This is a genomic window from Pseudomonas sp. NFACC10-1, assembly GCF_900119195.1.
Lineage (GTDB): Bacteria > Pseudomonadota > Gammaproteobacteria > Pseudomonadales > Pseudomonadaceae > Aquipseudomonas > Aquipseudomonas cerasi.
On record NZ_FPJB01000001.1, the window covers coordinates 115,344 to 346,029 of the forward strand.

Here is a 230,686-nt window from a genome sequence, read left to right on the forward strand (position 1 = left end):
CTGCCCGGGTTGTCGGCGCTGGATGAGTCGAAGTACACGCGCTGCTCGTTACCGGGCGAGCTGGACTGCGGATAGCCAGTGACAATCATGTCGTAGTCCCGCGAGCGCAGGCGGTTGATGTATTGCGACACGTCGGCCCGACGAATCACCAGTTCGATACCCAGGTCGCTCAGGTTGCGCTTGTAAGGCAGCAGAATGCGCTCGAACTCGGTCTGGGCCATCAGAAACTCGATTTTTACCGGGTTGCCCTGCGCGTCGACCATCTTGTCGTCGACGATCTTCCAGCCCGCCTCCTGCAACAGCTGGAAGGCCCGGCGCTGCTGCGGACGGATCATACCGCTGCCATCGGTGACCGGCAGGGTGAAGGGTTCGCTGAACACGCGATCCGGAATCTTGCCGCGCAACGGTTCCAGAAGCTTGAGTTCTTCGGCAGACGGCAGGCCGCTGGCGGCCATTTCCGAGTTGTCGAAATAACTTTTGGTGCGGCTGTACGAGCCGTTGAACAGCTGTTTGTTGGTCCACTCGAAGTCCAGCAGCAGAGTCAGCGCCTCACGGACCCTGACGTCCTGAAACACCGGCTTGCGAAGGTTAAAGACAAAGCCCTGCATGCCCGTCGGGTTGCCATTGGGAAGCTCTTCCTTGATCAGCCTGCCGTCGCGCACTGCGGGCGTGTCGTAAGCGGTTGCCCAGTTCTTGGCACTGGTTTCCAGCCAATAGTCGAATTGCCCGGCCTTGCCGGCCTCCAGCGCTACCGTATTGTCGCGGTAGTAGTCGGTGGTCAGCACGTCAAAGTTGTAGAAACCCTTGTTGATTGGCAGGTCCTTTGCCCAGTAATCCTTGACCCGCTCATAACTCACCGAACGACCGGCCTTCACGTCGGCGACCTTGTAAGGTCCGCTGCCCAGCGGGAAGTCCAGGTTGCCCTTGCTGAAGTCGCGATCGGCCCAGAAATGCTTGGGCAGCACCGGCAACTGGCCAAGGATCAGCGGCAACTCGCGGCTGCCCTTGTGCTTGAACTTGAACAGCACGCGCAACGGATCTTCGACGATGACCTGATCGACGTCGGCGTAGTAGCCCTTGTACATGGGCGAACCGTGCTCCATCAGGGTCTTGAAGCTGAATTCGACGTCGTCGGCGCGGATCGGGTGGCCGTCATGAAAGCGCGCCTCGGGGCGCAGATAGAAACGCACCCAGCTGTTGTCCGGGGACTTCTCGATCTTGCCCGCGATCAGTCCGTATTCAGTGAATGGCTCATCCAGGCTCGAGCGGGCAAGGGTGTCGTAGATCAGACCGATATCGTCTGCCGGTACGCCTTTGTTGATGAACGGGTTGAAGCTGTCAAAGCCGCCGAAGCCTGCCTGACGCAGCGTGCCGCCCTTGGGGGCATCCGGATTCACGTAGTCGAAGTGCTTGAAATCAGCCGGGTACTTCGGCGCTTCGTCATACAGCGTCACGCCATGCTGAGGCGCAGCCTGTACTGTGCAGGCGAGGCTGGCCAGCAGCAGGCCGGCTGCCTGCGAGCGCAGGGAGTGCAGAGGGTTCATCGGGGCTTCTCCAGAGTCTTGAGCCACCACGCACGCAGCCCCAGGGTGTAGGGCGGGGTAGTGACCATGGCGAATCGGTTGCGATAGGCAAGCCGATGATTATTCAGATACCAGTTGGGGATGCTGTAGTGCTGAGACAGCAATACGCGGTCCAGCGCCCGCGCCGCGGCGACCTGTTCGTCCCGGGTTTGCGCGGCCAGCAGTTTGTTCAGCAGGGCATCGACCACGGGGTTGGCGATACCCGCGTAGTTCTTGCTGCCGTTGATCGCAGCCTGACTGGAATGGAAATACTGCCACTGCTCCAGACCGGGGCTCAGGGTCTGTTGCAGGGTCATCAGAATCATGTCGAAATCGAAACGGTCCAGACGTTGCTTGTACTGGGCGCGGTCGACGGTGCGCAGCCCTGCATTGATCCCCAGGCGGCGCAGGTCTTCGATGTAGGGTTGCAGAATGCGTTCGAGGTTGGGGTTGACCAGCAGGATCTCGAAGCGCAACGGTTGCTTGTCGGCATTGAGCAAACCCTTGTCCGACAGCGTCCAGCCAGCCTCGGCAAGCAGCTTCAGGGCCTTGCGCAAGGTCTCGCGCGGGATTCCGCCACCATCGGTTTTCGACGGGGCGAACGGCTGGGTGAACAGGCTGGCGGGCAACTGATCGCGGTAGGGCGCCAGGAGCAGCCATTCGGCCCCGGTCGGCAGGCCCGTCGCGGAAAATTCGCTATTGGGGTAGTAGCTGATCGAGCGGTCATAGGCGTCGCTGAACAGCGTGCGGTTGGTCCATTCGAAATTGAACAGCAGACCCAGGGCTTCGCGCACGCGGATGTCGGCGAAGGCGGCGCGCCGGGTGTTCATGAACAGTCCCTGGGTCTGTGTCGGTATGCGGTGGGGGATCTGCGCCTTGATCACCTGACCATTGGCCACCGCGGGGAAGTCGTAGCCACTGGCCCAGTTCTTGGCCTGATGCTCGATGTAGATGTCGAATTCACCCGCTTTGAACGCTTCGAACGCCACGTCGCTGTCGCGGTAGAACTCGACCTCGACCCGGTCGAAATTGTATTTGCCGCGGTTGACCGGCAAGTCCTTGCCCCAGTAATCCTTGACCCGCTCGAACACCAGTTGCCGACCCGGCTGCACGCGGGTGATGCGGTAAGGGCCACTGCCCAGCGGCGGCTCGAAGGTGGTCGCCTTGAAATCCCTGTCCTTCCAGTAATGTTGCGGCAACACCGGCAGTTCGCCCAGGCGCAGGATCAGCAGCGGGTTGCCCGAGCGCTTGAAGACAAACCGGATGCGATGACGATTGAGGATGTCGACGCGCTGCACTTCCTGCAAGGCGGTGCGGTATTGGGGGTGACCGTCCTTGAGCAGTGTCCGGTAGGAAAACGCCACGTCGTAGGCGGTAATGGGCTTGCCGTCATGGAAGCGCGCCTGCGGGCGCAGGTTGAACACCACCCAGCTGCGGTCCTCGCTGTATTCCACCGACTGGGCGATCAGCCCGTAACTGGAGGTCGGTTCATCGCCAGATGGGTCATATTGGCCTGTGCCGACCATCAGCGGTTCATTCAGCTCGTTGACACCATACTGCAGGAAGTTGCCAGTCGAGACCGGGCTGCTGCCCTTGAATGTGTAGGGGTTTAACGTGTCGAACGTGCCGAAGGCCATCATTCTCAGGGTGCCACCTTTCGGCGCCTCGGGATTGACCCAGTCGAAATGAGTGAAGCTGGCCGGGTACTTGAGAACACCAAACTGCGCGTAACCATGACTTTCGGTGATGGCTGCGTTGGCGCAGAAGCTCAAGGCCAGGCTGAGGGTCAGCAGGAAGGGACGTATCACGATCCAGACGGCCTGGGCTTTCGGGTCGCTAACAGTAACAGCTTGTTCCAGCTGGAAAAAGACTGCAGGTGATGGCGCTGCCGGGCTGCATCGGACACCCGCCCCAAGGTTATCGAAGGGCAAGTGGCCGTGCGCATCAGTGTGGCAGGTAAACGGTCAGGGTCTGGCCGGGTTTGAGAGCCTGCCCGCTACGTGGATTCCAGCGCTTGAGATGTTGCATCTCGACGTTGAAGCGCTTGGCGACCAGATACATCGAGTCGCCTTTCTGGATCTTGTACTGCATGGATTTCTTTTCGCTGTCCTTGCCACCGGTGCTGGCGACCGACTTGCTGGCGGCTTTGCCGGCAGGTTTGCTGGTGTCCTGCATGACCAGCGTCTGGCCGACCTTGAGCTTCTTGCCGGTCAGCTTGTTCCAGCGTTGCAGGTCTTCGACATCCACCTTGTTGGCTTGCGCGATGGTGGTCAGGTTGTCACCGCTGCGCACCTTGTAACTTCGGGTACGTGACGGCTTGTCGTTGCTGGCCAGCGCTTCGAACACGGGTTGTGAATTCTGCATGCCCGGCTTGACCGGTATGCTCAGTGATTGACCGACCTTCAGGCGGTTGCCGGACAGCTTGTTATTGCCCTTGAGCGAGCTGACCGTGACCTGATAACGACTGGCCAGGCTTTCCAGGGTATCGCCCTTGCGCACCCGGTAAGGCTGCCAGGCGACCAGTTCTTCCTGTTTCATGGTCAGCAGGCTGGCCGTCAGCAGTTGCGCCTTGGAAGTGGGCACCAGCAGGTGCTGGGGGCCATCGACGGTCAGGCGCTTCTTGTAGGCGGGGTTGAGCTGGATAAGCTCGTCTTCGTCGATATCGGCGGCGCTGGCCACTTTGGACAGGTCGACACGCTTGTTGAGCTCGACGACTTCGAAGTAGGGCTGGTTGGCGATCGGGTTCAGATTGACGCCGTAAGCTTCCGGCGACAACACCACCTGGGACAGGGCCAGCAGCTTGGGCACGTAATCGCGGGTTTCCTGCGGCAGCGGCAGGTTCCAGTAATCGGTCGGCAGGTTGAGTTTGTCATTGCGCTCGATGGCGCGGCTCACCGTGCCTTCGCCGGCGTTGTAGGCTGCCAGGGCCAGCAGCCAGTCGCCGTTGAACATGTCATGCAGGCGGGTCAGGTAATCCAGTGCCGCAACGGTCGAGGCCTGGATGTCGCGACGTCCGTCATAAAAGCTGGTCTGGCGCAGGTTGAAGTAACGCCCGGTCGACGGGATGAACTGCCAGAGGCCGACCGCCTGGCTGCGCGAAACGGCCATCGGGTTGTAGGCGCTTTCGATGACCGGAAGCAGCGCCAGTTCCAGCGGCATGTTGCGTTCTTCAAGGCGCTCGACGATGTAGTGCATGTACAGGCTGCCGCGCTCGCCAGCGTTTTCCAGAAAGGAAGGGTTGTTGGCGAACCACAGGCGCTGTTGATCGATGCGGGGGTTCTGATCATTGCCTTGTTGCAGCTGAAAGCCCTGACGCATGCGCTCCCAGACATCCTGTGGAGGTGCGAGAGGGGTGGCAGGCTTGTGCGACAGGAAAATCGGTTTTTGCTTGATGCCGGCGGCCAGGTTAGACGCGCGATGGCTATTGACCGGGTCGACGCTGGCGGTGCTCTGGCAACCGGCCAGAAGGGCACTCGCGGTGACGGCCATGGCCTGAGCCAACCGAGTCAATGCGTCCGAATGTGAAGGCTTGCTGGTAGATGACGACATTGTTCGGGGGGTACATCCAGACGAAAATGTCGGGCGATTCTAGGAAGCAGCCTGCCGTCGGTCAACCTTTCAGAATTTTATTGCGGTTTTAAGGTCGGGTCAGAACTTATCTTTCCAGGCCCTCAAGCTGGCAAAGACCGCACTCTGCGAGGTGTTTTGCCCGCCGCTCCGTTCGTCCGCTTTTTCTTTAACGGATGTTTCCCCGGTACGCAGGAACGGATTGGTACGTTTTTCCAGGGCCAGATTCGACGGAAGACTGATGCGATTTTCGCTGCGCCAGCGCGTCACTTCGGCCAGGCGTTCGGCGATATCGACATTGTCGGGCTCGACGGCCTGCGCAAAGCGCAGATTGCTCAGCGTGTATTCGTGAGCGCAGTAGATCAGTGTGCTGTCCGGCAGATCGGCCAGGCGGCTGAGAGAATCGTGCATCTGTTGCGGCGTGCCCTCGAACAACCGTCCGCAGCCAGCAGCAAACAGCGTGTCGCCGCTGAACAGCAGGGGGGTCGTGGCGTCCTCGTGATAGAACGCGATATGCCCCAGCGTATGACCAGGGACCGCATGCACTACAAATTCAAGGCCCAGCACGGTCAGTCGGTCATTGTCGACCAGCGCGACATCGCGTGCCGGTATGGTTTCGGCTGCAGGGCCCAGCACGCGCGCCGCGGTCGACTGCTTGAGTTCCGCAACGCCGCCCACATGATCATTGTGGTGGTGGGTGATCAGGATATCGGTCAGCCGGTAGTCGGGATTCTGCGCCAGCCAGCCCAGCACTGGCTTCGCGTCGCCCGGATCGACGACAGCGCACTGCTGGCTCGAAAGGTCTTGTAACAACCAGATGTAATTGTCATTGAAAGCAGGAAGGGCGTGGATCTGTATCATGGCGCAGTTCGCATAGCGGCAGACAATGGTGCATCTTAGAGTCTGTTGCCGCTGTATGCGAGCACCTCTGGAGGAGAACTCATGACCGATGAAGCGTTCGCTCAGGCTGATCCTGAGTGGCTTGCATTGATCCGCGCTGCCCGTGAATGGCTTTCCGGGCCGCTCGGGCAGCTTCTGCTCGAAGAGGAACGGCGCATTCTCGACGAAGAGCTGGGGCGGTACTTCGGCGGCTATCTGGTGCATTACGGCCCGTCGGCGGAAAGCCCGCCAGTGGCTCCCCAGGTGCAGCGCAATGTACGCCTTGGTGCGCCGTTGCCGGGTGTCGAGATTGTCTGTGAGGAACAGGCGTGGCCATTGAGTGAGCACGCGGCCGATGTCGTGGTGTTGCAGCACGGCCTGGATTTCTGCCTGTCGCCCCACGGCCTGCTGCGCGAAGCGGCCAGCAGCGTGCGGCCGGGCGGGCACTTGCTGATTATCGGCATCAATCCCTGGAGCACCTGGGGCATACGTCACGTATTCGCGCGGGATGCGTTGCGCAAGGCGCGCTGCATTTCATCCTCGCGGGTCGCTGACTGGCTGAATCTGCTGGGCTTCGCGCTGGAGAAACGGCGCTTCGGATGCTATCGTCCGCCTCTTGCTTCAGCAGCATGGCAGTCGCGTCTTGCAGGGCTCGAACGCCTTGGCGAGGGGCGTCAGAGCCCCGGTGGCGGCTTCTATGTACTGGTGGCGCGCAAACTGGTGGTCGGCCTCAGGCCCTTGCGTCAGGTGCGCCGCGACCCCATTGGCAAACTGATCCCCATGCCGATGGCCAAGGTCAGCCGCAACACTCAGGACCAGGCTTGAATAACGCCTTGCTGCACATGAAGCCCATCATTCTGGAAAGGTCGTAATGAGCGATAGCGTTGAACTCTTCACCGACGGTGCCTGCAAGGGTAATCCTGGCCCGGGCGGTTGGGGGGCCCTGCTGGTGTGCAAGGGCGTCGAAAAAGAGTTGTGGGGTGGCGAAGCCAATACCACCAACAACCGGATGGAACTGACCGGTGCGATTCGCGGGCTTGAAGAACTCAAGCGCCCTTGCGAAGTGACGCTGGTGACCGACTCTCAGTACGTGATGAAAGGCATTACCGAGTGGATGGTCAACTGGAAGAAGCGCGGCTGGAAAACCGCTGCCAAGGAGCCGGTCAAAAACGCCGATCTGTGGCAGCTTCTGGATGAACAGGTCAGTCGCCACACGGTGAAATGGCAGTGGGTGCGCGGGCACATCGGCCACCCTGGCAACGAGCGTGCCGACCAGCTCGCCAACCGTGGCGTCGACGAAGTGCGCGGCATCCGGCACGGCTAGACGCGCACGGGCTTGCAACGGCCGCTGCGTGCTAGAATCGCGGCCTGTACATGAGGCAACAGTCAATGGCATTGCAAAACCTGGATAACAGATCCATCGTCCTCGATACCGAAACCACCGGTATGCCGGTGACGGATGGTCACCGCATCATCGAGATCGGTTGTGTCGAGTTGATCGGTCGCCGCCTGACCGGTCGGCATTTTCACGTTTACCTGCAACCTGATCGCGAAAGTGACGAAGGCGCGATCGGTGTTCACGGTATCACCAATGAATTTCTGGTCGGCAAGCCGCGGTTTGCCGAAGTCGCCGATGAATTCTTCGAGTTCATCAAAGGCGCGCAGCTGATCATTCACAACGCAGCGTTCGACGTTGGCTTCATCAACAACGAATTTGCCTTGATGGGTTCGCAGGACAGGGCTGATATCACCCAGCACTGTTCGATTCTCGACACCCTGATGATGGCGCGAGAGCGTCACCCGGGTCAGCGCAACAGTCTGGATGCACTCTGCAAGCGCTACGGCGTCGATAACTCGGGCCGTGAGCTGCACGGCGCATTGCTCGACTCCGAGATTCTGGCCGACGTCTATCTGGCGATGACCGGCGGTCAGACCAGCCTGTCGCTGGCTGGCAATGCCTCCGATGGCAACGGTTCGGGCGAAGGCTCTGGCAATCGTGGCAGCGAAATTCGCCGCCTGCCTGCCGATCGCAAGCCATGCCGCATCATTCGCGCCTCTGAAAGTGAGCTGGCCGAGCACGAAGTGCGTATGAGCACCATCGCCAAGGCTTGCGGTGCTCCTCCGCTCTGGGTACAGATGCTGGAAGCCGGAGCGCAGGCATCTTCCTGACAGCAAGCGGCAAAGGTGAAATGAGCGTGGCACATCCTGCTTTGAGCATTCGGGTTGCAGACGAATGCTTCGAGGACTACATCCTCAACAGCGAATTCACGTTTACAGTGCTTGGCTATGCGCAGCCGCGTATCGGCGAGCCCGTGGATTCATGGCCGGTCGAGCTGGTCGAGCCGTACAGCAAGAATTATGGCATCGACTCTCAGGAATTTGCCGATCATCGTGAAGCCGCCACCAGTTCGGTGATGGTTGCGTGGCTGGATGACCACGCCGTCGGCCATATCGTGATGAGCACTCACTGGAGTGGATTCGCGTATATCGATGAGCTGGCAGTGGACGAGTCGGCGCGCCGTCATGGCGTCGCACGCTCGTTGCTCGACGCGGCGCAATTCTGGACTCGTAAGCGCAATCTGCCTGGCATCGTTCTGGAAACGCAGAACAATAACCTGGGGGCCTGCAGGCTGTACGAGAGTTGCGGGTACGTGGTAGGCGGGGTGGATCACATGCGCTATCGGGGCATTGATCCGAACACTCGTGAAACGGCGATTTTCTGGTATCTGATCTTTTCGGATTAACAGCTTCCCGCTGGCCATGCAGCCAAGGCGGGAATGCTGCCGTTATTACGTGGGTGTACGGGTAATTTTTATGCCCGATTGCACCAGCTCGAAGTCCTCACCACCCAAATGCTTGACCCGGTCGCCGATTGCCAGCCTGTAGGTGATCACCGGCTGACCGCCCTGCGCCTCATCCGGCTGCGATTCCTGGAACTCATGAACCGGATAAACGCGACCTTCGGCGTCCCTGGCATGAAATTGTCCGACGAGAACTGAAGCCATTTGCTCTGTAACCTCTGAAACTGAATATAACTGCTGGTTTACGAATCCATCGAGGCTAGTAGACCACTGATCTATAGGTGAGTTTGCCTTTGAGGGAAAAAATAATCCCTGCCGTTCAAGCGCGTAGGGAATTGACTGGCGCAAAGGTCGTCTAAACCCGGCTTCTGTTCTATACCTAACCTTCCCTTGAATCAGATGACGGATATTTTCATGAGCCAGGTTCATACCATTGCCGTATTGGTCGGCAGTCTGCGAAAAGAGTCCATCAACCGCAAGATCGCTCTTGCTCTGGCAGAACTGGCACCTGCCAGCCTGAAACTGAATATTGTCGAGATCGGTGATCTGCCGTTGTACAACGAAGACATCGATGGCGACTCACCGCCGCCTGCATACACCACCTTTCGCGAGCAACTGGGCGCTGCCGACGGCGTGCTGTTTGTTACCCCGGAATACAACCGCTCGGTGCCCGGTGCCCTGAAAAACGCCATCGACGTGGGCTCGCGTCCTTACGGCAAAAGTGCCTTCAGCGGCAAGCCGGGCGCCGTGATCAGTGCCTCGCCGGGTGCTGTCGGTGGCTTTGGTGCCAACCATCACCTGCGTCAGTCGCTGGTGTTTCTGGACGTGCTGTGCCTTCAGCAGCCCGAAGCCTACTTGGGCGGCGCCGGGAGCTTTTTCGACGAGTCCGGCGCGTTGTCCGATAAAACCAGGCCCTTCCTGCAGAAGTTCATCGATGCCTTCGCCGCCTGGGTCGAGAAGAACGGCAGGGCTGCTGCCCACTGATTTTTTGACGAAGCGCGTCTGCCGATCGATTGCTTTATGTAACGCAGGCGCGTCGGTCCATCCCCATAAGCTGTTTCCTTTTTCTCTGCCACGCGCCTGGGCGCTTTGCGCAGAGGCGCCCTCCAAAGGAAACAGTACATGTCAGCAGCTCCCTATTTTTTCAGCGACTCTCTGCGCGCGCGCTTCACACAAGACATTCGGGACGCTATCGAACAGTCTCGAATCAGCCATGACGACGGCGCGTGGTTGCAGCTATTGGCTGCCGAAAGTAACGAGCCCACCAGCGATGCGGCTCCCCGAGTCGACCGGCTGCTGATAAGCGACGCGCAGCCCGTTAATGCGGAATTGGCCGCAGCCCTGTTCATCAGTGATGCCGCCAATCCCTCGGCGCGGGTCTTTCTCAGTACCCTGGCCTTCGGCATCGAGCAATTCGAGAGTCGCAGCGCGCTGTTCAACGCCTTGCAGCAGCGATTCGACGATATCACTGCCTTGTCGATCGTCGAGCGCGAACGCATCGAAGGCTCGCTGTTTGACGCCCGCACGCAGGCCGTGCTGCGCCAGCAGGCCGGGCATCTGCAGCGCCTGGCGGCAAGGTTGGAGGCGCTGCCTGATTTTCGACAGGCGACAGGCAAGGCCTTTCAGGATGTGCTGGTAGAAAGGGGCATCGACGTCGTTGCCCAGACCGTCCAGCTTGTGCACACGGCGCCCGGTGCTGCTCCGGCAGCGTCAACAGTCGTCGGAACTCAATACCTTGCCGATGCCGCCATGCAGGCGTTTTCCTACGAATCCCTGCCGCAAGGCCAGACACGTCGCTATCTGGATACCAAGGGGGCGGCGTTACCCGAGGCACAGGCGATCGTTTTCGATCAGGCGCTGGCAGACTCGGCTGCTTCAGTCGGCACCGCGTATGAGCAGTTGCTGTCTGACTACTGGACGTCTCAGGGGCAGGATGGGCGCACGCGTCGCGACCTCACCGCTGATGCGCTTGCAGAGTGTTTTCGCCAGCATCTGTTATCGGGCAGGGCGCACCGCAACATGACGGAGGCTGAATATCGCTGGCTGCTGACCCTGCTGCCTTCGCAGCCTGGCGGGCCCGCTGCGCCGGTGCCAAGGGTACGCAGGTTATCAGTTGTCGTGGCCGGCCAGGACCCCGTCAAGCTGGTCGGCGTATTCCTCATCGATTTCCCCGGAGAGGCGTCACCGGCGGTATTTCTCTATTCGTCATTGCCGGGCTTCCTGCGCTTCGGCGATCAGGCTCAGGCCACCGAGCATGTGCTGAGGGGGCCTTCACGCGCCGGATTGTTGTTTTACTCATCGTTGAATGATCATTCCGTCATCAGCCTGGAAGGTCAGCTTGAGCTGCGTCACGACACGCTTACCGAGGACTTTTTCAGCGAATTCATTGATGCCCTGATCGCCTTGCAAGAGCGCGACCTGCGCTACGTACTTGACCTGCCGGCCCTTCATTCCGAAAAAAATCCGGCTCGGATTGACGATGCTCTGGACATCCGCAAGCTGCTCGATGGTCGGCTCTTGAACATGCACGATGCAGGGCGCTGGCGTCAGGACCGGCTGAGCTTTGACAGCGTCTGGGGGGCGGCTGCCCAGAGCAGTGTCAGTGAACGGCCGAACTTGATTTCAGACCCGTCCTACAACTGGATGGGCAAGTTGAAAAAGCTCGACGCCTTGCTCGGCAGCGTCGATGCCATGCATCCCGGTGCAGATGGCTGCATGCATCGCGCGCTCAACCTCTATCTGGCTTTGATCGGCGGTCCGCCCCTTGATGCCCGCAAGCTTTGGGTGCAGGCGGATGTCGCTGAGGCGACGCCGGTGCCAGTGTTGACGCTGGCGCTTGAACGGGTGTGCGGTTACGCAAGCATCCCCCTGGCTGACAGCATCGTTCTCGCCGGGCAGATCACTCCGGTGGCGGATCAACCGGTGCAGCGTCTGTCGCTGGCATTGCTTGAGCAGATATTGATCTGCGTGCAGGCAGATTTTGCCCATCGCTTCGAGGGTCAGATCAGCGAGTTCTACTCACGTACGATTCGCCAACGCGATACCAGCATGCATCCCGACGTGATATCCGCCCTGGTCCGGGAGTACTCGCTGCGTCTTGAGTTGCTGGTCGAACGGCGCACGGCCACGCTGCCTGTCGCTTTCCTCGACAACGTACAGCAGGTCCTCGACAGGCCGTTGCCGGCACTTCGGGAGACGTTGGGCGAGGCGCGCGTCGATGTTTTTAGGGTGACGGTTCAGTACGACCCGCAGGTGCCCGTGGTCAAGGTAACCAATGCGTTTGTGGTCACTGGCAGGCTTCCCGACAGTAAGCCCGTCCTGTGGATCCTGGATCAGGGACTCGTCGGTTTTGAAACCCAGCAGTCGCTGGAAGAGTATGTCGCCGGGCGACTGACAAGTATGGAGCTGAGCTCGCAGGTGTCAGGCGTTATCGCTGAACCTGACCGACGCATGTTGCTCGGCCAGCGTGCCCGTCGAGGGACGCTTGAACTCAAGGTCGTCCTGCAACCCATTGAAGGGCATTTCATCGAGGTATTGCAGCGCGACGAGGTCGAGCGCCAGCAGCGTACGGTGGCCGATCTTTATCGGCAGTCCATAGCCTGGCAGGTGCCGTCGGAACTGTTCGCCAACCTGCTGAGTGCCGCAGAGCGGGATGACCGAAATCGCCAGGCCCTCAATTCTCTGGGGGTTGCCATTCAGCTCATCATTTACAAAGCGCTCGTACCTTCATGGGTCAGCGAGGCGTCGAAGCGTGATCAGGTCATTCTGGTCGAGACCCTGCGACGGTTTTATGTGACCTGTGTCGGCGAGAAGGACTTTCTGTTCGATATTCCAAGCTTCTACGATTACTCCCTCAAGCAACTCAAGCGCAGGTTCGACAAGGACTTCGCAAAGCCTCGGCCTGATCCTGAAAACGTGCGTGTTTCGCTGACGCACTACGTCCCCGCCCCGGTGGCGCCGGGCGAGTTGCCCCAGTCGATACCTGCGGCTACCCAGGTCGTCAGCGAAAACCTGGTGGAGTTTGCAATCAACCGCTTTCTGTCCAGGCAGGACGGGGTCATTCTGCTCTCCTCAAAGGATGGCACGCCGCTGGACGTGGCCCTGACACCTGTGTATCTGCGTGAGCTGGTGAGGTCGCTGGACATCGCCTCGGGCTACCGCACGATGCTGAACTCAGTGCTGGCCGAGACGAGGCCGGATTATCTCGAGCGCCGCAAACTGTTCGTCGAGCAGGTTCCTTCGCTGGATATTTTGCGAGCCTTTGCTTCCAAGCTGAAAAACGAGCTGTCCGAGCAGGCGTATCGGATTATCGAAAACGTACTGAGCATGCCTGATGCGGTCGCGCGCCTGCCGGTCAACGGCTGCCAGATGATCCTCAGTCCCTTGAAACTGCTGCCGGCCAAGGAGGGCTGGGAGCCGACCGTCGTGCTCAATACGTACCTGATGGGGCCAAGGGAAAATCAGCCGGGACCGTGGGTGCTTTACGCGCCCCTGCACGACGAGTTCGTATTCAAGGAGTATCCCGACCAGGCTGCGCTGGTGCTTGATATTCACACTTCCGCCTATTTCCAAGCGTACATTCTGGACCGGATCGACCCCGATTTGCGCAAGATTTACGACAAGGGTGGCTTTGTGGAGCCGCACCTGCCTTTCAGCACCGAGTCCTCTTTCGATCTGCCGTTCGAGCGTGCTGCCCCTGTCACCGTGCAAATCGATCCCTATGAGGGCAATTGCCTGTTGCTGATGTTCAAGGGCGCTGTGGATATTCTGAAGTTGCAGGTCAAGCAGTACAGCGTCACCAATGCCGAACACCGCCGCGCGGCGACGCAGTATCTGTTCACGCTGGGCGCAGAGCAATTCATGGCGCTCATGCCTGGACGCCTGGGGGCACTGATCGGCATCATTCAGGGGGAGACATTGTTGAACCTGTCGCTCATCTCGGCAACGGATCAGCAATGGGGTCAGGCGATCTCGGAGTTCATGACGGCTCTGAGCGTGATGATTTCTTCCGGGCAGAACCCTGCGGAAGCCGCATCACTGACGTCTCATGAGACCAGCGCCTTGCTGGATGACCCAACGTCGCCCGACCCGCTTGTGCAATTGATCGATGCCGCTGATACGTTCGAGTTCTCTTGGGGCAACAGCTCTCTGACGCAACAGATACGGGAGCGTTTGCGCGAGTTCGAAGTTCACGACATAGCCTTGTACACGCTGCAACGCGATGAACTGTTAAGCGTCTACCGCGATCCTGTTACCGGCAGAGCGTATGCAGCCATAGGTGGGAAAACCTATGAGGTGCAGTCAGATGAGGACGGTTGGTTCATTGTGTCGGGCGACAGGATCGGTCCCTCGGTGAGTCTGGATGCGGATCAGCAATGGAAGCTGGACATCCAGGGCGGACTGCGCGGTGGAGGAGGGGCGCTTACCCGTATGGAGGGCAGTCTTGTCGACGATCTGGTTGATGAAATCATGGTTGTCAGCGCTCGAGGCATGCCCGAAATTCGTCATCGCCACCGGGATATGGCTTTGACCATCGAAGATGCCTGCCTGCAGGCGCAGCGCTATCTGGAAAACGCTCTGGACAACCTGACCAGACGCTTGCCGGACAACAAGCTGGATCCGCGTGCGGCGAAAATACTGAGCGATTTTTTTGCGCAGAAAGTGCCTGACGATCGACTCTACGAAGTGACTAAAAAAGCTGTCACCGGTCTGTATCAGGAGTTGATAGATCCTTCGCTGTCGCCCATCGACTCGCCGCGTTATGTGGTCGGAGTCAATCGAATGGGCAACGAATCGGCCAGCGCATTCATCTTCGAAGCAGACCCGGCGCGGAGGATTTTTCTGACGGAGCAGTTTTTTCGACTGCCGACCTATCGATTGAAGCTCAGCGCGCAACGTGCCGGGGAGTTCAAGTTTCCTCAGCATTACCGGGCCGCGATCCTGATTCATGAGTTATCACATATGGTGCTGAAAACGGATGACATTGCTTACGTGGACTCACAGGCCCCATTCATCGATTTGCTTGAAGATGCACCGACCTATCGACTGCGGATCAGAAACGAACTGATTTATCAGCAGCAAAAGACGCTGTCCTTTCATACAGACCGCGACAAGTTGTTCAAGCAGCTGGACGAAGATTCGTGGCGCGACCTGAGGCGAATGGATGGTAATGGAAAACAGACGATTCTGCGCATCGCTGGCAAGAGCACGCTCGAAGAGGCGCGTGATGTGTTTTATGAAGACGTCCACAAGCGGGTCGACATCATGCTCAAAAATGCCGACTCGGTAGCCTTGCTGGTGACGTTGCTGGGGCGAGAGCGATTTGTGAAGCCCTGATGCTCTGCCCCGGCGTACCGCATTGGGCGGCCACTGCGCCTGAATCAGACCAGATAATGACGCAGTTCCCGGGCGATCAGCAGGCGCTGGATCTCACTGGAGCCTTCGTAAATCTGGGTGATGCGCGCGTCCCGGTAGAAACGCTCGACAGGGTAGTCCTCCAGGTAGCCATAGCCACCATGAATCTGGATTGCCTTGGAGCACACCCATTCGGCCATTTCAGAAGCGAACAGCTTGGCCTGAGAGGCTTCCGACAGACACGCTTGCCCGGCGCTGCGCAGCCGCGCAGCGTGCAGGGTCAGCAGGCGGGCGGCGTTGATTCGGGTGTGCATATCGGCCAGCAGATTGGCAATACTTTGATGTTCGATGATCGGTTTGTCGAACTGCACCCGTTCACGCGCATACGCCAGCGCTGCTTCGAAGGCGGCGCGGGCGATTCCCAGTGCCTGCGCGGCGATGCCGATGCGGCCGCCTTCCAGGTTGGAGAGGGCGATAGACAGCCCCTTGCCACGCTCACCCAGCAGGTTGGCGGACGGGATTCGGCAGTTGTTCAAGGTGACCGCGCAGGTGTCCGATGCCCGGATGCCCATCTTGTGCTCGCTGCGATCCACCACGAAACCAGGGTTCTCGGTCGGCACCAGAAAGGCTGACAGGCCCTTTTTGCCGAGCGCCGGGTCGGTCACTGCAAACACGATAGCCAGTTGTGCCCGTTTGCCATTGCTGACGAACTGCTTGGCGCCGTTGATCACCCACTGATCACCCTGCAACTCGGCACGAGTGCGCAGGTTGTGGGCTTCAGAGCCTGCATGCGGTTCGGTAAGGCAGAAACAGCCGATGGCCCGGCCTGTGGCCAGTTTTTCCAGCCAGGCATGTTTCTGCTCATCGGTCCCGTAGTTGAGGACCGGCCCGCAGCCCACGGAGCTGTGAACACTCATCAGCGTGCCGGTGGCGGCGTCGGCGGCAGAAATTTCCTCAACCGCCAGTGCATACGCAACGTAGTCAATGTAAGTGCCACCCCATTGCTCTGGCACCACCATGCCCAGCAGGCCCAGCTCACCGAGCTTGGCCACCAGCGCGTCATCGATCCAGCCGGCCTTTTCCCAGGCTTGGGCATGTGGGGCAATTTCGTTGCGGGCAAAGTCGCGCGCCATGTCGCGAATCATTACCTGTTCTTCGGTCAATTCAAGATCGTGCACGGCTCAATTCTCCAGACCGCTGAAGAAACTCTGCACCTGCGCGGCACTGACGTCCTGCGCGCTGGCGTGTTTCCATTGCGGCTTCTTGTCTTTATCGATGATCAGCGCGCGTATGCCTTCAATCAGGTCACCGCGTTCGAACCATTGGCGGTCCAGATGCAACTCCATGGCGAAGCAGGCCTGCAGCGGCAGATGACGACCACGGCGCAGCATTTCCAGAGTCACGGTCATGCCCAGCGGCGAATGAGCGTTCATTCGGCTGACGGTATCCAGCGCCCACTCTCTGGTATCGCCGATGACCACTTGCTGAAGCTGTTCGAGCATGCTGGGGACATCCGGCAATCCGAAAAAGTGGTCGATGGCGTGGCGCAGGGCTTCCAGCGGCGGAGAGGGCAGGCGCTGGGTGGCCAGCTTGGCCAGCGCACCCTGCAGGTCCTTGAGTGGGGTCGACTTCCATTTCAGATGGTCGAGCATATGGTCGAGGCGCGGCAGGAGTTCGCTGTTCATCGACCAGTTGGCAAGGCCGCAGTACAGCGCATCGGCGGCACCGATCTGCGACCCGGTCACGCCCAGCCAGGTCCCCACTTCGCCGGGCAGCCGCGACAGAAAATAACTGCCGCCGACGTCAGGGAAATAACCAATGGCGACTTCGGGCATGCCGAGGCGGCTGCGTTCGGTGACCACGCGCAGGTCGGCTCCCTGAACCAGACCCATGCCGCCGCCCAGCACCAGACCGTCCATCAGGGCCAGTACCGGCTTGCGGTAACGGTGAATGGCCAGGTCCAGCTCGTACTCTTCGGCAAAAAATGTGTGATGCAGATCCTGGCCGTTCTGGTGGCTCTCATACAGTGAACGGATGTCGCCACCGGCGCAGAATGCCTTGCCGCCCGCACCACGCAGGACCACGGCATGAACCGAGGGGTCGTCGGCCCAGCGGTCAAGTTGCTGGCGAAGTGTGCGGACCATGTCCAGATCGATTGCGTTCAGGCCTTCCGGGCGATTGAGGGTCAAGTGACCAATGTGGTTACGCACGTCGACAACGATCGAATCCCTGCTGGCGGATGGTCGAACCGAGCGGGCCGATGAAACCTGTGAACTCATTCTGAACTCCTTGTTCGGTTGCGCTTTTTTCTTATTCGAGCGTTCGAGCGTCGCAGAAGATCCTAGCAGCGCAAATGTGCAAAGCAAAACTGCGTTTAAGCATAGTCTGAAGTTTCAGATATCCACTGTCTGGCGCATTCGCAACTGCTGGAGCGATGCTGTATTGCACTGACCAACGCGAATCATTGCCTGGCGGATGAGTATTATGACTGTCATTAATGTCACAAAAGGGAATTCCTCAGGTGTACCCCATGAAAGTCCCCGTTTCTGTCGTTTATGAGCGATAAGTATGCCCCACGCGAGTGGGCCGCCCACGAGCGTCCGACCATGCCTGGCTCGCCGTCGACGCCGCTGCATTCGACTGCGCGGCGTTGGGCGTTTGCTGTCGTAGGGGTGATCGTCGCGCTGACCGGTGGGCTCGGCAACGCACTGGTGGTCGCCAACCTGCCGTATCTGCAGGGCGCGCTGGGGGCGACGTCGCAGGACATCGCCTGGCTGCCGGCGGCCTACATCATGACGAACGTATCGATGAATCTGCTGCTGGTGAAGTTTCGTCAGCAATTCGGTCTGCGTGCGTTCACCGAGCTGTTTCTGGTGCTGTACGCGCTGGTGACGCTGGCGCATCTGTTCGTCAACGACATCGATTCGGCCATCGCTGTACGTGCGGCACACGGCATGGTTGGCGCTGCACTCAGCACCCTGGGGCTGTATTACATGATCCAGGCTTTCCCGCAGAAGTGGCGGCTCAAGGCGCTGGTACTCGGGCTTGGCACCGCCCAGCTGGCAACGCCGCTGGCGCGGCTGGTGTCGGAAGACTTGCTGCAAATTGCCCAGTGGCGTGGCCTTTATCTGTTCGAGCTGGGCATGGCGCTGCTCTCGCTGGGCTGCGTGCTGATGCTCAAACTGCCGCCTGGCGATCGCTTCAAGGCGTTCGAGAAGCTCGATTTCCTCACCTTCGGCCTGCTGGCCACCGGTTTTGCGCTGCTCTGTGCGGTGCTGTCGCTGGGGCGTATCGAATGGTGGCTGGAAGCGCAGTGGATTGGTATTGCCTCAGCGGCATCGATTGCGCTGATCTGCGCCGGACTGGCCATCGAGCATAACCGCAGCAATCCGTTGCTGATCACTCGCTGGCTGGGCAGTGGAGCGATCCTGCGCCTGGGCTTGGCCGTCATCCTGTTTCGCGTGGTGCTGTCCGAACAGTCGGTCGGCGCTGTCGGGTTTCTTCAGGCGCTGAACATGGGCAGTCAGCAGTTACACACGCTGTACCTGGTGATGCTGCTCGGCAGCGTTTCGGGGCTGGCGGTCAGTGCGCTGACCATCAATCCGGCACATCTGATCAAACCCTTGCTGATCTCCCTGGCGATGATGGCAATCGGTGCCTGGATGGACAGTCACTCCACCAACCTGACCCGCCAATCGAACATGTACCTCAGCCAGTTTCTGCTGGCCTTTGGCGGCACATTTTTTCTTGGGCCTACCCTGGTGCTGGGGATCAGCGGCGTGTTGGCGAACCCGCGTAACATGGTCAGTTTTTCAGTGTTGTTCGGGATCACTCAGAACATCGGCGGGCTGATCGGGTCTGCTGCATTGGGCACCTTTCAAGTGGTGCGCGAGAAGTTTCATTCCAGCCACATCGTTGAACACCTGACCCTCATCGATCCGCTGGTACAGGCGCGACTGCAGAGTTACAGCGCCAGCTACAGCTCGGTGATCGCCGACCCGTCGTTGCGCAACAGTCAGGGCATCCGCACGATGGCCACGGCAGCGACCCGGGAAGCCAATGTGCTGGCTTACAATGATGTGTTCATGCTGATCGCGCTGATTGCCGTGCTGACCATGATCTGGATTTCAGCCCGGGTCCTGTGGCTGAAAATGACCACTCAACCTCTGCCGCTGGCACCCATTGCACCTGCTGCTCCGCCCACCGTATCCAATTCCGGCGTTAAATCTTCATGACCGAATCCAAAACCCCAGATACCGAAGCCCCGCGCAACTCGCCGCCACCGGCTCCGTTGACGTCCCCGGTGACCAGCAAGCCGCGCTCGACCCGCAAGCGTGTCGTGTCTTCGGTGATTTTCGGCGCCGTTGCCCTGGCCGGGGTGCTGGTGGTGCTGTACGCCTGGCAACTTCCGCCGTTTGCCAGCCCGATCGAGAGCACCGAGAATGCGCAGGTCAAGGGCCAGACCACGCTGATCGGGCCGCAGCTGAGCGGGTATGTCTACGAAGTACCGGTGCAGGACTTCCAGTTCGTCAAGGCCGGTGATCTGTTGGTGCGTCTGGATGACCGTATCTATCGTCAGCGCCTGGATCAGGCCATTGCACAACTGGCTGTGCAGAAGGCCTCGCTGGCCAACAATCTGCAACAGCGGCGTAGTGCCGAAGCCACCATCGGCCAGCGCCAGGCCGAACTGCAGAACAGCATCGCCCAGAGCCGCAAGAGCGCTGCCGATCTGCGGCGCAATCAGGCGCTGGTGACCGACGGTTCGGTTTCGAAAAGCGAGCTGGATGTCACGCGTGCTGCCGACGCGCAGGCGAACGCCGCCGTTGCCGAAGCCAAGGCAGTCTTGCAGATCGCCCGTGAGGACCTGCAAACAGTCATCGTCAACCGTGGCTCACTGGAAGCCTCGGTCGCCAATGCGCAAGCGGCTATCGAGCTGGCGCGCATCGACCTGGACAACACGCGTATCGTTGCCCCGCGTGACGGGCAGTTGGGGCAGATCGGCGTGCGTCTTGGTGCCTATGTCAATTCGGGTGCGCAGTTGATGGCACTGGTGCCCGAGCAGCGTTGGATCGTGGCGAACATGAAAGAAACCCAAATGGCCAATGTGCGCCTGGGGCAGCCGGTGAGCTTTACCGTCGATGCGCTCGACGGCCACCAGATGCACGGCCACGTACAACGAATTTCGCCCGCTGCGGGTTCGGAATTCAGCCTGCTGCCTGCCGACAACGCCACCGGCAACTTCGTGAAGATTTCCCAGCGTATCCCGGTACGCATCGTGGTCGATGCCGATCAGCCCATGCTTGAGCACCTGCGGCCTGGGATGTCGGTGGTCGTGAGCATCGACACCAGCGCGGACGGCGATGTGCCGCCTGATCCGGCGGTGCGCTGAACCTTTGGATGATCGCTGATGCTGGACGCGGGCAGGATTCGATCCGATGCAAGTTGACTATCGTGCCGACGCTCCGCGTCGGCACGATAGTCAAAGGGGAGGGGCAAACGCGACAGGCATCAGAACAGCTTGCTGAACACCCAATACAAAGAACCTGACAAGAGGATTGCCGCCGGCAGGGTCAGAACCCAGGCCGTGGCCAGATTGCGCAGGGTACGCATTTGCAGCCCCGAGCCATTGGCGACCATCGAACCGGCCACGCCGGACGACAGCACATGGGTCGTCGACACCGGCAGCCCGTACATGTCCGCCGCCCCGATCGTGAACATCGCCACAACCTCTGCCGACGCGCCCTGAGCGTAAGTCATATGCGTCTTGCCGATGCGCTCGCCCACAGTCACCACAATACGCTTCCAGCCAACCATCGTGCCCAGCCCCAGGGCGATGGCCACGACAATCTTGACCCAGGTCGGAATGAACCGCGTGGCACTGTCGATCTGACCCTTGAACGCTTCAAGCTTGGTCCTGGTATCCGCGTCGAAATCGCCGACCTTGTTTTTCTCCATCAGGCGGATGGTTTCCGAGGTCAGGTACATGTCGTTACGCACGTTGGTCACCGCTTCGGCAGGCACCTTCGAGAGCGAGCCGTAGCTGGCGACCTGATTGCCGATCTTGCCGGTCATGACCGCCAGCGCAGGGATCAGGTCGGGGCCGGCCTGTTTGCTGACCAGATAATCGGACAGGGTCTTGCGCGAATCGGTCGGGGCGGGCAGGGGAACGCTGCGCATCAATGCCTGCTGGGTGACCTCTGCAATCGCACCGAACTGAGTGGCCTGATCGGCGGGCATGGTGCGGTTCAGCGCATAAGCCATCGGCAGGGTGCCAACCAGAATCAACATGATCAGGCCCATGCCTTTCTGCCCGTCGTTGGAGCCATGCGCGAACGAAACGCCCGTGCAGGTCACAATCAGCATGGCGCGAATCCACAACGGTGGCGGCGCATTGCCTTCCGGAGCCTTGTACAGCGCGCGGTTCTTGATGAACATGCGCATGGCCAGCAACAGCAACGCGGCACAGCCGAAACCCACCAGTGGCGAGAGCAGCAGTGAGTAACCGATCTTGGTGGCCTGCGACCAGTCCACACCGCTGGTGCCGTCGCGGCCGTGCATCAGGGCGTTGGCGATGCCGACCCCGATGATCGAACCGATCAGCGTGTGTGACGAGGACGCCGGCAGACCCAGCCACCAGGTGCCGAGGTTCCAGATGATCGCCGCGATCAACAGCGCGAAGATCATCGCGAAGCCTGCTGATGAGCCGGTCTGCAGAATCAGTTCCACCGGCAGCAGGGCAATGATGCCGAATGCCACCGCGCCGCTGGAAAGCATCACGCCGAGAAAATTGAAAAAGCCCGACCAGACCACGGCAAAGCCCGGCGGGAGGGAGTGGGTGTAGATCACGGTGGCGACGGCGTTGGCCGTGTCATGAAAGCCGTTGACGAATTCGAATCCCAGCGCGATCAACAACGCTACACCCAACAGCACGAACGGGGTCCAGGTGGTGACCACCGTGCCCATGTCGTCAACGTCCTGTTTGAGGCTGTAGCCGGTGAACATCAAGCCTGCGATAAGTATCGTGAAGAAAAGTATCATGGTCATTCGGCTGGGCTTGCGACCGAATTGACTCGCTGACAGGCTCGCCTTGCCGAGAGCGTCTGGAGACAGTGCGTTTGTAGCCATGTTCGCAATCCTGGATTGAAAGAATATTGACATGGTCATTGCAAAATGTGACAGAGATGCGACATGCCACCAATCAGTGCGCTTTTGCGCCAGATTTCTGACAACCGGCAGGCCGCTCAGTAGTCTCCGCGTTTGCGGAACGCCCAGCGCCCGGCAATCAGCGTGAAGGTCGCCACCAGCGCCACCAGAATCCAGAAGCCCTCAGGGTCGGACGCCAGCGGTACGCCCCCCACGTTCATGCCGAAAAAGCCGGCGACAATGTTGATCGGCAAGGCCAGAACAGTCACCACGGTCAGGGTAAACAGGGTTCTGCTGCTTTGTTCGTTGAGGTTGGCGGCAATTTCTTCCTGCAACAGTTTGATGCGCTCGCCCAGCGCCGTGAGGTCGTTGATCACCAGCGAGGACTCTTCGATGGACTGACGCAATGCCTGGACATCCTGTTCGCGCAACCATTGCGGAGGTTTGTGCAACAGGCGCATCAACGAACCGGGCTCCAGCGCCAGCAGGCGTTGCAGACGTACCAGCACCCGGCGCATGGCGCCGAGTTCGGAGCGATTGTTGCTCAGTCGCTGCGAAAGCAACTGGTCTTCGATGCGGTCGACGTTGACGCTGGTCTTGCGCAGAAACTGCGTCAGCACTTCGCCCTGATCGCTCAGCAAATGGGCGAGGAGTTCCAGCGGTGAGTCGAATTGCTCGCCGCGTTTGACTGCCGAGCGCAGCTTGTCCACCGAACGCAGCGGCTGCAGCCGGGCGGTGATCAGCAGACGCTGGCGGGCACATACCCACAAGGTGGAAATATCCGTTGAGAGTCTGTTGAAGTCGAACACCACGTCGTTGACGACCGCCAGCAACGTGGTATCCACGTGCTCGATCCGGGTCGAGCGCGAGCCCTCGTGCAATGCCTCGAAAAACTCTTCCGGAAGATCCAGCTGGGTTTTCATCCAGCGCTCGCAGGCCGCATGCGAGAGGTTCAGGTGCAGCCAGATGAAGTCGTTCTCTTCGGGAGGGTTTTGCAGGTAATCCAGCGCGGCAGCCGAACCGATTTCCTGGCCACTTTCACCGTGGCGAAACCGGAAGCCGTAGAGCAGACCGAAAAGGTCGGAGTCCTGATGATGGTGCGCGATACTGTGGTTCATGGCTGTCCACGTGCGGCCTGGCCCGGGCAGGGAGGCGAAGGCCGCATGATGACAAGGCGTTATTTCATATTTGTGACAGCTTGTTGCCGGGTGTGTCATCTGTCATACCGGCAAGCGGCTGGGTGGGCAGCCGTTCAGTCAATCGACAGCTCGCTGTCGCATTGACAGCGGTCAGACCATCGCCAGCGGCACCTTGCGAGTGGGCGCAGGCCATGCCAGATCGATATCGGCCAGATCACGCTCGGTCAGACGAATCTGCTCGGCCGCGATGTTCAGACGAATGTGTTCCGGGTTGGTCGCCTTGGGAATGGCGATCATGTTGTCCTGACGCAGCACCCAGGCCAAGGAAATCTGTGCCGGTGTTGCATCGTGGCGTTTGGCGATTTCGTGCAGGGCAGGGTGGTAGAGCAGATCGCCAGCCTGACCGATCGGGCAGTACGCCATCAACGGCAGATGACGGTCCGCGCTCCACAGCATCAGGTCGAACTCGATGCCGCGTTGCTCCGGGTTGTAGAGCACCTGATTGGTGGCACAACGCGGGTTGTTGAGCTCGATCATGTCCGGCACATCAAAGTTGGAAACACCCCAGGCACCGATTTTGCCCGCTTCACGCAGACGCTCGAATGCCTCGACCGTCTCGGTCAGCGGGTACTGGCCAGGCCAGTGCAGCAAGTACAGGTCGATGTAGTCGGTGTTCATTCGTCGCAGGCTGGCCTCGCACGCGGTCGGGATACCGGCGCGGCTGGCGTTGTGCGGGTAGACCTTGCTGACCACGAATACCTTGTCCCGCTGTCCGGCAATGGCTTGACCGACGATTTCCTCGGCTGCGCCATCGGCGTACATCTCGGCGGTGTCGATCAGGGTCAGGCCCTGTTCGATACCGAGGCACAGGCCCGCGATCTCTGCCGAGCGCTGATGCCCTTTTTCACCCATGTGCCAGGTGCCCTGACCCAGCACTGGTACGGTTCTGCCTGCCAGCTCCAGTGTGCGCATGTGACCCCCTGCAATTAAATAAGCAGCTAATGAGCGGTTGAATAAGCAGGTCTCAGGCAACAAGAGGCGCACGAGGTTCCGTACGCCCGCCAATCACCATGCAGATTTAAACCCGGAACTGCTTCAGCAAGGTGTTCAATTCTTCGCTCAACCCGCGCAGGTGCAGACTGGCCGAAGTCGACTGTTCGGCGGCCAGTGCCGTGCTCTGGGACAATTGTGCGGCCTGGGTAACGTTCTGGTTGATGTCATCCACCACGTGCGTCTGCTGCAGGGTGGCACTGGCGATGGAGGCGTTCAGGCTGTTGAGGTTGCGCAGCGCCTGACTGATTGAGGTCAGGCTCTGACCGGCCTGATTGGCCTGCTCGATGGTCAATTGCGAGGAACGGCTGCTGTCGCCGATCACCTTGACCGCTGCATCGGAATGCTTTTGCAGGCGTTCGATCATTGACTGGATTTCTGCGGTCGACTTCTGCGTGCGCTGGGCCAGCAGGCGCACTTCATCGGCCACCACGGCAAAGCCGCGGCCCTGCTCGCCGGCGCGCGCCGCTTCGATGGCTGCGTTCAGCGCCAGCAGGTTGGTCTGCTCGGCAATCGAACTGATCACTTCCAGCACGCTGCCGATCTGTGTGCTCTCGCTGGCCAGACTCTGCATCACTTGCACGGCCTGACCAATGGTGCTGGAGAGGTGTTCGATCTGGCGCAGGCTGTTATCGATATTGATTTGGCCCTGCTGTGCCTGCGACTCGGCATCGCGCATTTCGCTGGCGGCATGTTCAGCGTTCTTGGCCACGTCCTGCACGCCGTAGGTCACCTCGTTGACCGCCGTGGCAACCAGATCCATTTGCTGCGATTGTTTTTCGCTGCGGCCTTGCGCCTGTTCGGCGTCGCTGCCCAGATCGGTCGAGGCCTGGCCCAGCGCCACGGCAGAGTGCTGCAACTGACCGACGACATTGCGCAGCTTGGCGACAAAGGCATTGAAGTGCGTACCCAGTTCAGTGATTTCATCCTTGCCGTGGGTTTCCAGCGTGCGGGTCAGATCGCTTTCGCCACTGGCAATATCGGCCATCGCATCAACCGCCGCTCTGAGAGGGCGCACGATGCTGCGTACGATCATCACCAGCAGCAAGACCATGATCAGCACGATGCCGGCGATGAACATCCCGGCGTTCCACAGCTGTGTCTTGAACTCTGCCGCCACGTCGTCGACGTACACGCCGGAACCCAGAATCCAGCCCCATGGCTGAAACAGCTGCACGTAGGAGGTCTTTTTCACCGGCTCGCTGGCGCCGGGCTTGGGCCAACGGTAATTCACCATCCCGGCACCCTGGGCTTTGACCAGCGTGACCATTTCGTTGAACACCGCAAAGCCGTCCGGGTCCTTGATGGTCGACAGATCCTGGCCTTCAAGTTTGGGGTTGGTGGGGTGCATGATCATCACCGGGCGCAGGTCGTTGATCCAGAAGTAGTCGCTCTGGCTGTAACGCAGGCTCTTTATCTCTTTCAAGGCCTGCTGTTGCGCAGCCTCGCGTGTCATGCCGCCTGCAGCTTCAAGCCCCTGATAAAACGAGAGGATGCCGCTGGCAGTCTGCACCACATGCATGGTTTTCTCGGCCTTGGCCTGATACAGGTCGTTATGCAGCTGCCTGAGCAGCGTCGCCGACAGGACGAAGAGCATCAGCACTGAAACGACAAGAATCAGCCACAGACGGCGACTGATGGACAAACTGCGCATACTCATGATTGGCATCCCATGCATTATTTTTTTTCTTCTGATGACTCCGATCCGCGCAACGCGCGATTCAGAGCCTTTCAAGCATCTCGGCGCATCCTGACCAAACATGAGCGGCCGGTCACACTTTTTAACGGCGTACACCGCTATGGCGAAAGGCTTACAGCAACAGACGCGATTGGCTCTATCGACGGACCCTCAATGAATGTAGGATCCAATTCAACAGCTGCAGCGAAGGAACGCCGCAGTGATCAGGGAGGATCGACCATTGCCAGGAGGCTACTGACAGGATGTCGGAATGGTCATGTTGCAAAACCACCCGCTTCGGCGGGTTTTTTGCGTCTGCAGGAAAGCAGGGCGGGTTCAGCGGTCCGGCTCGCACCCCTTGAGCACCAGCCTGAGGATGGTCCGGGTTGCCGCCTCGTAATCGGCGTCCTGCAGTTTTGCCTTGCCGGTGACCGTTGCGATCTGCCAGTCGAAATCGGCATAGGTCTGGGTCGCGGCCCAGATGGTGAACATCAGGTGATGAGGATCGAGCGGGGCGATCTGTCCGCTGTCGATCCAGGCCTGGATGCATTCGATGTTGTGCCGTGCCTGGCCATTGAGCTGTTCAATCTGCTGCGCTGTCAGATGCGGGGCGCCATGCATGATCTCGCTGGCGAACACTTTCGAGGCGAAGGGCAGGTCGCGGGAAATCTGGATTTTCGAACGGATATAGCGGCTGAGGACTTCGGCAGGTATGCCTTCGGGATTGAAGGGTGTCGAGGCACGCAGAATGGGCTCGATGATGCTTTCCAGCACCTCGCGATAGAGGTTTTCCTTGGATTTGAAGTAGTAGTAGACGTTGGGCTTGGGGACACCGGCCTTGGCTGCGATGTCGCTGGTCTTGCTGGCGGCGAAGCCCTTGTCGGCAAATTCCTCGCTGGCAGCGCGCAGGATGAGTTCTTTGTTGCGCTCGCGGATACTGCTCATGACCCGGTTATTCCCTTGCCTGCGTGGCGGTCGCGCATGTTAGCACCGGGTTTGCGCAGCGCTCAATGTTGACGGCCCGGGGCAGGGTTGCACCGGGCCGTCTACTCAGGCGCTCATCAGTTCCTGGACTCTGGCGGCCAACGCGTCAATCGCAAATGGCTTGGTCAGTACGCGCATTCCTGGCCCGAGCTGTTCGTCACCGATGGCGGCGTTTTCCGCGTAGCCGGTGATGAACAGTGTCTTCAGATGCGGGCGGACCTCGCGTCCGGCATCGGCCATTTGTCGTCCGTTCATGCCGCCCGGCAAGCCCACGTCAGTGATAAGCAGGTCGATATGCACATCCGAGCGAAGCAGCTTGAGGCCGGCCAGGCTGTCGGCGGCTTCGATCAGCGTATAGCCCAAGTCACCGAGGGCATCGGTGAGCAGCATGCGCACCGTGGGTTCGTCGTCCACGATCAGGATGGTTTCCCCGGACTGGGTAAACTCGAATGGCGCCTTGTGCACATCGCCTTCGTCCCTGGCCGCAGTACCTTCGTAGCGGGGCAGGTACAGGGATATCGCGGTTCCCTTGCCAACCTCAGACTGAATGCGCACGCGTCCGCCGGACTGATTGGCAAACCCGTAAATCATCGACAGGCCCAGCCCGGTGCCCTGACCAATGGGCTTGGTGGTGAAGAAGGGATCGAATGCCTTGGCGATGACATCAGGCGTCATGCCGGTGCCGGTATCGGTCACGCACAGCGAAAGATAGTGGCCCTCAGGCATATCGTGTGCGCGTGCCACATCGCCGTCTATCCAGCGGTTGCTCGCCTCGATGGAGATGCGTCCGCCGTCGGGCATCGCATCGCGGGCGTTGATGCACAGATTCAACAGCGCGTTTTCCAGCTGGCTGGCATCGACCAGTGTCGGCCATAAACCCATGGCACCTATGGTCTCGACCACGATGCTGGGGCCGACCGTGCGCTGGATCAGGTCGGTCATGCCTTTCATCAGCCTGTTCACGTCGGTCGGCTGCGGGTCCAGGGTCTGGCGTCGAGAGAAGGCCAGCAGCCGGTGCGTCAGGGCCGCTGCACGTTTGGCCGCGCCCTGGGCCGTCACGATGTACTTGTCAACCTCGCCCCAACGGCCTTGCTCGATCCGCGAGCCCATCAGTTCCAGGGCGCCGGAAATGCCTGCCAGCAGGTTGTTGAAGTCGTGGGCGAGGCCACCGGTCAGTTGCCCGACCGCTTCCATTTTCTGTGACTGGCGCAGCTTCTCTTCGGCCTGCATGAGCTCGGTGGTGCGCGCTGCCACGCGTTGCTCAAGCGTGTCGTTGAGTGCCCGCAGCGCGGCAGTGGCACGGTCGCGTTCGGCTGCCACGGCGCGTCGTTCGTCAACGTTGATGAGCACACCGGGGAAGCTCAGTGGCGTGCCATCCTCCGCTCGGTCGACCCGGCCGTTGGCTTCGATCCAGTAGTAGACCCCGTCAGTACGACGAACGCGGTACTGGTGGGCGTAAACACGTCCGTTGGTGATGACCGCATTGATCGCATGGATCAGGCATTGCTTGTCTTCCGGGTGAACAGTGGCAATGACTTGCTCCAGACTCAGGCCTTCACGGCCCAGCCCGGGGTCCAGACCGAAGGCCTTGGCGAAGGCTTCGTCGACGGTAAAGCGATCGGTCGGCAAGTCCCAGTGCCAGGTGCCGATGATTGCACCGGCGGCCAGGGCGAGCTGAACACGGTCGATGTTTTCGCGTGCGACGGCCTCACTGGTGCGCAAGCGCTCCTCGGCATCGCGTCGCGCCGTCACATCGCTGAAGATCACCGCAATCTGCCGGTCAGCCGGCTCACCGACACGCACCGCCTTGACTTCGAACCAGCGCTCGAAAGCCTTGGCATAGTTCTCGAAACTGGCAGGCTCGCCGGTTTTTGCGACGTGCCCATAGGCTTCGAACCAGAACCGCTCCAGGTCCGGCGCGAACTCGGTCACCCACTTGCCGCGCAGATCGACGCCGGCCTGACGTTCAAAAGCGGGGTTGGCTTCGATGAAGCGGTAGTCCACGGGGCTGTCATCGGCATCGAACTTGACCTGAATGATGGCGAATGCAGCTTCGATGGTCTCCAGCATGGCCCTGGAGCGCTCTTCGCTCTGGCGCAGCGCCGTCTCGGCCTTGCGCATCTGTGACATGTCGAGCATTGCACCGATCATGCGCACCGCCTGGCCGTCGGTATTGCGTATTACATGGCCGCGGTCCAGTACGTCGGCATAGGACCCGTCCAGCCGACGAAAGCGGTATTCATCCGTCCAGGCAGTGCCATTGCCGTCGATCACGGCGTGAATGGAGTTGTACACGCGGCTACGGTCGTCGGGATGGATCTGGCTGATCCACCAGTCACCAGAGTTGTCCAGGGTTGCCAGCGGGTGGCCGTAAGCCTCCTCAAGCGCGTCGTTCCAGAGCACCAGATTGGCTGCAAAGTCCCAGTCCCAGATCGCGTCGTTGGTCGCCTTGGCGGCCAGCCGATAACGTTCCTGGGCTTCCTCGGTCGCGCGGCCCGCCAAGTACTCGCGGGTGCGATCGCGCAGGATCTTCACGAAACCGAGGTGCGTATTCCTTTCGTCGTAGAGCGGCATCATCTCGCCCGATGCCCAGAACAGCTCACCGTCCTTGCGCAGGTGCCAGCGCTCGTCCGACGCCCGGCCTACGCTCAGCGCCAGCTGCATTTCATGCTCTATCCGGTCGTTGGCCAGGTCTTCGGGCGTAAAGAAACGCTCGGCGCTCTGACCGACCATCTCATCCTGGGTCCAGCCCAGAACCTGTTCTGCGCCCGGGTTCCAGTCGGTAATGATGCCGTTGCCATCGGTCAGGATCATGGCGAAATCCATCGCGCTTTCAAAGACTGCGCGCTGGCGTGCCTCCTGGCCAACGGCTACGTGTCGAGGGGTATTCGTTGCGGCGTCGATGCCGGCTTCTTCAAGCATTCTGCGCAGGTCCACGATCTGCGCTTCAAGCTCTTCTCTTGTCAGGTCTTTCAGAGCGCCTCCCGCTCACACGTTATGTTCGGCATGGGCGGGCACTTGCCGGTGGCCTGCTTTGCACGTTGAATCCGGTCGTTATTGATATCTGCATTTGCCTGTGTGCGTCCCGGGCGCGAGTATCAGCGAATAGACCACTTTCTCTCGGCAGGCTGCACCTGATGTGCCTCTTTCTATGGCGACCGCCATACAGTCATTGTCGCGCTTGAATTCACGTCCTGTCGTGACCGCAGCGCAGTGGCCGTGTCAGTGGACATCTGCCGACGAATCGGGTTTCGACGGATCAGGAATTTAAAGCAGCCATCGTGTCCTGAGCCGACTCAGGCGAGATGGTCAAGGCGCGGCGATTTGTCCGGGTATTCATCGGCCTGTGGAGGGCTTTCTTTATAGGGCGTCAGGTCAGGGGAACAACTTTGTTTGCAGGCTGCGCACATTGCTCATGACCTGATGCGAATTGTGCTTGCGGGTCAGCCTTTTTTCAGGGGTTCTGCGGAGCGCATGCTAGGATTTACCCTTTCGTTATGCGAAACGTGCCCTTCGTATGTCCATCGATGCAAACAGTTCCGGTACACCCTCTGCAGCCAAGCAGCCCGCAGCCAAGCGTCGCCTGCCCAAGGGCGAGGTCCGCAAGGCCGAAATCATCAAGGCGGCCATGACCCTCTTCGCTCGGGATGGGTATGCCGGCGCCTCGTTGACCAACATTGCCAAGGTGGCAGGTCTCTCTCAGGTCGGCCTGCTGCACCACTTCCCGACCAAACTGGTGCTGCTGCAAGCCGTTCTTGAACATCGCGACCAGTACATTGCCGCGAGGCTGCAGGATGCCGATCAGGTCGCTTCTCTGGATGGGTTCCTGTCGTTTCTGAAGCAGGTCCTGAGTTTCAGTATCGAAGACGCCGCGGTCAGCCAGGCGCTGATGATCATCAACACTGAAAGTCTCTCGGTGACGCATCCTGCACACCGCTGGTTCAGCGAGCGTTTCGCGATCGTGCACGGCCATCTTCAGGCGCACCTGAAGTTGCTGGTCGAGGCAGGCGAAATTCGAGCGGATGTTGACGCAAGGCAGATCAGCCTGGAGATAGCCGCCATGATGGATGGCATGCAGATTCAATGGCTTCGATCGCCAGGGGATGTGCAGATAGAGGCGGGGTTTGCCAGGTTTCTCGAACGACTGGCGCGGGATCTGGCTGCACGCTGAGCTGCGAGCATTTGCCAGGCAGGCATCGGTGGTCCTGTCGACCACCGATGCCTTTGGCATGTGAATGTTGCCTGGGATGAATGTGGCTTAGTAAGCCTGTTCTGCCTTGACCTGTACGGCCTTGCGCAGGGGGATCGGCAGCGGGTTGGAGTCGCGAGTGGTCAATTGCTCCGGGTACAGCGCTACAACCGTGCGGTCGAGCGTCAGGTTTTCCGAGTCCTTGCCCACCAGCACCTTGAACTTGCCAGGGTCAACGTTCCAGCTCACCGAGTTGGCTGAGTAGTAAGCGAACGAGCGCGAGTCCAGGGCAATGGTCACGGTCTTGCTTTCGCCAGGCTTCAGGTAAACCTTGGAAAAGCCCTTCAGCTCTTTTTCTGGACGATCAACCAACGGCTTGGAAGGCTGCACGTACAGCTGAGCCACTTCAAAACCAGCCTTGTCACCCGTGTTGGTAACCTTGAACGACGCTTGAATGGTCGCGCCCGGTGCCAGCACGTTGCTCGACAGCTTCAGATCGCTGTACGCGTAAGTGGTATACGAAAGCCCGAAGCCGAATGGGTAGAGCGGTTTGGTGTGCTTCTTGTCGTAACCGCGATAGCCCAGGTACAGGCCTTCGCTGTAGCTCATCTCGACAGGCGGGTTAGGGCTGCTGAAATAGTACGGCACCGGGTTCGAGTACGACGCATAGCTCGGATTGTCCTGCGCCTTCTTGTCCAGCGTGATCGGCAGCTTGCCTGATGGATTGACCTTGCCGAACAGGATTTCAGCCAGTGCCTGGCCGCCCTGTTGCCCTGGATACCAGGCATGCAGAGACGCCGCTACCTTGTCAGCCCACGGTTGCATGTCCATGCCACCGCCACCGTGCAGCACCACGATGGTTTTCGGGTTGGCTTTCTGAATGAAACCGATCAGCTCGGACTGAAATTGCGGCAGTTCGAACGGACGATCAAGCGACTCACCCTCGTATTCGAAGTTATTGCCGGCGGCTACCACGACAGCGTCGTAATCCCCCAGGTTCTTCGGTGGACGCAACGCTGCCCAGCTCATCTGCACGCCGTTCATGCCGCCCAGTACCGGGGTGAAGTTGCCCTTGAGCCGGCGGTATTCGAGGCGCACGTTGTATTCGCTGCCAGCCTTGAGGTTCACGGTTTTAACCGTCCGCGGAACCACTGGAATCAGGTCGAACGAGACTTGAGAGCCCTCGTCCTCGAGCACCAGTTCATCATTGATCCAGAGTTTATAGGCACCGTCCGCGCGGACCTTGAACACCTGGGGACCGGTGATCGTCGGTTTGATCTTGCCAGTGAAACGGGCCGAGAACGAGCCGGCTGAAGGGCTGTAGCCATTGACCGCGCTGCTGCCGTAATCAGTGACGTTGGTATTGGTAATCCAGTCCAGGTTGACGCCCGGTTCGATGCGGGTTGCCACCGGGTCGCCGGACAGCGAGGTGTTGGCGTAATACTCGGCTTTTACGCCGGTATTGCTGATCGCCTGTTGGTCACTGCCTGGCTGATACCAGACCGACGATTTGGGGTTGAGGCTCATCTGTGGCAGGTAGTCCACATTGGACGGGTCAGACGCCAGTTGCTTGAGTCCGCTCACTTCGGTGACATAGCTGGCCGGCGCCGAATAGGCAGTACCGAACGGCGCGGTCGGCGGCTGCATGGCCATGTCGCCAATCACGGCAATCCTTGCGTTTCTCGGCAATGGCAGGAGAGGTTTCTGACCGTCCACGGGCTCGTTGCGCAGCAGGACGATCGATTCTCGGGCCACGTTCAAGGCCGCCAGTTGCCCGTATTCACGATGCTCCAGTGGCTGCGCCTTGTTGATCCCCTTGTCAAAGCCGTAGCTGACCAGCGCTCTCAGGTTCCTGCGCACCTTGTCGTCGATCACGCTCTGGTGCAACTGACCATTCCAGACATAAGGCAGCAGTTTGGCTTCAGTAAACTGAAGGCCGCTGGGCATGTCGATATCGGTACCTGCCCAGGCACCCTTGAAGGCGTCCTGAACCGAGTTGAAATCGCTCATGACGTTACCTTGAAAGCCCCACTGGCCTTTCAGGATATCGGTGATGAGGTGATGGTTTTCACACGCGTATTCGCCGTTGATCTTGTTGTAGCCACACATGACCGAGGCAATATTGGCGTTCTTGACCAGCGACTCGAAGCCCGGCAGGTACAGCTCCTGCATCGCTCGTTCGTCAATCTTCACATCCAGATAATGACGGTTCGCTTCCTGCTCGTTCATCAGGTAATGCTTGGCGGCCGCCTGGATGCCTTGAACCTGGATACCGTTGGTGACTGCCGGTGCCAGTACTGCGCCGAGAAACGGATCTTCCCCGCTCATGTACTCAGCCGCCCGGCCGTTGAACGGCGTGCGGTACAGGTTGATGGCTGGTGACAGCATCTGCTGCCCACCCGCGATGCGGGTTTCGTAGCCGATGGCCAGACCGAATTCCTTGGCGCGATTGATGCTCCAGGTGGCCGCAAGTGCTGACGGGGAAGGGTACTGCGCGCCGAACGTCTTGCCGCCGACCAGTACACCCATGGCCGAGTCATAGGCGACCGTGCCCTGCAGGTTGAACTTGTCCAGCTTGGGAATCATGCGGCCGTCGTCAACGCGCGAAAAATTGATTTTTTCCGATTGCGTCATGTTGTCCAGCATCGCGCCTACGCGCGCTTCCACTTCATTGCCGGTCATCGGCGTGACAGCGAATACGCTGCCTGCCTGGGCGATACCGAGCGCCAACAGGCTCAGGCCCAGGCCTTGTTTGATCATGGACACGGAGTTATTCCTTACGTCATTCATAGGTTGATCGGTTGCAGTCAGTGGGTCACTCAGTGGTCTTCATTGCCGGCAGGGGCGTCAGCAGTGTCGATCGGCGCATCCACCACCGTTTGCGCGCCATTGGGCGTTTTCTGTACGGCAGCGTCGGCACCGGTGATCTGCTCACGCTGAGCATCGACTTCTGCGCGGCGCTCGCTCGACGTGGATGGCAGCGGGTTCTGCCTGTCAGCGGCAGACACCGGCAGGGCGGCAAGGGACATCAGTAAAGTGGCAACAACAGGCAGCAGGGGGCTGGCCATCGGGAGAATCTCCAAACAGAAATATGAAACAGGCAGACAGGCAAGTCGGCAGCTCAGGGCCGCTGACAGTTCATTCAAGGCGTGCGTGACAAACAGAAAATTGCTGAAAGGTAAAATACACGAATTAAATTTTATATAGTCGATAAGTGCTAAATTCTAGTAACGTATATTTGGTATTTGCTTTATTTTAATTTCAGATTAATAGATTTTAAGACAATATAATCTGGTATTTTTTGATTTTTTAGGGATTAATCATCTTTTTAAAAAGCAGAGTGATCGCTCTGTTTTTTGATTTTCTCTGGCTTTTAATGCGGTGGCGTGCTGATAAGTGCAAGTAGTGCTGACGCCTGAATATTGGCAGTGAGTGCCAGTATCATCACGTCGCTGTCAGGTCCGTTGAATAAAGTCCGAACGCTGTCGAAGAGTGTCTATATCTGCCTGGACTGGAGTGAACGCACCCCGCACATTGGTGGCGCTCTGGGGGCGGCGCTGCTGGAACTGATGCTCAAGCGTGGCTGGGTAAGCCGCCATCTGGATTCCAGAGCGTTGAAGCTGACGCCCAAAGGGGCGGGCGGGATGGCGAAGGCGTTTGGGGTGTAAGGCGTAACCACGCCGCTACCGAGCATGCCCGGTAGCAGCGTGGCTCAGGTTCAGAAGCTGTACTTGGCCGTCAACGCATAGCTGCGCGGGTTGCCGTACACGTCGGTGGAGCCCCATACCGAGCTTGCGCCAATTGCCGTGTAGTAGGTGCGGTCGAAGATGTTGTTGGCGTTCAGTTGCAGGTCGAGGTTCTTGCTCACCTGATACCCCGCCATCAGGTCGGCGACGGCGTAGCTGCCCTGTTCCAGGCGATAGCTGCCATCAGTGAGTGCGATGTCGTTATACATGCGGCTCTGCCAGTAGACGTTGCCGCCGACACGCATTTTCTCCAGTGCGCCCTGCAGGCGATACACCGTCGACACCTTGAACAGATGCTCGGGCGTGTCGGTGTCGAAACGCTGGTTCTTTTTCGTCGGATCGGCGTCCTTGAGGTAGTGGGTGCGGGCGTAGGTGTAGCCTGCGCCGACTTGCCAGTTCTCGGTCAGCGCGCCTTGCACTTCCATCTCGACGCCCTGACTGCGTACCAGACCGGCAGCGTCGTAACAGGTCAGGACCGCGCAGCCCGCCTGGGTCGGTGACTGGGTCTTGAGGTTTTTCTGGTCGATCTGGAACACCGCCAGGGAGGTATTGAGGGCGCCGTTGAAGTATTCACCCTTGATACCGACTTCATAGTTTTCGCCGACCACCGGCTTGAGCACCTTGCCGGACAGGTCCTGTGCGCTCTGCGGCTGAAAGACATCGGTGTAGCTGGTGTACAGCGAGTGGTGTTCATCCAGCTTATAGATCAGCCCTGCGTAGCGCGTCAGATTACGGGTGACTTTGTAGTCTTCATCGCCGGCGCGGTCATCGTAGTCGTACCAGTCCAGACGGCCGCCGAGGATCAGGGTCAGCGGATCGGCCAGGCTCAGGCGTGTGGTGAGATAGACTGCGTCCTGAGTGGCGATGCTGTGCGTCTTGCCATCGCGGACGAAGTCCGGCTTTGGCGCGCCGATGGGCAGACCGGTGTCGTAAGGGCTGTACTCCTTGCTGGTCTGGTCGTATACGCGCCGGCTGGTGCCGACCACCACTTCATGAGTGCGGCCGAAGGCTTCGACCGGTCCACTGGCGTAGACATCGAAGGCGGTCTGCTTCTCTTCCGGCCTCGACTGGTAGGCCGTGGTTTCCAGCGGGCCGTTGTAGCGAGACAGATAGGTGCCCGAAAACAGGCCCTCCAGCGACGAGCTCGAGCCTGCTACGCGCAGTTTCCAGTCATTGTCGAAACGGTGCTCCAGCTCACCGAACACGGTGTCTATCTGGATTTTCTTGTTTTCCCAATCCGAGCCGGAATAGGTGGAGCGCGGCAGGTTCAGGTGGTGACCATCGACGCCGAGGGGCAGGCCGCCCCAGAAGTAGTTGGTCTGATCTTCCTGACGAGACAGGCCCAGGGTGGCGGTCGTCGCGTCGCTCAGATCGGCTTCGACCACCCCGTAGAACACGCCGTGATCGCTCTTTTCCTTGTCGCGGAAGCTATTGGCATCCTGGTAGGAACCGACTATCCGGCCGCGAACCGTGCGGCTGTCGTTCAGTGGGCCGGACGCGTCAAACACGCCACGGTAATCGTCCCAGCTCCCGACCGTGCCGGTGAGGGTGACCTGTGGCACGGCGGTAGGGCGCTTGCGCACCATATTGATCGCTGCCGAAGGATTGCCAGACCCTGTCGCTAGGCCAGTCGCACCCCTGATCACCTCGACATGATCGAACATGGCCAGATTGGGTTGAACGCCTGCCGTGTAGCCCGAGTACGAGGCGGGCAGGCCGTCGTACATGATGTTGTCGATGTCGAAGCCGCGCGACGTGTAGGTTTGCCGACCGGGGCCGCTGGACTGATCAAGGAACAGACCGGGCGTGTACCTGACCACATCATTGATGCTGGTCATGGCCTGATCGTCCATGCGCTGACGGGTGACGACCGTCACGGCCTGCGGCGTTTCACGAATGGTCAGCGGCAACTTGGTCGCGGTCTGCATCGGGCCGGTGGTGTAGGACTGACTGCCTTCGGTGGTGGAGCCAAGTTGATCACTGCTGATCTGCGTGGCGCCCAGTTCCATAGTCGTGGCGGGCTGTTCCTCAGCGGCAAAGGCTGCCTGCGTGGTGGCAGCCCAGATGCCCATGGCCAGCAGACCCGGTGTGAAACGATTACTGCGTTGTGATTGTTGCCCCGACATGAACCCGACACTCCCTCGATGCCCTCCATGGCAGGATGATAATAGTGTTGATAATGGTTCGCATTAGTGTGACAGGTTGTTTCCCACAGAAAAAGACACTGCGAACAAATAGTTAACAAAATTTTCACATTCCACATTGAGGTCGGGCGTGTGTCGTCTTAAGGGGCTGATGGGTATTCCATCGAGAAGCGCTATGAAAATCTTGTACATGAAATTACATTGGTACAAGTTTTTATGACTGCGGAGCCTCTTCCATTGACCCAAGCCCCTCGTCTCCACCTGATCCTCGGCGATCAGCTTTCCTTCGATCTCGCATCCTTGGCGGGGCTGATCCCCGAGCGCGACACGGTCCTGATGGTCGAGGTCATGGAAGAGGCGAGTCATGTGCCGCATCATCCGCAGAAGATTGTGCTGATCTTCAGCGCCATGCGTCATTTTGCCGAGGCGCTGCGTGAGCGTGGTGTTCGGGTGCAGTACGTCATGCTCGATGATCCGCAGAACACAGGCTCGGTGCCGGGGGAGTTACAGCGCTGGCAGGCCCTGTTGCGAGCAGAAGAGCTGCACATCACCGAGTGCGGCGACTGGCGTCTGGAGCAGTCGATCAAGGACTGCGGGTTGCCCATCCAGTGGCACGCCGATACGCGCTTTCTCTGTTCCCGTGACGAGTTCTCGTCGTGGGCGCACGGCAAGAAGCAGTTGCGCATGGAGTTCTTCTATAGGGAGATGCGCCGCAAAAGCAGGCTGCTGTTGAACGGCGACGGTACGCCGGTCGGTGGTGCCTGGAACTTTGATGCCGAGAACCGCAAGGCGCTGCCCAAGGGCGTGGCAGCGCCATATCCGCTGCGCTTTTCCGCCGACACCATCACCTGCCAGGTACTGGAGCTGGTAGGTGAGCGCTTTGCCAGCCATTACGGCTCGCTGGATGATTTCGACTATCCGGTTACGCACGTCGATGCTCAAGCGCTATGGGAGTACTTTCTGGATTACGGCCTGGCCGGTTTCGGCGATTATCAGGACGCCATGGCCACTGGTGAGCCTTTTCTGTTTCATGCCCGGATCAGCGCGGCGCTGAACATCGGGCTGCTGGATTTACGCCAGGTGTGCAGTGACGTTGAATCCGCGTACTGGTCGGGCAGGGTGGGGCTGAATGCCGCCGAAGGTTTCATTCGCCAACTGATCGGCTGGCGTGAGTATGTGCGTGGCGTCTATTGGTTGAAAATGCCCGATTACGCGGGCGGTAATCTGTTCGGTAACAGCCGGCCGCTGCCCGAGTTTTACTGGACCGGCGAAACGAAGATGAACTGCATGAGTCAGGCCATTGGCCAGAGCCTGAAGCATGCCTACGCCCACCATATTCAGCGTCTGATGGTGACCGGCAACTTTGCCCTGCTTGCCGGCATCGTGCCGGAGCAGATCTGCGAGTGGTACCTGGCGATCTACATGGACGCCTTCGACTGGGTCGAGCTGCCCAATACGCTGGGCATGGTCATGCATGCGGATGGCGGCTATCTGGGCTCCAAACCTTATTGCGCCAGCGGTCAGTACATAAAACGCATGTCTGACTATTGCCGCGGCTGTGCGTACAAGGTCACTGAAAGCACCACTGAGGATGCCTGCCCGTTCAATGCGCTTTACTGGCATTTTCTGATGCGTCATGGCGACCTGTTACGTCGCAATCAGCGCATGGCGATTATCTATAAAAACCTTGATCGCATGGCTGAGCCCAAGCAACAGGCGCTCTGGGAGCGCGGCGAGCACTTGCTGGCCAGACTGGATGCCGGAGAGGCGCTTTGAAAAAGAGTGAGTTGCCGGTCAAAACCTGTGCGGTCTGCGGGCTGCCGTTTACCTGGCGCAAGAAGTGGGCGCGTTGCTGGGATGAGGTGCTTTATTGCTCTGAGCGCTGCCGGCGAAACAAGCGCACTGCAAGCCAATAGCGTTTTCAAAATATTTCGAAATGAAAAGCGCTGAACTATCGCTTGGTCAGCACGATCATTCCTTATGCGCATTCAGCGCGACCCCGACCTGCCAGCGCATCCGCGCTGAGTTTTGATCCAGGGTCGCCGAACGAAAAGGAGCCGTCATGACCGTAACCACCCATCCCGTCTACCGCTACACGCCAGGCCCGCTACATGCGACCTTGCTTGCCGGAACCGTGCCTTTGTTTCTCGGCGGCTTGCTGAGTGATATTGCCTATTACCAGACCTTTCAGGTTCAGTGGAGCAACTTTGCCGCCTGGCTGATCGCCGGAGGCCTATTGTTCTGCGGGCTGGCGTTGCTGTTTGCGCTGGTCAATCTGGTTCGCGCCGATCACAAGGCCGGTCGTCCCGTGGTGTACTTCCTGTTGTTGCTGGTTACTTGGGTGCTGGGTCTGGTCAATGCCTTCGAGCATGCGAAAGACGCCTGGGCGGTTATGCCTTCTGGCTTGATCCTGTCGGTCATTGTTACTGTTCTGGCCTGCGTTGCGACGTGGACCGGGCTCACCAGCCTGCGTTCCGGAGGTGCAGAATGAGAAATATCCACGCATTGACTGCATTGAGCATGGCGCTGCTGCTGAGCGCCTGCGGTGGTGAAGCCGACAGCACTCAGGCGCGCGGACCGGACCCGAAGTTGCCGGACCCGCAACGTGGCCTGTTGCCGAGCATGAAGATTGCCGAGCCGACGGCTTGGGGCGATCAGAAGCCTGCCGTGCCTGAGGGTTTCAGTATCACGGCGATTGCCAGTGATCTGAATATTCCACGTCAGTCCATCGTTTTGCCCAATGGCGACATTATCGTTGCCGAAGGGCGCGGCGGCAGCGCCGCCAAGCTCAAACCCAAAGACGTGATTGCCAGCGTCATCAAGGCCCAGGGCAACACCAAGGTCAAGAGCGGTAATCGTCTGACACTGTTGCGGGACGCGGACGGCGACGGCAAGTATGAGCTGAAAACGGTCTTTGCCGAGAACCTGAATGCGCCCTATGGCCTGGCCTTCGCGAACGGCAAGTTGTACGTGGCCAACCAGGATGCGCTGGTCAGCTTCGATTATCAGGAAGGTCAGACCAAGGCCAGCGGTGAGCCGACCAAGGTCACCGATTTGCCTGCGGCGATCAACCACCACTGGACCAAGTCGCTGACGGCAAGCGCTGATGGCCGCTACCTGTATGTCGGTATCGGCTCGAACAGCAACGTGACCGAGCGCGGCATGGAGGTCGAGATCGATCGGGCGATGGTCTGGCAGATCGACGCCGCCACTGGTGCGCACAAGCCTTATGCGACCGGTCTGCGCAACCCGACGGCACTGGCGATTCAACCGGGCACCGGGCAGCTGTGGACGGTGGTCAACGAGCGTGACGAGCTGGGGCCTGATCTGGTTCCGGATTACCTGACCTCGGTGAAGGAGGGCGCGTTCTACGGCTGGCCTTACAGCTATTGGGGCCAGAATGTCGACACGCGTGCCCAGCCGCAGAATCCGGCCAAAGTCGCTGCGGCGATCAAGCCTGATTACAGCCTTGGTTCGCACGTCGCCGCACTGGGCGTGTCGTTCTCGATCCCGGCCATGGGCGACAAGTTTGCCGACGGCGTGTTCGTTGGCGAGCACGGCAGCTGGAACCGTGATAACCCGGTGGGTTACAAGGTGATCTTTGTGCCGTTCAGCAATGGACGTCCTGCCGGCGAGCCTGTGGATTTCGCAACCGGTTTCCGCGGAGCTGACGGCAAGACTCGTGGCCGGCCAGTGGGCGTGACAGTTGATCCGAAAGGCGCACTCATCATCGCCGACGACCTGGCAAACACTGTCTGGAGAGTGACCCGCAACAAGTAGGTCACATGGCCTGGGGTCGTTGTTGAGTGATCGTTCCCAAGCTTTGCTTGGGAACGCCGTTCGTGAAGCTCTGCGTCAACCATGCAACCTCGACGCAGAGCATCGGCCTGATGGCCAGTCCTGGCTGGGCTTACCTCGCGTCATCCACACAAAATTCTTTCGCAAGGTGGCTTCGATACGGGCTTACACGTTAGGGTTGGCCGCATCCACGCGCTGGCCTGAGTGGCTGGTCGCTGACATTCCCGAATTCTGGAACCGCTGTGAGTCGCTTTGAAACCGCTGGAAATGTAGATACAAAACCCGCTTCATGGTGGGCCGTTGGTAGCGTATCGCTTGGGTCGTTCGCCACCGTCACCACTGAATTTCTGCCGGTCGGGCTGCTGCCCGATATCGCTCACGACCTGGGAACCAGCATCAGCCAGACAGGCTTGATGATGGCCGTTCCCGGCGTCCTCGCGGCCATTTCGGCACCGTCCTGTATTGCCCTGTTCAGTCATGTCGACCGCAAGCGCCTGTTGCTCGGACTGTTGTCGATATTGCTGGCATCCAACCTGATCGTCGCGCTGTCCACGCACTTCTGGCTGACCCTTGCGGGCAGGGTCCTGCTCGGCTTCGCGCTGGGCGGATTCTGGACGATTGCCGGTTCGCTCGGGCCTCGTTTGAGGCCCGGCAAGGAGGGCGTCAAGGCTACCGCCTATGTGCTGGCCGGCGTCTCGATCGGCACCGTCGCCGGGATTCCGGCCGGTACGTTGATCGGTGAAGCCTTCGGCTGGCGGGCGGCATTTGAAGCAGCGGCAGTGGTCACGGTGGCAGTGGGGTTGTTGATCGCATTCTTCCTGCCTGCGTTGCCGGGCGAGCGTTCTGCCGGCATCAGCCAGATGCTGTCATTGGCTGGCGAGCAGCGCATTCGTCGAATGTTCGCTGCCGCACTGTTGATCTATGTGGGGCACTTCGCGGCGTACACTTACCTCGCGCCCTTCGTGCAGGAATTCGCGCATATTCAGGGCCAGGCCCTGGGGGCATTGCTTTTCGCGTTCGGCCTGGCGGCGGTTGCAGGCAATCTGGCCGGTGGAGCCCTGGCGGCCAGAAGTGCGCCGTCCTCGGTGCTGATCATGACTCTGCTGATGCTGGGTTCGCTGACTGCGCTGCTGATGTTCGTCGGCAACCCGTGGCTGCTCTGGCCGGTGATTCTGGTCTGGGGGTTCGCTTTCGGGATGATCCCCATCACCACGCAGATCTGGTGTTTCGAAGCCTCCAATGATCGCGTGGAAGGTGTTCAGGCGCTGCTGGTCTGTGTGGTGAATCTGTCGATTGGCGGCGGGGCGTTCATTGGCGGCGTGGTGTCCGGTCGGGCCGGCTTCACCGCTGCCATCGTGATCGGCGCGGTGTGTGCCGCGCTGTCCATGCTCACCGTGATGCTGGCGATGCGCAGCTCAAGACCGGTCAGTTGCACAGACTGATCTGCCGATAGCGGAATACCGCGGCGATGCCGAAAGCATCGTCGCGATACCTCATTGCACCCTCAGCCTGCCTTGAAAAACGCGACCTTGCGGGTCAGGCGATCCGCAAGCTGTGCCAGCTCCTCGCTGGCGGTAGCCACCTGCTGCGATCCATTGGCGGATTTGAGTGTCGAGTCGTGGATGCTGGTGATGTTCATCGCAACGTCTTCTGCCACTGAACTCTGTTGAACCGAAGCGCTGGCGATCTGCGCGTTCATGTGATTGATCGCACTCACTTCCTGATTGATTCTCGACAGGGCGCTTTGGGCATTGCGTGTCTGCTCCACGGCGCGATTGACCAGTTCACAGCTGTCGCGCATGTTTTGTGCCGCGGTTTCAGTACCACCCTGCAGCGTGCTGATCATGTTTTGAATCTCCTGGGTCGACAGCTGGGTGCGATTGGCCAGCGAACGAACCTCATCGGCCACGACTGCAAAACCTCTGCCATGCTCGCCCGCGCGGGCGGCCTCAATGGCTGCGTTGAGCGCCAGCAGGTTGGTTTGCGAGGCAATCGAGTTGATCACCTCGATCACCGTTTCGATCTGCTCGCCGTGCCGTGACACCTGCTCCACGGTGCTGGTGGTTTCAGTCAGCGTGGCCGCCAGTTGTTCGATGGCGGCGGTCGTACCTTCGACGAGGCTGTTGCCGTTCGCCACCTCACTGTCAGCCAGGCGCGCAGCATCTGCGGCCTGTGCTGCGTAGCCCGAGACTTCACTGACCGTCGCGGCCATTTCACTGATCGCAGTGGCCACCTGTTCGGCTTCACGGGTCTGCACCATGATCTGGGTGTTGTTGGCGGAGGAGGCTGCCGACAGCACGGTAGAGGACTGGCTGACCTCCTGAGCGGCCATTCGCACTTCGGTAATGGTTTCCGAAAGACGGCTCAGCGCCGTTTTCAGCACACCCATGACGCTGTCGGGATACGCTGTGGTGATGGTTTGCTGCAGATCGCCCGCAGCCAGTCGGCGAATGGCCTCGGCAACGTCGACAGGCTCCGCGCCCAGCGTCTTTTTCACGAAGCGAATGATGAACGCCGACAGCGCAATGCTCAGCAGTACAGCGAACGCAGTGGCCAGCAGCATCAGGCCACGGAACTGGCTGGCGGTCGCCTGCACATTATCCAGCTGAACCCTGATCGAGGCTTCCTCATGGTCGATGAGCGCATTGATACGCTTCAGCCATTCGCTGTAGTCGCCGGAGGTCTGGCTCAGCAAAAGGGCCTGGGCACCGGCGATGTCTCCGGCACGGCGCAAGGCAATCACGCTCTTGGTAGAGCCGAGCGTTTGCTGTTCGATTTCCTTGATGCCACGCAGCAATTGGCGTTCCTCGGCACTTATATTCTGCTTGGCGAACAACTGCTCCATCGGTACAGCCGAGTCGACATAGTCCTTTTCAAGACGGGTCATCTCTGCCAGATGCAGCGCCAGGTCCTGATCGTTGTTGACCAGCACGGCATCGCGCAAAGCGATTGCACGATTGTGCACGCTGCCCCGGAAGTTGATCGCATAGCGCTGTACCTTGGCGGCATTTTCGCCTACGTCTTCCAGGGTGCTGTCGATGAACCCGACCCGCTGAATGCCAACGGCTGTGATCAAGATGAGCAGCGAGACGACAGCGGCAAATCCCAAGCCGATGCGCGTAGCCAGAGAAACCTGATTTTTCATGAAATGAACCCGAAAGAGGCAAGAGAAAAAGTCGAATTAAATAATGGCAAAGAGCCTTTATTCAGAATGTCCTGACGATACCGCCCAGTCGACTGACTGACTAATAGATATTTGCGTACAGTGACATAGACAGGTGTTATTTCAGAACGGTGTGACAGTTAAGAAAGCTGCGGTGCGTTCTTTACGGGTATTCGTGGTCGCAGTCTCCAACAGGTAACCGGCGAGGCTCACGCCATTCGCCGGTCCCGGGGGGCTGCAGCGCCGGTCAGACGAAACCGGTGACTGCATGGGGCACGTACGGTGCCTCAAGGCGTTTGATGTCCTCATCACTGAGCACCAGTTGCAGTGCTGCGATGGCATCGTCCAGCTGCGTCGCCTTGGAAGCACCGACGATGGGCGCTGATACACCGCGTTTGGCCAACACCCAAGCCAGTGCGATTTGCGCCATCGGTACCCCGCGCTCTGCGGCAAGCTCTTCCACTGCATCGATCACTCGACCGTCTTCCTTTTCCGTCGCCTCGTAAAACGACTGGCCGGAAACGTCGGTTCTGGTCCGCTCGGTCTGCTGACCATGGGGCCTGGTCAGCCTGCCGCGTGCCATCGGGCTCCACGGCATCAGGCCGACACCCTGATCGATACACAGCGGGATCATCTCGCGCTCTTCTTCGCGATACACCAGGTTCAGGTAGTTCTGCATCGAGACGAACCTGCTCCAGCCATGCGCGGTTGCGACCTGCTGGGCTTTTGCGAACTGCCATGCGTACATGGAGGACGCGCCGATGTACCTGGCCTTGCCGGCCTTGACCACATCGTGCAGGGCTTCCATGGTTTCTTCGATGGGCGTGTCATAGTCCCAGCGATGGATCTGGTACAGGTCAACGTAGTCAGTGCCGAGTCGCGTCAGGCTCGCGTCGATACTGGACATGATGGCCTTGCGCGAGAGGCCCTTTTCGTTAGGGCGGGTCGAGCCTTCCCACATGTTCGCCGGAAAGAACACCTTCGTTGCGATCACGGTCTCGTCGCGACGCGTGAACTCTTTGAGCAATTTACCAACGATGGTTTCCGAGGTGCCTGCCGAGTAGCTGTTGGCCGTGTCAAAAAAATTGATGCCTTGCTCGACGGCGTGTTTGATGATCGGTCTGCTTGCTTCTTCGCCCAGTGTCCAAGGGTGCGTTCCGGCATCGGGCTCGCCGAATGTCATGCATCCAAGGCACAGTCTGGAAATATCCAGTCCTGTGTTGCCAAGCTTTACGTAGTCCATGAATCCTCCATCTACCGTTGATTGATCAGTCGCCGAGCAGTTTTGCGTTTACAGATGGGGCAATGCCTGCCCGAAACAACGCTCTTTGGCGCGATTGGTTCTATAGTTCTAATTCTGTAGAACTATAAGCGACTGTGCACGATTCGGGAGAGCAATATGGCCAGGCTGGAACAGATAGGGTTTCTCGGTTTCGATGTATTCGGCACCGTTGTCGACTGGCGAAACGGCGTAGCGCGGGCCGCGGCGCCCTTTATGCAGCGGCATGGCGTGGACATCGATCCCCTTGATTTTGCCGATCAGTGGCGGAGCCTGTATCAACCTTCCATGCAGCGCGTGCGTGCGGGTGAGCGCCCCTACGTGACACTCGATGTGCTCAACCGTGAGAGTCTCGAAACCGTGCTGGCGCGCCACGAGGTGGATTTCGGCAGCATCCCCGGGGCCGAGCTCGCCGAACTGAACAAGGCCTGGGAGCGGCTCGATCCATGGCCTGACTCGGTCGCAGGCCTGACCCGATTAAAGCGCAGATTCTCGATCGGTACGCTATCGAACGGACACATCGCCGGAATGCTCAACCTGGCTAAATTCGGCGGACTGCCCTGGGACGTCATCGTCGGCGCGGAGATCGCCGGCACCTACAAACCGATGCCCCAGACCTACCTGAAGTCTGCAAAAGCAGTGGGCCTGGCGCCGCATTGCGTCGCCATGGTGGCTGCGCATAACGCCGACCTGACTGCCGCACGTGCGAATGGCTTCAAGACCGTTTTCGTCCGACGCCCCGCCGAGCACGGGCCAGGCCAGACATCTGACCTGACCGCCGAACAGGACTGGGACGTGATCGTCGATTCCCTGACCGAAGCGGCTGACGCGCTCGATTGCTGAAGCGCCTGTTACCTGGGTGGACCGGTTACCCGCGCAAGTCTTTCCACATATGCACCTTGGCGACGAATCCGGTGCCTACAGCGACTGCAAGGGGTTCGATGCCAAAGGTCACGAAGCCCATGCGCTCGTACAGCCCGACTGCTTCGGCGTTGCCCTGCGTGACAGTGAGCTGGACGACCAGAAGCTTGGGCCGGGTTCGGGCATGGTCGAGCACGCTGCGTACCAATCGAGAGCCGATGCCTCTGTTCCTGTGCGCCAGTGGCACATACATGCCGAACAGGGTCGATTTGTGTCGGGCCTTCTTTCGGGTTTCGACGCAAAGGCCGGCTACACCCAGCAAGAGACCGTCTTCAACGGCGGCAAACACTACTTCGGTTGCGTCAGCGCTGTCATCGAGCCTCTTCTCCCACCACTGGGCAGGCAGCACTTCGCGCTCCTTCACGTCGGAGGTAAAGGCGTCTGGATGACGTTCATAGGCCTCGAGCATCAAGGCGCGATAGGCAGGTGCATCGGCCGGAGTCAGTCGTCGGTAGGTGAGGGTCATGGAGGCCGGGCTCGTGTGAGTCAGTTTTCGAGTATTGCATTGCGCGCCGGGAAAAGTCGCCGCCGGACGCTGAAATTTCAAACCGCTCTCCCGCCTGGACAGCAGTGCCGTTTGACGGACACTTTCGCGGTTTGTAACTTTTTGTTTGCCTCATCGCCGAAAATCGTGGTTATTATCCCCGGCGCCCAGGGCCAAAAACCCAGCGCCAATGACTGTCACGGGTTCACAGACTCCGCAGTCACAGCCGATCGGGTCCACCCTGGCGCTGACACCCCGGCGCAGGCCGTTCCCCGTCGTTGACCCTCAAACGGAAGATGAGGTTTCAATTGGTCACGCGGTATGCAAACGTCAGTTCCAAGGGCAGAGCGATCAGTCTCGTCAACGAGCCAGCCACCCCCCTTTCTGTAGGCGAGTCGCGCCGTGCCGCGTTCGTCTGTCATCCCTCTGCGATCCCCCCGAGCGCTTGCATGTCAGGTCATGACATGAGCCCGAGAGCCCGCGCCGCACCTTCTCCCTGAGTCTCGATGTTCATCCGGCATTTCTCATGCCGTGCCTGACGGGCTTGCTGCTCTGCGCTCCCGTCTGCTCATAAAAAAATAATCTGCTCACGGACGGTGATTTCTGATGGTCGACCAATCTTCCTCGCGCGGGACGCGCTTCGCTCATCCTGATACAGAGCAACCATTTGACCAAAACCAGTGTGTGCACGGCCTTTTCGAGGCACAGGTGCAACGCAATCCTGACGCCATCGCGGCACGCTTCGAGCTGGACACGCTTGACTATGCGACGCTCAATACCCGTGCCAACCGTTTGGCCCACTACCTGCGCAGCCTCGGTGTCGGGCCGGATGTGCGTGTCGGGATTTGCCTGGAGCGCTCGCTGGACATGCTGGTCGGCGTGCTCGCGGTACTCAAGGCGGGCGGTGCCTACGTGCCGCTGGACCCCGCGTACCCGAAAGCCCGTCTGGCACACATGCTGGCAGACAGCGCGCCACGCGTACTGCTGAGCCATGCTCCGGCGCGCGCGGCGTTGTTGGCGGCGCTGGAGAAGGTTGGAGTCGCAACGCAGGTGCTCGATCTGGCCGATAGCCGGCTGTGGGCAGCGCAGCCGACGCACAACCCAGACCCGCACGCGGTTGGTCTGACGCCCCGCCATCTGGCGTACGTGATCTACACCTCGGGCTCCACCGGGACGCCCAAGGGGGTCATGGTCGAGCACCGTGGGCTGATCGCGGTCAGCGCCGCCTGGGAGCCGTTGTACGCGCTGCACAAGCCCCTCAATCACCTGCAAATGGCCGGGTTTTCCTTCGATGTGTTCAGCGCCGACCTGATCCGCGCACTGGGTTTTGGCGGCACGCTCGTGCTCTGTCCGCGAGACACGTTGATGGACCCACCTGCGCTGTATCGCCTGTTGAGCGAGGCGCGTATCGATTTCGCGGACTTCGTGCCTGCGGTGCTCAACCCGTTGCTGACCTGGACGCAGGAGGCAGGGCGCGACCTGTCGTTCATGAACACGGTGGTTTGCGGCTCGGACATCTGGACAGCGCACAGCGCGCGCCAACTGCGTAGGTTGTGTGGCGAGCATGTACAAATCGTCCAGGCCTACGGTGTTACCGAAGCGAGCATCGACAGCACCTGTTTCGAGTTCGAACCCGACAGCCACGTCGATGCGGTGCTGCCCATCGGACGGGCGTTGGCCAACACGCGGATTTACCTGCTCGATACCGCTGGCGAGCGTGTTCCCCAGGGCGTGACCGGCGAACTGTACATCGGCGGCGCGGGGGTAGCGCGCGGCTACCTGAATTTGCCGGAACTGACCCGCGAGCGCTTCATCGACAGCCCGTTCGTGGCCGGTGAGCGGTTGTACCGTACTGGCGACCTGGCCCGCTATCGGGCTGACGGCCATCTGGAGTTTCTCGGGCGCAACGACTCGCAGGCCAAGCTGCGCGGTCTGCGCCTGGAACTGGGTGAAATCGAGGCGCGTCTGGCCGAGGTTGCCGGTGTGCGTGACAACGTGGTTGTGCTGCGCGAGGACAACGCGGGCGTGCCCAGGCTGATTGCCTACTTTCGCGAACAGACCGGCGCAGCGCTGACGCCCAAAAGCCTCCGCCAGCATCTGCAGCTCAGCCTGCCGGACTACATGATTCCTGCCGCGTTCGTGCGTATGGACGCGCTACCGCTGACCGCCAATGGCAAGCTGGACCGCATCGCACTGCCCGAGCCGGGGGATGACGCGTTCGATCGGCATGTTTTCGAAGCCGCGCAAGGCGCGCTGGAAATGGATATTGCGGCCATCTGGGCCGAGGTGCTGGGCGTCGAGCGAGTCGGTCGCCAGGATCACTTTTTTGCACTCGGCGGCCACTCGCTGCTGGTGATGCGCGTATTGGCCAAGGTTCGGCAGACGCTGCATCTTGAGGTGTCACCCTCAGCCCTGTTTACCGCCCCCGTGCTGCAGCAGTTCGCCGAACGACTGAGCACCGCTCAGCAGGGCGACGCTCGTCCACCGATCATGGCTGTAGAACGTAGCGGGGCACACATGTTGTCGTCTGCTCAGCAGCGTCTGTGGTTTCTGGCGCAGATGGAAGGCGGCAACGCGGCCTACCACATGCCCTTGAACCTGCGCCTGCGCGGGCCGTTGCAAGTGGCCGCGCTGGAGCGCAGTTTCAATCATCTGGTGGCCCGCCACGAGGCGCTACGCACCACGTTTTTCGCGGTCGAGGGCGAGGGGCGGCAGCGCGTTGCGGCGGCGGGAGCGATCATTCCGTTGCCAGTCATCAATCTGCGCGGCGAGCACGATGCCCAGGCGCGTCTGCTGGCGTTGATCGACGCAGAGGGCAGCAAGCCGTTCGACCTGGCGGTGGGGCCGTTGATGCGCGTCCGCCTGGTCAAACTGGCCGATGATGATCATGTGTTGTTACTGACCCAGCACCACATTGTTTCGGATGGCTGGTCGATGGGCGTGCTGACCCGCGAGTTGGGGCTGCTCTACGCAGCGGCTATTCAGCAACCGGCCGCGCTCGGGCAGTCCCTGGCACTGCCGCCGTTGCCTGTCCAGTATGTGGATTACGCGGCCTGGCAACGCCAGTGGCTGTCCGGTGAGGTGCTGGACGCGCAGCGGCGCTACTGGCATGAAACCCTGAGCGGTGCACCGCTATTGCTGGAGTTGCCCACCGATCATAAACGTCCGGCGGCCCAGGATTACCGCGGCGGCTTCGTGCCGCTGGTCTTTGACCGCGCGCTGACAGCACGGCTCCGAGTGTTGGCTACGCAGCAGGGCACCACGTTGTTCATGAACCTGCTGGCGGCCTGGTCGCTGCTGCTGATGCGCCTGTCGGGGCAGGATGACGTGGTCATCGGTGTGCCCTCGGCGAACCGCAACCAGCAGGAGCTGGAAGGGTTGATCGGGTTCTTCGTCAATACCCTGGCCCTGCGCATGACCCGCTCCGGCAGCCCGACGGTGGCCAACTGGCTGCAACAGGCGCGCAACGTAGCGCTTGCCGCTCAGGAACATCAGGACTTGCCGTTCGATCAAGTGGTGGAGTTGCTCAACCCGCCGCGCAGTCTGGCTTACAGCCCGGTGTTTCAGGTGCTGTTCGCCTGGGAGCAGCATCAGGATTCGGATCTGGAGTTGTCCGGGCTCGACGTCAGCGTGCTGCAAAGCGTCCAGCCAGTGGCCAAATTCGACCTGCAACTGGCACTCAGCGAACGTGACGGACAAATCGTCGGTGGCCTGGAATACGCGTCGGGGCTGTTCGAGCCGGAGACCGTGGTGCAGATGGGCGACTACCTGCGCCGCCTCCTCATGCAGATGGTCGAGGACAGCGAACAGCCGCTGGCGACGCTCGACCTGCTCAACGCCGAGCAGCACCGACGGATCGTCCACGACTGGAACCGCACCGAGCGCGATACCTCGGCACAGCCCGATTGCGTCAAGCGCTTCGAAGCCGTTGCGCAGCACACACCCGACGCCGTGGCGTTGCTGGCCGATGAGCGAGCGCTGACTTACGCTGCGCTCAATCTGTCTGCCAACCGCCTGGCGAATTACCTGATCGAGCAGGGCGTGGGTCCCGAGCAGCGCGTGGGGCTGTGTCTGGAGCGCTCGCCGCAGATGATCATCGGCCTGCTGGCCATTCTCAAGACCGGCGCCGCTTACGTGCCGTTCGATCCGGCATATCCGGCCGAGCGGCTGGCGTTCATGTTCGCGGATGCCGCTCCAAGCCTGCTGCTGACCCAGACTGCACTGCGTGCCGGTCTGCCGCCATTGCCCGACACGCTGCCGATCTGCTGCCTCGACGTGGAGGCGCAGCGCTGGTCTGGGTATTCCGAGGCCAACCCGCAAGTCCCCGTCAGCCCCGGCAACCTGGCTTACGTGCTCTACACTTCCGGCTCGACCGGGCGGCCCAAGGGCGTGGCGCACAGTCGTGCCGCCTTGGATAACCTGATCGCCTGGCAACTGGAACAGACGCCTGTTTCACAACGCGTGCTGCAATTCGCATCGTTGAATTTCGACGTGTCGTTTCAGGAAATCTGCAGCACGTTGTGCCAGGGTGGCAGCCTGGTGCTGATGAGCGAAGCCGGCCGCAAGGACCTCGCCGCGCTGCGTCCGACGCTGGTGGCCGAGGACGTACAACGGGCGTTTCTGCCGTTCGCCGTGCTTCAGCAACTGGCCAGTTTCACTGAAACCGGCGCGTCGGTGCCGATGCCCTTGCCAAAGGGCGGCTGCGAAGTCATCACCGCTGGCGAGGCGTTGCTCGTCAACGACGAACTGCGTACCTTTGTCTGCGGCCTTGGCGGTGCACAACTGCACAACCAGTACGGCCCGACCGAAACCCACGTGGTCAGCCAGTTCAGCCTGAACTGTGACGACGCCACGCAGTGGCCGGACGCACCGCCGATTGGCCGGCCCATCGCCAATGCGCGTTTGTATGTGCTGGACGGCGACCTGAACCCGGTGCCGGTCGGTGTGGCAGGCGAGCTGTATATCGCCGGTGCGTGCCTGGCCCGGGGTTATCTGAATCGTCCGGACCTGAGCGCTGAACGCTTCCTGCCTGACCTGTTCAACCCACTGCCTGGTGCGCGCATGTACCGAAGCGGGGATCTGGCGCGGTTCCAGGCCGACGGCAATGTGCAGTACCTGGGGCGCATCGACCAGCAGGTCAAGTTGCGCGGTTTTCGCGTCGAGTTGGGCGAGATCGACAGCCTTCTGCACCAGCAACCCGGTGTGCAGGAAGCGGTGGTGCTGCTGCGCGAAGACGTGCCGGGCGACAAGCGTCTGGTGGCCTACGTGGTGGGGCCTGCAACCGCCGAAACGCTGCGTGCCGAGCTGCACCGCCACCTGCCGGAACACATGGTGCCGACGGCCTGGGTGGCGCTGGCGCAATTGCCGTTGACCCGCAACGGCAAGCTCGACCGTCAGGCGCTGCCGGCGCCAGAGCGCCAGGCCGCCAGTGCCTATGTGGCACCGCGCGACGAGACCGAGCGGCAGATGGTGTGCATCTGGGCCGAGGTGCTCAAGTGCCAGCAGGTTGGTATTCACGACAACTTTTTCGAGCTGGGCGGGCATTCGCTGCTGGCCACACGGATGATCTACATGATCAACCAGCGCATGGGCGCGCAACTGTCCCTGAGCAGCCTGTTCAAGACGCCGGTGCTGATGGACCTGGCCGAGCAGGTGCGGCTCGGGCGGGGTGACGGGCCTTCGCTCGACACACCCTTTGCCCCGATTGAAGCTGATCGCAGCGCACGTTTCGCGCCGTTTCCGTTGACCGACATCCAGCAGGCGTACTGGTTTGGCCGCGAAGCGTCGGTCAGCCTCGGCGGGGTCAGTGCCCACGGTTATGAAGAGCTGCGCATCCCCGGCCTTGATGTGCCACGTTTCGAGCAGGCGCTGAACCGCATGATCCAGCGGCATGACATGCTGCGCGTGGTGTTCCTCGGCGACGGCACGCAGCAGGTTCTCGACAGCGTGCCGACCTACCACATGCCACGCAACGATCTGCGCGGCCTGTCCGCCGACGCCGCGCAGCAGGCCCTGCACGACACCCGCGAACGTCAGTCCCATCAGGTCCTGGACGCCGGTCGCTGGCCGTTGTTCGAGTTCAGTCTGTCGTTGCTCGATGAGGGCATCAGCCATCTGCACATCAGCCTTGATGCCCTGATCGTCGACGCCGCGAGTACGCAGATTCTGGCGCGCGAACTGATGGCATTTTATGCCGACCCGCAGTTGCAATTGCCCGAACCGGGTCTGACCTTTCGCGATTACGTGCTGGCCGAGCAGCGCTTGCGCAATGACAGCCGCTACGCACAGGCGCTGGACTACTGGCGCGAGAAGGTTGCCACGCTGGCACCTGCGCCGGACCTGCCGCTGGTGTGCCAGCCGGAAAGTATCAGCCAGCCGCACTTTACCCGCCGCGACCGCGAGCTTTCAGCGCTGCAGTGGTCACGGCTCAAGGAACTCGCCAGGCGATTTGCGGTGACGCCGTCGGTGATGCTGCTGACCGCGTTCAGCGAAGTGCTGGCGCTGTGGAGTCGGCAGCCGCGCTTCACGTTGAGCCTGCCGCTGTTCAACCGCATGCCGCTGCACCCGGATGTTGATGAAATCATCGGTGACTTCACCTCGCTGGTCTTGCTTGAGGTCAATCTCGACGGGGCCGCGAGCTTCATCGACAAGGCGCGTGCCGTGCAGGCACGGCTGTGGCAAGACATCGACCATTCGGTGGTCAGCGGGGTGCGCGTGCTGCGTGAATTGTCCCAGGCCCGTGGCGTGCAGCAGACCGCCATGCCGATCGTGTTCAACAGCACCCTGTCGGAAGCCGCGCCTGAGCTGGCCGAATTCAATCTTGCCGACGCCCTGAATGCCGAGCACATACACAGCATCACCCAGACCCCGCAGGTCTGGCTTGACCACACGTTGCTGGAGCTGGAAGGGCGCCTGCTGTTCAACTGGGACAGCATCGACGAGTTGTTTCCGCAAGGCCTGATCGAACAGATGTTTGTCGCCTACAACGCGCTGCTGGATCGCCTGCTGCAGGCCGATGCCTGGAGCGCCGGCACGGTGGACCTGATACCGCTGGCACGCTTGCCGGTGCCCGAGGCCGGGCCCGTTGACTCGGCGCTGATGCACGAACTGTTCGATCGCCAGGCACTCGTTGCGCCGGATGCGCTGGCGGTCATCGGCACCCAGCGGCAGTTGAGTTATCGCCAGCTGCGAGCCGAAGCGCGGCAACTGGCGGCGCTGCTTCAGCGTCGCGGCGTGGTGCCCAATCAACTGGTCGCGGTGATCATGGAACGTGGCTGGGAACAGGTCGTCGCGACGCTGGCGATCCAGTACGCTGGCGGGGCCTACCTGCCGCTCGACCCGGCACTGCCGACCGAGCGTCTGGAGCACATCCTGCAACGCGCCGAAGCCAGCCTGGCGCTGACTCAGCCGGCACTGCTGCAACGTGTCGAGTGGCCGGCGCAGGTCCAGGTGATCAGCGTGAGCGACCCGATCATTGCCGACGCTGGCCTTTGCGATCAGTCCGAATTACACGCCGTGCGTCTCACCCCGGACGATCTGGCCTATGTGATCTACACCTCGGGTTCGACCGGCCTGCCCAAGGGCGTGGTCATCGATCATCGCGGTGCGGTGAATACGCTGCTCGACATCAACCGGCGCTTTGCCGTCGGCGCTGCGGACCGGGTGCTGGCGGTTTCGTCGCTGAGTTTCGACCTGTCGGTCTATGACTTCTTCGGCACGCTGGCCGCTGGCGCGGCGGTGGTGCTGCTCGAACCGCAGCAGGCCCTCGACCCGGCGCACTGGCTGAAGCTGATCGAGCGGCATCAGGTCAGCCTGTGGAATTCGGTGCCAGCCTTGTTCGGCATGTTGCTGGAGTATGTGCAAGGCGAGCGCAGCGCGTTGCCGTCGTGCCTGCGCGTGGCGATGCTGTCAGGCGACTGGATTCCTCTGACGCTGCCCGAGCGTGCCTGGGCGCTGCAGCCGGCGTTGCAACTGATCAGCCTTGGCGGGGCGACCGAAGCGTCCATCTGGTCGATCCAGTATCCGCTGCAGCAGGTCGACCCCGCGTGGCGCAGTATTCCCTATGGCAAGGCGCTGGATCACCAGCGCTTCTATGTGCTGGATGACGCCTTGCAGGTTCGCCCCACCTGGGTGGCGGGGCAGTTGTATATCGGCGGTATTGGTCTGGCCAAGGGCTATTGGCGTGATGAAGCCCTGAGCGCCGGCAGTTTCTTCGCCCACCCGCTGACCGGCGAACGTCTATATCGGACCGGCGATCTGGGGCGCTGGCTGCCCGACGGCAATATCGAGTTTCTCGGGCGGGAAGACACCCAGGTCAAGGTCCAGGGGCACCGCATCGAGCTGGGCGAGATCGAAGCGGCGCTCAATCGCCATCCCGGCGTGCAGAGCGCCGTGGTGCGGGTGCTCGGCGAAGCGCTGGGCGAGAAGCGGCTTGCGGGTTATGTACTCAAGGCCGATCCCTCGTTGCAGGCCAGTGATTTTGCCCAGTACCTGGCAGACAAACTGCCGGCCTACATGGTGCCGACTTCGTTTACCTTCGTGCAGGAGTGGCCGCTGTCGGCCAATGGCAAGGTCGACAAGAAGCGCCTGCCGCAGCCAGCACAGATTCAGGATGCCGGCCCCGCGCTGGAAGTGGAGGGGCCACAGGAGCAACAACTGGTGATGATCGTGCAGGGCGTGCTCAAGCGTGCTTCGATCGCTGCCGACGCCAATTTGCTCAACCTGGGCGCCACCTCGATCGACATTGTCAGGATCAGCAATGCGCTGTCCGGCGAACTGCAGTTCCGTCCCAACGTTGCGCAATTGCTGGCACAGCCGACCTTGCTCAACCTGCTCGGCATGTATCGCCGGAATCTGGCCAACGGCAGTGTGGTCGACAGCGTTCGGCAGCGCGCGGGTTCGTCCGAGCAGGTGATCGAGGATCCGCAGCAGCGGGCGCGCTTCAAGGCTGACCAGCGCGGTCGGCGGACGTTCACCCCAGAGGTTGCGGCGCTGAATCTTGCGCGTCCGGATGATCCGGCGTTCGCGCGGCGCTTCAGCGATTACCGCTCGGTACGCCAATTCGCTGACCGACCCATTCCGACCGAGGCGTTTGCCGGGTTACTGGCCAGCCTGGCGCAGGGGCAATTGCACGGCGAGGTCAAATACCAGTTCCCGTCCGCAGGCGGCCTGTACCCGATCCAGTGCTACCTGTACGTCAAACCGCAGCGGGTAAACGGCGTCGCTGCCGGCGCCTATTACTACGACCCGGTTCAACACCGCCTGCTGATGCTCGACAGCGAGCCGCTCGACCCTGACACCTACGATTATTTCGTCAACCGCCCGGTGTATGAAAACGCCGCGTTCTCGCTGTTCTTCATCGCCGACATGGCCGCGATCCGGCCGCTGTATGGCGAGCGCAGTCGCGACTTCTGTCATATCGAAGCCGGGGGCATGGCGCAATTGTTGACCATGACGGCGGTGGAGCAGGGCCTTGGCCTGTGTGGCATGGGCTCGCTCGAAGAGCAGCAATTGTCGGCCCTGTTCGACCTGGGACCGAATCATCAGTTGATCTACTCGATGGTGGGCGGCCTGCGCACTGCCGACGAACAACGCCGCGCACAGGTCGAGGCGTTCGCCTCTTCCGCGGATCAAACGGACGACGCCAGCGACATGGAGGAGATAGAGATATGAATGCCTATCAATTGCTGGAGTTGTTCGGTCGCCACGCCGTGGTGCTTGAAGTGGACGGCGAGAAACTGCGTTGCAAGGCGCCGCGCGGCTTTCTGAATGACGAGATGTTGCAGGCGCTCAAGCAGCACAAGGCAGAGCTGATTGCCTTGCTGAGCGGCACCGACCCGGCCGCGATTCCTCGGCGTGCCGCCGGGCAAACGGCTGTTCCGCTGTCGTTTTCACAACGCCAGCTGTGGTTTCTCGATCAGATGGAACCGGGCAATGCGTTCTATAACGTGCCCACTGCGGTGCGGCTGAAAGGCGTGCTGGATGTATCGGCGCTGGAGCGGGCGCTGAACGAATTGATCACGCGCCATGAAATATTGCGCACCACGTTTGCCAGCGTGGACGGCGAGCCACGGCAGATCGTGCACCCGGCGATGCCGCTGGTGATGCCACGTGTCGACCTGCGTAACCTGTCGCCGACGGCGCGCCAAGCGCAGGTCAGCATGGCGGTGGAGCAGGAGGCCAAAGCGCCGTTTGACCTGGCCAGCGGCCCGTTGCTGCGGGCCTCGCTGCTGCGCCTGGCCGATGAGGAATACCTCTGGCTGTACAGCGTGCACCACATCATCGCCGATGGCTGGTCGATGGGCGTGATCCTTCAGGAAGTGACTACCGTGTATGGCGATTTTCTGCGCGGTCAGGCGTCCAGTCTGGCGCCGCTGGCGGTGCAGTACGCCGATTACGCCTGCTGGCAGCAACAGCGGCTGAGCGACGAGGCGCTGGCCGGGCAACTGGACTTCTGGCAGCGCACGCTGGCCGACGCGCCACCGCTGCTCGACATGCCCGCCGACCGGCCGCGTCCGACCGTGCAGCGCTACGTTGGGGCGACCTTCAGCTCGACGGTCGACGGCACCACCCTGCGTGCGCTCAACGCACTGGCCAGACAGACCCAAGGCACGCTGTTCAACGTGCTGATCGGCGCGCTGTCGGTCCTGCTCTGGCGCCACAGCGGTCAGCGGGACCTGTGCATCGGTACGCCATTCGCCAACCGCAGCCGTCCCGAAATCGAGCCGCTGATCGGCCATTTCGTCAACACTCAGGTGATTCGCCAGCGTCTCGATCCGCAGCAGACCTTTGCCGAACTGTTGCGCGAAGTACGCGCCACGCTGCTGGATATCCACGCGCATCAGGATGTGCCTTTCGACCGCGTGGTGGAAGCCGTCAACCCGCAACGCGATACCGCGTATTCGCCTCTGTTTCAGGTCATGATGGTGTTGCAGAACACCCCGGGCAACGCCGCACAGATGCCGGGCTTGAGCATGACGCCATACGGCACCGGGAGCGCCACGGCCAAGTTCGACCTGGCGTTCGAATGGGTCGAGCGCGACGGTGTGCTGAGCCTGCTGGTGGAATACAACACCGACCTGTTCGACCAGACCAGCATTGAGCGCCTGAGCGGGCATTATCGTCAGCTGCTGGAACAGGTGGCGCTGAACCCCAAGCAGCCTGTCGGCGCACTGACGCTGGTCAGCGCTGCCGAACGCGAACAGATTCTGAATGAGTGGAACAGCCCGGCACCGCTGGCCCAGCCCGTCGACTGCGTGCATCGCCTGATCGAGGCTCAGGTCACGCGTCGGCAGGCCGAGTGTGCGGTCATCTTCGAAGGTCGATCGCTGAGCTACAGCCAGCTCAACAGTCAGGCCAACCGCCTGGCGCATCACTTGCTCACCCTCGGCGTCGGCCCGGACGTGCGCGTGGCGGTGTGTATCGAACGTTCGCTGGAACTGCCGGTGGCCTTGCTGGCGGTGCTCAAGGCCGGGGGCGCCTATGTGCCGCTGGACCCGGATTATCCGTCAGGGCGCCTGCGGCATATTCTCGATGACACGTCCCCGGTAGTACTGCTTGCCCAAGGGCCGACGCGCAAGATCCTGCGCGAGGCCCTGCAAGGTGCGGATTTCGAGGTGCCGATCCTCGACGTGCAGGCCGATGCCGTGCTCTGGGCCGAGTGCCCGTCGGACAATCCGCAGCCGCAGCGTGTTGCGGTGAGCGCCGACCATCTGGCGTATGTGCTGTACACCTCCGGCACCACGGGGCTGCCCAAGGGGGCGATGGTCACGCATCGCGGGCTGAGCAACCTGCTGCTCTGGTGTCAGCAGTTCTGCGGCGAACGCGGGAGCATGCTGCACAAGATTCCATTCGGTTTCGACGCTTCGGCCTGGGAGATCTTCTGGCCGTTGCTCACCGGGGGCAGGCTGGTCATCGCCCGTCCCGGCGGGCATTTCGAGCCCGGTTACCTGGCGCAGGTGGTACGCGAACAAAGCGTCACCGCAATGGTGTTCGTGCCGGCCATGTTGCAACTGTTTCTGGAGGTCGAAGAGGTCAGCGCCTGTCACACCCTGAAGGATGTGTTCAGTGGCGGCGGGGAGCTGTCGCCCGCAGTGGCCAGGCTGTTTCAGGCGCGTCTGCCACATGCCCGCCTGCATAACGTCTATGGTCCGACCGAAACCACAGTGATCAGCAGTGTCTGGACGCTGGAGCCCGGTGCCGACGTTCCGCCGCGCCAATTGCCCATTGGCCGGCCCATCGCAAACACCCGTTTTTACGTACTCGACGAGCGTGATGCGCCGGTGCCGGCCGGGGTCACCGGTCAGTTGCACATTGGTGGTGTCGGCGTTGCACGGGGTTATCTGGGGCTGGACGAGCTCACTGCCGAACGGTTTATCGATAACCCGTTCGTTGCCGGTGACCGGTTGTACCGCAGCGGCGATCTGGCGCGTTATCGTCCGGACGGTCAGTTGGAGTTTATCGGTCGCAACGACTTTCAGGTCAAGTTGCGCGGCATTCGCCTGGAACTGAGTGAAATCGAAGCGCGGCTCGACCTGTTCCCCGGTATTCGCACCAGTGTGGCGTTGATCGTCGGTGACAGCGCGCAGAACCAGCGCCTGGTGGCGTGCTGCTTCACCGACAGCGCAGTGGACGAATCCGCACTGCGTGCGCACCTGGCAACGACCCTGTCCAGCGCCGTCATGCCCAGCGCTTATCTGTGGCTGGACGCCTTGCCGCTGACGGTCAACGGCAAGATCGACCGTGCCGCCCTGGCGGCACTGGCCGATCAGGATCTGGCCGACCGGCAGGTCAACCTCGGCAGCCCCAGAGACCATATCGAGCTGACCCTGTATCAGATCTGGAAAGACCTGCTGCTGGTGCCGCAGATCGGCATTCGCGACAACTTCTTCAACGTCGGCGGGACATCGATTGCGGCGATCAAGATGGCCTACGAAATTGGCCGGGCGTTCAGCGTCGAGGTGCCTGTGCGTGTGATCCTCGGCCACCCGACCATCGAGGCGCTGGGCGGCTGGCTGCGTACCGGCGCCAGCCTGGCCGCGGCGCAGGACAACCTGATCGAATTCCGGCGCGGTGCCGGGCAACGCAACGTGGTGTGCATTCACCCGGCGGGCGGCACGGCGTTCTGCTACCTGTCGCTGGCCAAGGAGCTGCCGGAAAGCATCGGTGTATACGGTGTGCAATCGCCGGGGTTGAACCCTGGAGAAAGCACCGAGCCGAGCGTTGAAGCAATGGCCGACGCCTATCTGCGGCGGATCGCAGCGTTGACCTCACAACCGCTGGTGCTCACCGGGCTGTCGTTCGGTGGTCTGGTGGCGTACGAAATGGCCCGGCGTCTGACGGCTGCCGGCCATCGTCAGGTGACGGTGGTGCTGCTTGATACCCAGGGCTCGGATGACCCGGGGTTCCGGCAACAGATCGGGACGGTGGACATGGCTGAGTTCCGCGACAAGCTGGTGCGCTTCAACGGCATGTACCCCGGCATCGAAGACGCGCAGGTCGAGCGGTATTTCCATCTTTACAACCACAACCGTCTGGCTATGGCCGCTTACGAGTGTGCGCCACACGCCGGACGCATTGTGTTGATTCAGGCCCGTGAAGGCTTCAGCCGCACCCAGTTGCATGAGCTGCGCAGCTTCTGGCGTCGCCGCGCGGGCAACGGTTACAGAGCCCGGCTGGTGCACGGCGGGCACTGGGACATGCTGGAAAGTGCCGAGGTGCATCGGGTCTCGCAGACGCTCAGGCAAGAGCTGCAACGTTTCGACACGCAGGAGGCGCAATGATGAGTCGGTACGAGGAGAATATCGCCCGCAACTCCATGACCCTGCTGTCGCGTTTTGCCGAGCAGGTACGCCGTAATCCTCAGGGGCTCGCCGTGATCGACCGGCAGGTACGGCTGACCTACGTGCAACTGGCCAGCGCCAGCGAACGCATCGCCAAAGGGCTGCTGGCACAAGGCGCAGGCCCTGCGAAGCCGATTGCCCTGTGCATGCCGCGCGGCTGGCAATGGGTCGCCACGATAATCGCCGTGCTGAAAGTAGGGGCTGTGGTGGTGCCGCTGGATCGGGCCAGCCCGGCCCGGCGTCGACAGCTGATGCTCGACGACGGGGGTTGCGTCGGGCTGGTGACCCTCGGCGAAGACGCGGACACCCTGGCAGCGCCACAACGTGGCTGGTACGTCAGCGTCGAAACCCTGCTGGAATTCCCCGATCAACCGGCACTGCCGCTGCCCGAGGATTTCGCTGCGTCGAGTTTCCTATTCTACACCTCAGGCACCACCGGCACCCCGAAGGCTGTGGAGGTGGGCGAGCGCGGCCTGTTGCGTCTGGCCCGGACCGACGGCTGCCTCGACATTCGCGCAGGCGAGCGCGTGGCCTGCCTGTCCAACCCGGCGTTCGATGCCTGTAATTTCGAACTGTGGGCACCGCTGCTCAACGGCGGTTGCTGCGTCATCATTGCCGACGCAGACCTGCAGGACGCGCAACAGCTGGCCAGCGTGCTGGAAACGCAGCAGGTCGACAGCCTGTTCATGACCGTTTCGCTGTTCAACACCTTGAGCGCAGATAACCCCACCTGTTTCGCCAGCCTGCGCCAGGTGCTGATCGGCGGTGAGCAGGTCAGCGCCGCGGCGGTGCGTGCCTGGTATCAGGCCAATCCCGACAGCCGCTGCCGGATTTTCAACGCCTACGGACCCACTGAATGCACCACCTTCGCCGTGTGCTATCCGATCCCCCGCGACTTTTCCGGTGATGCGGTGCCGATCGGTCGGCCATTGCCCGACACCAGCGTGCAAGTGCTCGACCCGCAACAGCGCCCGGTTGCTCAAGGCGAGGCGGGTGAGCTTTACCTGAGCGGCAGCGGGGTCGCACGCGGTTATCGCAACCGTCCCGCAGAGACCGCGCAGCATTTCCTGCGCCTGCCGACAATCGAGGCCGGTGACGTGCTGCATTACCGAACCGGCGATCAGGTGCGGGTCAATGCCGACGGGCTGATCGAGTACCTGGGGCGGATTGACCGTCAGGTGAAGGTCCGTGGTTTTCGCATCGAGCCGGGCGAGGTCGAGCAGCGTATTCTGGAGCACCCGAAGGTGGCGCAGGTGCATGTCTGTACGCGCAGGCAGGCAGCTGAAGACCACCAGTTGCTGGCCTTCATCGTGCCGCGCGAAGCGCTGGACTATCGCGATTTCGATCAGCACCTGCGCGAAAACCTGGCGGTATGGATGCGCCCGCATCAACTGTTTGTGCTGCAGCGCCTGCCGTTGACCCGCAATGGCAAGATCGATCAGCGTGCGCTGCTGGAACAGCCCTTGAAGCCGTGGCGACCACAGGCCGGTTCACGTCCTGACGAGCAACACTCGCCCACGCTGGACTGGCTGCTGACACAGGCCCGCAGGTTGCTGGCGCAACCTGAGCTGAACGGCGAGGATGACTGGCTGGGCAGCGGCGGCGACTCGCTCAAGGTCATGCGTTTGCGCTCTGCAATCCGCACACACTGGCGCCGGGAAATCACCCTGGGTGCGCTGCTGAGCGAATCGTTTTCGGCACTGGCCGAGCGCCTTGGCGATGATCAGGGTGCGGAATCTGCCTATCCGCCCGCGCCGCCCGTCAACCGTTCAGGGCGTGCGCCGGCCACTGCCGAGCAAAGTCGCCTGTGGTTGATGCAGCAGCGCGCGCCGCAGGCGACGGCCTACAACGTGCCAATCATCCTGCACCTGGCGGCAGGCGTGGAGCTGAACGCATTGGCCGACGCCGTGCAGCGCCTGCTGACTCGGCACAGCGGGCTGCGCACGGCGTTCGTGTCCGCTGCCGACGGTCTGCATCAGCAGGTTCACCAACGGGACGCGGTGTGCCAGACCTTTGCCACAGGAGCGTTCAGTGAACAGACCTGGCGCAGCTTTGCAGCCCTGGTCTTCGGCACACCTTTCGATCTGGCAACATCGGCGCTGTGTAAGGCCTGGCTGCTGCCGTTTGCCGATGGCAGCTGTCGCTTGCTGCTGAACCTGCACCACGTGGCCATCGACGGCTGGTCGATGAACCTGTTGTTCGATGATCTGGTGCAACTGTACGACGATGCGCTGCAGGGGCGGCCGAGTGCCGAAACCTCGCCCGGTCTGGGCACGCTGGAGTTCGCACTCTGGCAACGGCAATGGCGTGTCGACCCGCGTTACCGCGATCAGCGCCGCGCCCTGGCCGGGTTGCACCGTCAGCACCCGGCGCCTTCGCCCGCGCTGCTACCGGTTCGTGAGCCAGACCCGCAGGCACGGCTCTATCGTCAGCCGCTGGGAGCCACGCGCAGTGCTGCACTGGATCGGTTTTGCAGCCGCCAGCGCGTCACTCGTTATGAGGTGCTGTTCAGCGTTTATGCCTGGAGCATTTACGCCCTGACCGGTTGTGAACGGCCACGCATCGCCAGCCCGGTATCCAACCGTCCGCTGAGCGAATTCGAAGACGCAATCGGGATGTTCGCCAACACCGTGCTGATCCCCACGGCGTTCGACGGCGACAAGGCGCTCGACCAGCAGCTGCATCAGCAGACCGCCACGGTGCGTGAGGTGCTGGCCTTGCAGGACGTCGCTCTGGCGGACCTGGTGGAAGACCTGCGGCTGTCGTCGAGCAGTGCGCTGTTCGATTTCATGTTCGTACTGGAAAACACCGACTACGCCAGGCTGGCCCATACCGGCCTACGGGCCACGCTGGAATTCAACGAGACGGTGCAGGCCAAGTGCCCGCTGACCTTGCTGGTGGTCGATGCCGGGTCCCAACTGGAATGCTGGTGGGAGTACCAGTGCAGTTATTTCGATGCGGCACAAATGATCGCCGTCAATCGGCTGTTGCAACAGGGGCTTGATCTGCTGCTGGAGAAGCCGTCGGCCACCCTTGATGCGCTGCTCACGCCTTACCGCTTCAGCCTGCCGCCCGCCAGTCAGGGCGACAGCGCTGAGCCGCCGTTCAACACCGTGGCCGACTGGTTCGCCTATCAGGTGAGTTGCACGCCGGATGCTCCGGCGCTGGTCGCCGATCAGCAGTGCATCAGCTACGCCGAACTGGATGCACTCGCCGACACGCTGGCGGCCACCCTGATCGAGCAGTGTCCGTTGCCGGAGGAAAATGGTGCGCCGCTGCAAGTGGTCCTGTACCTCGAGGCGTCGGTCGAGCACATCGTGGCCTTGCTGGCGCTGGCCAGGCTCAACCTGACGGCTGTGCCCCTCGATCCTGGCTATCCGCTGGCGGTGCAGCGTCAGGTCATGCAGCAGGCACAACCCGGCTGTGTGCTGTACAGCGCGGCCACCGAGGCGGCACTGGAGCAATTGAACGCAGACCGGCAGATCTGTCATCGGGTCGACCTGAGCGCTGCGGCACGACCGTTCGAGCGTCGCCGTCACGCGGGGCAACGACCGTTGTACACGCTGTTCACGTCCGGTTCGACGGGGACCCCGAAAGGGGTTCAGGTGCCGGACCGGACCCTTTGCAATCTGTTGCACTGGCAGCGCAATGAGGGGCAGTTGCCAGCGAAGTCCGTGACCCTGCAATTCTCCATGCTGTCGTTCGATGTGTCGTTTCAGGAGATTTTCAGCACCCTCTGCGGCGGAGGCTGTTACCACCTGATCAACCCGCGCTGGCGGCAGGATGCCCAGGCATTGCTGAGCTATCTGGTGCAGACGCGCATCGAGCGGTTGTTCCTGCCATGCGTGGCCTTGCAGCATCTGGCGCAGACCGCTGTCAGCCAGGGCGTGTATCCGCAGGCGTTGCGCGAAGTGATCACGGCGGGCGAGCAACTGCTGTGCACCGAGGCATTGCGCAACTGGTTCGGCGGCATACCCCAGGCACGGCTGTTCAATCATTACGGCCCGACCGAAACCCACGTGGTCAGCGCCTGGCGCTTGCCTGCGGCGGTTCAGGACTGGCCGCTGCGCGCGCCGATCGGGCGTGCAGTGAGCAATGCACGTCTGCTGCTGGTGGATGAACACGACCGGCCGGTGCCGCGTGGCAGTCAGGGCTATCTGCTGGTGGCAGGGCCGATGATTTCGCGCTGCTACCTCGCTGACCCGGTGCTGAATGCCGCGCGCTTTGTCGAGTTGCCGCAAGCTGAGGGCATGACCCTGTTCTATCGCACCGGGGATCTTGCGCGGGCTGATGAAAACGCCTGCCTGCACTACCTGGGTCGGGACGATCAGCAGATCAAGATCAGTGGCCAGCGTCTTGAACTGGGGCAGATCGAGGCCGCGCTGATGCAGGTCGCTCAGGTGAGCAACGCGGTGGTGGCCACGCAGGGTGAGCCGCCCCGGCTGGTGGCCTGGTTGCACAGCGAGGGTACGCTGCCCGATGCACAGCAGTTTGACCGACAGATCAGCCTGCACCTGCCAGCGCATGTGCGTATTGACGAGTACCGGCGGGTTGTCACCTGGCCGCGCACGCCGAGCGGCAAGGTTGATCGCAGGGCGCTGGGAGATCTGGGCGAGGTGTTGCAACGGCAGCGCACCGGGCTGCCTGCGGCGCCGTTGAGCGCACTTGAACAGCAATTGAGCGAGTTGTTCGTGGCGGTCATCGGTCGCGACATCGAGCCTGATCAGACCTTCTTCGAAGCCGGCGCCACCAGCCTTGGCCTGATGCGCCTGCACGCCCGTTACAACGAAGCACTGCCGCAGCCGGTGGCAATGGCAGCGTTGTTCGAGCATGTCAGCGTGCGTCGCCTGGCGCAGCATTTGTCCTTACCAGCAGGGCAAATGCCCGCGGCTGCTGAGGGCAATGAGCGAGGTGCCAAGGCTGGCGAACAACCCATGGCGATCATCGGCATGTCGGTGAATGTGGCCGGGGCGAGCAACCTCGCCGAGTTCTGGGCGATGGTCCAAGGAAACCGGTTGGGCATCGAGCAGTTCGACGCCGCCGAAGGGCTGGTCGGAGCGCGCAGTCAACTGACCGGCCTGCTGGATTTCGATCCCGAGTATTTCGGCATCAGCCTGCAGGAAGCACGGTTGATGGACCCGCAACAGCGGCACCTGCTGATGGGCTGTGTGCAGGCATTGCAACATGCCGGGCTCACGCCCAAAGCCGACGGTCCGCGCATCGGCCTGATCGCCAGTTGCGGCGAAACCACGTATTTCCAGCAAATGCTGCGAGAAACCGCTGAGGGTGATCTGCCGGACGGCTTTCAGATGGCGCTGCACCACGACAAGGACTTTCTGGCCACCAAGGCGGCTTACCACCTCGACCTCGGCGGCCCGGCACTCAGCGTCCAGGCGGCATGCGGCAGCTCGCTGATTGCCGTGCACCTGGCGGCGGCGATGCTGCGTCAGGGCGACAGTGACGTGATGCTGGCCGCCGGGGTGTTGATCGACCCGACTCTGACCGATGGCTACCGCTATCGTCCACAGCACATTTTTTCCCGCGACGGGCTGTGTCGCCCGTTCAGTGACGACGCCAGCGGCACCATTGGTGCCAGCGGTTATGGTGTGGTAGTACTCAAACCGCTGGACCGTGCCCAGGCCGACGGCGACCGGATCTACGCACTGGTCGAAGCCTCTGCGCTGAACAACGATGGTCGCGCCAAGATGAGTTACACCGCGCCGTCGGTGGCGGGGCAGAGTGCTGTGATCAGCGAGGCGTTGCGCAAGGCCGGGGTCAGTGGCGCCGACATGGGCTACATCGAGGCCCACGGTACCGGCACACTGTTGGGCGACCCGATTGAAGTGGCTGCCTTGACCAAGGCGTTCGGCGCGGCGCCGCCCGCCAGTTGCGCACTGGCTTCAGTGAAAAGCCAGGTGGGTCATCTGGGCGCGGCTGCCGGCGTGGTCGGGTTGATTCGCGCGACGCTTGCCGTGTTCCACGGAGTGATCCCGCCCAACCTCGGCTTTGCCCGGATCAATCCGCAAATCGATCTGCAGCGCTCGCCGTTCTACATACCCAGCACCTCACGGCCCTGGCCCGAGGGGCGTCGGCGTCTGGCCGGGGTCAGCAGTTTCGGCATCGGTGGCACCAACGCGCATGTGATTGTCGGCGCCGCGCCGCAGCAGACAGACCGCGTCGAGGATTGCCCGGCGTGCCTGCTGCTGTCAGCGCACAGCCGTACTGCCCTGGAGCGGGACATGCTGGCGATTGAAGCCTGGCTCAACGCCTTTCCCGAGCAGCAGGCCGCGTTGCTGCGTTACCTGCAAAACGGTCGACGCGCGTTGCCCTGGCGCTTCGCGATGATCTGCCCGCCCGGTCAGACGCCGCGCCTGCAAGCCTCGTCGATCCAGGAGGTGAAGCTTTCTGACGTGCGAGTAAACGCCAGCGAGCATTCGCCGCAGGCCCTGCTGGACGCCTGGTATGCGGGGGCCAGTATCGAAGGGTCGACCGGTTCGGCGCCGCCACCCTGGGACTTGCCACCGTCGGCATTCGATCTGCAGACCTTTCGCTTCAAAGCGGCCGCTCGCACCGAACTGCAGAAATCGTCAGTCGTCGAGCGCCAGCCGCTGGCGGACTGGTTTTATCAGCGTCAGTGGCAGCGGGTAAACCGTCTGCGTATAAACCCGACTGGCGAGGGTCGTGAAGTGCTGGTGGTGTGCAGCCATGAGCGTCTGGATGCCACCACGCTTGGCAGCCTGCAGAGCGTCTATCGGCACGTCATTGAGGTGCAGGCCGGCAATGGCTACCAGCAGCTTGGCCCGAATCGTTATGAGCTCGACCCGCTGGACCCTGTGGCGTTGGGTCGATTGATCAGTGCGCTCGATCAGAGTGGGCAGACGGCGAGCGAACTGGACTGGCTGCATGCCTTGCCGCTGTCGGTGGGCGGGGCGGTTGACGAGCAAAGCCTGGCGGCCGCGCAATGGGCCTGTCTGGATACGCTCAGCGCGTTGTTGCAGGCCTGGGGGCAGAACGCACAGAAGACCGCCCTGCGGCTCTGGCTGCTGTCCTGGCAAGCGTGCCCGGTGAACGGCCAGGTCATGCGTCCGGAACTGGCGGCGCTGGCCGGTATCACCGAAGTGGCGCCGCAGGAATACCCGATACGCTGTCACTGGCTGGACCTGCCCACGGCGCAGTTGAGCACCCAGGCTCCGCACCTCGCGGCGCTGCTTGCCGAACCGGCGTCGCTGCCGCGACGCATGGCCATTCGTGATGGTTATCTGTGGCAGCCACAGCTGCTGGCCAGTCCGCTGGCGGCTCCGACGGCGGCTTCGAATCTGCTGCCGGCGAACGGCACGTTCCTGGTGCTGGGCGGCACAGGCGGCATCGGTCGTACCTTGTGTGAACACCTGCTGCGATCCGGCCAGCGCCGGGTAGTGCTGCTGTCGCGAGGTGGCGGGTGCCCGAAAGAACTGGACGCCTATGCTTCGCGCATCGACAGCATCGCTGCGGATATCGCCGACCTGGCGCGCTGGCCCACGGTGCTGGAACACTTGCGTGAGCGTTATGGGCACTTTGACGGCGTGATTCACGCGGCTGGCACCGGAGCAGGCAGTCTGATCCGTCAGCGCGATGCTCAGGTGCTGTCTGAGGCGATGGCCAGCAAGACCCGCGGCATGCTGGCGGTTGAAGCATTGATCGAGCAGATGACGCCGGGGTTCGTGCTGTACTGCTCTTCGATGTCGGCACTGTTCGGCGGCGCCGGGCACCTGGACTACGCCGCCGCGAGTGCCGTGCTTGACGGTTTTACCCACTACCGTGCGCATGCCGAAAATGGCTGTGTGCGTCTGGGCATCAACTGGGACATCTGGCGCGATGTCGGCATGGCCGCTGCCAGTGGCGTCGGGGATGACGCGCATCAGCGACACCTGGCGGTCGGCATGTCGGCACAGGAGGGTTGCCGGGTATTCGATGCAGCCATGACGGCTCAACTGCCCCAGTTGCTGATCTCGACCACCGATCCAGCGACGGCGCGACAGTTTTACCCGGTTCGCCACAGCGCAGGTTCGACGCTGGCCGATACTGCGCCAGTGCTGACAGCAGACACTGCAGCGCCGGACTGTCTGCCCGAGCATCTGCATGACTGCCTGTGCAAATGGCTCGGCGTGAGTGCGCTGCAGCCGGACGCCTCGCTCTATGAATGGGGTGCCGATTCTCTGACTCTGCTGGACCTGATCGACGAACTGCAGGCCGCGACTGGCGTGGTCTTCCAGTTGTCGCAGTTCAGCCACAAGGTCAGCCTGGCTGAGGTGCTGGCGCTGGTGCGGGCGTCAGTGCCCGAAGCGGCTGCGGACGAAAACCAGTGGGCTGATGCAGTGAGGATCGATCAGTGGCATGCGGGCGCGGGCCGCGAGCGCCTGTATCTGATTCACCCGGTGGGTGGCGACGTGCAGGCGTACCGCGAGCTGGCCTCGGCGCTGCACCCTGATCTGGGCGTGTGGGTGATCGCCGATCCGGCCTTGCGCCTGCCCGAACTGCCGAACATCAGCGTGGATGAGCGCGCGCAGCTGTATCTCAAGGCGTTGCAGGCCCATCACCCCGACGGCACGGCATGGCGTCTGGCTGGCTGGTCGTTCGGCGCATGGGTGACGCAGGCGATGTGCAGCCTGCTGACGGAGGATTGCGAGCAGCCATTGTTGTACCTGATCGATCCCCCCGCGCCGGATGCGGGTGACGAGCTGGCGCAGATCGGTGAAGCGCAGATTCAGCAGGTCTTCCAGCGCGAGTTTTCTGCACGGCGCGGCCTCAACACAGCCACCGGCGCGGCCAGTGAAGACCCATCGCGTTACCTGCAAAGCCTGATTGTCTGCTGCCAGAACAACATGGCGAGCATGGCGGGCCACCGGCCCGTGGCGTTGTCGCGCACTCCCGTGCGGCTATTCATTGCCACGCAGCCCAATCCTTATGGCATGGGCAGCGCCTGGCGGATGGCCGATCTGCAGCGGGCCTGGCAAGGGCTGTTGCCGCACCTGCTGAGCTGGCAAGCACTGGACACCGATCACTACGGCATTGTCGCAGCGCCCTGGGCGCAGGTGATGGCCGAGATGATCAATGCCGATCTGTCGGCGGAGCAGGGCTGAACGTCAGCGGCAGGCTTTTCAGGCGGGGCTTATGTCCCCGCAAACGAACCACGGGCATGGTGATCGGCCATGCCAACAACCTGAAGGTGAGGGATCATGGATCAAATGGCACTCAAGGCCATAGAAGGCATCGCAGGCGCCGTGCGTGCGCCGTATCAGAGCATCACGGTCGACCGCCTGACACCGATCATCGGTGCCGAGGTCAGCGGTGTCGATCTGTCGCAGCCACCCAGTGCGGAGCAGTTGACGGAAATCCGCCGGGCCTTTCTGGAAAATCATGTGCTGGTGTTTCGCGATCAGCACCTGACGGTCGAACAGCACAAGGCGTTCGGCCGACTGTTTGGTCCGTTGCGCGCCTTGCCGGTGGACAGCATCGATGGCGATGACCCGGAACTGGTCGTGGTGCGCGCCAATGCGCAATCGCGTTTCGCTGCGGGCGAGCTATGGCACACCGACGGCACCGCTGATCTAGAGCCTTCAATGGGCTCGATGCTGTACGTCAAGGAAACCCCCGCCATCGGCACCGGCGGCGACACACTGTTTGCCAATATGCACCTGGCCATTGAAATGCTCTCGCCGGCGATGCAGCAGTTTCTCGGCGGGCTGACAGCCATTCACGATGGCGAGATTCCGTGGAAAGGCTATCAGCCGCCCGCCAACCTTCCGAAAAGCGAACACCCGGTGGTGGTTCGCCACCCTGAAACTGGGCGCCGCAGCCTATTCGTGAATTCCGGGTTCACCTCGCATATCGTGCAACTCTCGCCCGGCGAGAGCCGCACCGTACTGAATATGCTGTTCGATCTGATCGCCCGCGAACCCTGCCTCAGTTGCCGCGTGCGCTGGGAACCGAACACGCTGGTGTTCTGGGATAACCGCTGCACCCAGCATCACGCGGTGTGGGATTACTTCCCGCACTCGCGCTATGGCGAGCGAGTGACGATTCTCGGAGGGCGGCCCCAAGCCTGAAGGTGTTTGCGACTGACCGGCGAACGCCGGTCAGTTGCTTCATCAGCGCAGTGGCAGGTGGTATATCAGGTCGTCGAACCACTGATCGCCGATTTGATAGGCCTGCGGGACACGGCGCTCGAAGGTAAAGCCGCATTTCTCCAGAACCTTGCAGGAAGCGATGTTGCCGTCGGTCACGGTCGATTCCAGTGAATCCAGGCCGATGGCAGTTGCGTAGTCGATGATTGCGCGGCGTGACTCGGTGCCGAAGCCCTTGCCTTGATGTTCCGGCAGTAACAGACAGCCCACTTCGGCATGACCCGGCGACAGGATGCGAAAGCCGCTGACCCCCAGCTCTGCATCGTTTTGTGTGTCGGTGACCACCAGGCACAGCCAGTGATCTGACTCCGGCGTCCAGTCGGGGAGGCGATGATCGAAGCCTTTGCGGATCTGCGCTTCTTCGATTTCTCCGAATACGTAGCGCATGGTCTCGGGTTCGGAGTGCAGCCTGAAAAACAGCGGCCAGTCGCTGGCGAGCAGGGTCCGCAGATAAAGTCGTTCGGTGTGTAGTTCCAGCATCCGTTGCTCCCGGGACAATCAAAAAAGGCACAGGGTTTTGTACCCGGCCTGCGGCCAATGATCAATAATGCACGCGCATTTCATTGCCATTGCTCACGGCAATCGTGGCGCAACGAGGCAGGGTCACATCCTTCTGCAGGTCAGGGACGAGTCAATGGCATTTCGCGTATTGGTCATCGGCGGCTACGGCAACTTCGGCAGCCTTATCTGCAATCATCTGGCGATGATGCCGGACATCGAACTGGTCATTTCCGGTCGCGACCCGCGCAAGCTGGCGGAAAAGGTTGCCGCACTGCAAACGCTGGCTGGCAGATTCTGCGAGAGCTGGTGCGTGGACATCATGCAGGACGGCGCGGGCAGTGAGCTGGGTGAATTGGGCATTGATCTGCTTATCCACACGGCGGGGCCTTTTCAGGGGCAGTCGTATGCCGTGGCCCGGCATTGCATCGAGGCGGGTGTGAATTATTGCGACCTGGCGGATTGCCGGGCATTTGTCGCCGGTATCGCCAGCCTCGATGCCCAGGCGCGTGAGGCAGGTGTCAGCGTGCTGAGCGGTTGCAGCTCGGTGCCGACGCTTTCGGCGGCCATCATCGATCAGCATCGCCAGCGTTTTCTGCGCATCGATTCGATAGAGCATGGCATCTCCTCGGCAGCGAAAATGCCCGGTCTGTCGACCGTGCGTGGCGTACTGGCCAATGCCGGGCGGCCGATCAGGCAACTGCGCAACGGCAAGGTTCACGAAGTCCATGGCTGGATGGACCTGACCCTGCGCCGGATGCCCGGCATGGGCACACGGCTGGTGGCCAATGTCGACGTCCCGGACCTGGATGTATTCGCGACACGTTATGCCGCGCAGCATCTGAGCTTCAAGGCCGGCTCCGCGCTCAAGGCCGGCGGCATCGCGACCTGGCTGCTGGCGCTGGCGATTCGCTGTGGGCTGCTGCGCGATCCTGCGTCGTGGGCCGAGCGCCTGTACCGTTGGGGCGCGCGCTTTGAACAGTGGGGTGATCGAAAGAGCGCGATGTACATCGATGTCGATGGCGTCGACCTCACCGGCCAGCCGTTGCACATGCGTGCGCAATTGACTGCACTGAACGACAAGGGCCCGGAGATCCCCGGCAGTGCTGCCGTCGCGCTGAGCAGCAAAATGGCCGGTGGCTATCGCCCACAACCGGGCGCACGGGCCTGCGTCGGAGAAATCACCGTAGACGAGTACCTGGCAGCGATCAACGAGCCGGAAAACATCCGGCTGGATGTTCATTTCACCGACCGCAACGTCTGACGCTGTTGCCAATCTCCGATGGCTCCGTACAGGCGAAGATCAAGGCAGTTTCATTGCGTGATCTTCCGGTTTCGCGCGGTGCCAATCATCGGAAAAATTCTGCTCAGGCGATTTAAATAAATATTCATCATCGCGCGCCGGCCCCGTAATTCATGGGCTTCAGGGTGCCTTCGATTGGCGCGTGCGTGATTCCGATAACGTTAACTATCAAGTTAAATCTTTCAGCGCCGACTCACGGGTATTCCGAAAAATCAAAGGCACACATGCAATGAGCGCAAAATGGTTGGACAATCTGAAAGTCAGCAAGAAGCTCGGGCTGGGCTTTGCCGCTATTTTGCTCGGAGTACTGACCGTCACCGTCATTGGCTACTCCAGCACCAACCTGCTGATCGAGCGCATGGGCAAAAGCAGCAAGGTCGCCGAGATCAAGGCTGACGTCCTGAATGCCCGGATTGCTGCGCAAGCCTATGCGACCGGCCCTACCGCCGCAGGTGTGCAGAATTACGCCAGCGCGCTGGATACCTTGAGCCGCAGTGTCGATCAGGGCCTGCAGGTGTTCGTGATCTCGAGCAACCTCGCCAAGCTGCGCGAGATCAAGGAGCAGGTGGGCGGTCTGAAGCAGACCTTCGACCAATTGGTCGGCATCAATCAGAAAGTCGACGAGGCGTTGAAACCGATTATCAAGGTGTCCGATGACGTCAGCGCGACCTTCGAGAATCTGCTGAACAAGACCATTGACGACACCTTGCGCTCGCCAAATGAAACCGGCATCAGGCAGGTCAAGATCGCTGGCGACCTGCGTAACGGCATGACCAATTTCCGTCTGGTGTTTCGCCGCTATCTGAGCGTTCCGAATGCCGACAACCGTCAGGCCACCTATAAGGCCGCCGACGCCCTGATCGCACAAGTGGACGCCGCTCGCAGCCAGTTGCCTGTCGAGGCAAATGCTGCAGTGGATGCCGCGCTGGTGGCGTTGAAACAATACAAGGTCCTGATGTCGTCGATTTCGGACATGCTTCAGCAGACCGAGCAGATCCGCAACGATCTGCAACAGCAATCCGTAGCGACCGCAGCCCGTGCCGATGATCTGGCAGCGCTGCAGGTCATCAGTGCCAAGAAGGAACAACAAACCGCTGTGGTGCAATTGCTCAGCGTAGCGCTGGTCGTGCTGCTGGTCGGCATCTTTGCTGCGTTCCTGATCACGCGTCAGATTACCGTGCCTTTGAACAGCACCGTGATTGCGGCGCGCCGGATTGCCGACGGTGATCTGACCCATGACAGCAGCACCACCCGCCAGGACGAACTGGGCCTGCTGCAGAACACCATGCAGCACATGACTGTTTCGCTGCGCGGCCTGATCGGTGGCATCGGCAACGGTGTTACGCAGATCGCCACGGCGGCCGAACAATTGTCTGCCGTCAGCGAGCAGACCAGCGCGGGTGTCACCCTGCAGAAAAACGAAGTCGATCAGGTCGCCACTGCCATGAACGAAATGGCCTCTACCGTACAGGAAGTGGCGCGCAACACCGAAGACGCTTCGCAAGCCGCCAAACAGGCCAGCGAGCGCGCTGCTCACGGTAGCAGTGTGGTGCAGCATGCTACGCGCGAAATCGGGCAATTGGCCGGTGAAGTGCAGCAATTGGGTGAAGCCATGCAGCGTCTGACCGAAGACAGCGGCAAGATCGGCAGCGTGATTGACGTGATCAAGGCGGTCGCCGAGCAAACCAACCTGCTGGCGCTCAACGCAGCCATCGAGGCCGCAAGGGCAGGCGAGCAGGGTCGCGGTTTTGCCGTGGTGGCTGACGAAGTTCGCTCGCTGGCTCAGCGTACGCAGAACTCCACAACCGAAATCGAAGCGCTGATCCAGGCGTTGCAAAAAGGTACAGGCGCCGCCTCGGGCCTGATGGACGCCAGCCTGCAGCGCACTGAAGGCACCGTGGTGCTGGCTCGTCAGGCCGAACAGGCGCTGGTGGAAATCAACCAGTCCATCGGCACCATCGAACAGATGAGTCAGCAGATTTCCGCCGCGGCCGAGCAACAGAGCGCCGTGACCGAAGAAATCAACCGCAGCGTACTCAGCGTTCGCGACATTGCCGATCAGTCCGCTTCTGCCACTGAGCAAAGCGCTGCGTCGACTGTCGAGCTGGCCCGTCTGGGCAGCGATTTGCAGAGCATGGTCGCGCGTTTCAAGATTTAACCTGCGCCAGGCTCTGTACGAAAAGTCGGCGAGCGAAGGTCAGGCGAGGCAAAAACAGGCGAGGAACGGCCGGGGTCGCGTTCGACTCTACGTGTTGTAAATGAGCATTCCGATTGGACTCGCCTCCGAGCCTGTTTTTAACGAAGCATCACCGAGCGCAGCCACTTTTCGTACAGAGCCTAAGCAAAGTCGGCCTCCTGACCCCATCAGGAGGCCGACTGCCGTTGTTCCGCCCGCACCACCATCCACACGCCGATACCTGACACCGCCATGCCTGACGCCATCTGCCAGGACAGCGGTTCGTCGAACATTGCCCAGGCCCAGAGCATCGTCACCGGTGGGCTGAGGTACAGCACGCTGGCGACGCGGGTCGCCGTCGCGCGGCGCAGACACACCCAATACAGTCCGTACCCGCCCAGGGTTGCCAGCCCCACCGTCCATAGCACGCTCAGCGCAAAGCCGGTACTGGCTACAGGCGCCAGGCTGCCCTGTGTGCCCTGAATAATCGCGAAGGCCATGCTGGAAACAGCGCATTGCAGCCACAGGTTGGGCAGCAGTGCCATAGGCTGTGCGGTGCTGGACTGTTTCTGCCACAGCGTCGCGATGGCCAGTGACAACATGCCCAGCAGCGGCAGGCCGTAGGCCCACAACGGTGCGTCACCTACCGCCAGCGCGCTGTAGGTCACCAGCACTACACCGATCAGCCCGACCAACAGTCCCGCCCAGATTTGCCAGGCCAGCCGTTGTCCGAGCACCACTGCCGCCAGGAGCGCCATGCCCATGGGCAACAAATCGGCAAACAGTGCGGCGAGTCCGGCGGGCACGCCCAGCGCAATGCCCTGCGTGACACCGGCGACGTAGCCGGCCATGGCCAGCAGGCCGATACCTGCGTTTTTCAGCAGCGTGGCCGGCGCGATCGATCTCAGTTGCCTGGCGACAAAAGGCAGCAGGATCAGGGTGACCACCACACAGCGCCAGAACACCACCAGCAGCGGCGGCGCATGTTCCAGCGAAAAGCGTGCGCCGACGAAGCCCGAACTCCAGGTCAGAACCAGCGCAGCTTCAAGCAGGGGCAAGGGAATGGCCTGGTGCCAGGCAGGCCGCGAGACGCTCGGAGCAATCGACAGGTATGGGTTCATGGACGCAGGTTACGAAAACGGCGTAGTCTAATAAATCAAAATTAAATGCATGACTTATTCAGGAAATCTGAATCATGACGGCCATTCTCGACATCGAACTGGTGCGCACCTTCCATGCGGTGGCGCGGATAGGAAAGTTTTCGGCGGCTGCCGAACAACTTCATAAAAGCCCGGCAGCAGTAAGTGTGCATATCCAGCGCCTCGAGGCCGTAGCGGGCGGGCGCTTGCTCAACCGTGACAACCAGGCGGTGTCGCTGACGGCACTGGGCAAGCGCCTGCTGTTGTCGACGACAGAGTTGCTGTCCACGCATGACCGGGTGCTGGCGGATCTGCAAGGTACTCATCTGGCCGGACGCATCACGCTGGGGGTTCCGGATGAGTACGCCGTGCATGTCATTCGCGACATCCTGCCAGTGTTCGCGGCCGCGTGGCCCAATGTCGTGCTGGAGTTGAAATCCGCACCCAGCTACGCCCTGCGCGAGCAGGTTGCGCGCGGCAAGTTGCAGACAGCAGTGATCGCGCAACCCAAAGGGCAGCTGAGTGCTGATACGCAGTTTCTGGTATCGACCAAGCCGGTCTGGGTCGGGCCGGCCAGTGCCGCACTGGGATCTGCGGACCCGTTGCCGCTGGCGATTCACGCAGCGCAATGTCCTTATCGTGAAGCCATGCTGGCGTCACTCAAAGACAACGGCCGCAAAACCCGTGTAGTTCTCGAAAGCCCGTCCAACCAGGCGATCAAAGCCTGTGTGGAAGCGGGGCTGGCGATCAGCCTCATCGATAGGAGCGGGGTCACGGAAGCCATGCAGATTCTTGATGACCTGCCAGAAATACCCGAGCACGAAATCGTCTTCCTGCGCTCGCTGTCGTCGCAGAACGACGAGGCGGTGAGCCTGCTGGCGCAGGCGCTGCAGAAGTATTTTCGGGTTTAGCCGGGAACACTGCAGCCGAAGTGTGTTATCGACTGCAGGAACGCTTTCGGCTCAACCGTCCTTGAACAGAAAGCTGTAGGCATTCAACGCCGGCACGCCGCCCAGGTGGGCGTAGAGCACTTTCGAGCCTTCGGGGAATTCGCCGTTGCGCACCATGTCGATCATGCCGTGCATGGATTTGCCTTCGTAGACCGGGTCGGTCAATACGCCCTCCAGGCGGGCGCAGAGGCGGATGGCTTCGAGGGTGCCATCGTTCGGCAGGCCGTATTCCGGGTAGGCATAGCGGGTGTCGAGCACCACATCTTCGGCGGTGATTTCGCGGCCCAGCTCCACCAGTTTTGCGGTGTTCTGAGCGATACGCAGAACCTGCGCGCGGGTCTTTTCCGGTTTGGCCGACGCGTCGATACCGATCACACGCTGTGCCCGGCCATCGGCAGCGAATCCCACCAGCATGCCTGCGTGAGTACTGCCGGTTACCGAGCAGACCACGATGTAGTCGAACTTGAAGCCCAGTTCTTCTTCCTGCTGGCGCACTTCATCGGCAAAACGCACGAACCCCAGGCCGCCATAAGGGTGCTCCGAGCAGCCCGCTGGAATCGGAAACGGTTTGCCGCCGCTTTCCTCGACGTCGGCCATGGCCTTTTCCCAGCTCGGGCGAATGCCAATATCGAAGCCTGCCGAATCCAGGCGCACATCGGCGCCCATGATGCGCGACATCTCGATATTGCCGACCCGGTCGTACAACGCGTCGGAATAGTTGACCCAATTCTCCTGAACCAGCACGCACTTCATGCCCAGATGCGCCGCGACGGCTGCCACCTGACGGGTCTGGTTGGACTGGATGCCACCGATCGACACCAATGTGTCGTAGCCGCCGTCGATGGCTTCCGGCACCAGGTATTCCAGTTTGCGGGTCTTGTTGCCGCCGAAGGCCAGACCGCTGTTGCAATCCTCGCGCTTGGCATACAGCTCGACCTTGCCGCCCAGATGCTCACTCAAGCGTTTCAGTGGGGTAATAGGCGAGGGGCCGAAGGTCAGAGGGTAGCGCTTGAACTTGCTCAGGTTCATATCGGGTCTCCGTTGATAAGTTGATCCGGGCATTGAAGGTGGAACTCGATGTGTTTATCGAGCGGCCCGGCATGGCTCCCATCATAGGAAAACTGCGAATAATCGTGGTTGCAAAGAATTGTCTATCTACAAAATAAGCGTTAGCCTGAACACATCTAAACAGACTTTTATTGTGTGAATTTCATTATGAAAGCAATAAATGAACGAACTAAAAAGTCCGGTTCTGACATGACGCCGCTGCTGGACAGGATTGACCGCGCCATCCTCAAGACCCTGCAACGTGACGCGTCCATTTCCAATGTGGCACTTGCCGAGAAGGTCAAACTGAGTCCGCCTGCGTGCCTGCGGCGCGTCGAGCGGCTGAAAGAGGCGGGCGTGATCAAGGGCGTGGTGGCGTTGCTCAATGGCGATGTTCTGGACGCAGGCATGGTGGTGCTGATCGGTGTCGTACTGGACCGCTCGACACCGGATTCATTTGCTCAATTCGAAGCCGCCGCGCAGAAGGTTTCCGGCTGTATGGAGTTTCATGTCGTCACCGGCGAGTTCGACTACTTCATGTTGCTGCGCACCAAGGACAGTCAGAGCTTCAACCGCCTGCACGCCGAACAGTTACTGTACTTGCCCGGTGTCAGACAGATCCGTTCGTTCATGGGGCTGCGTCAGGTCGTTTCCACGACACAGTTGCCCATTTGACGGGTTTCGGCGTGGCCTGTTTGCTGCATGCAGCGTCAAACGTTCACGTCTGACCAAGGTCAGAGTTGCTGACTGCCACACGATTGACTCTGGCGCATGCTTCAATCAGCGCCGTTTCCTTTTTTTACTTGCTCAAGGATTTTCATTTTGGCTGCTGGAAGCTTGCTTACCCTGCTCGACGATATTGCGACGTTGCTCGATGATGTGGCGCTGGCCACGAAGAAGACGGCGGGTGTGCTGGGTGATGATCTGGCGCTCAATGCCCAGCAGGTCACCGGTGTTTCAGCGGATCGCGAATTGCCGGTTGTCTGGGCCGTGGCCAAGGGGTCGCTGCTCAACAAGGCCATTCTGGTTCCGGCAGCGCTGTTGATCAGCGCCTTCGCACCCTGGGCGATTCTGCCGTTGCTGATGATCGGCGGTGCGTTTCTGTGCTTCGAGGGGTTCGAGAAAATCGCCCATAAATGGCTGCATCCCGAAACCGGTGAAGAGCATGAGCAGCGCAAGCAGGCGTCGACGGATGCGTCCGTGGACATGGTGGCGTTCGAAAAGGAGCGCGTAAAAGGCGCGATTCGCACGGACTTCATTCTTTCCGCGGAAATCATCGTGCTCGCGCTGGGCGTGGTCTCGGCCAGACCCTTCATGGATCAGGTCGGTGTGCTGGTCATCGTCGCAGTGCTGATTACCGTGGGGGTCTACGGGCTGGTGGCCGGTATCGTCAAACTCGACGACCTGGGCCTGTACCTGAAGAAAAGCGCAGCTTCGGTGTCACAAAAGATCGGTGCCGGCCTGCTGTGGCTGGCACCGGTGTTGATGAAAGTGCTGTCGATCGTCGGTACTGCCGCCATGTTCATGGTCGGCGGCGGGATCCTGGTCCACGGTCTGCCGTTCGCTCATCATTGGGTCGAAGGCGTGACTGAAGCGGCAGCCGGTACGGTTGGCGGTCTGTCGATGATCGTTCCGACGCTGATCGATGCTGTTGCCGGGATCATTGCCGGTGCCGTGCTGGTGCTGGTCGTGACGCTGGTTGGCAAGGTCTGGAAAGCTACGAAGGAGTGAGTGGAGCCGGTCATCCACACTTCTGATCCAGGGCCGTGGGCGCGAGCCGGGCGACGCTTAGCTTGCTCGCGAAGGGGCTGGTACAGCCAACCGAAGGGTGTCTGAAACACCGCCTTCGCGAGCAAGCTCGCTCCCACAGAGACCTATGTAACGTAGAGCTTGGGAGTGAGCGTCATCACCGTCAAACAACGTGCTTAGAAGAACACCTTCACCAGCAAACTCGCGGTGTTCTGATCGGTGTCGAAGGAGCTGGTGTCCTTGATGCCGTATTTGTTGGTCCAGTAGTCGTACTCAATACCCACGTAGAGCTGCCGCTCCGGGTAATTCAGTGCCTTGCCCAGGTCATACTTGATCTGCGGGTTGAAGTGCAGGTTGGAGTGGTAAGTGCCACGCGAGGTCTTGTCGTTGTCGACCACCCAGTCCATGAAGCCGTCGATCAGCACATCCGATTTGCCCAACGGGATGGTGTAGGACCACACCGGAGTGATCTGCCACACGCCGTCGCCCGGGCGATTGCCTTCGGTCTGGCGCTGGTAGAAGTTAAGCTGGAAGTAGTCGAAACCCGGTATCTTCAGGTCGAACGCCGGACCGATCAGGTACGACTCGTTATCGCCTTCACCGAACTCGTAAGTTGCGGCAATCAGCACATCGCTGATCGGCCCGAACTCGAACTTCTGGCCGAAGATCTTGCCCAGCGACAGGCGTGGCGAGAACTCGCCGTAATAGGTGTTATCGCCAGCGGTTGCGTCTTTCTTGCCGTTGTAGAAGATCTTGTCGACGAAGAAGAAGTTGTCGCCGTACTTCCAGCTGTCCGCGTGCTCAAAGGTAAAGGTCTGCTGATTTTCCGGGTTGACAGCAAAGTCTCGTCCATTGAGATAGGTCAGGCTATTACTCTGCCACTGGAAGATATCCCCTGCCATGGCGGGTGCGGCAGCCAGCAGACTGCTGGCCAGTAATGCACTGGAAATCGTACGGTTCATGCGGTGAGCCCCTTGATGTAGATCGTGATTTTTTCGGACTGGCGCTCTATGCGTGACGCCTTGTCGGTGGTTGCAATAATTTGTCTGTCTGGTCAGCTTTGTGTTGTTAGCAAGAGCTGCGCCAATCAGTGAAAAAAAGTTTAAGTAACCCTTCAAACCGATATCGAAGTGTCGATTTCAGGTCTTTTTTTCCAATGCACAGCGTTCTGCGTGCCGTTCAGCCAGTGGGCCGCCCGGTCGGGTTCAGTTAGCGGGAAAGTGGTGGGCGGGTTGGCAGCGGCGGCGGAGGATACTGACTCGCGTCGCCGTGCTCAAGTGCTCCAGAGCAGGGCGTCTGGAGCGAAAACAGGGCAATGCCCGTTGCTTCAGTTGATGTGCGCGCCCTGATCGATCCAGGCGCCTACCAGATCACGTTCCTGCTGGGTCATCTGGGTAATATTGCCCAGCGGCATGATCGGCGCGGTGATCGCCTGCGCCTTGATACGCGGTGCCTGTTGCTGAATCTGCTCAGGCGTATCGAACATCACGCCGGCCGGAGCGACGCTGAACAACTGACTGGTAGGCGTGGCCGAGTGACAGACCGAGCAACGTTGCCGAATGACGTCGTGCACCGTGTTGAAGTCTGCACCTGCCACCTTGGCAGGTTCGGGCTGGGCAGACGCTGCCTGGGCAGGCGCAGCGGCGGGTTGCGCAGGTTGCTCATCAGCCCGATGACCGCCGACCGCTGTACCGGGCAGTGGCTGATAGACGATCCTGGCCGGTGGTTGCGCAGGGCCGGTGACATACGCCAGGCACAGCATGCCCAGCGCCGCGACCGGCAGGGTCCAGGCGAAGCGGTGGCTGTTGTGCCGCGTATTGAAGTAATGGCGGACCAGCACGGCCAGCAGCGCGATGCCTGCGAGAATCAGCCAGTTGTACTCACTGCCGTAAGTGCTTGGAAAGTGATTGCTGATCATGATGAACAGCACAGGCAGAGTGAAGTAGTTGTTGTGCCGTGAACGTAACAGGCCCTTTGCCGGCAGGCTTGGGTCCGGCGTACGGTTCTCGGCAATGGCGGCTACCAGCGCGCGCTGGGCCGGCATGATGATGCGGAACACGTTGCCGACCATGATGGTGCCCATGATCGCGCCCACATGCAGATAGGCACCGCGACCGCTGAACACTTTGCTGAACCCGTATGCCGCCGCGACCAGCAGCACGAACAGGACCACGCCCAGCAGGGCAGGGCGCTTGCCCAGTGGCGAGTCACACAGAAAGCTGTAGATGAACCAGCCGACGAACAACGAACCCAGGCCGATGTGCACGCCCTCGGCACCACTCAGGCTGCTGCCCGGTGCCAGCAGGTACAGCGTCGGGTTGGCGTAGAACACCACGCACAACAGCGCGACCCCTGACAGCCAGGTCGAATAGGCTTCCCATTTGAACCAGTGCAGATTCTCCGGCATGGTCGGCGGTGCGAGCTTGTACTTCTCCAAGTGGTAGATGCCGCCGCCGTGGATCGCCCACAGATCACCCGACAGGCCTTCACGCGGGTTACTGCGGTTGAGGTTGTTCTCCAGCCAGACGAAGTAGAACGATGCGCCGATCCAGGCGACGCCGACAATCATGTGAATCCAGCGCACGCCCAGATTCAGCCATTCCATCATATGTGCCAGCACGGTGTTTACCCTTCCAGTGGGTGGGGATCGAGAACCAGCAACTGGCTCTCGGCAAAGTAATGCTCGTCGCAGTTGTTGCCTTCGCCACTGCGATCAACCACCAGGAAGTCATCCCGCTTTTCGATCGTCAGCACCGGATGGTGCCAGACGCCGCGATGGTAATTGACACCCTGCCTGCCGTTCGACACGAAGGCGCGGGTCAGCTCTGATTCAGGCACATCGCCAACCGGCGCGACCACGATCAGAAAGGGGTTGCCGAGCAACGGCACGAACGCCTGACTGCCCAGCGGATGACGCTCCAGCATGCCGATGGTCAACGGCATCGGCAGCGCTTCGGCGCGGAAGATGCTGATGATCGCCTTGTCTTCCGGCTGCGCGGTCTGCACATCAGCCAGACGATGAAAGCGCATGGTCGAGCCGTTATTGATCATGAAGTGATCGCTGCCGTCGGTTTCAATCACATCACCGAATGGCGCAAAGGCTTCCTTGGTCAGTGGCTCGATTATCAGTTTGCGCATGCGGGTTCTTCTTCAATGGTTTTGAGGGTGGGTCGTTTGCACATTCGTATTGATGACTATCGTGCCAATGCTCTGCGTTGGCATGCATTTCGTGACGCTCTGCGTCACAACTCTACGCCGCGCCACACATACTCAAGACTGGACGCAGAGCGTCCGGAACTGCATTCCCACGCAGAGCGTGGGAACGATAGCCTGTTGCCTTCTGCTGACTTCCGACGCGTTGTTACCTGGCCACCTTGCCCAGTACTCGCAGGCGGCTCACGCCCCCGTCCGGGAATACGTTCAGGCGGATGTGGGTGATCGGGCCGATCGCCTTGATCTGCTCGGCGAACTCGTGTTCTGCGTGCATGGTCAGCTTCTGGCTGGGCAGCAACTCGCGCCAGAACAGGCTCTGGGTTTCGATCTGGCTGTCGGTGCCACCCTTGACCAGAGCGCCCTGAATCGAGCAGCTGTCCGGGTAGTTACCTTTGAAGTGCAGGGTATCGACGATGACTTTCTCGACTTCGCCCTTATGCCCGAGTGCCACAATCACCCAATCGTTGCCGGGTGTGCGGCGGCGCGCGGTTTCCCAGCCGTCGCCCATGTTCACACCGCGCCCAGGGTTGAGGATATTGCTCATGCTGCCGTAATGCTCATCGGAGCAGGCAATCGATCGGCCGCCATTGAGCGCTGCAACCAGATCGATCTGCTCGTCCTCGCTGACTTTCGACCAGTCGCGATGCGGTACACCGTACACGCGCAGACGCGCGACGCCGCCATCCGGGTAGATGTTGAAGCGCAGGTGGCTGAACGCCTGATCGTTGCTGATCTCGTGGTAATGATGGCTGTTGCCTTGCAGCTCCACAGACGGCAGCACTTCGGTCCAGGCAGTGTTTTCATCGGGCTCGCCCGACGCCAGGAAGCACGCCTCCAGCGACGCGGAAGGCGGGAAGTTGCCGGTGAAAAACGAGGTGTCGATGTCCACACCCTTGATGGTTCCTGCCACACCGAGGCGAATCACTGCGCTGTCGTACCCTTCGAAACGCTTGCGGCGCGACTCCCAGCCGTCCATCCACTTGCCGTTGTCGTCGAACACGCCTTCTTTCCAGACGGCCGGGGTCGGCTGGAACAGCCGGTTGGCGTCGGCGAACCAGTCATCGGTGACCGAAAGGATTTTGGTGCCCAGACGTGCGTCGGCCAGGTTCACGAACTTCTCGAACGGTGCGGCGTAAACTTTCATGCTCTTTGTCTGCCTTCTGAATACGGTTATGACTGCGACGCTCAAAGCGCCTGTAGACGAAACAGTGCGATCTTGTTGATCTCGGCCAGGGCGCAAGCAAACTCGGCCTCGGGCGAGTGGTGGATGCGTTGTTCGAACGCTGCCAGAATTTTGTGCCTGTCGCTGCCCTTGACCGCCATGATGAACGGAAAGCCGAAGCGGGCCTTGTAAGCCTCGTTCAGCTCGGTAAAGCGCTGGAACTCCTCAGGCGTGCAGTGGTGGATACCGGCGCCGGCCTGTTCATCGGTACTGGCCTGAGTCAGCTCGCCCTGGACGGCAGCCTTGCCTGCCAGGTCCGGGTGGGCATTGATCAGTGCCAGTTGTTGCTCGTGTGTGGCACCCAGCAGGATCTCGCTCATGCGTGCGTGAAGGGTCTCGACCTGATCGAGATGCGCGCCTGTGCTTTGGTCGAACGCTTGCTGCGCGACCCACGGTGAGTGTTCGTAGATATCGGCAAAGGCCGCGATGAACGCCTCCCGGCCCAGGCTTGAAGGTGTCAGTGTCTTGAACGTGCTCATTGCTCGGCCTTGCCGGTAAACGGATGTTCAGTGTGCCAGTGCCGGGCGATATCGACACGACGGGTAAACCACACCTGCTCATGGCCTTTGGCGTACTCGATGAAACGCTTGAGTGCGGCGAGGCGGGCGGGGCGGCCGATCAGGCGGCAATGCAGGCCGATGGAAAGCATCTTCGGTGCGTCTTCGCCTTCGGCATACAGCACGTCGAACGCATCCTTGAGGTACTGAAAGAACTGCTCGCCATTGTTGAAGCCCTGCACCTGGGTGAAACGCATGTCGTTGGTGTCCAGGGTGTACGGAATCACCAGATGAGGCTTACCGGTCGGGTTGTTCGGCTCCCAGTACGGCAGGTCGTCGTCGTAGGTGTCGCAATCATAGAGAAACCCGCCTTCCTCCATGACCAGGCGCCGGGTGTTGGGGCCGGTGCGCCCGGTGTACCAGCCCAACGGCCGTTCGCCGCTGATGTCGGTGAGGATCTGGATCGCCTGGCGCATGTGCTCACGCTCCTGGGCTTCGTCCATGTTCTGGTAGTCGATCCAGCGATAGCCGTGGCTGCAGATCTCATGACCTTCGGCGACCATGGCGCGGATTACATCCGGATGACGTTGCGCAGCCATGGCCACGGCAAAAATGGTCAGGGGGATATCGAACTGCCTGAACAGCTTGAGAATGCGCCACACACCGGCGCGGCTGCCGTACTCGTACAGCGACTCCATGCTCATGTTGCGCTGGCCCTGGAGTGGCTGCGCGGCAACCATCTCGGACAGAAAGGCTTCTGATTCCTTGTCGCCATGCAGAATATTGCGCTCGCCACCTTCCTCGTAATTCAGCACGAAAGACAAGGCAATGCGCGCATTACCCGGCCAACGTGGGTGAGGCGGGTTGTTGCCGTAACCGATCAGGTCGCGTGGGTAGTCAGCGCTCACTGCAAGCTTCCTTTTTCTACATGGGGTGCGTTGGATGCGTTAAGTCAGGTGCAATGCCAAGAGCGGTCAAGGCACTGTTGGGTCAAGATTGTATACAATTTTGTTTTCAGCTTGTAACCCTGTACGTTTCTGCACCGAAGCGTCTCGATAAGCGTAAAACAAGCAAGAAACCTGCCTGACTGGTCAGCTAATCGTAAAAAACCTGATATTTTTCCTCTGCTTCCTATATCTCTGGCCAATCCTGCGCCCAGCCGGCGTCCTGGCCACGGGCTGTTGAACGATCAGGAATTTATTGTGTACAGCTTTTCCCGAAAGTGTCTTAATCGGTCGCAATCGCACGATGTAGAGCACCTCATTGGTGCGCTGCTTGACCATGGCCGGATGTGAGGAGTGAAGTTTTGGGAAAATTGACCACACATGTACTGGATGCCGCCCACGGCTGCCCAGGCAGCGCCATCCGCATCGAGCTGTACCGGGTCGAAGGCCAGCAACTGCTGCACGTTGTCAGTGCGCTCACCAATAGCGACGGGCGTTGCGATGCGCCGCTGCTGCAGGGTGAGGCCTATCAATCCGGCGTCTATCAGTTGCACTTCAAGGCTGGCGATTATTACCGCGCGCGGGGCGTGGCCCTGAATGAGCCTGCCTTTCTCGATGAGGTGGTGCTGCGCTTCGGCATTGATGCAGGTCAGGAACACTTTCATGTGCCGCTGTTAATCTCGCCATACAGCTACTCGACGTACAGGGGCAGCTGAATACCTCTTGCCCGCCCACACTGCGGGCTTTTTTTTGCGCGTGTCTGCGCTTTTGCCCTGTGTACAATGCGCCAGTCCCGATGCCGTCATCCACCTGCGCACGAGTGCCCATGAACGACCAGTCCCTGCCCCTCAAGAAACAGCCGCGCAGCCTTGGCTCAAGCCGTAACGTCACGCAGGACGATGTCGTTTACGAACATGTCTTCGATGCCATTCTGGAACAGCGGCTGGCGCCGGGTACCAAATTGAGTGAAGAGGCGCTGGGCGAGATTTTCGGTGTGAGCCGTACCATCATTCGTCGCGCCCTGTCGCGGTTGGGCCATGAGGGCGTCGTGTTGCTGCGCCCCAACCGTGGCGCGGTGGTCGCCAGCCCCAGCGTTGAAGAGGCGCGGCAGGTGTTTTTCGCCCGGCGTATGGTCGAGAAGGCAATCACTGAACTGGCGGTCGAGCACGCTACTGCCGAGCAACTGGCCGAGCTGCGCCAGATGGTCAGCGACGAGCGCGACAGCTTCGCCCGCGGTGATCGGGGTGCCGGTATTCGTTTGTCCGGCGAATTCCATCTTCAGTTGGCCGTGGCCGCTAGAAACGCGCCGCTGATCAGCTTCCAGCGCAGCCTGGTGTCGCAGACCTCGCTGATCATTGCCCAGTACGAAACCGGCAATCGCACGCACTGTTCCTACGATGAGCACAACCAGTTGATCGACGCCATCGAAGCCCGCAATGCGGCACTGGCCGTCGAATTGATGATGCATCACATGGACCACATCGACAGCAAACTCAACCTTGACGAAGACAGCGCCACGGATGATTTGCATGCGGTGTTCTCGCACGTCATGGGCCGGAAAAAACCGGGGCGTTGAGGCTGTGTGGATGAACAATTATCGTACGACGCAGAGCGTCGCGACCTGCATTCCCACGCGGAGCGTGAGGAACGATCATCTCAACTATCGTGCTGATGTTCTGCGTCGGTCTGAACAGACAATCCGATTATCGTGCGACGCTCCGCGTCGTCATGCCGTTCCGGACGCTCTGCGTCCTCTTGGCGACGCAGAGCGTCGCGACCTGCATTCCCACGCGGAGCGTGAGGAACGATCATCTCAACTATCGTGCTGATGTCCTGCGTCGGTCTGAACAGACAATCCGATTATCGTGCGACGCTCCGCGTCGTCATGCCGTTCCGGACGCTCTGCGTCCTCTTGGCGACGCAGAGCGTCGAGACCTGCATTCCCACGCGGAGCGTGAGGAACGATCGTCTCAACTATCGTGCTGATGTTCTGCGTCGGTCTGAACAGACAATCCGATTATCGTGCGACGCTCCGCGTCGTCATGCCGTTCCGGACGCTCTGCGTCCTCTTGGCGACGCAGAGCGTCGAGACCTGCATTCCCACGCTGGAGCGTGAGTGGCGAGAGTTGTCCTGAGAGCAGGTTCAACTCCGCTCATGCACCAATCGCCCACCTGACCAGGTCTGCTTTACAGTCCGGTCATCACCAATCGTCATCAGCACGAACAGAATCTCTTCGATGCCTTTGGCTTGCTTCAAACGATACGACAGCAGCGGGGTGGCGTTGTAGTCGAGCACCAGGAAGTCAGCCTCGTTGCCCGGCTTCAGGTTGCCGACCTTGTCTTCCAGGCGCAGTGCCCGCGCGCCGCCCAGCGTCGCCAGGTACAGCGACTTGAACGGATTGAGCCGCGCGCCCTGCATCTGCATGACCTTGTAGGCCTCGTTTAGGGTCTGCAGAATCGAAAAACTGGTGCCGCCGCCCACGTCGGTGCCCAGACCGACATTCACCTTGTGCTTCTCGGCCATCGGCAAGTTGAACAGGCCGCTGCCCAGAAACAGGTTGGAGGTCGGGCAGAAAGCAATCGCCGAACCGGTCTGCGCCAGTCGGGCGCATTGTTCGTCGCACAGGTGCACGCCATGGGCGAACACCGAGCGCTCGCCGAGCAGGTTGAAGTGATCGTAGACGTCCAGGTAATGCTTGCGCTCCGGGAACAGCGCCTTGACCCACTCGATCTCCTGAAGGTTCTCGCTGATGTGGGTCTGCAGGTACAGGCCGGGGTATTCGGTCAGCAACTGGCCGGCCAGACTCAACTGCTCCGGGCTACTGGTTGGCGCGAATCGTGGGGTCACTGCGTAGCTCAAACGCCCTTTGCCATGCCAGCGCTCGATCAACGCCTTGCTGTCGGCATACCCGGATTCTGGCGTATCGACCAGGTAGTCCGGCGCATTGCGGTCCATCATCACCTTGCCGGCGATCATGCGCAGATCAAGTGCCTGCGCCGCGCTGAAAAACGCCTCGACCGATTCCTTGTGCACGCTGCCGAACACCAGTGCCGTGGTTGTACCATTGCGCAGCAGTTCCTTGATGAAGATGTCGGCCACCTGTGCTGAATGCGCGGGGTCGGCGAACTGGCTTTCGCAGGGGAAGGTGTAGGTGTTGAGCCAGTCCAGCAACTGCTCGCCGTAGGAGCCGATCATGCCGGTTTGCGGCAAGTGAATATGGGTGTCGATGAACCCCGGTGTGATCAGTGCGTCCGGGTACTCGATCAGCTCGACATCGTCGTCGAGGCGCTCCAGCAGATCGGCAGCGTGACCCACCGAAACGATCTTGCCGTGCTCGACCAGCAGCAAGCCGTCGGCAAAGTATTCACAGGATGCCTCCAGCGCCACTTCGGCCGGGTCGGCGAGGCTGTGAACGATGGCGGCGCGGTAGGCTTTACGGCGGGAAACTGAACTCATGGCACTCTCGTTGTGACTCATTGCGACTGACTGCGGCGCGATGCAGGCAGCAGTCTGGCGATAGGTTCGGCGTTGGCGGTGTGTTGGCCAAAGCTGACATTGTAAGTGGCGATTATTTCCGCGGCGATCGACACCGCGATCTCGATGGGCAGCTTGCCTTTGACCTCGGCCAGGCCCATCGGGCAACGCATGCGTTGCAGCAGACTGGCGTCGAAACCGCGTTCCCGCAAGCGATGTTCGAACTTGACCCGTTTGGTTTTCGAGCCGATCAGTCCGAAGTAACCGAAGTCACCACGCCCGAGGATGGCGGCCGTCAGTTCCAGATCCAGTTGATGGTTGTGGGTCATCACGACGCAATAGGTGCCCACAGGCAGTTGCGCGACCTCGTCGACCGGCTCGTCATTGACGATCTTGATCACGCCATCGGGCATCGACTCGGGGAATTCATGCTCGCGGCTGTCGATCCAGCGCACCCGGCAGGGCAGGCTGGCCAGCAGCGGCACCAGCGCGCGGCCGACATGACCGGCACCGAACACGGCGATCTGCGCGACGGGCTCGCCCATCGGTTCGAACAACAGCACGTTCACGCCGCCGCAGCACTGGCCCAGGCTTGCACCCAGGTTGAAACGTTCCAGGCGCGTCTGCCGTGTGCCGCTGGCAAGCATCTCGCGGGCGATCTCCATGGCCTTGTATTCCAGGTGGCCGCCACCGATGGTGTCGTGGATGCGCTCGGCGCAGACCACCATTTTCGATCCGGCATTGCGCGGCGTGGAGCCCAGCTCCTCGATGATCGTCACCAGAATGCCGGGTTCACCACGGGCCTGCAGCTCGGCCAGGGCGCTGATCCAGTTGTTCATTTCTGCTCCAGGACAGAGTGATCCAGGCCAGGCGCCTTCGCGAGCAAGCTGGCTCCCACGGGGGCATCCTGAATAGGTAAGGGCGAGCCTGGCGAAGCTTCACTTGCCCGCGAAGAGGCGGAAACAATCGGCTCGGCGCCTTCGCTGGATGCGCGACGCGCGGCGCTGTTCTGGCGCATCTGTTCACAGCCCCACAGCACTTTTTCCGGCGTCGCCGGGGCGTCGATGTTTGGTTGATGACGGTAGTCACCCAGGCTCGCCACGGCGTCCTTGATCGCGCACCAGGCGGCGATGCCGAGCATGAACGGCGGCTCGCCGACGGCCTTGGAATGAAACACCGTGTCTTCCGGGTTCTTGCGGTTCTCTACCAGCTTGATGCGCAGATCGAGCGGCATGTCCGCCACTGCCGGGATCTTGTAGGACGCCGGGCCGCTGGTCATCAGCTTGCCCTTGTCATTCCACACCAGTTCCTCGGTGGTCAGCCAGCCGGCGCCTTGAATGTAGCCGCCTTCGACCTGACCGATATCGATGGCCGGGTTAAGCGACGCGCCGACGTCGTGCAGGATGTCGGTGCGCAACATCTTGTATTCGCCGGTCAGCGTATCGACGATGACTTCCACGCAGGCTGCGCCAAAGGCGTAGTAATAGAACGGCCGGCCACGCGCCTGGCTGCGGTCGTAAAAAATCTTCGGCGTCTTGTAATAGCCGGTGCTGGACAGCGACACCTGGCCCATCCATGCCAATTGCGCCAGTTCGGCGAACGGCAGGAACAGCTCGCCGATCCGCACATGGCCATTGCGGAACTCGACGTCCGCTTCGCTCACCTGATAGTGCCTGGCGGCAAACTCCACCAGCCTTTGCTTGAGGATTTCAGCGGCATTCTGTGCCGCCTTACCGTTCAGGTCCGTACCGCTCGAAGCGGCAGTGGGCGAGGTGTTGGGCACCTTGTCTGTGTTGGTCGCGGTGATCTGGATGCGCTCGATGTCCACCTGGAACACCTCGGCCACGACCTGCGCAACCTTGGTGTTCAAGCCCTGGCCCATTTCGGTGCCGCCATGGTTCAGGTGGATGCTGCCGTCGGTGTAGATATGAATCAGCGCACCGGCCTGATTGAGAAAACTGGCGGTAAACGAGATACCGAACTTGACCGGCGTCAGCGCCAGGCCTTTTTTCAGCACCGGGCTGCCGGCATTGAACGCATGAATCGCTTCGCGGCGCTCGGCGTACTGGCTGCTTTGCTCGAGGTCGGCGGTCATCTCTTCCAGCAGGTTGTGTTCGACCGTCTGGTAATAGTGGGTGACGTTACGCTCGGTCTTGCCGTAATAGTTGGCCTTGCGCACGTGCAGCGGGTCCTTGCCCAGGAAACGTGCAATGCAGTCCATGACCTCTTCGATGGCGACCATGCCCTGCGGGCCGCCAAAGCCCCGGTAGGCGGTGTTGGAGGCGGTGTGCGTCTTGCAGCGGTGGCCGTTGACGGTGGCTTCACCGAGGTAATAGGCGTTGTCGGCATGAAACATGGCGCGGTCGACGATGGACGCCGACAGGTCCGGCGAATAGCCGCAGTTGCCGGCCAGATCCAGTTGTATGCCCTGCAAGCGACCGTCATCATCGAAACCCACGTCGTACTCGATGTAGAACGGGTGGCGCTTGCCGGTCATCTGCATGTCTTCGAAGCGTTGCAGGCGCATCTTGGTGGGCTGGCCGGTCAAGCGGGCAATCACGGCGCACAGGCAGGCCGGGCTGGCCGCCTGGGTTTCCTTGCCGCCAAAACCACCGCCCATGCGCCGCATGTCGACCACGATGCGGTTCATTGGCACGCCCAGCACCTCGGACACCAGCTTCTGGATTTCCGTGGGGTTCTGGGTCGAGCAATAGACGATCATGCCGCCGTCTTCGGTCGGCATTACCGACGAGATCTGGGTTTCCAGGTAAAAATGTTCCTGGCCGCCAATGTGCAGGTTGCCCTGCAGGCGGTGGGTTGCGCTCGCCAGCGCAGCGGCAGAGTCGCCACGCTTGTGCGTATGGCTGTCGAGCACGAAGTGTTTCTGGCGCAGGGCCTGGACCACATCCAGCACCGGTTCCAGGTCTTCGTATTCGATGATCGCCGCCATGGCCGCCTGGCGTGCAATGTCCAGGTCGCGAGCCGCCACGGCGAGCACCGGTTGCCCGACGAACTCCACCTTATCGATGGCCAGCAGTGGGTCGCCGGGCAGCAACGGCCCGATGTCCTTGAGCCCCGGAATATCCTGATGGGTAATCGCGATGCGTACACCTTCGAAGGCGTAGCAGGGCGAGGTATCGATGCTGACGATACGCGCATGGGCACGCTCGGAAAGACGTGCGTACACGTGCAACTGGTTGGGAAATTCCAGGCGATCGTCAATGTACACCGCTTCGCCGGACACGTGCTTGTCGGCACTGTCGTGCTTGACGCTGCGGCCGACGCCGGTGTTCAGGCCTTGTTGAAATACTGCAAGCATCTCGGCCTGGGTGAGGTGTGGGGAATGCTCAGACATAGTCAGTCACCCGCGTTGGAACGGCTGGGGTCTGTAACTCGATGAAGTACTTGCGCAGCAGGTTTTGCGCGCTCAACAGGCGGTACTCCTTGCTTGCACGGAAATCCGACAGCGGAGTGAAATCCTCGCTCAGTGCAGTGCAGGCGCGTTCGACGGTTGCATGGCTCCATGGTTGCCCGATCAGCGCCTCTTCGCAGGCCGCTGCACGTTTCGGAATCGCCGCCATGCCGCCGAACGCTACGCGAGCCTCGTGGACCACGCCATCTTCCAGGGTCAGGCGAAAAGCCGCGCAGACCGCCGAGATGTCGTCATCCAGCCGCTTGGAGACTTTATAGGCGCGGAAGATCTGCCGCGATGTGGCGGTGGGCACGATGATCTTTTCGATGAACTCGCTTTCCTGGCGGGCCGTGACCTTGTAGTCGATGAAATAGTCTTCCAGCGCCAAAGTACGCTGACTGTTGCCTTTGCGCAGCACGACCTGCGCGCCAAGGGCGATCAGCAGCGGCGGGGAATCGCCGATGGGGGAGGCGTTGCCGATGTTGCCACCCAGCGTGCCCTGATTGCGGATCTGCAACGAGGCGAAGCGCTGCAGTAACTCGCCAAAGTCCGGGTACTCGGCCTTGAGTGCGGCATAACAATCGGTCAGCGGAGTCGCTGCGCCGATCTCCAGGCGGTCGTCGAAACGCTTCACGCCCTTCATCTCGTCGATGTGTCCGACGTAAATCATCACCGGCAACTGTTTGTGAAACTGCGTGACTTCCAGAGCCAGATCGGTGCCTCCGGCCAGCAGGCGCGCCTGCGGATGGCTGTCGTAGAGGTCCGCCAGATCCGCCACGGTCAGCGGAATGAAGCAGCGTTTTTCGCCGTCATTCAGTTCATCGGTGCCGGCCGGAGCGATGGCGCGCAAGCGTTCGACGGTCTGCGCCTGGCGTTGATCGAACTGATCCGGCAGGCGCTGCGCGCAAGACTGCTCGGCAGCGGCCAGAATAGGGCGGTAGCCGGTGCAGCGACACAGGTTGCCGGCCAGGGCTTCGTGGGCCTGATGGGCATCGGCTTCGCTGCTGTTCTTTTGCAGGGCAAACAGCGACATCACAAAGCCCGGGGTACAAAAGCCGCATTGCGAGCCATGACACTCGACCATCGCCTTCTGCACGCTGTGCAACTGGCCCTGATGCCTGAGGTCTTCGACGCTGATCAATTGCTTGCCGTGCAGCGACGCCATAAATGTCAGGCACGAATTGAGGCTGCGATAACGCAGCGTTTGCTCGCCGTCAGCGTCACTGTGCAACTCGCCCACCACGACGGTGCAGGCACCGCAGTCACCACTGGCACAACCTTCCTTGGTACCGGGCTTGTGTGCCTGCTCACGCAGGTAGGTCAGCACGGTCATGTTCGGATTCAGGCTGCGCTCGGTTTTTAGCTCTTGGTTCAAAAGGAACTGAATCACGGCGCAAAGCCCTCACGTTTATTGTCATCAGACATGTCGATGAATCTATCAGCTCTGTTTATTGGGTCAATTTGTTTCTGACTTCGGAGTCAGGAAATTGAGTTTTTCGGCGATCTGCCGATCAAACAACCTCTGGTTCTTGAATCGCCTGCCGGGTGTATTCAAGGTTTTGCGTATTTCGTGCCAGTTTCCGTGTTTATGGCCCTGCGCCACCCGTGCCGGTTGCGATACACTCCGCGACTTGCATGCTGAACTGGTTTTTTCTGAAGGATAGTCATGACGTTCAAGGCCCCGGACAGCCTCGCTGAGCAAATTGCTCATCATCTTGCCGAGCGGATCATTCGCGGTGAGCTCAAGCCTGGAGAGCGTATTCAGGAGCAGAAAGTCACGCAGGCGTTGAACGTCAGCCGTGGCTCCGTGCGCGAAGCACTGCTGATTCTGGAGCGCCGCCACCTGGTGGTGATCCTGCCGCGTCGTGGCGCGCAGGTCACGGTGCTCAACGCCCATAACGTCACCAGCCTGTGCTGCCTGATGAGCGAGCTTTACATTCTGCTGGCCAATGCGGTGGTCGAGCGCTGGAAGACCGAGGACGATCTTGCGCCGTTTCTGCAGATACAACAGCGTCTGCAGGGCAGTTTCCAGCAGCAGGACGTCAACGCATTCGTCGAAGAGAGCTTCAATGTGATGCGCGCGGCCTATCCGTTCGCCAACAACCCGTACCTCGAGGAAACCGTCGAGAACCTGCAGCCTTCCATGAGCCGCAGCTATTTCCTCGCGCTCGAGCAACGCAAGGCCGATATGGGCGACTACCTGGCATTGTTCGACGAACTGCTTGGCGCAGTGGTGGCGCGGGACATACCGAAGATTCGTGTCGTGCTGGTCAGCTACTGTCAGCGCAGCTGCCAGCTGGTGCTGGCCGCCCTGGCAAAGGGCTGACGCCGTGCGCCTGAAGTGCATCAAGCTGGCGGGGTTCAAATCTTTCGTCGACCCCACCACGGTGAACTTCCCCAGCAACATGGCGGCTGTCGTCGGCCCCAATGGCTGTGGCAAATCCAATATCATCGACGCCGTGCGCTGGGTGATGGGCGAAAGCTCGGCCAAGAACCTGCGCGGCGAGTCGATGACCGACGTCATCTTCAACGGCTCCACCAGCCGCAAACCGGTCAGCCAGGCCAGCATCGAACTGGTCTTCGACAACTCGGACGGCACGCTGGTCGGCGAGTACGCGGCGTATGCGGAAATCTCCATTCGCCGCAAAGTGACCCGCGACAGTCAGAACAGCTACTACCTCAACGGCACCAAATGCCGCCGTCGCGACATCACCGATATCTTTCTCGGCACCGGCCTGGGGCCGCGCAGCTATTCGATCATCGAACAGGGCATGATCTCCAAGCTGATCGAAGCCAAGCCCGAAGACCTGCGCAACTTCATCGAAGAGGCCGCAGGGATTTCCAAGTACAAGGAGCGGCGCCGGGAAACCGAAAACCGCATTCGTCGCACCCACGAGAACCTGGCGCGTCTGACCGACCTGCGTGAAGAGCTCGAGCGTCAGCTGGAGCGTCTGCACCGACAGGCTCAGGCCGCCGAGAAGTATCAGGAATACAAGGCCGAAGAGCGTCAGTTGAAAGCGCAATTGTCGGCCCTGCGCTGGCAGGCGCTGAATGATCTGGTGGGGCAGCGCGAGGCGGTGATCGGCAATCAGGAGGTCGGCTTCGAGGCGCTGGTGGCCGATCAGCGCAGTGCCGATGCGAGTATCGAAAGGCTGCGCGACGGCCACCATGATCTGTCCGAGCGCTTTAACCTGGTGCAGGGCCGCTTTTATTCGGTCGGCGGCGACATTGCCCGCGTCGAGCAGAGCATTCAGCACGGTCAGCAGCGGCTGCGCCAATTGCAGGATGACCTGCGCGAAGCCGAGCGTGCCCGCCAGGAAACCGAATCGCACCTTGGGCACGACACCACCTTGCTCGCCACCCTCGGCGAAGAGCTGGAGATGCTCGAGCCCGAGCAGGAAATGACCAGCGCCGCCGCCGAGGAGTCGGCCATCGCTCTGGAAGACGCCGAAGCGGCCATGCAGGGCTGGCAGGAGAAGTGGGACGTCTTCAATCAGCAATCCGCCGAGCCGCAGCGTCAGGCACAGGTCCAGCAGTCACGCATTCAACAGCTGGAACAGAGCATCGAACGCCTTGCAGAGCGCCAGCGGCGGCTGGCCGAAGAGCGTCAACTGCTGGCCGCTGACCCGGAAGATGCGGCCATTCTGGAATTGAGCGAAGACCTCGCCGCCCGTGACATGACCCTTGAAGAGCTGCACATGGGCGAGGAGCAGGCGGTCGAGCGTCTTGAACAATTGCGCGAAGCGTTGCAGCACGCCAGCCAGGCGCAACAGCAGGCGCAGGGCGAGCTGCAACGTCTCAACGGCCGGTTAGCGTCCCTGGAAGCGTTGCAGCAGGCGGCACTTGACCCGGACACCGGCACTGCCGAGTGGCTGCGGGATCAGCAACTGGCCGAACGGCCGCGTCTGGCCGAGGGGCTGAGCGTCGAAGCCGGCTGGGAACTGGCCTTGGAAACCGTGCTTGGCGCGGATTTGCAGGCCGTGTTGGTGGATGACTTCGACGGGCTCGATCTGGCCGGTTTTCAGCAGGGCGATCTGCGCTTGATCAGTGCGGGTGCCGACACGGTTCGCGCGCCCGGTAGTTTGCTGGAAAAGGTCGACAGCACGGTTGATCTGTCCGCCTGGCTGGGTCAGGTGATACCGGTGGAGAACCTGGACCAGGCGCTGGCGCGGCGTGCACAACTCAGCGCCGGGCAAAGCCTGATCAGCCGTGACGGCTACTGGGTGGGGCGGCACTTTTTGCGTGTACGCCGCGCCAGCGAAGCGCAGAGCGGGGTGCTGGCGCGCGGTCAGGAATTGCAGCAGCTGGGTCTGGAGCGCGACGAGCGCGAAGCGACTCTGGCCACCCTGGAAGAGCAGTTGCTGGTCTTGCGCGAGCAGCAGTCGCAGCAGGAAGACGCTCGTGAGCAGTTGCGCCGTCGCGTGCAGGACGAAACCCGTCAGCAAAGCGAACTGAAAGCGCAGTTGTCGGCGGTCCGGGTAAAAGTCGAGCAGTTGACCCTGCGGCGCTCTCGTCTTGATGAAGAATTGGCCGAGTTGGGTGAGCAACGCGCTGTCGAGCACGAGCACCTCGGCGAATCGCGCCTGCAATTGCAGGATGCACTGGACAGCATGGCGCAGGATACCGAGCAGCGCGAGGTGCTGCAGGCCCAGCGTGATGCGCTGCGTGAGCGTCTGGACCGGATACGTCAGGATGCGCGGCAGCACAAGGATCACAGTCATCAGTTGGCGGTGCGTCTCGGCTCGATCAAGGCGCAATACGATTCGACCCGTCAGGCGCTGGAGCGCCTGCGCATGCAGTCCGAAAGGCTGACCGAGAAGCGCGAGCAACTGAGCCTGAATCTGGAGGAGGGCGAGGCACCGCTCGAAGAACTGCGCCTCAAGCTTGAAGAATTGCTGGAGCGGCGCATGGTGGTCGATGACGAAATGCGCATCGCCAAGAACGCACTCGAAGACGCTGACCGCGAATTGCGCGAGGCAGAAAAGCGCCGCACTCAGGCCGAGCAGCAATCGCAGCTGCTGCGTGGCCAGCTGGAACAACAGCGTCTGGAGTGGCAGGCGCTGACGGTGCGTCGCAAAGCCTTGCAGGACCAGTTGCATGAAGACGGCTATGACCTGCATGGCGTGCTCGCGACACTGACGCCGGAAGCCAGCGAACAGGCTGCCGAGCAGCAACTGGAAAGTATCGCCGGGCGTATTCAGCGCCTGGGCGCGATCAACCTCGCGGCCATCGACGAGTATCAGCAGCAGTCCGAGCGCAAGCGCTATCTGGATGCGCAGGATGCCGATCTGGTCGAAGCGCTGGACACTCTGGAAAACGTCATTCGCAAGATCGACAAGGAGACCCGAAACCGCTTCAAGGATACCTTCGATCAGATAAACAGCGGAATTCAGGCACTTTTCCCAAAAGTTTTCGGTGGCGGCTCCGCTTATTTGGAACTGACGGGCGAAGATTTACTCGATACTGGGGTGACAATCATGGCGCGTCCCCCCGGCAAGAAGAACAGCACCATTCATTTGCTGTCGGGTGGTGAAAAAGCCCTGACGGCGCTGGCGCTGGTTTTTGCCATTTTCAAACTCAATCCTGCGCCGTTTTGCATGCTTGACGAAGTGGATGCGCCGCTGGATGACGCCAACGTGGGTCGCTATGCACGTTTGGTGAAAGAAATGTCACAAACGGTGCAGTTCATCTATATCACCCACAACAAGATCGCCATGGAAATGGCTGATCAGCTGATGGGGGTAACGATGCACGAGCCCGGTTGTTCGCGGCTGGTGGCGGTGGATGTGGAGCAGGCGATGGCGCTGGTGGATGCCTGATTCGACGCCTCGTTCTGCGGGCAAGTGGCTGTCCACAGGCCTGAAAACGAGACGCTGGTACATGAGATGGCAACTTGGGCGGCGAAGAGACGTAACAGACGGTGTAAAGTTACCTTTGGTCGTGCTAGTTTAGTGACCACTTTTTATTTTCGCGTGGGCGAATTGCCAGTCAGAACATAGACTTGGCACCACGTATTAAAGGGGTTTAGGCCCTTATTTTCAGATTTCTTCATTAGAGGCACTGGATTACATGGAAATCGGTCTGCGCGAGTGGCTGATCGTCATCGGCATAATAGTCATCGCCGGTATTCTCTTTGATGGCTGGCGCCGTATGCGCGGCAGCAAGGGTAAATTGAAATTCAGACTGGATCGGAGCTTCTCCAACCTTCCGGATGAAGAAGAGACCACGTCTGCCGAACTGCTCGGGCCGCCTCGTGTGCTGGATACCCACAAGGAGCCGCAGCTCGACGAGCACGATCTGCCGTCCATGAGCGCCAGCCCGCGTGAAGGCAAGCGTGGCAACAGCGAGAAGCGCAGTGACAAGAAGCGCAAGGATGAGCCACAGCAGGGCGACCTGAACCTGGATCTCGACGGCCCGAGCCTGTTTACCGCACGCGACGACGATTTCCCGGACGACAAGCCGGCCCAGCGCATCACCGAAGACAAGGACCTGCCTCCGGTAGAGGAAGTACTGGTCATCAGCGTGATTTCGCGCAGCGAAGGCGGTTTCAAGGGCCCGGCGCTGTTGCAGAACATCCTGGAAAGCGGCCTGCGTTTCGGTGAGATGGATATTTTCCACCGTCACGAGAGCATGGCTGGCAACGGCGAAGTGCTGTTCTCGATGGCCAATGCGGTCAAGCCCGGCGTGTTCGACCTGGACGATATCGACCATTTCAGCACCCGTGCAGTGAGCTTCTTCCTCGGCTTGCCAGGCCCTCGTCATCCCAAGCAGGCATTCGACGTGATGGTTGCCGCCGCTCGCAAGCTGGCTCACGAGCTGGATGGCGAACTGAAGGATGATCAGCGCAGCGTCATGACCGCGCAGACCATCGAGCATTATCGCCAGCGCATCGTCGAGTTCGAGCGTCGGGCGTTGACCCAGCGTCGCGGTTGAGCGAACCCTTGGGCAGGTCTCCGATCATGAGCGTGCTGCGGCCCGCTCTGGCGGGGCCTGACATGAACAGAACAGAGCCAACAGATTAAGCAGCCTCGGCTGCTTTTTTGCTTTTTGAGAGAACACCGTATGAAGGCCGTCGAAACCCGAATCCTGGAACTGCGTGCACAGCTGGATGAGCACAACTACCGCTACCACGTTCTGGATGAGCCGAGCATTCCGGATGTCGAGTACGACCGCCTGTTTCACGAGCTCAAGGCCCTGGAGGCGGAAAACCCTCATCTGGTCACTCCCGATTCGCCGACGCAGCGGGTCGGAAGCGCGGCCTTGTCGGCGTTTACCCAGGTGCGCCACGAAATGCCGATGCTCAGCCTGGGCAACGCGTTCGAAGAAAACGACATGCTCGAATTCGATCGCCGGGTCACCGAGGGGCTGGATCTGCCGGCCGGCGACCTGTTTGGCGAAGGCAGCAAGGTGCAGTACAGCTGCGAGCCCAAGCTGGACGGTCTGGCAGTCAGCCTGCTGTATCGCGACGGCGCGCTGGTGCGGGGGGCGACGCGCGGCGACGGCACCACCGGCGAAGACATCAGCGTCAATGTGCGCACAGTGCGCAACATCCCGCTCAAGCTGCAGGGCAAAGGCTGGCCGGATGTGCTGGAAGTGCGCGGTGAAGTGTTCATGTCCAAGGCCGGTTTCGAGCGCCTCAACGCCAGTCAGCTGGAAATCGGCGGCAAGACCTTCGCCAACCCGCGCAACGCAGCGGCAGGCAGCCTGCGTCAGCTGGATTCGAAGATCACGGCCAACCGGCCGCTGGAGTTTTGCTGCTATGGCCTGGGCCAGACGTCGGCGGAAATCGCCGACACTCATATTGGCGTGCTTGAAACGTTGAAAAAATGGGGCATGCCGGTCAGTCGCGAGCTGAAACTGGCGAATGGCGTCGAGGAGTGCCTGGCCTATTACCGCGATATCGGTGAGCGACGCCTGACGCTGACTTACGAGATCGACGGCGTGGTGTTCAAGGTCAACAACCTGGCAGCGCAGCGCGAACTGGGCTTCCGCGCCCGTGAGCCGCGCTGGGCGATTGCCCACAAATTCCCCGCCATGGAAGAACTGACCGAACTGCTGGATGTCGAGTTCCAGGTAGGCCGCACGGGCGCAGTAACGCCGGTCGCGCGGCTCAAGCCGGTCAAGGTGGCAGGCGTCATGGTCGCCAACGCCACGCTGCATAACATGGACGAAGTGGCGCGGCTCGGCCTGATGATTGGCGACACGGTGATCATCCGGCGTGCCGGTGACGTGATTCCGCAGGTAGTGCAGGTGGTTGCCGAGCGCCGCCCCGAGGATGCCAGGGCGGTGCAGGTTCCACAGACCTGCCCGGTGTGTGGCTCGCATGTCGAGCGCACGCAGCTGATCAAACGCAGCAAAGGCAAGGAAACCGTCACCGAGGGCGCGGTGTATCGCTGTGTCGGGCGTCTGGCCTGCGGTGCGCAACTCAAGCAGGCGATCATTCATTACGTATCGCGTCGCGCCATGGACATCGAAGGGCTGGGTGACAAGACCATCGAGCAACTGGTCGATGAGAAACTCATCGGCTCGCCTGCCGATCTGTACAAACTGAAATACGAACAGATCATCGACCTGGAAGGCTTCGCGGAAATCTCCAGCAATAAACTGCTCAAGGCCATCGCCGACAGCCGACAGCCGACCCTGGCGCGTTTCATCTATGCCTTGGGCATTCCCGATGTGGGTGAGGAGACGGCCAAGGTCCTGGCGCGTTCGCTGGCGTCGCTGGAGCGTGTCCAACAGGCCTTGCCGGAAGTGCTGACCTACCTGCCGGATGTCGGCCTGGAAGTCGCATACGAGATTCACAGCTTCTTCGAGGACGAGCACAACCGTAGCGTCATCGATGCGCTGCTCGGTGAATGCGGTTTGCAATTGCAGGACCAGGGCGAGCTGGGCGCCGAGTTCGCGGCCAGCACCACGCTGGAAGGGATGATCGACAAACTGCACATTCCGTCGGTAGGGCCGGGTGCTGCGCAGAAACTGGCGGACCGGTTCGGTACGCTGGAAGCCATCATCAGTGCCGACTGGCTGGACATGCGTCAGGCACTGCCGGAGAAACAGGCCAAGTCGGTTCGCGATTTCTTCGACGACAGCGCAAACGCCGAGCGCGCCCGCGCCATCGAAGCCCAGCTCAAGGGCTTCGGCATGCACTGGCGCAGCGAGAAAAAAACCGTCGAAGGTTTGCCGCTGGCTGGCCAGACCTGGGTACTGACCGGCTCGCTGGAACGCATGAGCCGCGATGTCGCCAAGGAAAAGCTCGAAAGCCTCGGTGCCAAGGTGTCCGGCTCGGTCTCGGCCAAGACCCACACCGTGGTTGCCGGGCCGGGTGCTGGCTCGAAACTGACCAAGGCCAACGAACTCGGCCTTACCGTGCTGGACGAAGATGCACTGCTCAAACGCTTGACCGAGCTGGGTGTGGCGGTTGATTGAGGAAGACCGACGCTCCGTATGCCCTGATTATCGTGCGACGCTCCGCGTCGTATGCAGTTCTGGACGCTCTGCGTCCGGTCTTGAGTGTGATGGTGCGGCGTAGATCTGTGACGCGGAGCGTCACGCACGGCATTCCCACGCTGGAGCGTGCGGAACGATAATCCCAACTACCGTGCGATGCTCTGCTTAGGCATGTCTTGATTATCGTGCGACGCTCCGCGTCGCATGCAGTTCTGGACGCTCTGCGTCCGGTCTTGAGTGTGATGGTGCGGCGTAGATCTTTTGCGCGCAGCGTCACACACGGCATTCCCACGCTGGAGCGTGAGGAACGATAATCCCGACTACCGTGCGACGCACCGTTTTGGCCCATGAACACGCCGTAAGCCTCATCATCCATGCCGCTCGATAATATTTTGAACCCCTGAAGCGTCGGTATGATCTAGTCCATGCAAGGTCAACGGGAGATCGCCATGTATCGCTTTTTCGAGCAACTGAGTTCACGCATCACCGCCCCATTTGTCGGCGAATCCAAACGTAACAGCAAGGTCTGGCAGTGCACCTGTGGCCAGTCGGTGTTTTTCCCCAATACCCAATGCCTGGCCTGTTCTGCAGCGCTGGGCTACCTGCCTGAGCAGGGGCGTGTCGCTACGCTCGAAGCGGGGCCTGAGCCTACTACCTGGCGCCTGAGCGATGAGCCGGGTGCCGGGCTGTATCGGCGTTGCGCCAACCTCGGCACCCCGGCAGCCTGTAACTGGCTTTTTCCAGAGCATAATTCCGGCGAATTCTGTGTTGCGTGCAGCCTCAATCACACCATTCCCGACCTGTCGGTGGTTGAAAACGGCGAGCGCTGGCGCAAGGTCGAGACCGCCAAACGGCGTCTGGTCGCGCAGCTGATTTCCCTGGGCCTGCAGGTCATTCCCAAGACTGTCGACGAAGAGACCGGCCTGGCCTTCGACTTCGTCGGTGTCGATCTGGAGGGCAACCTGCCAACCACAGGCCATGCCAACGGCCTGATCACCCTGAACATCGAAGAAGCCGACGACGCACACCGTGAAGCGATGCGCGTGCAGCTGCACGAACCCTATCGCACCTTGCTTGGCCATTTCCGTCATGAAGTCGGCCACTACTACTGGGATCGGCTCATCGCCAATACCCACTGGCAGGACAGTTATCGCAACCTGTTCGGCGACGAGCGCGCCAGCTACGCCGACGCGCTCGATCATCACTACCAGAACGGTGCGCCGGACAACTGGCAGGAAAGCTTCGTCAGTGCCTACGCGACCATGCATCCGTGGGAAGACTGGGCCGAAACCTGGGCGCATTACCTGCACATGATGGATGCGGTCGACACCGCGCTGGGGTTTGGCATGAGCGCTCGCGACATGGAGCTCGACTACCAGCCGTTTCCGCTGGAAGTGCTCTACGACCCTCAGCATCCGGGCGGCCCGGCGTTCCTGTCGTTCGTCAATGCCTGGATCGAGCTGGCGAGCATGCTCAACGAGTTGTCACGCAGCATGGGGCAGCCGGATTTCTATCCGTTCGTGCTGCCTCAAGCGGTCATCGCCAAGCTGCACTTCATCCACCTGGTTATTCAGGATGCCGGTGGCAAGGCCGATGAGGTTTTGCAGGCCCAGTAACGCGGGCCATGCCTGACACGCTTCGGCGGCGTGTCAGGCCTTTGTGCAAAAGCGGCTCAAAGCGTCAGGGTCAGCCTGCGCTCGAAACCGATCCGCCCGCGATACGCCTCACCGGTATCGATCCAGCCCTGGCCGGTATAAAGCCCGATGGCGGCCGAGTTGTCCGCATCCACCGACAGCATCAATTGAGTGATGTCCGGCCATTTCAGGCGCAACGCCGCAGGCAACGCTTGCAGGCACGCCTTGCCCAGCCCCTTGCCCTGTTCACGGTGATCGATCTGCAACGCATGCAGTGTCGCCGTCAGAGCCTCCTGAGCCCAGTGCGGCAGACAATCATCGCGCTTGAGCAGGAAGAACCCCACCGGCTTCTCGTCACCAAGCAGCGCGAAGCCGCAAATATTCGGGCTGGGTCTGACCAGAAGCGTATTGAGCGCGGTATAGATGTCGCCGGAGAACTGTATCTGTTCCTGCGTAACCTCGAGGTATCCGAGCTGTTGGCGTTGAGAGGCGCTGAGGTCGTGGTAGTCGACCAATCGAGTCTGCATGAGCAACCTGCTGGCTGATTATGGTTGAGGCGGGCAGGGTACAGGATCGAATGGCGCCGTTTCGAGGATTTGTAACGCTGATGACCGGCACGCAGTTGCCTTTCAGCCCCGGCACACAAGTGCTTGAGCCCCCTCGAAATTTTTATCCGCGGCAACGGTTGTAAACTCGCGCAAGACCGGTACAATGGCGCGGCTCGCCAACTGGTGAGTGTCGTTATGGTGACCCCATCGGTCCCCCCGCAACGATTACCCGTGAACCTGGTCAGATCCGGAAGGAAGCAGCCACAGCGGGAACATTGTGTGCCGGGGTGTGGCTGGTGGGGGCACCACCTATCTCTAGGTCCTTTTCTGAAAGTGGCCTGCTCGTAAAAATGAAAGCCTATTCCTGTTTCGACGGCGCCCTGCGCTGGCGAGAACTTCGTGCGTCTGTAAAAACAGTCTGCCCGGCACGGAGATAACCGCCGGATGTCTCCAGGCCGGCGGTTAATCCTGCATGGCCTGCCTTACTGCCATCGTGCCAGGAAGATGGAGCGACCACTCTGATGGGGCGAGCGGTGTACCAGTTTGGGAATGCTGTCTTCGCAAATACCTTTGCCCGCAAAGAAATAGAAGCGGTCTTGCTTGGCTTCTCTGGTTCTCTGCTCGACCGCCCTGGCATCCAGAGGCGTCATTTTCCCAAAATGCCCCGCTTCAAATATTCCTTCTGATTCTGCGCGCTTCACGTATTCGGTGCCGCGCCCCTCGATGGTGGCGATGCAGATGACCTTTTTCGGCCCCTTATCCTGATGCCATTGGTCTGCGCCCTGATTTTTGGCCCTTCGCAGTTGGAACTCATGAGGCCTCAATTGTTGTTGCTTCCCGGTAAGAGTGGTTGCAATGTCCTTCGCTACGGCTGTCGTTGATCGTTCGTAGTCGGTTGCTTTCAAATCAATAACCTTTCCAACGGTCTCCTGTCTCCAGGCGGGGTTACTGAGACTGCTTTGCTCATGCAAAAAACGTCTTGTAGGTTCTGCTATGGGAACGGTGAAATACCCTTTCTCCATGAGTTTTGCCGTCTTTTCCTGAATCTGTTCCGGCTTCAGCTTCAACTCATCAAAAGGCTGGGGCTGGGTGTAGTAAGCGATGTGCCAACTCCGCCGCGAATGCCGTAGGTCACGGATATTTTCCTCTGCTTGAATGTGGTGTTAACCACGAATTGGCCTTTTGGGCCGCTTGAACGCTTGGGGCTTGGTAGCCCGTCGCTCGGGGCCGTGAGTGGCAACTCATTGAGGAGAGGTTCCATGCTGTCCGATCAGTTTCGACGAACAGTGAAAACTCGGTGTGCGTTCAGGTGATCGATCAATAGCCAATTCAACTGAACCCTCACTTCCACACATCCCCTAACTCCTTACGCGTCGCTTGAAACCGTTTTACGGCAAGGGGCAATTCAAGTCGCTGCGGGTGTCACGGGCTTTTCGGTCAGGCGTCTCGCAGCAGTGGAGCCGGGGGCCGGATGGAACAGGACATCATCAGATTTTTTACAGACTCGCAATTTCTGGGCATATCGCTCGCCAACTGGATACTGGCTATTTTCGCCTCGACCCTGAGTTTTGTTCTGGTCAGGGGCGTGATCGGTTTTGTGCTCAGAAAGATGCGCTCGCGTGCGGATGCGCCCAGCACGCATATGCGATACATCGTGGTGCAGGTGCTGTCGGGCACCAGTAATACGTTATTGCTGCTGGCTTCCATTCTGATCGGCATCGGCATGCTCGATCTGCCGGAGCGCTGGCTCGGGCGGGTCAGCAGTCTGTGGTTCGTGGTCGCCGCATTACAGGTCGGGCTGTGGGCGAACCGGGCAATCGCGCTCGCCTTGCAGCGCTACTTCGTGCGTCACAACGCTGGCGGCACCTTTCAGGGCAGCGCGCTGGCTACGTTGAGTCTGTGGGGGGCGAAGGTGCTGCTGTGGGCCACGGTGGTCATGGCGATGCTGTCGAACGTCGGGGTCAATATCACCGCGTTCGTCGCCAGCCTCGGGGTCGGCGGCATTGCGGTCGCACTCGCGGTGCAGAACATTCTGGGCGACGTATTTGCTTCGCTGTCCATCGCCGTGGACAAGCCTTTCGAGGTTGGCGACTTCATCGTCGTCGGTGCGTTGTCCGGCACGGTCGAGCACGTGGGCCTGAAGACCACGCGGATCCGTAGCCTGGGTGGCGAGCAGATCGTGATGGCCAACGCCGACATGATCAACAACACCATCCAGAACTACAAACGCTTGCAGGAACGAAGGATTGTCTTTGAGTTCAGGCTGACCTATGACTGCTCGGTCGATCAGATAAGGGAAGTGCCGAAGAAAGTCGAAGCGATCATCAACGCGCAGAAACTGGCGCGTTTCGACCGTTCGCATTTTCGGGGTTTTGGCGAGACATCACTGGAGTTCGAGACCGTTTTCATCGTGCTCGACCCCAGCTACAACGTCTATATGGATGTGCAGCAGGCGATCAATCTGGACATCATGGAAGCCTTTGCCGAACTGGACGTGCGTTTCGCGTTCCCGTCCCGCACGGTGTACGTGGCGTCCCTGCCACCGGTGAAAACCGCTCGTCCGACTGCGCTGGAGGCTGCCGACGCGACCACCTGACGGGATCAGGCCGGAAACTGCAGCGCGTTGGTCAGGTCGCCCATCGGCGCCTGGCCACGCGCGATCATGGCCTCGTCACGGCGTTTCAGGCCGTCGAGTTTTTCCAGGCCATGCACGCGGGTGATCAGGCGCAGGATCGAGGCGGTGTCGTAAACCGTGTGGTCGACCTTGCCCTTGCGGGCGAAAGGGGAGATGACCAGAGCGGGAATGCGCGTGCCGGGCCCGAAGCGGTCGCCTTTTGGCGGCGCGACATGGTCCCACCAGCCGCCGTTCTCGTCGAAGGTGACGACGATCACCATGTTGTCCCACTGTGGGCTCTTGCGCAGCACCTTGATCACCCGGTCGATGTGCCGGTCACCCGAAGCAACGTCGGCGTAACCGGCGTGCATGTTCAGGTTGCCCTGGGGCTTGTAGAAGGTTACCGCAGGCAACTTGCCCGCTTCGGCATCGGCGAGAAAGCGATTGGTGCTCGACTCGTCACCCAGCCCGCCGTCACGCAGGCGCTTCTTGCGCTCTTCAGGGTGCTGCGGCCCCTGCTGCTTGAAGTAGTTGAACGGCTGGTGATGGTATTGAAAGTTGGGGATTTTCGGGATCCCGGTGGAGTCCTTGAATTCATCCAGCGTCACTTGCCAGGCACCGGCGTACCACGCCCAGTCAACATTCCTTTTCGACAGCTTGTCACCGATGTGCTCGTGGCTTTGCGGAACCAGCACGTTGGGCAGATCCGGTTTCGAGTAATCAGGGTTTTGCGGGTCGCGCAGCCAGGTTGGCCAGTAGGGCGGGGCCATGGTGTTGACGGCGTAGTTGTCCGGCGTGATGGCGCTGGGGCCAAATTGTGGCGGTCCGTCCATGGCGCTGGCCGGCGACTTGTCGAGCGGTTTGAGGCGCGGATCCTGCGGGTTGAAACTCTGCAAGGTAGCGATTTGCGACTTGGCCGGAGATTCGGCGGCGTTCGGGTAAATAGGCGCGGTGGCTGAAATCAGGTACTGGTGATTGAGGAACGAGCCGCCGAAAGCACCCTGAAAGAAGTTGTCACACAGCACGAACTCCTCGGCCACGTCCCACAGGCGCAGCGAGTACTGAGTCTGTGCATAGTTGCCCATGGTCAGGCCGCCTGCATCCGACCAGGCCACGAAACGATCGTTCTTGCCGTCGTTGATCTGCATCTGGTTCTGGTAAAACACGTGCCACAGATCGCGGGTCACCAGGCTCAGCGGCAGGTCTTCACCGTTCGGTCCCTTGAGCGGGAACGGCGCGTTGGGCAGGTCTTGCTGAAACTGCTCGCCCACCGGATAAGTCACGCCATCGACGGTTTGCGGTCCGACCTGCAGCACGCCGCCCCAGGCAGGTGGCAGTTTGGACAATCGCGTGCCGTCGCGGTCGCGCTGCTCGTAATCGGAAGGCCTGAGCGAGGAGAGCGGCTTTTCGACACCGGGGAAATCGCCGAACAGGTTATTGAAGCTGCGGTTCTCGGCGTAGATCACCACAATGGTTTTCACATTTTCGCGCAAGGCGCGATCCAGCGCGGGTCCGGCAAGGTGATGATGCCGTTCGTTGTCGCCGGGCGGCTTCTCGTGGGCGGAAACGTAGCTGCTAAGGGTGACACCTGCACCCAAGGCAGCCATCCCGCCCAGAAAACGACGGCGGCTGGGGTTTTCGTTGGTATCTTCGTCGTCTGGTCTGTCGCTCATCGCCAAATACTCGCGCTGGTTAATGTGTTACCAAAGATTTCACGCGAGCGTAACCATGGAATATGACGCTATTGCGACAGCGTAGATGAAGGATCAGGGGGCCGTGGCCATTGTGTAGTGATCGATGATCTGCTGGATCTCGCCCGACAGACGCATCTGCACCAGCGTGCGCAAAATTCTGCCCACTGGCAGGTCGGGGTTATTGCGGATCAGGCAGGCGGCTGGTTGTTCGGCGACCAGTGATATCGGCTTGAGCCTCTTGCCGACAGGCAGGTTCCGGTTGGTCCATTCGAGGATCAACTGATTGGTCACCGCGTAGTTGTAGCGCCCGGCCATCAGCTTGCCGAGCGTCTGATTCTGCGTGCGCGCGTCTTCACGGACCAGTTTGTGATTCTCGAAAAGGTGCTCCAGGGCCGGGTAGTTGTAGCCCAGCACGGTGCCGACGGTTTCGTTGTCGAACTGCTCGGGGTAGGGGCCGGCAGCCGTCACCGCCGAAGCGACCAGCCAGTCGCGCTGATAGAGAATCGGCAGGCTCCAGAGATAATCCCCGGACAAGTCCGGGTACCACGCCTGGGCGCTGTAACAGTGCATATCGACTTCGCCGCGCTCCAGCGCCGACTGGATGCGCAGGCGCGGCATTACGTGATAACTGGCCTCGAGGCCCACGTGGTGCGCAAGGCTTTGCATGATGTCGAACAGAATGCCGGATTCGGGACGAAAGTCGGTGATGTGCATCATCGGCATGGTCCAGCCTTCATTGACCGCAAAGCTCAAGGTCCTCTGCGCCGCGCTGCCGCTTTGCGGCACCAGCAATAGCAGGCAGGCCGCCGCTGCACGAGGCAGCCGCGGCGTGGTGAAGGCCCGAATAAAGCGCGTCAATAGAGTCATTTGCACAGCTTAGCCACAATAGAGACGGACACCAGATGCAATTTTGCCCCTGCTCGGCTAGCATTGGCGGTCTTCCGCTTACCAGTTGCGACGGTTTTAAATGAGTTATCAGGTTCTTGCACGTAAATGGCGTCCGCGCTCGTTCCGCGAAATGGTCGGCCAGGCTCATGTGTTGAAGGCCCTGATCAACGCGCTGGACAGCCAGCGCCTGCACCATGCCTATCTGTTTACCGGCACACGGGGCGTCGGCAAGACGACTATCGCGCGGATCATCGCCAAGTGCCTGAACTGTGAAACCGGCATCACCTCGACGCCCTGCGGCACCTGCTCGGTGTGCAAGGAGATCGACGAGGGCCGTTTCGTCGATCTGATCGAAATCGACGCCGCCAGCCGTACCAAGGTCGAAGATACGCGCGAGCTGCTGGATAACGTGCAGTACGCGCCGAGTCGCGGTCGCTTCAAGGTCTACCTGATCGACGAAGTGCACATGCTGTCCAGCCACTCGTTCAACGCCTTGCTCAAGACGCTTGAAGAGCCGCCGCCCTACGTCAAGTTCATCCTTGCCACCACCGATCCGCAAAAGCTGCCGGCGACCATTCTTTCGCGTTGCCTGCAGTTCTCGCTGAAAAACATGACGCCTGAACGCGTGGTCGAGCATCTGACCCATGTGCTGGGCGTCGAGAACGTACCGTTCGAAGACGACGCGCTGTGGTTGCTCGGGCGCGCCGCCGACGGTTCGATGCGTGATGCAATGAGCCTCACCGATCAGGCCATTGCCTTCGGTGAAGGCAAGGTCATGGCTGCCGATGTACGTGCCATGCTTGGCACGCTGGACCACGGCCAGGTCTTCGATGTACTGACCGCATTGCTGGAAGGCGATGCGCGTGGCGTGCTGGAGGCGGTACGCCACTTGGCCGAGCAGGGCCCTGACTGGAACGGCGTGCTCTCGGAAATTCTCAACGTGCTGCACCGTGTGGCGATTGCCCAGGCGTTGCCGGAAGGCGTCGACAACGGTCATGGCGATCGTGACCGGGTGCTGGCCCTGGCGCAGGCCCTGCCTGCCGAAGACGTACAGTTTTACTACCAGATGGGCTTGATTGGTCGTCGTGACCTGCCGCTGGCCCCTGATCCGCGTGGTGGCTTCGAGATGGTCCTGTTGCGCATGCTGGCGTTTCGTCCTGCCGACAGCGAGGACGCGCCGAGGCAGCCGCTAAAGCCAGTGGGGATCAGCCAGGCCACGGTTGATTCCCGAAAAGCAGTGGCTGATGCGACACCTGTTGCATCGGCAACTCCCGCAGTGTCGACCGCCCCGGTGATGGCTGCACCTGATCCGGCCTTCGAAGCGCTGCCGCCTTCAGCGGCTCCGATGCCGGCCGCCGTCCGGCCAGCGCCCGCGGTACAACCGGAATCGAAGCCAGAGCCACAAGCCGCGCCGGTTGAAGACCTCGACCTGCCGTGGAACGAGCCGAAAACCCCGTCTGCCGAACCCGCCGCCGAAACTGCGCCTGATACCGAAGCCGCTGCCGAGCCAGTAGCCGAGCCGGTTCTGGAGACCGTTTCCGAGCAGCCCGACCTGACGCCCATGCCGACGCCTGCGCCCGCCAGCCCGGTGCCGGCCGCACCTGAAGCCGAGCCGGCGCAGCCGGTTGCCGAGCAACAGGACACGCCGGCAATGCTCGAAGCCATCCCGGACTCTGCGTATCTGTCCATGCACACCGATTCGATGTCTTCCGACTCCGGGCCGATGGGCCGTGATGACGAACCGCCAGCGGACGACGATTACGTCGAGCCGGACATCGATATAGATCCGGCGTCCTACAGCTATCTGGATGAGCTGGCCCACGAAAGTGTCGTCGAACTTGAAGCCGTCGAGCCGGAGCCCGCTCCTGCCGCCAAACCGGCCACCGGTCTTGCGGCCGAATGGCTGGACGTGTTTCCCAAGCTGCCGATCTCCGGGATGACCGGCAGCATCGCGGCCAACTGCACATTGATTTCGGTCGATGGCGACCACTGGCTGCTGCACCTGGACCCTGCGCACAGCGCGTTGTTCAACTCGACCCAGCAGCGGCGCCTGAACGATGCGTTGAACCAGTATCATGGGCGCACGATCAATCTGAGTATCGAGCTGATCAAGCCAGAGCAGGAAACCCCTGCGCAGGCTGCTTCACGGCTGCGGGCCGAGCGCCAGCGCCAGGCCGAAGCCTCGATTCAGGCCGACCCGTACGTCCAGCAGATGCTGCAACAGTTTGGCGCTGTGATCCGGGAAGACACGATCAAGCCCGTTGACACACCTGCGGCGCAGGCTCAATAACTGAACACAGGGCGCCGCTGGCGCCACGCAAACGAACCATCCATTTTCGAGGAGATATCCCATGATGAAAGGTGGCATGGCTGGCCTGATGAAGCAGGCGCAGCAAATGCAGGAAAAAATGGCCAAGATGCAGGAAGAACTGGCCAACGCGGAAGTCACCGGTCAATCGGGCGCAGGCCTGGTGAGCGTGGTGATGACCGGTCGTCATGACGTCAAGCGCATCAATCTGGATGACAGCCTGATGCAGGAAGACAAGGAAGTGCTGGAAGACCTGATCGCCGCCGCCGTCAACGACGCCGTGCGCAAGATCGAGCAGGCCAGCCAGGACAAGACGGCTTCCATGACGGCTGGCATGCAGCTGCCGCCCGGTATGAAGCTGCCGTTCTGACGCTCGCCCGGGTCATGATCAGTGCCAGGCCCTGTGCCTGGCATTTTTCTGTCTGCTGTCTGGCCGCGCGCCGCCATTCGGCGCCGGTATAACCATCAGCATTTGGCCTGACCGACCGAATTGAGCGACAATCGTCCCCCGTCTCTGGAGTGCCCCATGTCTGAGCCCATTGAAAACCTCACTGTCGACGCCGAGCTGGACGCCGTCGGGCTATTTTGTCCGGAGCCGGTGATGATGTTGCACCAGAAGGTGCGTGACCTGCCCGCGGGCGGTCTACTCAAGGTCATTGCAACCGATCCGTCCACGCGTCGCGATATCCCGAAATTCTGTGTATTTCTCGGTCATGAACTGGTTGCGGAGCAAGCCGAAGAGGGCACGTTCCTGTACTGGATCCGCAAGAAGTCCGACTGATCACCACATCGCTGCAACCCGCGCCTGTTCACGACGCACCTGTTCCCGATTCGAGCAGGTCCCTGTTCGCCAGACCCAGAGAGTCTTCCATGCGCATTGTTGCTGACGAAAATATTCCCCTGCTCGACGCTTTTTTTGCTCATTTCGGTGAGATTCATCGCTTGCCGGGCCGCGCCATGGACCGAGCCGCTGTGGCGGATGCCGACATCCTGCTGGTTCGCTCGGTCACCGCCGTGACCCGCGAACTGCTTGAGGGCAGCCCGGTGCGTTTTGTCGGGACCTGCACCATCGGCACCGATCACCTGGATCTGGACTGGTTTCAGCAAGCCGGTATCCAGTGGGCCAGCGCTCCGGGCTGCAATGCGCGCGGCGTGGTGGACTATGTCCTAGGCAGCCTGCTGACCCTGGCTGAAATCGAAGGGGTCGATCTTGCGCAGCGCACCTACGGTGTGGTCGGTGCAGGGCAGGTGGGTGGTCGGCTGATCAGCGTATTGAAGGCATTGGGCTGGAACGTGCTGGTCTGCGATCCGCCACGCCAGGCTGCCGAAGGCGGCGACTTCGTCAGCCTTGACGAGATCCTGCAGCGCTGTGACGTGATCAGCCTGCACACGCCTCTGAACAAAACCGGGGCGTCACCGACCTGGCACTTGCTCGACGACGCGCGTTTGCGTCAGCTCGGCCAGGGCGCCTGGCTGATCAATGCCAGCCGTGGCGCCGTAGTGGATAACGCGGCGTTGCACGACGTGCTGCTTGAGCGGGAAGACCTGCAGGCCGTACTGGATGTGTGGGAGGGCGAGCCGCAGGTCAACGTCGCGCTGGCTGACTTGTGCGTTCTGGGTACACCGCATATCGCCGGTTACAGCCTGGATGGCAGGCAGCGCGGTACTGCACAGATCTATCAGGCGTTGTGTGGCTTTCTTGATCAGCCTGCGACGATCGAGCTGGACGATCTGCTGCCAAAACCCTGGCTGGCGCAGGTCAGTCTCGACGCGGCCTGCGACCCGGTCTGGGCGCTTAACATGTTGTGCCGCGGCGTGTATGACCCGCGACGTGACGATGCGGATTTCCGCCGCAGCCTGACCGGTGACACCGCCAGCCAGCGTCTGGCCTTCGATGCATTGCGCAAGCAGTACCCGCCACGTCGGGAAATCGAAGGGCTGAAGGTTCATCTGGAGGGAGAATCCGAGGCATTGGCACAACTGGTGCGGGCGCTGGGTGCGGTGCTGGTCTGATCGCCAGCCGGGTTATCAGGCAATAAAAAACCCGACCGAGGGTCGGGTTTCAAATATCTGGTACGGCTTGGTTTTATTTTTCCGGGGTTACCCAGTGCTTGTCGCATTCCTGGCAGGCAGCCTGAACCATTTCTTCGGTGATCAGGACTTCTTGTCCGTGCTGGTCAAGAATGGCACCGCCAACCGGCAGATTAGGCGTGGCTCGAACAACCTGAACTTCATTGCTGCGCTCTTGCGGGTTCATGGTGTTTCTCCTTTCATCAGGTAACGGCGTTAAGTTAACCGCGCTTGATGACCGGTCCGTGACAGGTACTGTCAGCCGCTCAAACGCGCTGCAAGTGCAACAGATATGATGCAAATCTGCCAGCAGGCGCTTAGATCGATGTCTTATAGCGGCCTCTGTAAAGCAGTCATAACCTGACTCTGGAAGCCAGCCGCAAGTTCATTCGAAATGATGTTCGGCGCCCCGGCCACACAGGTGTAGGCTTTGCAACTCAGACAGATCGGGCACACAGGCAGGTTCATCGTTCATGATTTCACGGATTACCCGACGTCATCGCCAGGCCTTGCGTCTGGCTGCGAGCTTCATCGCGCCGTATCGCTGGCAGGCGCTCGGCGCGTTGTTGGCATTGGTCATCACCGCAGGTATCACCCTGTCGATCGGGCAGGGCATCAAACTGATGGTCGATCAGGGTTTCATGACCCGCTCACCGCAGTTGCTCGAGCGCTCGATCGGGTTTTTCATGCTGCTGACGGTCGGCCTCGCCGTCGGAACCTTCGCCCGCTTCTATCTGGTGTCGTGGATCGGCGAGCGTGTGGTTGCCGACTTGCGCAAGAAAGTATTCGATCACCTGATCGAACTGCATCCGGGCTTCTACGAAAACAATCGCAGTTCGGAAATCCAGTCGCGACTGACCGCCGACACCACGCTGTTGCAGTCGGTCATCGGCTCGTCACTGTCGATGTTCCTGCGCAACGCGCTGATGGTCATTGGCGGCATCGTGTTGTTGTTCATCACCAACCCCAAACTCACCAGTATCGTGGTGGTGGCGTTGCCGCTGATCATCGCACCCATTCTCATGTTCGGGCGGCGGGTACGAAATCTGTCGCGCGAAAGTCAGGACCGGGTCGCCAATGTCGGCAGTTACGTGGCCGAAGCCCTGGGGCAGATCAAGACAGTGCAGGCGTACAACCATCAGCAGCAGGACAAGCAGCGTTTTTCGCATACGGTGGAGCAGGCGTTCGAGACCGCTCGGAAACGTATCCTGCAGCGCTCATGGCTGATCACGCTGGTGATCGTTCTGGTGCTGGGTGCCGTGGCGGTGATGTTGTGGGTCGGCGGTATGGACGTGATCAGCGGCCGCATCTCAAGCGGTGAGCTGGCAGCGTTCGTGTTCTACGCGCTGATGGTCGGTATGGCGTTCGGTACGTTGAGCGAGGTGATTGGCGATCTGCAGCGCGCCGCCGGTGCCGCAGAGAGGATCGGCGAGCTGCTTCAGGCACGCAGCGAGATCAGTGTGCCGACCACGGATCTGCAGAGCCTGCCGCAGCGCATCAGTGGGCGTCTGGCGCTGGAGAATGTCACCTTCGCCTACCCATCGCGTCCTGAGCGCAATGCGCTGGATAACCTGACCCTGAGCATCGAGCCCGGTGAAACCCTGGCGCTGGTCGGGCCCTCCGGCGCGGGCAAGTCGACCGTTCTGGATCTGCTGTTGCGTTTTTACGACCCGATTCAAGGGCGCATTCTGATCGAGGGCGTGCCGATCGCGCAGCTCGATCCCCATGATCTGCGCCGCTGTTTCGCGCTGGTTTCACAATCGCCCGCCCTGTTTTTCGGCAGTGTCGAAGACAACATTCGTTACGGTAACGCCACTGCGAGCCTTGAGCAGGTACAGGCGGCGGCGCGCATTGCCCATGCGCACGAGTTCATTCTCGACATGGCCAACGGCTACGGTACGCATCTGGGTGAGGGCGGGGTGGGATTGTCCGGCGGACAGCGTCAGCGTCTGGCGATTGCCCGTGCCTTGCTGGTCGATGCGCCGATTCTGCTGCTGGACGAGGCGACCAGTGCGCTGGACGCGCAGAGTGAGCACTTGATTCAACAGGCCCTGCCGAGCCTGATGCAGGGGCGTACGACGCTGGTCATCGCCCACCGGCTGGCCACGGTGCAGAATGCCGACCGGATTGCCGTCATGGATCAGGGGAGGTTGGTGGCCGTGGGCACCCACCAGCAGTTGATCGCCAGCAACCCGCTTTATGCGCGACTGGCGGCGTTGCAGTTCAATGCCGGGGTTGAGTAGGAGAGGGTGAGGAGGGCCTGTGGGCAACGTGGGAGGTCAAGCCTCCCACTCGCTGAGTCTCAGCGATATTCGCACAGGTAGGCGGTATCGACTTTGACCTTGAGCTGGAACTTGCTGTTGGCCGGTACGTTGAACTGGTTGCCGGTGGCAAAGGTTTCCCAGTCAGTGCTGTCCGGAAGCTTCACGCTCAATTCGCCGGAGATCACATGCATGACTTCCCGTTGCGCCGTACCGAACTCATATTCGCCCGCTGCCATGACACCGATGGTTGCCTCACCATCGGCCTGGGTGAAGGCGATGGATTTGACGGTGCCGTCGAAGTACTCGTTGACCTTGAACATGGGCGATTCCTTTTGAAAGGGCTGAAAATGGCTCGCCAGTATGCCCAACACGTTAAAACTCGTCACGCCCCTTGCACATCGACGCTGACGAAACGTCGACCTGCAGTGGCATTCAGTTGGGCAGAATCAACGGCAGCAGCCTGGCAGTATTGCGCGCATCGACCAAGGCGCGGTGCTGTTGCCCGCTGAACTGCATGCCTGCCAGTTGCAAGGCACTGTTCAGCCCCATCGGTTTCTGCAAATGGCGAGCCTGGGCGAAACGCTGTTTGAGATTGACGTGCGGCATGCTGGACAGTGCACTGTCGAGGTGATGCTGACGCCATTCCTCTTCCAGTTGCTGACGATCGTAATCCCCCCAGCTGGCCCAGCCCACGATGCGTGCACGGTGATGGCTCAACCAGCGCTCGAACTGCGGCCACACCGTCGTCAGCGGTGCAGCGCTGTCGATGCTGCTCTGGTTGATATGGGTCAGCTCGCGGCAGAAATGGGTCAGCAGCGGCCTGCGCGCCGGGCGCACGAAGCGTTCGAAATGGTCCAGCTCGCGTCCGTCCTGATTGACCAGTGTCGCGCCTATCTCGATGACTTCCATTTCTGCGACCGGCCACCCACCTTCTTCGGTCGTAGCCTCAAGATCAATCACCAGCCAGTGCGGCATCATCAAGCTTCCTTACGATAGTCAATGGCTTGAGCGTAGCCAGATTAACCCGTTGCGCACACCCTGAGCCTTGCATCGGCACCCTTGTTGTAACAACTGCCCCTACAGTGACCACGGGTGATTGCATTGGTGCCTCGCAGGCGGCTGTCACTTGCCTGGGCGAATACCGCAAGGATGCCGCAGAGCGCTGACGCCGTCGATTTGACAGTTGTTTAAATCATGGAAACCGCATAGTTTGAACGGCTTTGATTGATGTCGTGTTTTATGAAAAGACTTGCAGTGTTAATTGACGGTGTGGCGCGCAAGATCGTTACCGGCGTCATGCTCTTCATTCCGTTGATGGCAACGCCGCAGGTCTTCGCCGCGCAGATCGTGCGCGTGGCCGCAGTGCACTTCCCCCCTTATATGGTGCGCCCTGAAAAAGGTGAAGACGCCGGTCTTTTACCCAGGTTGATCGACGCCCTGAATGGCGAGCAGGACGACTACGAATTCGTCATGATCCCGACCTCGGTGCCCCGGCGTTTTCGTGATTTCACGGAAGGGCGTTTCGATGTTGCAGTCTTCGAAAACCCTGACTGGGGCTGGAAGGACATTCCACATGAACAGCTCGATATGGGGCTCGAGGATGCCGAGGTCTATGTGGCGCGCCGGGAAGAAGGGCGGGGGCAGGATTACTTCGACACCCTGGCTGACAAACGTCTGGCATTGTTCAGTGGCTATCATTATGGATTTGCCAACTTCAATACCGATCAGAAGTACCTGAGCGAGCACTTCACCATTACCTCCACGTACTCCCACGACAGCAACTTGCTGATGGTGGTGCGCGGCCGCGCCGATATTGCACCCGTTACCCGTTCGTACCTGATTGATTTCATGGCGCATAACAAGGATGAAGCGGCGCAGTTGATGGTGTCCGACCGTGTCGATCAGATCTACCGTCAATATGCGTTGTTGCGCCCGAACGGCAACATTGATGTTTCGCACTTCAGGCAATTACTGGAGAGGTTGCGTGCAGATGGGCAGTTGGCGAAGATTTTCGAGCCGCTAAATATCAAGGTGCTTCCGATAAACGCCGAGATGCCTGACAAGTAGCGGGTGGCAGGTGTCCGCCTGCCACCCGGAGGCACTTAGCGGTCCTTGGCGTCCTTGGCATCCATTTCTGCGTTGCGCTCGTGGACGCGCTTGAGCTGTTCTTCAGTGAGGGGCAGTTTCTTGGCTGTGTCGCGCAGCATCATCAAACCGCCGACGACCGAGCCAATGGCTACGAGCAGAATTAACCAGGCATACCAGGGCATAGCGCTCTCCTTGTTGTGATACCGGTTTGAGCAGCACGGCTACCCAATGGTTCAAGTGTATGCGCCTTGAAGGGGTTGCGTGCGAAAGCATTCGCCCGCAACCCGAAGAACTCCGGTGATTACTCCCCGGTCAGCATCGCGTCGGTCGGCGCGTCGGCGCGGGATTTGGCGGTCAGACTGAAGTAGATAAAGCCGATGGCCATCAGGCCCAGGAAAATCAGGCCGATCAGTGCGTTGAACCAGGCCATTGCCACCAGGCACACGACGGCCAGCGCCAGAGCGATGCCGGGCACCACTGGATAACCGGGTGCGCGGAACGTGCGCTCCAGGCCAGGCTCGGTCTTGCGCAGTTTGAACAGGCTGAGCATGCTCATGATGTACATGACGATGGCGCCGAACACGGCCATGGTGATCATCGCAGCGGTCAGCGTCATGCCGCTCAGGTTGATCAGGCCGTCGCTGTAGATCGCGGCGATGCCGATCAGGCCGCCGGCGATGATTGCCCGGTGCGGTGTCTGGAAGCGCGAGAGTCTGGCCAGCGAGGCGGGCAGGTAGCCAGCGCGGGCAAGGGCGAAGAACTGGCGCGAGTAACCCATGATGATCCCATGGAAGCTGGCGACCAGGCCGAACAGGCCGATCCACACCAGCATGTGCAGCCAGCCGGAGCTGTCACCGACCACAGCTTTCATGGCTTGCGGCAGGGGATCGTTGATGTTGGCCAGGGTGCGCCAGTCACCCACGCCACCGGCAAACAGCATGACGCCGATCGCCAGTATCACCAAGGTCAGAATGCCGCTGATATAGGCCTTCGGGATGGTACGTTTCGGGTCCTTGGCTTCTTCGGCGGCCATTGCAGCGCCTTCGATGGCCAGAAAGAACCAGATAGCGAAGGGAATGGCAGCGAACATGCCGGCAATGGCTTCGGGTCCGAAAGTCTGCGAACCGGCCCAGCCGTTCAGGGCGAAGTTGCTGAAGCTGAACGCAGGTGCAACCACGCCCATGAACACCAGCAACTCGGCCACAGCCAGAATGCACACCACCAGCTCGAAGGTTGCCGCGAGCTTCACGCCCACGATGTTGAGCGCCATGAACACGATGTAGGCGCCGACTGCCGCATGCTTGGGGTCAAGACCCGGGTATTGCACGTTGAGGTACGCACCGATGGCCATGGCAATCGCCGGTGGCGCAAAGACGAATTCGATCAGCGTGGCCATGCCGGCGATCAGTCCGCCTTTTTCGCCAAAGGCGCGACGGCTGTAGGCGAACGGACCGCCCGCGTGGGGGATGGCAGTGGTGAGCTCGGTAAAACTGAAGATGAAACAGGTGTACATGGTTGCAACCATCAGGGCTGTTACCAAAAAGCCCAACGTACCCGCGACGCCCCAGCCGTAGCTCCAGCCAAAGTATTCGCCGGAAATCACCAGCCCTACCGCGATCCCCCATAAATGAATCGTGCCGAGCGTCGGCTTGAGTTGTGTGCTCATTGTTCTCTCCCTGGGATTCGATAAACGTTGAAACATCCTGTTGCAGAGGCCGTGCCAGTGCACGCATCGGTGTCGTGATGCTTCAAAACGGGTCGTTTACAGAACGTCAGGATGAATCGATTCAACTCGTTGTAAAGCTTTGGTCCGGATTGGTGCGGCGATGACCGCCAGGGGTGCATGGAATTCAGAGGTGTGAGGACGCTGTTCGGGCAAATGCCGATCTACGGGTCCCGCCAGTGCGCCGGTTCAGCTACAATGCGCGCCGATTTCGACTTACCTGAGACCACGCTCATGTCCGCCTGCCAGACTCCTGTCATCGTTGCCCTGGATTTTCCGACCCGCGAAGCCGCCTTGCGCCTGGCTGATCAGCTCGATCCCAAACTGTGCAGGGTCAAAGTTGGCAAGGAACTGTTCACCAGTTGCGCGGCCGACATTGTCGAGACCCTGCGCCACAGGGGCTTCGAGGTGTTTCTGGATCTGAAATTCCACGACATCCCCAACACCACGGCGATGGCGGTCAAGGCGGCGGCCGAGATGGGCGTGTGGATGGTCAACGTGCACTGCTCGGGTGGCCTGCGCATGATGGCGGCCTGTCGGGAAGTGCTTGAGCAGCGCACCGGTCCACAGCCGCTGCTGATCGGTGTGACCGTTCTGACCAGCATGGAACGTGAGGACCTGGCCGGTATCGGCCTGGACATCGACCCGCAGGTGCAGGTGCTGCGCCTCGCTGCTCTGGCCGAGAAGGCCGGGATGGATGGTCTGGTCTGCTCGGCGCTGGAAGCGCAGGCTCTGAAAGCCGCTCACCCGTCATTGCAACTGGTGACACCCGGCATTCGTCCGGCGGGCAGTGCGCACGACGACCAGCGTCGTATCCTGACCCCTCGTCAGGCACTGGATGCAGGCTCTGACTACCTTGTCATCGGCCGCCCGATCAGCCAGGCGGCTGACCCGGCGAAGGCCCTGGCGGCGGTGGTTGCCGAGCTGGCTTGAGTGGATGGGTTCGTAGCGTCACGGCTCTTTACCTGCATCGTGGGGAAGGGCTGTGACGCTGCGAAAACCCTGCGGGTTTATTCCACTTTCAGGATCAGCTTGCCCTGATTCTCACCGCTGAACAGCATCTGGAAGGTTTCCGGGAACGTCTCGAGGCCTTCCACGATGTGCTCCTTGCTCTTGAGCTTGCCTTCCTTGATCCAGCCGGCCATGACCTGGCCCGCTTCTGCAAAGCGCTCTGGGTGGTCCAGTACGATGAAGCCTTCCATACGTGCACGGTTGACCAGCAGCGACATGTAGTTGGCCGGGCCTTTGATCGCCTTGGTGCTGTTGTACTGGCTGATGGCGCCACAGATCACCACACGCGCGCCGACCGCCAGTTGGCTGAGTGCCGCATCGAGGATGTCGCCACCGACGTTGTCGAAGTACACATTTACGCCATCCGGGCAGTGACGTTTCAGACCATCCATGACGTCTTCGGATTTGTAGTCGATGGCGGCGTCAAAGCCCAGCTCCTCGGTCAGCAGACGGCATTTTTCCGTGCCTCCCGCAATGCCGACGACCCGGCATCCCTTGAGCTTGGCGATCTGCCCGGCCACGCTGCCGACAGCGCCTGCCGCACCGGAAATCACCACGGTGTCACCGCTTTTCGGTTGGCCGACATCCAGCAGCGCCAGGTAGGCGGTCATGCCGGTCATGCCCAGTGCTGACAGATAAAGGGGCAGTGGCGCAAGGTTCGTGTCCACCGTGTAGAAACCCTTCGGTTCACCAGCAAAGTAGTCCTGCACGCCCAGGGCGCCCTGAACATGGTCACCTACGGCGAACTTGGGGTTTTTCGATTCAATTACTTCACCCACGCCGAGGGCACGCATTACTTCGCCCAGCTTTACGGCTGGAATGTAGGATTTGCCGTCATTCATCCAGCCACGCATTGCCGGGTCCAGTGACAGGTATTTGCTCCTGACCAGAATCTGCCCGTCGGCAAGTGCGCTGACCGGGACTTCCTGATAGGTGAAGTCTTCACGGCGCGCATCGCCCGAAGGGCGCTTGGCGAGCAGGAACTGGCGGTTGGAAAGATCGGTCATGGCAGGGTCTCCTGAAAAGGGTTCAAGAATGGATTCAAACGCTCATCGCGCCATTCGGACAAGAAGCGATCACCCAGCGAATGCCGTTTGATCCATGTGATTGATAGGAGTCCGTTGCGCCGCTGGCGTTCAGACGGATCTGCGGATGAGCCATGCTGATGACGGATATGGCTTGAGTCGCGCCCCCTCAGTGCTCTAGGCTCTGTACGAAAAGTGGCTGCGCTCGGTGATGCTGCGTTAAACACAGGCTCGGAATGTTCATTTACAACACGTACACTCCGCTTCCTCGCCTGTTTTGCCTTGCCTGACCTTCGCTCGCCGACTTTTCGTACAGAACCTAGATTCCTAGTTCGATCAACGCTTGGACGACCGTGATGCCTGCCACCTCTTCAAACACTCTTCACCCCCGGGCTCTGCGAGCTGGCGACGCCGTGGCACTGGTCTCTCCGGCAAGCCCTGTGGACCCCGGCAAGATCCAGGCGGCGGTGGCGGTACTTGAGGGGTGGGGGCTGCGCCCGCGGGTCTATCCGCATGCGCTGGGCAACTACTCGTTCTATTCGGGGACCGATGAAGAGCGGCTCGCCGACCTCAACGCCGCGCTGGCCGACCCGGAAATCCGCGCGGTCATCTGCACTCGCGGTGGCTATGGCGTGCAAAGGATTGTCCAGCAGGTGGATATGGACGCGGTGCGTCGTGATCCCAAGCTGGTGACTGGCTTTTCTGACATCACCGCGCTGCACGGTGCGCTGTGGAACCATGCGCGCCTGGCGACCATTCATGGACCGGTCGCTTCGCAGCTGGAACGTGGCGGTCTGTTCGTCAGCGGTATGCGCCATGTGTTGATGAGCACCGAGCCGGTCCTGCTCAAGGCTGATCCGGCCTCGCCAACGGCCAGGGTCAGAACCGCTGGCAGCGCACGGGGCCTGCTGTTGGGCGGCAACCTGTGCATCCTCGATACCTCTGTGGGTACGCCGTTCATGCCTGACCTGAGCGGCGCCATCCTGCTCATCGAAGAGGTCAACGAACCCGCCTACCGGGTCGACCGCATGCTCACCCACCTGGGCAACTGCGGGATTCTTGCGTCTCTGGCCGGCATTGCCGTCGGCGAATTTACCCCTGCTCCAAACACTGGCCGCACCATCAGCCCCGCGGATGTGCTGCTGGAGCGGCTGGGCAGTCTCGGCATCCCGGTGCTCGGCGGTCTGCCGGTAGGGCATGGAGATCCCAATCAGGCAGTGCCCCTGGGCACCCAGGCGATACTCGATGCCGACGCCGGAACCCTGCTGGTAGCGGCTGCCGCGCGTAGTTGATCTCTGCCGCGCTGCCAGCGGTTGGCCTAATCGGCCTTGCGTGTGTTCAGGATCAGCAAGGTCAGCAAACCCGCGACGATGCCCCAGAATGCCGAGCCTATGGAAAACAGCGTGAGTCCCGAGGCGGTTACCATGAAGGTGATCAAGGCGGGTTCGCGTTCCCTCGGTTCGGCCATCGCAACGGTCAGGCCATTGGTGATCGACCCGAGCAGCGCCAGCGCGGCAATCGAGAGCATCAGTTCCTTGGGGAACGCACTGAACAGACCCGCCAGGGTGGCACCGAAAATGCCGGCTATCGCATAGAAAATCCCGCACCAGATCGCCGCTGTATAGCGTTTGGACTTGTCCTCGTGCGCATGAGGGCTGGTACAGATGGCGGCACTGATCGCGGCCAGATTGATCCCGTGGCAGCCAAACGGTGCCGTGAGCAATGAGGCAAAGCCTGTCACCGATATCAGCGGCGAAACAGGCGGGAAGTAGCCGTCGGCTCGCAACACGGCCACACCCGGCATGTTCTGCGAGGTCATGGCCACCACGAACAGCGGGATGCCAATGCTCACTGTCGCTGCCCATGAAAACGCCGGGGTGGTCCAGACCGGTATGGCGACTTCCAGCGCCAGGCCGTCAAAGTTCAGCAAACCCAGCATGCCAGAGATGCCGATACCGACCAGCAGCGCGAGCAGCACCGAGTAGCGCGGCGACAGGCGCTTGACCAGCAGGTAAGTGAAAAACATGCCCATTACCAGGCTGGTGTGGTGCTGTGCGGCAATAAAGATCTCACTGCCGATCCGGAACAGAATCCCTGCCAGCAAGGCCGCAGCCAGCGACGCTGGCAGACGCCGCACGATGCGCTCGAAACTGCCGGTCACCCCGCACAGAATCACCAGCAGCGCGCTGGTGATGAACGCGCCAATGGCCTGCGGGTAGCTGACGCCGCCCAGGCTGGTGATCAGCAGTGCGGCGCCGGGTGTCGACCACGCCACGGTAATTGGCATGCGGTAGCGCAGCGAGAGGCCGATGCTGCACACCGCCATGCCCATGAACAGCGCCCACAGCCACGATGAAATCTGCACGCTGCTCAGCCCTGCCGCCTGGCCCGCCTGGAAAATCAACACCAGCGAACTGGTGCAGCCGGTCATCATGGCGATGAAACCGGCAACCACCGCCGACGGCGATGAGTCTGTCAGCGGGCGCAATGGCACCTTCAGGGATTGGTTCATGCTGGGCGTTCCTTGAAACGGGCAGGTAGCAAAGGGCGCCAAGCCTAAACGCCTGGCCGCTCGGCCTTGCAATACAGCGACACGAGTAAACGCCAGCACAGTTACGGCCGTGGCGTTTACTCGGTGTCAGCCTCGGTCGGGCAGGCGCCCGACTGCAGGGTCTGCCCCAGGGCCCGATTGACCGTCAGCCAGCCATCCACGGCATCCTGACCTGCTTCGGCGAACACCCGCTGCAGCAGTTTGACCTGTTCGCGGCGCAAGCCCTGTTCAAAGAGGGCGCCTTCATCGGTGAGGCCCAGCAGTCGTTTGCGCTTGTCATTTTCGGGGGCCGCGCTGTGCACCAGATTCATGGCGATCAGCTGACGTAGCGGGGCATTGAGGGCCTGTTTGCTGACGCCCAATACGGTGAGCAGCTCCTTGACGCTCAGGCCGGGGTAACGGGCGATGAAAAATACGATGCGCTGGTGCACGCGACTGAAGCCGCGTCTGGCCAGCATTTCATCAGCCTTGGCAGTGAATGCCTGATAGCCGAAGAAGAACGCTTCCATGGCCATTTGTTGATTGGCAGGTTTTTTAAGGTCAAGCATGTTGACGTATCCGGGTTGATCGTCGTAATTTGAGTCAACCAGTTTGACGTATTTCCAATTGTCTCGGCTACAGGTAACTGCCATGGCTTTCTCCGAACGCGTTTCCCGTCTGAAAAGTTCTCTGATTCGCGAGATCCTCGCCGCCGCTCAGCGCCCGGAAGTGATGTCGTTCGCCGGTGGGCTGCCCGCCGAGTCAATGCTGCCCAAAGTGGAGTGGGCCGACATGCCCGTTGCGCTGGGTCAGTACGGCATGAGCGAGGGCGAACCTGCACTGCGTGAAGCGCTGGCCGCCGATGCCCGCGCTCTGGGTATCGACTGCGACGCCCGTCAGGTAATGGTGGTCAGTGGTTCTCAGCAGACACTGGACCTGGCCGCCAAGCTGTATATCGACAAAGGCACCGAAATTCTCCTCGAGGCGCCCACCTATCTGGCGGCGTTGCAGATATTCCAGCTGTTCGGCGCCGACTGCATCACCGTGCCCTTGCAGGCCGAAGGCCCGGACCTGCTTGCGATGCGTCAGCGTCTGGAACAGCACAAACCAGCCTTCGCCTACCTCATCCCGACGTTCCAGAACCCCTCGGCGGTGCGCTACAGCCAGGCCAGTCGCGATGCCGTTGCGGCCTTGCTCGATGAGTTCGGTGTCACGTTGATCGAGGACGAACCGTACCGTGAACTGAGTTTTGACGGCGGCAGTGCCAGGCCGATTGTCAGCAGTCTGAAAACGGCCAGCTGGATTTATACCGGCACGGTTTCCAAGACACTGCTGCCAGGCCTGCGGGTGGGTTATCTGATCGCCAGCCCCGATCTGTTTCCGCACTTGCTGCGTCTGAAGCAGTCGGCCGATCTGCATACCAATCGCCTCGGCCAGTGGCAGGCCTTGCAGTGGATTGGTACTGAGCACTATCGTGAGCATCTGGTGACGCTGTGCGAGTTTTACCGGGGCCGTCGTGATGCGTTCGAGAGTGCCTTGCAAACGCATTTTTCAGACCTGGCCACCTGGAACAGCCCGCAAGGCGGACTGTTCTTCTGGTTGACGCTGAAGCAGCCGCTGGATACGCGCACCTTGCTGGATGCAGCGCTGGCGCACGATGTGGCGTTCATGCCGGGCGAACCTTTTTTCGCCGATCCGGACGCCAATCACGGTCACTTGCGGCTCAATTTCAGCCATATCGACCCTGCACGGCTCGATGAGGGTATAAAACGTCTGGCGTCGGTGGTCCGCGCAGCACACCTTCTGCAAGCCGCCTGATTCAAGACGTCAACATAGACGCAGCAAGGGAGCAGTCTGATGTACAAGGTTTATGGCGATTACAACTCGGGCAACTGCTACAAGGTCAAGCTGATGCTTAATCTGCTGGGCAGCGAGTACGAGTGGGTGCCGGTCGATATTCTCAACGGCGAAACACAGACCCCGGCGTTTCTGGAAAAGAATCCCAACGGCAAGATTCCGGTGCTGGAGCTGGAGGATGGCACTTGCCTGTGGGAGTCCAACGCGATTCTCAACTTTCTGGCTGACGGTTCTTCGTACCTGCCAAGCGAACCGAGGTTGCGCACCCAGGTGCTGCAATGGCAGTTCTTCGAACAGTACAGCCATGAGCCGTCGGTCGCAGTGGCCCGTTTCATCCAGTTCTACCTGGGCTTGCCGGCTGAACGCATGACCGAGTATCGCGCCATGCAGAAAGCCGGCTATCGCGCACTGGCGGTCATGGAGCAGCAGCTCGACCGTACGCCGTTTCTGGTCGGCGAGAATTTCTCCATCGCCGACATTGCCTTGTATGCCTACACCCACGTCGCGCATCAGGGCGGTTTCGATCTGGCACCCTATACCGGGATCCGCCGTTGGCTGGATCGGGTCAAGGCACAGCCGGGTTATATCGGTATGCTGGACTGACACGTCCGTCATTTGAACAAAGGGAAATGTATGCGCGTTTCAATCGTACTTCTGGGTGCTTTCATTGCGCTGGGTATCGGCTGCTCGGCCCAGGCCGAGGACTGCGACGCCAATCAGGCCAGCATGAACCGCTGCGCTGCCAATCAGCAGGCAGCGCTCGATGCCGAGCTCAACAAGCAGTACAACGCGCAAATGGCGTGGTTGAAGACCCCGGCGAAAAAGCAGGCACTCAAGGATGCACAACGAAAGTGGATAGCCCTGCGTGATGCCGATTGCCTGTATCAGGCGGGCAAGCCCGAGGACTCAGGCTCTATCTGGCCATTGCTGCAATCGCAATGCCTGGCCGAGCAGACCCGTGTGCGTCTCAAGCAACTGCAAGCCTATGTGGCTTGCCGCGAGGAAGGTTGCCCGCGCTGAGAGGCGCCGGCCAAACAGCGGTCAGATCGCTCCGAAGCGCTGGTTCAGATAGTCGATGATCACCTTGGATTCATACATCCATACGGTTTTGTCACCTTCCTCGATGCGCAGGCAAGGCACCTTGATCCTGCCGCCCTCGTTGAGCAGTGTCTGGCGATCAAGCTCATTGTTTTTCGCATCGCGCAACGCGACCGGAACATTCAGGCGGCGCAGGGCGCGACGTGTCTTCACGCAGAACGGGCAGGCATGGAGCTGATACAGCGTCAGGTCCTGAGCCGCTTCAGCCACAGCCGCCTGGGCCTGCGGGTCACGTTTTTTCCTGCTCGGGCGAGTCAGGAAATCAATGCCGATGACGAGTTGGCCGAGGCCGACTCTTAACGCTTTCATGAACAAGGTTATACCTCTTGCGGGCGGTGGCGTGGCCAGCCGTGCATTCAGCGTGCCTCACGGCAGGTGAACGCAGGCTGAACGGTCACTTGATCAGGCTGAGAAACTCGCTGCGGGTGGCCGCGTTTTCACGGAACTCGCCCAGCATCACCGAGGTGATCATGGCCGAGTTCTGCTTCTCGACGCCACGCATCATCATGCACATGTGCTTGGCTTCGATCACCACCGCAACGCCCAGCGCGCCGGTGACCTGCTGAATGGCCTCGGCGATCTGGCGGCTCAGGTTTTCCTGGATCTGCAGACGGCGGGCATACATGTCGACGATCCGCGCTACTTTCGACAAGCCAAGCACCTTGCCCTGCGGGATGTAGGCCACGTGTGCCTTGCCAATGAACGGCAGCAGATGGTGCTCGCACAGTGAGTACAGCTCGATGTCCTTGACCATCACCATTTCACTGGCATCGGAGCTGAACAGCGCGCCGTTGGTCACTTCTTCCAGGGTCTGCGCGTAGCCGCGACACAGATACTGCATGGCCTTGGCGGCGCGCTTGGGGGTGTCCAGCAGACCTTCGCGCGAGACGTCCTCGCCCAATTGCCCGAGGATGGCGGTGTAATTCTGTTCCAGTGTCACAGAGGGTGATTCCGTATAGGTTTCAGAGCGGTACGTTTGGGCCTGTACCGATTTTTTACCAATCGAGCTGGTGTCCCGTTTGCCGATCCCGCTCCAGTGGAATTGGGCGATTTCGCATACGTGACCTGCGGATCTCGTTGATTGGCGATGAATGCGGGGTTTATCCCGGCGATTGGGCACATGGTAGCGTAGGTGTGCTCGCAGTTGTACTGCCGTGGCCTCGTAATGCTTTCGCAATCAGCTCCGGTTTTTAGACTTTGCCCGGCATTGCGCTATAGCCAGGTGCTTTCCAGAGTCGCAGAAAAGCGAATGCAGAGAGCATGTGTTTTGGCTTGGGCTCTCCGACATGCGTTTCTGTCGCCTTGATTGGAGCGCTGGAATGACATATGCCGTAGCTTTTTCAAGCATCTGCAAAGCAGATGTGAAGCGTATCCTTTTCATGAAAGCGGCTTGCGAGATGCAATCCAAAGTCTGACAGGAGGTTGGATGGCGAATCAAAGAGACGAGCTTGAGCTTGAGAAACTCCAGGCTGAGGTTCACAAGTTTGTGGCTGAGGCGCGAAAAATGATTGCGGAGACCGATAAGCTCAAGCGCGAAACAAGCTTTTATCCATTTGTGGCGGCTGGTGGGTTGATCACCGTAATCGTTACGGCTGCCGCTTTCATCCACAAGCTTCAGGCAGCCAGTATTCAGTAGCGGACATGACCTGCAGCGCTTGAGATTCAGGCTGGACCAAGCGAAGGTGTGCACATAACGCACGAATCGGCATTTCGAGAGAAGATGAGTATGAGTCACGATCAAGTCATAAAGCGGATGCGCGAAGACCTTGAGCAGTTGGGCAACGAGGTCCGCAATATGTCTGCCCATGAACCACGAAACGTCCTGGTGTCTGCTGCATCCGGTGCAGTATTTGCTCTGGTTTTTTCATGGCTTGCATTCAAGGTCTGGTTCTGAACGCCTGCGAGAGCTAGGCCACGGCAGTTAATCGCCTGAGTCAGGCCAAGGCCATATGGCTTTTTTGTGTCTGACGGCCCGTGTCTTGTTTGCCCTTGGAAATCCGCTTTTACAGCTTTTGTATCCTCTCGCTTACACGTTGGCGACCAGATCGCTACCCACTTCTGACGTCCATCACGGTCTGAGTAGGCAGGTCATCAATCCATTGCCTGTCTAGAGAGTAAACCCGGATGTTGAGTCGAGTAGCAAAAATAGCGTTGTTCGCGATTGTACTGTCGTCCGTTTCCGGCTGCTGGCCGTTCTGGCCTGGCCCGGGCGGACATGGCGGCGGCGGTGGCGGTGGCGGTCACCATGAAGGCGGTGGCCCTGGTCCTGGCGGCCCTGGCCCGGGTCGCTGATTCACCAGCAGGGCCGGCGTACAGGGTCTGACTGACTGGAAGGGCGCGGCGGGTTCTACTCGTCGCGCCCTTCCATCATGGTGCGCCTGAGGATTACGTACACCGCACCTGCACCACCGTGTTTGGCCAGGCAGGAGCAAAAGCCCAGTACCTGCGGATGCTGACGCAGCCAGGTGTTGACGTGGCTTTTAATCATCGGTCGCTTGCCGTCCAGGCGTACCGCCTTGCCATGGGTGACACGTACGCAGCGTATTTCCAGACGCGTCGCTTCAGCCAGAAATTCCCACAGCGTCTCTCGCGCCACTTCCACGCTCATGCCATGCAGGTCAAGGCTGCCCTCGAAGCTGATCTGCCCGAGTTTGAGCTTGCGCATCTGACCTTCCTGCACGCCGTCACGCGACCAGCTCAGGATATCCTCAGGACCGACGTCGATCACGAATTGATCCGACAAGCCGTCGACGGTCACCGAGTCGGTACGCACGGTTGCCGACTGGCGCAGACGGGCCAGCATTTTTCGATCGGTCTTGGGTTTGCCGACATCGGCGTGTTCATGCTTGAGCGGCTTGACGCCGCGTGTCTCGCTTCTGAACAGGGAAAAATCGTCGTCTTGCATGTGGCCTCCGCGAAGGAGGCCATTCTAACCGCTCAGGCGAGAGGGTCAGTTGTGTTTTTTCATCAGATGCGAAGAGATACTCAAGCCGCCGCCACTGCGCTGACGACGGCAGCGGCGCCATAGCCAGACGCCCATGTACAGCACCAGCAATCCGCCGATGGCGACAAACGCCGCGCCGCCCGGGCTGGCATTCAGTTCGCCCAGCATCTGCGGGTGAACCGTGAGGCTGGATGCACCGGCAACCGCCAGCAACAGGCCTGCGACCACAAGGAGCAGTGCGATCAGCGTGCCGATGCGTTTGCCCCAGTTGCCCTGACCCCTGGGGCGCAGGCGACGTGCATCGAAACCATCTGACGTTTTCATGCCTTTTCCTCAACAGGTATCAGCTCAATGGAGTATCGGCGCTCTGACCCGGGGAAGGAGGGGTGGTTCCCGCCTCCGGGACGATCCATGACGGCAAAGGATGGGCGGTTATGTGAACGCTGTCACACGCTCCTTCGCCTGTGTAGCGTCAGACAAGGTCTTTGGTCAGTGCCAGGGTGGCGAAGTTGTCGGCCATGATTGCCATCTCGGTTCTGTGCACGACCTCAGCGCTGACCACGCCGTGCGGGCTCGGCAGGTCACGGGTTGCACAGGCATCGTCTACCAGGGTGCAGCGATAGCCGTAGTCCTTGGTGGCGCGAACCGTGGTGCTGATACTCGAATGGCTCATGAAGCCGCAGACGATCAGGTCCAGGTGCCCCAGGCTCTGCAGCAGTTCATGCAGTCCGGTGCCATTGAAGGCATTGGGCAGGCGTTTTTCGACCAGATGTTCATCACCCTGCGGCAACAGCTCCGGCACCAGTTCGCCGCGCTCGCCATGTGGATCGAACGGGCCGCCCACAGTGCCCAGATGGCGGATGTGAACAATCGGGCACTTGACCGCCCGTGCTTTCTCGACCAGTCGGCCGATGTTGGCCATCGCTTCCCTGACGCCGGTCAGGGCCAGCGGGCCGCGAAGGTATTCTTTTTGCGCGTCGATGATGATCAGCGTCGCGTTACTCAGATGGGCAGGTGCATGCACCCGGCCACTGAGTTGAAACATGGTCTTTAAATCGGACATTCACGGGCTCCTTGGTGTGGGGCTTTTGCGACATTGTCCTCTGGCTGAAGCGTTCTGGGAATGGCAACCATCGCAAGCCACGGTTTTTATGGCCTGCAGGGCAGTTGGAGGAGGGGGTGGATGGCGGTTTGCCTTGATGGCGGTACGCGAATCATGGAAACTTCCCCGCCTATCGGGTACGAAGAATGCACGTTGTTCGTAACCAGACTGTTCACCGAGGCTCGTCTTACAACAGTTCGTGCCTTTCAAGGAGTTTGTCCATGATCACTTCCCGTCTGCGTACCGTGCGCGACCATATACGCTGGGCCGTCAGCCGCTTTCACGAGGAAGACGTATTTTTCGGTCATGGCACCGACAATGCCTGGGATGAAGCGCGGCAACTGGTACTGGGCGCACTGCACCTGCCTTGGGAAATTGCCGACAGCTACCTGGATTGCCGCCTGGAAGTCGACGAAATATCCGAACTGCAACGCTTGATCAAGCGGCGCATCGATGACCGTGTACCGACCCCGTACCTGCTGGGCGAGGCCTGGTTCTGTGGCATGTCGTTCATTGTCGATGACCGCGTCCTGATCCCGCGCTCACCTATTGCCGAGCTGATCGAAGAGCGTTTCGCCCCTTGGCTGGCCGACGAGCCGGCGCGGATTCTCGACCTGTGCACTGGCTCCGGTTGCATCGGTATCGCCTGTGCCGATGTGTTCCCGGAAGCCGAGGTGGCCCTGGCCGACCTGTCCTACGACGCGCTGGAAGTGGCCAACCAGAACATCGAACGTCACGGCATGGAGGACCGGGTCTACACCGTTCAGGGCGACGGATTCGACGGCCTGCCGGGTCAGCGCTTTGACCTGATCGTTTCCAACCCGCCCTATGTGGACGCCGAAGACTTTGCCGATATGCCTGACGAGTATCAGCATGAGCCGGAGCTGGCGCTGGCCTGTGGCAGCGATGGCCTGAACCTGGTCCGCCGCATGCTCGCCCAGGCCGCCGATCATCTCAACGAGAAGGGCCTGTTGATTGTCGAGGTCGGCAATAGCCAGGTGCACGTGCAGGCGCTGTATCCGGAGGTCGATTTCGCCTGGCTGGACTTCCAGCGGGGCGGGCATGGTGTGTTCATGCTCACGGCAGAACAGTGCCGCGACCATCAGGCATTGTTCCAGTCGAAGGTTTGAGCTCAACAGCCGCGACAAGCGGCTGAGACCAAAGGGAGGCCGATATCAGCCTCCCTTTTTTATCGGCGTGTCTTTTATCGGTGCGTCGCGATCCAGATCAGCAGTCCGGCCTGAAAGACCGCGAAGGTCACCAGGCAGGCAATCGTGAAGCGCAGGCCGCTGTCCTCACGCTTGTATTTGCTCACCCGGTCTTCATGCTGACGGATCGTCACCTCCTGTTCGATCAGGTTTTTCTCGGCCTTTTCCAGCATTTGCGAGGCTTCGAGAATCTCGATGATCTGCACCTTGTCGTTGTTCCAGGTGCTGTGCAGGTTGCCGACGTGCACATCCTTGATCGCGCCTTTCATGTGCTGGGCATCGGCATACGTCACTTCAAAGCCCAGAGTGCGCAGAAAGTGATCGCGACGCAGACGTGTGTCTTCGTTCAGACCGTCCTTGCTGGCCAGCGCCACGCCTTCAATCTTGTAGGAAGACCATCTTTTCTGCGCCCAATGCACCGCATGCGCAATCATGAAGCGCCCGATGCCGCGGTTCCATGGCTCGATCTGCAAGCCTGACTCGGGACCGAAGCGCACCACGCGCTTTTCGTGGTCGGCCCAGATATCCAGATGGTTCTGTTCCTTGCGGACCCGCTGACCTGGCAATTGCACCGTGATCCGCAGCAGGCTCAAGGCCTTGCTGTGCCGCTCGGCACGCCCGAACTGTACGAAGCGCAGAGGGCGGCCGCCGGTAGCACGGTCGGTAGGCAGTGGCGACAGACGCAGCATCTGAAAGCTTTCGGGCAGAACGTCTTCCCACGGCTGCGGGGGTACTGGCACTGCGACTTCTGCGCTGGCCGGTTCTGCGAGGGTTTCAGTCATGGTAGTTGCGTCTGTCATAAGGGTGTCCTTTCCTGGGCCTTGCCCCGGAGCATGTTTGCCGGGGCATAAAGGTGCCGAAACACTAAGGTGCCGGAACACAGGGCCAGCACATTGCTATCGGCCAGATTTGCCAGGACTGAAGGGCTATTGACTCGTGCGCGTCAGATCTTTTTTCCGTGTGGGGCGTCCGGGGCAGGGAGTGCCTTGATGAAGCTCAGGATCCGCTCGGTCACTTCACTGGCCAGCGGCTGGGTCGGATTGCGGTAGGAGAGCAGTTGCTGCTGCAAATCGTCCGGGACGATGCGCAGCACATGATTCATGCCGTCGATCAGGGCCAGTTGGGCGTCCGGTTTGGCTTTCTGCAGCAGCAGCGCGTCGCCCACACCGACCTGAATATCGTTGCGACCCTGAACGATCAGCGCCGGAATGTGCAAGGCACCGAAAGCCGCCGCCGGATCCTGGCGGAACAGCGAGATCAGGTACGGCTGGACACTGGGGCGGAACACCACTTCCAGCTCGGCGGGCACGTTGTCATCGGTCTTGCCAGCCTTGAGTTCGTCGAGCAACTGATCGCTGCGCTGCAGCAGGTCCGGTGGCAGGCGCTCCTGAAACTGTTCACGCAGCACCTGATCCACCGGGCGTCCGGTGCCGGCCACGGAAATCAGCGCTGCTGCACCTACCTTCTCAGCCGCCAGCGTCGCCACCAGCGCACCTTCGCTGTGGCCCAACAGAATCAACTGGCCCAGGCGCGGGTTGGCTTTCAGTGCTCTGGCCCAGAGCTGGACATCGGCCACGTAGCGCTCGACGCTCAGGTTGCGTTCATCCGGTGTGACCGCCTTGCTGGCCGCGACGCCACGTTTGTCGTAGCGCACGCTGGCGATATTGTTGCTGGCCAGGATCACTGCCAGGCGTTTCATGCTGTCGTTGCGTCCACCTTCCGGGTTGTTGCCGTCGCGGTCGGTGGGGCCGGAACCGGCGACGATCAGCACCACCGGCACCGGTTTGTCGGAACGCGGCATCAGCAGCGTGCCGTACAGCTTGCCGTTTTCGGTGTCCACGCTTATCGGCCGCTGCACCGTGCCGGGTGCAGCAGCGCTGGCGGTTGCGGCGGCCAGGCTCAGGATCAGGGTTATCGGCAGGGCCAGCAGACGCAGCGCGTTGGGAACTCGAAGCAGGGAAATACCGGATAACATCGCAAGGCCATCATTGGGGGAGTCACGCTTGGACGCACGCCGTGACAGAAGGTTCGAGGATGAACTGAACCGCGAGCCTGCGTATACTGGCGCGCTTGGTTTAACGATCTGGTTTTTTGGCTGATTTTTCGGAGCGCCCGCATGTCCGGCAACACTTTCGGCAAGCTGTTCACTGTCACCACCGCCGGCGAAAGCCACGGCCCGGCGCTGGTCGCTATCGTCGACGGCTGCCCGCCGGGGCTGGAGCTGGACCTGCAAGACCTGCAGCGCGACCTGGATCGGCGCAAGCCGGGCACCAGCCGCCACACCACGCAGCGTCAGGAGGCCGATGAAGTCGAGATTCTCTCGGGTGTCTTCGAGGGCAAGACCACTGGTGCGTCCATCGGCCTGCTGATCCGCAACACCGATCAGAAGTCCAAGGACTATTCGGCGATCAAGGACCTGTTCCGCCCGGCCCACGCCGATTACACCTATCACCACAAGTACGGCATCCGCGATTACCGCGGTGGTGGCCGCAGTTCGGCAAGGGAAACCGCCATGCGTGTGGCCGCAGGGGCCATTGCCAAGAAGTATCTGGCAAGCCAGGGCATCGTCATTCGCGGCTACATGAGCCAGCTTGGCCCGATTCAGATCCCGTTCAAGACCTGGGATTCGGTCGAAGACAACGCGTTTTTCTGCCCCGACCCTGACAAGGTGCCGGAACTGGAAGCCTACATGGACCAGCTGCGCCGTGATCAGGACTCGGTCGGTGCGAAAATCACCGTGGTCGCAGAAGGCGTGATGCCGGGGCTCGGCGAGCCGATCTTCGATCGTCTGGACGCTGAGCTCGCCCACGCGCTGATGAGCATCAACGCGGTCAAGGGTGTGGAGATCGGTGCCGGTTTCGACTGTGTTGCCCAGCGCGGCACCGAGCACCGCGACGAGATGACGCCCCAGGGTTTCCTGTCCAATCACGCGGGCGGCATTCTCGGCGGCATTTCCTCCGGCCAGCCGATCATCGCGCATCTGGCGCTCAAGCCGACCTCCAGCATCACCACGCCAGGGCGTTCGATCGATGTCGATGGCAACGCCGCCGACGTGATCACCAAAGGTCGGCATGACCCGTGTGTCGGCATCCGTGCCACACCGATTGCCGAGGCAATGATGGCCATCGTTCTGCTGGATCATCTGCTGCGTCATCGCGGTCAGAACGCTGACGTCAGCGTCAACACGCCTGTGCTGGGGCAGGTGTAATGCACGCTGTTACGGTTGCGGACTGCTAGCGTGGCGCAACCTGCCGGCGGACAGCTGCCTTACTGGAGGCTGTCCGGGTTCTACGTATGCTATTTCGCCTTGCTGGGCCTGTCGGCGCCTTTCATGGCCCTTTACCTGCATCATCTGGGTTTTTCCAGCGCACGGATCGGCGAACTGGTCGCCATCCCCATGCTGATGCGCTGCGTTGCGCCCAATCTCTGGGGGTGGCTGGGTGATCACACCGGTTGGCGTCTGACCATTGTGCGGTCCGGCGCCATCTGCACGTTGCTGGCGTTTTCGCTGATCCTGGTCGAAAAAAGCTATGCCTGGCTGGCGATGGTCATGGCGCTCTACGCGTTCTTCTGGCACGCCGTGCTGCCGCAGTTCGAAGTCATCACCCTCGCACACTTGCAAGGCCAGACCTCGCGTTACAGCCAGATCCGCCTGTGGGGCTCGATCGGTTTCATTCTGGCGGTCGTGGTGCTGGGGCGAGTGTTCGAATGGTTCAGCCTGGACCTGTTCCCCTACATCGCACTGGCGATCATGTCCGGTATTGTTGTCAGCAGCTGGTGGGTGCCGAATGCGCATCCAGCACCGTCGAGCCTTGAAACCGGGCCGGGCGGCTTTCTCAGGCAACTGACGCGCCCCGGTGTATTGGCGTTCTACCTCAGTGTCGCGCTGATGGTGCTCAGCCATGGCCCGTATTACACCTTTTTGACCCTGCACCTCGAAGCGCTTGGTTACAGCCGGGGCCTGATCGGCCTGCTGTGGGCCGTCGGCGTGGTGGCCGAAGTGCTGATGTTCACGGTCATGAGTCGGATTCTGCAGCGCTTCACCGTGCGCCAGGTACTCTTCGCCAGCTTTCTGCTGGCCGCATTGCGCTGGCTGCTGCTGGGGCTGTTTGCCGATCACCTCACCGCGCTGCTGATCGCGCAGGTGATGCACGCCGCGACATTCGGCAGCTTTCACGCCGCTGCCATTCACTTCGTGCAAAGTAGCTTCGGTCCGCGTCAGCAAGGTCAGGGGCAGGCGCTTTATGCCGCCTTGTCCGGCGTCGGCGGGGCGTTGGGTGCTCTGTATTCCGGTTACAGCTGGAACGCACTGGGCCCGGTCTGGACCTTTGCCATCGCCAGCCTTGCAGCCTTGGCCGCTGCCGTCATGATTGTCACACCCAAGAAAGAGGAAGGTGTATGAGCCGCGAACAATTGAGCCTGGAAATCATCGAGGCCGGGCGTTTTCTGTACGGCCGTGGCTGGTCGCCTGCCACCAGCAGCAATTACTCTGCGCGTCTTTCTGCCAGCGAGGCGCTGTTGACCGTGTCCGGCAAGCACAAGGGCCAGTTGGGCCCTGACGATGTGTTGGCCACCGATCTGGCTGGCAACAGCCTGGAACCCGGTAAAAAACCGTCTGCCGAGACCTTGCTGCATACCCAGCTGTACAGCTGCAGGCCGCAGGTAGGCGCCGTGCTGCACACCCACTCGGTCAACGCGACCGTGTTGTCGAGGCTGACCACGGCCGATCATCTGGTGTTCGAGGATTACGAACTGCAAAAGGCCTTTAGCGGCGTGGTGACTCATGAGTCGCAGGTCGTGGTGCCGATTTTCGACAACGATCAGGATATTGCCCGCCTCGCGGCAAAGGTGCAGCCTTGGCTGGACGCCCATCCCGAGTGCGCCGGCTACCTGATCCGCGGTCATGGCCTCTACACCTGGGGCGCTAAAATGAGCGACGCCTTGCGCCAGATCGAAGCGTTCGAGTTCCTGTTCGAGTGCGAACTGAAAATGCGCGCGGTATTGAACCGCTGATCGTATCCCGCCCAAACCAGCTTTTAAGCCTGACCGGCCTGTAAAAGCCGGAAGGTGTTGCACCAAACCGAGGATTTCACGCATGAGCAGCCTGTCCGTTTATCACGTTTCAAGCCCTGATATGCCCAACAAGGTGCTGACCCATCTGGAAGACATCGCGTCGACGCTGGCCGAGCACAGTGTGGCGTTCGACCGTTGGGAGGCCGCGACGCCGATCACCCCCGGTGCCAGCCAGGAAGAGGTGATCAGCGCCTATCGCACCCAGATCGACAAGCTGATGACCGAGCGCGGTTATGTCACCGTGGACGTCATCAGTCTCAACAGCGATCATCCGCAAAAAGCCGAATTGCGCGCCAAATTTCTTGAAGAGCATCGCCACGGTGAAGACGAAGTACGCTTTTTTGTCGCCGGGCGCGGCTTGTTCACCCTGCACATCGACGACTACGTGTACGCCGTGTTGTGTGAAAAGAACGACTTGATTTCCGTACCTGCCGGCACACGGCACTGGTTCGATATGGGCGAAAACCCGCACTTCGTTGCCATCCGCCTGTTCAACAACCCTGAAGGCTGGGTGGCCAATTTTACCGGTGAAGACATTGCCGGCCGTTTTCCACGGCTGGAAGACTGAGAGGAGCCCGATTCTGATGCCCATCAAAGCTATCCTCACGGATATCGAAGGCACCACCAGTGCAGTGAGTTTCGTGTTCGACGTGTTGTTTCCGTTCGCCAGAAAGCACTTGCCCGCATTCGTTCGCGAAAATGCCGAGCAACCGGCCGTTGCGCAGCAGCTGCAGGCGGTACGCGAGCAGGCCGCTGAACCGGACGCTGATGTCGAGCGCGTCATTGCACTTCTGCTGGAGTGGATCGCCGAGGACCGCAAGGCCACACCGCTCAAGGCCCTGCAGGGCATGGTCTGGGAGCAGGGCTACAGCGCCGGACAGCTCAAGGGCCATGTTTATCCGGATGCTGTCGAGGCCTTGAAACACTGGCATCAACAGGGTTACCGGCTTTACGTTTATTCCTCGGGCTCGATTCAGGCTCAACAATTGATTTTCGGCTGCTCCGAGGCGGGCGACCTGTCCGGCCTGTTCAGCGGTTACTTCGATACGACGTCCGGCCCCAAACGCGAAGCGCAGTCCTACCGGGCGATAGCGCAGGCAATGGACTGTCCTGCCGGGGAGATTCTGTTCCTGTCGGATATCGTCGAAGAACTCGATGCCGCACAGGCCGCCGGCATGGCCACCTGTGGTCTTGCGCGTGATGGCGGGGCACTTGCCGGGCACCGACATGTGGCCAGTTTTGCGCTTATCGATCCAGCGTCCTTCTAGAAAACTCCCGCCTGCTGTGCGCGGCATCGCCCTGATGCCGCTGCATTGAAATATGCCTGCCACAAGGCTCAAACATCACTTTTGTAGGGCTTTTCCTATTATCGAGTGAGCTGTTGCCTGGTCGAAAGTGCGTTGAATCTGTTTGTTCTGTTCGCGGTTTTTCAACGTGATTATTCGTGTAAGTTCTGCGCCATCGTCACCGGGGTCACGGACAACACCTGTACCAACTGCCGGGCGAAGAAGGAGCGGCAGCGATGGGCAGTGCCATGACAGAAAGCGCAACCAGGGATTTATTGATACAGCAGATGGTGAGCACGATTACCGAGCTTGATGGGCAGACTGCCATCGAAAACGCACTCGAGTGGTTACGGCGCGAATGCAGCAGCGAGCGCGCGATGTTCTTTCAGTTCAAGGGCCCGGTGTTGCTGACATTCATCACGTCCAGCGTCGACGATGCCTGGGGCGAGGCCTACCGCCAGCACGATTTGATCACGCAGGACCCGGTGATCCGTTGTTATCGCAATCAACTGGGCTTCCTGAACTGGCAGGATGCTTTCAGGCAATACCCGGTCTCCGCCTTTTATGACGAGCTCGTCGATGCCTGCGAACTGCTTCCGGCCATCTCCTACGGCTACACCAATCATTGCCGTGGTGCCGACAGCGTGACATCGGTCTGTACCCTGGGCGAAGTTGAGCGTCCCATCAGCGCTGAACAAAAGTACCTCATGAGCAGTCTCATGCCAGTGCTGCACAGTGTCGCGCGTGGTCTGAAGTTCTGTTCACGCGGTCTGACCCATCGCGAACTGGAAGTGTTGCAGTGGGCCAGAGACGGGAAAACGGCCTGGGAGATCTCGATGATCCGCGACGTATCGGAATCGACGGTGAAGTATCACCTCAAGACCATCTACTCCAAGCTGGGCGTTGCCAACAGGGCACAGGCGGTGGGCGAAGCACTTTGTCGTGGTCTGATCAGATAGTCGGCCGACAAAACGCAGGCAAAAAAAAGCCGCGAGAACAAAGTGTAATCGCGGCAAACAAGGGATGAGAGAGCGTACAGCGGGTGCCACCCAAGAGGGTGGCGGGCAAAATCAACGTGTGTGGTACGTCGGCAGATCAAAACGGTGCTGGCTTTGCAGCATCGAGATAGCTGGCAGCTCGCTGGCTTGTGCAGCCAGGTCGCGGCGGATGGCGCTGATTACCCATTCCAGTTGAACTGGTGTGTGCAACTGAGCATAAGAGACTGAGCGACGGATCTGCTTACCATCCTGGGTACGCAGTGACAACAGAACACCACCATCTGGGCGCGGCTGGGTAGTAACGGTGTAGTCGGAGAATACGGAAGCGAATTTTTCTTGAATAAAAGTCATGTGAGGCGGCTCCATTGCTCATGGGATAACAAGCTTGCAAGTACTATTGCAGTGTCTGTGCCAGTCTTTCCCTTAAAATAAATCCTTTAAAATCAATGACTTGTAATATCCTGTAATTTCAGTCTTCGTGCATTTTGCATGAACACCCTTCGTGCGCCCTGCATTTTGCCGTTTCCTGCACGATGGGGATCGGGCAGAAGGGGGATTGCATGGATAGCGGCGATCAGGAGCAGGCATTGCGCATCCGCGTCCATGCTGATCGAACAGCTGGCGAGACTTGAGGTCAGTGTGTGTATCGACGCCGGGTCAACGCATGCCCGGAGTACCGTGCGCCAAGGAGTAGTTAATGACCGATACAGATATCAGCGCTTCGAAAACCATGACTGAAGACGAAGCCGCCGAGTTCGCCGAGCAGGTATTCGATGTGGCTCGCCAGGGAAATGCAGTCATGCTGGAGCGCCTGCTTGAAAAGGGCCTGCCTGCAGATCTGCGCAACCACAAAGGCGATACGCTGCTGATGCTGGCCAGCTATCACTGCCATGCGGATGCGGTCCGTGTGCTGCTGAACCACAAGGCTGATCCTGAAATCCGCAACGATAACGGCCAAAGCCCCATCGCCGGTGCAGCGTTCAAGGGCGATCTGGCGGTGGTCAGGTTGCTGGTCGAGGCGGGTGCCGACATAGACGGTGCCTCTGCTGATGGCCGTACCGCATTGATGATGGCGGCGATGTTCAATCGCAACGAAATAGTCGATTACCTGATCAGTCAGGGCGCGGACCCGCATGCCACTGACGCCAAGGGCATCACTGCACTGGGCGCCGCTCAGGCAATGGGCGCGACCGTTACCATTGAGCAGTTGACCAGAATGGGCGTGCAGCCAGCCCGGTCCTGACAGCGAGTGCATTGACAGCAAGGCATGAACACATAGAGGCGCGATGGATTTACCGTTATCCTTCGCGCCTCTTTTTTTGCCCGCTATCAGGATCGCCCCCCATGAAAGACTCACTGGTCGAATTAATCAGCAAAGTCAGCTCCGGCTGCATGGGCGACGATGAAATCGTGCATATCGCCGATGAAGCCGCGCAGGCGTATGCCGATCCGCAGGCATTTCTGGCCGCCAACCCTGATATCAACTACGACGATACATTCCCGATCCCGCTGGGCGAGTGGGTCGTGGTGGGCAGTCTGCCGGAAACCGTTCTGTTCCAGGCCGACAGCTACATGGACCTGTTCGAGCAGATCGTTCAGTCGTTTGGCAAGGACGTGACCTTCAACATCAAGCCCAGGCAGCTGGCCAAGGTAGAGCCGCTGGTCGCGCTCAATCGCATTCAGATTCAGTTGAGCAGCATGAACAAGGAGATGGGCGGCTATGTGCTGATGAACTTCAGCCAGCCACTGGATGACGAGTTGCAAGCGGTGCTGGTGTACGGCCGTGACGAAGCGCGCGTAGTCGAGCTGGCAGCATCGGCGGGCATCCATGCCGCACCTGCACTGCAGGCATTGCGCGGTTAACCCAGCGCCGTATCGAGAAACATCATCACCGCAAAACCGCCCATAAGGCCCAGGGTTGCCGAGGTCTGATGGCCATTGCGGTGGGTTTCCGGGATGACTTCATGGGACACCACGAAGATCATCGCGCCTGCTGCCAGCCCCATGCTCAGCGGATAGGCGATGGCAAAGCCGCTGGAGATACCCAGGCCCACCAGTGAGCCCAGTGGCTCCATGAGGCCGGAACCGATGGCCACCAGCATCGCCTTGAAGGCTGACAGGCCGGTGGCGCGCAGGGCCAGCGCAATGGCCAGACCTTCGGGAATGTCCTGAATGGCGATGGCGGTGGTCAATGGCAGGCCGACATTCATGTCGCCGCTGGCGAAACTGACGCCAATCGCCATGCCCTCAGGGAGGTTATGCAGGGTGATCGCCAGCACGAACAGCCAGACCCGACTGATTCGCTCCGAATGAGGTCCCTGGCGGCCTACGCTTTCATGCTCGTGCGGGGTGAATTTGTCCAGTCCCAGCATCAGCAGCACACCCAGTCCCAGACCGGCAACAACCGTCGCAGCTGCCCATGGGCCGCTGTCGGTAATGTCCCGGGCGGCTTCCAGGCCTGGAAGAATCAGCGAGAACGAACTGGCCGCCAGCATCATTCCGGCGGCAAAGCCGAGCATGATGTCCTGAGCGCGTTGCGAAACATTGCGCAGGGCAACCGCCATCACGGCGCCTAGCGCCGTGGCCAGAAAACCCGCGATGCCGCCCAGCAGGGCGTGATTGAAGTTGACCTCACTGGTGCCATGGAAAGCGTTATAAAGACTGATGCCAACGAGGCCGACGACGATCAGCAGGGCGAGGGCAAAGCCCAGGCTCACCAGTGGGCTGCCCTGGAACTGGTTTAACCAGGCCGCCCAGGGCGTTCGGGGTTGTGCGGGCGTAGGCATTGACAGGCTACCTTTGATAAAGGGGGAGCGATGGTGACTGAAATACAAAGTCGACCCCGTCTGGGAGCCCGAGAATATAAGGTTGGTTCAACGGAACCCCCGAACGGCGCTACTATCCTAGGAGGGTAAGCATTCAATTTAGGGGCAACACCATGGGTTCTAGCTTCAACGGCCTGGTCGGCTTGATCATTCTGGCGCTCGATATCTGGGCCATCATCAACGTCTTGAAAAGCGGTGCCGAGACCGGCAAGAAAATCCTCTGGGTATTGCTGATCGTACTGCTTCCTGTGGTAGGCCTGATCATCTGGGCAATCCTCGGACCGCGTGGCAACGTACGCATGTGATACGTCCACACGCTGGGCAAAACAACGCTTGATTACCTTGGGTAATCAGGCGTTTTTCGTTTCATGCGCCGGGCATTCGCAGCGGCAATGGCACGCCAGGCTGCATAGAGGTTCGACCTGTCATGTTCCTCGACGTAGAATGCGCGCCTTTGTTGTGGGCGGTCGGCCGTCCTGTCATCAGTACCCAGCGGGAGCTTACCCATGAGCGATTATCAGGAAACGTTATACGAAGGCTACGGCCAGCGCTTTCGTATGGAAAAAATGCTTCACGAAGTACGTACCGATCACCAGCACCTGGTGATCTTCCAGAACCCGCGCATGGGCCGTGTCATGGCGCTGGACGGCGTGATTCAGACCACCGAAGCTGACGAGTTCATCTACCACGAAATGCTCACCCATGTGCCGATTCTGGCGCACGGTGCAGCCAAGCGTGTGCTGATCATCGGCGGCGGCGACGGCGGTATGCTGCGTGAAGTCGCCAAGCACATGAGCGTCGAACACATCACCATGGTCGAGATCGATGCGACCGTGGTCGAGATGTGCAAGGAATATCTGCCCAATCATTCCAGCGGCGCCTTTGACGATTCGCGTCTGAACCTGGTCATCGACGACGGCATGCGCTTTGTCGCGACCACCGAAGAAAAGTTCGACGTGATCATCTCCGACTCCACCGATCCGATCGGCCCGGGTGAAGTCCTGTTCTCGGAAAACTTTTATCAGGCCTGCCATCGCTGCCTCAACGAAGGCGGCATTCTGGTCACCCAGAACGGCACGCCCTTCATGCAGTTGAGCGGTGTGCAGACCACGGCCGGGCGTATGAACGGTCTGTTTGCCGACTGGCATTTCTATCACGCTGCCATCCCGACCTACATCGGCGGAGCGATGACCTTCGCCTGGGGCTCGACCGACAAGAGCTATCGCAAATTGCCGCTGGAAACCCTGCGTCAGCGTTTCTCGGGCAGCGGTATTGTTACGCGTTATTACAATCCGGAAGTCCACATCGGTGCGTTCGCCTTGCCGCAGTACGTTCTGCAGGCCGTGGGCAAGGCCAGCAACGACTGATGAGTCGGTCCGGCTTCTCGAGCCGGATTCTCTCGAGCGTCGCCTGCAAGGCTTTATAAGCGCTTAATTCGCGACAGAAATTTCACACGTTCTGTCACAGAATTGCGCGCGAAGCTGAACAGGCACGCGTCTTCATGGGCTGACCTGGCCCCTGGCGACCCGCAATCAAGTAATATCTGCGCCCTGTCGCGCGCCGTCTGCCTCAAGAGCAAGGCGGCGCTGCACCCTGAACCTACCCCTGAATCCACCGGATCCTGACAACCATGGCCAAAACGGACGCCCAGATTCATCGGCAAGCCCGCCTGCAAAATCCCACTGTCAAATCGCATCTGGCTTACATCCTGCTCAGTGGCTTCGCCCTGATGGTGATGTATACGCTGTTGCGTATCGGTCTGCTGGTCTACAACCGCGAGATGATTGGCGACACGCCTGCCTCGACGTTCCTTGAAGCACTGTTCAACGGCACGCGCTTCGACCTGCGCCTGACCATGTACCTGTTGATTCCGCTGGTGCTGTCGCTGTTCAGCGCACGCGCCATGGCGGCACGCGGGTTCTTCCGTTTCTGGCTGACCCTGGTCGGCAGCATCACGCTGTTCTTCGGCTTGATGGAAATGGACTTCTACCGTGAGTTTCACCAGCGCCTGAACGGCCTGGTGTTTCAGTACGTCAAGGAAGACCCGAAGACTGTCCTGAGCATGCTCTGGTACGGTTTCCCGGTGGTCCGTTACCTGCTGGCATGGGCCGTGGTGACCTGGCTGCTGAGTCTGGTGTTCAAGGGCATTGACCGTGCAACCCGTCCACGTGTTGCTGCAAAAACCAGTCCGGAAGCCACTCGTTCCATTGCGCCGTGGTACGTGCGCGCCGGTGTGTTCGTGCTGGTGTTGCTGGTCATGGTGGTCTGCATCCGTGGCACCTTGCGCCAGGGCCCGCCTTTGCGCTGGGGCGACGCCTACACCACCGAGTCCAATTTCGCCAACCAGTTGGGCCTCAATGGCACTCTGACGCTGATCACGGCGGCCAAGAGCCGTATGTCCGAAGATCGCGACAACATCTGGAAAGCCACGCTGCCACAGAACGAGGCCCAGCAGACCGTGCGCGACATGCTGCTGACCCCGAATGACAAGCTGGTCGAGCCGGATATTGCCGCTGTGCGTCGCGACTTCACGCCACCGGCAGAGAACACCTTGCCGATCCGCAACGTGGTGGTGATCCTGATGGAAAGCTTCGCCGGTCACTCGGTAGGCGCCCTGGGCAACGATGCCAACATCACGCCGTACTTCGACAAGTTGTCCAAGGAAGGCCTGTTGTTCGATCACTTCTTCTCCAACGGTACCCACACCCACCAGGGCATGTTCGCCACCATGGCGTGCTTCCCGAACCTGCCGGGCTTCGAGTACCTGATGCAGACGCCGGAAGGCAGCCACAAGCTGTCGGGTCTTCCGCAATTGCTGAGTACGGGCCGCAACTACGACGACGTCTACGTCTATAACGGCAATTTTGCCTGGGACAACCAGTCGGGTTTCTTCAGCAACCAGGGCATGACCAACTTCGTCGGCCGCGAGGACTTCGTCAATCCGGTGTTCTCCGATCCGACCTGGGGTGTTTCCGACCAGGACATGTTCGACCGTGGTGCGCAGGAGCTCAAGGCCCGTCAGGACGGCAAGCCGTTCTATGCCTTGTTGCAGACCCTGTCCAACCACACGCCGTATGCGCTGCCGGATCCTCTGCCGGTCGAGCGCGTCACCGGGCATGGCTCGCTGGACGAGCATTTGACCGCCATGCGTTATGCCGACTGGGCGCTCGGCCAGTTCTTCGAGAAGGCCAAAAAAGAGCCTTACTACAAGAACACGTTGTTCGTGGTGCTGGGCGACCATGGTTTCGGTAACGATAAGCAACTGACTGAAATGGACCTGGGCCGTTTCAACGTGCCTCTGCTGCTGATCGGCCCTGGTGTGCAGGAGAAGTTCGGCCAGCGCAGCAGCATTGTGGGTACGCAGGTTGACGTAGTGCCGACCATCATGGGGCGTCTGGGTGGCCTGAACCGCAACCAGTGCTGGGGCCGCGATCTGCTGAACCTGCCTGAGGGTGACAAGGGCTTCGGTGTGATCAAGCCGTCGGGCAGTGAGCAGGTGGTCGCTATCATCAGCGGCAATCGCATCCTGATCGAACCGACCGAGATGCCTGCCAAGCTGTTGACCTACACGCTCGGTGCCAAGCCGCATGCCGAAGAAGTGCCTGATGCGCCGGACACGCAGGAGCTCAAGCGCAAGCTGGAAAGCTTCCTGCAGACGGCCACCAAGAGCCTGCTGGACAACACGGCCGGTGTAGAAGCCAGCAAAAACCGCAACTGATGACAACTGACTCGTCCGGCTGACCGGCGAGTCGAATCAGTCTGGCGACAAGGGCCCTCGGCATTGACTGCGAGGGTCTTTTTTTTGCCCGTCATGGGTGGCCCTGCGGCGTAATCGGTTGAACGAATGCGCGGGCCAAAAGGTCCAGATCACATAAGCCAGAGTGCCTGGCTTCGTATGGGAGGCATTGATGAAACAGTGGGCCATTTTGTATCTGGACAAGGATGGTGTGCAGCAGCGCCGCGAGGCTGGTTTTGATGAGCGTCCCAGTGAGGAAGAGGCTGCGCGTTTCCTGCGCAAGGACCTTTACCCAATGACCGACGAGCTGGATCTCAATGATCTTGACGGGCGTACTGAGGAGCCTACCGTGAAGACGCTCAAGGACCATAACAGTGTGCAGATTATTTCCATTACAGAAGTTGCCTGATCTGCGCTTATTCAAAAACCTTTTCGTGGCAACCACTTGGCATCCGGCCCACGATGGGGCTACTCTGCAGATGAGGCTGTTCAGACGGCCTCTGACATCTCGATACCCGACCGGCGCCAAGCCTGGTCCGGTCAGCTACATGCTTGATTCCCCACGCCGGATTATCTGTCGTGAGGCGGCCCCCGAGGACTCGGCGGTCGCTCTGGAAGAGTTGAAACTCTATCTATCGTTGCATAGGAGGACGTTTCATGAGCACAGCCTATCAAGAGGACATCAGCAGTAACGTACTGCGCCGCATGAAAGAAGGCGGTTTTGACTTCGCGCGAATCTATCCCATCGAGTTCTACGCCATCTTCCCGGATGAGGAACGGGCACGGCAGGCCGCAGAGCAATTTCGCGGCGAATCCCTCAACACCCAGGTAAACGTACGTGATGACGGCCATTGGCATCTGCAATTGAGCAAAGTCATGTATGCGACTTATCACGGCATTGGTGACTTCGAGCAGGACTTCCAGACGGTCATTTCACCTATGGACGGCGAAGTCGAGGGATGGGGCGTTACTCAGGAGATCAGAAGACTGCACGCTTGATGGCTGCGGATTGTCAGGCATACACCACCGGCTGATTCGGGACACGTTCCGGATCGGCCGGTTCTGTTTTCGGCCCGCGTTCATAAACAGTGGTCAAAAAAAAGCCACTCAAACGAGTGGCGCAAAGGGAAGTCTGTTTAAAATCCGCAGGCGTTCTTCATCTGCTGGACAAAATATCGGTTGCGGCAAAAAACGGCGTTTGGTGCCCTGTTTGCTCGGTTGCTGTGGAGTGTGGCGAACTAATGCTGTTGGCGGAAATCAACTCTGACTATGCTGATCATAGATTTCACGGTTGAATGACGCTTCCGAATGAGGCGTGAAAGAATTGGCTTGGGCGTTTAGTGCACAGGAATGGTGCGTAGAACGTCGAGTGTTTACCTAACCTTTTGAAATTAAAGCGTTTATGCCGGTGGCACGGGCTTTGCGATGGTCTTGGTGTCCATGGTGACAAGGAGTACGGCATGATCCGCACCTTTTATGACGAGATGTACGATGCGGGCGGCGTAGTCCGTCCGCACTATCGGGAGTTCGCCCGCTGGCTGGGTGATACGCCTCCCGAGCTTTTGGCTCAACGCAGGCGCGAAGCCGATCTGCTGTTTCACCGTGCCGGGATCACGTTCACACTCTATGGTGATGAGCAGGGCACCGAGCGGCTTATCCCTTTCGATACCATCCCGCGCAGCATCCCGGCCAGCGAATGGCGGGTTGTCGAGCGTGGCTGCATTCAGCGCGTCAAGGCGCTGAACATGTTTCTCTCGGATCTGTATCACGACCAGCGGATTATCAAGGCCGGGATCATTCCCGCCGAACAGGTGCTGGCCAACGAGCAGTACCAGTTGGCAATGCAGGGCCTGAATCTGCACCGCGATCTGTACTCGCATATTTCCGGCGTCGATCTGGTGCGCGACGGTGATGGCACGTATTACGTGCTGGAAGACAACCTGCGCACTCCGAGCGGCGTGAGCTACATGCTCGAAGACCGCAAGATGATGATGCGCCTGTTTCCGGAACTGTTTTCCGCACAGCGCATTGCGCCGATCGATCATTACCCGAACCTGTTGCTCGACACGCTCAAGAGTTCCAGCCATCTGGACAACCCGAGTGTCGTGGTGCTGACGCCTGGCCGCTTCAACAGCGCCTTTTTCGAGCATGCGTTTCTGGCTCGCGAGATGGGCGTTGAACTGGTGGAAGGTGCCGACCTGTTTGTCCGTGATGACCGCGTGTTCATGCGCACCACCGACGGCCCGAAAGCCGTTGACGTGATTTATCGTCGCCTTGATGACGCATTCCTAGATCCGTTGGCCTTCAACCCTGATTCGATGCTGGGCGTCCCGGGGCTGCTGTCGGCCTATCGATCCGGCAACGTGGTGCTGGCCAATGCCATCGGTACCGGCGTCGCGGATGACAAGTCGGTTTACCCCTACGTCACCGACATGATTCGCTTCTATCTGGACGAAGAGCCGATTCTCAAAAACGTGCCGACCTGGCAGTGCCGCAAGCCGGAAGAGCTGTCACATGTGTTGGCCAACCTCGGCGATCTGGTCGTCAAGGAAACCCAGGGCTCCGGTGGCTACGGCATGCTGGTCGGCCCCGCAGCGACCGCCGCCGAGATCGAAGCCTTCCGGGCGCGCCTCAAGGCCAAGCCGCATGCGTACATCGCCCAACCCACCTTGTGCCTGTCGACCTGTCCTACCTTTGTCGAGAACGGCATCGCCCCGCGACATATCGATTTGCGCCCGTTCGTTCTGTCCGGTCGCGAAACCCGCGTTGTGCCTGGCGGGCTTACCCGAGTGGCCTTGCGTGAAGGCTCGCTGGTGGTCAATTCGTCACAGGGTGGCGGAACCAAAGACACCTGGGTGGTCGAGGATTAAGGATGCCTGCCAATGTTAAGTAGAACTGCCTCTGATCTTTTCTGGATGTCGCGTTACCTGGAGCGAGCGGAGAACCTCGCCCGCATGCTGGACGTGAGCTATTCGCTGTCGCTGATGCCGCAGGACGGGCGGGGCGACGGGCTGGATGAAATAGCCATGCCGTTGCTGATCACCGGAACGCTGGAAACCTATATCGAGCGTCATGGCGAGCTGCATGCCGAGCGCATGCTGCATTTCTTTGCCCTGGACGCCACCAACCCCGCCAGCATCTACAGCTGCCTGGGCGCAGCGAGGGCCAGTGCGCACGCGGTGCGCGGGCGCATCACCGCAGACATGTGGGAGAACATCAACTCCACCTGGCTGGAGATTCGCGGCATCGCCCAGCAGGGCCTGACCCGCTACGGCATGAGCCGTTTCTGTGAATGGGTCAAGGAGCGTTCGCACCTGTTCCGTGGCGCGACCTACGGCACCATCATGCGTAACGATGCGTTCCGTTTCATCCGTCTGGGCACGTTCATCGAGCGCGCCGACAACACCATGCGCATGCTCGATGCTCGCTATGAAATGCTTGAATTGCGTGGGCCACAGGCCAATGCTGCGGCAGACAACTCGGCGGCCGGTTATTACCAGTGGAGCGCCTTGCTGCGCGCACTGTCCTCGTTCGAGGCTTACACTGAAGTCTATCGGGATGCGCCAGGCGCGCGTCAGGTTGCTGAACTGTTGTTGCTGCGTGCTGACATTCCACGCTCGCTACGCGCGTGCCTGGAAGAGATGGACGTCATTCTGGCCAGCCTGCCGGGCGTCAACGGGCGTCCCGCACAGCGCATGGCGGCCGAGATGGATGCCAGATTGCGCTACACCAGCATCGACGAGATCCTGGCTGAAGGCCTGCACGAGTGGTTGAACGAATTCATTCCGCTGCTGGCCCAACTGGGTGATGCCATTCACACTTCGTACCTGGAGGCTGCATGAGACTTTCGATAAGCCATGAGACCACCTATCACTACGATGACCAGGTGCGCTCGAGTATCCAGTATCTGCGCCTGACGCCTCACGACAGTGAGCGCCAGCAAGTGCTCAGCTGGCAGCTGACGTTGCCACGTCCGGTGCGTGCGCAGATCGACCCCTTTGGCAATATCCTGCACGTCCTGAGCCTGGAAGAGCCGCACGAAGCAATCATCATCGGCGCGCGCGGGCAGGTGGAAATCGATGAAACCCGCGAGGCCGAGCACGAAAGCCAGTCGGCATTACCGTTTTTGCGCGTGACGCGACTGACCGAGCCTGACGAAGCGATTCGCAGTTTTGCGGCCATGGAGTGTCGCAAGCGGGCTGACCGCACAGGGTTGATCGACCTGATGCAGGCGCTCAACCAGCACATGACCTACACCCAGGGCGCGACCGAAGTGGACACCAGTGCCGCGCAGGCCTTCGCCGGACGCTCTGGCGTCTGTCAGGACCACACTCACGCGTTTCTGGCCTGTGCCCGCAGCCTTGGGGTGCCGGCCCGTTATGTTTCCGGTTATCTGTGCAGCGAAGACAGCGAGCATCTGTCCAGCCACGCCTGGGCCGAGGCCTGGATAGACGACGCCTGGTACAGTTTCGATGTCACCAATCAGTTGGCGATCCCCGAGCGCCATTTGAAACTGGCGGTAGGCTTGGATTATCTGGACGCCTGTCCGGTGCGCGGCATGCGGCGCGGCGGCGGATCCGAGCAGATGCACGCCAAGGTCGTGGTGTCGCCCATGACCGGCACGCCGAAAGTGAAAACCCGCGTGCAAGTCCAGACGCAGCATCAGTAACCCGCAGCGGGTCTGCGCATCATGAAATGGCCGGGCTCAACTACCCGGCCATTGTTCATTCGGCAGGGTCGTCGGTGATGTCGTAGAGCGCGTTATGCAGCTCTTCATAGTTGCCGCCATTGATGACGCTGAAGTAGCCCGCAGCCCTGAGCTGTTCCTGAGCCTTGTCGGCCTTGCTGTCCGTGCTGCTGAAAATGACGAACACGGCATTGCGGTCGTTGAGCACCTGTTTCATCTGATTGACCAACCGTCGGTCATCGACGCGTACGGCGTTCAGTACCGTGCCTGCGTCATAGTCGGTCTGGCTACGTACATCCATTGCCAGTTTGCCTTCCTTCAACGCTGCCACGGCCGCAGCCTGATCGACCATCCCCGCGTGTGCTGCGAAGCTGCTGACAAGTGCACAAACAGCAATCCATTGGCGCATAAACCCACCTCCCTCAGTGCGAATGGAAAGAGTGGCACAGTTGAACATAGTTCGAAAGCGCGTGGATCAGCCAAACAATCGATTCAGGTTAGGCACGATCAATAACAGCGCAGTGGTAAAGAGGATCAATCCCGCCTGACGTACTTTGGAGTGCTTGAACTTGAACATGGCTGACCGCCTTTTGTTGTTATTCCTGAGCGACAGAAGCAGGCCGATCCGCAAGACAGATCATCGACTGCTGGCAAGGTTGCGCATTGAACAGGTGGGTCCGGTCATTCGACCGCTGGCCCGAGCGCTGAAAGGATTTTGCGCGCTTCCTGTTACAGATCTAACCATAGAGCCGAGGTGCCCTGGAGTTTAGAACTGTTGGGAATTTAAAATTGCTTATCTATAAGCGAAGGCTATTATCGGAAGGGGCGCTGAATCAACAGGCCTTTTCTAGACGCTTCGTCTTTGCCCGTCAGCTTTGCACCGTTCGTCCGGGACAGATTTTTCCTACATGGAATAAACGTCTGAAACGGGCCGGGGCGCTGCTTGATTTGCCGAGGTCTTCAAGGCAGGCTCTGCCGGTGCGCTACTGCCTCATTACTGCTTCAGGGTCCCTTTTATGTCTTTACGCATCTGTATTCTGGAAACCGACAATCTGCGACCTGAACTGGTCGAGCAATATCATGGGTATGGGCGGATGTTCGAATTACTCTTCGCTCGCCAGCCCATCGCCGCAGAGCTGACGGTTTACAACGTGGTGCAGGGCGACTATCCACCTGCAGACGAGCAGTTCGATGCTTACCTGGTGACCGGCAGCAAGGCCGACTCATTTGGCACCGACCCCTGGATTCAGACCTTGAAGGTCTATCTGCTGGAACTGTATCAGCGCGGCGAAAAACTGCTGGGCATCTGCTTCGGTCACCAGTTGCTGGCCTTGCTGCTGGGCGGCAGGACCGAGCGTGCCGTGCAGGGGTGGGGCGTCGGGATTCACCATTATCAACTGGCCCCCGCCAGGCCGTGGATGACACCGGCGATGGACACGCTCACGCTGCTGATCAGTCATCAGGATCAGGTCACCGCGCTGCCCGAGAACGCCACGGTCATTGCGTCCAGCGAGTTCTGCCCGTTTGCGGCTTACCATATCAATGATCAGGTGCTGTGTTTCCAGGGGCATCCCGAGTTCATCCATGATTTTTCACGCACCTTGCTTGACCTTCGTCAGGAAGCGCTGGGCGAGCAGATTTACAAGCAGGGTGTGGCCAGCCTTGACCACGACCATCATGGCGCGACAGTGGCGGAATGGATGATGCGCTTTGTGGCGCACAAACCGGAAAAACAGTCAGTCTGACCCGGCGCATGGCCCATCGTCATGCGTTCGCCGGACTGTTTGAATGAGGTTGCAGTGGCGGGTTTATAGCCAGCCGGAGCGCTTGAAGCTGGCGAACAGTGCCGTACACCCGCCCAGAATGACGCCCAGCACGATGAAGTAGCCGTATTCCCACTTGAGTTCAGGCATGTTCTCGAAATTCATGCCGTAGATACCGGCAATCGCTGTCGGGAACGCCAGAATCGCTGCCCAACCGGCGAACTTGCGTTGCACGATGCTCTGCCGCGAAGACTCCAGCAGCAGGCCGATTTCGATCGTCTGGCTGGCGATATCACACAGGTTGCCCAGGTCTTCCATCTGGCGCTTGACGTGAATTTCGACATCGCGAAAGTAGGGGCGCATGTTCTTGTCGATGAACGGAAAACTCAGTCTCTGCAATTCTTCGCCCACTTCCACCATGGGTGCCACGTAGCGACGCATGCGTAACAGGTCGCGGCGCAGGGCATGAATGTGCTGGATGTCGGACTCGCGCAACGAGCCACCGATGACGCTCTGCTCCAGTTGCTCGAGCTCGGCGTGAATGGCTTCGGTCACCGGCTGATAGTTCTCGGTCACGAAGTCCAGAAGCGCGTAGAGCACGAAGTCTTCGCCGTGCTCCAGCAGCAGTGGTCTGGCCTCGCAACGCTGACGCACCAGCCCGTAGGACTTGGAGTGGCCGTTGCGCGAGGTGATGACATAGCCCTTGCCGGCGAAGATATGGGTTTCGATGAACAGCAGCTTGCCGTTGTCGCGTACGGGGGCGTAAGTCACGATGAACAGTGCATCGCCAAAGGTTTCCAGCTTCGGACGGCTATGCACCTCCAGCGCGTCTTCAAGGGCCAGCTCATGCAGATTGAACTGCTCCTTGAGGCTGGTCAGCTCCGCGTTGGTGGGCTGCTCCAGTCCTATCCAGACAAAGTGATCGGGCTTGGCTGCCCAGGCGGCGCCCTCATCGAGGGTGATATCACGGACTTTTTTACCCTTGCTGTACACCGCTGCTGCAACAACTCGACCCATGGTGCTATCGCTTCTTCAATTTGTCAGTGGCGCAAAAACATGCGCGGTCGCTGATCAGATTGATCAAATGCGTATGAGTTCGCCGATAAACGAAAGCCCGTTGGCGCGGGCTTCGGTCGAGCCTCAGAGCATGTGCTGCCGATCCTGTTCGATCGCTGCCTCCAGCGTGTCGAGCAAGGCCTTTCTGACCTTGAGTTTGGTCTTCCTGTGCGCGCTCATGTTGATCTTCTTCAATTGCCCGGCGACGGCCAGCGCGGTGCTCTGCAGCTCCTCGACGCTGACCACGCGGTCGAGGAAGCCGGCGGCCATCGCTGCTTCAGGGTCGAACATCTCGGCGTTGATCACTGAGCGATTGAAGGCTGACTTGCGCAGGCGATCGCGCGCCAGCTCTATACCGGCATGGTGCATGGTCATGCCGATCTGCACTTCGTTCAGACCGATACTGAATGGCCCGGCGACGCCGATTCGATAATCGGCGGACAGCAGCAGAAAGGCGCCCTTGGCAACCGCGTGGCCGGGGCAGGCGACGATGATCGGGAAGGGGTGCGACAGCATGCGCCGCGCCAGCGTCGAGCCCTGTGCGACCAGCTCGATCGCGGCCTCGGGGCTGGAGGTCATGACCTTGAGGTCGTAACCGCCCGACAGAATGCCCGGCTGGCCGGTGAGAATAACGATGGCCCGATCCTTTTCGGCCTGGTCCAGCGCGGCGTTGAACGCAACGATCACGTCCGGGGAAATGGCATTGACCTTGCCGTTGTTCAGGGTCAGCGTGGCGACACCGTCGTCCAGATGGTATGAGACCAGATCACTCATGACGTGATTCCTTTATTGAAGTGAGCAGACGTTACTCATCCATAGGGAGCAGGTAAAGCGCTGACTGCCGGGTCACTGAATGGCGTGCCGATCAATGGCGGATTCAGCGCCGACTGCGCTCTGCGTTATGGCTGGATATCGTTGAATCCGCAATATTCTTCCCAGTCCATCCCCAGCGCTTCGGCGACCTGGCGGTGTGCTTCCAGACGCATGCTCTGCAACTGTTCGGGCGACTCGGCAATCAGTTCCAGTGCCAGCTCCCAGGTTTCGATACCCTGGCTCTCGGCCTCGTCTTCGAACGCCCACTGCACTTGCTGCTTTTGCTCCTTGGGGCTCAACGCGCTGATCTCATCCTTCAGGGTCGGATGGGTCGCGAGGTATTTCGCCAGCGCGGCCTCGTTCCACTCAAGCGTATTCATGTGGTTTTTCCTCAAACGTTTCGATAGCCAGGCTGTCTCTTGGAATAGCCCGGCAAGACGGCGTGATTGTGAGGGAGGTGGCCTTTGGTGTCAGCACTTGCAAGCGGCTGTCCGCACGAATTTATCGATCACTTGAAGAGGAGCCTGTCGTTATGATCAAAGTCAGCGTGCTGTATGCGTATGAAGAGGGTGCCCGTTTCGACCACGATTACTATCGTGACAAACACATGCCGCTGGTGCAGGAGCTGATGGGTACGTACTGCAAGGGTTACAGCGTGGACCGAGGCATAGGCGGGGCAACGCCAGGCTCGGACCCTGTGTATATCGGCATGTGCCACATTTATTGTGATTCCATTGAAGACTTTGAAGCCGGCATGGGGCCGCATTCAAAACAGATCAATGCCGATATCATCAACTACACCGACCTGATCCCTGAAATTCAGATCAGCGAAGTGCGCGCCGATGTGAAAAACGTTCTGTAAGTTATCGAGCGCTGTCCTGGAGGGCCGGCCGTTTTTTCGAGGACATTCCACCCGACGGATCGAAACACTGACTGTCGTAGTGCGGGCTTTGGCACTGCGAGGGGACGTTCGGGGGAGGCGGGCGGTTTCGCTGGAAAGCCTTGTAGCGCTCGGTCTCGATCACCTGCACCCGAGTGCGACCGCCGACCTTCAGGTATTCGGTCGCCTTGAGGTTGGTCTTGTGAACATAGTCCAACGGCTCGTCGTCCCATCGCATGTATGGCGGCCCCTGGCGTTGCAATGCGCTTTGCGCGCTTTCATCGCAGGGGATGGATGCATAACTCACCTTGCCCTGAGGTGATGTGCATTTGAAGATCTCGCCGTATGTTGCGCCACTGCCCAGCAAAGCGAACATCGACAGCGTTAATGAAAGCCTTTTCATGATGTACTCCCGGCAGACGCAAGCATGGCGCAAGGCTACCATTTGCTCTTTGCCGCTGCCATATCCCTCTGCCAGGCCCGTTCGTCAGACACATCGCACGGCTGTGGTCACAGGCTCTCTGAGTATCAGGTCCTGAATTTAACAAACGGAGGCGCACATGACCGGCACCCAGCCAGGCAGCAGCAACGGAAACAACAACGATCAGGGTTTCGACGAGAAGTCGCCGGACGCCAAAGACCCGCAGATCGACCCTACCGAGCCTGCGAAGACTCCTGCGACCGAAAAAGGCAGCAAGGATGATTACCCGCCTTACACACCGGACAAGTAACTGACAGATTGCCCTCGGTGAGTACCGGGGGCGATTTATAGCTGAACCTCGCTTTACCCCTCGTACTACTTGTTGGCATCCAGGTATTCCAGCAGATCTTCCATTCGCTCATCGTTACCCATCCACCACAGTTTCATGCGAGTGCCGGGGACAACTTCGCTCGGGTCCTTGATGTAAGTGCGCAACTCTTCGCGCGTCCAGACCAGCCCCGAGTTCTTCATCGCGTCGGTGTAAACGTAGCCTTCCTGTTGCCCCGCCTGACGACCAATGATGCCGTTGAGGGGCGGGCCAAATGCGCTGCGTGCAGAGGGGCCGATCTTGTGGCAGCCGGAGCAGAGGCGGGTGAAGACTGCTTTTCCGGCCTCTGCATCACCTGCGCCATAAGCCAGCGGTTGCAGTGCCAGCGCCACTATGAATAAGGCAGTTTTTCTCATCGATATCCCACAGCGCGTGCGGCCGTCTGGTCAAAAGCGTCGAATGTTAGCGCAATTATCGGAGGTTCACTTGCTGGCAGGTATCTGGCTCGACAGTTCGTCGAAGTCACGCTTGTAACTCGCCATCTCGGCTGCGCTGACAAAGCTCTGCTCAAGAACCAGTTTCTTCGCTCCGGCTTCGATGGTCTCCAACTGGTGAAGAAAGCGCTTTTTCTTTCTGGCTTCCATCCGTGTGCCAGCCTCATCGATAGCCGTGCGTAGCTCAGTTGCTCGCTGGTTTACGAAGTCCTGGCCTCGACGATCAACGGTGAGCCCGTCGTTTTCGACATAGCCCTCCAGCCCGGTTTTCTTCAACACCAGCCAAAGCGCCTGATCCGGCGTGAACGTACCCTTGAATTTCTTGACCTTTCTGCTGCTGTCCGCGCCCAGATCGACCTTCACCGGGCAGCCGGATCGATGCGCCAGTTGCTGCAAGGCCTCGTCCAGACGTTGCGAAGGCATGTCATACGCCACCGGCGTCATCTGACACGCAGCGAACACGGGAGCAGCCGCCAGACACGCAACGGCGAGGAGCAGTTTTTTCAGGGTGTTTTTCATGATTGCAGGGTTTCATCCGGGAGGTAGGACTTGGAAATCGTTTTCTGCATGATGTTCCCTGTCTGCCCGACGCTTGCTTGAGCAGTCGTGTCCCTGATGTCTCTTGACCCATGCCAAACGCTGCATGCTCAAATCGCAGACAAAGAAAAGCCCGCGATGGGGGGTAGCGGGCTTAAGGTCTTGCTGGGAATTGAGTTAACAATAAACCCGCGAACGTGAAAAAAGCGTGAACTGCCGGATACAATTTACAAACAATTCAAATCACGGCTCGCCGTCCCAGTAATCGAGGTTTTCCGTGGTCCGCTGGTTGGCGGTGAACACTCGGGTCCCTTGAACCGAAACCATCGCCTGGTACTTGCCCGAGTCCGGGTATTCACACACTTCGGGTGTTTCCCGGGTGCTGATCGACAGGTATTTCAGCGGCTCCTGCGAGGTGTTGATTATCTGATGAGGATATTCGGAGCCAGCCGGGATAAACACGATGTCACCCGTTCTGATCGGCAGCATCTCGCCCGCAACACGCAAACTGCCTTCACCCTCGACGATCACGAACATCTCTTCCTGCACATGATGAAAATGATAAGGGCAGGAGCGCTTGCCCGGCGCCACGACATCAATCGAGGCCCCCAGCTTTTGCGCGGCCGTGCCTGTGCCCAGGCGGGCTGCCGAGCTTTCATAGAGTGGTTCACGAACTTCATGTTCGAGGTGAGCCTCATTGAAATTGCGAATCAGACGAGACGCCAGTTCACGTGCGCGTTCATTCATGTTGGTCGACGCTCGGGGAGTTCAGGAAAGGGTACTTTAGACCAGAGAGCGTGATGCGTTGCAGGCAGTTGCCTCGATCAGGAAAAACAGTCCCGGGTAGTCGCCACAAAAAGCCCGCTGCGCCGTATGCATCCGTTGCGCAACTCGGAAACCTATTCACCTGAAACTCGTCTACACTTCAAATCACGATTTGGCCCTTACCAGAGGACGCACCATGTTTTCAAAACCCGACATTCAGCGCGTTCTTGAGACAGCTTTTCTGCCTTCCAGGTGCGAGTGCGTCGTAGCGCCAAATGAAACCTTCTCGGTGAAGCTTCTCCATCCCGAGTCAGGTGATATCCAGCTCTACGTAACGGGCTTGTCCTTGTCCGAGGTAGAGAGCAGCCGATCCATCGCGCGGCTGGTGCTTTCGCTGAGAGAACAACGAGACCTGATGGGGTTGATGGATTTGTCCATGAGGCGGATGGCGTAGGGGCTGGGCTCGTATTTTGATTGGGGTTATTTGATTGCATTCGCAAAGCCCCTGAATTCCTTTCAGAGTTCAGGGGCTTTGCATTTTATCGATATGGCGGTGAAGGAGGGGGGCTCAAGTAATCGTCAATGGCGTGGTGCGATCCAGGAGCGTCTACCCTTGCTAGTTCATCTGTGTTGTCGCTTGGCGGGAAAACAGGCTGATATCGAATCTCATAGCCTATGATGGAAGGCAGGACACGATAAGCGTCCGCCGAAGTCACCTTCCCAGAGGCAAAGGCTATCAGCCACACGATAGCCTACAATCGATCAGGAAGGCGTTTAAGCTTTATGCGACGTGTAGGCCCTACTGGAAGACGATAATTCGTCCATGCGAGGACTATTCAGTGAATGCTGACTATAGAAATGGCCCAAACCCCGCCAACCCAGGGTTTGAGGGCTACTGGTAAGGCGAGCCCTTGCGCCCAGAGCGTTTCGTAAACAATTTTTAGAAAAATTACCATGCCTACTGTGGCCAATAGTTTTTCTGATGTCTCGCCTCGAAATAGCCGAATGAAGTTAATGACACAAAGTGCCCACACTCCCATGGGCAGCAAAACAATCAGGTTAAGCCATGCACCGATCACCAGGCAGAAGAAGCCAAGAAATCCGAAGGCAATTCCTACTGGGATGCAGATAGCCCGATACTCAATACGAACGATCAGAGCATGAAGCCGAGCCAGCCAGCTAGTTTTGGGCATGTGCATGATCCTTTTTTCGGATGATAAACCAGGACAAGCGCAGGAGTGCATAGACATTTTTGCTCGAAAGCGTAACGGCAGATATGACGGCAATTGAAATGCTATGCAAAGGCACCCATGGAATTTTAGAGAAGGCCTGTGTGGCGTTCTTCGCTGGAGACTGGCGGTTCTACATCGTCTTGCAATTTCAAGTGGATAACGCCGGTTTGCAGGCGCCTCTGATTGGGTTTAGATCTGCTGGTTGCGACCGATTGCTATCGGCCAAAACCCGCCACTCGTAGCGGGCAGTTTTCAATCAGCGCCACCAGTTTGGAGAGCAGCCGGTTGACCCCGCGAAGCAAGCCACTCAATATGCTGTGAATCAATCAGCAGGGATGATCACCGACATGGCCTTTGACGCGTATTTGAAAATTGACGGAATTCCAGGTGAAGCTCTTGACGCTCAATTCTAGGACTGGATCGAAATGGAAAATTTCGACCTAGGAGCAAGCCAGTCCGCCTCGGTCACGGCGACCAGTGCAGGCGGAGCAACGAGTGGTCGTGCTCGTATGAGTGACCTCTTCTTCCGCAAAACTGTGGACAAAGCCACCCCAAAGCTGCACGAAGCCTGCTGCAGTGGAAAGCACTTCAAAGAGGTCACACTCGCGGTCAACCGTGCAGGAACAGACAAGTTAAAATATTTGGAAATAGTACTTGAAGAGGTCATTATTTCCTCCGTTTCACTTAACGGTAACGGAGGTGTAGAGGGCGGCTTTCCTACAGAAACGGTACGTCTGAATTATGGCCGTATCAAAATGACCTATACACAACAAAAACGCTCAGATGGGCAAGGGGGCGGCCAGGTGGTGGGTGGTTGGGATGCAATTTCCAACAAGGTATACGCCTGATATCACACAAGGAGATGTATGCCCATGGACACCCAATCAATAGATACCAACAAAGTAGCGTACTGCACTTTTGAATTGACAGGCCAGCCGATGAGCCAGCTGAAGTGCAGTAATAATGAAAGCTATGAGGCTTTTTCAGGATTAGCTGGCTTCGCCAACGATCCTGCTGCGGTGGGTGATCTAAAACAGGGGCCACTGCCACCTGGCCGATATTATATTCTTGATCGGGAAAGCGGCGGAAGAATGGGCTGGCTCCGAGAACCGATCTCAGATTTGTTTGCCCGGACTGATCGGAGTCATTGGTTTTCACTTTACCGTGACGACGGAAGTATTGATGATGAAACGATCGTCAGCAACGTGACGAGAGGTAATTTCAGACTGCACCCTATAGGTCCCCTAGGCTTAAGCGAGGGATGTGTCACCATGACATCTCAACTTAGCTTTGATCAACTAAGCATTTACTTGCGTAATATGGATGGAGACAGAATTCCCGGATCCGAAAAAAAATACTTTGGAGTTTTAGATGTCATTGACCCCAGGAACAAGAAATAATGCGCTTTATTAGACCCACCATTAAAGTCTTTGCTGTAATTATAGTGGCATCCATTATGACGCGAACCCTGATACTCAGCGGATTGGTGCGGACCGGATTAGAAACACCAGTTGGTAATGCAATTTATTTGTCCCTGCATGATGTATTCAGTGTCAACGGGATAGAGGATGCGGAAACAATGGTAATCTTTACGGTACTAATTGCCTCTTTAATCATTGTGACTTTTCTGGCCTGGGTGCTGGCCAAACTGGTGACCAAATACTCTTCATGAATGAAGAATAATATTAGATTCCGTGGCTTTTCATTAGCTACCATCTGTCGTTCGGATCTCGCTGACAATATTTGCCAAGCCTATCCGCCGAGTGACTGCTTCTGGCCGATAGCAGCCCAATCACAGCAGGCAGCCACCGACCCAAGGCGGCCATGTTTAGATCTCTAATAGCCCATCAGGCGTCGATGATGATGAACAGGGCAGGCCAAACAGCTGCCCAGCTTTTTGGCCTGATACGGTCAAGACAGAGCGCCTTTTTTCTACCTGGAATTTTGCTGTTGATCTAACGACGAGTTTGAAAAGATCGTCGAGTCCATGCCGTTGATGCCACAAATGATCAATACGAACACTATCCATCAGCTTCTGAACAGTGATGGCCTCCGGGCTGATTGCTTTCTCGGCTCACAGCTTCTCTGACGCCTTCCGGCACAAGATAAATATGCAAATACCTAGAGGAGTGTAGGGGGGGGCTGTTGCAAAGCCGAAATGACAGCTCATTCGCAGCCCGTTCAAACCCGACTGAACTGTGAAGCCCTCACGGGGACTGAACTTAACACCCCTTGAAGGAGCCAGCCCCATGAACAGCGATCAACTCAATCAATACGACGCCGAGCGCCTTCACCAGCGAGTGGCGTCCGAACTGGGCATTACGGCCGAAGAGCTGACTACCTGGATGATCAACGATATCGAGCGCGTGACCGAAGGCGGCAAGGACGTCGGGCACATGGTGGTCTTTCGCGAGTCGACCCCTGCGGAGGTTCTCGACAAGGTTCAGCACAAGCAAAGCCATTTCACGGCCATGACCGGTGTGATCGATCTGAGCTAAGTGCAGCGGGCTTTGATGCTCAAAGCCCGCAGACTCAATAGCCTGCCCCGGTGCCTGCGCCTGTCACGATCGCAATCCCGGAACTGGTCCCCAGGCGTGTTGCGCCGGCTTCGATCATCGCTCTGGCCGTGGCCACGTCGCGCACGCCGCCAGACGCCTTGACGCCGATGTCGGGGCCTACCACGCGGCGCATCAGCGCCACATCCTCGAGCGTCGCGCCACTGCGGCTGAAGCCGGTGGAGGTCTTGACGAATGCCACGCCCAGCTCGCGGCAGATCTCGCAGGCGCGGATCTTCTGCGCCTCATCGAGCAGGCAGGTTTCCAGGATCACCTTGAGCGGCACCTTGCCACAGGCTTGCAGCACTGCGGCGATATCGTCGCGGACCTCATCGAACAGGCCGTCCTTGAGCCAGCCGATGTTCAGCACCATGTCGATTTCCTGAGCGCCGGCAGCGATCGTCAGGGCGGCTTCCGACGCCTTGCTGGCACTCAGCCCGGCGCCCAGCGGAAAGCCCACCACCGCACAGACCTTCACGGCAGACCCGGCGAGTTGTCGAGCGGCAAAAGGCACTTGGCTGGAGTTCACGCACACCGAGTAGAAACCGTGCTCCCGGGCTTCGGCGCAAAGTGTGGCAATCTGCTCTCGGCTGGCATCCGCCGCCAACAAGGTGTGATCGATGGTCTGGGCCAGTGCAGCGGGTTCGAGTGAATTCATCAAGGGATTCCTGTCATCAGTAAAAACACTTGGGTGGATACCCATAAGTTAAAAAATTAACACTTGGTGTTACTCTAGCGACACCTCCAACGGATTGCCGGGATGCCCATGGACGTCAAGAAAAACGACCGCATCAAACAGATTCAACAGGCCCTGCAAGATCAGAAAGCCATCCATCTGCGGGAGATGGCGGCGCTGCTCGATGTGTCCGAAATGACCTTGCGCCGTGACCTCAGCCGGCACCCCGAGCAGTTACGGCTGCTGGGCGGCTACATCACCCGCGCCCACGATGATCCTGAACCGGGGGATTACCGGGTCAGCGAGCAGGACACCCGTCATGTCGAGGAGAAGCGCCGCATCGGCAAGCTGGCCGCCACCTTCATCCGGCCCGGCGACACGGTGTTTTTCGACTGTGGCACGACGATCCCCTTCGTGGTCGATTTCATCCCCGACGAGCTGGAGTTCACCGCGGTGTGCAACTCGCTCAACGTGCTGCTCAAGCTGCAACAGAAACCCAACTGCAGCATCGTCCTGTGCGGCGGCATGTTCCACCGCAAGAACCAGGTGTTCGAGAGCCATGCCGAAACCAGCATCCTCGATGGCGTGCGCCTGACCTGGGCCTTTGTTTCGGCGGCCGGGGTCAGCCTGGACTGCGGTGTCACCTGCTTCAATTTCCACGAGGTGGAGGTCAAGCAGAAGGTCATGCGCCAGGCCCGGCAAAGCCTGCTGCTGGCCGATCACTCCAAATTCGACGCCGTACGCACTGCGCACTTCGGTGCCTTGAGCGATTTCCATTGCGTGGTCAGCGATAAGAAAATCCCGCGTAGCTACCGCGAGGCCATCGAGGCTGGCGGGGCGCAGCTTGTAATCTAGAAGCATCACGGTTGCAGCGCCCGGCGTTCGGCTGCGTTCAGGTAACCGGTGGTCAGGCTGAACTCGGCGCTGGCACCGGGCGCGAGGCTGCGCACGTTGCCTTTGGCGAGTTCGGCGCGGTAGCCCTCCGGTTCACAGGTGGCCGGCAAGATGAAGGCCGCCACCTGCTGATCGGTGTTATGCAGGATCCAGCGCGCAGCATGTTCAAATTGCCGGGGGCTGTAGCGGGTGTAGAACGCCGCGCCGTCGGGATGATCAAGGAAGAAGTGCGCCTGCCCCTGAGCGTCGCTGCGCACGTCGTCGAAGAAGCAGACGATTTCCGGGTCATAAAGCGCGGGCGAGTCGAGCACCTTGAGGCGGGTCGGGTCCTCGCTCAGTTCTGCTATATAGGCGCTCCAGGTCGGCGTCGGCCGCACATGTGCCGGCACGCTGGCACGCACCCGTGTGCGCTCGCAGCCCAGGGGCTGGGTGAGGCGGGCGCCGTCGACGTAGGCGTAGTTCATGTGCGCCATGTACATCAGGTCCATGGGCTTGCCGGCCAGATTGACCACCTGCATGCCGATCTCGAACAGCCCGCTGGCCGGGCGCAGGGTCACGCTCGGGCTGGCCCGGTAATGGTCGCCGAAGCCCTGTACGTATTCGCAGGTGCCGCCGAGGCGCAGATAAGCGCCGTGCTCGTCTTCACCTGCCTGCAGCCAGGCATCGTCCATCGGTGCGCAGGGCATTTCGCCGTGCAGCGCATGATCATCCTCCGGCCCCGGGCAACCGTTGCGCAGCAGGCCGCTGTGAAACATGAAACAGCCGTAGGTGCCGATAACACTGGCACTGGGCCGCGGCTGGGTGAACATATTGAGCATGGTCAAATCAATGCCGTCGAATTCGGCCGACCAGATCATTTGCCCCTGCCAGGGCAGGATCACCAGCTTGCCGCGGCTGTTTTCCAGTGACAGCGCCTTGACCCCGCTGGGGTAGGTCCAGGCACGCACGCTGAAATTCTCGGATTCGAGCAGCAGCCGGCTGGTCTGGTCCCAGAGCTGGGGGTAGAGCGGCAGGCGCAACGCTTCGCTACTCATTGCGCCACCGCCGTGGCCGAACCACCCAGCACCGGTTGCGGCTGACGCATGCAGTACACTGCGTACATCACGATGGCCACGAAGCACAGCAGCGGCACGCTATAGGCAATTTGCATGTTGCCGCCATTGGCGTCGCTGAGCAGGCCCTGGAAAATCGGCATCACGCCACCGCCAACGATGCTCATCACCAGCAACGAGCCGCCGACACCGGTGTCCTCGCCGAGCCCGTCAATGGTCAGACCATAGATGGTCGGCCAGCAAGGCCCGAGAAACACACTGACCCCCACGGCGGCATACACCGCGGTGATGTTCGGCACCAGGATGGTGTAGGCCAGCAGCGCGATGCACAGCACGCCATACACCGCGAGAACTTTGGCCGGATGCATTTTGCGCATCAGCAGGTTGGCGATCATCTTGCCGATGAAATAGGCGGCAAAGGTGGTCAGCAGGAACCACGAGGCACTGCGCTCGTTCATGCCGCCCATTTGCATGGCCAGGCGAATGGTGAAGCTCCACACCCCGACCTGCGCGCCCACGTAGAGAAACTGCGCCAGTACACCGAAGCAGAAGCGCGGATTGCGACGCAGGCGGCCGAGGCTCTGGCCGATGCTCGAACGCGATTCGCTGACGGTGCCGTTGCCCTTGCACGCGGGGAAGCGGGTGATGGCGATCAGGATGAACATCAATATGAGTACCGCGATCATCCATTTGTACGGCAGCAGGGTCGACTGGATCATTTGCAATTGCTGCGCTGCTGCCTCGCTGGCGCTCATCTGGGCCAACTGTTCGCTGGTGGCGTCGGTGTCCTTGAACATCACGAAGCTGCCGACGTATACCCCGGTCATTGCGCCGAACGGGTGGAAGGTCTGCGAGATGTTCAGGCGCCGTGTGCCGGTTTCCCGTGGCCCCATCAGTGTCGAATAGGTGTTGCACGCGGTCTCGAGAAACGACAGGCCGGCGGCGATGACGAACAGCGCCATCAGGAACATGCCGTACTTGGCGGTCGACGCTGCTGGAAAGAACAGGGCGCAGCCGAACAGGTACAGCATCAGGCCGATGAGGATGGTGGTCTTGTAGCTGAAGCGGCGCACCACCAGTGCCGCCGGAATGGCGACGAAAAAGTAGCCCAGATAGAACGCCGACTGGACGAAAGCGGTCTGGAAGTCGCTGAGCAGGAAGGCCTTCTTGAAGTGCGCGATGAGTACATCGTTCATGCTCGCGGCCGCCGCCCACAGGGCGAAGATGCTGCAGAGCAGGATGAAGGCGAACCACGGCGTGCGGTTCAGGTAGAACCCGTCCGGGGTTTGTTGCAGCGCAGGCTTATTCATTATTGTTCTCCGCGAGATGCTGGTGAGTGTCAGTTGGCCGATGCATCGAGGAAGCGCGCAAACGTCGGCGCATCGGGGTAAGAAGATTGCGTGCCGAGGCCGGTGACCGAGCAGGCCGAGTAGGCCACCGCCTGGTGCATGGCCTGGCGAATATTTCCGTCCTGACTCCAGTGCCGGGCGAAGCAGCCAATGAAGGCGTCACCGGCACCGGTGGTGTCACGCGCCTGAACCTTGACCCCTGGCACCTGCCATTCGCCTTCGGCGCCGACGTACAGCGCCCCTTGTTCGCCCAGGGTGACGATGACGTGGCGTACACCCAGCGTGACCAATTGCCGTGCCGCCTGAGCTGCCTCTTCGGCGCACGTCACCGGCTGGCCGCTGATCAATGCCAGCTCGCTTTCGTTGGGGATCAGGAAGTCCAGTTGCGCCAGGTGCTCGCGGCTCAGGCCGGCCAAGGCCGGCGCCGGATTGAGCAGCACCGGGATGGCATGCCGATGAGCGAAGGCGATGGCGTGGTAAACGGTCGCCAACTCGACTTCCAGTTGCAGCACAATCAACGCGCAATCGCGCAGCTGCGCCTCGGCGCGGTCGATGTCGGCCGGGCTCAGGTGGGCGTTGGCGCCTTTGACGATGAGGATGCTGTTGTGGGAGTTCTCCTGGACGAAGATCGGTGCCACGCCGCTCGACACGCCCGGCACCCGTTCGACAAAGCGTGTATCAATGCCCAGCCGTTGAAAATTGGCCAGGGTGGTATCGGCAAAAGCATCGTCGCCGACCTTGCTGAGCATCAGCACGTCCGCGCCCAACAGCGCTGCGGCAGCGGCCTGATTAGCACCCTTGCCGCCGCAGCCCATGGCAAAACGCGGTGCTTCGAGCGTCTCGCCTTGGGCAGGCATGCGTTCGATGTAAGTAATCAGGTCGACCATGTTGCTGCCGATGACTGCAATCTTGCTCATTGTTATTTTGACCTCACCAGCGCCGATGGAAGCCTCGACGGCTTTATTTATGTTATTTAAATAACATTTTCTGTGAGGATTCAATCTTTATTTTTTGATGTGAGCGTGCGCTATCAAAACGCCTGTAGGGCGTTTGGGTGGCCGTTCCGGATTGGAGAAAGGGGTGGCCGCGTGTGAGGCATGCTGCTAAGCAATCGATCCCACGACCATTTTTTCAGGCCCATAAACCACTAAACCCCTGAAATTCTTAAATGAATTCAGGGGGTTTGTGTGTTTCAAGTATGGCGGTGAAGCAGGGATTCGAACCTGTCCGATATAGGACTCGGAAGGAAAAGGGTGACTAAATTAGTGCAATCTTGGATGTTTTAGTCGGTTGCACCTGACCGCTTTTTAAGTCGTCAACAATTTCTTGGACACATCTGACCCACAGCTTTTGGTCGACTCTTTTGAACATGTCGTTTTTCTTCGAAATCGTCAGTAGGCTGGCCAGGAAACTTTGGCGGTGCACGTCACGTTTTCATATCACTGCTTTTCGCGCAAATACAGCGCGGAGAAAAATTCTGCTGGTGAACCGATTATTGATCCGATCAGCCAGCGACCACGCACGTTCTGTCCGATCCGTTATCGGCTGCCCAAGCAGCTGCCAGTATTGATACTTGGTCTGATTCACCGAAGTGCAAAGTGAGCCAGACCAAGGCACTACGAAATTGGGCATACACCCTGCAAATCAACGATCCATCGGGGCTGTAGTACTTCATCTTCTAGATCCGCAAAGCGGTGCAGCCAGGATGGCAGAAACAGGATCTGACAATCAGAAAAGCTTGTGGACGCGATTTCTGACGGCAATCTAGTACTTTTCAGAAAAACCCTAGGAAAAACCGGAGAGGTGACAAATATTCTGACATCGGTGACGCGTGTGCTGCCTGACCTTGTGGCATGAGGCTATTAGCCCATTCGTGCTATTGATCGTATTGGGTTTTAGTACTCAAATGTGCCATAGAGAAGCGCATCTCTAAATCAAAAATCATACAGCTGACTTAGGGTCGCTGTTTGCCTGGTCACAGTTTAGGGCCGCTGCAGTGTACCTTGAGTGCCGACAATAAAGCGTTAAAGTCGGTAGGGTATTGTGACGTTCATGCAGCCTTTACAGGCTCGCATTACCTGCTAAAACTATGGAGCATTTTATGAAAGACAATATGAAGAAAGTGCGTTCGCGAAATATTGGAATAGCCTTGGCGCTCGCATTGGGCGTTGCATTCAGCGGCACTGCAAGTGCGTTTACATTTGAACACGGGTGGAGTTGCCAGAATAAATGGTATCAAATGGGACTTATTGAACTGATTTCGTGCGGCGGTGGCGGCGAAGGTTGAGTTTTTTACGATACACGCGATATGCGGTAAAAGTAACATATGCTTCAAGCCTGTGCATGCCTGTGAAGATGCGGTCAAACGGTCGCATCTTCACGCCGCATCATCGTGTCCGACGTCCTTGGCATTGCCACCCTTAATTTCTGCTCTGTCCCAGCTCTGTCCCATGAGCGTCCAACGATCACTTTTTCAGACCCCGGAAACCAAAAAACCCCTGAATTCGTTGAGGAATTCAGGGGTTTTGTGTATTTCAAATATGGCGGTGAAGGAGGGATTCGAACCCTCGATACAATTTCTTGTATACACACTTTCCAGGCGTGCTCCTTAAGCCACTCGGACACCTCACCGTATCTCGACGACAACGTTGTGTCTGTCGAGGCGCGCTAATGTAGTCGAAACCTTTTCCTAACGCAAAACTTTTTTTCAGATTTTTCATGCGCTTAAGCAAATAAACGCTTATGTGCCACTGAAAAGCCCAAGAAGGCGGTGCGGCGCTGAGGCGCAGCGCCGCTCGTCTCGTGAAGTTCAGGCGCTAAAGCCGCCATCGATGGTCAGGCTGGCACCGGTGATGTAGCTCGCTTCCGGCCCAGCGAGGTAGGCAACGAAGCTGGCGATTTCTTCGCTTGTGCCATAGCGGGGCAGGGCCATCAGTGCTTTCAGGGTTTCGGCGAATTCGCCCTGCGCCGGGTTCATGTCGGTGTCCACCGGGCCGGGCTGGACGTTGTTGACGGTGATGCCCTGCGGGCCGAGGTCGCGGGCCATGCCTTTGGTCAGGCCGATCAGCGCCGACTTGCTCATGGCGTACGTGGCGCCGCCCGCAAAGGGCATGCGATCGGCGTTGGTGCTGCCGATGTTGATGATGCGGCCGCCTTCTTCCATGTGCCGAGCGGCTTCCTGGCTGGCGATGAACACGCTGCGCACGTTGATTGCCAGGGTTTTGTCGAAGTCCTGCATGCTGAATTCATTGAGCGGCGCAATGGCCAGAATGCCGGCGTTGTTGACCAGGATATCCAGCCTGCCAAGGGTCTCGGCAGTGGTCTGTACGGCCTGGCGGATGGCTTTTTCGTCGGCGCTGTCTGCGCGAATGGCCAGGGCCCGGCCGCCGTTGGCGACGATGCTGTCCTGAATCTCCAGAGCGTTGACCTCGGAGCTGACGTAGGTAAACGCCACGGCAGCGCCTTCTTTGGCCAGGCGCTGGACGATGGCCGCGCCGATACCGCGTGAGCCGCCCTGCACGAGCGCTACTTTGCCGGCGAGTTTAAGGTGTTCGATCATGATGTTCTCCTTGGGGGCAGGTCTCGGACAGGCCTGAGCCTATCGACGATTGCGACCAGAATAGACCTTGATTGCGATAGTCTTGCTGAACCAAAAGTTCGGACTGATTCATCATGGATATTCAAGGCAACAGCGCGCTGATCCTGATCGACATGCAGCAGGGCATCAATCACCCCAAGCTGGGGCGGCGTAACAATCCGCAGGCCGAGGCGAATATCGGCTCGCTGCTGAGTGCATGGCGACAATCCGGGCGTCCGGTGATCCACGTCCGGCATTTCTCGACGTCACCCGAATCAGTGTTCTGGCCGGAGCAGTCGGGGGTCGAGTACCAGCCAGCGTTCTTGCCGCACGCCGATGAGCGGGAGTTGAGCAAGCAGGTCCCCGACGCGTTTTGCGGATCGTTTCTGGAGATGTGGTTACGTTCGGACGGGATTGGGCAGGTGGTGATTGTCGGCGTGATCACCAACAATTCGGTCGAGTCCACCGCACGCAGTGGCGGCAATCTGGGGTTTGATGTGCTGGTCGCGCACGATGCCTGCTTTACCTTCGATCAACAGGACTTTTTCGGCACGCCGCGCAGTGCGGAGGACGTGCATGCAATGTCGCTGGCCAACCTGCACGGTGAATACGCCACGGTCCTGTCCACGGCGCAGATCCTTCAGCATATTGCTGTCGAATAAGCGCCGGACGGGTTTACTTGCGGGTTTTTTTCGGCGCGGCGGGAAGCGGGGCGAACAGTGCCTGCAAATCTTCGTCGCGCAATTTCCAGTCGCCGCTGGTGCGACCGTCAAGCACACCCGAGGCCAGCGCTGATTTTTCCCGTTGCAGGCGCTGGATTTTCTCTTCCACGGTGCCGCGCGCGATCATCTTGTAGACGAACACCGGCTTGTCCTGGCCGATACGGTACGCGCGGTCGGTCGCCTGATTTTCCGCTGCCGGGTTCCACCACGGGTCGTAGTGGATCACCGTATCCGCGGCGGTCAGGTTGAGGCCGGTGCCGCCTGCTTTGAGGCTGATCAGGAAGATCGGCAGCTTGCCACTCTGGAAATCATGGATCGGCGTGCGGCGATCGCGGGTCGACCCGGTCAGCAGGGCGTAGGCGATACCGCGTTGCTTGAGCTCTTCCTCAATCAGGCTGAGCATCGAAGTGAACTGCGAGAACAACAGAATCTTGCGACCTTCGGCCAGCAGTTCTTCGAACATCTCCATCAGGCTGTTGAGCTTGCCCGAGGTGCCCTGTTTGCTGTTGACCGGCATGTCCTGATTGACCAGGCGCAGGTCGCAGCACACCTGACGCAGCTTGAGCAGCGCTTCGAGAATGATGATCTGGCTACGTGCCACGCCTTTGCGGGTGATTTCGTCCCTGACCTTTTTATCCATCGCCAGGCGCACGGTTTCGTACACATCGCGCTGCGCGTCGTTGAGGTCTACCCAGTGGATGATCTCGGTCTTGGGTGGCAGTTCGGTCGCGACCTGTTCCTTGGTGCGACGCAGCAGGAACGGCTTGATGCGCGCATTGAGGTGATGCAAGCGGTCCTGGTTGCCGTGCTTTTCGATCGCCGTGCGGTAATTGCTGTTGAATTCCTTGCTGTTGCCCAGCCAACCGGGCATCAGGAAGTGAAACAGCGACCACAGCTCGCCCAGGTGGTTTTCCAATGGCGTACCGCTCAGGCACAGGCGCTGACGTGCGTTGAGGTTGCGTGCGGCCTGGGCGGCCTTGCTGTTGGGGTTCTTGATGTACTGCGCTTCATCGAGAATCAGCACGTGGAAGGGCTGTTTTTCGAGCAGTTCCAGGTCCCGTGGCAACAGCGCGTAGGTGGTCAGGATCAGGTCGTAATCCTGAAGATTGCCGGCGTCCTGGTGGCGATTGGCGCCGTACAGAGCCAGCACTTTCAAATCCGGGGTGAAGTGCTCGGACTCGTCCAGCCAGTTGGGTATCAGGCTGGTCGGCATGACCGCCAGCGCCGGGCGGTCGAGGCGTCCGGCCTGTTTTTCCATCAGCAGATGAGCGAGGGTCTGCAGGGTCTTGCCCAGGCCCATGTCGTCGGCCAGCACACCGCCGACTTCCAGCTCGCGCAGCGACTGCATCCAGCTCAGGCCTTCCAGCTGATACGGGCGCAGCGTGGCGTTCAGGCCATCGGGCAGGCTGACCGGCGCGTCCTTGATGTTGATCAGGCGTTCGGCAAAGTGACGCAGGCGGTCGCCGCCCTGCCAGGTCAGCGGCAGGTCTTCGAGCTGGGTAAGGCGCGCCGCATCGGCTTTACTCATGCGCAGCGCGTTGTTGCCCTCCTGACGCCAGTAGAAGTCCCCCAGCGTCGCCAGTACCGGCTTGAGTCGGCCATAGGGCAGGGCGATCTGTACCGGGCTGCCGCCGCTTTGCGTGAAGTGGTTGAGCTGCACCAGCAATTGTTCTTCGTCCCCGCGCTTGGCCACGGCCGACGGGCTCATCAGTTCGGGATGGCTGCGGATCAGGTTGATCAGAATCGGCAGCAGGCTCAGGCGCTCGCCGTTGACGATGATGCCCAGTTCCAGGTCGAACCAGTCGCGTTCGTTCTCTTCGTCGATGACCGCGTACCAGTCTTCCACCGGCGTGACGTCGAAACCGAACTCGTCCTGAATGTCGATTTCCCAGCCTTGCTCGCGCAGTCGCGGCAGGTCATCAAGGACAAAGTGCAGCCAGGCCTTGTCGTTGGGCAGTTCGTACATGTCGCCGGCGCTGTCGGGCAACGCCTTGCTTTGCCGGGTGGCGACCTTGAAGCCCAGGTCGGCCAGTTCCTGACGCAACTGCCGCTCCCGTTCGCCCTGACGACGGATGCGCAGGGTTTCGGTGTCGGTGTGTTCGATGATGTCGCTTTTCTGATTCACCAGATCGCTGCCCAGCGAACTGACCAGAATGCTGACGTTGGTGGTGCCGACCGCGTAATGCTTGCCGTAGGCAAAGGCCAGCGCGGCACGGTGCTGAATGTGCCGCTGCATGCGCCCGTTGCGCGGCTCGTAGGCACTGAACTCGATGCTGGCCAGAATCAGCCTGGGCCGTGGCTGCAGGTCATCGATCAGGCGCTCCGGCAGCCTGGGTTTTTGCTCGACGGGCTTTTCCGGCTCTTGCTGGTGCGAGGCCAGTGCGGCCTGCAGCAACGGACGGTTTTGCGGGTCCTGCAGAAACAGCAGGGCGGCCACGCAATGTTTGCAATCGTTGCGAACCGGGCAGGTGCATTTGCAGGTCAGGTAATTCTTGTAGCGATCGGGGTCCTTGAACAGCAGTGTCTGGGTATAGATTTCCAGGCCCGAGCCCCGACAGGCGGTGCGGATGATCTGCGGGCTGGAGTCTTCCAGCACGATGCGTTTTTGCCGGGCGTAGTCGCGCCCTCGCTCAAGCGTTCGCTCGTGGAATAGGTCTGTCCAGGCCGCAGCCAGGACTTTTTCGAGAATGGACGACAAGTTTTAAAAAGCCCTACGCCGCAGCGATGCTCAAAAAGAAAGGGGACGCCCGGGCGTCCCTTGCGTACGTAAAGATCAAAGAGGAGAAACCTTGATCAGCAACGCGAGGTTGCCGTTGTCCAGATAGGTCAGCTCACCGTTCTTTACCCTGGCAGTCTGCTTCAATCGTTCACTGCTGATGACCACGCCATGCGGGTCCAGCTGGTTGACCCAGAATTGTGCACCAATATCGGTGAAGCGTGCCATCGCCAGACTCACTGTACCTTCGATCGGGAAATGCCCAAGCCGCTCTTCACCACTGGTGATGGCGACTTTGCCCGGTTCGCTGCCGATGCTCTGCTGCCAGGCGCGCTGCATCAGCACTTCATAGTTGCCACTGCCTTGCAGTTTGCTCGCCAGATCATTGAGGGCGGGGCTTCGTTCATCGTTCGCGTCGATCTTCTGTGCGCCCTTGTCCCAGTTTTCCGGTACAAGCTGGCGGGTCGAGGCCGGCTCGCCGTTCTGGCGAAACAGCAGAATCTCGACCTGATACAGGCCGTCGGCGAACGCGGTCGGCGCGATCAGCGTCAGCAGCAGGATCAATGAACGAAACAGACGCATGCGTGAATCCTTCAAGCAGTTTTCGGGGTCAGGCGCTCAAGCAGCGCTTCGATCGTGTTGAAGCGCTCTTCCGGGCGCTCCATGGGAACCATGAATTTGAACAGCGTGGCACCTTCGAACTTGTAGCGGTTGGGCTGGCTCTGGATCAGCTTGATCAGGGTCAGTGGGTCAACCGGCGTCTCGGCCGCGAACTCGATACGGCCACCTTGCGGGCCACCGTCGATTTTCCGGATGCCCAGCTGTTCGGCGTGCAGCTTGAGCAGCGTGATACGCACCAGATTCTTGGTCGGTTCTGGAAGCAGGCCGAAGCGGTCGATCATTTCGACCTGCAGGTCCTTGAGGGCCTCTTCGTCGGCGGCGTTGGCAATGCGCTTGTAGAGAATCAGGCGCGTATGCACATCCGGCAGGTAGGCTTCGGGGATCAATGCCGGCACGCGCAGGTTGATTTCCGGTCCGCCGCCCAGCGGCTGGTCGAGGTTGGGCTGCTCGCCCTTGCGAATCGACTTCACCGCGCGCTCGAGCATTTCCATGTACAGGGTGAAGCCCACCGCCTGGATCTGGCCGCTCTGGCCGTCACCGAGCAGTTCGCCTGCGCCACGGATCTCCAGGTCGTTGGTGGCGAGCACGAAGCCCGCGCCCAGGTCCTGGGTGTTGGCAATCGCTTCCAGACGCTTTTCGGCATCCGGGGTGATCTGTTTGCGTGGCGGGGTCAGCAGGTAGGCATAGGCCTGGTGGTGACTGCGCCCGACGCGACCGCGCAACTGGTGCAACTGGGCCAGACCGAACTTGTCGGCGCGCTCGATGATGATGGTGTTGGCGCTCGGTACGTCGATGCCGGTCTCGATGATGGTCGAGGCGATCAGCACATTGAAGCGCTTGTGGTAGAAGTCGCTCATCACCTGTTCGAGTTCGCGCTCGCGCATCTGCCCGTGGCCGATGCCAATACGCGCCTCCGGCACCAGCTCGGCCAGGTCGGCGGCGCATTTCTCGATGGTCTTGACGTCGTTGTGCAGGTAATAGACCTGACCGCCGCGCAACAGCTCGCGCAGCAGGGCTTCCTTGATGGTCGGCTTGTTCTGCTCCATCACGAAAGTGCGCACCGACAGCCTGCGCGCCGGTGGCGTGGCGATGATCGACAGATCACGCATGCCCGACACGGCCATGTTCAGGGTGCGCGGGATCGGCGTTGCGGTCAGGGTCAGAATATCGACCTCGCTGCGCAGCGCCTTGAGCTGTTCCTTCTGGCGCACGCCAAACCGGTGTTCTTCGTCGATGATCACCAGACCGAGGTTCTTGATCTTGACGTCATCCTGCAACAGCTTGTGCGTCCCGATAACGATGTCGATCTTGCCCTCGGCCAGATCGGCAACCGCGGCGCTGACTTCCTTGGCCGACTTGAAGCGGCTCATCACCTCGACGGTCACCGGCCAGTCGGCGAAACGGTCGCGGAAACTGTTGTAGTGCTGCTGGGCGAGCAGGGTGGTCGGCACCAGAATGGCCACCTGACGCCCGCCATGCACGGCGATGAAGGCAGCGCGCATGGCCACCTCGGTCTTGCCGAAGCCCACGTCGCCACAGACCAGCCGATCCATCGGCTTGGGCGCCAGCATGTCGGCGCGCACGGCATCGATGGTGGTCTGCTGATCCGGTGTTTCTTCGAACGGGAAGCCTGCGCTGAAGGTCGCGTAATCGGCTTTCGGGTCGGCAAACGCATAACCTTCGCGGGCTGCGCGACGCGCGTAGATATCCAGCAGCTCGGCGGCCACGTCACGGACCTGCTCGGCAGCCTTGCGTTTGGCTTTCTGCCAGGTTTCCGAGCCCAGGCGGTGCAGCGGCGCGGTTTCGTCGTCGCTGCCGGTGTAGCGGGCAATCAGGTGCAGGTTGGCGACCGGGACGTACAGCTTGGCGTCTTCGGCGTAGGCCAGCATCAGGAATTCGGCGACCTGGTTTTCAACTTCCAGGGTCGCGAGCCCGAGATAACGACCTACACCATGATCGATGTGCACCACCGGCGCGCCTTCGCGCAGCTCGGTGAGGTTCTTGATGACTGCATCGTTATTGCCGCCGTCGGTGCGCTTTTCGCGGCGACGGCGTTGCATGACGCGCTGGCCGAACAGCGGGCTTTCTGCGATCAGCGCCAGAGCTGGCTGTTCCAGCAGCAGGCCTTCGTCAAGCGGCGCGATGGTGATCGCCAGCCGGTCCTTGCCGTCGACGAAGTCCAGCCAGCTGTCGACGGTCTTGGGTCGCAGCTTGAGGCGTTCGAGCAGTTCCAGCAGCACTTCCCGGCGCCCGGCGGACTCGGCGGTGAACAGCACGCGACCGGGGAAGTCATCCAGAAAATTCGACAGGGCCGCCAGTGGTTGAGTGGCCTTGGCTTCGATGGACAGGTCCGGCAGGGACTGCGCCGGGAAGCGCTCGCGTCCGGCACCGGCGTCGACATCCTGCTGGCTGGCGACCACGCGCGGCCAGTTTTTCAGGCGCGCGAAGCAGTCTTCTACCGGGAGAAACAACTCGGCTGGCGGCAGCAGCGGCCGGGCCGGATCGACGCGGCGTTCTTCATAGCGGTTGCGCACGTCGTTCCAGAAGTTCTCGGCAGCCTGTTCGATGCCCGGCAGGGAGAACACCTGGGTGTCCTGCGGCAGGTAATCGAACAGCGTCGAGGTTTCCTCGAAGAACAACGGGATGTAGTACTCGATGCCGGCAGGCGTGATGCCGCTGCTCAAGTCCTGGAAAATCGGGCTGCGCCGGAAGTCCACGTCGAAGCGCTCGCGAAAGCGCGCCTTGAAGCGTGTGACTTCCTCTTTCTGCAGCGGGAATTCACGGGCGGGCAACAGGCGTACCGACTCGACCTTGTCGATGGAGCGCTGAGTGTCCGGGTCGAAGGTACGCAGCGTTTCGATCTCATCGTCGAACAGGTCGATACGAAACGGCAGCTTGCTGCCCATCGGGAACAGATCGATCAGCGCCCCGCGCACGGTGAACTCGCCGTGTTCGTAGACCGTGTCCACATACCGGTAGCCGCTGGCTTCCAGACGCGTACGCATGGCTTCCACATCGAGCTTCTGGCCAACATCCAGCACCAGGCTGCTGCCGAGCAGGAATTTGGTCGGCGCCAGTCTGTGTAGGGCGGTGGTGATGGGGACTACCAAAACGCCATGCTCCAGTTCCGGCAGGCGATAGAGGCTGGCAATACGCTGGGAAATGATGTCCTGGTGCGGCGAAAACAGGTCGTAGGGCAGGGTTTCCCAGTCCGGGAAGTGCAGAACCGGCAGCGTAGGCGCAAAAAACTTCAGCTCTTGCTCGAGCCGCTCGGCGCTTTGGCTGTCGGCGGTCAGGAGCAGGGTGAAGCGCTTCGCCGCGCTGGCGGCTTCGGCAATGGCCAGGCTCAGTGTGGCACCGGGAAGATTGCCCCAGTGTTGTTTGCCTGCAGCGGCAGAAAGATGCGGTAGACGCAGAACTGGCACGGGAAGGTCGGGCTCCAGGCGTTGCAACAGGGGCGGCGATTGTAACGGGGGAAGGTGGTGGCTGTCAGTTTTCCGGAGTATTACCGAGTGTTTACGGGCGAAAATTATGTAGTGCGCGTCGATATGACAGCCGTGCATTGCTCATAAACAAAGGCGCGGTCATAATGTAGCCCCTTTTTTCAGCCCCTACATGTGGAAGGTTCCCGTGACTCAGAAGCCCGACCAGTGTCTTGGTGAATGGATTGATCGTGAAGCTCTCGCCGAAGCGATGATCCCGCTCATCGGTCAGCTCTACCGCAATAATAATGTGGTGAGCTCGATCTATGGCCGTAGCCTGATCAACCGTTCAGTCATCGCGATTCTCAAAGCTCACCGCTTTGCGCGTCATCGTCAGTCCGATGCGGTTGAGTTGTCCGTACACGAGACGTTCCCGCTGATCAAGGCGATGAGCGAGCTCAAGCTGGGTGCCGCTTCGGTGGACCTGGGCAAGCTGGCCGTGAAGTTCAAGACCGAAGGCAATGGCCGCACGCCAGAGCAGTTCGTTCGCGAAGAACTGGCCAGTGTAGTGGGTCAGCAGGGCACCAGCCCACGCAAGGGCACCGATGTCGTGCTGTACGGTTTCGGTCGTATCGGCCGCCTGCTGGCGCGGATCCTGATCGAGAAGACCGGTGGTGGCGACGGCCTGCGTCTGCGCGCCATCGTGGTCCGCAAGGGCGCGGAAAACGATCTGGTCAAGCGCGCCAGCCTGCTGCGCCGTGACTCGGTTCACGGTCCGTTCGATGGCACCATCACCATCGACGAAGCCAACAGCACGCTCACCGCCAACGGCAACCTGATTCAGGTGATCTACGCCAAGAACCCGTCCGAGGTGGATTACACCCAGTACGGTATCAAGGACGCTCTGCTGGTGGACAACACCGGTGTATGGCGTGATGCCGACGGTCTGGGTCAGCATCTGGCCTGCCCGGGCATCGACCGCGTGGTCCTGACCGCGCCGGGCAAGGGCAAGCTGAAGAACATCGTGCACGGTATCAACCACGGTGAAATCACTGCGGACGACAAGATCGTCTCGGCGGCATCCTGCACCACCAACGCCATCGTGCCGGTGCTCAAGGCGGTCAACGACAAGTTCGGCATCACCAACGGTCACGTCGAAACGGTTCACTCGTACACCAACGACCAGAACCTGATCGATAACTTCCACAAGGGCGACCGTCGTGGCCGTAGCGCTGCGTTGAACATGGTCATCACCGAAACCGGTGCCGCTACCGCTGCTGCCAAGGCATTGCCTGAGCTGGCCGGCAAGCTGACCGGCAACGCTATTCGCGTTCCGACGCCGAACGTGTCCATGGCCATTCTCAACCTCAACCTCGAGAAGCAGACCACTCGCGAAGAAATGAACGAGTACCTGCGCTACATGGCGCTGCACTCGGACCTGCACAAGCAGATCGACTTCGTGAACTCGCAGGAAGTGGTCTCCACTGACTTCGTCGGCTCGCGTCACGCCGGTGTGGTGGACGCCGAAGCGACCATCGTCAATGACAACCGCGTTGTGCTGTACGTCTGGTACGACAACGAATTCGGTTACAGCCATCAGGTAGTTCGCGTGATGGAAGACATGGCAGACGTCAATCCGCCAGCATTCCCGCAGTAAACGTTGAACGCTTGAGCTGCCCGGTCTGACCGGGGCAGCAGATAAACGGGCCGATCCCTGCGCAAGCAGGCTTCGGCCCGTTTTGTTTTGTGGCTGGCCATGAGAATCTGTCACGCGCAGATTTTCTGGACGATGGAGTATCAAGGATGAGCAGTTCGGCCCTGGACGGTTCGCAACACCCCCTCAACAGCAGCTTCTTCCTGCTGTTTCTGACGATCTTCATCCCCTTCGGGCTGGGGCATTTCGTTTCCTACCTGTTTCGTACCGTCAATGCAGTGATCTACGTCGATCTGCAAACTGACCTGAGCTTGCCCGCCAGCAGTCTGGGTTTGCTGACCGGCGTGTACTTTCTGACCTTCGCCGCCGCGCAGATTCCGCTCGGCGTCATGCTGGACCGCTATGGGCCACGCAGCGTTCAGGCGCCGATGCTGTTGTTCGCGGTTGCCGGTTCGGTCATCTTCAGTATTTCCAGCACCGAAACCGGGTTGTTGATCGGGCGTGGTCTGATCGGCCTGGGGGTGGCGGGTTCGCTGATGAGCGCCATCAAGGCGTGTGCCATCTGGTTGCCGGTCGAGCGTTTGCCACTGAGTACCGCCTGTCTGCTGTCGATCGGCGGGCTGGGCGCGATGGCGTCGACTACGCCTTTGCATGTGCTGCTGAGCTGGTTGACCTGGCGAGAAGCATTTCTTGTTCTGGCGCTGCTGACCTTTTGTGTGGCGGTGGTCATACACTTCAGCGTCCCCAAAGCCTACGAAAGCAAAAACACGCGATACAGCGATATGTTTGCCGCGGTCGGCAAACTGTACTCGTCGTGGACGTTCTGGCGTCTGGCGCTGTACTCGGTGTTCGCGCACGCCATCTACATGTCGGTACTGTCTCTGTGGATGGGGCCGTGGTTACGTGATATGGCGGGCTTGAGCGATTCCGGGATGGCCAATGTGCTGTTGTTCGGAGCTATCGCGATGGTGGCGGGGTCTCTGACGTTCGGCGCGATCACCGATTATCTGCGCAGGTTCGGTGTGCAGCCGATCATGATCTGTGGCACCGGTATGGTGATCTTTATCGGTTTTCAGGTACTGATGGCCAGCGGCTTGCCGGTATCGCCTTATCTGATTGCCATGGGCTTCAGCTTCTTCGGCACCTCGACGACCATGAACTACGCCATTGTGGCGCAATCGGTATCACCGGAACTGGCGGGCAGGGTGAGTTCTTCATTCAATCTGGTGGTATTCGTGCTGGCGTTTTTCCTCCAGTGGCTGATGGGCGCTGTCCTTAATCTGTGGCCAGCATCTCAGGGCGCCGGTCACTCGTTCGAGGCTTACCAGTGGTCGTTGGGCCTCATGATTGCCCTGCAATTGCCTGGCGTGCTGCTCTGGCTCAGCTTCCGTCCCTGGAAACGCAGGGCCTGAAACGCAAAACCCCGGCCGAGAGTCTCTCAAGCCGGGGTTTTCTTTTGCGATGCAGCGATCGATCAGCTGGCGGAAGCCGCCACAGGCGCTTCAAGCTTTTGCCCGCGCTTGCGGAACAGCACCAGCGTGGCCACCAGGCCCAGCACTGCTGCGCCGGTCAGCCAGATGCCTGGCGCTGCCTTGTTGCCCAATTCGTGAATCAGGTAAGTACAGGCCGCCGGGGTGAAGCCGCCGAAGGTCGCGGTCGCCAGGCTGTAGGCCAGCGAGAAACCCGTGGTGCGGACTTCGACCGGCATGATCTCGGTCAGCGCCACGACCATCGCGCCGTTGTAGGAGCCGTACAGGAACGAGAACCACAACTCGACCATCAGCAGATTGCCGAAGCTCGGGTGTGCGACCAGCCACGACAGGGCAGGGTAGGCAGTGGCGATGGCCAGCACGGTCGCGGCAATCAGCAGCGGCTTGCGGCCGATGCGATCGGAGAACGAACCCATGATCGGCAGCCAGATGAAGTTGGACACACCCACGCAGACCGTCACCAGCAGGCTTTCCAGGTCGGTCAGGTTCAGTTCGTTCTTGCCGAAGGTCGGAGTGTAGGCGGTGATCAGGTAGAACGACACGGTGGTCATCACCACCAATGCCATGCCGCCCAGCACCAGGCCGAAGTTCTGGCTGATGGAGCGCACCACTTCACGCAGCGTTGGGCGATGGGTACGGGCTTCGAACTCCGGGGACTCTTCCAGCGAGCGACGGATGATGAAGATCGCCGGCACGATCAGGCAGCCGATCAGGAACGGCACGCGCCAGCCCCATTCGCCCATCTGCTCAGGGCTCAGCCAGTGGTTTAGACCCACGCCCAGCAAGCCGGCGAAGACCACGGCGGCCTGTTGGCTGGCGGACTGCCAGCTGACGAAGAAGCCTTTGCGGCCCGGTGTCGAGATTTCAGCCAGATACACCGAAACGCCACCCAGTTCCACACCCGCCGAGAAACCTTGCAGCAAACGACCGAGCAGCACCAGCAAGGGTGCGATGACACCCAGTGTGGCGTAGCCCGGCACGCAGGCAATCAACAGAGTGCCCATTGCCATCATCGCAAGGGTGATAATCAGCCCTTTGCGACGCCCGTGACGATCGATGTAAGCACCGAGAAAAATCGCGCCCAGAGGACGCATGAGGAAGCCTGCGCCGAAGGTCGCCAGCGACAGCATCAACGAAGCGAAAGCGCTGTCGGAAGGGAAGAAGGTTTTTGCGATGGCCGTGGCGTAGAAGCCATAGACCATGAAATCGAACATCTCGAGGAAGTTACCGCTGACAACGCGAAAGATCGCTTTGCCCTTACTTGTTGTGGAGGCCATTTAGTTACTCGCTCAGGCTCGTCGGCTTGGAGTCCGTTGTCGTTTTTATCCCGTTCGCATCGTCACTTCGTGTGTGCAACTGGCGATGCGCACTTGTAACAGTATGTGTAACAGGGCTCAAAGACAACCGTTTCGGCGATTTGCTATCGGTTAACTGACGCTTGACAGGTCAAGACAATTGAGATCTTGCGGCGTGTCATTTTGATGAAACCTGATGAACAGGCATGTCACGCAGGGATCATAAGTCGCCTTCGACCACTCAATATGCCGGTTGGCCTTGTATTGGGGTTGTTCACGGGGTGTCAGGGCGGGTTTATGGACGCTTTTCTGTCTTGTTCGCTGATGGCGGCAAGTCACTTTGAAGGTTTTTATAGTGCGGGGCATGGGTTTGCGTAGGTTTGGCAAGGTTGCAGGGTGCCTCGTGTTGCTGGTGTGCGGTGGTTGTGGCCAGGAACGCAAGCTGGAAAGCTTTGGCGGGCCGACCATGGGCAGCCATTATTCCGTGATGTATGCGCGCGCTTCCGGGCAGCCAGAGCCTGCGGCTGTGCGTCCCGAGGTTGAAGCGATTCTGGACGAGGTCGATCAGCAGATGTCGCTCTGGCGCACTGATTCTGATATCGAACGCTTCAATGCATTGCCTGCCAATAGCTGCCAGGCGATGCCGGAATCGGTCTTGAAGATGATCGGTGTGGGCGAACAGCTATCGCAGGAGAGCGACGGTGCCTTCGATCTGACGATCAAGCCGCTGATGGACCTGTGGGGATTGGGGCCTCATATGCTGTTCGAGCAGATGCCGCTGGTGCGGCAACTGGCCCGGACTCAGGCGCTGGTCGGCTATCGCAACCTGCGCATCGTCGGCGACCGGTTGTGCAAGAGTGCTGCCGTGCAAGTGGACCTCAACAGCATCGCCGCCGGCTATGCGGTAGATCGCATCAGCGAGCGGATGGATGCGCTCGGCTTGCACGATTATCTGGTGCAGGCTACGGGTGAACTGAAAGTCAGCGGGCTCAAGCCTGACGGCTCGCCCTGGCGAGTGACGCTCGATGCGCCGCTCGATGATGGCAATGTCACGCAAAAGGTATTTCCGCTGAAGGGCTACGCCGTATCTACGTCGGGCGACTATCGTCGTTACATCGACCATGACGGGTGGCGCATTTCCGATACGCTCGATGCCTTGACCGGTAAGCCGACCAGCCACGGCCTGGCGTCGGTGACCGTCATTCATCCCTCGGCGCTGATGGCCGACGGTCTGTCCTCCCTGCTGTTGATTCTCGGCCCGCAACAGGGCTGGAATTATGCGCAAGAACATAAAATCCCTGCTTTTTTTGTGATTCGTGCCGATAAGCGCTTTATCATCCGCAGCAACGCGTCGTTTGATCGTCTGGTCGTGGAGCAGTCGCGCTAATTCAACATGCCGGATCAGCCGGTCACTGGCGCCTCGTGCAGACAAAAATTGGCCTTCGACGCGACCAAGGGTTAATGTTCGCCGCCTCGGTGTAGCGCTAGACTGCGCCGCGTGATTTAGCCAGAGATGCCAGAGTGGCGCCTCGGTCTGTTTAAAGGAGTACGCATGGCTGTCTACAACTACGACGTAGTGGTACTGGGTTCCGGCCCTGCCGGAGAAGGCGCGGCAATGAACGCCGCCAAGGCGGGGCGCAAGGTCGCCATGGTCGACAGCCGTCGGCAGGTGGGCGGTAACTGCACCCATTTGGGTACCATTCCGTCCAAGGCCCTGCGTCACTCGGTCAAGCAGATCATTCAGTTCAACACCAATCCCATGTTCCGTGCCATCGGCGAGCCGCGCTGGTTTTCGTTTCCGGATGTGTTGAAAAACGCCGAAATGGTCATCTCCAAGCAAGTGGCCTCGCGCACCAGTTACTACGCCCGTAACCGCGTCGACGTGTTCTTCGGCACCGGCAGTTTTGCCGACGAGACCAGCATCAACGTGGTCTGCACCAACGGTGTGGTGGAAAAGCTGGTGGCCAACCAGATCATCATCGCCACCGGTTCGCGCCCTTATCGGCCGGCCGATATCGATTTCAGTCACAAACGCATCTACGACAGCGACACCATCCTCAGCCTGGGCCATACCCCGCGCAAGCTGATCATTTATGGCGCCGGTGTGATCGGCTGTGAATACGCCTCGATCTTCAGTGGCCTTGGCGTGCTGGTCGAGCTGGTCGATAACCGTGACCAGTTGCTGAGCTTCCTGGATTCGGAAATTTCCCAGGCGCTGAGCTATCACTTCAGTAACAACAACGTGATGGTTCGCCACAACGAAGAATACGAGAAGGTCGAAGGTCTGGATAACGGCGTTATCCTGCACCTCAAGTCCGGCAAGAAGATCAAGGCCGATGCCTTGCTGTGGTGCAACGGCCGTACCGGCAACACCGACAAGCTGGGTCTTGAGAACATCGGTCTGAAGGCCAACGGCCGTGGTCAGATCGAAGTGGACGAGACCTACCGCACCAGCGTTTCCAACGTCTACGGCGCCGGCGATGTGATTGGCTGGCCAAGCCTGGCCAGTGCGGCTTACGACCAGGGTCGTTCGGCAGCGGGCAGTATGGTCGACAATGGCAGCTGGCGTTATGTCAACGATGTGCCGACCGGGATCTACACCATCCCCGAGATCAGCTCGATCGGCAAGAACGAACACGAACTGACGCAGGCCAAGGTGCCTTACGAAGTGGGCAAGGCGTTCTTCAAGGGCATGGCGCGTGCGCAGATTTCCGGGGAGCGGGTCGGGATGCTGAAGATCCTGTTCCACCGCGAGACGCTCGAAGTGCTGGGCGTGCATTGCTTCGGTGACCAGGCGTCCGAGATCGTGCACATCGGTCAGGCAATCATGAGCCAGCCGGGTGAAGCGAACACCATGAAGTACTTCGTCAACACCACCTTCAACTACCCGACCATGGCCGAAGCCTATCGGGTAGCTGCATACGACGGCCTTAACCGGCTTTTTTAAGCGACTCCGGCCGGTGGCCTGAGCCGGCCGGGGAGACCGATTTCAGCGATTCCCGAGCGTGGCAGTGGCCAAACCGGGAAAGTCTGTAATCAGGCTGTCGACGCCGAAATCAGCGAGCCTGCGCATCAAGGCAGGCTCGTTGACTGTCCATACCGACACATGCAGGCCCTGACGCTGTGCTTTCTGCAGACGCTCCGGGGTACACAGTGTCCAGTTCAATGCCAGAATTTCACAGCCGTAACTCTGGGCGACCTTCAGTGGGTCAAGCCAGGCGTACTCGGCTACCAGCCCGCGCGATATGTCCGGCGTCAGGTCCATCGCGGCGCGCAGTACTTCGCGAGAGCTGGAGGTGATCGTCACCTTGTCCAGCAAGCCATGGCGCTGAGCCATTTCACGAATCGCCAGCACGGTGTTGGCGGCGCGAGTGCGTGAAGCGCTTTTGACCTCCAGCTGCCAGTGCTCGAAATCGCATTGTTCGAAGAGTTCTTCCAGGCGTGGAATCGGGCACGGTGAGACCCAGCCAGGGCCTCCCTTGCGTGCGTCATACGTCACCAGATCGGCTGCCAGGTGTTCATTGACCTTGCCGCGCCGGTCGGTGGTGCGCTTGAGGGTAGGGTCGTGAATGACCATCAACTCCCCGTCCTTTGAAAGGTGCAGGTCCAGTTCACAGCGGCGCACGCCGTGCTTGAGGCATTCCTGAAAGCTGGTCAGGGTGTTTTCCGGTGCTTCGCCCTTGGCGCCGCGGTGGCCGTAGATAAGGGTCACGTTTACTCCTGGCTACTGCTGATAGTGAAAAAGGGGCAGGGCGTTCAATTTCCGGAGGGCTGGCCCTGTTCCAGTGCCTGACGTCGCTGCTGAGCCTGACGCTGCAACACATGGCGGGCGAGTAACTGGCGCTGGGCGTCCGGAAGATTGACAAAATCGGTGCTGACATCGAAGTTGCCGTCTGCCAGCGTGTCGCACTGCGAAACCCTCGCGCGCAGCATCAGACCCGCGGCCTGTGGCATGAGCACCATCTTGATCGACAGCTGTTCGCCGACGGCAAAAGCCTGTTGCGAATTGAACTGGATCCCGCCTTCGGACAGTTTGACCGGCTGGGGAGCGCCCAGTTTGCCCAGTGCGGTGTGGGCAACCACTTCGCCCAGCAGGTCGATGCGCTTGCTCAGCGACTTGAGAAAACTGTTCAGCACCCGGTCGCGCTCGTCGAGCTGGCGCATCAGATGCTGCGACTCGAACTCGCTGACGTGCAGCTCGCTGAGCAGGTCGAACAGCGTCGAGGTGTCCTGCATGGCATCCTGGCTTGCCTGATCGGCGGCAGACAGGGGGTTAATTTCCAGTGCGACGCTGTCGTCGATACGGTAGTATTCGCGGCGTCCTGCTTCATCTAATGTCGACATGGCGAACCCAAGCTAGCGGCGGTGGTCAGAGAGTTTCGAGTGTAAAGCTGCACGTCAAGGCCCGCCACACGGACGTCCTCATTCCTGCGAACAAATTCCTACATGTTCAGACCTCTTTTTGTATTTATCGGCACGCGCTACACCCGTGCGAAGCGACGCAATCATTTTGTTTCCTTCATCTCCCTGACATCCATGATCGGCCTCGCCCTGGGCGTTGTGGTCATGATAGTCGTGTTATCGGTGATGAATGGTTTCGATCACGAAATGCGTACCCGTGTGCTCGGCATGGTGCCGCACGCGACCATCGAATCCGCTGACCCGATCACCGACTGGCGCGGTCTGGCCGCGAAGGTTCAGGAAAACCCGCAGGTGCTGGCCGTGGCGCCGTTCACCCAGATGCAGGGTTTGCTGACTCACGACGGCAAGGTCCAGAAAGTGCTGCTCAACGGTATCGACCCGCTTGAAGAGCGCAAGGTCTCGATCATTGACCACTTCATCAAGCAGGGCCAGCTCGACAGTCTTTCGCCCGGCAGCTTCGGCATCATGATCGGCGACAAGGCCGCGGCCAAGCTGGGCGTCGGCATCGGTGACAAACTGACCTTCGTTGCACCTGAGGTAACGGTGACGCCGGCCGGGATGTTCCCGCGTATGAAGCGTTTCGAGGTGACCGGCATCTTTCACGTCGGCGCTGGCGAAATCGACGGTTTCCTCGGGCTGACCAACCTCGATGACCTGGGCCGTCTGCACCGCTGGAAGCCCAATCAGGTGCAGGGCCTGCGTCTCAAGTTCGACGACCTGTTCGCCGCGCCACGTACCTCGTGGGAAATCGCGCAGAAGCTGGGCGAAAACAATTTCTACTCGCGTGACTGGACGCGCACCCACGGCAACCTGTATCAGGCCATCCGCATGGAAAAGGCCATGATCGGTCTGTTGCTGCTGCTGATCGTGGCGGTGGCGGCCTTCAATATCATTTCCACGCTGGTGATGGTGGTCAATGACAAGAAGGGCGACATCGCCATTCTGCGTACCCTGGGCGCTACGCCGCGACAGATCATGGCGATATTCATGGTCCAGGGCACGGTGATCGGCGTGGTCGGTACGCTGATCGGCGCGGCACTGGGTATTCTGGCGGCGCTCAATGTCAGCGCAGCCATTGCTGCACTCGAAGGGCTGATCGGCCACAAGTTTCTCAACGCCGACGTCTACTTCATCGATTACCTGCCTTCGCAACTGATGGCCCAGGACGTGTTCCAGGTCTGCGGTGCAGCGTTGGTCCTGAGTTTCCTCGCCACCCTGTATCCCGCCTGGCGTGCTGCGCGCACCCAGCCGGCGGAGGCGTTACGTTATGAGTGAGTCGGGCATGTCTGATAAAGCAGTATTGAGTTGCCGCAACCTGGGTAAATCCTACGAGGAAGGCCCGGAATCCGTGGTGGTGTTGTCCGGTCTGCAGCTGGAGTTGCACCCCGGCGAGCGTGTCGCGATCGTCGGCAGTTCGGGGTCGGGCAAAAGTACCTTGCTCAACCTGCTGGGTGGGCTGGATACGCCGTCCGAAGGCAGTGTGTGGCTCGCGGGCGAAGAGTTGTCGGCGCTGGGCGAAAAGGCCCGAGGCCTGCTGCGTAACCGGGCGCTGGGTTTCGTCTACCAGTTCCACCATTTGCTGCCGGAATTCACCGCGCTTGAAAACGTCTGCATGCCATTGCTGATCGGCCGTACGCCCATCCCTGAAGCCCGCAAGCGTTCCACCGCACTGTTGGAGCGTGTCGGTCTCGGGCATCGTCTGGCGCACAAGCCTTCGGAGCTGTCCGGTGGCGAGCGTCAGCGTGTGGCAATTGCCCGTGCCTTGATCAATCAGCCGGGTCTGGTGATGCTCGACGAGCCTACCGGCAACCTCGATCACCACACGGCGCAGGGCATTCAGGACCTGATGCGTGAATTGAGCACGTCGTCGCGCACGGCGTTTCTGATCGTGACCCATGACATGAACCTGGCCCGGCAAATGGACCGTGTCCTGCGTCTGGAAGACGGCCGCCTCGTCGAGGCCTGATCGACCCGGCCCGGCGCCATTCATCGCGTCGGGTTCCAGTTTTTATACGGTGTATTTTCCACGGTGCTTCGCGAATGTTCAGACCGTTACCCATCTTCATCGGCATGCGCTATACCCGCGCCAAACGCCGCAAAAGCTTCATCTCGTTCATTTCGATGACCTCGATGATCGGTCTGGCACTCGGTGTCCTGGCGATGATCGTGGTGCTGTCGGTCATGAACGGTTTCCAGCGGGAAATGAGCTCGCGGATTCTCGGCATGGTGCCGCACGCGGTCATTGCCGGTACCACGCCGGTCGATGACTGGAAACCGCTGGCAGACGCTGCGCTGAAAAACCCTGAAGTCACTGCTGCCGTGCCGTTCACCGACATGGAAGGCATGTTGTCCTACAAGGGCTCGATGCAGCCGATCCAGATCAGCGGTGTCGACCCGGCGCTGGAACATGAAGTGTCGATCGTCACGCAGCACATCACCCGCGGAAGCCTCGAAGACCTCAAGCCGGGCGAGTTCGGCGTGGTGCTCGGTGATATCACCGCACGCCGCTTTCGTTTGACCATCGGGGACAAGCTGACCCTGATCGTGCCGGAAGTGAGCAGCGCCCCTGGCGGCATCACGCCGCGCCTGCAACGCCTGACTGTCGTGGGTATCTTCAAGGTCGGTGCCGAGCTGGACGGTTCGATGGGCCTGATCAACATCGCCGATGCGGCACAGATGCAGCGCTGGCAGCCGAACCAGGTTCAGGGTGTGCGACTGGCGCTCAAGGATCTGTACAAGGCGCCTCAGGTGTCCACCGCCATTGCCGCCGGCCTCGGTGAGGGCTATCGCGCCGATGACTGGACCCACACTCAGGGCAGCCTGTTCAGCGCCATGAAGATGGAAAAGACCATGATTGGTCTGTTGCTGCTGATGATCGTCGCCGTGGCGGCGTTCAACATCATTGCCACGCTGATCATGGTGGTCAACGACAAGGGCGCAGATATCGCCATCCTGCGCACCATCGGCGCCACGCCGCGGCAGATCATGGCGATTTTCGTGGTCCAGGGCACCGTCATCGGCATTGTCGGTACATTGATCGGCGGCATCCTGGGGATTATTGCAGCGCTGAACGTCAGCAGCCTGGTGGGCTGGATCGAGCGGGTCAGCGGCCAGCACATCTTCAGTTCCGATGTGTATTTCATCAGCAACCTGCCGTCCGAACTGCAGGCCGGTGACGTGCTGCTGATCTGCAGTGCCGGGTTTATCCTGAGCTTTCTGGCGACCATCTACCCCGCATGGCGCGCCGCGCAGATCCAGCCAGCGCACGCACTGCGTTACGAGTGACAGGGCCTTAGCCACCTTCGTCGAGGCCGCACGGCGGCCTGCGCGGGTGGCGAGGCAAAGCTGATTTTCGCTGAAAGCCCCGCGCAAACGCTATAAACTCGCCGCGTTAATTCATGATCCAGGTATCGCCATGCATCCCGCAGCCGAACACTCGCCGCTGGGCAAGTCCAGTGAGTACATCGCCACCTACACGCCGTCTCTGTTGTTCCCGATTCCTCGTGCCGCAAAATGGGCCGAGCTTGGACTCACCGCGCAGACGCTGCCTTATCAGGGTGTCGATTTCTGGAACTGCTACGAGCTGTCATGGCTGCTGCCTTCCGGCAAGCCGGTGGTGGCCATTGGCGAATTCAGTATTCCGGCCGAATCGCCGAACATCATCGAATCGAAGTCGTTCAAGCTGTACCTCAATTCGCTGAATCAGACAGCTTTCGCGAGCGTCGAACAGCTGCAGACCACCCTTGAGCAGGATCTGTCGGCCGCGGCGGGCAAGCCGGTCGGGGTGCGTATTCGCAGTCTGGCGGCGATCGAAGAAGAAGGTGTCGCGGCTTTGCCGGGCGTATGTATCGACGACCTGGACATCTCGGTCAGCAGCTATGACCGGCCGCAGCCCGAGTTGCTGCATTGTGATGACTCGCGGGTGGTGGAAGAGAGCGTGCACAGTCACCTGCTCAAGTCCAACTGCCCGGTCACCAGCCAGCCTGACTGGGGCAGCGTAGTCGTCGAATATCGCGGCGCTGCGCTGGATCATGCCAGCCTGCTGGCGTATATCGTCAGCTTCCGCCAGCATTCGGACTTTCACGAGCAGTGTGTGGAAAGAATCTTCCTCGACCTGCAGCGTTTGCTCAAACCGGAAAAACTGACGGTTTACGCACGCTACGTGCGTCGCGGGGGTCTGGATATCAACCCGTATCGCAGCACAGAAACGCTGGACGTGAGCAATCGCAGGCTGGCGCGGCAGTAGTAGCGTCTGCCGCCAAGGGCGTGGACGCAGAGCGTCCGGAACGGCATTCCCACGCGGAGCGTGAGGAACGATAGGTGTGTGGGCATGCATTGGGTGACGCTCTGCGTCACAACTCTGCGTCGCACCGCGCATCAGCGGTCGGACGCAGAGCCATTAGAACGGCATCCCCCAATCAGACCCCGATATTGCCCAGCGTCTGCACGATGTTGCGCAAGGTGCCGGCGATGGTCGGATGCTCCAGCTCGAAACGCTCGACGGCCAGATTCACGCCATCAGCCAGGCTGCTGTCCTGCTCGTGGGTGGCCTGTTCCAGCTGAATTTTAGTTTCAATTTGTTGCATGAGTTCGTGCAGGTTTTCCCGCTCGGACTCTGACATCGGCGGGTTATGCTCCAGTTGCTCGCGCAGGGTATTGAGTTGTTCTTGCAGTTCGCGGGCGGGCATGACGTGCTCCTTGATTGATAAGTCTGTCTCATGGACTTCGCCGGAGCGTTAAAGGTCCATGTTCACTCAAGACTAATCCAGTCAACGCCTTGCTGCATATGTATCAGGGTTTTTCGCCCTTGCTGCGTCGCAGGGCAATGTCGGCCAGGCAGGATTCCAGTTCACCCAGGTGGTCGATCACCGAATGCACGCCCAGCGAATAGAGTTTGAGCGTGGCCTGTGCGCGTCGCTGTTCGCGTTCTGCATCGCCGAGTGCCTGCCATTGTGAAGGCGAGAGCCCGCACAGTGGTCCGCAGGATGCCAGGCCAATGGTCCACAGTCCGGCGTTCAGTCCGGACTGCAACAGGCGCGGGTCGCCGCTGATCAGGACGCAACCATCCAGGTGGCTGACTTTCAGGGCCATCAATGCCATCCAGCAGGCATCCGGGGCGGGCCAGCCTGCAGTGGGGCGGGGCGCGGGAATCATCCAGTCATTCACCGGCACAGCCAGTGCGCTGCTCACGCTTTCAGGCAGTTCCTCGAGCCAGGCGCAAGGCATGCTCTGCTCGCGCAGGGTCTGCAGAATAGCCTCTGCGCCCGGTGTGAACTGTGTGTGCTCATGGCCAGGGGCGCGCGAGTTCGCGGCCTGCGCACCGAAGTCCACCAGGCAGCCGCTCAGGCCGAACAGCAGGGCAGGGAAGGTTGGCAAAGGCGTGATGACCGGGGCGAGCATGAGGATCTCTCTGAAATATCGAGAAACGCTACCGATCTTTTGTGACACTTCGATGAATGTGCGATGACGGGGTTTATGCGGAACCCTTTGCTGACAGACCTGCCTTATTCTCGACAGAAGGCTTTATACTCCCTGTCCTAGCGTGTGGGGCGTAGCACCCGCGTCATTATTTCGATATCTCGATCAGGAGTGTCAGCTATGCCCGTGACCGGTGCAGGCTTTATCAAACGTTTGGTGCAATTGTCCCTGTGTGCAGGCATCGCGCTGGTTCCGGTAGCCGTTCAGGCCGCCGAGGACGATCCCTGGGAAGGTATCAACCGTTCCATTTTCACCTTCAACGATACCCTTGATGCCTACACGCTCAAGCCGCTGGCCAAGGGGTATCAGTACATCGCGCCGCAATTCGTCGAAGACGGTATCCATAACTTCTTCAGCAACATCGGTGATGTCGGCAACTTGGCGAACAACGTGCTGCAGGCCAAGCCTGAAGCGGCGGGCGTCGACACGGCGCGCCTGATCGTCAACACTACTTTCGGTCTGCTGGGCTTCATCGACGTGGGTACCCGCATGGGCCTGCAGCGCAACGATGAAGACTTCGGTCAGACGCTGGGCTACTGGGGCGTGCCGAGCGGCCCGTTCGTGGTCATTCCGTTTCTGGGGCCAAGCACCGTACGTGATGCGTTCGCCAAGTACCCGGACACCTACACCTCGCCTTACCGCTACATCGATCACGTCCCGACCCGTAACACGGCGCTGGGCGTCAACCTGGTCGATACGCGGGCCAGCCTGCTGTCTGCCGAGCGCATGGTCAGTGGCGATCGCTACACCTTCATTCGCAATGCCTATTTGCAGAACCGCGAGTTCAAGGTCAAGGATGGCAAGGTCGAAGACGATTTTTAATCGCTGCTTTGCCTCTGCATGAATCAATAAAGGCGACCCTGGGTCGCCTTTATTATTTTGTAAAAATGTGAACCTGTTCCGCCTGTTTTCACTTCATCGAGACGATTGAAAGACCCAGTTTCTGTACGCCACCTTCTTCATCATTCACCCAGACCACCTCGGTTTCGGCTTCAAGCCCCTTGAGCGCAGGATGGTCAGAGTCAATGCGCACGCTGAGTTTGTCTCCGACCTGGAACAAGCGTGGTGCCTGAACCTGCATGCCGGAGCTTGAAAGATCAATGCATACGGCAGGGATGACCTGGCCGGCGTGGATCAGGTTGACGTCTGCATCGACGCGCATGCGGATGTAATCCCGCTTTTCCTCGTAGTCGCGATCATTTCGACTCATGTACAGTCCTTCGTTTTAGTTGCTGATTTGTGAGTTCTTATAACTCTGGGTGATTTGCGATGTAAAGAGCGCAAAGTGAGGGTAGGAGCATGCTTGAAACACCCGTCGGATGGGAGTACCGTCTGCGCCTTGAAGGGCACCTCTGAAACACGACAGACTTATCAAGTTACTGCGTGTTATTGCGGAGAGGCTAGAAGCGAATCCAGTAAGCGGTTTCCGGTAATCCCGGGCCGCCTACGCCAACCTGATCTGGCGCCGTTTGCCCCCATGCCAAAAACCAGTGCCAAGCTGCTGATTATCGATGACGACGACGTAGTGCGCGCAAGCCTTGCCGCCTACCTTGAAGACAGTGGCTTCAGCGTTCTGCAAGCGAGTAATGGCTTGCAGGGAATTCAGATATTCGAGCAGGAGAACCCCGATCTGGTGGTCTGCGATCTTCGCATGCCACAGATGGGCGGGCTTGAGCTGATCCGTCAGGTCACCGCCATCGCTCCGCAGACGCCTGTCATCGTCGTTTCCGGTGCGGGCGTGATGAGCGATGCAGTCGAGGCCTTGCGCCTTGGCGCTGCCGACTACCTGATCAAGCCTCTCGAAGATCTTGCCGTGCTCGAGCATTCGGTGCGCCGTGCGCTGGATCGGGCGCGCCTGCTCACTGAAAACCAGGTCTACCGCGAAAAGCTGGAAAAGGCCAATCGCGAACTCGAAGCCAGCCTGCACCTGTTGCAGGAAGACCAGGACGCGGGTCGGCAAGTGCAGATGAACATGCTGCCAATCACTCCGTGGTCGATTGACGCATTCAAGTTTGCCCACCAGATCATTCCGTCGTTGTACCTGTCCGGCGATTTTGTCGATTATTTCAGGGTCGACGAGCGGCGTGTCGCTTTTTACCTGGCCGATGTTTCAGGTCATGGGGCGTCATCGGCATTCATTACCGTACTGCTGAAGTTCATGACCACGCGGCTGCTGTTCGAGTCCAAGCGTGGCGGAACGCTTCCGGAGTTCAAGCCATCGGATGTGCTGGGGCATATCAATCGCGGCCTTATCAGTTGCAAGCTGGGCAAGCACGTTACGATGGTCGGCGGTGTCATCGATGAAGAGTCAGGTAAACTGACGTACGCAGTGGGCGGACATCTGCCACTGCCTGTGTTGTATTCCGAAGGGCAGGCGCATTATCTGGAAGGTCGTGGACTGCCGGTCGGGTTGTTCAATGAGGCCACCTATCAGGATCATGAAATCGATCTGCCCGAGTCCTTCAGTCTGACCATGTTGTCTGATGGCATACTGGACTTGTTACCCGGTGATACACTCAAAGAGAAAGAAGCCGTCCTTCCCGAATTGGTCAAGACGGCTGGCGGCAGCCTGGATGGCTTGCAGCGGGTTTTTGAATTGGCAACGCTAGGGGAGATGCCGGATGATATCGCCTTGTTAGTGTTAAGCAGGAATCTTGAATGAGTACCGGTAGAATCCAGTTCGCCGAGCAGGAAGGCACCTTCGTTCTCAAGTTCGTGGGTGAAGTACGGTTGACGCTGTGTTCGGCCCTGGATGCGACTATCGAGCGCATCTTCACTGCGCTGAATTTCTCGGCGGTGGTCATTGACCTGACCGAAACGCGCAGCATTGACAGCACCACGCTTGGCCTGCTGGCCAAACTCTCGATTCTGTCACGCCAGAAGGTGGGCCTGTTGCCGACGCTCGTGACCACTCATGAGGACATCACGCGCCTGTTGCAGTCGATGGGCTTTGATCAGGTCTTCAACATCGTTGACCGGCCTCTGCCGCGGCCTGAGTGCCTGACTGATCTGCCTTCACAGGACCAGTGCGAAGAAGTGGTAAAGGCCAAGGTGCTCGAAGCGCACAAGATCCTGATGGGCCTCAACGATTCCAATCGTGAAGCGTTCCATGATCTGGTCAATGCACTGGAAGGTCAGCGCTAGGTATCAGTTGCGTCTGTCTCTCTGATCGCCGAACCCCAGGCAGCAAAAAGGGCGACACCTGCGAAGGTGTCGCCCTTTTTCATGTTCAGGCTTTTTTGGCGGAGAGCAGTGCTTCCAGCTTTTCCTGATCGCGAGCGAACTGGCGAATACCTTCAGCCAGCTTTTCAGTGGCCATGGCATCCTCGTTGGAGGCCCAGCGGAACTGGCTCTCGGTCAGGCTCTGACGCGCTTCGCCGGCGTTACCCGGTGCAAGCTTGCGTTCCAGAGTGCCGGTGTCTTCGGCCAGCTTCTTGAGCAGGTCGGTGCTGATGGTCAGGCGATCACAACCGGCCAACTGTTCGATCTGGTTCAGGTTGCGAAAGCTCGCACCCATGACCACGGTCTTGAAGTCGTTGGCCTTGTAGTAGTTGTAGATGCGCGTAACCGACTGCACACCCGGGTCTTCTGCGCCGGTGTAGTCGGTGCCTGTCGACTTCTTGTACCAGTCGTAGATGCGGCCCACGAACGGCGAAATCAGGAACACCCCGGCCTCGGCGCAGGCGACTGCCTGGGCGAAGGAGAACAGCAAGGTCAGGTTGGTCTGGATGCCATCCTTCTCGAGCTTTTCAGCTGCGCGGATACCTTCCCAGGTGGCGGCCAGTTTGATCAGCACCCGGTCACGCTTGATGCCTGCGGCGTCGTACAGACCGATCAAACGCTCGCTGCGCTCGATCAGGGCATGGGTGTCGAAGGAAAGGCGTGCGTCCACTTCAGTGGATACGCGGCCCGGAACCACCTTGAGAATCTCCTGACCGATGGCGACTGCAAAGCGGTCGCAGGCCAGGCCGATGTCGCCCTTGCTACCGTCGAACGCTTCGCCCAGCATCTTGGCGTTGTTCGCGTCGGAAGCGGCCTTGAGCAGCAGGGAAGGGTTGGTGGTGGCGTCCTCGGGTTCGAGGCTCTTGATGGCGCCGAAGTCGCCGGTATCGGCAACAACGGTGGTGAATTTCTTGAGTTGATCCAGCTTGGAAGTCATGAGCGTGCTCTGTCCTGTGCGGTTGGATGACATTACCCGAGCGCTGCCGACCACTCAAGGCCGCAGCGTTTACTGCTGCCGATGATAGGCCCTGAGGGACGGCGTTGTCGTGAATACCTTTGTCTAGAGTGTTTTTGAGCCTCGCACAGACCGCTTGTTCCCTTGATGTGAATTTAACCTCTTGAAGAGCGGCCTGCACGTTGCGCAATGGGCGCGAACATCAGCTTACCGTGCCTTTGACAGAAGGCCGCTGCGCCGGGGTGAGCCGGGTTCGCAATCAGACCGGGCTGTGGCGTCGAGCGGCGCATTGGGGTAAAGATGCTGTTCAACTCGCGATGATCTGAAGGAACCAGCATGCATTCACGACGCTTCCCCCTCACTGCCGCCATCGGACTTTCCCTGGTTTCCATGGGTCTGTTTTCCATGGCTGCCAATGCCGCCGAGCTGTCACCCGATCAGTTGCTGAAAAAAGCCCAGGCCGAACAACCGGCCTACCTCGACACTGTCCGGCAACTGGTCGATATCGACACAGGCACCGGCCAGGCACCCGGGCTGAAGACCGTCAGCGCGATGCTGGTCGAACGTCTCAAGGCGCTGGGCGCTGAAGTCTCCACCACGCCGGCAGATCCTTCGGCGGGGGACAATATCGTCGGCACGTTCAAAGGCAACGGCACGCGTTCTTTTCTGTTGATGGTCCACTACGACACGGTGTTCGGGCCTGGCACTGCCGCCAAGCGTCCCTTCAGGCTCGACAGCGAGCGCGCCTATGGGCCAGGGGTGGCAGATGCCAAGGGCGGCGTGGCGATGATTCTGCACGCACTGCAGTTGTTGCAGAATGAGCACTTCAAGGAGTTCGGTACGCTCACTGTGCTCTTTAACCCGGACGAGGAGACCGGCTCCAGCGGTTCGAAAAAAGTCATCGCCGAACTCGCTCGCCAGCATGACTACGTGTTTTCGTACGAGCCGCCTGACAAGGATGCCGTCACCGTCGCCACCAACGGCATCAATGGCCTGCTCCTCGATGTCAAAGGCAAATCATCACATGCGGGCTCCGCTCCCGAGGCCGGGCGCAATGCCGCCATCGAGCTGGCGCATCAGTTGCTGCAGCTTAAGGACCTCGGCGACCCAGGCAAAGGCACGACCGTCAACTGGACACTGATCAAGGGCGGGGAGAAGCGCAACATCATTCCATCCAGCGCATCAGCCGAGGCGGACATGCGCTATTCCGACCTCAGCGAGAGCGATCGCGTACTGGCTGATGGCCAAAAAATCGTGAAGAAGACACTGGTCGATGGCACCGAAGTGACCTTGCGAATGGAAAAAGGCCGACCGCCGCTGGCCAGAAACCCTGGCTCCGAACAGCTGGCGAAAACCGCGCAGGCGCTGTACCAGAAAACAGGCCGCACTCTGGAGCCGATTGCCATGCGTTTCGGTACCGACGCGGGCTATGCCTACGTACCGGGGAGTGCAAAACCTGCGGTGCTCGAAACCATGGGCGTGGTCGGCGCCGGTCTGCATGCCGACGATGAATACATCGAGTTGTCGAGCATCGCGCCCAGGCTTTACCTGACCGTGGCGCTGATTACGCAGTTGTCGAAGGGCGATGCTGCGCCCTGACGACTCGTGAGGGGAGCGTTGACAGGCGTGGTCTGCGGGCCACGCCATCTGTCGATGCGTGGGGCATTGCGATTGACCTGATCACCGATAAACGATTAACTGTATATGTATACAGTTAATCAGAAAAGGCTCGCCTCATGAGTGTTACATTCCTTGGCCCGTTGTCGGCAGGTGGCATCAAGCTTCCTTTCATATCGCTGTCGTCCGTTGGTTCCAGATCGCCAGTGGTCGAGAAGCATGTTTCCATCGCCGAGCTTTGCGAGGTCCGTGAGCCGCACGCCTACCTGGCCAGGATCGAAGACCAAGGCATGCAAGGGGGCGGCATGTGCAGCGGGGACATGCTGGTGGTCGACCGCAGCCAGTACGCTGAGCACGGTGACATCGTCGTTGCCTCGCTCAATGCACGGCAGATCTGCCGGCGTCTGCACATGCGCGGCGATGTGGTGATTCTGGAATCGCAAAATCCGGATTACCCACCACTGCGTGTCACCGACAACGATGACCTGATCATTCTGGGCGTGGTCACCTACAGCCTGAAAAACCTGCTGGAGGGCCGCGCTGCATCGTCAGCTCATCGATGAACAGACGCATGTCCTTGCATTGCAAGTCGCTGCGTGATCTGCTGCCCACTCTTTGGCTTTTATCGGAATACCGAGCGCATGCAAGAACGACTTGACCAGCTACGGCTCCCCAAGCCTGTACAGGGAGCAATCAGTGATCTGGTAAGGGCGCTCGACGCAACCAGCACATGCGCCGACGTGGAAGCCGAAGCCGCGTTGCAGATTGAATACATTCACGGTCTTGAGACCAGCAGAAAGTTGCGTCCAGCCGATGCCGAAGCGCTTTACATCATTTTCGACGACGCAGTTCAGGCTCGTTTACAGGCACTTTCCGATTAGATTCGGTATTCCATTAGTCCGCTGACTGTGTGAACTTCACTCCAGATTTTATCTGTCCGCAGGGTCGGGACGGGTGCCCGGCTCACTCTACGAACCTGCAATCTGCGGAGTTCATGTTCAGGTTTGAATGGCTATGCGTTTATCAGGCTTCATCCTAGAAAACATCGAACCTATCGTGCGCGAGTGGACCGATTTCGCACGCACCCTGTCTCCGGCCGGTGAGCCTCTGGATACCACAGAGCTCAGGGACCATGTCGAGCAAATGCTGCGGGCGATCGCCACTGATCTGGAAACGGATCAGTCGTTGCAACAGCAGGTCGACAAATCGCAGGGCCACGGCGTGTCACATGAACAAACCGCAGCCAAAAGCCACGCGATCACTCGACTGATGTCGGGCTTCACCATCGATCAGGTGGTTTCGGAGTTTCGGGCATTACGGGCGAGCGTGATCAAACAGTGGATGTCGCGAGAAGCGCTGGACACTCAACAGCAGATCGAAGACATGATTCGTTTCAACGAGGCGATAGATCAGGCCCTGGCCGAGTCTATCTCCAGCTATACCAGCGCGATTCAGGCATCACGCAATATATTCCTTGGCATCCTCGGGCACGATTTGCGTACCCCGCTAAGCGCCATACTGCTGGGGGCCGACGTATTGCTGCGCACCCATGATCTGGGCGCGCGGCCAACCAAGGTTGCATCGAGGATCTACTCCAGCGTGAAGCGGGCCAACCAGATCGTCGGCGATCTGCTCGACTTCACGCGCTCACAGATCGGTCCCGGCATCCCGTTGAAAAAGACCAAAATAGACATGCAACCGATCTGCGTTCGCATCGTTGACGAATCGAGTACCGTCAACCCGGAAGCAGACATTCGCTTGACGTCGGAGGACCCGGTCATCGGCCGCTTCGATGGCGATCGACTGGAGCAGGTCTTCTCGAACCTCATCGGCAACGCCATACAGCACGGCAATAGCTGCGATCCCGTCGAAGTGACGCTGGCCGTTTCGGAGGGCGAGCTGCGCTTTATCGTCCACAACACCGGCAGCCCGATTCCCGCAGATGTGCTGCCGTTCATCTTTAACCCGATGGACCGCTACTCACCCGAAAAGATGACCGACAACGGACCTTATTCAAGCCTGGGGCTGGGTCTGTTCATCGTCGACAGGATTGTCGACGCGCACGGCGGGCGTATCGAGGTGACGTCGAAAGCGGATCATGGGACTACGTTTGCGGTGTTCATTCCGTTGAGTGCGGGGTGAGGTGGGGGCGGTTGTCAGCCAGAGGTGTATATCCGACACCGACACACATAGTGTCCCGGTCTTGCTTCTGAGGTGAGGACCTGCTTTCAAGCATCTTGCGGGCGACAGAGATGCCCGCTTGATCAATTCCGAAAGACCTCAAACTTATCCATCAAAACCTTCCCAATTTACAGCCATCCAGCGGCATCAATTGGCTAACGTGGCTGCACAACGACGCCCGATGATAGAATGCCTCCATACTTCTCTCCGAGCTACCGACGCTAATGTCATCCGCAAGCCCCGATAAAAGGCGCTCGTTCACGCGCCGCTTCTCCGTCGCTCCGATGATGGATTGGACATATATACCTGCAAAGCCCAGATAATACTGCAATTTCTATCGATTTTTGAGCTTGTGTAGCAAATTTGTAGTGATGAGCTAACGGCTGCTCGCTTGTAGCTGGCCAATGCGCCACTGAGCGCTTCAGTGGAACACTTCCGCTTGCATATCTTCGAAGCATGGTGTTCGATACGTTTTTTAATCATAGTGGCAATCACCATATTACTGAGCTGGGTAGGCATAGGCATGCACATGTGAGGCAGAGGTGACAAATGTGAAAGGCGAGGCTGGTGTATGAGGTTTAACCAGCATGACTCTAATGGTAGAGCTTGCGGTTATCAGGTAAGTAAGAGAACCTGTGGCATAACTGATTTGCCAAAAAATGTGGAGCAGGGTTGTATTGCTTCGCTGCTCAAAGTAAGAAGCTGATATTAGAGTAATCAAGCGAAGCGTCGGAGTTTAATAATGAAAAGGCTCTTAGAACATAATACTGTGCTGCCCGAAATCTTTCATTCTGCGTACAAGCTTTGTTTTGATGTCCATGATGTTCTGGCGCAGCTTCTGGTTTCAGGTATGAAGCAGGGGATATTCGTCACTGATATAAAATTGGAAAGCGATCGTGACAAAAAAGCGATTGATGAGGCTGATGATTTAATTGACTGGCTTAGACTGAGCGGTCGTATCGAGGAGGAAGCAGATGTTCTTGTGACAGTTGCTTTTCCGGCTGTGCTTTCAGATATGTTGCATTGTATTTTCGAAGCAATCGAAGCCTCTAGGAAAGGAAAGTTGGCTGTATCATTTATGCTGTTAAGGAAGCCGATCCAAGAAAGTCTTTATTTATTGGAGTCTATAGTATTAGATAAAAATTCCTTTTCAGCCATGATCGCTTATGATCCGTCTAAATTGCGTCCTCAGAACGCGGGTGGGGTGGAGGGACATTCTCGGCGTATTGGTAATGTTCTAAATCTCATTGGTGCGTCAGGACGTTTTGATGCAGGATATTTAGCTAAGTTGAGGTATGACAAGACTGAGCAAGACAGCTTTGATGGAGTATGTAATAAGGCAATGCATTTGTTTACCGATCACAAAGCTATAAAAACAGAGCAGTACAACATAAACTTTATTTTTTCTTCGGGTTTGCAGTCTCATACTCAATGGTCTTTTTTGTATTCAAGATTGCCGTACATGTTGATGTATATTCTCGCCTTGGTGGAGTATATAACCGAGAGGTTTGCGCAGACCCTCCCTGTTTACTCACAAGACATGGCTCGACGCTTGGGCGCGTCTTTAATTTTAAGTAACGCTTGCATAGGTCGCGAATACTTTAGGGATCACATAGATCACTTGGCATGTGAGACGTACCGTTGGCTGTCAGATCATTGTTTGAGTAATGGTTTTGTCAAGCCTGAAACTGAGCATTTTGAAAGAATGGCATCGTCTGGAGCGTTTCCGGGTGAGCCTCAATCTGATGTGGACGCCCGCAATCGATTGTATGGACAACTTGCAGGCCTTTAGGCTGCAACAGCCGCATCATTGCGGCTGTATAAGAAGTCCCGGATGTCCGTCTCGTGAATGTTATGCCACTCTGCCCATTAGCTGATTTTGCTCCTTTGCTGCCTTTTCTCTTTGTCGATCAATGTAATCAGCCAGGTCTGTTAGATGAACACCTAAGGCCGCTTTTTGACTGTCGGCTCCCAGGCGCACCACAGGGATATCGATCTCGCCATCAAGTCTTTTTCGTTTGAATTTTTCAACCGTCAAATGCATATAGTCTCTACAAACGCGATCTAACGGAATGACTGCTTGGCCTTCGTACTGGGCCATGAGTAGGAAAAATGTATTCATGGCTTCACCTGCTTGAACTCAACTACCCACACCCACGGGTTGGCGTTCCAGTTCTCTTGCCCGTTGAGCGACACCCAAAGAATTGAGAACAACTCATCTTCCGAGTAGCCAATGCCATCTGGGTCCAGATGGTCGCGGCAGCTCAATACGCCCTCGGCAATGGCTTGTTCCGGCGTAATGTCTTGCAGCCGTTCGATGCGTACATCTGTTATTTCCAACAGAGTCCGGGACGCCCAGCGCGGCATGTGGATGCTGGGCCGCCATTTAAAACCGTAGGAGTCACCAACTACATCTATCCGGTAGATGCAGTGTCTCGGTTTGCGAAGGGCTGCTGGAACGTCGCAGATTTTTTTGCCTGTTCTCACCCACGCCGAGTAACTAAAGGTGTGGTTGCTCCAGGACTCATGTCCGGCGTCGGGGCAGGGTATCCATGTCTCGCGTACCCAAAGCCGGTCACCTGGCTTGCCGTAAGGGCAATCAGCCGTGTGTACATCTGCCGTTTGCGCTCCACGTCCCTCGGCAAGCTCCGTGTGTGGAGTACGGGGAGGAGTTTCCACCAACCGGCGCGTTACTGTCTTCTGGCCTGCCAGTAATGCGTGCGTCATCGGCCCGTTGAATAGTATGGGGCGCTCTTTAGCCACCACTGTGTTGGGCGTGGCCATGTTACTGAGCCCGCTCTGAACCCTTCTTGCTGGAATTGTGCTGAGCATCGCGTTATAGGCGAATGTCAGTTCCTGAGGGTGGGCATCACGCTGATGAAGCATCATCGCAAAGTTGGCGATGTCCTCGAAGTTGCCAGGGTTTCCCTTGGGAATATGCTCGACCAACATCTCTGCCAGCGTTCTATCCTGCACTCTGGTTTCACTCCAGCCACGAAGACCTTTAGCGCGAGCTTCGGCTAGCTTTGTTTTCATGGCTGCAGCGAAGTTGTCGACAGCCAAATTATCGGGGTGTTGGTGTACTTGGCCAGGAAAGAGACGGGCGCAAAAGGCATCCAAATCTGCAATGTATTGAGTTGCATCTGGAGTGCCGATATTCCCGACCAGTGTGCGTGACTTACCGAGCAGGGCCACGCTGTCGCTCAACACTGCGATGGTCTCGGTAAGTTGCCTGCGCGCTTTGTCACGCGCTCCCGTGCGGCTCATGGCTTCACCACATTCGCGACCGTAGCGCTGGCCTGCAGGCCGCACTTCGTGCATCTCAGCCCAATGTCTGAAAGGCTGGGTTCATGATCGTTGGGAAAGGGGTACAGCTCTTTCACGGGACATTCAGACTGGAACGGTCTGGCACAGATCTGCGACAGGGCCTTACCCCCCACCACAGGCTGCGCGGGCGGGCGATTTTGAGCGATTAGCGTTGCATCATGAGTGTCTGCCTCGCGCAGCTTTTCGTGGGGTACAGACGCTTCGGTGGTGCTGCTGGGGATAGCAGTAATGCCTGCTGCTGCGCAGCAGAGACTGTTTGTTTTTTGTGTGGTGCTCCAACTACTGTTGCGGAGCAAAGCGGCTTGCGGCTGGTGGTCAGTCTGTGAGCGATCACTGCCGCTTTCCTCCGATGCTTGGTTGCAAGTTGATTCATCGGACGCTTCTGGTTTTGTGCCGACGACGTAAAGCATCTGCGCCTGGTCATTCTCCTCGACCAGATCGGCCAGTAGCAGTGCGTTCTCGACGTCCTTGCGCAAGGTGCGCAAAGCGTCAGGGCCAATCATCGACCTAAGTCGATTGTTCAGCTCTTTGTTGAAGCGGGCCGTAGCGCGGAGTTCGGCAATGGCTTTGGTGTGCTGCTGGTGCAGGTCGCCAGCGGCTTGCGGGCTGAGCCGCAGCAGGGGGATAGGTAGGTTCATGCTGCGTTCACCTGCTGGTCTGATACGCCGAGCGCTTCAGCCATTTGCAACGCCTGCTGCCGGAGCGCCAGACAATCGCGTTCCAGCTTTTTGCCGGTACGAAACGCGCTGAAAGTCTCTGCAGCGATTCTCAGTTTCTCGGCTATATCGTTCAGCGCGTCTCGTTCTTGCGCACCAAACGCCATACCTCGCTGGAGTCTTTCGCAGTGTCGCGCCAATTGCTCATTGTCTGTGCGGATCAGCCTCAATGATGCTTCAAGCTCATGGATCGCCAGTACGTCTTGTTCGCGCGGTACTTGTTCGCCGTTAGTGATGCCAACTTTGATGCCGTCGCTACGGCCCATCATGTAGCCAAAACATAAAAGCAGGCCGGCGGAAATGATGAGTCCGATCAACACGCAGATTTGAATCGTAGTCATGTGGTGTGCTCCTGGTGGGGTGGCTCGGCTGGTGGTGGCAGCCGTTTGGGTTATATCGGTGAGTCTGATTCAGTTTGAGAATTGCCCATCTCTTCATCGGCCTTGTATGCACGGATGTCGATCAGAGCTGCGACGTGCCGAATGTGCGCGAACTTCGGTGCTTTGCGGCTTGTGTCCAAGGTGGTGATCGGGAGCGGAATTCGTCCGTTCTCAATCTCGGCAACAAACGACCGCTCGTTGAGGTTTCGAAAGTACTGCTCGCGCAGCTTGTCTAGGGGGATGAGTACATCTCCGAAGGTCCGATACAGCAGTTCGACGGTAGCCGCTTCCGGTGCTGGCATTAGACGTAGCGGATTTTGGCTGTGGTCCTTCATGCCGCAGCTTCTTTGGGTGGGGGAATGTAGTCGTACATGTCCATGAGCGCTTCTTGTGCTGTACGTCCGCGCCCAAATACGTAACCTGCGCAAGGTCGACGCATCGTGAGGGTGAGAGGGATCCATTGGGGTTGAGTGATGCTAAGGTCGAGCGTGACGTGGGCATCGACCATTTGAAGTTCGCATGCCAAAAACTCAGTGATGGCCAGCAACTTGAATTGCTCCTGCTGCAATGGCGTTGCCGCGACAGCTTCAAGTCGCGCGGCTGAGTTAATGCCAGCAATGACAGCAGCAACGTCGTTCTGAGTGCGCTGTTCTGGCGGAATGCGCAGCAAGTCAATCAGCAAACGGTCAATCGCTTCTTGGTTCATTCGGTTTTCTCCGCTTGGGGTGGTTCCAGCTGTTCAGGCAGTGTCGTTTGGTCAGCTCGCGCAGGTGTTCCGGAACTTCCAGAAGCGCTGCATTGCGTTCTTCCCGCGTATGCAGCGCGACGATCTGGCGAGCGTATTCCCTAGGCCACGTCACGGTGGTCTGCCGGTATTTCAGGTACAGTCAGTCCCAGTTGTTCTGCGAGCCAGCGTATGCCGGGCTGCTTTACCCTGGTTGACTGGCTGTACTGCAGGCCCCACTGGTGATGGAACCAGCTACCGTCCTTGACACGCATGTACTCGCGGTCCCGTGTGGGGTAGGCGGGAAGGTTCCGATCATTGAGCAATGCCTTTTCCCTCATCAGGGCGATGAGCTTGGGTCTGCTGATGCCAAGTTGCTTGGCGGTCTGCGCTAAGGTGCGTTCCATCAATCCTCCTATGCCGCTTGCATCGCGGGAGTCGCGATGCTGGCCAGGTGATTGATGGACTCAACGACCTTTTCATGGATTTCGGCATCTGGGCCAGACAGCGTGAAACACTTGGTCCGAGGCTGCCTGACTCCGATAGTCATGAGGGTCGTTGCTGCAGTTCGGGTTCTGTTGCGATGAACCGAGACATGAATCGGCTGTTCAAGGCCAACGTCCAGGCTGAGCATGCCACCCCGGCGTACCAGATCGAAGACTTGCAGACTCAGTTGCTCGTCAAGGATGTTGGATTTTCCATCGGTGCGCTTTGCTGCGGATGTGCCTAGATCGAGAGGACCGTTAGCTATCTCTTCGATAAAAGCTGCCAACTGGAGGTGCATCTTCGGAGTGTTTGGCAGCGTCAGGGAGTGGCGTTGGTTGCCTACCTCGACCCTGAACTGCGTTTCCGCTGAGGCGTGTTCGACCTTGAGGCGAAAGGGCAGGGCACCGCTCTTTGCGGAGCGAATGGTGTGGTTGAACGTTTCCGTCAACTTGGCCTGCGCTTTGATCAAGGCCATTGTCTTGGCGTCGAGCTTGTACTTGCTCATGCTGCCCGCCCTCCATCGTTCGGATCGAATGGGGCAGGGAGAGCGCGGATGGGCCGCTTGGGTTTGCTGGTGATGAAAGTACAGCCAGCCACTATAGCCAGATGGCGAATTTCAAAGACGCGCAGCGGATCGGTGACCTTGGGGTGGACGTGCAGCGTTGCTATGGAGTGCATGGTGTTGCCTCGCTCTGTGGTGGAAGAGTGAGGCTTTTCTAACCCTAAAGGTTTATTTAGTCAACAAAAATTAACCTTTGGGGTATTCTCCTAGGGTCGTCACACGGAGTCTTCCTCCTCCAAGTCGCTCAGGAGGTCGTGCGATTTGTCGGTTACGGGGTGAGGGATGTCCGCCAATACTTCCTCTCTATCACAGTATCGTAAAAAGAAATATAAAGATGAATCGATAATTTTAAGTAATTTACTACCTCGATCATAGTCTACAAATGGTGGCTGAATGCTTTTGTTGATTTGATGTTGCGTTATGTTGTGCAAGAAAGCGCCTAGGTCTCCCGAGCGCACATCATCGGGTCGGTGATGGATCTTCCTAATCCCCACTAGCAATGATGATCTGGACAGTCCGTTCTCAATGTTTGTTAGGTCGGTTGTGAGCAGTAGGTTGATAAAGTAGTATGGAAATGCAAGTGAAGGTTTACCACTCTGATTGCTTGTCTTTCTCGTAATATCGACAAAAGATTCAAAGTTTCTTATATGCCTGCCACCGTACTCACTGGCTTTAATTTTCAGCGCTGTATCAAGATGAGTCTGCTCTATAAAAGTTTCCGAGTCACATGTCGTGGTCACGCCCGCGGCAATACAGCATTGTTTACATAACTCTTGCAGGACGCCGACGCTATCAAATGTAGATTTTATAAGTGCGTCAGTGACCCTTGAGAAGTTGACATTCAAGAGCTTGGAACCTTTTTCTATTACTTTCTTGAAGTCTTCATCTGTCCAAGGCTCAACCGGCACTTCAGTTACGCGGTCTAATAAGTCGCCGTTAAACTGGATCAATCGATTGGCTTCGCGCCATATGCCAAGTACTATAAAGATTATGCCCAGATCTTGGAAAACTCGTAGGTCAAATGCTAGTCTTTCTTGTACCTCCAGCGAAAGGTAGTGAAAATTCTCAAGCACTATGAATTTGTTAATTTTCTTTTTTTTAAGAAGCTCAGAAACGTCTTGGGCGAGTTCAAGGTTGTATTCAATATATAGTTCCTTGGATGTGTCAGTTTTCAGTTCTTTGTCAGCAACTCCAGCTCCGAGGTTCGCCTCGCCTAGGAACGGCACCTTCACTTTCACACCGGAGCTAACGTTTGAAGAGATTTCAAAGCTAATACCTTGAGTATTGCTTTCGAAGTAGGTGATGTTTGATTGTCTGAGTATAGATCTGTAAATGTCTATTGTTTGTGTTTGAGGTGAGCATTCAACTTTTACGTAGTCTTCTGGGTTAAGATGTTTTAGCGTTAGCGAAGTTTTCCCTTGCTTTGAAGAACCGTAAACTATTACTTGGTTTTTTTCGCTCAGTGCTGAGCTGAATAGTTCATCCACGCTGGGCCGTTCGATATAAGACTCTATTAGTAAGCTTCTTACTCCGAACACGTCGCTGGTTCTATACTTCATGAGACTTCCTTATCTGATATGATTTTCAGGATTGTACTGTTATAGGTCCGTGATTTTCCATCGAGCCCGCCCGCATATGCTCCAATCTTCAGTCATTCGTATTATTCTGTCAGGCCAGTCGGGGTTTAGCGCATACAAATACATCTCTCCCCCTTCTTGTTTTAGTTGCTTGAGGGTTGCGAACTGATCTCTTGCCCTTTTCGCTGCTACATAATGACCTGGTAATGCATCGAGTGATGGGTCAATGACGATTTTATCACCCTCTACAAATTTCGGCTCCATGCTCATCCCCTCAACTCGAAGGATGAAGGCATTAGGGCCGACCGGGCCAGGCGCATCAATCCATTCCTCTGCATCTTGCGGATCAAAAATAGATTGGGACTCGCACCACAAACCCGCAGCAATAGAACCAATGACTGGTAGTTTTCGTCCCGTAAGGCTTAAAACTGTTGCGTTATTAAACTCACCTACGCCGTAGGGCATATCAAGGTAGCCATTATGTAAACCCAGTGCCTTCTCCAGCTCACGTGCGATTTGGTCGCCAATACCCTTCGTTGGGTTTTTTCCTCCAAAGGCGCTGACCTGGGCGGGAGCTTTGTTGAGCATGTCGGCCACATCCGTGAGGCGGAGCTTGCGCTCAGCTAGGAGCCTGCGGAAATTTTGTAGTCGAGTATCGGAAATTTTCATGCTCGGATTGTGATCGGCTTAACCTTTGAGGTGAATGTCCCTTTGGGTGTTGAAAAAAATAACCCTTCGGGTTAATTTATAGTTTTGGAGGTGATGCTATGAAGCTTCGAGACTACATCCATGGCTTAAATCCTGAGTCGTTGCGGGATTACGCAGATCGCTGCCATATCGCTACGAGCTACCTCAGGTTCCATGTCAAATATGCAAGCAAAGATCCAAGTGTTGCTCTCCTCAAATCTCTAGCTCGCGAGAGCCAAGGGCACGTCTCTTTGAATGAGGTGCTTGAGCACTTCGGAATCACTGAATCCCAACTGCATGCCGCAGCATAGAAAAAAGGCGACCCAAGGGCCGCCCAGTTTCCCCCAGCCCGCGCCACCACAGCGGAGCCGGGCCGCGATCAAGGTTGACAGGCACACCACATGCAATACGTCGGTCTTCATCGCGTTTTCAAGGCACGGATGCCTTGAGTTGCTGCCTCTTCCACCACAGAGCGGGCAGCTGTTGCGCCAGAGGCGAACGACGGATCGTTTGCGTCGGCACGGTGCCGGTTAGACCGGCGTGTGAACCCTTTCAAGCCACGCGGCAAATGTATCACCACTACATGCTGCGCGGCACTGGCAACTTACAAGGATTAATGCCATGAGCCGAATTGCTCTGAGTTGTGTTGAACGGGCGCATCGGGAGATCCTGCCGCTCGACCTCGCGCTTTACCATGCTGCAAGGGACTACCCTGGCGGCGCTGCTGCAATAGCCGTCACCACCGGCAGAAACCCCACCACCCTGCAACATAAGCTTTCACCGACTCACCCGAGCCATACAGTCAACATTCAAGAGTTCGGTGAGATCCTGGAGCTGACCAAGGACCGCCGTATTCTGGACGCAGTGCATGCCTTGGTTGGTGATACGACTTGGCAGGAGTTGGCAGAGGCTTATACCAACGATATGCCCGAGACGTTGACCACGGGCATTGCAGAATACTTCCATCAGGTCGCGAACCTTGCTGAGACGTGGGCAAAGAGCATCGGCGACGGTGTCGTGAGCGATCAGGAACTGGCTGAGATACGTCTGCAGGTGTTCCGCAGTATTCAGGGCTTGCTCGGGTTGTTCAACCGCGCCTCCTACGTCAATAAGACGACGCGGGGTACTGATCATGGCTGACATTGCCGACTTTGCTAACGACCTGGTGCAAGAGCGCATAGACCAAGCCCTCGCTGCTAGGCGTGCGGCCAAACCTGTACTCACGCTTCACTCGTTTCTTTTTTGCGAAACCTGTGAAGAGGCTATTCCCGATGCACGACGTATTGCCTTGCCGGGCTGCACGCAATGCCTGACCTGCCAATCCCTGCTGGAAATGCGTGAGGCCCGTCATGCTCGATGAGGTGCTGGGGCAATTCGCTGACTACGGCCTTGAGCCTGCTCAACCGTTGGTGTTCGGCAAGTTGACCCGTTGCAAGACATCCCAGGACAAGGGCAAGGAAAAGAACGGTTGGTACGTCATTCACGAGCATCGGACTGAAAAGAACGAGTCGCTGATCTTCGGTAGTTTTGGCGACTGGCGTTCTGGTGAGACTCAAAAGATCAAGGTGAAAGCGGGCCGAATGTCGCCTGAAGAGCGTGAGGTCATGCGCGCTCGTCAGGAGGACGCAAAGCGCCGCGCAGCTGAGGTAGCCGCTAATGCTTCCCGTCGTGCGGCCAGTCGTGCGGCGGGTATGTTCAAACGCATGCCTGATAAAGGCAAAAGCGCCTATCTGGATCGCAAGCAGATCGTGGGGTTTCGTGTTCGTTACGCGCCGCGTTCAGGTGCTGTGCTGGTCCCGATGAGCAATGCCCGCGATCAGATAGTCGGCCTGCAAGTGATCTACCCGGAAAAGCAACAGGATACCGGGCGTGACAAATCCTACTGGCCCTACGGCATGTCAAAGGAAGGTGCGTTTCATTTGATCGGCCCTGAGCCTGAGCCGGGTGAGCCGCTACTGATCTGTGAGGGATACGCCACCGGCGCTAGCCTGCACATGGCGACTTCATACGGAGTCGCCATTGCTTTTGATGCAGGCAACCTGCTCGCGGTCGCAAAGCTGATGCGTGACCGTCTCCCTGGTCGACCGATCATCATCTGCCGCGATGATGACTGGAAGACCAAACGCCCGAATGGGCAGCTTTGGAACCCAGGCGAGGAAAAGGCCACCAACGCCGCCCTGATCGTTGGTGGTCAGGTGGTTGCGCCTATCTTCTCGGTTGAGCGTCATGACAAATGGACTGACTTCAATGATCTACATGTCGCCGAGGGTTTAGAGGCCGTCCGCCGTCAGGTGTTAGCGGTCGTCAGGCCTCCTGCAGCAGGCGGTTGGAAAGACCAGTTGGCACGCAGTGAGAACGGCGCGCTCATTGCCCATATGCAGAATATTGAGCTGATACTCGGCAACGACGAACGCTGGGCTGGTGTCATCAGTTTTAGTGCATTCAGTTCCAAGATCGTCAAGTTGCGGGCCGCGCCTTACGGAGGTGGTACCGGCGACTGGGCTGATATCGATGATATGCGGGTCATGAAGTGGCTGGCTCAGGTCTACAACCTTCGGGTCAAAGCTTCCAGCGTGATCGAGGCGGTGAGTATCGTTGCTCACGACCATGCGTTCCATCCAGTGCGTGAGTACCTGCAGAAGCTTGAGTGGGATCAAGTACCGCGACTGGAACAATGGCTCATCGACGTCATGGGTGTCGAACCCTCTGAGTACGTCAAAAAGGTCGGCAAGCGGTGGATGATCTCGGCGGTCGCAAGGGTGATGCGGCCTGGTTGTAAGGCTGACTCGGTGTTGATTCTTGAAGGCGCACAGGGCGCTGGTAAATCAACCGCCATGAGCATCCTCGGGGGCGACTGGTTCATGGACACCCCCTTTGCGCTCGGCGACAAGGATGGCTTTCAGGCCATTCGTGGCAAGTGGATTGTTGAACTGGGTGAGTTGGACAGCTTCAACAAGGCCGAGAGTACCAAGGCCAAGCAGTTCTTCTCTGCTTCCACAGACACCTACCGAGAAAGCTATGGCCGGAGAACGAACGACGTGCCACGCCAGTGTGTTTTCGTGGGTACGACCAACCAAGAGGAATACCTCAAGGACGCGACCGGCAACCGACGCTACTGGCCAGTTGCGTGTACGAAGGTCGAACTCGAACAACTGCGTGAAATGCGTGATCAGTTGTGGGCTGAGGCGATGTTTTGCTTCCAGGCAGGCGAGATCTGGTGGGTCAATCGTGACGAGTCGTCCATGTTTGCCGAGGCACAGGACGAGCGTTTCGTGGTCGACGAGTGGGAAGGGCTGATTTTGAATTGGCTGGAAGAGTCACAGATCGGTGAAACCACCAGTGGTAATGAGCTGTTGGGCACAGCGCTGAAGCTTGATGCTGGGCACTGGGGCAAGCCAGAGCAGATGCGCGTCGGCGCAATCATGCACCGCCTGGGTTGGAAGCGGGCGCGATCATCGGTGCTGTCGAAGAGCGGCTTGCGACAGTGGGTATACAAAAAGCCCGCGAACTGGGGCCGGACGTCAGATCTGGTTGTCGAGAAGTTTGATGAGCCTTGCTTCGATGATTAAACGAATTGATACGATGTTGAAACTTTGGGCTGAAGACCTGCATTCGCCTTCGCAGAGCGGAACCGCTTCGGGTGGGAACATGATCGCCATGCTGATGGAGTGTAAAGGGGAGCTGATACGCGGTACGCGCGGCAGTCGTGTGCTGCTGGACGAGTCTGCCGACATCGAGCTGATCGTCAACAAGCACCTGGCACCCGAGTTGGCGTTGGTCGTGCGTGAGCATTACTGCAACGGCGACAGCTTCCTGCATCAGAAAATCACCCACTGCGGTTGCAGTCGGCAGACCTACTACGACCGTCTGCATCAAGCACACCTGAGCATTCAAGGGCTGCTGTGGGGTAAGGCTGCTTGAGGGGGCTCGCTATTTCCCGCTTGTCCTACCTCGTCCCACTGCCTATCTACGCGGTGGGACGGGTTTTAGCCCCGTCTGCGTTGCTCCGTCCCACTGTCCCACCTTTAACCAGCATTCCCACATGTAGCGTAGCGGGCACCATCACGCGCTATGCGCGCGTCAGCGTGCGTTTAAATACTCTCTCTTTACACGGAGAAATAACAATAAAGGTAGGACAGTGGGACAAAGCTTTGTTTTCGGGGGCTTCAAGCGTCCCACCTGTCTCTAGTCTAGTGGGACAGTGGGACAGGGGCAAAAAAAGCGAATGGCCGATTGAAGGTATTCGTCTACATTGCCGGGGCGTTAGTGCTGTGTTGCCTACATATTCGTCGGTGGCATTAATACTGGCTTGCTGCCACCGGAATCCACCTGTAAAAAGTAGTCATCTTCGATAGGTGCGACCGCATAGCGGCTCACGCACTAACCATCAAACCCGGCCAATGCGCCGGGTTTTTTGTTTTTCAGCTCACCCCTAAGGGGGTAACCGGATGCGCACCATGCCCGACAAACCAGATACGTGGGCCAGGATCGTGGCGGCCATTTCAAATCCACTGTGGCAGGGCATGATCATGGCCATCGTCGTTTCTCTACTGCGCATTCTCTACGACGCCAAAGAAACCAGTAAGCGCCGGATCTTATTCGAAGCGCTTATCTGCGGTTCGTTGAGTCTGGTCGCGTCCAGCCTGATTGAGTGGATGACTTGGCCGCCGAGCTTATCGGTAGCTGCAGGTGGAACGATTGGCTTTCTTGGCGTTACGGCCATTCGCGAATTGGTGGCCCGTTTCATAGGCCGGAAGGTGGATTCCCTATGAAGGCTATCGCCGCTGCAATCATCATCGCGCTGGTGGGCGTGTTGCTCGTCGGCATTCAACAGTACCGGGTCGTCGCATTGCGCGGCGAAGTGGAAGTGGAAGCGACGGCCAAGAAAAAAGCGCTCGACGCCAATCTCGAAAGCGAGGCCACCATCACCACGTTGCGCGCCGAGGCCCAACGTAACGCGGCCTATCTGAAGGACTTGAATCAACGGATCAAGGCCAGCGAAAACAAAGCCAAACAGGCGAGGAAAGAATTTGAAGACCTCAAGCGCAACAGCAAGCCCGTTCGTGATTGGGCTTCTCAGCCTTTGCCTGACGGCCTGCGCGGCAAAGCCGGTGGTGGTAACAAAAACGTCAGCGGTTCGAATCGAACCCCCTGAGCTGATTCCTTGTGAACGCATCAACGCCGATGAGGCTGACCTTCGTTCGAACGGCGACGTCTGGGAGCTGAAGGATCAGGCCATCAAGCTGCTTGACACCTGCGCCGATCAGGTCGACGCGCAGATCCTGCGCAGCCAGAGCAAGTAGGTCGTGGACCTACCCACGGTCACCCGCGCCCTGGCTCGCGATCTCGGCGTCTCGGGTCGAATGGCCTGTTTTGGTGCGCCCCGAGAGAGGGGGGACCCTGGGGGTATTCGGGGCATACGGGGCTGCGGACTCGCGCAACTCCGTTAGCGGACAGTTCACCAGCTTAGTGAACTGCGGTGAACAGGTGAACAACCCGTATTCATTGGGTGAACAGGACATTTCAGCATGACATTGATCAGCAAGTCGGACTTTGCAGCACGGCGCGGCTGGGCCAAATCCTACGTTTCCAAACTGGCAAAGCAGGACCGCCTGGTTCTCACTCCGGACGGGAAGGTGGATCTGGAAGCAACCGAAGCGCTGCTCGCCGACTCTGCCGATCCAAGCAAGGCCGCTGTCGCGGCACGCCATGAAGAGGGCCGGATTGAGCGGGGTGTCTACTGCGAGCTTGCGCCGACCGCCGAAACACTTGCGGTGCAGCTCCCGAGCAAAGGCCCGGACTTTCAGAAGTCCAGAGCGCATCGCGAGTATTACCTTGGGCAGTTGGCCGAGGCTGAGTTCCACAAGGTCCAAGGCAACCTCGTTGCGCGGGAAGCGGTTAAAAAAGCTGCCTTCACTGCTGGCCGAACCGTTCGCGACTTGATGTTCGGCCTGTCCCCTCAGCTGGCTCCCGAGCTGGCTGCCATGACCGACCCGTGGCAAATCGAAAAGCACCTGACGGGCGCGTTTCGCCGCGTCTTTGAGGATGCTGCCCGCATGACAACCGCTGACCTTGAACACGCCATGACTGAGAAATAGACCTATGCCCACTGGATACGCAGACGGTGCCGAGGTGTACCGCGAAGCGTATTGCCGTGGGCTTGAGCCCGACCCCGAACTCTGGGTCGATGAGTGGGCCGATGAGTACATGCGTATCCCGCGTGATACCGGTGCCGCAGAGCCCGGCCAATACCGAACGGCCCGCACACCTTATGCCCGCGAGCCCATGCGCTGCCTGTCACCAGCTCACCCCTGCAAGCGTGTGGTCACCATGGTGGCGTCGCAGCTGATGAAAACCCAGATCGCCTTGAACTGGATCGGCGCACTGATCCACATGTCGCCGTCGAACATCCTGACACTGCTGCCCAGCCTGAGCCTGGCAAAGCGTGTCTCTGCGCGGATCAGCAAGACCATCACTGCGACTCCGGTACTGCGTGAACGTGTGGCTTCGCCGCGCTCGCGGGACGCCCGCAACACGATGGACACCAAAGAGTTCGAAGGGGGAGCGCTGTTCGCTACCACCGCTGGTTCTGCGGCCAACCTTGCCGAGCTGTCGGCGCGGTTTGTCTACGGCGATGAAGTGGATCGTTGGGACGTGGATGTCGATGACGAGGGTGACCCAATAGAGCTGGCCGAAACTCGGGGGAGTACCTTCGGGCGTAACGCCAAGTTCTATTTCTCCAGCTCGCCGACCATCAAAGGCGCTTCGCGAATCGATGACCTCTTCTCGACCAGCGACCAGCGCTACTACTACGTGCCATGCCCAACATGTGGGCACATGCAAACGCTGGAGTGGGAACGTCTGCTTTACTCGCCGGACTTCACCACCGTGCATTACCAGTGCGCCGGTCCGGACTGCGACGTCCTGATCGAGGAGTTTCACAAGGGTGACATGCTCGCCCGTGGCGAATGGCGCTCACATGCCCAGGGCGATGGCGAGACGGTAGGTTTCCACCTCAATGCGCTGTATGCACCACTCGGTTGGACGAGTTGGGTCACGCTCGCCAAGCAATATGAGAAGGCCAAAAAGGCCCAGGATCGCGGCGACCTTGAACCGATGCAGGTGTTTTACAACACCCGTCTTGCCAAGGTCTGGGACAGCGCTCAGGAGCAGACCAAAGCAGCCGTGCTGCAAGCCCGAGCCCTGCAGGAAAACTACGTGCTAGGCTCTATGCCAGGCGGTGTTCTGTCGCTCACGGCCTCTGTCGACGTGCAGGCCAACCGTCTGGAAATGATGGTGGTTGGCTGGGGCGAAGGCATGGAACGATGGATCGTTGACTTCCAAGTGATCATGGGCGATCCCGCTGATGATCGCACCTGGCTGGTGCTGGATGAAAAGCTCAAAGAGCGCTACCGCCACCCTTGCGGGGTTAGCCTGGCGATCCTGGCAACGGGCGTCGACTCCGGTGGACACCACACTCACGAGGTGTATCAGTTCTGTCGCGTTCGACGCTGGCGCAATGTCTTCGCCATCAAAGGCGCAAGCAAACCCGGCAAGCCGGTTATCGCTCAACGGCCTTCACTGGTGGACGTCACTTGGAAAGGCCAGACCGAGCGCAACGGTGCAGAGCTGTGGATGGTCGGCACCGACACGGCAAAGGACTGGATCTACAACCGCTACCATCTGGAAAACGGGCCGGGCGCGTTGCACTTCCCCAAAGATTTGCCCGATGACTTCTTTGCCCAATGCGTGGCTGAGCGCAAGGTCACTCGCTACGTCAAAGGCTTCAAGCGCATCGAGTGGGTGAAGGGCAAGGCTGAGCGCAATGAAGCGCTGGACTTGCTGGTGTACAGCCTCGCGATGGCGCATTACCTGGGGCTACATCGCTACGGTGAGCACGACTGGGCCAGGCTCAAAAATGCCTTGGCGCAAGCCGGTCTGTTCGACGATACCGGTCACGCAAAAGCCCCCGTGGCAGAGCGTCTGAGTGTCGAGCCCAAACCTGAGCCGAGGCCCGAACCTCGACCCCAGCCTGTGGCTGCTGCCATTCAAACGCCAGATCGTCCGACTCCACAACCCCAGCAACCCACGCAACGCCGTGCTTCCACCAGCGGCTATCTGAAGAGACGTTGATATGGCTTACACCCAGAAGCACCTTGATGCCGTCGAGGCAGCGATAGGGCGTGGCGAAAAGATCGTGCGTTACGCAGATCGGACGGTCGAGTACCGCTCGGTTGATGAGCTGATCCAGGCTCGTGATCTGATCCGCACCAGCCTGACCAATGCTGCCGGCCCACGCTCGCGAGTTTTCCGCCTATACCACGGGGGCAAAGGCCTGTGAGCAACCGTTACCCCACGCTGTCACGCTCAGGTTTTCTTGTGCCCGAGCGCATCAAAGCCAGCTATGAAGGGGCTGCCGACGGTCGCCGATCTGCCAGTTGGGATGCGCCTGACACAGGCGTCAACAGCCTGATCATGCCCGCGTTGCGCAACCTGCGCTCACGCTCACGGGCGGCAGTGCGCAACGACCCTTACGCGGCCAATGCGATTGATCGGCGGGTCAGTAACCTGATCGGCACTGGCATCACCCCGCAGCCGAGGATCGCGGACAAGGAATTGCGCCGTATCTTTCAGGAGACGTGGGAGGACTGGGTGGATGAGTCCGATGCCGATCAACTGACGGACTTTTACGGGCAGCAAGCCTTGATCGCCCGGACGGTCGAGCAGTCGGGTGAATGCTTTGTCCGATTGCGCCCGAGGCGAATGGAAGACGGTCTGGCGGTGCCCTTTCAGTTGCAATGCCTGGCACCCGAGTTCGTTCCTCATGACAAGTTTGAGGTGACCAGCACCGGCAACATCATTCGCGCCGGGATCGAATTCAACGGATTCGGCAAGCGGGTGGCCTACTGGTGTTATCGCTCACACCCCAGTGACATGACCTCGATCAACGCCGGGTACAACATGCTGGTGCGTATCCCGGCCAGCCAGATGCTGCACATTTTTGAGCCGGTAGAGCCCGGCCAGCTTCGGGGCGTGCCTCGGCTTGCACCAGTGCTCAAACGACTGCGCAGCCTAGACAACTTCGACGATGCCGTCCTGTTCCGTCAGGAGGTGGCCAACCTGTTCGCTGGCTTCATCCGCAAGCCGTCTGCTGACGGTCCGCCGATGCTCGACCCGTTGACGGGCGCGCCCATCAAGGTCGGAGGCGATGGCTTCACGCCGATGGTCGCGTTGGAGCCAGGCACGATGCAGGAGCTGCTGCCGGGGGAGGAGGTCGAGTTCTCGACACCGCCCGATGGCGGCAACAACTACCCCGACTTCATGCGACAGCAACTGATGGCGGCAGCCGCCGGTGCGGGGCTGCCCTATGAGTTGATGACCGGCGACATGCGCGGCGTCAACGACCGCACCATCCGGGTGGTGCTCAACGAGTTTCGTCGGCGTCTGGAGCAGCTGCAGTTCAGCGTATATGTCCACCAACTGTGTCGTCCCGTCCGGGCGGCATGGATGGACATGGCAGTGTTGTCGGGTGCTTTGCAACTGGACGACTACGCGGCACGCCGCCGTGAATACCTGCGCACCCGCTGGGTTCCGCAAGGCTGGTCCTACATCCACCCGGTGCAGGACGTGCAATCGAGAACGATGGAAATCAACGCGGGCCTGGCCTCGCGCAGCGAGATGTGCCTGCGTACCGGCACCGATGCCGAGATCGTGGACGAAGAAAACGCCGCTGACGCGGCTCGCGCCCGAGGTCTGGGCCTCAACTACAGCACCTTGTCGGCGTTCGATGAGGATCCCGACGAGAAGGAGAACCTATGAAGCCGCTGCTGCCGTTTCGCATTTTCAACAAGGTCCCCGTTGCCTTGGCGGTCGAGGACCAGAACTGGTACCGCATCAAGGCCGAAACCCAGGCCGATCAGACCACCATCGAGATCTACATCTACGGTGAGATCGGCGGTTGGGGCATCACGGCCAACCAGTTCATTCAGGACTTGAAGGCCATTGATGACGGTGTGTCGCCCATCGTTGCGGCGTTCAACACCATCGGTGGCGATCTGTTCGACGGACTGGCAATTCACAATGCGCTGAACCGGCTTGGTGAGCGCTGCACGGCGCGGATCGATGCGTTGGCGGCCAGTGCCGGGAGTGTCGCCGCGTGTGGCGCACACCGAATGGTCATGGCGTCCAACGCCATGTTGATGATCCACAACCCGTGGACCTACACAGCCGGTGATGCCGAGGACCTGCGTAAGGTCGCCGATGTGCTGGACCAGACGCTGGAAGCCATCATCGCGGCGTACAAGGCCAAGTCGCCGGACATCGACGAGGTCGAGCTTCGGCGCATGGTCAACGCTGAAACCTGGCTCACCGCGCCGGAAGCACTGGCGCTTGGCCTGGCCGACGAGATCGGGGCTGGGGTAGAGGTCAAAGCCTGCCTGGGGCAGGGTGCTGCCATACAGCGGTTCCGCCAGACGCCAAAGGCCTTGCTGGATCAGCTCAACGCTGTTGAGCCCGTGCCCGAACCAGAACCAACTGACCCGCCAACTGATCCTGAACCGGCTGATGCATCCGCCTTGGCGCTGATGATTACGAAAGCCTGCGGCGCGGCGGGCATCAACAACCTGATCGAGCCGCTTATCGCATCCACCAAGCTTGCCGATCAAGCAACGGTGCAAGCGGCTATCACCCAGGCCAAGGGCGTGCGCGACCTGTGCGTGGCTGCTCGTTTGCCGGAGCTGACCGCCGAATTTGTCAGCGCAGGTCTGGACAAGCAGGCCGTGCAGGCGCGTCTGTTCGAGAAGCTGGTCAGCAGCGGCAAAGGCTTTGAAATCGATAACAGCCTGCCGCTGCAGGATGATCCACCGGCCAAGATCCAAGCCAGACAACCCGATCACCACGACATCTATGCGGCCCGCAGGGCGGCGCAGGGTGGCAAGAAAACGACCTCTACAGGAGCACGTCAATGACCATCAAAATAGAGCCCATCCATGCCGGTGAATTCCTTCTCTCCGAAGGTGCCGGAAACATTTCGCGAGAGTCGATCAACGTGGCAGCCAGCGAGGCCCTGAATGCGGGCCAACTGCTCGGATTGGTCACCGCATCGGGTGAGTTCGCCCCTTATGATCCGACCGCCGAAGACGGCAGCGAGATCGCCACGGCGATCCTTTTCGCGCCGCTTCCTGAGTCCGACATCGTTCGCCGTGGTCGCGCCGTCGTGCGCTTGGCCGAGGTTGCCGAAACGCTGCTGACCGGTCTGGATCTGGACGCTGAGAAGGCCTTGGCCAAGCAGTTCATCATCCTTCGCTGATCGATCTATCGGCCACGAACCCTGATTCATTTCGTTTATCCGACCCCGCCATTTGCGGGGTTTCGTTTTTCTGGAGAATACCCCCATGGCCGATATCGCCATTTTCGACGACGAAGCATTCAGCGTCGCCACGCTTACCGCTGCCATCAACGAGCAACCTTACCTGCCGGGACGCATCAGCGGTCTCGGCCTGTTCCAGGAAGAGGGCATCGCGACCCTGACTGTGCAGATCGAAAAGGACGGCGACACCCTGGCGCTGGTCCCGGCCGGTGAGCGTGGTAGCTCTGGTCTTGTCGTCACCAGCCCCAAGCGTCACATGATTCCGTTCAACACTGTTCACCTGCCGGAGCGCTTCACGATCCGGGCGGATGAGATTCAAGGGATTCGCGCATTCGGTTCCCGCACTGAACTGCAGGCTGTTCAGGACGTGATCAACACCCGGCTGGCCCGTGCCCGCCGCCAGCTCGACGCCACCCACGAGTTTCAGCGCATGGGTGCGCTCAATGGGCAGGTGCTGGATGCTGACGGCAAAACCGTGCTTTTGGACATATACGCAGCCTTTGGCGTGAAGCGTCAGAGCCTGTCTATGGGGCTGAACGACGCAGGTACCGAGTTGCGCGTCAAAGCGGGCGAAGCGCTGGACATGCAAGAGGACGCACTCGGTAGCGTAACCAGCACCGGCTCGCGAGCGTTCTGCGGCAAGAACTTCTGGAACAAGCTCATTGTTCACAAATCGGTCAAAGAGACCTACCTCAATTCGGCGCAGGCGTCGGAGCTGCGTGGTGATGCCCGCGAAAGTTTCGAGTTCGGTGGGATCGTTTGGGAGCGCTACCGTGGCAAGGTCGCCGGTATCGCCTTCGTGAATGACGACGAGGCGCTGCTGGTGCCCGAGGGTGTGCCGGACCTGTACATTTCGGCCTTCGCTCCGGCCGATTACATGGAGACCGTCAACACGCAGGGCATCCCGTACTACAGCAAGCTGGAGACGCTGCCGTTCGGCAAAGGCGTAGCTGGTGAAGCCCAGTCCAACCCGCTCCACCTGTGCACCCGACCTCGGGCGCAGATACGCCTGACGCTGTAGCCATGGCGTTTCGAGAGCTGATCGAAACCCTTGATGACGCCGTGTTCGATCTGCTGAGCGACACGGCGTTCATCGAGGGGCGCGAGGTGGCGGGCATGTTCTCGGCACCTTGGCTGCAACCCAAGCTGGGGCGCATAAACACTGGTTTGCGCGAGCCGCACCTGGTCATTCGTGTCGCAGACTCTGACGGCGTACATGAGAGACAGCAGGTGCGGGTGGATCTACCCAAACCTGACGGCGGTGGGCTGTACACCTTAGTGCGTATGGAGCCCGGTGGCGATGGACTGATCACGCTGGTCTTGAGGATTAACCCATGAGTGTCGGCAGCTTCTACAAGCAATCTGCCCGTGACGGCATGATCACCCTGCAGCCAGCGACAGCTGATTTGCAGGCCTTCAAGAACTTCGCAGCAGCGGTGCCAAAGGCTGCTGCGGCCGCGCAACGGCGTGCGATCAACAAAACGCTCAGGTGGTTGCGCACGCATATCGCCAGGGCCGTCGGCCGACAAGAGCGAATCGCTGTGACGGCAGTTCGTCAGCGTCTGCGTGCTTACCCGGTCACCGCTGGCGCGATGCGCGGAAAACTTTGGCTGGGTTTAGACGCGATGTCGGCCAGCCGAATCGGCCGGGCTCGGCAAAGCCGTACCGGTGTAACGGTCGCGGGTCGTCGGTATCAAGGCGCGTTTCTGAAGACGGTGTATGGCGGCAGTCCTGACATATGGATACGCACGGCGAGCAAGCATTTTGATGCGAGCGAGTACGAGCAAACCCGTCAGGGGAAACGCCGGACGGGTTTTATTGAAGAGAATGGCAGCCGCTTCCCACTCGCCAAAGCCAAGGTCTCGCTCGAAGGGGCGCGGCCGCATTTTGATGAGTGGGTCAAACGTGCCGACGCACGTCTGATTGAGATCCTCAAGCAGGAATTCAACTTCGAACTGCAGAAGTATCTGAGAGGAACCGCCCGTGTCTGACGAAGCTTTCAGCCTTGATCAGCTCTATGCAGCGATTGAGCACCATATCCGCGACGCAATTGCAGGGCTAGAGTATGTCGGTACCATGCCCGACATGCTGCAACAAATAGCCGTGCCAGCAGTGCTGTTGGAAGTATCTGAGTTTGAGCCCGGTATTGATCAAGGCACCGGCGAGTCCGCATTCGTCGCACGGTTCGAAGCCCGTGTCATCGTCGGTTCAGAGCGTGAGGAGTGCCAGAAGCAAGCGGCATTTGCCGCGACCCAATTGGCGGTGTTGTTGCGCGGACAGACGTGGGGCCTTCCTGTCAACGAAGCTGAGTTTGTCCGGGCCGCTCAGGACTGGTCCCGTCCCGAGCTGGATGGGTACGCGGTCTGGCTGATCGAGTGGACGCAGGGCATCTATCTGGGCGACGAGGAGTGGCCGTGGCCCGATCAGCCGCCTGGCAGCTTGGTCTGGGGTTTCAGCCCTGAAATCGGGTCTGGTAATGAAGAGTTCTATCGATCTGCGGAGGAGCTGAATGAGCTACGCGAGCGCAGCACATGACCGAATGCTGGCGGCGCTCATCATTCCCTGCCGTGTAGAGGCCGTTGATCTCGGTGCCGCCATGGTCCGCGTGACTGATGGCGCTGGCTGGACCAGTGCCTGGGTGCGTTGGCATAGTCAGGCAGCGGGCAAGGCGCGCCATTGGCGAGTCCCGACATCCGGCGAGCAGGGTGCCCTCATCAGTCCCAGCGGTGATCCTGCGCAAGGCACATTTGTTCCTGGCCTTTACGGCAATGCAGGTGCGCCGCCTGATAACCGTGACCACGTAGAGGTGTGGCGCTTCGACGATGGCGGGTCTCTGGTCTACGACTGGCAGGCCCATACCTACACGATCAGCCTGCCTACGGGCACTGTGACGGTTAAGGTGGGCGCTTCGACGGTGGTCGTGACGGATGATTCCGCGACTGTTGAATCGCCCTCGATCAACCTCACGGGCAACGTGAAAATCGACGGGGCGTTGCTGGTCACCGGCAACGTAACAGGTATGGGGACGATCCTCGACACCCTGGGCAACAGCAATCACCACAAGCATTGATCCCATCGTTTGACCATCCCCGCGCTATGCGGGTTTTTTGCGTCTGGAGAAAAGCATGAGCAAAACCAAAACCGAGCCGGCGTCTACGGATCTCGTTATCACCGTGGCTCCGCGTGCGTCCTCGCCTGCAGCGGAACCTGCACAGATTGATTTCCGGGACACGGTATTCACTTCCCGAACGGTGGTGCTGCCCAATGGCGGTCTGGTCGACGTGGTACAGGGCGTTGCCTCGGTGAATTCCTCCGATGCCGACGCGCTGGCCTACCTGAAAGCGCATGAAGAGTTTGAGCCCCTGGAGTAACCACGATGATCGGAATGGACCGCGAGACGGGCTTGCCTTTGTCGGGCCTCGATCACCTTCGCCAGTCCATTGTGGACATTCTGACCACGCCAGAAGGCAGTCGCAGAATCCGTCCCGAGTACGGCAGCAAGCTGGCCCGGTTCGTTGATTTGCCGGTCACGGCCGGTTGGCGCAGTGCGGTGCAAGCCGAGGTCAGCCGCGCCATCGGGCGATGGGAACCACGGGTCAAGCTCGAATCCGTGCGCGCTATATCGGTGATTGATGGGCAAGTCACGTTCGCTTTGAAAGGTACGTATCAGGGCGATAGCTTCACGTTGGAGGTCACAGCATGAGTGCGGTGGATCTGTCGGCGCTGCCTGCGCCGCAAGTGCTGGAACCGTTGGACGTTGAAACCACCTATGAGGAAGCACTGGGCATTTTCCGTGACTGGATGGGAGACAACTGGGATGCCGCGCTTGAGAGCGATCCCGTCACGAAACTGATTGAACTGGGTGCTTACAACAAGCTCGGCAATCGCGCCCGTGTCAACGATGGGTGCAAGGCCTTGCTGCTGGCTTACGCTCGTAAATCTGACCTGGACCAGCTGGCGTTCAACGTCAACCTCAAACGCCTGGTGATCCAAGCCGAAGACCTGACGACCTTTCCCCCAACCGCTGAGGTGAAGGAGGAGGACGACGCGCTGCGCGAGCGTATCCAACTGGTATACGAGGGGCTGACCACGGCGGGGCCGCGCAACAGTTACATCCTGCATGCCCGGAACGCATCTGGTCTGGTCGCTGATGCTACGGCTGAAAGTCCATCGCCCGCGACCGTGGTCGTCACCGTGCTGGGTTTAAATGAAACCGGCATTGCACCCCAGTCATTGCTTGATGAGGTGCGCGAGTACCTGAGTGACGAAGACATTCGCCCGCTGGGTGATCGGTTGATAGTGCAGAGCGCTGAAATCCTGCCTTACACCATCAACGCGGTGGTGCACATGGTGGGTACTGGCTCGGAGAACGAGACCATTCTGGCGCAGTGCGAAGCGCGCTTGAGGGCCTGGGTCAATCCTCGGCGGCGTTTGGGGGTCGAGGTGGCTCGCTCGGCCATCGACGCACAGCTGCACATTGCAGGCGTTCGTCGCGTGGATCTGGGCGACTGGTTGGACATTCTACCCACGAAATCGCAGGCCGCTTATTGCAAGGGCTTCACGCTGACCAAGGGTGACTGACATGAAAAGTCTACTGCCCAACAACAGTACGCAGCTAGAGCGGGCTATAGAGGCTGCGATAGTCGATACCACGCCTGTTCCGCTGCGCATGCTCTATAACCCGGACACCTGCCCGGTGGAGTTGCTGCCGCACCTGGCCTCGTCATGGTCGGTGGACCGCTGGGACGAGAAGTGGTCGGAGCCGGTCAAGCGTAATGCCGTCAAGGCTTCGTTTTACGTGCATGCCCACAAAGGCACCATCGGCGCACTGCGCCGCGTGGTCGAGCCTTTGGGCTACCTGATCGACACCGTGGAATGGTGGCAGCTCAATCCGCTGGGGGTGCCGGGCACATTCCAGCTGAAAGTAGGCGTGCTGGACACCGGCATTACCGAACAGATGTACGAAGAGCTTACGTCGCTGATCGATGACGCCAAGCCGGTCTCCCGTCATCTGATAGGCCTTGCCATCAGCCTTGAAACCACTGGCAGTACCTACCTCAGCGCCTCTGTGCAAGAGGGCGACATCATCGACGTTTACCCGCCGCAACCGCGAGACATTGTTGTTTCCGGTGTGATCGGGCGTGGCGGACGTGAAACAACCATCGACACCCTGGATGTGTATTCATGATTGATCAAAACTCGCAGTTCTACGCCATTCTGACCAATATCGGTGTCGCCAAGCAGGCCAACGCCGACGCCTTGGGGATCGGCTGGAAGATCACTCAGATGGGTGTCGGGGATGCCAACGAAACCGATCCAAAGCCGGATGCCACACAGAAATCGCTGATCAACGAATGGCGTCGAGCGCCCCTGAATCAGCTTACCCAAGACCCGGCCAACCCGGCGATCATCATCGCTGAGCAGGTCATCCCGGCCGAGGTCGGCGGTAAATGGATTCGCGAAATAGGCCTGTACGATTCGGACGGCGATCTGGTGGCTATTGCCAACTGCGCGCCGTCGTTCAAGCCATTGCTGGCGCAGGGGTCGGGCCGTACGCAGGTCGTGCGGATGAACCTGATGGTGAGCAACTCGGCCAGCGTCGAGCTGAAAATTGACCCCAGCGTGGTGCTGGCAACCCGCGAGTTTGTGACCAGTGAGCTGGCGCGGCAGGACTTCAAAAATTCGGTTCTGGTGGCCGCCACGGCCAACATCGCGTTGAGCGGCCTGCAGACCATTGACGGGGTAACGGTGCCAGCGGGCCGTCGTGTGCTAGTCCCTAAGCAGACGGCTGCGCGTGAGAACGGAATTTATGTAACGGCAGCCAGTGCCTGGACTCGGGCGGCTGATGCTGACACCGACCTGCGCGTGACGCCGGGTTTGCTGGTGCAGGTCGAGCAAGGGACAGTCAATGGTGACAGCGGTTGGCAGTTGGTCACGGACGGGCCTATCTCGTTGGGTGTCACGGCCCTGAGCTTTGAGATGGCGTGGGGCCGCACGGGCGTGGAGGCGGGCACGTATCGTAGCGTTACCGTGGACAAATGCGGTCGCGTAGTGGCGGCCACCAACCCGACGACCGTTGCAGGCTATGGCCTGACGGATGTCTACACCAAAACGCAGGTCGACAGCGCGCTGGCGGCCAAGGCGAATCTGGCGAGCCCGGTGCTGACCGGCACACCGAAAGCCCCGACACCCGCGTCGGCGACCAACACCGATCAGATCGCCACGACGGCGTTTGTTCAGCAGCTGTTTACGGTGCTTGTAGGTGCTGCGCCGGAGACGTTGAACCAGATCAATGAGATCGCCGCCGCGCTGGGCAACGATGCCAATTTCTCGACCACGATGATGAACGCCTTGGCGTTAAGGGCTCCCCTTGCCAGCCCGGTGTTTACCGGTGATCCAAGGGCTCCAACCCCTGCGCTGACCGACAACGACACCAGTATTTCAACCACCGGTTTCACACGCGGTTTACTGGCGCTGTTTGGCATCGGAACTGATTCGGCACCGCTCGTGCTGGATGCAAACGACGCCCCGTTAAGCGGGATGTTCCGCATGGCTTCAACCGGCGCAAACATCCCGGCGACAGCCAATGCGACCTTGATTTGCGCACGTTACAACAACGGCGGCGCACTCCAGATTTTTGCGGCCCTGGCAGGGACGGGCGGCTATCCAAGTCTGTTTTGGCGCACGCAGGCGGCCGGTGGCTGGACCACTTGGCGCGAGTTTGCCCCGACTGATTCGCCAGCGCTGACCGGAACACCCACGGCCCCCACGCCTTCGGTGGTCGATAGTAGTAACCGAATCGCCACGATGTCCGCGCTGTGGAATGTCCTCGGCACCTACAACATCGGCACGCTCGCGCCGGTGGCGCTGGTGCTTACGTCCAACAGCGATTGGGCCAAGCCGGGCGGCTGGAGCGGCTATATCAACGTTGGCGCAAGCAAGGCTAATGGCGTAACGGTCCCGCTGGATTCGGGCGGTGGGTCGCCGGGTTATGGCATGTGGTGCATTACGGGTCGTCGGGATAACTCCAACGGCTACAGCGGTATTTTCACCGATTTCTCCACCGGCAAAACCTGGACGGCATCCGCTGCGGTGGGGGGTAACGGCCCGGTGTTCACCGAGTTGTTAACGGCGGACTCGCCTGTTTTCAAAGGCACGCCGAAAGGCCCTACGCCGGAAACGAATTCGGCCGGCAATCAGTTGGTAACGCAAGATTTTGTGCGCAATTGGGCGCGGAAGTTTAACGGGGTGGGTGTTGGCGTGTCGGCTGCCACCTATTCGGTTAGCCCAGCGCAAAACGGGTGCTGGTTCAACATCACATCGCCCAATGCCAATATCGCGCTCCCAGCGGCGACCACCGTGCCAGATGGCACCACGTTCCTGTTCCGAAACAGCGCAGGTAACGCATCTATCACGCTGACCGTCCCGTCTGGAAACATCCTCACGGGCGTAAGCAGTCAGACAATGGTGCTCGCACCTTTTGAAATGATCGAACTCGCGTCCAGCGGGACTTCGTACTGGGCAGTAAATCGTTGCTCCATGATGCAGCTGGCCCGCGTCGACAGCCCGGCGCTTACAGGGATTCCGACCACTCCCACACCTGTGCCGGGCGATGCATCCAAACAGATCATAAACGCCGAGTTTCTACGGTTGGAACTGAGCCGGATGAAATCGATCATCCGCTTTACCGCAAACGGCAGTTGGACTTGCCCAGATGGCGTCACGACGGTCTGGGTGTCTGGGTGCGCGGGCGGTGGCGGTGGTGGCGGCGGTGGCGGCCTCGCGCAGGCGGGATCGGGAGGGGGCGGTGGTGGAAACGCCGGTCAGTTTGTACTTGCGGAGCCGATCACCGTGGTGCCGGGAACTGTCTACGCGATCACTATCGGCGGGGGCGGTGCGGCGGGTGCGACGGCGGCAAGCGGCACGGCTGGAAAAAATGGTGGAGCCGGAGGGGTGACGCGTTTCGGTAACTTGCTGGTGCTTGCTGCTGGTGGCGGAGGGGCAGGTGGTGACATTACCACCGGCGCAGGTGGTAATGCGGCCAGCTCGGGGGCTGGCGGTGGATCAGACGGAACCGATTCCCGTGGGCAGTACCTGGGTGGTGACGGCGGCTCTGGTGGTCCTGGCCCGTTCGGTACGGCCGGTGGTCGCGGTCGCGCCGGTGCGGGTGGTGGGGGTGTCGGTCGCCCTGGGGGTGGTTTTGGTGGTGGCGGCGGTGGCGGTGGTGCGGGGTATGGCTCCGCAGGCAGCACTGCTAACGGTGGCGCTGGGAGTCCCGGACTCCCTGGCATTCTGATTCTGGAGTATTAATCGATGCGTTACGCATACTTTGACCCGATCACCCGCGAGGTGATCGGCTGGTTTGATACCGAGGCTCTGGATTGCAATCTGCCTGACGCGGATCTGTTGGTGACTCTCTCCCAAGAAGCGTGGGAAGCCAACGCACATGAGCCTCGCTGGGTGGATGAAAACCATTTGCTACGCAGCACCATGCCCGTTGTGCCGGTCAATCTGGACCAGATCAAGGCCAGCAAGCTGGTTGAGATTAGCAGCTCGTGCGCCGCTGCCATCGTCGGCGGTTTTATGAGCAGCGCCCTGGGCGAGCCTCATACTTATCCATCGCAAGCGACTGATCAGTCCAATTTGATGGCAGCTGTGCTGTCCTCGCTGTCGGCTCCTGCCGAAAGTTGGGAAACACCGGTCTGGTGCGTCGACGCAAAGGGCGCAGGCGCTTACCGCATGCACACGGCTGCACAAGTGCAGGCGGTGGGTAACGATTCGTTGGATGCGCGCAATGCCGCGCTGACGCGCAAAGCAGCGCTTGAGGAGCGCATTCGACAGGCTGTAATCGTCGAGCAAGTCCAGTCATCGAGCTGGCCAACTAAATAGGAACCGGCGCTGTGTCGCTGGCCTCCCTGAACGCCCCGTAACCTGGGGCGTTTTCGTTTCTGCTCTGTTTTCCCTTGGGCCTCGCTATGCGGGGCTTTTTCATATCTGGAGATTGGCTCTATGAGTTTCTTTCACGGCATCACCATGACGAACGTGGACACCGGGGCGCGCAACATTGCGCTGCCATCGTCCTCGATCATCGGACTGTGCGACGTGTTCACCCCGAGTACCACGCCTGAGGTCGCCCAGTTGGCAGCCGTCAACGAGCTGAAACTGATCACCAGTGAGCGCGAAGCCATTGCGGCCTGGGGCGCAGATGCGCCGATTACCAAGGCGTGCCAGGCTATCTTTGCGCGGGCCAAGGCCGTCATCGTGGGGTGTGGCGTTGCTGCCGGTTCCACTGCTGCGGAACTGACCTCCGCTGTTATTGGCGGTGTGCTTGTGTCCGGCAAGCGTACGGGGTTGCAGGCGCTGATCGACGGAAAAAGTCTGTTCAATGCCCAGCCGCGACTGCTAATCGCGCCCAAGCATTCTGCCACGCTGGCCGTGGCCAGCGCGATGGACGGTCTGGCTGCCAAGTTGCGCGCCATTGCCCTTGTCGATGGACCGGGTACGACCGATGAAGCGGTTCAGGCCTACGCGAAGAACTTCGGCAGCAAGCGCATTTTCATGTGTGATCCGGGTGTCCAGTATTGGGACACCGTAGCCAGTAAGACCATTGATGCCCCGGCATCGGCATGGGTCGCGGGCCTTTTTGCCTGGACTGACGCGGAATACGGTTTCTGGGCATCCCCGTCGAACAAAGAGTTTGTCGGCATCACCGGCACTACCCGCCCCATCGAGTACCTGGCCGGTGACGCGACGTGCCGGGCCAACCTGCTGAACAACGCCAATATCGCGACGATCATCCGCGACGACGGCTATCGCTTGTGGGGCAACCGCACGCTGTCCAGTGATGCGAAGTGGGCGTTCGTAACGCGGGTCCGCACGGTCGACATCCTCATGGACGCCATTCAGGCAGGGCACAAGTGGGCGGTCGACCGCTCGATTACCAAGACCTACGTCAAGGACGTGACGGACGGCCTGCAAGCTTTCATGCGCGACCTGAAAAACCAAGGGGCGATTATCAATTTCGAGGTCTATGCGGACACCGAGTTGAACACGGCCAGCCAGCTGGAGCAGGGCAAGGTGTACTGGAACATCCGCTTCACCGACGTGCCGCCTGCCGAAAACCCGAATTTCCGCGTTGAAGTCACCAACCAGTGGCTGACCGAAGTCCTCGAAGCCGCTTAAAGGAGCGCTGTACATGATTCCGCAAACCCTCTCCAACACGAACCTGTTCGTCGACGGTGTCAATTTCAGCGGTGACGTGCCGGGGCTGACTCTTCCCAAGATGACCCTCAAGACCGAGGAGTACCGCGGCGGCGGCATGGCCGGTCCGGTCGAGATCGACATGGGCCTGGAAAAGATGGAGGCCAGCTTCACGACCAACGGCGTGCGCCGCGAGTCGCTGAAGTTTTTCGGCCTGGCTGATCAGACTGCCTTCAATGGCACGTTCCGTGGCTCGTTCAAGGGCCTGAAAGGCGTTGTCACACCGGTGGTGGCCACCTTGCGCGGCATGCTGAAAGAAGTCGATCCGGGCGAGTGGAAGCCCGCCACCGTGGCGGAGATCAAGCACAGCCTCGCCGTCTCCTACTACAAGCTGGAAGTCGACGGCCGTGTCGTTTACGAGATTGACATGGTGAACATGGTGCGCGTGATTGATGGCGTGGACCAACTCGCAGCAGAACGCGCCGCCCTCGGCCTTTAAGGATTAGACATGACTCAAGTAACCGGCAATACCGAAACCACTCCTCTGCCGTCCTGGATCGTTCTGACTGATTCGGGGGCGGTCATCACGTTGAAGCACCCGGTGGAACTCAACTCCGTCAAGGTCAACAAGGTGAATATGCGAGCACCCTGCGTCAGGGACACCCGTGCAGCGGCTGCCGCAGCCAACGGCAGCGCCGAGGCTCACGAACTGCACTTGTTCTGCAGCCTGATTGAGGCGGGCAAGGACGATCTGGACCGTATGACTCAGCGCGACTACCGCCGTTTACAGGAAGGTTATTTTCGCCTGGTCGAAGAGGATGAATTGTAATCCAGAGACCATGAGACAGGCGGCTCGCAAGTTGGCAGCGGAGACTGGGTTTTCCGCTGCCGAGATTGAAGCAATGCCGTTCAATCGACTGTTGTGGTGGATCACGGATTGATCCCCCTTCCCATGCCTCGGGTGGTCTATGAGTGAAAGTTTAAAGCTGGGCCTTGTCATCGGCGGCGCAGTCAGCGCAACCGTCGGCAAGGCCTTCAAGGACGTTGAGAGCCGTATCAAGGCGCTGGACGACAAGGGGGCCAAGGCCCGCGTCCTGCAAAGCACGATTGGCGAAACGATCAAGCTGCGTGAGGAGTGGCGTAAAGCCCACGCAACAGGCCAGGCAGGTGCGACCGCGTTACTGTCACGTTTGAATTCAAACCTCGACAGCCTAAAAGCGCAGGGCGTCGAGGTCGGGCGGCTGAGTAAGGCCTACAAGGAAATGGGGCGCACGGCCCGCTCTGCCGAGTTGCAGGCCAAAGGC

Annotated in this window: 202 protein-coding genes, 1 tRNA gene, 1 other RNA gene and 4 pseudogenes (2 of these 208 only partly in view); 120 read left to right on the top strand and 88 right to left on the bottom strand. The window is 59.6% G+C overall.

Features of this window, described 5'->3' with window-relative positions; genetic code table 11:
• The 4 genes from BT119_RS00425 to gloB all read right to left on the bottom strand — a co-directional run.
• Positions 1-1,544, bottom strand: the 5' portion of a protein-coding gene (locus BT119_RS00425) for an extracellular solute-binding protein (protein WP_003368572.1). Its footprint begins 313 nt before the window's first position; the window shows 1,544 of its 1,857 coding nt (coding positions 1-1,544); the start codon lies at positions 1,542-1,544; the stop codon falls past the left edge of the window.
• Complete coding sequence (locus BT119_RS00430; RefSeq protein ID WP_003368574.1) at positions 1,541-3,370, bottom strand: extracellular solute-binding protein; 1,830 nt, start codon at positions 3,368-3,370, stop codon at positions 1,541-1,543. The genes BT119_RS00425 and BT119_RS00430 overlap by 4 nt, the downstream gene beginning before the upstream one ends.
• A 136-nt stretch (positions 3,371-3,506) precedes the next feature.
• Positions 3,507-5,111 carry a lytic transglycosylase domain-containing protein gene (locus BT119_RS00435; protein ID WP_072364431.1) on the bottom strand — a complete coding sequence of 535 codons (1,605 nt, stop codon included), beginning with the start codon at positions 5,109-5,111 and terminating at the stop codon, positions 3,507-3,509.
• A gap of 99 nt (positions 5,112-5,210) precedes the next feature.
• A complete protein-coding gene (gloB, locus tag BT119_RS00440) occupies positions 5,211-5,990 on the bottom strand; it encodes a hydroxyacylglutathione hydrolase (RefSeq protein WP_004414025.1) in 780 nt (259 codons plus the stop codon).
• An 81-nt stretch (positions 5,991-6,071) separates the two neighbouring features.
• Between gloB and BT119_RS00445 the strand changes: the two genes are divergently transcribed.
• From BT119_RS00445 to BT119_RS00460, 4 genes are all read left to right on the top strand, one after another.
• Positions 6,072-6,833, top strand: coding sequence for a methyltransferase domain-containing protein (locus BT119_RS00445; protein ID WP_004414023.1), 762 nt, complete (start codon positions 6,072-6,074; stop codon positions 6,831-6,833).
• A 46-nt stretch (positions 6,834-6,879) separates the two neighbouring features.
• On the top strand, positions 6,880-7,332 hold the full coding sequence (gene rnhA / locus BT119_RS00450) for a ribonuclease HI (protein WP_003368579.1): 453 nt from the start codon (positions 6,880-6,882) through the stop codon (positions 7,330-7,332).
• 65 nt (positions 7,333-7,397) lie between these two features.
• Positions 7,398-8,177, top strand: coding sequence for a DNA polymerase III subunit epsilon (gene dnaQ / locus BT119_RS00455; protein WP_003368580.1), 780 nt, complete (start codon positions 7,398-7,400; stop codon positions 8,175-8,177).
• Positions 8,178-8,197: 20 nt separating this feature from the next.
• Positions 8,198-8,752, top strand: coding sequence for a GNAT family N-acetyltransferase (locus tag BT119_RS00460; protein WP_003368581.1), 555 nt, complete (start codon positions 8,198-8,200; stop codon positions 8,750-8,752).
• Positions 8,753-8,797: 45 nt separating this feature from the next.
• Here BT119_RS00460 and BT119_RS00465 read toward each other — a convergent pair whose 3' ends face one another.
• The gene (locus tag BT119_RS00465) at positions 8,798-9,013 is read right to left on the bottom strand and encodes a hypothetical protein (RefSeq protein WP_004414020.1); all 216 of its coding nucleotides are present in this window, start codon (positions 9,011-9,013) and stop codon (positions 8,798-8,800) included.
• 210 nt (positions 9,014-9,223) lie between these two features.
• Between BT119_RS00465 and BT119_RS00470 the strand changes: the two genes are divergently transcribed.
• Both BT119_RS00470 and BT119_RS00475 read left to right on the top strand, forming a co-directional pair.
• On the top strand, positions 9,224-9,793 hold the full coding sequence (locus BT119_RS00470) for an NADPH-dependent FMN reductase (RefSeq protein WP_003368583.1): 570 nt from the start codon (positions 9,224-9,226) through the stop codon (positions 9,791-9,793).
• A gap of 138 nt (positions 9,794-9,931) precedes the next feature.
• Complete coding sequence (locus BT119_RS00475) at positions 9,932-15,145, top strand: dermonecrotic toxin domain-containing protein (protein ID WP_072364433.1); 5,214 nt, start codon at positions 9,932-9,934, stop codon at positions 15,143-15,145.
• A gap of 44 nt (positions 15,146-15,189) precedes the next feature.
• Here BT119_RS00475 and BT119_RS00480 read toward each other — a convergent pair whose 3' ends face one another.
• Together BT119_RS00480 and BT119_RS00485 are read right to left on the bottom strand one after the other, a co-directional pair.
• Positions 15,190-16,341, bottom strand: coding sequence for an acyl-CoA dehydrogenase family protein (locus BT119_RS00480; RefSeq protein ID WP_044308625.1), 1,152 nt, complete (start codon positions 16,339-16,341; stop codon positions 15,190-15,192).
• A gap of 3 nt (positions 16,342-16,344) precedes the next feature.
• Positions 16,345-17,442 carry an enoyl-CoA hydratase/isomerase family protein gene (locus tag BT119_RS00485; RefSeq protein WP_003368586.1) on the bottom strand — a complete coding sequence of 366 codons (1,098 nt, stop codon included), beginning with the start codon at positions 17,440-17,442 and terminating at the stop codon, positions 16,345-16,347.
• A 276-nt stretch (positions 17,443-17,718) separates the two neighbouring features.
• Here BT119_RS00485 and BT119_RS00495 point away from each other — a divergent pair, with 276 nt between their 5' ends.
• Both BT119_RS00495 and BT119_RS00500 read left to right on the top strand, forming a co-directional pair.
• Positions 17,719-19,398 (top strand): MFS transporter, encoded by a 1,680-nt coding sequence (locus tag BT119_RS00495; protein WP_004414013.1) that lies wholly within the window; start codon positions 17,719-17,721, stop codon positions 19,396-19,398.
• Positions 19,395-20,552 carry an HlyD family secretion protein gene (locus tag BT119_RS00500; protein ID WP_003368589.1) on the top strand — a complete coding sequence of 386 codons (1,158 nt, stop codon included), beginning with the start codon at positions 19,395-19,397 and terminating at the stop codon, positions 20,550-20,552. Before BT119_RS00495 ends, BT119_RS00500 begins: the two co-directional genes overlap by 4 nt.
• A 119-nt stretch (positions 20,553-20,671) precedes the next feature.
• Here BT119_RS00500 and BT119_RS00505 read toward each other — a convergent pair whose 3' ends face one another.
• From BT119_RS00505 to BT119_RS00530, 6 genes are all read right to left on the bottom strand, one after another.
• Positions 20,672-22,288: an inorganic phosphate transporter gene (locus tag BT119_RS00505; RefSeq protein ID WP_004414010.1), complete on the bottom strand. Its 1,617-nt coding sequence runs from the start codon at positions 22,286-22,288 to the stop codon at positions 20,672-20,674.
• Between the two features lie 116 nt (positions 22,289-22,404).
• Entirely contained in the window at positions 22,405-23,424 is a 1,020-nt protein-coding gene (locus tag BT119_RS00510; protein WP_072364435.1) for a transporter, read from the bottom strand.
• 171 nt (positions 23,425-23,595) lie between these two features.
• Positions 23,596-24,417, bottom strand: coding sequence for an aldo/keto reductase (locus tag BT119_RS00515; protein ID WP_003315245.1), 822 nt, complete (start codon positions 24,415-24,417; stop codon positions 23,596-23,598).
• A gap of 106 nt (positions 24,418-24,523) precedes the next feature.
• Positions 24,524-26,155: a methyl-accepting chemotaxis protein gene (locus BT119_RS00520; RefSeq protein WP_054081193.1), complete on the bottom strand. Its 1,632-nt coding sequence runs from the start codon at positions 26,153-26,155 to the stop codon at positions 24,524-24,526.
• 354 nt (positions 26,156-26,509) lie between these two features.
• Complete coding sequence (locus BT119_RS00525) at positions 26,510-27,118, bottom strand: TetR/AcrR family transcriptional regulator (RefSeq protein ID WP_003368596.1); 609 nt, start codon at positions 27,116-27,118, stop codon at positions 26,510-26,512.
• A gap of 105 nt (positions 27,119-27,223) precedes the next feature.
• Positions 27,224-30,094 carry a PAS domain-containing hybrid sensor histidine kinase/response regulator gene (locus tag BT119_RS00530; RefSeq protein WP_072364437.1) on the bottom strand — a complete coding sequence of 957 codons (2,871 nt, stop codon included), beginning with the start codon at positions 30,092-30,094 and terminating at the stop codon, positions 27,224-27,226.
• Between the two features lie 580 nt (positions 30,095-30,674).
• On the opposite strand from BT119_RS00530, the gene BT119_RS00535 reads away from it, so the two are divergent.
• The gene (locus BT119_RS00535) at positions 30,675-31,328 is read left to right on the top strand and encodes a TetR/AcrR family transcriptional regulator (protein WP_058415900.1); all 654 of its coding nucleotides are present in this window, start codon (positions 30,675-30,677) and stop codon (positions 31,326-31,328) included.
• 87 nt (positions 31,329-31,415) lie between these two features.
• On the opposite strand, the gene BT119_RS00540 is transcribed toward BT119_RS00535, so the two are convergent.
• Positions 31,416-34,106, bottom strand: a complete 2,691-nt coding sequence (locus tag BT119_RS00540; protein WP_044308619.1) for a beta-glucosidase — start codon at positions 34,104-34,106, stop codon at positions 31,416-31,418.
• Between the two features lie 59 nt (positions 34,107-34,165).
• Positions 34,166-34,414 carry a hypothetical protein gene (locus BT119_RS00545; RefSeq protein WP_002552767.1) on the bottom strand — a complete coding sequence of 83 codons (249 nt, stop codon included), beginning with the start codon at positions 34,412-34,414 and terminating at the stop codon, positions 34,166-34,168.
• A 429-nt stretch (positions 34,415-34,843) separates the two neighbouring features.
• Here BT119_RS00545 and BT119_RS00550 point away from each other — a divergent pair.
• A pseudogene (locus BT119_RS00550) lies at positions 34,844-35,014 on the top strand (ArsR family transcriptional regulator); the annotation flags it as partial.
• Between the two features lie 50 nt (positions 35,015-35,064).
• Here the strand turns inward: BT119_RS00550 and BT119_RS00555 are convergent.
• Positions 35,065-37,218, bottom strand: coding sequence for a TonB-dependent siderophore receptor (locus tag BT119_RS00555; protein WP_003368604.1), 2,154 nt, complete (start codon positions 37,216-37,218; stop codon positions 35,065-35,067).
• 234 nt (positions 37,219-37,452) lie between these two features.
• Between BT119_RS00555 and BT119_RS00560 the strand changes: the two genes are divergently transcribed.
• The 5 genes from BT119_RS00560 (at position 37,453) to BT119_RS00580 (ending at position 42,476) form a co-directional block, all read left to right on the top strand.
• The gene (locus BT119_RS00560) at positions 37,453-39,012 is read left to right on the top strand and encodes a cryptochrome/photolyase family protein (RefSeq protein WP_004413998.1); all 1,560 of its coding nucleotides are present in this window, start codon (positions 37,453-37,455) and stop codon (positions 39,010-39,012) included.
• On the top strand, positions 39,009-39,152 hold the full coding sequence (locus BT119_RS00565) for a DUF2256 domain-containing protein (protein ID WP_003368606.1): 144 nt from the start codon (positions 39,009-39,011) through the stop codon (positions 39,150-39,152). Before BT119_RS00560 ends, BT119_RS00565 begins: the two co-directional genes overlap by 4 nt.
• Before the next feature lie 146 nt (positions 39,153-39,298).
• A complete protein-coding gene (locus BT119_RS00570; RefSeq protein ID WP_003368607.1) occupies positions 39,299-39,727 on the top strand; it encodes a DUF2231 domain-containing protein in 429 nt (142 codons plus the stop codon).
• Positions 39,724-41,016: a PQQ-dependent sugar dehydrogenase gene (locus BT119_RS00575; RefSeq protein WP_004413994.1), complete on the top strand. Its 1,293-nt coding sequence runs from the start codon at positions 39,724-39,726 to the stop codon at positions 41,014-41,016. Before BT119_RS00570 ends, BT119_RS00575 begins: the two co-directional genes overlap by 4 nt.
• Before the next feature lie 260 nt (positions 41,017-41,276).
• Positions 41,277-42,476: an MFS transporter gene (locus BT119_RS00580; RefSeq protein ID WP_044308618.1), complete on the top strand. Its 1,200-nt coding sequence runs from the start codon at positions 41,277-41,279 to the stop codon at positions 42,474-42,476.
• Between the two features lie 62 nt (positions 42,477-42,538).
• Here the strand turns inward: BT119_RS00580 and BT119_RS00585 are convergent, their stop codons facing one another.
• Together BT119_RS00585 and BT119_RS00590 are read right to left on the bottom strand one after the other, a co-directional pair.
• Entirely contained in the window at positions 42,539-44,179 is a 1,641-nt protein-coding gene (locus tag BT119_RS00585) for a methyl-accepting chemotaxis protein (RefSeq protein ID WP_072364443.1), read from the bottom strand.
• 265 nt (positions 44,180-44,444) lie between these two features.
• Positions 44,445-45,440, bottom strand: a complete 996-nt coding sequence (locus BT119_RS00590) for an aldo/keto reductase (protein ID WP_054081152.1) — start codon at positions 45,438-45,440, stop codon at positions 44,445-44,447.
• Between the two features lie 156 nt (positions 45,441-45,596).
• Here BT119_RS00590 and BT119_RS00595 point away from each other — a divergent pair, with 156 nt between their 5' ends.
• On the top strand, positions 45,597-46,319 hold the full coding sequence (locus BT119_RS00595; protein ID WP_004413985.1) for a haloacid dehalogenase type II: 723 nt from the start codon (positions 45,597-45,599) through the stop codon (positions 46,317-46,319).
• Between the two features lie 25 nt (positions 46,320-46,344).
• Here the strand turns inward: BT119_RS00595 and BT119_RS00600 are convergent, their stop codons facing one another.
• Positions 46,345-46,863: a GNAT family N-acetyltransferase gene (locus BT119_RS00600; RefSeq protein ID WP_003371404.1), complete on the bottom strand. Its 519-nt coding sequence runs from the start codon at positions 46,861-46,863 to the stop codon at positions 46,345-46,347.
• A 624-nt stretch (positions 46,864-47,487) separates the two neighbouring features.
• On the opposite strand from BT119_RS00600, the gene BT119_RS00605 reads away from it, so the two are divergent.
• From BT119_RS00605 to BT119_RS00620, 4 genes are all read left to right on the top strand, one after another.
• A complete protein-coding gene (locus BT119_RS00605) occupies positions 47,488-56,553 on the top strand; it encodes a non-ribosomal peptide synthetase (protein ID WP_072364445.1) in 9,066 nt (3,021 codons plus the stop codon).
• On the top strand, positions 56,550-60,662 hold the full coding sequence (locus BT119_RS00610; RefSeq protein WP_072364447.1) for a non-ribosomal peptide synthetase: 4,113 nt from the start codon (positions 56,550-56,552) through the stop codon (positions 60,660-60,662). Before BT119_RS00605 ends, BT119_RS00610 begins: the two co-directional genes overlap by 4 nt.
• Positions 60,659-69,841, top strand: coding sequence for a hybrid non-ribosomal peptide synthetase/type I polyketide synthase (locus tag BT119_RS00615; protein WP_072364449.1), 9,183 nt, complete (start codon positions 60,659-60,661; stop codon positions 69,839-69,841). The genes BT119_RS00610 and BT119_RS00615 overlap by 4 nt, the downstream gene beginning before the upstream one ends.
• Positions 69,842-69,937: 96 nt before the next feature.
• The gene (locus BT119_RS00620) at positions 69,938-70,807 is read left to right on the top strand and encodes a TauD/TfdA dioxygenase family protein (RefSeq protein ID WP_003371417.1); all 870 of its coding nucleotides are present in this window, start codon (positions 69,938-69,940) and stop codon (positions 70,805-70,807) included.
• Between the two features lie 42 nt (positions 70,808-70,849).
• Here BT119_RS00620 and BT119_RS00625 read toward each other — a convergent pair whose 3' ends face one another.
• On the bottom strand, positions 70,850-71,365 hold the full coding sequence (locus tag BT119_RS00625; RefSeq protein WP_003371419.1) for a GNAT family N-acetyltransferase: 516 nt from the start codon (positions 71,363-71,365) through the stop codon (positions 70,850-70,852).
• 154 nt (positions 71,366-71,519) lie between these two features.
• Between BT119_RS00625 and BT119_RS00630 the strand changes: the two genes are divergently transcribed.
• The 3 genes and pseudogenes from BT119_RS00630 to BT119_RS27660 all read left to right on the top strand — a co-directional run bounded on the left by BT119_RS00630 (position 71,520) and on the right by BT119_RS27660 (position 74,844).
• Positions 71,520-72,647 (top strand): saccharopine dehydrogenase family protein, encoded by a 1,128-nt coding sequence (locus BT119_RS00630; protein ID WP_072364907.1) that lies wholly within the window; start codon positions 71,520-71,522, stop codon positions 72,645-72,647.
• Positions 72,648-73,044: 397 nt separating this feature from the next.
• Positions 73,045-73,938: pseudogene (locus tag BT119_RS27655) on the top strand (methyl-accepting chemotaxis protein); the annotation flags it as partial.
• A 201-nt stretch (positions 73,939-74,139) separates the two neighbouring features.
• Positions 74,140-74,844, top strand: a complete 705-nt coding sequence (locus tag BT119_RS27660) for a methyl-accepting chemotaxis protein (RefSeq protein ID WP_371124565.1) — start codon at positions 74,140-74,142, stop codon at positions 74,842-74,844.
• A 206-nt stretch (positions 74,845-75,050) separates the two neighbouring features.
• Here BT119_RS27660 and BT119_RS00640 read toward each other — a convergent pair whose 3' ends face one another.
• Positions 75,051-75,983, bottom strand: coding sequence for a DMT family transporter (locus BT119_RS00640; protein ID WP_003371426.1), 933 nt, complete (start codon positions 75,981-75,983; stop codon positions 75,051-75,053).
• Positions 75,984-76,057: 74 nt separating this feature from the next.
• Between BT119_RS00640 and BT119_RS00645 the strand changes: the two genes are divergently transcribed.
• The gene (locus BT119_RS00645; RefSeq protein WP_054081145.1) at positions 76,058-76,912 is read left to right on the top strand and encodes a LysR family transcriptional regulator; all 855 of its coding nucleotides are present in this window, start codon (positions 76,058-76,060) and stop codon (positions 76,910-76,912) included.
• 51 nt (positions 76,913-76,963) lie between these two features.
• On the opposite strand, the gene BT119_RS00650 is transcribed toward BT119_RS00645, so the two are convergent.
• Positions 76,964-77,980: a 1-aminocyclopropane-1-carboxylate deaminase gene (locus BT119_RS00650; RefSeq protein WP_002552793.1), complete on the bottom strand. Its 1,017-nt coding sequence runs from the start codon at positions 77,978-77,980 to the stop codon at positions 76,964-76,966.
• Between the two features lie 186 nt (positions 77,981-78,166).
• On the opposite strand from BT119_RS00650, the gene BT119_RS00655 reads away from it, so the two are divergent.
• Both BT119_RS00655 and BT119_RS00660 read left to right on the top strand, forming a co-directional pair.
• Positions 78,167-78,673: an Lrp/AsnC family transcriptional regulator gene (locus BT119_RS00655; protein WP_072364455.1), complete on the top strand. Its 507-nt coding sequence runs from the start codon at positions 78,167-78,169 to the stop codon at positions 78,671-78,673.
• A 147-nt stretch (positions 78,674-78,820) separates the two neighbouring features.
• A complete protein-coding gene (locus BT119_RS00660; protein ID WP_060708848.1) occupies positions 78,821-79,729 on the top strand; it encodes a DUF808 domain-containing protein in 909 nt (302 codons plus the stop codon).
• A gap of 194 nt (positions 79,730-79,923) precedes the next feature.
• On the opposite strand, the gene BT119_RS00665 is transcribed toward BT119_RS00660, so the two are convergent.
• From BT119_RS00665 to puuE, 6 genes are all read right to left on the bottom strand, one after another.
• Entirely contained in the window at positions 79,924-80,709 is a 786-nt protein-coding gene (locus BT119_RS00665) for an outer membrane protein OmpK (RefSeq protein ID WP_072364459.1), read from the bottom strand.
• Between the two features lie 365 nt (positions 80,710-81,074).
• A complete protein-coding gene (locus BT119_RS00670; protein WP_004413965.1) occupies positions 81,075-82,367 on the bottom strand; it encodes a urate hydroxylase PuuD in 1,293 nt (430 codons plus the stop codon).
• A gap of 5 nt (positions 82,368-82,372) precedes the next feature.
• Complete coding sequence (locus BT119_RS00675) at positions 82,373-82,885, bottom strand: ureidoglycolate lyase (RefSeq protein WP_003371439.1); 513 nt, start codon at positions 82,883-82,885, stop codon at positions 82,373-82,375.
• Between the two features lie 223 nt (positions 82,886-83,108).
• Positions 83,109-84,104 (bottom strand): allantoicase, encoded by a 996-nt coding sequence (alc, locus tag BT119_RS00680; RefSeq protein ID WP_003371441.1) that lies wholly within the window; start codon positions 84,102-84,104, stop codon positions 83,109-83,111.
• 41 nt (positions 84,105-84,145) lie between these two features.
• On the bottom strand, positions 84,146-84,661 hold the full coding sequence (gene uraD, locus BT119_RS00685) for a 2-oxo-4-hydroxy-4-carboxy-5-ureidoimidazoline decarboxylase (protein ID WP_002552800.1): 516 nt from the start codon (positions 84,659-84,661) through the stop codon (positions 84,146-84,148).
• A complete protein-coding gene (gene puuE, locus BT119_RS00690) occupies positions 84,658-85,587 on the bottom strand; it encodes an allantoinase PuuE (protein ID WP_044308607.1) in 930 nt (309 codons plus the stop codon). The genes uraD and puuE overlap by 4 nt, the downstream gene beginning before the upstream one ends.
• Before the next feature lie 398 nt (positions 85,588-85,985).
• Between puuE and uraH the strand changes: the two genes are divergently transcribed.
• The gene (uraH, locus tag BT119_RS00695; RefSeq protein ID WP_044308606.1) at positions 85,986-86,339 is read left to right on the top strand and encodes a hydroxyisourate hydrolase; all 354 of its coding nucleotides are present in this window, start codon (positions 85,986-85,988) and stop codon (positions 86,337-86,339) included.
• Positions 86,340-86,449: 110 nt separating this feature from the next.
• Positions 86,450-87,199: a GntR family transcriptional regulator gene (locus BT119_RS00700; RefSeq protein WP_004413961.1), complete on the top strand. Its 750-nt coding sequence runs from the start codon at positions 86,450-86,452 to the stop codon at positions 87,197-87,199.
• A gap of 567 nt (positions 87,200-87,766) precedes the next feature.
• Here BT119_RS00700 and guaD read toward each other — a convergent pair.
• The 4 genes from guaD to xdhA are packed head-to-tail and all read right to left on the bottom strand — an operon-like array spanning position 87,767 to position 93,900.
• Positions 87,767-89,080, bottom strand: a complete 1,314-nt coding sequence (guaD, locus tag BT119_RS00710; RefSeq protein WP_175550537.1) for a guanine deaminase — start codon at positions 89,078-89,080, stop codon at positions 87,767-87,769.
• A 17-nt stretch (positions 89,081-89,097) separates the two neighbouring features.
• A complete protein-coding gene (xdhC, locus tag BT119_RS00715; RefSeq protein ID WP_044308603.1) occupies positions 89,098-89,937 on the bottom strand; it encodes a xanthine dehydrogenase accessory protein XdhC in 840 nt (279 codons plus the stop codon).
• A complete protein-coding gene (gene xdhB, locus BT119_RS00720) occupies positions 89,934-92,453 on the bottom strand; it encodes a xanthine dehydrogenase molybdopterin binding subunit (RefSeq protein ID WP_072364467.1) in 2,520 nt (839 codons plus the stop codon). Before xdhB ends, xdhC begins: the two co-directional genes overlap by 4 nt.
• Complete coding sequence (xdhA, locus tag BT119_RS00725) at positions 92,446-93,900, bottom strand: xanthine dehydrogenase small subunit (RefSeq protein WP_072364469.1); 1,455 nt, start codon at positions 93,898-93,900, stop codon at positions 92,446-92,448. The genes xdhB and xdhA overlap by 8 nt, the downstream gene beginning before the upstream one ends.
• Positions 93,901-94,176: 276 nt before the next feature.
• Between xdhA and BT119_RS00730 the strand changes: the two genes are divergently transcribed.
• The 5 genes from BT119_RS00730 to BT119_RS00755 all read left to right on the top strand — a co-directional run bounded on the left by BT119_RS00730 (position 94,177) and on the right by BT119_RS00755 (position 103,573).
• Positions 94,177-94,836, top strand: a complete 660-nt coding sequence (locus tag BT119_RS00730; RefSeq protein WP_003371456.1) for a GntR family transcriptional regulator — start codon at positions 94,177-94,179, stop codon at positions 94,834-94,836.
• A 4-nt stretch (positions 94,837-94,840) separates the two neighbouring features.
• Positions 94,841-98,329: a chromosome segregation protein SMC gene (gene smc, locus BT119_RS00735; protein ID WP_072364471.1), complete on the top strand. Its 3,489-nt coding sequence runs from the start codon at positions 94,841-94,843 to the stop codon at positions 98,327-98,329.
• A gap of 250 nt (positions 98,330-98,579) precedes the next feature.
• Positions 98,580-99,443: a cell division protein ZipA gene (gene zipA, locus BT119_RS00740; protein WP_003371459.1), complete on the top strand. Its 864-nt coding sequence runs from the start codon at positions 98,580-98,582 to the stop codon at positions 99,441-99,443.
• Between the two features lie 129 nt (positions 99,444-99,572).
• Positions 99,573-101,936, top strand: coding sequence for an NAD-dependent DNA ligase LigA (gene ligA, locus BT119_RS00745; RefSeq protein WP_072364474.1), 2,364 nt, complete (start codon positions 99,573-99,575; stop codon positions 101,934-101,936).
• Between the two features lie 470 nt (positions 101,937-102,406).
• Positions 102,407-103,573, top strand: a complete 1,167-nt coding sequence (locus BT119_RS00755; RefSeq protein ID WP_003371461.1) for a zinc-binding metallopeptidase family protein — start codon at positions 102,407-102,409, stop codon at positions 103,571-103,573.
• Between the two features lie 56 nt (positions 103,574-103,629).
• On the opposite strand, the gene BT119_RS00760 is transcribed toward BT119_RS00755, so the two are convergent.
• Complete coding sequence (locus tag BT119_RS00760; RefSeq protein WP_003371464.1) at positions 103,630-104,118, bottom strand: GNAT family N-acetyltransferase; 489 nt, start codon at positions 104,116-104,118, stop codon at positions 103,630-103,632.
• 226 nt (positions 104,119-104,344) lie between these two features.
• Between BT119_RS00760 and ffs the strand changes: the two genes are divergently transcribed.
• Positions 104,345-104,441: signal recognition particle sRNA small type (gene ffs, locus BT119_RS00765), an RNA gene on the top strand.
• A gap of 180 nt (positions 104,442-104,621) precedes the next feature.
• Here ffs and BT119_RS00770 read toward each other — a convergent pair.
• Positions 104,622-105,274: pseudogene (locus tag BT119_RS00770) on the bottom strand (DUF1826 domain-containing protein).
• A gap of 336 nt (positions 105,275-105,610) precedes the next feature.
• Between BT119_RS00770 and BT119_RS00775 the strand changes: the two are divergent.
• Complete coding sequence (locus tag BT119_RS00775; RefSeq protein ID WP_072364476.1) at positions 105,611-106,735, top strand: mechanosensitive ion channel family protein; 1,125 nt, start codon at positions 105,611-105,613, stop codon at positions 106,733-106,735.
• A 5-nt stretch (positions 106,736-106,740) separates the two neighbouring features.
• Here BT119_RS00775 and acpA read toward each other — a convergent pair whose 3' ends face one another.
• Both acpA and BT119_RS00785 read right to left on the bottom strand, forming a co-directional pair.
• A complete protein-coding gene (gene acpA / locus BT119_RS00780; protein WP_072364478.1) occupies positions 106,741-108,426 on the bottom strand; it encodes an acid phosphatase in 1,686 nt (561 codons plus the stop codon).
• Between the two features lie 93 nt (positions 108,427-108,519).
• Positions 108,520-109,314 carry a substrate-binding periplasmic protein gene (locus BT119_RS00785; protein WP_072364480.1) on the bottom strand — a complete coding sequence of 265 codons (795 nt, stop codon included), beginning with the start codon at positions 109,312-109,314 and terminating at the stop codon, positions 108,520-108,522.
• Positions 109,315-109,414: 100 nt separating this feature from the next.
• Here BT119_RS00785 and dnaX point away from each other — a divergent pair, with 100 nt between their 5' ends.
• From dnaX to pdxB, 4 genes are all read left to right on the top strand, one after another.
• The gene (gene dnaX / locus BT119_RS00790) at positions 109,415-111,625 is read left to right on the top strand and encodes a DNA polymerase III subunit gamma/tau (RefSeq protein ID WP_072364481.1); all 2,211 of its coding nucleotides are present in this window, start codon (positions 109,415-109,417) and stop codon (positions 111,623-111,625) included.
• A 61-nt stretch (positions 111,626-111,686) separates the two neighbouring features.
• Positions 111,687-112,013, top strand: a complete 327-nt coding sequence (locus tag BT119_RS00795) for a YbaB/EbfC family nucleoid-associated protein (protein WP_002552818.1) — start codon at positions 111,687-111,689, stop codon at positions 112,011-112,013.
• Positions 112,014-112,169: 156 nt separating this feature from the next.
• Positions 112,170-112,424: a sulfurtransferase TusA gene (gene tusA, locus BT119_RS00800; protein WP_003371482.1), complete on the top strand. Its 255-nt coding sequence runs from the start codon at positions 112,170-112,172 to the stop codon at positions 112,422-112,424.
• An 89-nt stretch (positions 112,425-112,513) separates the two neighbouring features.
• Complete coding sequence (gene pdxB / locus BT119_RS00805) at positions 112,514-113,656, top strand: 4-phosphoerythronate dehydrogenase PdxB (protein WP_003436743.1); 1,143 nt, start codon at positions 112,514-112,516, stop codon at positions 113,654-113,656.
• A gap of 73 nt (positions 113,657-113,729) precedes the next feature.
• On the opposite strand, the gene BT119_RS27135 is transcribed toward pdxB, so the two are convergent.
• A complete protein-coding gene (locus tag BT119_RS27135) occupies positions 113,730-113,900 on the bottom strand; it encodes a PA1571 family protein (protein WP_003371488.1) in 171 nt (56 codons plus the stop codon).
• A 286-nt stretch (positions 113,901-114,186) separates the two neighbouring features.
• On the opposite strand from BT119_RS27135, the gene BT119_RS00815 reads away from it, so the two are divergent.
• Complete coding sequence (locus BT119_RS00815; protein ID WP_003436741.1) at positions 114,187-115,956, top strand: ABC transporter transmembrane domain-containing protein; 1,770 nt, start codon at positions 114,187-114,189, stop codon at positions 115,954-115,956.
• 59 nt (positions 115,957-116,015) lie between these two features.
• On the opposite strand, the gene BT119_RS00820 is transcribed toward BT119_RS00815, so the two are convergent.
• Positions 116,016-116,297 carry a pyrimidine/purine nucleoside phosphorylase gene (locus BT119_RS00820; protein WP_072364485.1) on the bottom strand — a complete coding sequence of 94 codons (282 nt, stop codon included), beginning with the start codon at positions 116,295-116,297 and terminating at the stop codon, positions 116,016-116,018.
• Between the two features lie 112 nt (positions 116,298-116,409).
• The gene (locus BT119_RS00825; RefSeq protein WP_003371494.1) at positions 116,410-116,952 is read right to left on the bottom strand and encodes a 3'-5' exonuclease; all 543 of its coding nucleotides are present in this window, start codon (positions 116,950-116,952) and stop codon (positions 116,410-116,412) included.
• Positions 116,953-117,204: 252 nt separating this feature from the next.
• Between BT119_RS00825 and BT119_RS00830 the strand changes: the two genes are divergently transcribed.
• On the top strand, positions 117,205-118,044 hold the full coding sequence (locus tag BT119_RS00830; protein WP_032609972.1) for a substrate-binding periplasmic protein: 840 nt from the start codon (positions 117,205-117,207) through the stop codon (positions 118,042-118,044).
• Between the two features lie 35 nt (positions 118,045-118,079).
• On the opposite strand, the gene BT119_RS00835 is transcribed toward BT119_RS00830, so the two are convergent.
• Complete coding sequence (locus BT119_RS00835) at positions 118,080-118,247, bottom strand: DUF2897 family protein (RefSeq protein ID WP_003371498.1); 168 nt, start codon at positions 118,245-118,247, stop codon at positions 118,080-118,082.
• A 119-nt stretch (positions 118,248-118,366) separates the two neighbouring features.
• Positions 118,367-119,731, bottom strand: a complete 1,365-nt coding sequence (gene eat / locus BT119_RS00840) for an ethanolamine permease (RefSeq protein WP_003436737.1) — start codon at positions 119,729-119,731, stop codon at positions 118,367-118,369.
• A gap of 291 nt (positions 119,732-120,022) precedes the next feature.
• Between eat and pyrF the strand changes: the two genes are divergently transcribed.
• The gene (gene pyrF, locus BT119_RS00845) at positions 120,023-120,721 is read left to right on the top strand and encodes an orotidine-5'-phosphate decarboxylase (protein WP_003436736.1); all 699 of its coding nucleotides are present in this window, start codon (positions 120,023-120,025) and stop codon (positions 120,719-120,721) included.
• Positions 120,722-120,798: 77 nt separating this feature from the next.
• Here pyrF and BT119_RS00850 read toward each other — a convergent pair whose 3' ends face one another.
• Positions 120,799-121,806, bottom strand: coding sequence for an NADP-dependent oxidoreductase (locus BT119_RS00850; protein ID WP_003436735.1), 1,008 nt, complete (start codon positions 121,804-121,806; stop codon positions 120,799-120,801).
• 374 nt (positions 121,807-122,180) lie between these two features.
• Here BT119_RS00850 and BT119_RS00855 point away from each other — a divergent pair, with 374 nt between their 5' ends.
• Positions 122,181-123,116 carry a S66 peptidase family protein gene (locus tag BT119_RS00855; RefSeq protein ID WP_058396606.1) on the top strand — a complete coding sequence of 312 codons (936 nt, stop codon included), beginning with the start codon at positions 122,181-122,183 and terminating at the stop codon, positions 123,114-123,116.
• A gap of 26 nt (positions 123,117-123,142) precedes the next feature.
• Here the strand turns inward: BT119_RS00855 and BT119_RS00860 are convergent, their stop codons facing one another.
• Positions 123,143-124,336 carry a benzoate/H(+) symporter BenE family transporter gene (locus BT119_RS00860; protein ID WP_024663024.1) on the bottom strand — a complete coding sequence of 398 codons (1,194 nt, stop codon included), beginning with the start codon at positions 124,334-124,336 and terminating at the stop codon, positions 123,143-123,145.
• Positions 124,337-124,452: 116 nt separating this feature from the next.
• Positions 124,453-124,923, bottom strand: coding sequence for a MarR family transcriptional regulator (locus tag BT119_RS00865; protein WP_058415917.1), 471 nt, complete (start codon positions 124,921-124,923; stop codon positions 124,453-124,455).
• Between the two features lie 82 nt (positions 124,924-125,005).
• Here BT119_RS00865 and BT119_RS00870 point away from each other — a divergent pair, with 82 nt between their 5' ends.
• The 3 genes from BT119_RS00870 to BT119_RS00880 are packed head-to-tail and all read left to right on the top strand — an operon-like array spanning position 125,006 to position 127,231.
• Positions 125,006-126,172: an aminotransferase-like domain-containing protein gene (locus tag BT119_RS00870; RefSeq protein ID WP_003436731.1), complete on the top strand. Its 1,167-nt coding sequence runs from the start codon at positions 125,006-125,008 to the stop codon at positions 126,170-126,172.
• A gap of 39 nt (positions 126,173-126,211) precedes the next feature.
• Positions 126,212-126,814: a glutathione S-transferase family protein gene (locus BT119_RS00875; protein WP_003343108.1), complete on the top strand. Its 603-nt coding sequence runs from the start codon at positions 126,212-126,214 to the stop codon at positions 126,812-126,814.
• Positions 126,815-126,844: 30 nt separating this feature from the next.
• A complete protein-coding gene (locus tag BT119_RS00880) occupies positions 126,845-127,231 on the top strand; it encodes a lysozyme inhibitor LprI family protein (protein WP_003436730.1) in 387 nt (128 codons plus the stop codon).
• A gap of 21 nt (positions 127,232-127,252) precedes the next feature.
• Here BT119_RS00880 and BT119_RS00885 read toward each other — a convergent pair whose 3' ends face one another.
• Both BT119_RS00885 and folE read right to left on the bottom strand, forming a co-directional pair.
• The gene (locus BT119_RS00885) at positions 127,253-127,624 is read right to left on the bottom strand and encodes a glutaredoxin family protein (protein ID WP_175550538.1); all 372 of its coding nucleotides are present in this window, start codon (positions 127,622-127,624) and stop codon (positions 127,253-127,255) included.
• A gap of 79 nt (positions 127,625-127,703) precedes the next feature.
• The gene (gene folE / locus BT119_RS00890; RefSeq protein ID WP_010427107.1) at positions 127,704-128,249 is read right to left on the bottom strand and encodes a GTP cyclohydrolase I FolE; all 546 of its coding nucleotides are present in this window, start codon (positions 128,247-128,249) and stop codon (positions 127,704-127,706) included.
• Positions 128,250-128,735: 486 nt separating this feature from the next.
• On the opposite strand from folE, the gene BT119_RS27140 reads away from it, so the two are divergent.
• Positions 128,736-128,945 (top strand): hypothetical protein, encoded by a 210-nt coding sequence (locus BT119_RS27140; protein WP_032609968.1) that lies wholly within the window; start codon positions 128,736-128,738, stop codon positions 128,943-128,945.
• A gap of 90 nt (positions 128,946-129,035) precedes the next feature.
• Positions 129,036-129,203, top strand: a complete 168-nt coding sequence (locus BT119_RS27145; protein WP_003371518.1) for a hypothetical protein — start codon at positions 129,036-129,038, stop codon at positions 129,201-129,203.
• Positions 129,204-129,656: 453 nt separating this feature from the next.
• Here BT119_RS27145 and BT119_RS00905 read toward each other — a convergent pair whose 3' ends face one another.
• From BT119_RS00905 to BT119_RS00915, 3 genes are all read right to left on the bottom strand, one after another.
• Positions 129,657-130,214, bottom strand: coding sequence for a Smr/MutS family protein (locus tag BT119_RS00905; protein WP_003436724.1), 558 nt, complete (start codon positions 130,212-130,214; stop codon positions 129,657-129,659).
• 45 nt (positions 130,215-130,259) lie between these two features.
• Positions 130,260-130,577, bottom strand: a complete 318-nt coding sequence (locus BT119_RS00910) for a hypothetical protein (RefSeq protein ID WP_003371523.1) — start codon at positions 130,575-130,577, stop codon at positions 130,260-130,262.
• 148 nt (positions 130,578-130,725) lie between these two features.
• Positions 130,726-131,316 (bottom strand): cysteine hydrolase family protein, encoded by a 591-nt coding sequence (locus BT119_RS00915; RefSeq protein WP_003315142.1) that lies wholly within the window; start codon positions 131,314-131,316, stop codon positions 130,726-130,728.
• 260 nt (positions 131,317-131,576) lie between these two features.
• Here BT119_RS00915 and prmB point away from each other — a divergent pair, with 260 nt between their 5' ends.
• Positions 131,577-132,485, top strand: coding sequence for a 50S ribosomal protein L3 N(5)-glutamine methyltransferase (prmB, locus tag BT119_RS00920; protein ID WP_003371525.1), 909 nt, complete (start codon positions 131,577-131,579; stop codon positions 132,483-132,485).
• 74 nt (positions 132,486-132,559) lie between these two features.
• Here the strand turns inward: prmB and BT119_RS00925 are convergent, their stop codons facing one another.
• Both BT119_RS00925 and BT119_RS00930 read right to left on the bottom strand, forming a co-directional pair.
• Positions 132,560-133,363, bottom strand: coding sequence for a hypothetical protein (locus BT119_RS00925; RefSeq protein WP_072364493.1), 804 nt, complete (start codon positions 133,361-133,363; stop codon positions 132,560-132,562).
• A gap of 143 nt (positions 133,364-133,506) precedes the next feature.
• Positions 133,507-134,538, bottom strand: a complete 1,032-nt coding sequence (locus BT119_RS00930; RefSeq protein ID WP_003436719.1) for an alpha/beta hydrolase — start codon at positions 134,536-134,538, stop codon at positions 133,507-133,509.
• Positions 134,539-134,679: 141 nt separating this feature from the next.
• On the opposite strand from BT119_RS00930, the gene aroC reads away from it, so the two are divergent.
• The 6 genes from aroC (at position 134,680) to BT119_RS00960 (ending at position 139,881) form a co-directional block, all read left to right on the top strand.
• Positions 134,680-135,771, top strand: a complete 1,092-nt coding sequence (gene aroC / locus BT119_RS00935) for a chorismate synthase (RefSeq protein ID WP_003436716.1) — start codon at positions 134,680-134,682, stop codon at positions 135,769-135,771.
• 30 nt (positions 135,772-135,801) lie between these two features.
• Positions 135,802-136,965, top strand: a complete 1,164-nt coding sequence (locus BT119_RS00940; protein ID WP_003371532.1) for an MFS transporter — start codon at positions 135,802-135,804, stop codon at positions 136,963-136,965.
• Positions 136,962-137,576, top strand: a complete 615-nt coding sequence (locus BT119_RS00945; protein ID WP_003371534.1) for a methylthioribulose 1-phosphate dehydratase — start codon at positions 136,962-136,964, stop codon at positions 137,574-137,576. The genes BT119_RS00940 and BT119_RS00945 overlap by 4 nt, the downstream gene beginning before the upstream one ends.
• Before the next feature lie 82 nt (positions 137,577-137,658).
• Positions 137,659-138,204, top strand: a complete 546-nt coding sequence (locus BT119_RS00950) for a 1,2-dihydroxy-3-keto-5-methylthiopentene dioxygenase (RefSeq protein ID WP_072364495.1) — start codon at positions 137,659-137,661, stop codon at positions 138,202-138,204.
• A gap of 16 nt (positions 138,205-138,220) precedes the next feature.
• Positions 138,221-138,904 carry an acireductone synthase gene (mtnC, locus tag BT119_RS00955; RefSeq protein WP_058396593.1) on the top strand — a complete coding sequence of 228 codons (684 nt, stop codon included), beginning with the start codon at positions 138,221-138,223 and terminating at the stop codon, positions 138,902-138,904.
• 254 nt (positions 138,905-139,158) lie between these two features.
• The gene (locus tag BT119_RS00960; protein WP_003436709.1) at positions 139,159-139,881 is read left to right on the top strand and encodes a helix-turn-helix transcriptional regulator; all 723 of its coding nucleotides are present in this window, start codon (positions 139,159-139,161) and stop codon (positions 139,879-139,881) included.
• A gap of 111 nt (positions 139,882-139,992) precedes the next feature.
• On the opposite strand, the gene BT119_RS00965 is transcribed toward BT119_RS00960, so the two are convergent.
• On the bottom strand, positions 139,993-140,271 hold the full coding sequence (locus tag BT119_RS00965) for a DUF3509 domain-containing protein (protein WP_003315128.1): 279 nt from the start codon (positions 140,269-140,271) through the stop codon (positions 139,993-139,995).
• 346 nt (positions 140,272-140,617) lie between these two features.
• Here BT119_RS00965 and BT119_RS00975 point away from each other — a divergent pair, with 346 nt between their 5' ends.
• Both BT119_RS00975 and BT119_RS00980 read left to right on the top strand, forming a co-directional pair.
• Positions 140,618-141,163 (top strand): ankyrin repeat domain-containing protein, encoded by a 546-nt coding sequence (locus BT119_RS00975; protein WP_003436706.1) that lies wholly within the window; start codon positions 140,618-140,620, stop codon positions 141,161-141,163.
• Between the two features lie 101 nt (positions 141,164-141,264).
• Positions 141,265-141,783 carry a hypothetical protein gene (locus BT119_RS00980; protein WP_003371543.1) on the top strand — a complete coding sequence of 173 codons (519 nt, stop codon included), beginning with the start codon at positions 141,265-141,267 and terminating at the stop codon, positions 141,781-141,783.
• Here the strand turns inward: BT119_RS00980 and BT119_RS00985 are convergent.
• Positions 141,780-142,706, bottom strand: a complete 927-nt coding sequence (locus tag BT119_RS00985) for a ZIP family metal transporter (RefSeq protein ID WP_003436702.1) — start codon at positions 142,704-142,706, stop codon at positions 141,780-141,782. The two genes, BT119_RS00980 and BT119_RS00985, sit on opposite strands and share 4 nt — an antisense overlap.
• A gap of 152 nt (positions 142,707-142,858) precedes the next feature.
• On the opposite strand from BT119_RS00985, the gene BT119_RS00990 reads away from it, so the two are divergent.
• The 8 genes from BT119_RS00990 to BT119_RS01030 all read left to right on the top strand — a co-directional run bounded on the left by BT119_RS00990 (position 142,859) and on the right by BT119_RS01030 (position 151,150).
• Positions 142,859-143,050 carry a PLDc N-terminal domain-containing protein gene (locus tag BT119_RS00990; protein ID WP_003315122.1) on the top strand — a complete coding sequence of 64 codons (192 nt, stop codon included), beginning with the start codon at positions 142,859-142,861 and terminating at the stop codon, positions 143,048-143,050.
• Positions 143,051-143,251: 201 nt separating this feature from the next.
• The gene (gene speE / locus BT119_RS00995) at positions 143,252-144,112 is read left to right on the top strand and encodes a polyamine aminopropyltransferase (RefSeq protein ID WP_003371548.1); all 861 of its coding nucleotides are present in this window, start codon (positions 143,252-143,254) and stop codon (positions 144,110-144,112) included.
• 263 nt (positions 144,113-144,375) lie between these two features.
• The gene (locus BT119_RS01000; protein WP_003436699.1) at positions 144,376-146,463 is read left to right on the top strand and encodes an LTA synthase family protein; all 2,088 of its coding nucleotides are present in this window, start codon (positions 144,376-144,378) and stop codon (positions 146,461-146,463) included.
• Positions 146,464-146,653: 190 nt separating this feature from the next.
• Positions 146,654-146,890, top strand: a complete 237-nt coding sequence (locus BT119_RS01005; protein ID WP_003436696.1) for a hypothetical protein — start codon at positions 146,654-146,656, stop codon at positions 146,888-146,890.
• Positions 146,891-147,138: 248 nt separating this feature from the next.
• On the top strand, positions 147,139-147,480 hold the full coding sequence (locus BT119_RS01010; RefSeq protein WP_003371555.1) for a ribonuclease E inhibitor RraB: 342 nt from the start codon (positions 147,139-147,141) through the stop codon (positions 147,478-147,480).
• A 461-nt stretch (positions 147,481-147,941) separates the two neighbouring features.
• Positions 147,942-149,351, top strand: a complete 1,410-nt coding sequence (locus BT119_RS01020) for a circularly permuted type 2 ATP-grasp protein (RefSeq protein ID WP_072364498.1) — start codon at positions 147,942-147,944, stop codon at positions 149,349-149,351.
• A gap of 12 nt (positions 149,352-149,363) precedes the next feature.
• Positions 149,364-150,323: an alpha-E domain-containing protein gene (locus tag BT119_RS01025; protein WP_003371559.1), complete on the top strand. Its 960-nt coding sequence runs from the start codon at positions 149,364-149,366 to the stop codon at positions 150,321-150,323.
• Positions 150,320-151,150 (top strand): transglutaminase family protein, encoded by an 831-nt coding sequence (locus BT119_RS01030; protein ID WP_003371560.1) that lies wholly within the window; start codon positions 150,320-150,322, stop codon positions 151,148-151,150. Before BT119_RS01025 ends, BT119_RS01030 begins: the two co-directional genes overlap by 4 nt.
• Before the next feature lie 55 nt (positions 151,151-151,205).
• On the opposite strand, the gene BT119_RS01035 is transcribed toward BT119_RS01030, so the two are convergent.
• Positions 151,206-151,577 (bottom strand): rhodanese-like domain-containing protein, encoded by a 372-nt coding sequence (locus BT119_RS01035; RefSeq protein WP_060708861.1) that lies wholly within the window; start codon positions 151,575-151,577, stop codon positions 151,206-151,208.
• Positions 151,578-152,184: 607 nt separating this feature from the next.
• Between BT119_RS01035 and BT119_RS01040 the strand changes: the two genes are divergently transcribed.
• Positions 152,185-152,913 (top strand): amidotransferase, encoded by a 729-nt coding sequence (locus BT119_RS01040; protein ID WP_003436690.1) that lies wholly within the window; start codon positions 152,185-152,187, stop codon positions 152,911-152,913.
• A gap of 63 nt (positions 152,914-152,976) precedes the next feature.
• On the opposite strand, the gene BT119_RS01045 is transcribed toward BT119_RS01040, so the two are convergent.
• The 3 genes from BT119_RS01045 to BT119_RS01055 form a co-directional block, all read right to left on the bottom strand.
• On the bottom strand, positions 152,977-153,948 hold the full coding sequence (locus tag BT119_RS01045; RefSeq protein ID WP_003371567.1) for a magnesium and cobalt transport protein CorA: 972 nt from the start codon (positions 153,946-153,948) through the stop codon (positions 152,977-152,979).
• A gap of 123 nt (positions 153,949-154,071) precedes the next feature.
• The gene (locus BT119_RS01050) at positions 154,072-154,761 is read right to left on the bottom strand and encodes a crotonase/enoyl-CoA hydratase family protein (RefSeq protein WP_003371569.1); all 690 of its coding nucleotides are present in this window, start codon (positions 154,759-154,761) and stop codon (positions 154,072-154,074) included.
• Positions 154,762-154,886: 125 nt separating this feature from the next.
• Positions 154,887-155,180: a DUF6388 family protein gene (locus BT119_RS01055; RefSeq protein WP_003405751.1), complete on the bottom strand. Its 294-nt coding sequence runs from the start codon at positions 155,178-155,180 to the stop codon at positions 154,887-154,889.
• 152 nt (positions 155,181-155,332) lie between these two features.
• Here BT119_RS01055 and BT119_RS01060 point away from each other — a divergent pair, with 152 nt between their 5' ends.
• Positions 155,333-155,662: an EthD family reductase gene (locus BT119_RS01060; protein WP_003371573.1), complete on the top strand. Its 330-nt coding sequence runs from the start codon at positions 155,333-155,335 to the stop codon at positions 155,660-155,662.
• A 1-nt stretch (position 155,663) separates the two neighbouring features.
• On the opposite strand, the gene BT119_RS01065 is transcribed toward BT119_RS01060, so the two are convergent.
• Positions 155,664-156,083 carry a hypothetical protein gene (locus BT119_RS01065; protein ID WP_058415919.1) on the bottom strand — a complete coding sequence of 140 codons (420 nt, stop codon included), beginning with the start codon at positions 156,081-156,083 and terminating at the stop codon, positions 155,664-155,666.
• Positions 156,084-156,240: 157 nt separating this feature from the next.
• Here BT119_RS01065 and BT119_RS01070 point away from each other — a divergent pair, with 157 nt between their 5' ends.
• On the top strand, positions 156,241-156,411 hold the full coding sequence (locus BT119_RS01070; RefSeq protein WP_003371575.1) for a DUF6021 family protein: 171 nt from the start codon (positions 156,241-156,243) through the stop codon (positions 156,409-156,411).
• Positions 156,412-156,476: 65 nt separating this feature from the next.
• Here BT119_RS01070 and BT119_RS01075 read toward each other — a convergent pair whose 3' ends face one another.
• The 3 genes from BT119_RS01075 to BT119_RS01085 form a co-directional block, all read right to left on the bottom strand.
• Entirely contained in the window at positions 156,477-156,845 is a 369-nt protein-coding gene (locus BT119_RS01075) for a c-type cytochrome (RefSeq protein ID WP_058415920.1), read from the bottom strand.
• Positions 156,846-156,911: 66 nt separating this feature from the next.
• Complete coding sequence (locus BT119_RS01080; protein ID WP_060708864.1) at positions 156,912-157,442, bottom strand: hypothetical protein; 531 nt, start codon at positions 157,440-157,442, stop codon at positions 156,912-156,914.
• Positions 157,443-157,703: 261 nt separating this feature from the next.
• Positions 157,704-158,207, bottom strand: a complete 504-nt coding sequence (locus BT119_RS01085) for a cupin domain-containing protein (RefSeq protein ID WP_003436674.1) — start codon at positions 158,205-158,207, stop codon at positions 157,704-157,706.
• A gap of 214 nt (positions 158,208-158,421) precedes the next feature.
• Here BT119_RS01085 and BT119_RS01090 point away from each other — a divergent pair, with 214 nt between their 5' ends.
• Complete coding sequence (locus BT119_RS01090; protein ID WP_003436671.1) at positions 158,422-158,679, top strand: DUF1652 domain-containing protein; 258 nt, start codon at positions 158,422-158,424, stop codon at positions 158,677-158,679.
• A 382-nt stretch (positions 158,680-159,061) separates the two neighbouring features.
• Here the strand turns inward: BT119_RS01090 and BT119_RS01095 are convergent, their stop codons facing one another.
• Positions 159,062-159,418, bottom strand: coding sequence for a hypothetical protein (locus BT119_RS01095; protein WP_072364500.1), 357 nt, complete (start codon positions 159,416-159,418; stop codon positions 159,062-159,064).
• Positions 159,419-159,804: 386 nt separating this feature from the next.
• On the opposite strand from BT119_RS01095, the pseudogene BT119_RS01105 reads away from it, so the two are divergent.
• The 4 genes and pseudogenes from BT119_RS01105 to BT119_RS01120 all read left to right on the top strand — a co-directional run bounded on the left by BT119_RS01105 (position 159,805) and on the right by BT119_RS01120 (position 161,955).
• Positions 159,805-160,305, top strand: a pseudogene (locus tag BT119_RS01105) (Hcp family type VI secretion system effector).
• A 24-nt stretch (positions 160,306-160,329) separates the two neighbouring features.
• Positions 160,330-160,857 (top strand): DUF2778 domain-containing protein, encoded by a 528-nt coding sequence (locus BT119_RS01110; RefSeq protein WP_175550539.1) that lies wholly within the window; start codon positions 160,330-160,332, stop codon positions 160,855-160,857.
• Positions 160,857-161,129 carry a hypothetical protein gene (locus BT119_RS01115; protein WP_003436660.1) on the top strand — a complete coding sequence of 91 codons (273 nt, stop codon included), beginning with the start codon at positions 160,857-160,859 and terminating at the stop codon, positions 161,127-161,129. The genes BT119_RS01110 and BT119_RS01115 overlap by 1 nt, the downstream gene beginning before the upstream one ends.
• 577 nt (positions 161,130-161,706) lie before the next feature.
• Positions 161,707-161,955: a hypothetical protein gene (locus tag BT119_RS01120; protein ID WP_058396587.1), complete on the top strand. Its 249-nt coding sequence runs from the start codon at positions 161,707-161,709 to the stop codon at positions 161,953-161,955.
• Positions 161,956-161,989: 34 nt separating this feature from the next.
• Here BT119_RS01120 and deoC read toward each other — a convergent pair whose 3' ends face one another.
• Positions 161,990-162,670, bottom strand: a complete 681-nt coding sequence (gene deoC, locus BT119_RS01125) for a deoxyribose-phosphate aldolase (protein ID WP_058396586.1) — start codon at positions 162,668-162,670, stop codon at positions 161,990-161,992.
• Positions 162,671-162,778: 108 nt separating this feature from the next.
• On the opposite strand from deoC, the gene deoR reads away from it, so the two are divergent.
• On the top strand, positions 162,779-163,543 hold the full coding sequence (gene deoR / locus BT119_RS01130; protein ID WP_042931039.1) for a DNA-binding transcriptional repressor DeoR: 765 nt from the start codon (positions 162,779-162,781) through the stop codon (positions 163,541-163,543).
• Between the two features lie 5 nt (positions 163,544-163,548).
• Here deoR and BT119_RS01135 read toward each other — a convergent pair whose 3' ends face one another.
• From BT119_RS01135 to rbsK, 3 genes are read right to left on the bottom strand one after another with little or no spacing between them, the layout of a single operon-like run.
• A complete protein-coding gene (locus BT119_RS01135; protein ID WP_072364505.1) occupies positions 163,549-164,616 on the bottom strand; it encodes an aldose 1-epimerase family protein in 1,068 nt (355 codons plus the stop codon).
• Positions 164,613-165,944, bottom strand: coding sequence for an L-fucose:H+ symporter permease (gene fucP / locus BT119_RS01140; protein WP_060708867.1), 1,332 nt, complete (start codon positions 165,942-165,944; stop codon positions 164,613-164,615). Before fucP ends, BT119_RS01135 begins: the two co-directional genes overlap by 4 nt.
• Positions 165,945-165,973: 29 nt before the next feature.
• Positions 165,974-166,900: a ribokinase gene (gene rbsK, locus BT119_RS01145; RefSeq protein WP_072364507.1), complete on the bottom strand. Its 927-nt coding sequence runs from the start codon at positions 166,898-166,900 to the stop codon at positions 165,974-165,976.
• A 1,184-nt stretch (positions 166,901-168,084) separates the two neighbouring features.
• On the opposite strand from rbsK, the gene BT119_RS01155 reads away from it, so the two are divergent.
• Positions 168,085-168,270, top strand: coding sequence for a hypothetical protein (locus tag BT119_RS01155; RefSeq protein WP_004664555.1), 186 nt, complete (start codon positions 168,085-168,087; stop codon positions 168,268-168,270).
• A 254-nt stretch (positions 168,271-168,524) separates the two neighbouring features.
• Here the strand turns inward: BT119_RS01155 and BT119_RS01160 are convergent.
• Positions 168,525-168,614, bottom strand: a tRNA-Ser gene (locus BT119_RS01160).
• Positions 168,615-168,792: 178 nt separating this feature from the next.
• Positions 168,793-169,542 carry a 3-oxoacyl-ACP reductase family protein gene (locus BT119_RS01165; RefSeq protein WP_003436634.1) on the bottom strand — a complete coding sequence of 250 codons (750 nt, stop codon included), beginning with the start codon at positions 169,540-169,542 and terminating at the stop codon, positions 168,793-168,795.
• Positions 169,543-169,655: 113 nt separating this feature from the next.
• Here BT119_RS01165 and BT119_RS01170 point away from each other — a divergent pair, with 113 nt between their 5' ends.
• The gene (locus tag BT119_RS01170; protein WP_054081127.1) at positions 169,656-170,222 is read left to right on the top strand and encodes a cysteine hydrolase family protein; all 567 of its coding nucleotides are present in this window, start codon (positions 169,656-169,658) and stop codon (positions 170,220-170,222) included.
• A gap of 13 nt (positions 170,223-170,235) precedes the next feature.
• Here BT119_RS01170 and BT119_RS01175 read toward each other — a convergent pair whose 3' ends face one another.
• The 3 genes from BT119_RS01175 to mfd all read right to left on the bottom strand — a co-directional run bounded on the left by BT119_RS01175 (position 170,236) and on the right by mfd (position 177,044).
• Positions 170,236-172,980: a DEAD/DEAH box helicase gene (locus BT119_RS01175; RefSeq protein WP_003371603.1), complete on the bottom strand. Its 2,745-nt coding sequence runs from the start codon at positions 172,978-172,980 to the stop codon at positions 170,236-170,238.
• Positions 172,981-173,055: 75 nt separating this feature from the next.
• Positions 173,056-173,580 carry a CsiV family protein gene (locus tag BT119_RS01180; protein WP_057433929.1) on the bottom strand — a complete coding sequence of 175 codons (525 nt, stop codon included), beginning with the start codon at positions 173,578-173,580 and terminating at the stop codon, positions 173,056-173,058.
• A gap of 11 nt (positions 173,581-173,591) precedes the next feature.
• Positions 173,592-177,044 (bottom strand): transcription-repair coupling factor, encoded by a 3,453-nt coding sequence (gene mfd / locus BT119_RS01185; RefSeq protein WP_003436628.1) that lies wholly within the window; start codon positions 177,042-177,044, stop codon positions 173,592-173,594.
• 190 nt (positions 177,045-177,234) lie between these two features.
• On the opposite strand from mfd, the gene BT119_RS01190 reads away from it, so the two are divergent.
• Complete coding sequence (locus BT119_RS01190; protein ID WP_003371610.1) at positions 177,235-178,698, top strand: glyceraldehyde-3-phosphate dehydrogenase; 1,464 nt, start codon at positions 177,235-177,237, stop codon at positions 178,696-178,698.
• A gap of 146 nt (positions 178,699-178,844) precedes the next feature.
• Positions 178,845-180,107: an MFS transporter gene (locus tag BT119_RS01195; protein WP_072364509.1), complete on the top strand. Its 1,263-nt coding sequence runs from the start codon at positions 178,845-178,847 to the stop codon at positions 180,105-180,107.
• Between the two features lie 62 nt (positions 180,108-180,169).
• Here BT119_RS01195 and BT119_RS01200 read toward each other — a convergent pair whose 3' ends face one another.
• Positions 180,170-181,462, bottom strand: a complete 1,293-nt coding sequence (locus BT119_RS01200; protein WP_072364511.1) for an MFS transporter — start codon at positions 181,460-181,462, stop codon at positions 180,170-180,172.
• 382 nt (positions 181,463-181,844) lie between these two features.
• Here BT119_RS01200 and BT119_RS01205 point away from each other — a divergent pair, with 382 nt between their 5' ends.
• Together BT119_RS01205 and sthA are read left to right on the top strand one after the other, a co-directional pair.
• Positions 181,845-182,867: an FAD:protein FMN transferase gene (locus BT119_RS01205; protein WP_161437871.1), complete on the top strand. Its 1,023-nt coding sequence runs from the start codon at positions 181,845-181,847 to the stop codon at positions 182,865-182,867.
• 165 nt (positions 182,868-183,032) lie between these two features.
• A complete protein-coding gene (sthA, locus tag BT119_RS01210) occupies positions 183,033-184,427 on the top strand; it encodes a Si-specific NAD(P)(+) transhydrogenase (protein ID WP_003436620.1) in 1,395 nt (464 codons plus the stop codon).
• Between the two features lie 42 nt (positions 184,428-184,469).
• Here the strand turns inward: sthA and BT119_RS01215 are convergent, their stop codons facing one another.
• Positions 184,470-185,192, bottom strand: coding sequence for a glycerophosphodiester phosphodiesterase (locus BT119_RS01215; protein WP_003371619.1), 723 nt, complete (start codon positions 185,190-185,192; stop codon positions 184,470-184,472).
• Positions 185,193-185,236: 44 nt separating this feature from the next.
• Positions 185,237-185,824, bottom strand: coding sequence for a PilZ domain-containing protein (locus BT119_RS01220; protein WP_003371621.1), 588 nt, complete (start codon positions 185,822-185,824; stop codon positions 185,237-185,239).
• A 102-nt stretch (positions 185,825-185,926) separates the two neighbouring features.
• Here BT119_RS01220 and BT119_RS01225 point away from each other — a divergent pair, with 102 nt between their 5' ends.
• The 4 genes from BT119_RS01225 (at position 185,927) to queF (ending at position 190,148) form a co-directional block, all read left to right on the top strand.
• Positions 185,927-187,177, top strand: coding sequence for a lipoprotein-releasing ABC transporter permease subunit (locus BT119_RS01225; RefSeq protein ID WP_003315078.1), 1,251 nt, complete (start codon positions 185,927-185,929; stop codon positions 187,175-187,177).
• 7 nt (positions 187,178-187,184) lie between these two features.
• A complete protein-coding gene (gene lolD, locus BT119_RS01230) occupies positions 187,185-187,868 on the top strand; it encodes a lipoprotein-releasing ABC transporter ATP-binding protein LolD (RefSeq protein ID WP_016567727.1) in 684 nt (227 codons plus the stop codon).
• Positions 187,869-187,942: 74 nt separating this feature from the next.
• Positions 187,943-189,187, top strand: a complete 1,245-nt coding sequence (locus BT119_RS01235; protein WP_003371628.1) for a lipoprotein-releasing ABC transporter permease subunit — start codon at positions 187,943-187,945, stop codon at positions 189,185-189,187.
• Between the two features lie 130 nt (positions 189,188-189,317).
• Positions 189,318-190,148 (top strand): NADPH-dependent 7-cyano-7-deazaguanine reductase QueF, encoded by an 831-nt coding sequence (gene queF, locus BT119_RS01240; protein WP_003436606.1) that lies wholly within the window; start codon positions 189,318-189,320, stop codon positions 190,146-190,148.
• A 172-nt stretch (positions 190,149-190,320) separates the two neighbouring features.
• Here queF and BT119_RS01245 read toward each other — a convergent pair whose 3' ends face one another.
• Positions 190,321-190,590, bottom strand: a complete 270-nt coding sequence (locus tag BT119_RS01245; RefSeq protein ID WP_003315072.1) for a DUF4404 family protein — start codon at positions 190,588-190,590, stop codon at positions 190,321-190,323.
• Between the two features lie 103 nt (positions 190,591-190,693).
• A complete protein-coding gene (locus BT119_RS01250; protein ID WP_003436603.1) occupies positions 190,694-191,302 on the bottom strand; it encodes an HAD superfamily inactivated hydrolase PcrP in 609 nt (202 codons plus the stop codon).
• Positions 191,303-191,500: 198 nt separating this feature from the next.
• Between BT119_RS01250 and BT119_RS01255 the strand changes: the two genes are divergently transcribed.
• Positions 191,501-192,202 carry an MlaA family lipoprotein gene (locus BT119_RS01255; RefSeq protein ID WP_003371636.1) on the top strand — a complete coding sequence of 234 codons (702 nt, stop codon included), beginning with the start codon at positions 191,501-191,503 and terminating at the stop codon, positions 192,200-192,202.
• 88 nt (positions 192,203-192,290) lie between these two features.
• Here BT119_RS01255 and BT119_RS01260 read toward each other — a convergent pair whose 3' ends face one another.
• Positions 192,291-192,590 carry a PilZ domain-containing protein gene (locus BT119_RS01260; protein WP_003371638.1) on the bottom strand — a complete coding sequence of 100 codons (300 nt, stop codon included), beginning with the start codon at positions 192,588-192,590 and terminating at the stop codon, positions 192,291-192,293.
• Between the two features lie 267 nt (positions 192,591-192,857).
• Between BT119_RS01260 and rssB the strand changes: the two genes are divergently transcribed.
• Positions 192,858-194,042 carry a two-component system response regulator RssB gene (rssB, locus tag BT119_RS01265; RefSeq protein WP_003315068.1) on the top strand — a complete coding sequence of 395 codons (1,185 nt, stop codon included), beginning with the start codon at positions 192,858-192,860 and terminating at the stop codon, positions 194,040-194,042.
• Positions 194,039-194,524, top strand: coding sequence for an anti-sigma factor antagonist RssC (gene rssC / locus BT119_RS01270; RefSeq protein WP_003315067.1), 486 nt, complete (start codon positions 194,039-194,041; stop codon positions 194,522-194,524). The genes rssB and rssC overlap by 4 nt, the downstream gene beginning before the upstream one ends.
• An 85-nt stretch (positions 194,525-194,609) precedes the next feature.
• On the opposite strand, the gene tal is transcribed toward rssC, so the two are convergent.
• Positions 194,610-195,539, bottom strand: coding sequence for a transaldolase (tal, locus tag BT119_RS01275; RefSeq protein WP_003423528.1), 930 nt, complete (start codon positions 195,537-195,539; stop codon positions 194,610-194,612).
• Positions 195,540-195,893: 354 nt separating this feature from the next.
• On the opposite strand from tal, the gene BT119_RS01280 reads away from it, so the two are divergent.
• The 5 genes from BT119_RS01280 (at position 195,894) to BT119_RS01300 (ending at position 201,147) form a co-directional block, all read left to right on the top strand.
• Entirely contained in the window at positions 195,894-197,156 is a 1,263-nt protein-coding gene (locus BT119_RS01280) for a M20/M25/M40 family metallo-hydrolase (protein ID WP_003436597.1), read from the top strand.
• A gap of 137 nt (positions 197,157-197,293) precedes the next feature.
• Complete coding sequence (locus tag BT119_RS01285; protein WP_003371644.1) at positions 197,294-197,737, top strand: LexA family protein; 444 nt, start codon at positions 197,294-197,296, stop codon at positions 197,735-197,737.
• A gap of 78 nt (positions 197,738-197,815) precedes the next feature.
• Positions 197,816-198,055, top strand: a complete 240-nt coding sequence (locus BT119_RS01290; RefSeq protein ID WP_003436596.1) for a hypothetical protein — start codon at positions 197,816-197,818, stop codon at positions 198,053-198,055.
• A gap of 133 nt (positions 198,056-198,188) precedes the next feature.
• Entirely contained in the window at positions 198,189-199,316 is a 1,128-nt protein-coding gene (locus tag BT119_RS01295; protein WP_003436595.1) for a sensor histidine kinase, read from the top strand.
• Between the two features lie 781 nt (positions 199,317-200,097).
• Positions 200,098-201,147, top strand: a complete 1,050-nt coding sequence (locus tag BT119_RS01300) for a hypothetical protein (protein ID WP_072364516.1) — start codon at positions 200,098-200,100, stop codon at positions 201,145-201,147.
• A gap of 60 nt (positions 201,148-201,207) precedes the next feature.
• Here BT119_RS01300 and BT119_RS01305 read toward each other — a convergent pair whose 3' ends face one another.
• The 10 genes from BT119_RS01305 to BT119_RS01350 form a co-directional block, all read right to left on the bottom strand.
• Complete coding sequence (locus BT119_RS01305) at positions 201,208-201,477, bottom strand: pyocin activator PrtN family protein (protein ID WP_072364518.1); 270 nt, start codon at positions 201,475-201,477, stop codon at positions 201,208-201,210.
• Entirely contained in the window at positions 201,474-202,622 is a 1,149-nt protein-coding gene (locus BT119_RS27150) for a hypothetical protein (RefSeq protein ID WP_175550540.1), read from the bottom strand. Before BT119_RS27150 ends, BT119_RS01305 begins: the two co-directional genes overlap by 4 nt.
• Positions 202,619-203,320, bottom strand: a complete 702-nt coding sequence (locus BT119_RS01315; protein WP_072364520.1) for a hypothetical protein — start codon at positions 203,318-203,320, stop codon at positions 202,619-202,621. Before BT119_RS01315 ends, BT119_RS27150 begins: the two co-directional genes overlap by 4 nt.
• Positions 203,317-203,739, bottom strand: a complete 423-nt coding sequence (locus BT119_RS01320) for a hypothetical protein (protein ID WP_072364522.1) — start codon at positions 203,737-203,739, stop codon at positions 203,317-203,319. Before BT119_RS01320 ends, BT119_RS01315 begins: the two co-directional genes overlap by 4 nt.
• Positions 203,740-203,789: 50 nt before the next feature.
• Entirely contained in the window at positions 203,790-204,113 is a 324-nt protein-coding gene (locus tag BT119_RS01325) for a pyocin activator PrtN family protein (RefSeq protein WP_072364524.1), read from the bottom strand.
• Complete coding sequence (locus tag BT119_RS01330; RefSeq protein ID WP_072364526.1) at positions 204,110-204,484, bottom strand: hypothetical protein; 375 nt, start codon at positions 204,482-204,484, stop codon at positions 204,110-204,112. The genes BT119_RS01325 and BT119_RS01330 overlap by 4 nt, the downstream gene beginning before the upstream one ends.
• A gap of 140 nt (positions 204,485-204,624) precedes the next feature.
• The gene (locus tag BT119_RS01335; RefSeq protein ID WP_024659809.1) at positions 204,625-204,909 is read right to left on the bottom strand and encodes a phage antirepressor KilAC domain-containing protein; all 285 of its coding nucleotides are present in this window, start codon (positions 204,907-204,909) and stop codon (positions 204,625-204,627) included.
• A gap of 8 nt (positions 204,910-204,917) precedes the next feature.
• Positions 204,918-205,493, bottom strand: a complete 576-nt coding sequence (locus BT119_RS01340) for a hypothetical protein (protein WP_072364528.1) — start codon at positions 205,491-205,493, stop codon at positions 204,918-204,920.
• A 272-nt stretch (positions 205,494-205,765) separates the two neighbouring features.
• A complete protein-coding gene (locus tag BT119_RS01345) occupies positions 205,766-207,109 on the bottom strand; it encodes a hypothetical protein (protein WP_072364530.1) in 1,344 nt (447 codons plus the stop codon).
• 39 nt (positions 207,110-207,148) lie between these two features.
• Positions 207,149-207,796 carry a LexA family protein gene (locus tag BT119_RS01350; RefSeq protein WP_072364532.1) on the bottom strand — a complete coding sequence of 216 codons (648 nt, stop codon included), beginning with the start codon at positions 207,794-207,796 and terminating at the stop codon, positions 207,149-207,151.
• A gap of 639 nt (positions 207,797-208,435) precedes the next feature.
• On the opposite strand from BT119_RS01350, the gene BT119_RS01360 reads away from it, so the two are divergent.
• The 28 genes from BT119_RS01360 to BT119_RS01500 all read left to right on the top strand — a co-directional run.
• Positions 208,436-208,954, top strand: a complete 519-nt coding sequence (locus tag BT119_RS01360; RefSeq protein ID WP_072364536.1) for a phage regulatory CII family protein — start codon at positions 208,436-208,438, stop codon at positions 208,952-208,954.
• Positions 208,947-209,174, top strand: coding sequence for a TraR/DksA family transcriptional regulator (locus tag BT119_RS01365; protein ID WP_072364538.1), 228 nt, complete (start codon positions 208,947-208,949; stop codon positions 209,172-209,174). Before BT119_RS01360 ends, BT119_RS01365 begins: the two co-directional genes overlap by 8 nt.
• Positions 209,164-211,383, top strand: coding sequence for a VapE domain-containing protein (locus BT119_RS01370; protein WP_072364540.1), 2,220 nt, complete (start codon positions 209,164-209,166; stop codon positions 211,381-211,383). The genes BT119_RS01365 and BT119_RS01370 overlap by 11 nt, the downstream gene beginning before the upstream one ends.
• On the top strand, positions 211,376-211,735 hold the full coding sequence (locus tag BT119_RS01375; protein ID WP_072364542.1) for a PA0613 family protein: 360 nt from the start codon (positions 211,376-211,378) through the stop codon (positions 211,733-211,735). Before BT119_RS01370 ends, BT119_RS01375 begins: the two co-directional genes overlap by 8 nt.
• Positions 211,736-212,262: 527 nt before the next feature.
• Entirely contained in the window at positions 212,263-212,586 is a 324-nt protein-coding gene (locus BT119_RS01380; RefSeq protein WP_003377395.1) for a phage holin, lambda family, read from the top strand.
• On the top strand, positions 212,583-212,969 hold the full coding sequence (locus tag BT119_RS01385) for a hypothetical protein (protein ID WP_072364544.1): 387 nt from the start codon (positions 212,583-212,585) through the stop codon (positions 212,967-212,969). The genes BT119_RS01380 and BT119_RS01385 overlap by 4 nt, the downstream gene beginning before the upstream one ends.
• A complete protein-coding gene (locus tag BT119_RS27340) occupies positions 212,929-213,117 on the top strand; it encodes a hypothetical protein (protein WP_004663048.1) in 189 nt (62 codons plus the stop codon). The genes BT119_RS01385 and BT119_RS27340 overlap by 41 nt, the downstream gene beginning before the upstream one ends.
• Before the next feature lie 225 nt (positions 213,118-213,342).
• Complete coding sequence (locus BT119_RS01400; protein WP_072364548.1) at positions 213,343-213,912, top strand: terminase small subunit; 570 nt, start codon at positions 213,343-213,345, stop codon at positions 213,910-213,912.
• 4 nt (positions 213,913-213,916) lie between these two features.
• Complete coding sequence (locus tag BT119_RS01405) at positions 213,917-215,947, top strand: phage terminase large subunit family protein (RefSeq protein ID WP_072364550.1); 2,031 nt, start codon at positions 213,917-213,919, stop codon at positions 215,945-215,947.
• A 1-nt stretch (position 215,948) separates the two neighbouring features.
• Positions 215,949-216,155, top strand: a complete 207-nt coding sequence (locus tag BT119_RS01410) for a phage head-tail joining protein (RefSeq protein ID WP_072364552.1) — start codon at positions 215,949-215,951, stop codon at positions 216,153-216,155.
• Positions 216,152-217,633: a phage portal protein gene (locus tag BT119_RS01415; RefSeq protein ID WP_072364554.1), complete on the top strand. Its 1,482-nt coding sequence runs from the start codon at positions 216,152-216,154 to the stop codon at positions 217,631-217,633. Before BT119_RS01410 ends, BT119_RS01415 begins: the two co-directional genes overlap by 4 nt.
• Complete coding sequence (locus BT119_RS01420; protein ID WP_072364558.1) at positions 217,630-218,781, top strand: head maturation protease, ClpP-related; 1,152 nt, start codon at positions 217,630-217,632, stop codon at positions 218,779-218,781. The genes BT119_RS01415 and BT119_RS01420 overlap by 4 nt, the downstream gene beginning before the upstream one ends.
• Positions 218,778-219,122, top strand: a complete 345-nt coding sequence (locus BT119_RS01425) for a head decoration protein (protein WP_072364561.1) — start codon at positions 218,778-218,780, stop codon at positions 219,120-219,122. The genes BT119_RS01420 and BT119_RS01425 overlap by 4 nt, the downstream gene beginning before the upstream one ends.
• A gap of 85 nt (positions 219,123-219,207) precedes the next feature.
• Positions 219,208-220,203 (top strand): major capsid protein, encoded by a 996-nt coding sequence (locus BT119_RS01430; RefSeq protein ID WP_072364563.1) that lies wholly within the window; start codon positions 219,208-219,210, stop codon positions 220,201-220,203.
• Between the two features lie 2 nt (positions 220,204-220,205).
• Complete coding sequence (locus BT119_RS01435; RefSeq protein WP_003377406.1) at positions 220,206-220,520, top strand: head-tail joining protein; 315 nt, start codon at positions 220,206-220,208, stop codon at positions 220,518-220,520.
• On the top strand, positions 220,517-221,173 hold the full coding sequence (locus tag BT119_RS01440) for a phage tail protein (protein ID WP_072364565.1): 657 nt from the start codon (positions 220,517-220,519) through the stop codon (positions 221,171-221,173). The genes BT119_RS01435 and BT119_RS01440 overlap by 4 nt, the downstream gene beginning before the upstream one ends.
• Complete coding sequence (locus tag BT119_RS01445) at positions 221,166-221,717, top strand: hypothetical protein (RefSeq protein ID WP_072364567.1); 552 nt, start codon at positions 221,166-221,168, stop codon at positions 221,715-221,717. Before BT119_RS01440 ends, BT119_RS01445 begins: the two co-directional genes overlap by 8 nt.
• The gene (locus BT119_RS01450) at positions 221,692-222,252 is read left to right on the top strand and encodes a phage baseplate assembly protein V (RefSeq protein WP_072364569.1); all 561 of its coding nucleotides are present in this window, start codon (positions 221,692-221,694) and stop codon (positions 222,250-222,252) included. The genes BT119_RS01445 and BT119_RS01450 overlap by 26 nt, the downstream gene beginning before the upstream one ends.
• A gap of 55 nt (positions 222,253-222,307) precedes the next feature.
• Positions 222,308-222,553, top strand: a complete 246-nt coding sequence (locus BT119_RS01455; RefSeq protein WP_072364571.1) for a hypothetical protein — start codon at positions 222,308-222,310, stop codon at positions 222,551-222,553.
• A gap of 5 nt (positions 222,554-222,558) precedes the next feature.
• The gene (locus BT119_RS01460) at positions 222,559-222,885 is read left to right on the top strand and encodes a GPW/gp25 family protein (protein WP_072364573.1); all 327 of its coding nucleotides are present in this window, start codon (positions 222,559-222,561) and stop codon (positions 222,883-222,885) included.
• Entirely contained in the window at positions 222,882-223,763 is an 882-nt protein-coding gene (locus BT119_RS01465) for a baseplate assembly protein (protein WP_072364576.1), read from the top strand. The genes BT119_RS01460 and BT119_RS01465 overlap by 4 nt, the downstream gene beginning before the upstream one ends.
• A 1-nt stretch (position 223,764) precedes the next feature.
• The gene (locus BT119_RS01470) at positions 223,765-224,370 is read left to right on the top strand and encodes a phage tail protein I (protein ID WP_072364578.1); all 606 of its coding nucleotides are present in this window, start codon (positions 223,765-223,767) and stop codon (positions 224,368-224,370) included.
• Complete coding sequence (locus BT119_RS27665; RefSeq protein WP_072364580.1) at positions 224,367-227,492, top strand: phage tail-collar fiber domain-containing protein; 3,126 nt, start codon at positions 224,367-224,369, stop codon at positions 227,490-227,492. The genes BT119_RS01470 and BT119_RS27665 overlap by 4 nt, the downstream gene beginning before the upstream one ends.
• A gap of 3 nt (positions 227,493-227,495) precedes the next feature.
• Positions 227,496-228,071 (top strand): DUF4376 domain-containing protein, encoded by a 576-nt coding sequence (locus tag BT119_RS01480; RefSeq protein WP_072364582.1) that lies wholly within the window; start codon positions 227,496-227,498, stop codon positions 228,069-228,071.
• Positions 228,072-228,191: 120 nt separating this feature from the next.
• Positions 228,192-229,364 (top strand): phage tail sheath subtilisin-like domain-containing protein, encoded by a 1,173-nt coding sequence (locus tag BT119_RS01485; RefSeq protein WP_072364584.1) that lies wholly within the window; start codon positions 228,192-228,194, stop codon positions 229,362-229,364.
• 13 nt (positions 229,365-229,377) lie between these two features.
• On the top strand, positions 229,378-229,881 hold the full coding sequence (locus tag BT119_RS01490; RefSeq protein WP_175550541.1) for a phage major tail tube protein: 504 nt from the start codon (positions 229,378-229,380) through the stop codon (positions 229,879-229,881).
• A 9-nt stretch (positions 229,882-229,890) separates the two neighbouring features.
• Positions 229,891-230,211, top strand: a complete 321-nt coding sequence (locus BT119_RS01495) for a phage tail assembly protein (protein WP_072364588.1) — start codon at positions 229,891-229,893, stop codon at positions 230,209-230,211.
• A gap of 139 nt (positions 230,212-230,350) precedes the next feature.
• On the top strand, positions 230,351-230,686 hold the beginning of the coding sequence (locus BT119_RS01500) for a phage tail tape measure protein (RefSeq protein WP_072364589.1). Its footprint extends 2,649 nt past the window's final position; only the first 336 of its 2,985 coding nucleotides appear in the window; it begins with the start codon at positions 230,351-230,353; its stop codon lies off the right edge, out of view.

Bases quoted from the DNA above. Each gene is read 5' to 3' on its own strand.
- BT119_RS00435 (WP_072364431.1), bottom strand. From the start codon at position 5,111: ATGTCGTCATCTACCAGCAAGCCTTCACATTCGGACGCATTGACTCGG.
- gloB (WP_004414025.1), bottom strand. From the start codon at position 5,990: ATGATACAGATCCACGCCCTTCCTGCTTTCAATGACAATTACATCTGG.
- BT119_RS00445 (WP_004414023.1), top strand. From the start codon at position 6,072: ATGACCGATGAAGCGTTCGCTCAGGCTGATCCTGAGTGGCTTGCATTG.
- rnhA (WP_003368579.1), top strand. From the start codon at position 6,880: ATGAGCGATAGCGTTGAACTCTTCACCGACGGTGCCTGCAAGGGTAAT.
- dnaQ (WP_003368580.1), top strand. From the start codon at position 7,398: ATGGCATTGCAAAACCTGGATAACAGATCCATCGTCCTCGATACCGAA.
- BT119_RS00460 (WP_003368581.1), top strand. From the start codon at position 8,198: ATGAGCGTGGCACATCCTGCTTTGAGCATTCGGGTTGCAGACGAATGC.
- BT119_RS00465 (WP_004414020.1), bottom strand. From the start codon at position 9,013: ATGGCTTCAGTTCTCGTCGGACAATTTCATGCCAGGGACGCCGAAGGT.
- BT119_RS00470 (WP_003368583.1), top strand. From the start codon at position 9,224: ATGAGCCAGGTTCATACCATTGCCGTATTGGTCGGCAGTCTGCGAAAA.
- BT119_RS00475 (WP_072364433.1), top strand. From the start codon at position 9,932: ATGTCAGCAGCTCCCTATTTTTTCAGCGACTCTCTGCGCGCGCGCTTC.
- BT119_RS00485 (WP_003368586.1), bottom strand. From the start codon at position 17,442: ATGAGTTCACAGGTTTCATCGGCCCGCTCGGTTCGACCATCCGCCAGC.
- BT119_RS00495 (WP_004414013.1), top strand. From the start codon at position 17,719: ATGAGCGATAAGTATGCCCCACGCGAGTGGGCCGCCCACGAGCGTCCG.
- BT119_RS00500 (WP_003368589.1), top strand. From the start codon at position 19,395: ATGACCGAATCCAAAACCCCAGATACCGAAGCCCCGCGCAACTCGCCG.
- BT119_RS00505 (WP_004414010.1), bottom strand. From the start codon at position 22,288: ATGGCTACAAACGCACTGTCTCCAGACGCTCTCGGCAAGGCGAGCCTG.
- BT119_RS00510 (WP_072364435.1), bottom strand. From the start codon at position 23,424: ATGAACCACAGTATCGCGCACCATCATCAGGACTCCGACCTTTTCGGT.
- BT119_RS00515 (WP_003315245.1), bottom strand. From the start codon at position 24,417: ATGCGCACACTGGAGCTGGCAGGCAGAACCGTACCAGTGCTGGGTCAG.
- BT119_RS00520 (WP_054081193.1), bottom strand. From the start codon at position 26,155: ATGAGTATGCGCAGTTTGTCCATCAGTCGCCGTCTGTGGCTGATTCTT.
- BT119_RS00525 (WP_003368596.1), bottom strand. From the start codon at position 27,118: ATGAGCAGTATCCGCGAGCGCAACAAAGAACTCATCCTGCGCGCTGCC.
- BT119_RS00535 (WP_058415900.1), top strand. From the start codon at position 30,675: ATGTCCATCGATGCAAACAGTTCCGGTACACCCTCTGCAGCCAAGCAG.
- BT119_RS00540 (WP_044308619.1), bottom strand. From the start codon at position 34,106: ATGATCAAACAAGGCCTGGGCCTGAGCCTGTTGGCGCTCGGTATCGCC.
- BT119_RS00545 (WP_002552767.1), bottom strand. From the start codon at position 34,414: ATGGCCAGCCCCCTGCTGCCTGTTGTTGCCACTTTACTGATGTCCCTT.
- BT119_RS00555 (WP_003368604.1), bottom strand. From the start codon at position 37,218: ATGTCGGGGCAACAATCACAACGCAGTAATCGTTTCACACCGGGTCTG.
- BT119_RS00560 (WP_004413998.1), top strand. From the start codon at position 37,453: ATGACTGCGGAGCCTCTTCCATTGACCCAAGCCCCTCGTCTCCACCTG.
- BT119_RS00570 (WP_003368607.1), top strand. From the start codon at position 39,299: ATGACCGTAACCACCCATCCCGTCTACCGCTACACGCCAGGCCCGCTA.
- BT119_RS00575 (WP_004413994.1), top strand. From the start codon at position 39,724: ATGAGAAATATCCACGCATTGACTGCATTGAGCATGGCGCTGCTGCTG.
- BT119_RS00585 (WP_072364443.1), bottom strand. From the start codon at position 44,179: ATGAAAAATCAGGTTTCTCTGGCTACGCGCATCGGCTTGGGATTTGCC.
- BT119_RS00590 (WP_054081152.1), bottom strand. From the start codon at position 45,440: ATGGACTACGTAAAGCTTGGCAACACAGGACTGGATATTTCCAGACTG.
- BT119_RS00595 (WP_004413985.1), top strand. From the start codon at position 45,597: ATGGCCAGGCTGGAACAGATAGGGTTTCTCGGTTTCGATGTATTCGGC.
- BT119_RS00600 (WP_003371404.1), bottom strand. From the start codon at position 46,863: ATGACCCTCACCTACCGACGACTGACTCCGGCCGATGCACCTGCCTAT.
- BT119_RS00605 (WP_072364445.1), top strand. From the start codon at position 47,488: ATGGTCGACCAATCTTCCTCGCGCGGGACGCGCTTCGCTCATCCTGAT.
- BT119_RS00610 (WP_072364447.1), top strand. From the start codon at position 56,550: ATGAATGCCTATCAATTGCTGGAGTTGTTCGGTCGCCACGCCGTGGTG.
- BT119_RS00615 (WP_072364449.1), top strand. From the start codon at position 60,659: ATGATGAGTCGGTACGAGGAGAATATCGCCCGCAACTCCATGACCCTG.
- BT119_RS00620 (WP_003371417.1), top strand. From the start codon at position 69,938: ATGGATCAAATGGCACTCAAGGCCATAGAAGGCATCGCAGGCGCCGTG.
- BT119_RS00625 (WP_003371419.1), bottom strand. From the start codon at position 71,365: ATGCTGGAACTACACACCGAACGACTTTATCTGCGGACCCTGCTCGCC.
- BT119_RS00630 (WP_072364907.1), top strand. From the start codon at position 71,520: ATGGCATTTCGCGTATTGGTCATCGGCGGCTACGGCAACTTCGGCAGC.
- BT119_RS27660 (WP_371124565.1), top strand. From the start codon at position 74,140: ATGGCCTCTACCGTACAGGAAGTGGCGCGCAACACCGAAGACGCTTCG.
- BT119_RS00640 (WP_003371426.1), bottom strand. From the start codon at position 75,983: ATGAACCCATACCTGTCGATTGCTCCGAGCGTCTCGCGGCCTGCCTGG.
- BT119_RS00645 (WP_054081145.1), top strand. From the start codon at position 76,058: ATGACGGCCATTCTCGACATCGAACTGGTGCGCACCTTCCATGCGGTG.
- BT119_RS00650 (WP_002552793.1), bottom strand. From the start codon at position 77,980: ATGAACCTGAGCAAGTTCAAGCGCTACCCTCTGACCTTCGGCCCCTCG.
- BT119_RS00655 (WP_072364455.1), top strand. From the start codon at position 78,167: ATGAAAGCAATAAATGAACGAACTAAAAAGTCCGGTTCTGACATGACG.
- BT119_RS00665 (WP_072364459.1), bottom strand. From the start codon at position 80,709: ATGAACCGTACGATTTCCAGTGCATTACTGGCCAGCAGTCTGCTGGCT.
- BT119_RS00675 (WP_003371439.1), bottom strand. From the start codon at position 82,885: ATGCGCAAACTGATAATCGAGCCACTGACCAAGGAAGCCTTTGCGCCA.
- alc (WP_003371441.1), bottom strand. From the start codon at position 84,104: ATGAAAGTTTACGCCGCACCGTTCGAGAAGTTCGTGAACCTGGCCGAC.
- uraD (WP_002552800.1), bottom strand. From the start codon at position 84,661: ATGAGCACGTTCAAGACACTGACACCTTCAAGCCTGGGCCGGGAGGCG.
- BT119_RS00700 (WP_004413961.1), top strand. From the start codon at position 86,450: ATGAACGACCAGTCCCTGCCCCTCAAGAAACAGCCGCGCAGCCTTGGC.
- guaD (WP_175550537.1), bottom strand. From the start codon at position 89,080: ATGAGTTCAGTTTCCCGCCGTAAAGCCTACCGCGCCGCCATCGTTCAC.
- xdhC (WP_044308603.1), bottom strand. From the start codon at position 89,937: ATGAACAACTGGATCAGCGCCCTGGCCGAGCTGCAGGCCCGTGGTGAA.
- xdhB (WP_072364467.1), bottom strand. From the start codon at position 92,453: ATGTCTGAGCATTCCCCACACCTCACCCAGGCCGAGATGCTTGCAGTA.
- BT119_RS00730 (WP_003371456.1), top strand. From the start codon at position 94,177: ATGACGTTCAAGGCCCCGGACAGCCTCGCTGAGCAAATTGCTCATCAT.
- zipA (WP_003371459.1), top strand. From the start codon at position 98,580: ATGGAAATCGGTCTGCGCGAGTGGCTGATCGTCATCGGCATAATAGTC.
- ligA (WP_072364474.1), top strand. From the start codon at position 99,573: ATGAAGGCCGTCGAAACCCGAATCCTGGAACTGCGTGCACAGCTGGAT.
- BT119_RS00755 (WP_003371461.1), top strand. From the start codon at position 102,407: ATGTATCGCTTTTTCGAGCAACTGAGTTCACGCATCACCGCCCCATTT.
- BT119_RS00760 (WP_003371464.1), bottom strand. From the start codon at position 104,118: ATGCAGACTCGATTGGTCGACTACCACGACCTCAGCGCCTCTCAACGC.
- BT119_RS00775 (WP_072364476.1), top strand. From the start codon at position 105,611: ATGGAACAGGACATCATCAGATTTTTTACAGACTCGCAATTTCTGGGC.
- acpA (WP_072364478.1), bottom strand. From the start codon at position 108,426: ATGAGCGACAGACCAGACGACGAAGATACCAACGAAAACCCCAGCCGC.
- BT119_RS00785 (WP_072364480.1), bottom strand. From the start codon at position 109,314: ATGACTCTATTGACGCGCTTTATTCGGGCCTTCACCACGCCGCGGCTG.
- dnaX (WP_072364481.1), top strand. From the start codon at position 109,415: ATGAGTTATCAGGTTCTTGCACGTAAATGGCGTCCGCGCTCGTTCCGC.
- BT119_RS00795 (WP_002552818.1), top strand. From the start codon at position 111,687: ATGATGAAAGGTGGCATGGCTGGCCTGATGAAGCAGGCGCAGCAAATG.
- tusA (WP_003371482.1), top strand. From the start codon at position 112,170: ATGTCTGAGCCCATTGAAAACCTCACTGTCGACGCCGAGCTGGACGCC.
- pdxB (WP_003436743.1), top strand. From the start codon at position 112,514: ATGCGCATTGTTGCTGACGAAAATATTCCCCTGCTCGACGCTTTTTTT.
- BT119_RS27135 (WP_003371488.1), bottom strand. From the start codon at position 113,900: ATGAACCCGCAAGAGCGCAGCAATGAAGTTCAGGTTGTTCGAGCCACG.
- BT119_RS00815 (WP_003436741.1), top strand. From the start codon at position 114,187: ATGATTTCACGGATTACCCGACGTCATCGCCAGGCCTTGCGTCTGGCT.
- BT119_RS00820 (WP_072364485.1), bottom strand. From the start codon at position 116,297: ATGTTCAAGGTCAACGAGTACTTCGACGGCACCGTCAAATCCATCGCC.
- BT119_RS00825 (WP_003371494.1), bottom strand. From the start codon at position 116,952: ATGCCGCACTGGCTGGTGATTGATCTTGAGGCTACGACCGAAGAAGGT.
- BT119_RS00830 (WP_032609972.1), top strand. From the start codon at position 117,205: ATGTCGTGTTTTATGAAAAGACTTGCAGTGTTAATTGACGGTGTGGCG.
- BT119_RS00835 (WP_003371498.1), bottom strand. From the start codon at position 118,247: ATGCCCTGGTATGCCTGGTTAATTCTGCTCGTAGCCATTGGCTCGGTC.
- eat (WP_003436737.1), bottom strand. From the start codon at position 119,731: ATGAGCACACAACTCAAGCCGACGCTCGGCACGATTCATTTATGGGGG.
- pyrF (WP_003436736.1), top strand. From the start codon at position 120,023: ATGTCCGCCTGCCAGACTCCTGTCATCGTTGCCCTGGATTTTCCGACC.
- BT119_RS00850 (WP_003436735.1), bottom strand. From the start codon at position 121,806: ATGACCGATCTTTCCAACCGCCAGTTCCTGCTCGCCAAGCGCCCTTCG.
- BT119_RS00855 (WP_058396606.1), top strand. From the start codon at position 122,181: ATGCCTGCCACCTCTTCAAACACTCTTCACCCCCGGGCTCTGCGAGCT.
- BT119_RS00860 (WP_024663024.1), bottom strand. From the start codon at position 124,336: ATGAACCAATCCCTGAAGGTGCCATTGCGCCCGCTGACAGACTCATCG.
- BT119_RS00865 (WP_058415917.1), bottom strand. From the start codon at position 124,923: ATGCTTGACCTTAAAAAACCTGCCAATCAACAAATGGCCATGGAAGCG.
- BT119_RS00870 (WP_003436731.1), top strand. From the start codon at position 125,006: ATGGCTTTCTCCGAACGCGTTTCCCGTCTGAAAAGTTCTCTGATTCGC.
- BT119_RS00875 (WP_003343108.1), top strand. From the start codon at position 126,212: ATGTACAAGGTTTATGGCGATTACAACTCGGGCAACTGCTACAAGGTC.
- BT119_RS00880 (WP_003436730.1), top strand. From the start codon at position 126,845: ATGCGCGTTTCAATCGTACTTCTGGGTGCTTTCATTGCGCTGGGTATC.
- BT119_RS27140 (WP_032609968.1), top strand. From the start codon at position 128,736: ATGGCGAATCAAAGAGACGAGCTTGAGCTTGAGAAACTCCAGGCTGAG.
- BT119_RS27145 (WP_003371518.1), top strand. From the start codon at position 129,036: ATGAGTCACGATCAAGTCATAAAGCGGATGCGCGAAGACCTTGAGCAG.
- BT119_RS00905 (WP_003436724.1), bottom strand. From the start codon at position 130,214: ATGCAAGACGACGATTTTTCCCTGTTCAGAAGCGAGACACGCGGCGTC.
- BT119_RS00910 (WP_003371523.1), bottom strand. From the start codon at position 130,577: ATGAAAACGTCAGATGGTTTCGATGCACGTCGCCTGCGCCCCAGGGGT.
- BT119_RS00915 (WP_003315142.1), bottom strand. From the start codon at position 131,316: ATGTCCGATTTAAAGACCATGTTTCAACTCAGTGGCCGGGTGCATGCA.
- prmB (WP_003371525.1), top strand. From the start codon at position 131,577: ATGATCACTTCCCGTCTGCGTACCGTGCGCGACCATATACGCTGGGCC.
- BT119_RS00925 (WP_072364493.1), bottom strand. From the start codon at position 133,363: ATGACAGACGCAACTACCATGACTGAAACCCTCGCAGAACCGGCCAGC.
- BT119_RS00930 (WP_003436719.1), bottom strand. From the start codon at position 134,538: ATGTTATCCGGTATTTCCCTGCTTCGAGTTCCCAACGCGCTGCGTCTG.
- aroC (WP_003436716.1), top strand. From the start codon at position 134,680: ATGTCCGGCAACACTTTCGGCAAGCTGTTCACTGTCACCACCGCCGGC.
- BT119_RS00945 (WP_003371534.1), top strand. From the start codon at position 136,962: ATGAGCCGCGAACAATTGAGCCTGGAAATCATCGAGGCCGGGCGTTTT.
- BT119_RS00950 (WP_072364495.1), top strand. From the start codon at position 137,659: ATGAGCAGCCTGTCCGTTTATCACGTTTCAAGCCCTGATATGCCCAAC.
- mtnC (WP_058396593.1), top strand. From the start codon at position 138,221: ATGCCCATCAAAGCTATCCTCACGGATATCGAAGGCACCACCAGTGCA.
- BT119_RS00960 (WP_003436709.1), top strand. From the start codon at position 139,159: ATGGGCAGTGCCATGACAGAAAGCGCAACCAGGGATTTATTGATACAG.
- BT119_RS00965 (WP_003315128.1), bottom strand. From the start codon at position 140,271: ATGACTTTTATTCAAGAAAAATTCGCTTCCGTATTCTCCGACTACACC.
- BT119_RS00975 (WP_003436706.1), top strand. From the start codon at position 140,618: ATGACCGATACAGATATCAGCGCTTCGAAAACCATGACTGAAGACGAA.
- BT119_RS00980 (WP_003371543.1), top strand. From the start codon at position 141,265: ATGAAAGACTCACTGGTCGAATTAATCAGCAAAGTCAGCTCCGGCTGC.
- BT119_RS00985 (WP_003436702.1), bottom strand. From the start codon at position 142,706: ATGCCTACGCCCGCACAACCCCGAACGCCCTGGGCGGCCTGGTTAAAC.
- BT119_RS00990 (WP_003315122.1), top strand. From the start codon at position 142,859: ATGGGTTCTAGCTTCAACGGCCTGGTCGGCTTGATCATTCTGGCGCTC.
- speE (WP_003371548.1), top strand. From the start codon at position 143,252: ATGAGCGATTATCAGGAAACGTTATACGAAGGCTACGGCCAGCGCTTT.
- BT119_RS01000 (WP_003436699.1), top strand. From the start codon at position 144,376: ATGGCCAAAACGGACGCCCAGATTCATCGGCAAGCCCGCCTGCAAAAT.
- BT119_RS01005 (WP_003436696.1), top strand. From the start codon at position 146,654: ATGAAACAGTGGGCCATTTTGTATCTGGACAAGGATGGTGTGCAGCAG.
- BT119_RS01010 (WP_003371555.1), top strand. From the start codon at position 147,139: ATGAGCACAGCCTATCAAGAGGACATCAGCAGTAACGTACTGCGCCGC.
- BT119_RS01020 (WP_072364498.1), top strand. From the start codon at position 147,942: ATGATCCGCACCTTTTATGACGAGATGTACGATGCGGGCGGCGTAGTC.
- BT119_RS01025 (WP_003371559.1), top strand. From the start codon at position 149,364: ATGTTAAGTAGAACTGCCTCTGATCTTTTCTGGATGTCGCGTTACCTG.
- BT119_RS01030 (WP_003371560.1), top strand. From the start codon at position 150,320: ATGAGACTTTCGATAAGCCATGAGACCACCTATCACTACGATGACCAG.
- BT119_RS01035 (WP_060708861.1), bottom strand. From the start codon at position 151,577: ATGCGCCAATGGATTGCTGTTTGTGCACTTGTCAGCAGCTTCGCAGCA.
- BT119_RS01040 (WP_003436690.1), top strand. From the start codon at position 152,185: ATGTCTTTACGCATCTGTATTCTGGAAACCGACAATCTGCGACCTGAA.
- BT119_RS01045 (WP_003371567.1), bottom strand. From the start codon at position 153,948: ATGGGTCGAGTTGTTGCAGCAGCGGTGTACAGCAAGGGTAAAAAAGTC.
- BT119_RS01050 (WP_003371569.1), bottom strand. From the start codon at position 154,761: ATGAGTGATCTGGTCTCATACCATCTGGACGACGGTGTCGCCACGCTG.
- BT119_RS01055 (WP_003405751.1), bottom strand. From the start codon at position 155,180: ATGAATACGCTTGAGTGGAACGAGGCCGCGCTGGCGAAATACCTCGCG.
- BT119_RS01060 (WP_003371573.1), top strand. From the start codon at position 155,333: ATGATCAAAGTCAGCGTGCTGTATGCGTATGAAGAGGGTGCCCGTTTC.
- BT119_RS01065 (WP_058415919.1), bottom strand. From the start codon at position 156,083: ATGAAAAGGCTTTCATTAACGCTGTCGATGTTCGCTTTGCTGGGCAGT.
- BT119_RS01070 (WP_003371575.1), top strand. From the start codon at position 156,241: ATGACCGGCACCCAGCCAGGCAGCAGCAACGGAAACAACAACGATCAG.
- BT119_RS01075 (WP_058415920.1), bottom strand. From the start codon at position 156,845: ATGAGAAAAACTGCCTTATTCATAGTGGCGCTGGCACTGCAACCGCTG.
- BT119_RS01080 (WP_060708864.1), bottom strand. From the start codon at position 157,442: ATGAAAAACACCCTGAAAAAACTGCTCCTCGCCGTTGCGTGTCTGGCG.
- BT119_RS01085 (WP_003436674.1), bottom strand. From the start codon at position 158,207: ATGAATGAACGCGCACGTGAACTGGCGTCTCGTCTGATTCGCAATTTC.
- BT119_RS01090 (WP_003436671.1), top strand. From the start codon at position 158,422: ATGTTTTCAAAACCCGACATTCAGCGCGTTCTTGAGACAGCTTTTCTG.
- BT119_RS01095 (WP_072364500.1), bottom strand. From the start codon at position 159,418: ATGCCCAAAACTAGCTGGCTGGCTCGGCTTCATGCTCTGATCGTTCGT.
- BT119_RS01110 (WP_175550539.1), top strand. From the start codon at position 160,330: ATGGACACCCAATCAATAGATACCAACAAAGTAGCGTACTGCACTTTT.
- BT119_RS01115 (WP_003436660.1), top strand. From the start codon at position 160,857: ATGCGCTTTATTAGACCCACCATTAAAGTCTTTGCTGTAATTATAGTG.
- BT119_RS01120 (WP_058396587.1), top strand. From the start codon at position 161,707: ATGAACAGCGATCAACTCAATCAATACGACGCCGAGCGCCTTCACCAG.
- deoC (WP_058396586.1), bottom strand. From the start codon at position 162,670: ATGAATTCACTCGAACCCGCTGCACTGGCCCAGACCATCGATCACACC.
- deoR (WP_042931039.1), top strand. From the start codon at position 162,779: ATGGACGTCAAGAAAAACGACCGCATCAAACAGATTCAACAGGCCCTG.
- BT119_RS01135 (WP_072364505.1), bottom strand. From the start codon at position 164,616: ATGAGTAGCGAAGCGTTGCGCCTGCCGCTCTACCCCCAGCTCTGGGAC.
- fucP (WP_060708867.1), bottom strand. From the start codon at position 165,944: ATGAATAAGCCTGCGCTGCAACAAACCCCGGACGGGTTCTACCTGAAC.
- rbsK (WP_072364507.1), bottom strand. From the start codon at position 166,900: ATGAGCAAGATTGCAGTCATCGGCAGCAACATGGTCGACCTGATTACT.
- BT119_RS01155 (WP_004664555.1), top strand. From the start codon at position 168,085: ATGAAAGACAATATGAAGAAAGTGCGTTCGCGAAATATTGGAATAGCC.
- BT119_RS01165 (WP_003436634.1), bottom strand. From the start codon at position 169,542: ATGATCGAACACCTTAAACTCGCCGGCAAAGTAGCGCTCGTGCAGGGC.
- BT119_RS01170 (WP_054081127.1), top strand. From the start codon at position 169,656: ATGGATATTCAAGGCAACAGCGCGCTGATCCTGATCGACATGCAGCAG.
- BT119_RS01180 (WP_057433929.1), bottom strand. From the start codon at position 173,580: ATGCGTCTGTTTCGTTCATTGATCCTGCTGCTGACGCTGATCGCGCCG.
- BT119_RS01190 (WP_003371610.1), top strand. From the start codon at position 177,235: ATGTGGAAGGTTCCCGTGACTCAGAAGCCCGACCAGTGTCTTGGTGAA.
- BT119_RS01195 (WP_072364509.1), top strand. From the start codon at position 178,845: ATGAGCAGTTCGGCCCTGGACGGTTCGCAACACCCCCTCAACAGCAGC.
- BT119_RS01200 (WP_072364511.1), bottom strand. From the start codon at position 181,462: ATGGCCTCCACAACAAGTAAGGGCAAAGCGATCTTTCGCGTTGTCAGC.
- BT119_RS01205 (WP_161437871.1), top strand. From the start codon at position 181,845: ATGGGTTTGCGTAGGTTTGGCAAGGTTGCAGGGTGCCTCGTGTTGCTG.
- sthA (WP_003436620.1), top strand. From the start codon at position 183,033: ATGGCTGTCTACAACTACGACGTAGTGGTACTGGGTTCCGGCCCTGCC.
- BT119_RS01220 (WP_003371621.1), bottom strand. From the start codon at position 185,824: ATGTCGACATTAGATGAAGCAGGACGCCGCGAATACTACCGTATCGAC.
- BT119_RS01225 (WP_003315078.1), top strand. From the start codon at position 185,927: ATGTTCAGACCTCTTTTTGTATTTATCGGCACGCGCTACACCCGTGCG.
- lolD (WP_016567727.1), top strand. From the start codon at position 187,185: ATGTCTGATAAAGCAGTATTGAGTTGCCGCAACCTGGGTAAATCCTAC.
- BT119_RS01235 (WP_003371628.1), top strand. From the start codon at position 187,943: ATGTTCAGACCGTTACCCATCTTCATCGGCATGCGCTATACCCGCGCC.
- queF (WP_003436606.1), top strand. From the start codon at position 189,318: ATGCATCCCGCAGCCGAACACTCGCCGCTGGGCAAGTCCAGTGAGTAC.
- BT119_RS01245 (WP_003315072.1), bottom strand. From the start codon at position 190,590: ATGCCCGCCCGCGAACTGCAAGAACAACTCAATACCCTGCGCGAGCAA.
- BT119_RS01250 (WP_003436603.1), bottom strand. From the start codon at position 191,302: ATGCTCGCCCCGGTCATCACGCCTTTGCCAACCTTCCCTGCCCTGCTG.
- BT119_RS01255 (WP_003371636.1), top strand. From the start codon at position 191,501: ATGCCCGTGACCGGTGCAGGCTTTATCAAACGTTTGGTGCAATTGTCC.
- BT119_RS01260 (WP_003371638.1), bottom strand. From the start codon at position 192,590: ATGAGTCGAAATGATCGCGACTACGAGGAAAAGCGGGATTACATCCGC.
- rssB (WP_003315068.1), top strand. From the start codon at position 192,858: ATGCCAAAAACCAGTGCCAAGCTGCTGATTATCGATGACGACGACGTA.
- rssC (WP_003315067.1), top strand. From the start codon at position 194,039: ATGAGTACCGGTAGAATCCAGTTCGCCGAGCAGGAAGGCACCTTCGTT.
- tal (WP_003423528.1), bottom strand. From the start codon at position 195,539: ATGACTTCCAAGCTGGATCAACTCAAGAAATTCACCACCGTTGTTGCC.
- BT119_RS01280 (WP_003436597.1), top strand. From the start codon at position 195,894: ATGCATTCACGACGCTTCCCCCTCACTGCCGCCATCGGACTTTCCCTG.
- BT119_RS01285 (WP_003371644.1), top strand. From the start codon at position 197,294: ATGAGTGTTACATTCCTTGGCCCGTTGTCGGCAGGTGGCATCAAGCTT.
- BT119_RS01290 (WP_003436596.1), top strand. From the start codon at position 197,816: ATGCAAGAACGACTTGACCAGCTACGGCTCCCCAAGCCTGTACAGGGA.
- BT119_RS01295 (WP_003436595.1), top strand. From the start codon at position 198,189: ATGCGTTTATCAGGCTTCATCCTAGAAAACATCGAACCTATCGTGCGC.
- BT119_RS01300 (WP_072364516.1), top strand. From the start codon at position 200,098: ATGAAAAGGCTCTTAGAACATAATACTGTGCTGCCCGAAATCTTTCAT.
- BT119_RS01305 (WP_072364518.1), bottom strand. From the start codon at position 201,477: ATGAATACATTTTTCCTACTCATGGCCCAGTACGAAGGCCAAGCAGTC.
- BT119_RS27150 (WP_175550540.1), bottom strand. From the start codon at position 202,622: ATGAGCCGCACGGGAGCGCGTGACAAAGCGCGCAGGCAACTTACCGAG.
- BT119_RS01315 (WP_072364520.1), bottom strand. From the start codon at position 203,320: ATGAACCTACCTATCCCCCTGCTGCGGCTCAGCCCGCAAGCCGCTGGC.
- BT119_RS01320 (WP_072364522.1), bottom strand. From the start codon at position 203,739: ATGACTACGATTCAAATCTGCGTGTTGATCGGACTCATCATTTCCGCC.
- BT119_RS01325 (WP_072364524.1), bottom strand. From the start codon at position 204,113: ATGAAGGACCACAGCCAAAATCCGCTACGTCTAATGCCAGCACCGGAA.
- BT119_RS01330 (WP_072364526.1), bottom strand. From the start codon at position 204,484: ATGAACCAAGAAGCGATTGACCGTTTGCTGATTGACTTGCTGCGCATT.
- BT119_RS01335 (WP_024659809.1), bottom strand. From the start codon at position 204,909: ATGGAACGCACCTTAGCGCAGACCGCCAAGCAACTTGGCATCAGCAGA.
- BT119_RS01340 (WP_072364528.1), bottom strand. From the start codon at position 205,493: ATGAGCAAGTACAAGCTCGACGCCAAGACAATGGCCTTGATCAAAGCG.
- BT119_RS01345 (WP_072364530.1), bottom strand. From the start codon at position 207,109: ATGAAGTATAGAACCAGCGACGTGTTCGGAGTAAGAAGCTTACTAATA.
- BT119_RS01350 (WP_072364532.1), bottom strand. From the start codon at position 207,796: ATGAAAATTTCCGATACTCGACTACAAAATTTCCGCAGGCTCCTAGCT.
- BT119_RS01360 (WP_072364536.1), top strand. From the start codon at position 208,436: ATGAGCCGAATTGCTCTGAGTTGTGTTGAACGGGCGCATCGGGAGATC.
- BT119_RS01365 (WP_072364538.1), top strand. From the start codon at position 208,947: ATGGCTGACATTGCCGACTTTGCTAACGACCTGGTGCAAGAGCGCATA.
- BT119_RS01370 (WP_072364540.1), top strand. From the start codon at position 209,164: ATGCTCGATGAGGTGCTGGGGCAATTCGCTGACTACGGCCTTGAGCCT.
- BT119_RS01375 (WP_072364542.1), top strand. From the start codon at position 211,376: ATGATTAAACGAATTGATACGATGTTGAAACTTTGGGCTGAAGACCTG.
- BT119_RS01380 (WP_003377395.1), top strand. From the start codon at position 212,263: ATGCGCACCATGCCCGACAAACCAGATACGTGGGCCAGGATCGTGGCG.
- BT119_RS01385 (WP_072364544.1), top strand. From the start codon at position 212,583: ATGAAGGCTATCGCCGCTGCAATCATCATCGCGCTGGTGGGCGTGTTG.
- BT119_RS01400 (WP_072364548.1), top strand. From the start codon at position 213,343: ATGACATTGATCAGCAAGTCGGACTTTGCAGCACGGCGCGGCTGGGCC.
- BT119_RS01405 (WP_072364550.1), top strand. From the start codon at position 213,917: ATGCCCACTGGATACGCAGACGGTGCCGAGGTGTACCGCGAAGCGTAT.
- BT119_RS01410 (WP_072364552.1), top strand. From the start codon at position 215,949: ATGGCTTACACCCAGAAGCACCTTGATGCCGTCGAGGCAGCGATAGGG.
- BT119_RS01420 (WP_072364558.1), top strand. From the start codon at position 217,630: ATGAAGCCGCTGCTGCCGTTTCGCATTTTCAACAAGGTCCCCGTTGCC.
- BT119_RS01425 (WP_072364561.1), top strand. From the start codon at position 218,778: ATGACCATCAAAATAGAGCCCATCCATGCCGGTGAATTCCTTCTCTCC.
- BT119_RS01430 (WP_072364563.1), top strand. From the start codon at position 219,208: ATGGCCGATATCGCCATTTTCGACGACGAAGCATTCAGCGTCGCCACG.
- BT119_RS01435 (WP_003377406.1), top strand. From the start codon at position 220,206: ATGGCGTTTCGAGAGCTGATCGAAACCCTTGATGACGCCGTGTTCGAT.
- BT119_RS01440 (WP_072364565.1), top strand. From the start codon at position 220,517: ATGAGTGTCGGCAGCTTCTACAAGCAATCTGCCCGTGACGGCATGATC.
- BT119_RS01450 (WP_072364569.1), top strand. From the start codon at position 221,692: ATGAGCTACGCGAGCGCAGCACATGACCGAATGCTGGCGGCGCTCATC.
- BT119_RS01455 (WP_072364571.1), top strand. From the start codon at position 222,308: ATGAGCAAAACCAAAACCGAGCCGGCGTCTACGGATCTCGTTATCACC.
- BT119_RS01460 (WP_072364573.1), top strand. From the start codon at position 222,559: ATGATCGGAATGGACCGCGAGACGGGCTTGCCTTTGTCGGGCCTCGAT.
- BT119_RS01465 (WP_072364576.1), top strand. From the start codon at position 222,882: ATGAGTGCGGTGGATCTGTCGGCGCTGCCTGCGCCGCAAGTGCTGGAA.
- BT119_RS01470 (WP_072364578.1), top strand. From the start codon at position 223,765: ATGAAAAGTCTACTGCCCAACAACAGTACGCAGCTAGAGCGGGCTATA.
- BT119_RS27665 (WP_072364580.1), top strand. From the start codon at position 224,367: ATGATTGATCAAAACTCGCAGTTCTACGCCATTCTGACCAATATCGGT.
- BT119_RS01480 (WP_072364582.1), top strand. From the start codon at position 227,496: ATGCGTTACGCATACTTTGACCCGATCACCCGCGAGGTGATCGGCTGG.
- BT119_RS01485 (WP_072364584.1), top strand. From the start codon at position 228,192: ATGAGTTTCTTTCACGGCATCACCATGACGAACGTGGACACCGGGGCG.
- BT119_RS01490 (WP_175550541.1), top strand. From the start codon at position 229,378: ATGATTCCGCAAACCCTCTCCAACACGAACCTGTTCGTCGACGGTGTC.
- BT119_RS01495 (WP_072364588.1), top strand. From the start codon at position 229,891: ATGACTCAAGTAACCGGCAATACCGAAACCACTCCTCTGCCGTCCTGG.